The following is a 230,686-nucleotide window of genomic DNA, read 5'->3' as shown; positions in this document are numbered from 1 at the left end:
GCTAACTATTCGAGATTCATAATCTATCAAGCTAAGCATGACGGCGCTGACAACAAATTGAAAAGGAATACAGTATGACAACTTTAAGTCCAACAGACGTAGTCATCGTCGACGGTGTGCGTTCAGCGATGGGAAGAACCAAAAACGGTATGTTCCGTCATGTGCGTGCCGATAGCCTATCAGCTGAGCTGGTGCGCGCTTTAGTTGAGCGTAACGACTTCGATACCAATGATGTCGAAGATATCATTTGGGGCTGTGTTAACCAAACCCTAGAGCAAGGTATGAACATCGGTCGCAATATCGGCCTACTCGCTGATATCCCTAAGACTACTGGCGGCCAAACCGTCAACCGTCTATGCGGCTCATCGATGCAAGCTCTGCACACCGCAGCGGCGCAAATTATGACTGGTCAAGGTGATACCTTTATCATTGGCGGCGTTGAGCATATGGGTCACGTCGGTATGATGCACGGCATCGATCTAAACCCAGCCGCCTCTAAGCATTATGCCAAAGCCTCTAACATGATGGGGCTGACCGCCGAGATGCTGGGCCGCATGAACAATGTGAGCCGCGAAGAGCAAGATGCATTCGGTCTAGAGTCGCACCGCCGCGCTTGGGCAGCGACCACTGAGGGTCGTTTCGATAATGAGATCATCGGTATCGAAGGCCATGATGCAGATGGCCGTCTGCAGTTATGCACCGTCGATGAAGTGATTCGTCCAGATGCGACGATGGAGCAAATGCAAAAGCTACGTCCTGCATTTGATCCAAAAGGTAGCGTAACAGCGGCCACTTCATCAGCGTTATCTGATGGTGCATCCGCTATGCTAGTGATGAGCGCGCAAAAAGCCAAAGACTTAGGTCTTAAGCCGCGTGCTCGTATTCGTAGCATGGGTATCGCTGGCTGTGACGCTGCTATCATGGGCTATGGTCCTGTACCAGCATCACAAAAAGCACTAAAGCGCGCAGGCCTAAGCCTAGAAGACATACAAACTATCGAGCTGAACGAAGCTTTTGCTGCGCAAAGCTTGGCCGTTATTAAGTCTATGGGTCTAGAAGATAAGCAAGACATCATCAACATCAATGGTGGCGCGATCGCTTTAGGTCATCCACTTGGTTGTTCAGGCGCGCGTATCACTGTGACTTTGCTCAACGCTATGGAGCAGATGGATACTGAGATTGGCCTTGCGACCATGTGTATCGGTCTAGGTCAAGGTATCGCTACCGTTATTGAGCGCGTATAAGAGTACGAAATGACTTTTATTAAGCAATAATCTTAGTGATATAGCAAAGCCCTTAGCGAAATAGCTAAGGGCTTTTTTATGGTTGACTCTTATCTTTCACAAGGAAGAGGGCATATTTGAGCTTATCTCATTGACGCCCTAGCTAAACTATGACTAAATAAGAGATAGCATAAATTAATATTATAGGATTCTGTAGTACACGACTACAGTCGTACAAGGAGTGTAATATGCCTACTATGATTACCGATCGCACTTATCGTATCGCCCGCGAAAATACCCAAGCAATGATTATCGATGTCCAAGAACGCCTGACCCCGCATATCTTAGATCACGATAAGATCACTAAAAAGATAGTGACTTTAATTAAAGGTCTCCAAGCGCTCGATATCCCTATCATGCTCAATGAGCAATATAAAAAAGGACTAGGCGAGACCTTGCCTGAAATCACTGAAGTGCTAGAAGGCAGTAATGCCAAAGGCTTTGAAAAGGTGACTTTTAGCGCTTGTGATACGGATGATTCTTGGCACCATTTGGCGCAGCAAAATCGCAGCATCGTTATCTTATGCGGAGTTGAGACTCATGTTTGCGTCCTACAAACCGCGCTTGATCTACTAGATAACGGTATGCAGCCGGTCATCATTGGCGATGCAGTAGGTTCGCGTTTCCCTTATGATAAAAAACAAGCCATTCGCCGTATCCGCCGCGCAGGCGGGGTCATTACTACGGTTGAGACGATTTTATTTGAGCTATGCCGCAGTAGTAAAGATCCTGCTTTTAAGACTATTAGCAATTTGATTAAATAATAAGGTCAGGTGTGATGAGGCAGTCGGCTCTATAGTATATCTTTGAAGGATATTGATAAATGCGATGCTGCCGCGTAGCATACAGCAGCATCCCTAAACAGTATCGTGACTATTTCTCAAAACCAACGCTTCAAATCAACGAGTTTTTTATGTCTTTTCATCAATCCGCGACTGCCAGCCATCATAGCTCTATGCCTACTAACCAGATCTCTAATCCACAAAACAACCCTCAGTCCAATGACAGTTATCCTCCAAAAGATATGGAAGATATCACTCATTTCTTATTAGAGTTAGATGCACTAAAGCGCGTCAATCGCCGCAGTTATGTAACCAATACCGATCGCCGCGAGAATTCAGCCGAACATTCTTGGCATCTTGCCATGGCATGCTGGTCGATAGCGGAGCTGTTTGAGCTTGATGTCAATCATGAGCAGTTACTGAAGATGGCGCTCATTCATGATTTGGGCGAGATTGATGCAGGCGATACTTTTTTATATGCTGATACGCGTCAAGATGCACATATTAAAGAGCGCGATGGTATAGCCCGTCTACAAAGTGAGCGCGGCAATGGTATAGCAGATCTAAGTAAGATTTGGGAGGAGCAAGAAACTGGAAATAGCGCGGAGACTCAGCTACTCAAAGTCGTCGATCGCTTATTGCCATTTTTGCTCAACTTAAATACTGAAGGCAAAACGTGGCGTGAGCTTGGAGTGACACGTAGCCAAGTCGCAGGTGCGCATGCGTTTATTCAAGACAGCTTTGCTCCTATTCATAAATGGCTATCACACAATATTGACTATGCGACCCAGCAAGGATGGCTGATTGATAAGTAAATTTACAAAAACGCTAGGCATAGAAAAGCCCAGTTGAGCATTGCGATCTATGCTTAACTGAGCTTTTATTTTTTATTATATTAGAGATAAATTACGGTTTCGTGACACCCAGTAATTGACCCATCTTTACAAAACTATTGGCTTTCATGCTCTCTTGCCAATCCGCCTTTGCCGCTTTTGGCAAGACGACAATCGCGGTTGAGCCAAGATAGAAACGACCAAGCTCATCGCCTTTAGCCAGTTCCAGATTATGCTGCTGTTCTTGCATAGTATCGGTACGTGTGATTTTACCAGTAGCGACAGACTCAATGCCTGCGACAATCATAGCGCCAACCAGTACTACTGCGGCCTTACCGTACTGAGTATCAAACATACAAACCAGACGCTCGTTGCGCGCAAACAAATCAGGAATATTGGCCGCTGTGACCGTGTTGACCGAAAACAGCGTACCTGGTACGTAGCGCGTAGCCGTTAAAGTACCCGAAAATGGCATGTGTACGCGGTGATAGTTACTGGGCGCAAGATAAACCGTTGCAAAGCTACCATCTGCAAAATAATCACCATCAGTGCTATTGGCCAGCAGTTGACCGATATCATAGTCACGGCCTTTGGCTTGCAGGACTTTGTGATCTTTGATTTGCCCAAGCTGTGATATTATCCCATCAGCAGGACTAACGATACCGCCTGCAGTACTATCGATAGCGCGTGCATCGTCTTTTAGCTCGCGGGTAAAAAAGTCATTAAAGCTCTCATAAGCGTTGAGACTATCACGCTCATACTCTTCTAAAGTGACATTGTAAGCCTTGGCAAAGCTACGAATAAAGGCGCGTTTGACTAGCGGATGACGGCTAGCAGCCAAGCGTCCGGCAAGCTCACTTAATTGCTGCTGCGGCACAAACTGTTGCAGGGTGGTAAATAGAGTCATAAAAGCTACCTAACAATAAATTAAAAATAACGGCTAAAAATAATCATGATAATACCCTCATTTTATCATGATCCGCTTTTATCTGTGTGTGCATAAGTTATCTTTGCATAGTCAGCCTAACGTCTATTAATAGCTATAAAGGAGTGGTCAATGAAAGCGCTTATTCAGCGAGTAGGGCAGGCGAGTGTCGAGGTCGATGGTCAAAGCGTTGGCGCAATTGAGCATGGAGTATTGGCTTATATTGGTCTTGGTCCTGATGATGACTTACAGACTGCCAAGCGCATGATCGATAAAATACTGACCTATCGTATCTTTGAAAACGAAAATGATCCTAAAAAGGCGGGCAAGCTTGATCTGAATGTCCAGCAAGTCGGCGGTGGGTTATTATTGGTGTCGCAGTTTACTTTGATGGCGAAAACTGACAAAGGTCGTCGTCCTGATTTTGGCGGCGCGATGAGTCCTGAGGCGGCAGAGTCTTTATTTGCAGAGCTGATCGCTTATGCCAAGACTCAATATCCCAAAGTGGCGACGGGACAGTTTGGTGCAAATATGCAAGTGATGAGTATCAATGACGGACCGCTGAATTTTATAGTAGAGGTGTCCTAATTTAACAGCGCCCTAATCTTTTACTAATAAGGGATAAGGATTGACCGCGCGACCTTGGATATAGATACCATAGTGCACGTGCGGCGGTGTACCTTTAGCATTGCCGCTATCACCCACGTAGCCAATAATATCGCCGACTTCCACCCAGTCATTGACCGCAATGTCGCCGAACTCTTGCAGGTGAGCGTAATAATGTCCTGCGCCGCCTGGACCGACAATCACCACCACATTGCCGCCTAAGTTGTTTTCGCCTACTTTGCTGACGATACCATGGGTCGTGGCTTGCACAGGGGTGTGGCGCTCGGCGAAGATGTCGATGCCTTCGTGCGAGCGTCCAGCACTGCGAGCAGCGCCCCAAGTATCAGCCAAGTGCTGGCCGGGTAGCGGACTTGGTAGGCTATTATCCGTAGGTAGCGGCTCTTGTAGCAAAGTCGCCTGCTGCCACTTGCTAACGACAAAGCTTTGCGTCTGTAGACGTAGTGTTGGTAGCACTTTATCTATGACAAACAGCAGCGCAAACCATAAAGCCGCTCTGAATAATAGGCCGACTACACGTCCGATAAACCCAGGCTTCGGCGCTTTTTTATTAGTAGAATTAGGGAGAGGTGGCGGTTTAGTCGATGGCATGACGCGCTCTTGTAATTTGGTTGATAGGTATAATATACCTTTATATCATATTGTTTTTTAAGTGTATGTTTACCTTAGGATGGTTTATCACCCTATTTTATCACCTCAATAGTGACTATATTTTCAGCTGCATTTACAGCGACTACGAACTGACTTAGCTTATGACTGACCCTATGGATGAATTAGCAACCGCCCTTATTATCGATACCGAAACCGATCAAGGCCGTGATCCGCGTCCTATTCAAGTGGCGACTATCAATGTCGCTACCGGTTTTGAGTGGATGAAGTACTTTAATAGCGGCCGCACGATATCGCCGGTAGTCATTAAGGTTCATGGCATTACCGACGCTGATGTCGCAGGGTGTGAGCGGTTTGAATCTGATAAGTTTGAGCTACCAGAGTATCTGATAGGACATAACGTACGCTTTGATTGGCGCGTCATAGGTAGACCCTCTGCCAAGCTTATTTGTACAGTTAGACTGGCGCGCGTTGCCTTTCCAGAATGGCGCTACTATGGTCAGTCAAAGTGTATCGAACAGCTACTAGGCAAAGCCGAGGCGAGCCAAATGACCATCAAAGCCCACGACGCTTTGGGCGATGCACGGATGTGTTATTTGCTTTATAAAGCCTGCTGCGCGCGCCTGGAGATTGAACCAACCGACTTTGCCGCCGCGCATAAGATATCTAATACCGCAAGCCCTGTAAGTAGGATGCCTTTTGGTAAGCACAAAGGTAAGCTGATTAAAGATGTGCCTATCCATTATATAAAATGGATGCTAGGGAACATCCACAATATGCAGCCGACGCTGTATTCGGCGCTAACAAAGCGGGTAGAGGCAGAAAAAGTAAAAGAATCACCAGACTGCTAAGTGCTCACTTTTACCTGCCATCGTTTTAATATGATCTCAGTCGTTTAACTATGAGTTTTTAACCAATCTACTGCCATCTGCCACAGCTGCGGCACTTTGCTATAAGTTTTACGACTAAAATAGCGCATGTGCCCGATGTGACTGACGCCCAAATCTTTAGGATTTAGATAGTGTTTTTCTACTGGCATGTTAGGGAATACTCTAATCATATCGTCGATATTCTCGCTATTGGCAATGTCATCATCACTAAAGCCGAGCCATAATGAGGGCATAGTCAGCTCATCATAGTAGTGATTGTGAATGGTTTTACCTAGCGCGGTTTTGATATAGCCTGCGCCATTACACCACTCGCGCCACTGACGGGCGACTCCGCGTGGTAGTGGCTCGCCCATTCCGATTTTGTCAGCAGGCGTATAGCCTAAGACTAAATTAGTGAGTGGAATAAAGGCGTCCATAAAACCCATGGCTTTGAGCTTATAAGGCATCTCTAAGTTTTTGATACGTCCTGAGGAGCACGCGACATTAAAGATTGAGCTCAGAGCAGCATAGTTCGGCATTAGCCCAATAAGTTGACCACCAGCACTGTGGCCGATGAGATGGTAGCTGGCCTCAGGGAACTCGTACTGCAAAGCATCAAGCACCGCTGGCATATCATGGCGACCCCAGCTAATAAGAGAAGCATCAGACTTGGCTAGAGTCGTTGATAAAGACTGGCCGATACCTTCATTGTCATAGGTGATAACCCCAAAACCTTGCTCCGCCAAAAAAGTAGCAAAGCTATGATAAAACTGACGTTTGATACCTGTCGCCGGCGCTATCATGACCGCTGTTTTTATCTTTGACGCTGTACTGGTTTGCGGATGGTAAACAGTCGCTGCTAACGGCTGGTTGCGCTCAGTCATAATAGTTAAGGGATAGCTATCGATAGCGCTATTGTCAGTATTCTTTTTATAATGATCGACAGTATCGGCAGCTGAAGGAGTGGTAGTAGGCGTTACAAGAGCATCGTTATCAAGCATAATTATATCCTAAAAGCTTAAAGTGTCGTTATTGGGTAGTCAGAAGTCGTGAATGTCATTAGATGATAAAGCTTATGATAAGATACATAGTAGACTAAGCGAATTAAACAGTAAAATATAATATAGCTGAAATAAAAGCAGCATGACCGATACGCCAGTAGTGCTCATGCAGTATGAATAAACATTAGCCTAAAATAACAGTTAAATAAATATAGGACATATTATGATGCAAATGAAGATCAACAATGAAAATTATGAAGTCATTACCAGCAATGATATCTCAAACATAGAGCAGGCCGTCGATAAATCTAGCTTAAGTATGCCTCTAGTGGCGGTCTATTGCGGTTCGCGCTCGGGTAATAGCGAGATATACGAGCAGGCGGCGCGTGAGCTTGGCAGTGCTTTAGCCCGTAATGGTCTAGGTTTAGTCTATGGCGGCGCTAGCATCGGGCTGATGGGCGCAGTCGCGGATGAAGTTATCAAGGGCGACGCGCAAGCGGTTGGGGTGATTCCAACCTTTATGCTCAAGCACGAGATTGCTCATCAAGGTCTCACTCGCCTGCATCTGACCGATACTATGCACACGCGCAAGACGGTGATGGCCGAGTATGCTGATGCCTTTATTACTTTGCCTGGCGGCCTTGGTACGCTTGAGGAGATTATGGAGATTGCCACGTGGCGTCAGCTCTATCAGCACGAAAAACCGATGATTATTCTTAATATAAATGGTTTTTATGATCGTATGCTTGAGCATCTTAAGTTCACTACTGAGCAGGGCTTTATGAAGCAGCAGGATTTAGAGCGCTTAGTCGTCTGTAACACTATTGGGGAGGCAATTGAGCTGCTACAAACCATCGTCACTATCGACGATGAGGTCGATACCAAAAAGATGGTTGGCAATTAAACTGAGTGGCTACTCAGCTCTTAAATCCAGTTCTCAGATCCAGTTTTTAAATCTAACCCTTTAACCTAGTTATCTTAATAAAAAAGCGACCATTACAACGAGTAACGGTCGCTTTTTCATAGCCAGTCTTATCGATATGGTTATTAGATAAGAGTATGAAAACAATAAACCTAAACCTCAGCGGTCGTCAGACTATCTAAGGCCAACTCGCTAATTCCGTGGTTGACGCCTGCCATCGCTAAAGGAAAACCGCGCTGTTGAGCGAGCTTTTGGGCCATTTCGTGGACATCTGCGCTATCGTTGCGCGCTAAATAAGCCCAGTCATGAGTATAGCGAGCAGTGTTAGCGGCTAAGTCTTTATCTAACACTCCGATCTCTAATAACTGAGCGACGATTTCGTCAGCGGCGAGTAAAGTCGAGGAGGCTTTGACATTTTCAGCGCGCGCATAGTGTAAGTGCTTATAGAGGCTGACATCCGCTACGCGCAAGGTATCATCTTTACCGGGTATTTGCTGTCCACCGTACAGAGCATTGCCTACCGTACGCGCACTATTAAAGGTCGGTACAAACTCAGCCACATACTCAATTGCTTGCTGACTACGAGCTTGCAGGGGCGCTTTGTCCCAGCCATCTTCGATGTAATGCAGATATTGGGAAGGCAGTTTTGGCTGCGCACTGTTTTCACTAGAAGCCACTAAGCCATCATCGAACAATGTAATCGCTTTACTCATACCATGAATCTGAAAATAGCCGCCGGGGTAAGGCGTCAGCTGTGCCATTCCTTCTGGCGTGCCGCGTGCACCATATACGATGATCTCAGGGATCTGTCCGCCCGCATCTTCCCAATGAGTAATATAAGAGGATTTGAACTCGACCATACGCTCCACATCTACCCCGACCATATCGTCGATAATACCGGTGCGAAAGCCGCAGGCATTGATTAGATAATCGACTTCGATGGACTTAATAGCATTTGCATTCTTGCTATCTACTAAACTCATCTCAGACTTATCATCATTATCAAACGGTTTGGCGCGATGTTTTACGGGCTCATTATTGTGCTGATAGTCAATTCGCCATTTACTGACATGATGATTGGCATTATTACAGTCACTGCATTCAACGGCGTGCACTTGTGCAACTTGGGTATTGGTAAAGACATGAGCATTGTCATAACCTTCGAGAGCCAGCTGCGCTGAAGCGGCAAGGCGAAAGATATTCCAGCCATATTCTTGTACTACAATCAGTGGGTATTTGACTTTATTGAGGTCTAAATATTTAGCCACTGGAATGACCCATTCATCGAGAGTCTTCGGTACTGCGACTTGCTCACGTTCAGACAGCTCGATTAAGCGCTCATGGCTATAGAGCTGATAGTAATCTTCAGGCTCGCCAAGCACCTTATTGTTAGGGTCTTGAGCAATCAAGTCGCGATAAGCTTGGGTCAAAATATCAAGACGCGGCAATAAATCCTCAGGCAAACCCTCATCTCGTGTCGGTATCGCAAACACTGTAGGACGGACATCGATAGTGTAGGGATACAAGCGCAGGATATCGATACACTGCTTGAGTAGCGCCACGCAGTCCTCATCAGGAATCTCGCGGTATAAGTTGCCACCTGCATGTAGATGACACATAGGCGGACCATCGATTAAAGAGATCTTTTTTTCAAACAAATAGGTCTCAAGGCCTAAAGCGGCAAGGCGAATCGCAATAGTAGCGCCGGCCGTACCGCCGCCTAAGATACCAACGCGTTTAGATGCCGTTTTTTCACCCATCAGCGGCTGGCTCGCAAAAGGGCTAGTAAGGGGGTCAGGCGGTGTGCTTACTTTTTTGTCATGGGATTGAGTCATTATTCTGCTCTTATTATTTTAGCGTCGTCAACGGCTACGGAGTATTGATATTTGCTGACTAGAGTTGGAGAAATAACGGTAGCTCATTACTTGTGAGTACTCAGTGTTTTAAGCTCATAGACACTATGGGTTTAAAGCTATGGGTTCAAAATAGTCATATATAAAAGATATGCGTGCGCAACAGGCTAAGTTCAATGGAAAACAACAACTCTATACGTCATTAATTACTTAAAGGTAATAACAAAAATTATGTAGCTGCACTTATCATGTAGGATTATATTTTATAAAAAACTAAAGAAAGTATCAGAGTAAATACGTAAGTATATGCATTAGTTTTGTCAGTAAAAACTAAAAATAGGTAAGAAAAAGGTAGATGAAATACACTGATGAGAATAAGTATTATCACGAGCCTTAAGCGTTTAATTATATCGCTAATACTTATGCCTTTAATGATGAGTTGACATAGACGTTAAGCACAGCTCACGAGACACCACTTGCATCAAAATCCAAAAACCGTTAAAATCGCGGTTCAATTTTCCCGCTGGGGAAAGGCTAAGAGAGCAAAAGTGTGGTGTTGGATGCTGGAATAAGCCAGTGATGCAATGGCTAGACTTACAGATGTGCTTAGTGCCTCAGTTACGTATGCTTAAAGCTTCAATAAGCAGGCATACATCGGACTTAAGAGAGTTTATTATGCGTAAAGATATTCACCCAGATTACCAAGAAGTTCTATTCCACGATACTAACGCTGACGTGTATTTTTTAACTCGTTCAACAGCAAAAACTAAAGCGACACGCGAGTATGAAGGCAAAGAGTATCCTTACTATCCGTTAGATATCTCAAGTGCCTCACATCCATTCTACACCGGCGAGCAGCGTAAGAGCTCTACCGAAGGCCGTGTGGCAAGCTTCAACAAACGCTTTGGCGCGTTTGGTGGTCGTAGCAAAAAAGCAAAAGCTGAATAATTGGCTTTTACTGAACGAAAAGCTAAAGCTTGAGTTCAAGCACCATTCAAAAAAACCGCTGAACAGTCAGCGGTTTTTTTATGCAAAAATAATAGTTTTTATCTGTTATGCGGTGCTAGAACGGGTAGCCGAGGGGTCAAACAGTTCCGCTATAAGCTCGGCTAACTGCTGCGCCCAATACCCATACATTAGGCTGCTCGGATGAAAACCATCATCAGCAAACATGACTGAGATATCAATAGGCGCACCATTTGCATGCTCATCTATCATCCGCGCAAAATCGGTTGCCATGTACGTCACGCCATCGTGAGCATGACAGACTTGCTGCAATATGTCATCGAGCTTTGCTGCTTTACTCGCTACAAAATGACTCAAAGGCGCAGGCAATGCTGGCATTTTCTCCATTTGCGGCAATCTGGCAAAGATCAGCTGCCGCACGGCAAATTTACGCTGAGCAATAGCAATAATAGCTTCGAGCCGCTGCTGCCACTCAGCCGCTGCGACCTTGGATGTCGTATCATTAACTCCAACACTGATGACCATGACATCAAGTGGCTGACTGGGTTTAGGGAGGACATATAAGCGGCGCAAAATATCAAAGCTCGTGTGTCCCGTTGTCGCCTGTACTGACCAGCTCAGTGTAGCAAACTGCTGGCCAAAGCCTTGATTACCCAACGCTTGTTGCTGTAGAGCAGGTATCAGTTGACCTGCTAGCGCATCTTGTTGGGTTTGGCTGCCCACTCCAGCTGCCGCCGAATCACCGACCACCATAACGCTTAAGGTATGGTCATTGTCGTTTGTTATTTGCTGGATGGCGTCAGTAAGCTTAACTCGTCCATGACGTTCGCCCTCAGGCTCAGGCAAGCGCACCGTGTCACGTTTGACCTTGTAGCCTTGATATAGATAGATCGGCGCTAGCAGCATCTCTTTTGCCGCGCCAGCTATTGTAGTCGTCGCTACCATCCTGTACGCTCCCGAATCGTAGTTAAAGTATCATCGATAAGTAGTTTGCCATCGACATAGACATCGCGTAGTAAGCTTTGAGCGCTATTATCAAGGTGATCAAGCTCATCTACTGTAATGGTTTTTAGCTGACCGCTGCTATCTTTTATCAAGGCCAGTCGGCCTTTTTTTGAGCGCTTTGAGTGACTGGTGACAGGGTCTTTGTAGATATCTATCCATTTGCCATCGATACAGATAGCGCTGGCTTTCATCGCCCAGCTCATCGTGTCGCGGTTGACTTGTTGTAGCAGACCGCCACCCATACCAAAGGTAATATTCTCCGCGCTAAAACCAGCATCCATCACCGCATTGATGATTTTGCCTAAGCTTTGCGCGTTGATACCATCGCCTTGAATAATGCGAACGTAATCTGGCAACACTTTATAGCCTTTGCTATTGATAGTGGTGCCAAATTTTACCGCTAAGCGCTCTAACGCTTCACGGACAACCTTAGTCGGCTCACCGCTATCAGGACGAATGACTAAAGTACCACCCATGTTTTCAACCGCTTCTTTTAGCTCATCGCCCCAGATGTTGTCGATAGCGTTCCATAAGTCGTAACTGTCAGAGACCACCGAAAAGGCTTTGTCTGGACCGCCGAATTGTTCAATCATATTGGCAAAAGCAGCGGTCTCGCCATCGCGGCCCCAAGCAGTCATGGTACTGTGCTCAGCAGCAGGAATGGAGAAAGCGGCCATCTGTTTATCCATACCATACCAGCGACTAGCAGCCACTAACGCGGTCATCGAGTCAGTACCTGAAAAGTTCACTAAGTTCGCCAAACTACCCAGCGCTACCGACTCAAAACTCGACGCCCCGCGAGCGCCAAAATCATGTAAGCGAAAGGGTAGTGAGTCCGTAGTATCGGCAGACTTCTCAAGCGCCTTATGGATAATAGTCCTACAGTAGTAAGAAACGCTCGCCACCGTCGAGGGATACCAAATCGCGCGTAGCAGCGCAGTTTCGATATAGCTTGGCATCCAATAAAACTCAGGATCGGTATTGACGATCTGACAGACGACATTAGAGACAGGGACGATACTGCCTTCAGGTACCGCTTCGATACGTAGTGGCAGATAGCCGCCATGTTTTTCTAGCAAGCGCTCCCAGCCTGTACGATTAAAGGTCAAGCCGTGCGCTGTTATCACCAGCTCAGCTTCATCGATATCTTGCTGAGTGATTGGGCGACTTAGATACTCCTTAATAAAGGCTTGTAGACCAAAAAAGACCACATCGTAGTCGCCCTTGCGCGCCTCGACATAGCTTGACATATACTCGCTCCCGGGCGGATATTGCACCCAGTGCGAGGTTTTGTAACTATCAGAATTTAAAATTAAATTGTTGAAATTATCAGTATACATCACAGAACTCCTCTGCTTTTTGATGTCGCTGTTTGCTTTGTAAACAAGTTACGACGGAATAAGCCTTTGCCGTCTATCGGCTTAGGCATTGAAAATTTTTTATGAAGACGCCTGAATGATTCACTAAAGCCCGACCATCTTAGTAATGATCGCATAATGATCTTCAAACATCATTTTGGCATCAAGCTCAGCTAGTGGTAGCCAAAAAGCATGAGCCGCATCATCTCCGCCTTTCACTTTTGGCAGACCTTTGGCATCGTTTTTTAATTGTAAATAAAAGGCTTGGGTCAAGGTACGACCACGGGCAGAGCGGTACGGATCATCGAAGGTATGCTGACTATGAAATGAGCCGCGCAGTACTGGCTCTGGGACTTTAAGGCGCGTCTCCTCGCGCAGCTCGCGAATACAAGCATCAAATAAGGTTTCTTTCGGATTGAGAAACCCGCCCGGCAGTGCCCAAAGTCCGCGCCCTGGCATACTACGGCGCTCAACGAGTAAGATATGCCCTGATTGCACCACCAGTGCATCAGCGGTCATAAATGTCGGCGGGTAGGGGGCAGATTCCCATTGTTTTTTATATTTATCAATGAACCCAGCCTCTTCATGCAAGCGCTGATACTCAGCCGTTTTATTGAATTCTTTTAGCACATCACGTGTGGACTCAGGAGTACGCTCAGGAGTTGGCATCGCACCCATCAGATAGCTATCACGAATAGGCGTCGCTGATAGGTTTTGATAATTAGGCACTGAGACTGACGCCCAGTTAGGGAATAAGGATAAGTAATAAGAAGAGCTGTCTTTTGAGTGACCAATAAGGCCGATATCTGCTTGCAAGTCGCCCGTTACCGATTTGACGCCTGCCTGTACATATTTGAGCCAGCGCGTGTCATTGTAAAGCGCATCATCGAGCGCCACGCAGTGAATACGCGCCGCATCTTCATCGCTATACGCGCCCTTAATCATCGCGGTACGCTCATCTACCGAAAACGGATTACGTAGACTGCGTGGCAAATTAGCAGAACCTATTAGCATAATGACATTATCTGCCCGCTGTAGCGCTTCATCAATGACCGCTTTATGTCCGCAATGAAAAGGCTGGAAGCGTCCGATAAAAACTAGATATTTATAGTGCTTATTATGGTTAGTATTGGCTGCTGCGGATACGTTCATAAACCTTTTTCCCTACGACAAGCTTATTAGTTATTACTCAAAAAATGCTCAATGACGCTAATACTGACACAAGCGCTTAGCGGCTGACAAGTGTAAAGATGTTTTGTGCCACTGACCGTCATAAACAATGGAAATTAGTGGCTATATTTTTCGATCCAAGACGCTACTGTTGGCCAGATCTCCGCTGCAGCGTTACGGCTCATCAGTATCCGCGTATGATCGTAGTCCTCTAAATGCCCGCTAGATTTGGCGTACTCTATAAAGACATTATCAGTATTGGCAAATTTATCAAAAAACAGCTGACAGCCCTGAGTTGGGGAGATAAACCGATCGCCTTTACCGCTGATCGCATAGATAGGCGTCGTAATGTTTGCCATGCCTTGGCGATAATCAAAACGCTCATTTGCAGGCTTAAGCTGTTTATCGATGTCTTTATTTTTTATAAAGCTACTTTTAAAATTTTTTTGTAGGTTCCAGTCATACCACTGGGTCATCGTATAGTAGCTTTCGTTAAAAGGACCGAGACCGAGCTTTTTGGCAGGGATATAGCCAAGCACTTTAGTGAAGGCTTTTGCTGCAAGGATTTTGGTATAACTGCTAGGGTTTAGGACAGCGCCAAAGGCTTGACAAGCAAAGGTGCTGATACTATTAATCCGTGTGATGTAGCTGGAATTTTGTACTAAAAACATGGCCAGTCCCACACCGCCGCCACTATGGGTGACACAGTGCAGGTTAGTGAGTTTGCGCTCATCGAATAAATAGCGAAAAGCCGCCTCATAATCATAAGTGGCTACAGTTTCGAAGTTAAATTTATCTTTGGGTTTGCTGCTATGACCATGACCGCGCCACTCCATAATGTAGCAAGTATGTCCAAGACCTGCGAGATAGCTTGCGATACTTAGACAGACTTTTTTGTCAGAGAAGGTGCCATGAGTCAAAAAAATATTTTGTCTCGTTATTGCTGCGGACTTTTGTTTATGGGTAGTTTCATCAACAACCTCCCAAACGGCGATCTGTTCGCCATCTTTGCTGGTGACTAAGGTTAAGTCTTCATAGATCATAAATTACTGGCTTGTAAAGAGAGGGAGAAGGCATACACTCAGTGGTTATTAGCTTAATACAGATAATAAGCCGCTTAAATAACGAGTCATCATATCTTATAACGTTAGTCGCTTGATAATCTACATTAGCGCCTTAATATAGAGAAAGTAACGATGACGATCAAATCAAGTCCAAATCACAGTAGCAAGGTCGGAATTGACGTCTATTTAAGTTATAATAGCGTTTAAAGGCTTTATTCAGTAAAAAAATAGTTCGCAAAAATGCTACGGATTAAAATCATAATAAACCCTGATATTTTTGCGATAAGTTAATTTTGACCCTAATCGTTTAATATTTTTACAATTAAAACCGTTTCAATGATAAGTATGCAAACTGACGACATTAAGGTGCCCAATCAGGCATCGGTGTCTTAACGTACAGGAAATACTATGAGTAATCAAAACCCAACCGCAAGTGCCCCTACCAGTAATGAGGTAAACAGCAATGAAGCAGAGTTTGAGTCTGCACTTGATACCGAGCAAGCTGAAGCTAAAAGTAATATTACTATTACCGAGTCGGCGCAAGGGTATCTAGCTGAGTTATTATCTAAGCAAGATACCGACGGTATCGGTGTGCGTATCTTCGTGGAGCATCCAGGCACGCCGCGTGCTGAGTGCTGTATGGCTTACAACCAGCCCGGCGAAGAAGATAGCGCCGATCTAAAGCTCAGCTATGGTAATTTTGCAGCCTTTATCGATGCCGCCTCAGTGCCTTACTTAGAAGATGCGGTGATTGACTACAATAAGGATCGCTTTGGTGGGCAGCTGACTTTCCGTGCGCCGAACTCGAAAGTGCCAAAAGTAGGCGCGGATGCTAGTATTGAAGAGCGTATCAACTATGTGCTGCAATCAGAGATTAACCCAAGTCTTGCCGCGCATGGTGGTATGGTTGATCTTATAGAGCTGATTGAGGAAGAGGGCGTTGGCTTGACTGCAGTACTCAAGTTTGGCGGTGGTTGTCAGGGCTGCTCAGCAGTCGATATGACGCTTCGTCAGGGCGTTGAAGTACAGCTCAAGCAGCAGATTCCAGAGCTGACACAGGTAGTGGATGAGACCGATCATACTCGTACCGAAAACGCATATTATAAATAAGGTCTTAGAAATGATGAGATAAGATTAAGTGATTGCTTATGAAATATATTCATCAAGTAATAAAAAAATCGCTATTCTTTTCATAAGGAAGCTGGGTTATGATTAACTCAGCTTTTTTTATGCCTAACCTTTGGATATCACTAAATAGGCTCTTAATCCGGAGGTTTTTTAGAGGTTTTAACGGACGGACGAAGCACAATTAACTCACAGAGCACAATAAATAAGGAGCACGTTATGAGCGAGGAAAATGCAGAAAACGGTAGTCATAATCAGCGTCTAGAGACACTAGCGATTCATGCCGGCTACAGCGTTGAGCAGACCACTAAGGCGGTTGCCGTACCGATTTATCACACAAGCTCCTATGCTTTTGATGATACTCAGCACGGCGCTGATCTGTTTGATCTAAAAGTGGCGGGCAACATTTATACTCGTATCATGAACCCGACCAATGCGGTATTAGAGGAACGAGTTGCCGCGCTCGAGGGCGGTATCGGCGCTCTAGCGGTTGCCTCTGGGATGGCGGCGATTACTTATGCCGTGCAGACCATCTGTGAGATGGGCGATAATATCGTTGCGGTATCAACCTTGTATGGCGGTACTTATAATTTCTTTGCCCATACGCTGCCGCGTCAAGGCATCGAAGTACGCTTCTTTGATCATAAAAATCCTGAGGCCATTCGCGATCTGATCGATGACAAAACCAAGATGGTATTTGCTGAGAGTATCGGTAATCCACTGGGCAATATTATCGATATCCAAGCGGTAAGTGACATCGCACACGAATATGGCGTGCCAGTAGTCATTGACAACACAGTGGCTACCCCTGCTATTTGCCGTCCATTCGAATACGGCGCGGATATCGTCATTCATTCACTCACCAAATACATGAGCGGTACAGGCACCTCTATTGGTGGTGCTATTGTCGATAGTGGACAGTTTAACTGGGGCGATCATCCTAAGCGTTTTCCACTATTAAATGAGCCAGATGCCAGCTACCATGGCGTGAATTTTGTCAAAGACGTGGGCGCGGCGGCCTTTATTGCTCGCGCTCGGGTGGCACCGCTGCGTAATACCGGTGCCGCGCTTAGTCCGCTCAACGCCTTTGGAATCCTGCAAGGCATTGAGACTTTAAGCCTACGTATGGAGCGCCATGTCGAGAATGCGCAAGCGGTCGCTGAGTACCTAAAGGGTCATGACAAAGTCGCTTGGATTAAATATGCAGGCCTTGCCGATCATCCTGATCATAAGCTCGCACAAAAATATATGAAAGGCACGCCGTCAGCTATTTTGACTTTTGGTGTAAAGGGTGGCCGTGAAGCTGGCGCGCGCTTTATCGATGCGCTGCAGCTGATTACGCGTTTGGTCAATATCGGCGATGCCAAGTCGCTGGCAAGCCATCCTGCGACGACCACGCATCGTCAGCTCAACGGTCAAGAGCTAGAGCAAGCGGGCGTCACTGAAGATATGGTGCGCTTGTCGATTGGTATTGAGCATATCGAAGATATCAAAGCGGATCTTGAGCAAGCTTTGGCTAAAGCTTAGCGCTTTATATAGCTCTCTTTATATCTTTGGTTAGATAAAATGATTCGCTAAAATAAAAATCCCATCTCGCAATAGAGATGGGATTTTTTTAATACTTATAGGTAATAATACTTAAGGTTAATAGCACTTAAAGCAAAAAGTAATCAAAGCTATTTAAGCAGTGAGCACCCGCCGCGCTATATCTTTATAGACTTGTGACTCTAGACGGGGACCGAACTGCTGAATCACTTGCGCTGAGACTTCACCGGCTAGACGCCCACACTCAGGCAAGGAGTAGTGCTGCGATAACGCATACAAAAAAGTCCCTGAGTAATTGTCTCCGGCACCATTGGTGTCGATGACGTCGATAACCTTTGGTGTAGGGACTTTGTGAATATCGATACTACTCTGCTTATCAGATTTGTGCGCGATGATCGTATCATTAGCGCCATCGGTCACGACCGCAATTTGGCAGTAGCTCAGAAGTGCGCGAGCGGCGGCCTTGATTTGCTTTTTTTCGGTGAAGAGCTTGGCCTCTTCGCTATTACAAAATATCACCGCAACTTTATTACCCAGCATATTAAGTAGGCCTTCTTTGGCAAACTTCACTACCGCAGGGTCGGCGAAACTGACGGCTATTTTAGCGTTATGAATACCGGCCTGTTGGCGCAGCTTAGTCATAGCCGGCTGAATACCTTCTGACATGGCAAGATAGCCTTCTAGATAGAGCCAATCCGCCTTGGTTAGTGCCTCAAAGTTGACGTTTTCCTCGCTGATATCAGCAGAGGTGCCAAGATAAGTCTGCATGGTACGCTCGCCATCATCGGTCACCGCTACCACGCAGGAGCCGGTGACGCCGCCTTTATGTATCGAGCGCTCTGAGGTGGCAACGCCGGCGTTATGTAAGTCCTCTAAGTAGAATTGTCCGGCTTCATCATCGCCGACGCGGCAGGCATAAAAAGGCTTGCCGCCAAGGCTTGCAAAGGCATACATAGCGTTAGCCGCTGAGCCGCCGCCCGCTTGTTTTGACGGTTCGATATCAGCCAGCTGGAAGTAAGCCAGCAATTGCTGCTGCTCTTCAAACGCCGCGAGCGTCATGTTTCCTTTGGTTAATTCCGTCTCTTCTAAGGCGGCATCGCTCAACACATATTCGTGATCGACCAATGCATTGCCTATTGCTATCACATCGTACATGGCTTACTTCTCCTAATTGAATGCTAGAGCGCTATTTTAAAACAAACGCATATAAATACAGACTGTTGTTATCGTAACGGACGCTAAGCTTGCAGCTCAAGTAAACGCTGATATAAGGCGTTTTTTTTGACCCCAGTGATATCGGAGGCCAAGCTTGCCGCTTTTTTTACGGACAAGTCTTTGAGTAGGCGCACTAATAGCGCATCATGGATACTCATGTCGTCGCTATCTTGAGCGCTAGCCTTACCTGCGACAACGACGACTATTTCACCGCGCTGCTGATTATCATCGGCTTTGACAAACTCAACCAAATCGCCAAGCGTCGTTTTATGCACCGTCTCAAAAGTTTTGGTCAGCTCACGGCAAAAAGTGACGGCGCGATCATGACCAAATACTGCGGCCATATCGCTCAAGCTTGCGACAATACGATGCGGCGCTTCATAAAATATTAAGGTTTCTGTCCGCGCTTTTAGTGCCTCTAGCTGCTTTTGACGGCCATGAGTTTTGGCATTTAAAAAGCCAATGAAGCTAAATCTATCGGAGGGCAGACCTGCGACCGAGAGCGCAGCGATAGCCGCAGAGGCGCCAACAATAGGGGAGACAGTAACGCCAGCATCATGAGCGGCCTGTACCAATTGATAGCCGGGGTCACTGACCAAAGGCGTACCGGCATCGCTGATTAGCGCGACACTGTGACCTTGCTCGATCATCTCAATGATTTTGGGCGTTTGAATCGCGCTATTATGCTCGTGATAGGCCCAAAGTTTATTATGGCCTTTTTTATGTGTGTCGCTTTGTACGAGTGCTTCTGTCTTATCATTCTTACGATTATCATCACTCTCATTGGCCTTGTCAGCTTTAGTGTCGATACCGAAATGTGACAACAGCTTACCTGAGGTGCGAGTGTCTTCGCAGGCGATGATATCGACTTGTTTTAAGATATCAATGGCATGCGCAGTCATGTCAGCAAGATTGCCTATAGGGGTGGCAACGATGTACAAACACGCTGGCATCTTCGTAAGGGTGGACATGAAAACCTCAAATCGTTATAGATAATTAGAATAAAAAGTTAAACTTATGGGCAAATAGTGCCGCTTAGCAAAAGTAAAAACGGTAAAACCTAGCTAGTTTAGCATGTTGTGCTATGATAATTATGAAATGTTGCGCAGACTAATCAAGGCTATGAGCGATAAAAAGCCCAATAAAAAACCAGAGCATAAACCGCTACTAATGACCTCGCCCAAGCAGCGCCAAGGCAGTCATTATGAGCGGCAAGCGTGTGAGTTTCTGCAAGCAAAAGGGCTTATCTTGATTGCCCAAAACTGGCAACAGCCCAAAGTAGGTGAGCTTGATTTAGTGATGCTAGAGACGGGTAAAGCTTGGTCGACTTTAGTGTTTATCGAAGTGCGTCAGCGCCGAGTATCTGACTTTGGTGATGCCGCGCTTAGCATAACAGCGGCTAAGCGTAATAGGATTGTTAAGACCGCCAAGTATTTTTTACAGCAACATCCTAACTACGCCGATTATGAGTGCCGTTTTGATGTCATTGCTTATAATACGAATACGACTGATAATTATAATAAGCCAAGAGGCGCGGCGTGCAGTGCGAGACCAGAATGGCTACAAGGGGCCTTTACAGCACAGGCTTGGTAGCCAATACCTGTTTAGTAACGCCTAACCATCAACGCCTAACCATCAACGCCTAGCCATCAACATTTAGTCATCAACATTTAGTCATCAGTGCTTGCGATGAAAAATCGTTCATCAAGTACTATAATATAAGGGCTATAAGTTAAGTCGCTAACAGATATCGTTACCAAAAATCTAACTACTCATGGCGAAAATTAAGTAAAGTAGCTAGACTCTTAAAGGCTTATGCAAATCATAAAATCGTATCTATCACGCCTAACAATTACGCTTAACAATCATGCACCAAGAGGTCAATAATGATAAGGATGTCCCCGCTCACTGCTCTCTCAAACGCTCTAAGTCATCAAGTAAGTCGTCAAACGTGTGCCAAGATGATGATGACAAGCTTAGTGATGGCTAGCTTGGCGATAACCGGCTGCACGACTAACTATCTAACCAATAGCACCAATGGTACTTATGGCGTACCGGTCACTGAGCGTACTATTCCGCAGCGCCTGCTCGATCGTAGTATAGAGCACACGGCCAAAATTAATGTCTACGGTTTACAACAAGATTTGCAGCAAAACAGCCGGATGAGTATAGATAGCTTCAACAGTGAAGTGCTGCTGAGCGGGGAAGTTCCTACTGAGGCGCTCAAAACGCAAATAGAGCAAGTCGTCAAGTCGATGCCTGATGTGCGTAAAGTCTATAATGAGCTAAACGTCAGTGTCGCTCGCGGTTATAGCTCAACCGTGCAAGATGGCTATATCACCTCCAAGCTACTGGCAAAAGTCGCGGCGAGCGATGGGGTAAAATCCTCGCAGCTCAAAGCGGTCACCAATAACGGCGTGGTGTATATCATGGGCCGTATGACGCCAACGCAGCAAAGTAACTTAATCGATATTGCTAATGATACAGCCGGTATCACAGAGCTTGTGCTATTTACAACCTTAGTCAATGATATAGGCGCGACTATCAGTGATGAGGACATTATGACTGACCCGACTTTGACGAATAACGTAAATGTCACGATACCGCAAGCCACCGCAGTTATTAGGACGCCAGCGCCAGTCTCTACTAATAGCGCGATTATTGAGCCTACCCCTGATAATGTGCAGCCTATTAACGCTCCTGTAGAGACGCCGACAGCGCCTAGATCCTCTAGTCCTTATATTGATCTGTATCAAGACCAGTAGCCGCTAGCATAACCTGAACATTGACGATATGTTCCTACCATTTGACTGGCAGCTTTAAAGTGTTGTTTTCACAAGAATGCTAACCATTATCACAGGATTTATCTGACGCCATCACCTTTAACTCTTAAGCTATTTACTGTCATTGAGGTAATAGTCTTTTAAAGCTCGCAGTTCAGTATTTTCAAAAGTGCAAGAATAAGAAAATCTATCTTCTCAACCTTAACGGATAAACCCAGAATAACAGGACAGTAGACCATGAAGCAGCCAGCCGATACGCCCCAATCAGCGAGTGACCCGTCTAAACCGTCACGTCAATTTAAGCTCGTCAAGATGGGAGTGACGGCCGTGACCTTGTTTGGCGGTGTGATGCTAGCTACTCAACAAGCACAAGCGCTATCCGCATTGGCGATAGTCAACGGTCTGACTGCGAGCGGCGGTGTTACGGTCAGTAAAGACATCTTATATGGTGATGAGTCAGCGCAGGATTTAGATGTTTACTACCCTAAGCCCTTAGCGCAAGCGATGAGGGCTCAGCAAGAGATTACCCAGACTTATCCTATGGTCGTTTTTGTCCATGGCGGCTCGTGGGAAAGTGGTAGTAAAGAAGAATATGCCTTTGTCGGTCAAAGTTTAGCTCAGGCCGGTTATGTCACAGCAGTGATTAATTATCGCAAAGCGCCCAAGCACGTCTATCCTGATTTTGTAGAAGACACCGCGCAAGCTGTCGCGTGGAGTTATAACAATGCTGCCAGCTTGCATGCAGATCCACAGCGCTTAGCGGTGATCGGACACTCAGCTGGCGCGTTCAATGTGGTCGCAGCAGTCTCCAATGAAGACTTTTTAGCGCCTTACGGTGTGAGCCCAGACGACATCGCCGCTGTTATCGGTATCGCCGGACCTTATAGCTACGACTTTCGCAAGTATGGCGGCTCTAGCGCCTTTGCCAATGATGCCACCCCCGATGAGGTGATGCCTGATCGACAGCTTAAAGGTCCTCAGCCGCCTTATTTATTATTGACCGCCGAGAATGATGAAACCGTTCATGACACCAATACAGTGAAGATGACTCAAGCACTAAAAGACTACGGCGCTGCGGTTGAAAACGGCGTGATCAAGGGTGCGAGTCACGCCACTAGTATTGGGGCGATGGCGCCACCACTGCGCTGGGTCAATGATGTGCGGGCGCAGGTGTTGGGCTACTTAGACAAACAGCTAAACTAGGGCGTGTTGAACATTCAAATATTAGGACTGCTGATAGATAAAATCGCACCAAACTAGGCGTAAACCGACGATAATGTCGAGGCCTTAGCTAGGTTTACAACACCGTTTGGGGTGATTTTAGCATCAGCCCTTCGGGGCGGGGCTCTTTTTTGCCAATACATGGCGAAATTGTCTATCCTAGAATGACTAGGATTCGAAAATTTCACTGCGTATTGCCTGAAAAATAGCCGCCGCCAGTGCCACATTTGAATGTTCAACACGCCCTAATAACCTGAATTAAAAACCTGAATTAAAAACCTGAATTAAAAACCTGAATTAAAAACCTGAATTAAAAACCTGAGCCTTCTGAGCCTATTGATAAAATCGCACATGGTTTGAGTGCTTCAGCGCTAGCTAACGGCGTTGTTTTATACGCCGCTGATAGCTAGCGGGTCGAATAATTACTGCTTGATAATAGTGTGCTAGACAATACTGTAAGAGAGTCAAACTCTTGTTATAATGTCGCACGCCCAATAAAAATACTGAAATAACACTTCTTAAATAATACAGGATACGTTATGAGCATGAACGCTGATGATTTAATCGCATTTTTACAACAGCACTATCCAGACGCTTTTATTCAAGCTGCCAATCAAGGTAATAAGTTTGATGTACGCGTGGTGGACGCAAGCTTTGAGGGCAAGCGTACTGTACAGCGCCAACAAGCTATCTATGCTCTAGTTAATGACAAGATTGCAAGCGGTGATATACATGCGCTCAATATTCAAGCCTTGACGCCAAGCGAGTGGGAAGTGCAGTCCAAAGGCTAAAGCGCCGCACCTAAATTAGCTTATTCATTCAGCGTACTAGCTGACATTGATAAGCTCTTTTTAGTGTCTTTTACTTATTATTATAATTACCCTTAGGTTATCATTTTATGGATCAATTCTTAATTACCGGCAGCAGTCGTATCGCAGGTGAAGTTACTATCTCCGGAGCTAAAAATGCCGCTTTGCCGTTATTGGCGGCGATGATATTAGCCGAAACACCAACGACTCTGCACAATGTGCCTTCCTTACAAGATGTGCGCACCTTGGTTCGGCTAATCGGTGGTATGGGAATCGATATCCATAAAGATGGCGATACGGTGACTTGTGATACTGCGAGCATAGATAATTTCTATGCGCCATATGACTTAGTGAAAACGATGCGCGCTTCTATCTTGGTGTTGGGGCCACTGCTTGCTCGTTTTGGTGAAGCTGAAGTATCTTTGCCAGGGGGCTGTGCGATTGGTTCGCGCCCGGTCGATCAGCATCTAAAAGCCTTTGAAGCGATGGGAGCTGAGATTAGTGTCGAAAATGGCTATGTCAAAGCGCAAGCGCCAAAAGGCGGCAAGCTGATCGGCTGTAATTTTTCGTTCGATATGGTGACCGTTGGCGGTACTGAGAACGTCATTATGGCAGCCGCTTTGGCCAAAGGAACGACAGTGCTTGGTAACTGTGCACTCGAACCAGAAGTGGTCGATTTGGCCAATATGCTTGTAGTAATGGGCGCAAAAATAAGCGGTATTGGCACCGCGACGATGACCATTGAAGGCGTTGAGCGCCTGCATGGCTGCGAGTATTCGGTGGTGCCTGATCGTATCGAGACTGGTTCTTATCTAGCCGGTGCATTGATGACGCGCGGTGATGTATTAGCCAAAAAAACATCAGCGGCATTGTTGATTCCTGTACTCGAGAAGTTTGAGTCGATGGGCGCTATCATTACCACAGGCGATGACTGGATTCGCGCGCAGATGAGTATGCGCCCGCAGCCGGTTGATATTCGTACCCAGCCGCATCCAGGCTTTCCTACCGATATGCAAGCTCAGCTCATGGCTATTTCTTGCCTTGCTGATGGTACAAGTACCTTTATTGAAAATATCTTTGAGAATCGCTATATGCACGTGCCAGAGCTCAACCGTTTGGGCGCCTCCATCCAAGTTGATGGCCATACGGCAGTAGTCAAAGGTGTTGAGAATTTCACTGCAGCGCCGGTGATGGCAACCGATCTGCGTGCCTCTATGTCGCTTGTGATGGCGGCGGCGTCAGCTGAAGGTGAAAGCCTGATTGACCGTATTTATCATATCGATCGCGGTTATGAAGACGTCGAAAATAAACTACGCGCTTTAGGCGTTAACATCGAGCGTATCAACAGCAACGACTGATACTGATAATAACAAACTGACTGAAGGACAGTCCATAAGACTGCTATAGAAGACCCTTTAGTCGACGCTGAATGTATAACATTGATATTAATTGCTTAAATGTTATCGAAACTCTATAAATACTATGACTGAAAATTATGACTGGAAATAATCAAAAACAGCAAGATAACGCTTTATTGAACGAAGTGGATAATGAGTTTAATGGTCTGACTTTAGCGCTCTCTAAAGGCCGTATTCTTGATGAAACCATGCCGCTGTTACAAGCCGCAGGGGTGGACTTGTTAGAAGACCCTAGTGCCTCGCGCAAGCTTATTTTTCCAACCACTCATCCAAATGTACGCGTTCTAATATTGCGAGCAAGTGATGTACCGACTTATGTAGAGCATGGTGCCGCTGACTTTGGGGTAGCGGGTAAAGACGTCTTGCTTGAGCATGGTGCCAATCATGTCTATGAGCTTTTAGACTTACGCATTGCGCAGTGCAAGCTGATGACCGCTGGCGTTAAAGGCGCTACTTTACCCAATCGCCGTTTACGCATCGCTACTAAGTATGTCAATGTTGCGCGCGCTTATTTTGCCAGTCAAGGCCAGCAAGTCGATGTCATCAAGCTCTATGGCTCGATGGAGCTTGCGCCTTTAGTTGGTTTGGGCGATTTGATCGTCGATGTGGTCGACACTGGTAATACTTTGATTGCAAACGGTCTTGAGCCACGCGATCATATCTGTGACGTGTCCTCGCGGCTGATCGTCAATCAAGTCAGTTATAAGCGCAAATTTGCTTTACTTGAGCCTATTTTAGATAGTTTTAAAGAGAGTATAAAAGCCACCTCTTAACAAGGTTTTAGCCATTAAAGGTTTTAGCCATTAATAATATCAAACCTTATTATTGAAGCGTCGCAACCCGTTTAGTGGCTCATCGTATATAGGGCGTGCTACACTAGTTTTACTCTACTCGCTTTTTTATAGGGTCTGCAAAAATTCATTACAGTAGCCCTAAACCGGTTTTGAAGTGTACCAACTATAGGATTCAGTTATGCGCCAAATGACGACTCAAGATAGCGACTTTGAGCAGCAGCTATCTACCTTGCTTGCTTTTGAGACCGTCAATGACGGAGATTTATTACAGACGGTTGATGATATTATCGCGCAGGTGCGTGCTCATGGTGATAGCGAAGTATTATCGTTAACGCAAAAATTTGATCAACATCCTGCAACCACGATGGCAGAGCTTGAAGTATCACAAGAAGCTTTAGTAAAAGCTTTTACCACGCTTGATACTGAAGTAAAAGAAGCGCTGAACACGGCCGCCACGCGAGTGAAGACGTTTCATGAGCGCCAAGTACAAGACAGTTGGCACTATGAAGACGAGCTAGGTAATCGTTTGGGCCAAAAAGTCACGCCGCTTGATCGCGTTGGCATTTATGTTCCTGGCGGCTTAGCCTCTTATCCTTCCTCAGTACTTATGAATGCTATTCCTGCAAAAGTCGCAGGCGTTAAAGAAGTCATTATGGTGGTACCTGCGCCTAATGGTGTGCTCAATCCTTTGGTACTAGCCGCTGCGCATTTAGCAGAAGTGGATCGGGTCTTTACGGTAGGAGGAGCGCAGGCGGTAGCTGCTCTAGCTTATGGTACTGAAACCATTCCGCAAGTAGATAAAATCACCGGACCGGGTAACAAATATGTTGCCGCGGCGAAGCGTGCCGTCTTCGGTCAAGTGGGTATCGATATGATTGCCGGTCCCTCTGAGGTGCTGGTTTATGCCGAAGGCGAGGCGGCTGATCGCGCAGACTGGCTTGCGATGGACTTATTATCGCAGGCTGAGCATGACCGTATTGCCCAAGCTATCTTTGTCACTACGAGTAGTAAGCAATTAGCTGAAGTTGCGGCGGAGATTGACAAGGCGCTAGCAGAGTTACCTAAAGCTGATATCGCTCGCGACTCTCTCAAAAACCGTGGCGCTTTGATACTGGTCAAAGATAGACAAGATGGTATGGCGCTGATTAACCGTATTGCACCTGAGCACTTAGAGCTGTCTGTTGATGATCCAGATAGCCTGCTTAGTGAGGTGCGTCATGCTGGGGCTATATTTATGGGTCGTCATACGCCAGAGGCCATTGGTGACTACTGCGCAGGACCCAATCATGTCTTGCCGACTTCAGGCACGGCGAGATTTTCATCACCGCTAGGGGTGTACGATTTTCAAAAAAAATCCTCTATCATTTATTGCAGTGAAGGCGGCAGTAAGCCCTTAGCCCAGACTGCTGATATCTTAGCGCAGCGTGAAGATTTAGAAGCGCATGCGCGCTCGGCTCGTTATCGTTACCAGTAAGGCTTTATCAAGAGTTGAATAATAGCGCAAAAATACAAACATAATAATAGATACAATAAACGGTCTTAGACTAAAAAAAGTCGTCAAACCAGCGCTAATTAACTTGTTTATTAATTGAGGATTTCTAACAGTGTTACGATATGGGTAACAGGGTTGTTAGAGTAGAATAAGAGTAGGGTCATTTATGAGTGAATTAAAAGTAGATACTAGGCTATGGTCCGGTAAAGCGCGTAATTTATCACCTTACATTCCCGGTGAGCAGCCGCAGCACAATAACCTATGTAAGCTTAATACTAACGAAAACCCATTTCCGCCTTCACCAAAAGTTGCTGCAGCAATCAGCGCCGTACTTACCCAACAAGCTGAAGAGCTGCGCTTATATCCTGCGCCTGAATCTGACGACTTACGTGGCGCTTTAGCGAGAGCTTATGACTTAGATATCAATCAAGTCTTCGTCGGTAATGGCTCTGATGAAGTGCTGGCGTTAATATTTGCCAGTTTTTTTATGAAAGAGCGGCCACTGCTAGCGCCGGATATCAGCTATAGTTTTTATCCAGTATATGCCCAGACTTTTGGAGTTGAGCTGGTAAAGATCGCGCTAGAAGCGGATTTTAGTATTGATCCTGATGCGTATCGTCAGCCTTGCAGTGGTATCATCATTGCTAACCCTAATGCGCCAACCGGCTTGTTACTTTCGCTTGCAGATATTCGTAAGCTTGCGAGCGAGCATCCCAATGCCACTATTGTTATAGATGAAGCTTATATTGATTTTGCACAAGCTGGTACGACTGTTTCGGCGGTGAGCCTGATTCATGAGCTAGATAATGTATTAGTGACTCAAACCTTCTCAAAGTCACGCTCGCTCGCTGGCCTCAGAGTAGGGATGGCTTTTGGTAGTGCTTCATTGATTGAAGCGTTGACGCGCATGAAGAACAGCTTCAACAGCTATCCGTTAGATAAGCTGGCGCAAGCTGGCGCGAGAGCTAGTGTTTTGGATACCGAGTATTTTGAGCAGACTTGTCAGCAAGTGATTGATTTGCGTCATTCTCTGACTGCCGAATTGAAGGCTTTAGGTTTTGAGGTGTTGCCATCACAGGCCAACTTTGTCTTTGCGCGTCCTCATGATGGTGACGCTATCGGTATAGCAAGCGCGTTACGCGAGCAAGGCATTATTGTCAGACACTTTGATACGCCGCGTATACAAGAGTATCTGCGTATTACGGTAGGAACCGCTGAGCAGCATCAGCGTCTTATTACCGCACTAAAGGAGCTAGCGGCTCAATAAAAGCACTGAGTTTGTCTATTAAGATAAGTCTTTATGAGCAATCCGCTTGCGCCAATACTGCAAGCAGGTTGCCCACTTTATCGAAGCACTCTTGATACTCAGCGTCTATATCTGAGGCAACAGTAATACCGCCACCCGCCCACAAACGCACGGATTTACTACCGTCTTCTAGCTTTGCGGCCTGCAAGGTGCGAATCAGCACATTCCATTGCCCACTACCATCGAAGTTCATATAACCCATAGTGCCGCAATAAGCGCCACGCGGCGCTATTTCTAGCTCCGATATAATCTCAACCGCGCGTCTTTTAGGGGTACCAGTGATGGAGCCTGCCGGCAGACTGCCAAACAATACCGCTAGCGGATGGGTGTCTGCCTTTAGCTCAGCGGTGATAGTGCTGACCATGTGATGAACATTACTAAAGCTCTCAATAGCAAATAACTGCGGCACTTTTACTGACCCTGTCTTAGCGTATTTTCCCAAGTCATTACGTAATAGATCGACGATCATCACATTTTCAGAGCGATCTTTATCGCTGCTTAAAAGCTGCTGTTTAAAGGTTGCATCTTCCTCCATAGTGATACCGCGCGGCATGGTACCTTTTATCGGCTTAGTGGTGATGGCGTGCTTGTCGCTATCAGCGTCTTTACTAAAGGTAAAAAACAACTCTGGCGAGCAGCTTAGTAATTCAAAATCTGCTTGATTTAGCGAATCGTTGTTTAAAGAGTTGACGCTCATATAACCGGCAAAAGGTGCTTGTGTATTACGCTGTAAGCTTGGCAGATAGTCCATTAAGCTTAGTGTTGTTGTCAGATCTTGCTCATTATTTGCCGAAGATGCTAACTGCCCTTGCCAAGCTTGGGTCAGATTGATTTGATAACAGTCGCCTTGCTGCAGGTAGTGCTGGGTTTGCGCAAACGCTTGTTTATAGTCACTTTTTTGCCACTGAGGTGTCAGCTTTAAGGGGGTTAATGGCGGATACAGCTGACTCAACTCTTTGTGCTCAGATAAGGTCTCCGCTTGACCATGTTCAGTAAGCTTATGCTCTAAAGCATTAAGATAAGAGACGAGCTGCTCTAAGTGGTTGTCCTTTATTGCCTTGTCTGAGTTGTCAGTCGATTTGCAGCTTAGCGACCAGATTGTCCCATTAGCTTTGTTGTTTATATTGTTGTCTACATTTTTCGTTAAATAGATATCATAATGACCGAGTGCAGCAAGCGGCGACTCAGCATTTGTCATAGTGACCGCTGGGCTTAAGTGCTGCGCGGCGATGTCATAACCGATAAATCCAATGAGGCCATGATGATAGCGCGGCGAGCTTGACGTAGTTTGCGCTACTTTTTTTCGCCTTTTTTCCACTTTCTCATAATCTCTACAATAATCGATGAGCTGCTGTTGCCAAGCCTCATAAGTGATGTTTGCTACAGTTGACGTCATAGAGTCGTCGCGAAACGTTTGCATCAGCTGATAAGTTGCTTGCGAATCTGGCGCAAAATAAAGCTGCCAGCTGACTTTAGGTAGTAGACCGATGACTGGCTCGTCGTCATTAGCGAGCCAAACCAGTTGCCAGTTTGCCGCGCTGTCTTTGGCTATTAGATGCTGCTGTAGTACAGGCAGTAACTCTGCGGCACACAAGTCGCCAAAACGCCAGCTATGATTAAACATAGCTGGCGTCTCATTGGGCGCTGCATTGATTGTAGGGTGTTCAGTACTCATAAATTAAGCAGTAAATTCTTTAATAATCAAAGTTGCATTGGTACCGCCAAAACCGAAGCTATTACTCATCAATGTCTTGAGCTTGGTTTCACGCTTTTGGGTGACGATATCGAAACCAGTAGCGTCTTCATCTAGAGTGTCGACATTGATGCTTGGGGCGATAAAGCCTTCTTTCAGCATCAACAAGCAGTAAATCAGCTCTTGCGCGCCGACTGCGCCTAAGCTATGACCGGTCATGGATTTAGTAGAGCTTATCGGCGGGACTTGACTGATATCGCCACCGAATACTTTGGCGATAGCTTGCAGTTCAGTGATATCCCCTAGCGGCGTGCTCGTACCATGAGTATTGATATAATCGACGCTCTCTAAACCTGCGTCATTCAGCGCTTGTTGCATGCAGCGTACCGCACCCTCACCGCTAGGCGCGACCATCTGCGCTCCATCGGAGCTTGCGCCATAACCGACGATCTCGGCTAAGATATGAGCGCCGCGTGCCTCAGCGTGCTCAAGGCTCTCAACCACTAGCATCGCGCCGCCTGCCGCTATCACAAAGCCATCACGGTCTTTGTCATAAGCACGAGAAGCCAGCTTTGGTGTATCGTTATACTGGGTGCTAACTGCGCCCATCGCATCGAACATACAAGACTGCGTCCAGTGCTCCGCCTCACTACCGCCTGCAAGCACCACATCTGCTTTGCCGAGCTGAATGAGCTCAGCGGCATGACCGATACAGTGCGTTGAGGTGGCGCAAGCAGAGGTAAGAGAGTAGGAGACACCTTGAATCTTCAAGCCAGTTGCTAATGCCGCGGAGACTGAGCTGCCCATCGTTTTGGGTACTGCCATAGCGCCAACACCGCGCAGACCTTTTTCGCGCATGGCCTCTACTGCGTTGACGATACTCTCGGTCGAGGCGCCACCTGAGCTGGCGACTAAGGCCACACGCGGATTGTTATTAATCGTCTCAAGAGATAAGCCTGATTGCTCGATAGCGTCTAAGGCGCTGACATAAGCATAGAGGCTAGCATCGCTAAAAAAGCGCTTGAGCTTACGATCGATCTTGGCGGTATCTAATGCCGTTTTGTCGATACTACCGCTCACTTGCGACTTAAATCCATGCTCGGCATAGGACTCATTGAAGGTGATACCAGATTGTCCTTCTTTTAGAGACTGAGTAACGCGAGCCAAATCGTGACCGATGCAAGAGACGATCCCAGCTCCTGTAATAACCACTCGGCGCATATTCTATTCCTTGTAATAATGGTGTTTTTACGATTTTCAGATCGGTTGTACAAGACTATTTGTCAGCTAGATTATTCACAATCTAACCCAATCTGAACCTCAGATAAAGTCATACAATGATACCTTAGTTCCGACTATAATGATGCACAAGATATGCAATATATTTTACTGACTGATAAGTATGTTTGATTAATAGTGAATTGTCAGACGTTAAAACTCAAACTGGTACGCTTTGTTAAGATCATTGTTAGTTATTGATTATGACCTACTATAAAGTCGTTAACAGACAGCAGAAGATACAAACTTTATGTTCTCAATAACATTGTTCACACTGACAGCCATTATGAGAATTAGCTACTCTAATAAATGTAACTGTAGTAAAGCCTCTAATCTTTTAATTTACAAGCTTATTAAAGGTTAAGCTATAAAAGCTCAAAATATAGAGCACTTACCCTATAAAATAATAGGTGCTAACAATAACATTCTGCTTACTAACCCTGTCAATTTAAGGACATAACTATGGCAAAGCGTAACACCCTCTCTAAAGGTATCAGTACTATCGGTCATTTCACTCGTGATAATCTTGAGCGTATGGGCGCTTTTATCGATAGCGCGAACGCCAAGGCAGGCAAGCCGCGTCAATATAAAGCCGTTAATTTAGGTGATGAAGATTATCAGCAAGACCTATTTCGTGAGCAGACACTAAAGGCCACCCAGCAGCTGATCGGTACGCGTTTTGCCACTTATGGTAAGTATGCCAAAAAGATAGTGCCTAATAGTCTTTTTCAATCAACTATCGATAGCGCCTTTGCACAAATTGCCAACCTTGCTGCTAGTTGGAGTCATTTAGATCTACCCAACGAGCATCGTTTTGCGGATATATCGAGCTTAGATGAGGAGCAGCGCTACGCACTTGCCACTGATATCGCTAACCAAAACCGTGCTTTAGCGACATTAGGCGGTATTACTGGTCTTGCAGGTCTGCCAGGTTTGCTCGCCGATACTTTATGGCTATTATTAGTATCACTACGCACCGTGTATCAGCTCGCTGCCGTTTATGATAAGCCGTTGACTGGCAAGCAAGGGGTAAAGATGGCTTATGAGCTACTCTCTGCAGCCGATCTGAGTAAAATGCAAGAAAAGCAGGCTCTGCTTGCAGGTATTGGCGTAGGTAAACAGTTACTTGATAATGCACAAAGCCGCGGTTTGCATAACGAGCTGCAAAACTTAGGTCTAAAAAATAAAAACGTCAATTACTACGCCGAACAAGTCGATAATATCGCCGGACAAGTGGGTATCGATTTAGATCAAATTAATCTATCTTGGTTGCGCCGCTTTTTGCCAGCGACTGCTGTCATTGTTGGTATGCGTTATAACAGTAGCTTAATTGACGAAGTCATTGGCGTAGCACAAGCGACCTTTGGGCCTGAACCTAAGCTTGCTAATAAGGCTATTACCGATGACAGTGGCAGCGAAGCTAAAGTTGAAACCTCTGATAGCAATAAAAAAGACAAGACTGAGCAAGATAAGCAAAGCGACAAAAAATCTGCTAAGACGTCAGACGATAACAAGCAAACTAACGATAAGAGCGGTGCAGATGATAAAAAAACTGATAATAATGCCAAGAGCGATGAGACTAAGCAAGATAAGCAACAAGCTCAAGCCAATAAGTAGCTTTAGCGGATTCATGTAGGTGCTAAAACAGACACTAAGCCAAAAGGCGATACTGATGAATAAAAGGGCTACAGGTAGGATATGGTTGATAATATCGTTACCGCTCTTGAAAAATAGCTCAGTATCGCCATTTAGTATGGACAAGTTAATTTAGCTTATTACAGGTTAAAGACTTATTGCACATTCAAGAATAGTTGTAAAGTGAAATCGCTGATAAGTAGTTGAAATAGCAGCAACAACTCTTTATAATATACTGTCCTAAAAATGGGTACTGCCAATATTCACGATTATCGTGGATTGCTCGGCAGATTGGCCCATTTTTTTGTTTTATACTAAACGGGAGAAGGATGCCTTATGGCAACAACTAACCAATTGATTCGTAAGGGTCGCAAAACCATCAAGGAAAAGTCAAAAGTTCCTGCGTTGCAAGCGTGCCCACAGCGCCGCGGTGTATGTACTCGTGTTTATACGACTACACCAAAAAAACCTAACTCAGCTATGCGTAAAGTATGCCGTGTTCGCTTAACTTCAGGTTATGAAGTATCAAGCTATATCGGCGGCGAAGGTCATAACCTACAAGAGCACAGCGTTGTGCTTATCCGTGGTGGTCGTGTAAAAGATCTACCAGGTGTACGTTATCACACCGTTCGCGGTGCACTTGACTGCGCAGGCGTAAAAGACCGTAAGCAAGGTCGTTCTAAGTACGGTGCCAAAAAGCCAAAAGCTTAATATAAGCTGAGCTTTTTGCATTACCCATTTAACTGTGCATAGGTTTGGTGTTACTAGACAAAACTCACTCAGTGATTTTGCTATTAAACATATCACTATGCAGTAAGGCTGACTGATAATGGATAGCTCTACTCTTATAGATGCAGCTTGAGATTATGAATGTCAGACTCTCCTGAAGACAAGGAAATTTATTATGCCAAGACGTCGCGTCGTAGCTACCCGTGAGATCCTACCGGATCCTAAGTTTGGTAGCCAAACTATCGCCAAATTCATCAACCACGTGATGAACGATGGTAAAAAATCTACTGCTGAGCGTATCGTATATGGTGCTCTTGAGACGGTAAGCGAAAAGCGTAACATCGAAGATCCAGTATCTTTCTTCGAAGAAGTGCTAGAAAACGTTCGCCCAATGGTCGAAGTAAAAGCTCGCCGTGTTGGTGGTGCAACCTACCAAGTACCAATGGAAGTACGCCCCTCCCGTCGTACTGCCTTGGCTATGCGTTGGTTAGCGGAAGCCGCTGCTAAGCGTTCTGAAAAATCTATGGCTTTGCGCCTTGCCGGTGAGCTAAGCGATGCCTCAGAAGGTAAAGGTAATGCTATGAAGAAGCGTGATGAAGTTCACCGTATGGCTGATGCCAACAAAGCGTTCTCGCATTACCGCTTCTAAGCGATATTCTTATAATTGTTTTATTCTATTGATTGTCGCCATCGTTAACGGTTATTTAGTGGCATACCGCTAAGCTTATTATACTTAGCTTTATACTGCTAAAGTCTCCAGGTGGCGGACATCTATCAAGATATTTCTTTATATAGGCATCTTTATAGGTCTACTCCTAGCTGGTTCTTACTAAAGAGTATCCCAAAATTTATACCACTATATTCTTAGTATTTGCTCTTGTTTGTCCGTATCAGGTCCAATAATCAGTAAGTCATACTATAAAGTTGACGGCTTTGTTACAGAGTATGGGGTAGAGACACAACACCTTAATTCATACACGAATTTCCCTAGGAAAATACTATGGCTCGTAAAACTCCCTTAAAGCGCTATCGTAATATTGGTATCTCAGCGCATATTGACGCTGGTAAGACTACCACGACTGAGCGTATTTTATTCTATACTGGTAAAAACCACCAACTCGGTGAAGTTCATGATGGTGGCGCAACTATGGACTGGATGGAACAAGAGCAGGAGCGTGGTATCACGATTACCTCAGCTGCGACGACTTGTTTCTGGAAAGGTATGGATCAACAGTTTGATGAACATCGCATCAACATTATCGATACCCCAGGTCACGTTGACTTCACCATTGAAGTTGAGCGTTCTATGCGTGTCCTTGATGGGGCTTGTATGGTTTATTGTGCCGTTGGTGGCGTACAGCCACAGTCTGAGACTGTCTGGCGTCAGGCGAACAAGTACAAAGTACCACGTCTAGCGTTCGTCAATAAGATGGACCGTGTTGGTGCTGACTTTTATCGTGCTGTAGAACAAGTGAAAACTCGTCTGGGTGGTAACCCAGTACCCGTTGTTATTCCAATTGGTAAAGAAGAAGATTTCGAAGGTGTCATCGATTTAGTGACAATGAAAGCAATATACTGGGATACTGAAACTCAGGGTATGACGTTTGAAGAGCGTGAGATCCCAAGCGAGCTGCAAGCTAAAGCAGAAGAATATCGCGAGATGTTGGTTGAGACTGCCGCTGAAGCTTCTGAAGAACTTATGAATAAATACCTAGAAGACGGCGAGCTGTCTGAAGATGAGATTCATAACGCTATTCGCGAGCGTACTATCGCTAACGAAATCATCCCAATGCTTTGTGGTACTGCCTTTAAAAACAAAGGCGTCCAAAAAATGCTAGATGCAGTTATTCGTTATATGCCTGCGCCGCATGATGTACCAGCAATCCGCGGTATTCTTGATGATAAAGAAGAGTCTGAAGGCTTCCGCGAAGCGTCTGATGATCAGCCGTTTGCCGCACTAGCGTTTAAGATCATGAATGACAAGTTCGTTGGTAACTTAACCTTCGTTCGTGTTTACTCAGGCGTTATGCAGCAGGGTAGCAGTGTTTATAACCCGGTTAAGATGAAGCGTGAGCGTATCGGCCGTATTGTTGAGATGCATGCTAACTCGCAAGAAGAGCTACAAGAGATCCGCTCTGGTGACATCGCTGCTCTAGTCGGTATGAAAGACGTTGGTACTGGTGACACGTTATGTGATGAACAAAACGTTATTACGCTTGAGCGTATGGAATTCCCAGATCCAGTTATCAGCCTTGCTGTTGAGCCAAAGACTAAAGCCGACCAAGAAAAAATGTCAATCGCTCTAGGCCGCTTGGCAAAAGAAGATCCGTCGTTCCGTGTACATACTGACGAAGAGTCTGGCCAGACTATCATCAGTGGTATGGGTGAGCTTCACTTAGAGATCTTGGTTGACCGTATGAAGCGTGAATTCAATGTTGAAGCTAACATTGGTGCACCGCAAGTTGCTTACCGCGAAACGATTCGTGAAACTGTCGAACAAGAAGGCAAGTTCGTTCGTCAGACTGGTGGTCGTGGTAAATTCGGTCACGTTTGGTTACGTCTTGAGCCACTTGATCCAGCAGGTGATGTTGAGTACGAATTCGCTGAAGAAATTGTTGGTGGTGTGGTACCAAAAGAGTATCACGGTGCGGTCGACAAAGGTATCCAAGAACGTATGCAAAACGGCGTACTTGCTGGCTACCCAGTGGTTGGCGTAAAAGCAACGTTATACGATGGTTCATACCATGACGTTGACTCTGATGAATTGTCATTCAAAATGGCAGGTTCTATGGCCTTCAAAAAAGGCTTTATGGCAGCAAACCCTGCGCTACTAGAGCCAGTCATGAAAGTTGAAGTTGAGACGCCAGAAGACTACATGGGCGACATCATGGGCGATTTAAACCGTCGCCGTGGTATGGTTCAAGGCATGGAAGATCTGCCTGGTGGTACTAAGCAGATCCGTGCTGAAGTACCATTAGCTGAGATGTTTGGTTATGCTACGCAAATGCGCTCAATGTCACAAGGCCGCGCGACTTACTCAATGGAATTCCAAAAGTACGCGGAAATTCCAAAGTCTGTTGCTGCTGAAATCATCTCTAAGTTCAACTCTAATGATGACGAGTAATTAGCTTGCTTACGACAGTATAGAGCGCCCTTATATATAAGACCTCTATACTGTTATAGATATACAGTTATTAGAAATACACCAATAACTTGTTAAAAGACTTGTTATTGGCCGTGATTTTCTTATAATATCTGCACACTAAGTGCACCTCTAAATATTTATTTCAATGTGGTCAGCATTATCTTAGTCGTTTTATATGAGTTATCTCATAATTATAGACCTAGAAGCTTACCCCAATAAAAAAGGATACACTCATGGCAAAGGCCAAGTTTGAACGCAACAAGCCCCACGTCAACGTCGGCACCATCGGACACGTTGACCACGGTAAAACCACACTAACTGCCGCAATCGCAACCGTAGCAGCAAAAACCTCAGGCGGCGAAGCCAAAGACTACGCGTCAATTGACTCAGCCCCAGAAGAAAAAGCACGTGGCATCACCATCAACACCTCACACGTAGAATATGACACCGAAACTCGTCACTACGCCCACGTTGATTGCCCAGGTCACGCCGATTATGTCAAAAACATGATCACCGGTGCCGCTCAAATGGACGGCGCAATCCTAGTCGTATCAGCAACTGACGGCCCAATGCCACAGACTCGTGAGCACATCTTGCTATCACGTCAGGTAGGCGTACCATACATCATCGTCTTCATGAACAAATGTGACCTAGTAGACGACGAAGAATTGCTAGAGCTCGTCGAAATGGAAGTACGTGAACTTCTTAACGACTACGACTTCCCAGGCGACGACACCCCAATCATGAAAGGCTCAGCCACCCAAGCCCTAAAAGGCGACGACGGCAAATACGGCGAACCAGCAGTCGTAGAACTACTAGAAACCCTAGACAGCTACATCCCAGAGCCTGAGCGTGACATCGACAAAGCATTCCTAATGCCAATCGAAGACGTCTTCTCAATCTCAGGTCGTGGTACCGTAGTAACTGGCCGTGTTGAATCTGGTATCGTAAAAGTTGGCGACGAAATCGAAATCGTCGGTATCCGTGACACTCAAAAAACCACCTGTACTGGTGTTGAGATGTTCCGTAAGCTACTAGACGAAGGCCGTGCAGGTGAGAACTGTGGTGTACTACTACGTGGTACCAAGCGTGAAGACGTACAACGTGGCCAAGTACTAGCTAAGCCAGGTTCAATCACCCCGCACACCAACTTCGACGCTGAAGTATACGTACTATCAAAAGAAGAAGGTGGTCGTCATACGCCATTCTTAAACGGCTATCGTCCACAGTTCTACTTCCGTACCACTGACGTAACTGGCGCAATCCAATTACAAGACGGTACTGAAATGGTTATGCCTGGTGACAACGTTGAGATGAGCGTAGAGCTTATCCACCCAATCGCTATGGACAAAGGCCTACGTTTCGCTATCCGTGAAGGTGGCCGTACTGTAGGTGCTGGTGTGGTTGCAAGCGTAAGCAACTAATACTTAGTAACGAGCTGAGCTTTACCTATAAAGTTTAGGTTATCATTTTCTTAACTTAATCTAAATAGGTACTAGCAAAGTCAAAAGCCGCTCTCTTTGTTGAGGGTGGCTTTTTTGTGAGTGTTGGTTTTGTTTATAGGTGATAAGAAGAGTTGGACTTGGCGTAGGGTGCGCCTCGCGCACCTGTTCTCAGTTATAGCATAACTACTGTGGTGCGCTAGGCGCACCCTACAAAAACCTATAAGTTTTGATTTAAAGAAATTATTGAATAAAATTCGTCTGAATACTTGCATTTAACTATAAATCTTGTATAATTGTCAGCCTTAACACCCATAGGCGATTGGCTCAATTGGTAGAGCATCGGTCTCCAAAACCGAGGGTTGTAGGTTCGAGTCCTACATCGCCTGCCATCTTTTTTATTCCTATCTTTATCTGATGTTTCCTTCTCCTAAGCGAGTTCTTTATGAGCAACAATCAGGATAACCTCGATTCTAAGTTATCTGATGCCTCTAACGCTAAGGCGACGGCAAGCCCGATGCTGACGAAAGGAAAGCATGTCTCAGCAACCAAAAATACCACTGCGGTAGAAGTTGCTAAAACCGGTTCAGCTAAAGATATGGTGCTATGGCTATTAGCTATAGCTGCTCTAATAGCGGCGACTTTCTCTAATCAATACTTACCAGGTTATTGGCAAGCAGCCAATGACGTTTGGGTTCGTATCGGTATTATTGTAGCGCTCGCTGTTTTTGCTCTAGTTTGTCTAGCGCTGACCAATCAAGGACGCGCCTTTAAGATACTATTGAAGGATGCGGCCGTTGAACTGCGCCGCGTCACTTGGCCGGGTAAAGACGAGACTTTTAAATATACTTGGCAAACCATTGTCGTGATAGCGATTGTTGGTTTTTTAGTTTGGATGTTAGATAACTTTTTTAACTGGTTTGTCGGTATTTTTATTGGCTAGAAGAGCGTATTAGCTCTAGTGAAGCTATATTTTATTGATCACAACCTACTACTAAGATCAGGAGCGTCATATGCGTTGGTATATTGTCCAAGCGTTTTCAGGATATGAAAAACAAGTACAACGTTCATTAACTGATCGTATTAATCGTAGTGATTTCGCGGATTCTTTCGGCGATGTATTGGTGCCCACTGAAGAAGTGGTCGAGATGAAAGACGGTAAAAAGCGCAAAAGTGAACGTAAGTTTTTCCCAGGATACGTCTTGATCGAAATGGAGATGAACGATAATACTTGGCACATTGTCAAAGACTGTCCACGTATTATGGGTTTTGTTGGTGGTACACCAGAGATGCCAGCGCCTATCACTAAAGCGGAAGCCGACCGTATTCTTAATCGCTTAAATCAGACTGAAACTGCGCCGCGTCCGAAGACTCTATTTGAACCAGGCGAAGAGCTACTGGTTATTGATGGTCCGTTCACTGACTTTAAGGGCCTAGTCGAAAAAGTAGATTACGAAAAATCTAAGCTACAACTGACTGTAAACGTATTTAATCGACCCACGCAGGTCGAGCTTGAGTTTAGTAAAGTTGAAAAACTAGACTAAACAGACATCAACTGGGGAGCTGTTGTTTGTTAAGCGCTGATCGTATGATCATAGTGACTAACAAACTGGCGTTATCACCCAATTAGGAGAAAATCATGGCTAAGAAGATTGATGGTTACATCAAACTACAAGTCCCAGCAGGTAAAGCCAACCCTTCACCGCCAATCGGTCCAGCTTTGGGTCAAAAAGGCGTGAACATCATGGCGTTCTGTAAAGAATTTAACGCAGCGACCTCTAACCAAGAGCCAGGTCTGCCGATTCCTACAGAAATCACGGTATATAACGATAAGTCTTTTACCTTTATCATGAAGTCGCCACCAGCTGCGTATTTACTACGTAAAGCCGCTGGTATCGCTAAAGGTTCTGGTACGCCAAACACTGCTAAAGTTGGTAAGGTGAATCGTGAGCAGTTAGAAGAGATCGTTAAGACTAAAGATGCAGACTTAACTGCTGCTGATCTTGACGCTGCTGTTCGTACCATCGCTGGTACCGCTCGTTCAATGGGTATTTCCGTGGAGGGTGTGTAAATGAGTAAGCTAACCAAACGCCAAAAAGAAATCAATAGCCGTATCGATAACGAAAAACAATACACTATTGAAGAAGCGGTTCAAATCCTAAACGATTTGCCACCTTTGAAGTTCAAAGAGTCTATCGACATCGCAGTAAACTTGGGCGTTGACCCACGTAAATCTGACCAAGTCGTTCGCGGTGCTACCAACCTGCCTGCCGGTACTGGTAAAACCAAACGCGTTGCGGTATTCGCTCAAGGCGCTGCTGCTGAAGCGGCAAAAGAAGCGGGTGCTGACATCGTTGGGATGGATGATCTAGCTGAGCAAATCAAAGCTGGTAACATGGACTTTGACGTAGTTATCGCCGCTCCTGACGCTATGCGCGTTGTCGGTCAGTTAGGTACAATCTTAGGCCCACGTGGTTTGATGCCTAACCCAAAAGTCGGCACGGTCACGCCTAATGTCGCTGAAGCCGTTGCTAATACTAAAGCGGGTCAAGCGCAGTATCGCGTTGACAAAGCAGGTATTATCCACACGACTATTGGTCAAGTTGGCTTTACAGCGGAACAAGTCATCGAAAACGCTCGTGCGTTATTGTCTGACCTTAAGCGCGCTAAGCCTGCGACTTCAAAAGGTATTTTCATCAAGAAAATCACTTTGTCGAGCACGATGGGCCCAGGTCTAACCATCGATCCTGTACCATATCGCATGGCTAAATAAGATAAATATAGCTGTCTGATATTTGAGCCGTAATAAGCACAAATATTGATCGGCAGCAAATTTTAAGCAGTAAAGAATTTTAAGAATTAGGTCAGCGTAGTGAATGCTATGCTGTCTAAGACCGTAGGTAGAGAGCGGTTTATAGTGATGATGATTTAGGTATTATTAATCGCTATAAGCTGCTTTTGTTAATCGATAACAGATGAAAGTCTTAATTGTCCTACGCAGACGGTGACCCACCCAGTTGTTGATAAGAGCCGATAGGGCAACCTATCACTTGATGTCAGTCTGATAATGGTGCCGTAATTAGTCGTTATTAATGGACTTTTTAGTGCATTAATAACGTGTCGTATCAAGTCAGTTTTCACTTATGGTTTAGATTATAAGTGGATTGATAAGATTAAAGGAGTCAACTTATGGCATTAACGCTAGAGCAAAAACAACAAGTTGTAGCTGAAGTGTCTGAAGTTGCTGCTAATGCTTACTCAGCAGTCGCTGCCGAATATCACGGTATTGGTGTTGCACAGCTTACTGAGCTGCGCGTACAAGCCCGTGAAAAAGGTGTTGTTTTAAAAGTGGTAAAAAACACACTTGCAAAACGCGCTTTTGAAGGCACTAAGTTTGAGAGCATGTCAGACCGTATGACTGGTCCATTACTTTTGGCTTTCTCTATGGAAGACTTGGGATCTGCTGCTAGAGTCGTTTTCGACTTCAGCAAAGAAAACAATGCTTTAGAGACCAAAATTGTATCAGTCGGTGGTGAAGTTTATGGTCCAGAAGAGCTAGAGCGCGTATCGAAGCTACCAACTCGCGACGAAGCAATCTCTATCTTGATGGCAACTATGAATGCACCAGTGACCAAGCTTGTCCAGACTATGAACGCAGTTCCTGGCAAGTTCGTTCGCACGGTAGCAGCAATCAAAGACGCAAAAGAAGCTGCTTAATCGCTTGTTTTAACGTAAATTTTACAGCCTTGATTGGCTTATTGTCCCAGTATCTAACACAGTGGACAGTCAATCAATACGCTATTAAATCAATTATTTTTATCAGATAACGGAGAGTTCTCATGGCACTATCTAAAGAAGATGTGTTAAACGCAATCGCTGAAATGTCAGTAATGGATATCGTTGAGCTAATCAGCGACATGGAAGAAAAATTCGGCGTAACTGCTGCTGTAGCTGCTGCTGCACCTGCTGCTGCTGCTGAAGGCGGCGCTGCTGCTGAAGAAAAAGACGAGTTTGACGTTGTTCTTGCTAGCTTTGGCGAGAAGAAAGTTGCCGTCATTAAAGCCGTTCGCGAAGCGACTGGCCTTGGTCTAAAAGAAGCGAAAGACCTAGTTGAAGGCGCTCCAGCACCAATCAAAGAAGGCGCGTCTAAAGACGAAGCTGAAGAGTTGAAGAAGAAGCTTGAAGAAGCTGGTGCTTCTGTTGAACTAAAATAAGCTTAGCTTAATTTAGTTTAATACTGCACATAAAGAGCTAGTAATGCCTTGCATTGCTGGCTCTTTTTTATTATAATTACTAGCTTGACCTTTTGTGTCTGCCTAACGCCCGATCACCAGTGGTGGATACTCATCAAAAGGACACACGATAGCTATGCAAGTAAACACAGTGCAAGCAAGCACAGTAGTTTTGAATAATCTGTTAATTTAGGCTAAATGTCCTGAGACGTTTGGCGTTTTTTTGTGTCTGCATGCTTTTTCAATAACTGTTTTTTAGCACGGCCTACTTAACTCAATATCTATTATTATTTATCTGATTAACATTATTGCTGATGACTATTTATCGCACCTTTCACCTTTAGTGCTATTCAGACAAACGGATACTTTGATTTTTAGCGGTGACGTACTTTTAACCGTTATCAATAATCCGCTTTATTTAATAGCGGCGGCTGACCAAACGCCTTTGAAACTGCTATCCAAGCTATAGTTTATTAAAAACTAGACGCGAATCATTGGATACAAAGGTTAATCACCGCATATATATACAGTTATATCACTGTTTGGCTTAATAACCCATTTATTTAAAAAAGATTTTGAAAGTGTTGATTATCAAAATGCATATGGCCGCATAGTGATGATTGTTTGAAGTTTTAGCTTTAAAGGGATCTGGGATGAGTATATCGCCTTTAAAGTGGTTGTATTATCGTATACGTCGCTAAGTTTGCATGGTATCACCAAGTATTGGTGCACGCTAGCTACGATTTTTATTTGTTTCCACGTTTACTGTAAGGACTCTCGATGGCATATTCTTATACTGAAAAAAAGCGTATTCGCAAAAGTTTTGCTGAATTGCCCACTGTGATGGACATTCCCTATTTATTGTCTATCCAAGTAGATTCCTATGAGCAATTTTTGCAAGAGCATAAAAAGCCTAAAGCTCGTGAGAATACTGGTCTACAAGCCGCTTACTCTTCTATTTTCCCGATTGAGAGTCATTCAGGTAATGCTGAGCTACAATTTGTTGAATATTATTTAGGAGAGCCGGAGTTTGATGAGCGTGAGTGTATCTTACGTGGTTCAACCTTTGCCGCGCCTATGCGTGTCAAAATCCGTCTGATTATCAAAGATAAAGATCATAAAGACAAAAACAGCAAAGCGGCTATCAAAGATATCCGTGAACAAAGCGTTTATATGGGTGAAATTCCACTCATGACTGATAACGGTACCTTTATCATTAATGGTACTGAACGTGTTATCGTCTCGCAATTGCATCGTTCACCCGGTGTCTTTTTTGATCATGATAAGGGTAAATCACACTCTAGTGGTAAGGTGCTTTATAACGCTCGTATCATTCCTTATCGCGGTTCGTGGTTAGACTTTGAGTTTGATGCTAAAGACCTAGTATTCGCGCGTATTGACCGTCGCCGTAAACTCCTTGCTTCTATCATCCTGCGCGCTCTTGGCCTAACGACTGGCGAGATTTTAGACTTATTCTTTGATAAAGTCGCGGTTTATAAAGGTGAGGAGCAGTTCGAGATTGATATCGTTGCTGATCGCTTGCGTGGTGAGATGGCGCAGTTCGATATCGTTGCCCCTAATGGCGATGTGATCGTCGAGCAGGGCAAACGTATCAACGCGCGCCGTATTCGTCAGATCGAAGAGGCGGGTATGACTAAGATCGCCGTGCCTGATGAATATCTCTATGAGCGTATTTTGGCTGAAGATATTATCGTTAATGACGAAGTCGTTGCCCATGCAAACACGCCTATCGATCATGAGCTATTAGTGAAGCTAAACTCGTTTGAAGCAAGTGATTCGATCAAAGAATTCAGCATCCTGTTTACTAATGATATCGATCAAGGTAGCTACATCGCTGATACGCTGCGTGCCGATAGCACTTCAAGCCGCGAAGAAGCCTTGATTGAGATCTATAAGGTTATGCGTCCAGGCGAGCCACCAACGGTTGAAACAGCAGAGAAGCTGTTTGAAAGTATGTTCTTCAACGCTGATCGTTACGATCTATCTAACGTTGGCCGTATGAAGTTCAACCGCCGTTTGGGCTTAGACTTCGATAATACCGATGACCCAGACGTGCAGCGCGAGCGCAGCGTCTTGACCCATGACGATATCGTCAACGTACTAAAAGAGCTGGTTGAGATTCGTAATGGTCGCGGCGAAGTCGATGACATTGACCATTTAGGTAACCGCCGTATCCGCTCAGTAGGTGAGATGGCAGAAAATCAATTCCGTGTTGGTCTGGTTCGTGTTGAACGTGCGGTCAAAGAGCGTCTATCATCAGCAGAATCTGATAACTTATCGCCACAAGATTTGATTAACTCAAAACCAGTTGCTGCAGCGGTCAAAGAGTTCTTTGGCTCTAGCCAGTTGTCGCAGTTTATGGATCAAAACAACCCGCTATCAGAAGTCACGCATAAGCGCCGTGTATCAGCGTTGGGACCAGGTGGTTTGACCCGTGAGCGTGCCGGTTTTGAAGTGCGTGACGTACACGATACGCATTACGGCCGTGTCTGCCCAATTGAGACACCAGAGGGTCCAAACATTGGTTTGATCAACTCACTAGCGACCTTTGCTAAGACTAATAGCTTTGGTTTCTTAGAGACGCCTTATCGCCAAGTGGTCGATGGTAAAGTAACTGATGTTATCGAATACCTATCTGCTATCGAAGAGGTCGGTACGGTAATCGCTCAAGCTGACTCACCCATGAATGATAAAGGTGAGCTTAGCGAGGAGATGATCAGCGTGCGTAGCTATGGCGAGTTTGTGCGTATGCCAGCTGACAAAGTGACGCATATGGATGTGTCGCCAAGTCAGGTCGTGTCAGTAGCCGCTGGTCTGATTCCATTCCTAGAGCATGATGATGCTAACCGAGCGCTTATGGGCTCGAACATGCAGCGTCAGGCGGTTCCGACGCTACGCGCTGATAAGCCATTAGTTGGTACAGGTATGGAGCGTCACGTCGCTCGTGATTCGGGTGTCTGTGTTATCGCTAAGCGTGGCGGTGTGATCGAAGACGTTGATGCTTCGCGTATCGTCGTACGTGTTAATGAAGATGAAATGGTCGCTGGTGAAGCGGGTATCGATATCTATAACTTGATCAAATATACGCGCTCTAACCAAAACACTTGTATCAATCAGCGTATCATCGTTAACCAAGGTGATGAGATTGCTTTTGGTGATATCTTGGCTGACGGTCCATCGACCGATCTTGGTGAGCTAGCGTTAGGTCAGAACATTCGTATCGCCTTTATGCCGTGGAATGGTTATAACTTCGAGGATTCGATTCTTCTATCTGAAAAGGTTGTAAAAGAAGATCGATTCACCACCATTCATATTCAAGAACTCACTTGTGTGGCTCGTGATACTAAGCTTGGCACCGAAGAAATTACTGCTGATATTCCAAACGTCGGTGAAGCGGCGCTGTCTAGCCTAGACGAAGCAGGTATTGTATATATCGGTGCTGAAGTGGATGCCGGTGATATCTTAGTCGGTAAAGTCACGCCAAAAGGTGAGACGCAGCTGACGCCTGAAGAAAAACTACTACGGGCCATCTTCGGTGAAAAAGCCGCTGACGTCAAAGACACCTCACTACGTGTCCCAACGTCAAGCAAAGGTACGGTCATTGACGTACAAGTCTTCACCCGTGACGGTGTCGAAAAAGATGCGCGTGCCCGTGCGATTGAAAAATCACAGCTCGATAGCTACCGTAAAGATCTAAAAGAAGAGCTACGTATCTTTGAAGAAGCGGCGCGTGGCCGTATCGGTAACTTACTCGACGGTCAAAAAGTCAGTGGTGGTTCAGGTCTCAAAGCCGGTACGGTTATGAAAGCGGCCGACATGAAAGAGATGAGCCTTGAGACTTTGCTAGATATTCAGCCAGTTGAAGAAGACATCGCTGAGCGTCTCACGCAAATCGCTGAGTACTTAGTCGATAAGCAAAAAGATATCGATGTGAAGTTTGCAGAGAAAAAACGCAAACTAACTGCAGGGGACGACTTGCAGCATGGCGTACAAAAAATCGTCAAGGTTTATCTTGCGGTGAAGCGTCGTATTCAGCCGGGTGACAAAATGGCCGGTCGTCATGGTAACAAAGGTGTGGTATCGCGCATTATGCCGGTCGAAGACATGCCTTATGATGAGCATGGCAACACCGTCGATATCGTCTTGAACCCGCTAGGTGTTCCTTCGCGTATGAATATCGGTCAGGTCTTAGAGACTCACTTAGGTATGGCAGCCAAAGGCTTGGGCGAGAAGATCGATAACATGCTCAAAGCTCAAGCAGCAATGAAAGATTTACGTGATTTCTTAGACCAAATCTACAATAAAGTAGGCGGTGAAAGCGTTGATCTCGATAGCTTAAGTGATGATGATATCATGGCGCTAGCGGGCAACTTGCGCGGCGGTGTGCCAATGGGTACCGCAGTGTTTGACGGCGCGCATGAGCATCAAGTCAAAGACTTGCTTGAGCTTGCAGGACTCGACCGCGATGGTCAGCAAGTACTATATGATGGTCGTACTGGTCAGCAGTTTGACCGCAAAGTGACGGTCGGTTATATGTATATGCTCAAGCTGAACCACTTAGTCGACGACAAAATGCACGCGCGTTCTACCGGTTCTTACTCGCTGGTCACCCAGCAACCACTCGGTGGTAAAGCCCAGTTTGGTGGTCAGAGATTCGGTGAGATGGAAGTGTGGGCACTAGAAGCATATGGTGCGACTTATACCTTGCAAGAGATGCTAACGGTGAAGTCAGATGATGTCGAAGGCCGTACGCGTATGTACAAAAACATCGTCGATGGTGAGCAGTATATGGATCCAGGTATGCCTGAGTCGTTCAACGTACTGACCAAAGAAATCAAATCACTGGGTATCAATATTGAGTTAAAAGAAAACAATTAAGCCCTTATTGACGCTTAAGCGTTAGACTAAAAGCAGTAAAGTATGATTGATACGGCTGCTTTTAGTCTTTATCTCATCCCAATTCATTGCCTTCAGTCGTCTAAGCAGCTTGTACTTTTAGGTACCGCTTAGAAGATTATAAAGATAACGGAGAAGCAACTTGAAAGATTTACTCGATATCATGCAAAGCCCTACCGCGAGCGGTAATCGTGAGTTTGATAGCATTCAAATTACTTTAGCCTCACCAGATGTGATCAAGTCTTGGTCGCATGGTGAAGTCAAAAAGCCAGAAACCATTAATTATCGTACCTTTAAACCTGAGCGCGATGGTCTATTTTGTGCCAAAATCTTTGGCCCAGTAAAAGACTTTGAGTGTCTTTGTGGTAAATATAAGCGCCGCAAATTCCAAGGCATCATCTGCGAAAAATGCGGCGTAGAAGTGACTACAGCCAAAGTTCGCCGTGATCGTATGGGTCATATCGATCTGGCTAGCCCTGTCGCGCATATTTGGTTCTTAAAATCATTACCAAGCCGCATCGGTCTTTTGTTAGACATGACGCTACGTGACATCGAGCGCGTGCTTTATTTTGAGAGCTATATTGTTACTGAGCCAGGCTTGACGAGTCTTGAGAAGTATCAGCTGCTTGATGACGAAGACTACTACCGCGCGCTTGAAGAGTTCGGCGACGAGTTCACAGCTAAGATGGGCGCAGAAGCAGTACAAGACTTATTAAAAGACATCGATATCGATATCGAGATTGATGAGCTGCGCGAAGCAATTCCGCAAACCGGCTCTGAGACTAAGCTCAAAAAAATGTCTAAACGTCTAAAGTTATTAGAAGCTTTCCGCGACTCTAATAATAAGCCTGAGTGGATGGTAATGAATATTTTACCAGTTCTACCACCAGATTTACGTCCGCTAGTACCGCTAGAAGGTGGCCGTTTTGCGACATCTGATCTTAACGATTTGTATCGCCGTGTCATCAACCGTAATAATCGTTTGAAGCGTCTATTGGAGCTTAGCGCCCCTGATATCATTGTGCGTAACGAAAAGCGTATGCTACAAGAGTCAGTCGATGCCTTACTTGATAACGGTCGCCGTGGCCGTGCCATTACTGGTAGTAATAAGCGTCCACTAAAATCTTTGGCCGATATGATTAAAGGTAAGCAAGGTCGTTTCCGTCAAAACCTACTTGGTAAGCGTGTCGATTATTCTGGTCGTTCGGTTATCGTTGTTGGCCCGACGCTACGCCTGCATCAGTGCGGTCTACCAAAGAAGATGGCATTAGAGTTATTTAAGCCATTTACTTATGCCAAGCTGTTATCACACGGCATGGCGACCACGATTAAAGCGGCCAAAAAGATGGTCGAGCGTGAAGAGCCGCAAGTGTGGGATATGCTGGCTATGGTTATCCGTGAGCATCCAGTGCTACTCAACCGTGCACCAACGCTGCATAGATTGGGTCTACAAGCGTTCGAACCTGTACTGATCGAAGGTAAAGCGATTCAGCTGCATCCGCTGGTTTGTACCGCGTTTAACGCTGACTTTGACGGTGACCAAATGGCCGTTCACGTACCATTGACGCTTGAGGCTCAACTAGAGTCACGCGCCTTGATGATGTCAACGAATAATATCTTGTCACCTGCTAACGGTGATCCGATTATCGTACCGTCACAAGACGTGGTCTTAGGTCTATACTACATCAGTCGCTCATCGATCAATGCCAAAGGTGAAGGCATGGTGTTTGCGACAGTCAACGAAGCCTTACGTGCTATTGGCTCGAACGATTTGCACGTCAATGCTTTGATCAAAGTGCGTGTCACTGAGACGCAGACTGATAAAGAAGGTAACACCACAGAGTCGACAAGTCTAAAAGAGACCGTTGCTGGTCGCCTATTGATTTGGAACATCATGCCAAAAGGTATGGCGTTTGCAGAGTGCAACCAAGAGATGACTAAGAAAAACATCTCAGGTTTGATCAACTCTTGCTATCGTAAAATGGGCGTCAAAGACAGCGTTATGTTCGCTGACCAGTTGATGTACTTAGGTTTTGCACAAGCGACTTTATCTGGCGTTTCTATCGGTCTTGACGACATGGTCATTCCGCCAAGCAAAAAACAAATCATCGACACCGCAGACGCTGAAGTCCGCGAAATCGAAGATCAGTTTGAGCAAGGGTTCGTCACTGCCGGTGAGCGCTATAACAAAGTTGTCGATATCTGGTCGCGTACCAACGACAAAGTTGCTAAAGCGATGATGGATAACCTAGCGACTGACAAGATTATGAATGCTAAGGGTGAGGAAGAAGAGCAAAAATCCTTCAACTCAATCTTTATTATGTCAGATTCTGGTGCTCGTGGTAGTGCTGCACAGATTCGTCAGCTCGCTGGTATGCGTGGCCTTATGGCAAAACCGGATGGCTCTATCATTGAGACACCAATTAAAGCGAACTTCCGTGAAGGCCTGACCGTACTACAGTATTTCATCTCAACGCATGGTGCGCGTAAAGGTCTAGCCGATACCGCCTTGAAGACTGCAAACTCAGGTTATCTGACTCGTCGTCTCGTCGATGTTGCGCAAGATTTAGTCATCACTAGCGATGATTGTGGCACCGAGCAAGGTCTGCTCATGACGCCGCACATCCAAGGTGGCGAGATCATCGAAAAACTTGGTGACTTAGTGCTAGGGCGAGTGACTGCGCGTGATGTGACTTATAATGATGATGACTCAAAAGTGCTGATTCCGGCTGGTACGTTAATCGATGAGCAGTGGGTAAACATCTTAGACGAAAACGCTATTGATGATATTTGGGTACGCTCAGTTATCACTTGTGAAGTTGAGCACGGCGTTTGTTCGCAGTGTTATGGTCGTGACTTGGCTCGTGGTCATAAAGTCAATATCGGTGAGTCAGTTGGGGTTATGGCAGCGCAGTCTATCGGTGAGCCAGGTACTCAGCTTACCATGCGTACCTTCCACGTGGGCGGGGCAGCAAGCTCAGCATCTGTGGATAATAGCATCTCAGCGCGTAACGCCGGTCAAGTACAATTTGACAATATGAAAACAGTTGAGCATACCGATGGTCATTTAGTTATCGTCTCTCGCTCTGCAGAAATTGCTTTGACTGACGATCTTGGTCGTGAGCGTGAGCGTTATAAAGTACCTTACGGTTCAAGCGTCCTCGTCAAAGATGGCGATAAAGTAGATGGTGGTCAAACGATTGCTAAGTGGGATCCGCATACGCATCCAATTATCACAGAATTCGCCGGTACTGCGCGCTTTAGTGATATCGTTGATGGTAGTACAGCGACCGTTAAAGTCGATGATGCCACAGGTATGAGCTCGTTTGAGATTCTAGCGACTCGTGACCGTTCAAGTAATGCTAAAGACTTACGTCCTGCTATTATCTTGAATACTGATGCGGGCAAAGAAGTGGTTTATTTCTTACCTGCAGAAACCATCATTCGCGTCAGCGATGGTGAAAAAGTAGCGGCAGGTTCGATCTTAGGCCGTGTCCCACAAGCATCTTCTGGTACTAAAGATATTACCGGTGGTCTACCACGCGTCGCCGATTTATTCGAAGCACGTCGCCCGAAAGATCACGCCATTATGGCTGAGATGACAGGTGTGGTGAGCTTTGGTAAAGAGACCAAAGGTAAGAACCGCTTTATCATTACTAACGAAGATGGTGAAACGCATGAAGAGCTGATCCCGAAATGGCGTCAAATCAACGTCTTCGAAAACGAGACTGTGGCACGCGGCGAGATCATCGCTGATGGTCCGCAAAACCCGCACGACATCTTACGTCTAAAAGGTCAGACGGCTCTTGCAGACTATATCGTTAACGAAGTACAAGACGTTTACCGCTTGCAAGGCGTGAAGATCAACGATAAGCACATTGAAGTTATTATTCGTCAGATGCTGCGCAAAGTTGAGATTACAGATGCGGGCGACTCTAGTCACTTCAAAGGTGATCAGGTCGAGTACGCTGATGTCATAGCCTTGAATGCCAAACTGGAAGCTGAGAATAAATTCCCAGTTCAGTATGAGCGTCAATTGTTAGGTATCACTAAAGCGAGTCTGGCAACGGAAAGCTTTATCTCAGCAGCTTCGTTCCAGGAAACCACGCGAGTGCTAACTGCGGCGGCGGTGACGGGTAAAGTTGATGAGCTACGTGGCCTAAAAGAAAACGTCGTCGTCGGTCGTCTGATTCCTGCAGGTACTGGTCTTGCGTATCACAACGCGCGTAAAGACAAAGCAGAACAAAAGCTGCAAGACTCAGATCTTAATGCTGCGTTCGATATGGGTACAGCTACAAGTGAAAATAAAGACTTTACAAGTTTCGATGAAGCCTTCGCTCAAGAGCTGAACCAAGATAACTAAGCTTTGTTTAACTTATGAGCTCTGTTTAATGTAACAGTAAAAAAGCCAGCCTCGTGCTGGCTTTTTTATGCATAAAATATAGTCAGACTCAGTAAAAAGATAGTACACTTAAAAGCATTGTAGTTTTTTAACTGATTCGTAATAAAAGGACAACCTGCTTATGGCCGGTAAAACTCGCGTAGCCAAATACCATGCTGACCGTACCAACCAAAAGCTTTATTTTTGCCGCTTAGCTTGCCAAGCGGCAGATAACAGTAGCGATAAACAGCTGTACCAAGCGCACTGTGAAACTGCTATTTTTCATTTATATGGTAGCTTTTTAGCCTTTATGCAGGAGCTTTCGCAGTTCTATAGTTTGGAGATGAATGAGCCAACGCTACTGGCTATAGAGCAAGCGCTTAGCGAGCGCACGCAGGTCTCACCTGAGGTCATGCGCTTGCAGCAACTATTAGAGCATGGGTTTTTAGCCAATATAGAGCGAGCTTATCAGCGCTGTCTCTATGCTGTATTATCGGATCAACAAATAAGTGCTCATCCTGCTGAGAGCTCAAAACAATCGCAAGATTTGATCGTTAATGTGGTGACATTGTCCAACCAGTGGCTGCCTGATGAGTCAACTATTCGAGAATGGCGCAGTCAGTTTTTAGATTTGATTGAACAGCTACGGGGCGGCATGGTCGAGTATTAAATCAGTATTGAAAGTATGGGAAGCGCTTGCCTATCAAAAAGGCAGTCCACTGCAGTGAACCGCCTTTTTAATGCTTTATTGAATGTGTCCTAAATGGAGCTTTATAGCTATATTTATAACTATAGAGTCTTATTCTGGCATCGCGGGCATACGTTCTGCTGGCGTTACGGGTAATGGATTTTGTGACGCGCTATCACTGTAATCAGATGCTGTTGACTGCGCTTCAGGCTCTTGTTCAGGTTCAGGAGGCTTACGTTGCTGAATTTTAGTTTTAACCGGTTGGTTGGCAGCAGTCTCTAAATTGCTTGAGTCGTCCTCATCGCTGTCATTAGTAGTGACAACGCCATCATCGTTCATCTCGATAATACGCTGGCTTTGCTTTTTAGATTTAGATTTATTATCAAGCGACACCCATTCAAAAGGAACGTCTCTTAACTGCGCTCTCATAAAGTCCATCCATACGGGTAGGGCAGCAACTCCGCCATACTCGCGGCGACCAAGGGTTGAGGGCTGATCAAAACCCATCCAAACGACAGTAGCGTTGGTAGGATGAAAGCCTGCAAACCAAGCGTCTTTGGCTTCGTTAGTCGTACCGGTCTTGCCCCCAATATCCTCGCGTCCAAGTGCTCGAGCGCGAACGGCAGTACCGCGCTGAACCACATCTCGTAAGATGTCGGCCATCTCATAAGCCACTCTGGGTTTGAGGATTCGCGGCGCTTGGGTAGCCGTTACATACTGCACTACAGGAGCTTGTAGACGATCTGTCAGCGGATTTGCATCATAAATACTCATATCACGGTTATTAGCATCATCATCGCTAAGCTCATCATTCTGAGCATCTGACTCATTCTCGACAGCGTCGTCTTCGCTTATGGTATCTTCCGTCTGCTTGTCCTCTGCTTCTTGCTCAGTAAGCGTTTGGGCATCTTCAATCAGTTGTTGGTTACGAGCTTCAAGCTGCTCATTGAAACAAAGCGCACACGCTTGCTGCGGATTGGCTTGAAACAACAGCTCATTATCGTAGTTATAAATCTGCTCAATAAAATAAGGCTGTATACGATGACCGCCATTCGCAAAGGTCGCGTACGCGGTAACCATTTGTAACGGGGTAGCTTGACCCGTACCGAGCGCTAATGACAGTGTAGTCGGTAGCTTCTCTTTATCGAGACCGAACTGGTCTAACAGATCACGAGCATCTGAGGTGCCTACTGCTTGTAGTAAGCGAATAGAGACTAAGTTACGAGACAGATAAAGTCCGCGGCGTAAAGTGATATCACCTAAGAAGCGCTCATCAGAGTTTTTGGGCTTCCAATCGCCGACTTGAATGGGACGATCTGAGATGATGCTATCTGGACGATAGCCTTTTTCTAAGGCGGCGGTATAAATCAGTGGCTTGATCGTTGAGCCCGGTTGACGCCATCCTTGCAGGGCGCGGTTGAATTTACTGTGCTTAAAGTCAAAACCACCTACCAAAGCGTTTAGCGCGCCTGTCTCTGGGTCTAGCGATACTAAGCTGCCTTGGACATCTGGAATCTGTGCCAATTGCCAATTATCATTATCGGTTTTTATTAAGCGAACGATGTCTTTTTCACTGACGATTTGGGAGGCGTTACTAGGTAGATTACCGAAGCGATCGGCTGAAATGAACTTCTTTGCCCAGCTCATACCAGACCAGTTTACGGTGACCGTCTCACCTGATTGCATCAGTGCTTCAAAGCTGCGTGAGTTGACAGTGGTCACCTTCGCAGGATACATACTGCCATAGCGGTTAAAGTCTTCAAGAGGTTCATCGTTCGCCTCAGCGCCGCGCCAGCCATGACGATGATCATAGGCAATAAGTCCTTTGAGGACAGCCGCTTCGGCAGCTTGCTGCGCTTGGCTATCAACGGTTAAGCGCACCCGCCAGCCGCCATTGACTACTTGATCTCCATAACGATTGACTAAAGCATAGCGCGCCATCTCTGCCAAATAAGGCATATTAACATCGAGTTTTTCTTGATATAAATTCAAGCCGATTGGCGAGTCGATAGCTTCATCATATTGCGCTTGATCGATATAGCCAAGCTCGTGCATACGTTTGATAATCCAGTTACGGCGAATAAGGGCACGCTCAGGATTGGCGACTGGGTTGTATTTAGAAGGAGCTTTTGGAAGGCCAGCTAGCATCGCCATCTCTGCGACGGTTAAGCTCTCAAGTGACTTACTATAATACTTTTTGGCAGCGGCGCGGATACCATAAGCGCCTTCGCCCAAATAAATTTTATTCACATATAAAGTGAGAATTTCATTTTTAGTGAGCTCGTCTTCCATCTTTCTGGCGACAAATAGCTCTGTTAACTTACGATTCAAGGTACGCTCAGGCGTTAAAAAGTAATTCTTAGCCACCTGCATAGTAATTGTTGAGCCCCCTGTTTGGCCCTCATCGTCAGTGACCACTTCGGTGACCGCTCGTCCTAAACCCTTAATACTAATGCCGCTATGCTGAAAAAATGAAGCGTCTTCAGCAGCTAAAAAGGCGTTCGTCAGCCCTTCAGGAATCTCTTCATAAGTCACAGGCAAAGATAAGCGGTTGCCATACTGACCGATGAGTTTGTCATCACGGCTATAGATCTGTAAAGGCATCTCCAAATTTGCCCTTTTAATCTCTTGGATACTAGGTAGGGTAGGTGATAAGTACATTGCCATGCCATAAAAGCCAATAGGAACGGTGAGCGCTAAGATAATGACTAGCGCTAAAAAGGCAATAAAAAGCCCCACCAAGTAATGGATAAGACGGACGGTGGCATTTTTTTTGGGCATAATAAGCTTATCAATTAAGAGAGTGAACGGTCATTATTATACATTGAACCCAAAGCTAGGTTCGCATGAAATGTGTAATTCTCTGAGAAAAATTTTTAATTACTTGAATATGTCTATTAAGTAACGTATTGTATTCCATGATTACAAAACCTTTGTAATCTATATTCTATATAAGGTGTAGGGTCTGTGAAGCTACTTTCTTCTAAGCATCAGAGTTTAATCGGAGTAGATATTTGTGCAACTTCAGTAAAGCTAGTTGACATAACTCGGCAGCAAGGCGTTTATCATCTCAAGTCTTATGGTATCGAAAGATTACCGCCAGGGATAGTCGTTGATAAGCTGATTGTCGATACTGAAGCGGCTGGTGACACGATTGCAAGCTTAGCGCGCCAAAACCGAGTTGCAGGCCATGATGCTGCAACCGCGGTCTCAGGCTCGTCGGTCATTACCAAGATTATCGATATGGATGCTACTTTAAGCGATGTTGAACGCGAAGCACAAATCCGTCTCGATGCAGATCAGTATATTCCTTATCCTTTAGATGAAGTCAATCTGGACTTTGAAGTGCTAGGGCCTTCTGTCGTTGATGACACGATGGTGCAAGTTTTGCTAGCAGCCTCACGCTCTGAGAACGTAGATCAGCGGGTGGACGCCTTGGCCTTTGGTGGTCTAAAAACCAAAGTCATGGATATAGAGTCGCACGCTATCGAAAGAGCTTTTCAGATGATGGCAGATAATTTACCAAATATGCCAGAATTGGTCGCTGTTATCGATATTGGCCATCATCAAACGACCTTATATATCGCTAAAAACGATAAATTTATCTATAGCCGCGAGCAGTTATTTGGCGGGTTGCAGCTCACAGAAGCCATCCAAGAGCGCTACGGGTTGTCTTATGAAGAGGCGATGGTTAATAAGCATGAGCGTATGTTGCCTGATGATTATTATCCTGAAGTGCTCACGCCGTTTATGGAAAGTACGGTACAACAAATCACTCGATCGCTACAGTTTTATTTTTCCTCAAGTCAATATGACCACATTGATCATATTGTGCTCGCGGGCGGTAGTAGCTCTATACCCGGTCTTGCCGGCATGATCCAGCAAAAACTAAATATCGGCGTTACCGTCGCCGATCCATTTATTAATATGACTATCAGCCCTTATATTGACAGCGAGCAGTTGGCTATCGATGCTCCCAGCCTAATGGCGGCTTGTGGGCTTGCGCTTAGGAGCTTTAACTAATGGCTCGTATTAACCTACTACCATGGCGTTCTGAGGAACGCGCCCGCCGCAATAAAGAGTTTTTGACGCTAGTTGCTGCAGTGACGCTGCTGGCATTGTTGTCCGCGTTTGCGACTTTGAGCTATTTTAATAATGAGCTCGAAGAGCAGCGTGACGCCAATGATCGCATCATGCAAGAAAACAATCGTTTGGATACGGTACTTGCGGAGATAGATACGCTTGAGCAGCGCCGAGAAGATATTATCTCGCGTATGCAAGTTATCCAAGACTTGCAGGGACGACGCCCAATTCCAGTGCGTTTATGGGACGATGTAGCAAAGGCGATGCCTCCAGCGCTTTATCTGAATAATCTAAAGCGTGAGGGTGACCTACTTACCTTTACCGGCCTAGCGGACAACCCAAACGTAGTCTCGAGCTTAATTCGTAATTTGGACGACAGCTTGTGGATGGAAAACTCCGCCGTACGTAATATTCAGCAAAATATTAGTGCCTACGAGGCAGAAGCGACCTTAAATCGAGCACCTACTAACGGTGAGCGGCCTCGACCTATATACCCTGAGGACAGTTACGTGCAGTTTGTAGTAACCACTCAAGTGCAGTCCTCATTAACTGAGCCTACCCAGTCAGCTGAGATCGCCGCTAGTGCTAATGGCTCTGGAGGTGCTTTATGAGTCCTATCCGCAAAAAAAGCCTCATAAAAACCAAAAAAAGCGCAATCAAGGCGCAAGGCCCATTGACCCCGCCAAAAAAATCATTCGACTTCAATGATTTTCGTCGTAGCTTTGAATCGCTAGATACCCAAAACTCTGGCAGTTGGCCGTTACCAGTTAAAGTGACCGTGTTATTGTTAATTGTCGTCTTCATTGCTGCTATGGCTTGGGCGTTACCGATTAGTAGTAAAATCGATGAGATTAAGGCCAGCGAAAGTGAGCAGCAAACCTTACTTGAGACCTATCGTCAAAAAGAGTCACGAGCACGGCATTTAAACACTTATAAAGCGCAAGTGGCGCAAATGGATATAGAATTTAATACTTTGCTCGATCAGCTCCCTAAAGAGACTCGGGTTTCTGAATTGGTAGAAGGTATCAATATGACGGGAGTGGGCAGTAATATCCGCTTCCAAGATATCTCTGTTGAGCCTGAGATTGAGAATGAGTTTTTTATCGAGCAGCCTATTCGTATTGCTGCTTTGGGCGAGTATCATCAGTTTGGCAGTTTTATCAGTGGTCTTGCTGCCCTGCCGCGTATCATTACTATGCATGACTTTGAGGTGAGTAATCCACAGCCTACTTTAGAAGCCATTCCGGAGCTGAATTTGATCTTACAGACCAAGACCTATCGCTCAAAAGAAGTGACGCCTGATGAGGAGGCTGCTGATGATTAAGCCGCTACCCAGCCTTATGCTTTTAACGATGACGACGCTTTTGCTCAGTGGCTGTGCCGATAGAATCGGTCTAGCTGAGCAAGCCATGCAAGACATACGAGCGTCACAGGCACAAGAGGTTGAACCGACGCCTAAAGTGTCATTAGTAGAAGACTTTGTCTATAGCGCAAGCAGTCTACGCAGTCCTTTTTTACCACCAAGTTTGGTGAATATACAAGGACCGACCACGGCTATCGACGGCATACGCCCTGATATTAACCGTATCAAACAACCTTTAGAGCAATATGAAATCGCTCAGCTGACTTTTCGCGGTGTTGTGGTCTCCCCTGAAGGACAAGAGTACGCTTTAGTCCAGCGTCCAGATGGGTCAGTCGCTAGTGTAAAGGTAGGTGATTATCTTGGACTCAATGATGGCCGTATTGTTGAGATTACGCCCACGCAGATTAATCTAATTGAAATTGTACCAGACAGCCGCGCCGGGTTTATTGAAAGACCACAGTCGCTGGTCTCTCCTATAAATTAAGATGGTAGATTTTTGAGGAATAAGTAATGACCGTACGTAACAATAAGGCAAGGACGATAAGTAGGCGTGTTTCCTCTACTTTCGCCGCTCCTGTGTTCGCTTTGGGCATGACCGCTATTATGAGCAACGCTCATGCGGTGCAGCGTATCAATGAGGTGTCTGTTGTGCAGACGGCGCCAGCAGTAACGCAGCTGCGTTTGGGGTTCAATGAGACGCCAAACGTACCGGCAGCTTATCAGCTCGATAACCCTAGCCGTTTAGTCTTAGACTTTGAACAAGTCCAAAACGGTTTGGCGAGCCGCTTCAACGATTATAATGTGGGTATAGTCAACGATATTACGACTTTGAGTAATGACAGTACGACGCGCCTTATTGTTGGGCTGAAAAAAAGCGGTGATTATACTACCGCAATAGAAGGTAACGATCTGCTATTGACGATCAATGATCCTGCACGCCAAGTCATTACCAATGATCCGGTCGCTGATGTGCTCAATAACCAATCAGCAATCATCACCACCACGCCTATCGACAGCCCAGTAGTAGCGACCAATGTCGTAGCGACTGATAACGTCGTAGCCGCGCCAGTGGTAGTGCGGCAAGCACCGACAAAACCGCAAGTACCGGCTGATACTATGGTGGTCAGAGTCAATCCTTTATTAGACCCCAATCTTGCTTCCTCGCAAGTGAGTCGTCAATACAGCTATGATGGTTTGACGGCCTTGAACTTTGCAGCCGGCAGCGGTGGCGGCGGTAATGTCAGTATTACTTTAGCCAATGAAGCTATTCCGGTTGATGTACAGCGCCAAGGCAATAAGCTTGTCGTACGCTTGACGGGCAGTACCGTACCTAGAAACCTGCTGCGCCGTCTCAATATCAATAGCGGCTTAGTCGCGAGTGTCGATACCAAAAACCAAGGTCAGACCGGTATTATCACTATCAATATGAATGGTGACTACGAATATCAAGCGTATCAATCAGGCGCGCAGTTAAATATCAGCATCTCTGAGCCTGAGCTACTACGTGAGCCGACGCTAGAAGAAAAAGTCTATACTGGTGAAGCGCTGTCTATGGAGTTCCAAGACGTTGAGATTCGTAGTGTGCTTGATATCTTAGCGCAGTTCACTAATATGAACATTGTTGCTAGTGATTCAGTCGCTGGTAATATCACTTTGCGCCTTATCAATGTACCTTGGGATCAAGCGCTCGATATTATTCTAAAAAGCAAAAACCTAGGTAAGCGCGAAAACGGTAATGTCATCTTAGTAGCACCAGCGACGGAGCTGGCTCAGCAAGAGGCAGATGAGCTACAAGCGCAGCGCGCGGTTGACTCTTTTTCACCGCTACGCACGGAGTATATTCGTCTAAGCTATGCTAGAGCGGAAGATGTATTAAATCTTATCTCTGATGGCAGTGGGCCGGCCAATAACAATAGTGGCCTTCTTGGCACTGGTAATACGGCTAACATTGAAGATAATAATACTCTATTGTCTAATCGCGGCACCGTCACTATCGATGAGCGTACCAATACTTTGATTGTCAAAGACGTCGCTGATAGCATTGAGAATATTCGCGAGCTGATTACCAAAATCGATATTCCGGTACGCCAAGTGATGATCGAGGCGCGTATCGTTAGTGCAACTGATACTTTTAGTAAAGAGATTGGCGTGCGTTGGGGTATCTTATCTAGCGGCGCGGCAACCAATCGCAGTTTACTGGTGGGCGGTAGCAATCAGACGTTAGCGGACTTAAAAGATTTTGACATCGAGACCACGACGGTCAATGGTCAGACTGTGTCTTATCCGAGCTATGATATTAGTAGCCCTGATAATTTGAGTGTCGACTTGGGAGTGACTAATCCGGCGGCTGGCAGTATCGCTTTTGGTCTGCTTAGCTTATCCGATGTGATGCTAGATCTTGAGCTCTCTGCCTTGCAAGCCGATAATCGCGGGGAGGTCATCTCTACGCCGAAGATTTTGACTGCGGATAAGCAAACCGCCAAAGTCTCCTCAGGTACGCAGATCCCTTATCAAGAAGCGGCGGCAAGTGGCGCAACGTCTACTAGCTTTAGAGAAGCGGCGCTTAGCCTTGAGGCCACGCCGAACATTACCCCTGATGGTAAAATTGGCTTGCAGCTTCTTATTACTAACGGGACGCCAACCATTATCAATGGCGATGTCGCTATCAATGAAGATTCGATTTCAACCAATGTCATCGTCGAAGATGGACAGACCATTGTCTTAGGCGGCGTGTTTAGAAACCGTACTAACAACGGCGTGGATAAAGTACCGTTCTTAGGCGATCTACCTTATATCGGCCGCGCCTTCCGCCGCGATGTACGGAGTAATAATAAAGAAGAGCTGCTGATATTTGTGACACCAAAGCTTATCAACGATGGCATCAGTCGTTTGGACTAACCCGGTTAATCCTGTAACCATAAAAGTTAAGCGGTTTTTATTTTATAAATCGTTCAATTTTAACGCGAAGAAAAGCAAGCCTAAGTGCTTGCTTTTTTGTGTCTTAATGATGCTCAAAAAGGCTTAATAAAATTTTTGCTGTTAATATCAAGGTTGATTACTAGCCAGATTATCGATGACGTTGTATGATAGTTAATTTAGCTGAGTAAGTGTTATGTTGGAGGAATTACCGTCGGTATTTATAGTCGGGCCGATGGGTGCAGGAAAGACCACAATTGGCCGTCTGCTTGCCAAACAGCTAGGGCGTGAGTTTGTTGATAGCGACTGGTTTATTGAGTCCCAAACCGGCGCGGATATTGCTTGGATATTTGCCAAAGAGGGCGAAGCTGGCTTTCGTGAGCGTGAAACTCGCGCCATTGATGAGCTGACTCAAAAGCCCCAAATCGTATTAGCCACTGGTGGCGGTGCGGTCATGAGTCATGATAACCGAGAGTTTTTGCATCAGCGCGGTATCGTGGTTTATCTAAATGCCCCAGTTGAGGTGCAAATGGCGCGCACGGCCAAAGATAAGTCGCGCCCGCTATTACAACAGCCGAATCCCAAACAAATCCTACAAAATTTATATCAAGTCCGTGATCCATTATATCGACAAGTGGCTCATATTATTTTGCCGACTGGGCACACTTATCCGCGGCATATGGTCAATCAGCTATTGCAGCAGCTAGAACGGTTTATTGCTACAACGCAGGGCGACAACACGCCTTAATACTCGCGATATTGCGTTTATAAGCCGTAACTACCGTTGTAACTCACACCAAGTGTGCCGAAGATGTGTTGAAAGGGTGTTGCAAAGAGTGGTACAGAAAATGTGTTGCAAAAGCTGTGTTGCAGAAAATAAGCCTCAGTCTAGATATGCCGCCACTTAACAACGTCGATATTCAATAAAAAACAGCGTCTAGATTTTTACATAGGAAGCCGGTATGGCAAAGCCCCTGTTCGATGATAGTTTGACAGTACAAACCCAAAGCCATGATTATCCTATTATTATTACCGCAAGTTGTAGCGATAGCGAAGATGCCGCGAGTGACAGTAACAAGGTAAGCACTATGGCGCAGCGCGTCGCACCGTATATTACGGGCAAGCAAGTGTTAATCGTCACCAATGAGACTGTCGCGCCTTTGTACTTGCAGCCTTTACAGCAGCAATTATCTACTGATTTTCAGGTAGCCGTCTGCGTGCTACCCGATGGTGAGCAGTATAAGAATCAAGATCATATCAATAAAATATACGATGCACTCATGGCGCAGCATTTTAACCGTGACGTGACTTTACTTGCGCTTGGCGGCGGCGTGATTGGCGATATGACAGGTTTTGCTGCAGCAAGCTTTATGCGCGGCGTCAATTTTATTCAGATCCCGACGACTTTGTTGGCACAAGTGGATTCGAGCGTGGGCGGTAAGACCGGTATCAATCATCCGCAAGGCAAAAACATGATTGGCGCGTTTTGGCAGCCGCAGATGGTATTGGCTGATATGAATACTTTGCAGACTTTGCCCGCGCGCGAGCTGTCAGCAGGTATCGCCGAGGTGATTAAGTACGCGCTGATTATGGATGAAGCGTTTTTGACTTGGCTTGAGCATAATCTGCCGGCCATGATGGCGCTTGATCTAGAAGTGCTTGCTGTAGCGGTTAAGCGCTGCTGCGACTACAAAGCGCAAGTGGTCGCGCAAGATGAGAGAGAGTCAGGTGTCAGAGCATTATTGAACTTTGGTCATACCTTTGGTCATGTGATCGAGACGCATGAGGGCTATGGCGAATGGTTGCACGGAGAGGCAGTGGCTGCTGGTATGGTACAAGCGGCAATGCTGTCACAAAAGCTTGGCTGGCTGACTCAGCATGACACCGATCGGATAAAACATATCTTAACGCTTGCCAACCTCCCTATTACTCCGCCTGCTATCTCAGTGGCAACCGCTCTTGACCTGATGGGTCATGATAAAAAAGTCAAAGGCGGCAAGATTCGGCTGATTTTACTCAAATCACTAGGCGAGGGGATATTGACCGATGATTTCGATGAGAAGCTATTGATAGAGGTTTTATCCCAATCTAATCCATAAAGCGGTATACTGTTATTATAGATGACTGATATTTATGACTTTTTAGAGAGTTCTAGTCTATTGTCTTTTGTATTTATTCATTGTTAGTGTCGATACTTATATTGACAACCTATATTACCAAGGAAATTCTTCATGGCACAATCGCGCGCATCGACATCTCCTGCGAGCCGATCCTATCGTCGCCAAGCGCTTTTATGGCTGATGATGGCGTTGTTACTCGGAGTAGTGACTGCATTGGTTTGGATGTTTAGTCAGACATCTGCCATCGGTGCTCAAATTGAGAATGCGCCGCTGTCAACGCCGCAAGTCACCGTCGATGAGCTCAAACAGCCATTATCCATCGAGTCCTTACATGAGCTTGATACCGATGTACAGCCTATCGACTTTGAGGCAACGGTCCGTGATTTGCGTAATTATCCTGATGAGTTTAAGGATAAGCGTTACTTATCAGCGAACAAAGGTAAGTGGACGGTACAAGTGATGAATGTGGCCGAAAACGACGTCATCGTCAGCTATTTAGAAAGCCGTAAAGATCGTGACAAGTTTGCCTATTTTCGTTATCGTGATGAAAACAATAAAGTACGCTATATGTTGACTTATGGCATTATGAGCAGTCCGCAAGAAGCCGTAGGCGCTGCTAAGCTTATAGACTTTGGGCTACCAGCTGGTGTACGAGTATTGCCAGAGGAGATCAGCCGCTACGTCAGTATTATTGATAACTACGAGCGTCCAGAACCAATAAAAGATCTGAGCAGCAGACGCGCTCGTTCCGTTAAGCTAAAACGTACCCAGCGTGAAGTGCCAGTACGTCAACAGCCAACAACTAATGATAATGATAACGCTGCTACAGAGGATAGTATTTCTGCTGATACTATCAAGCAAAGAGCAGAGCGTAATATGGCAAATGCCCAAAACGATGCAGCTGCAAATAGTCAAAAAGAGAGTATTCGTCAGTCCGAGGATACTTCAGCGACTTTATCTGTCAATGAACAGCGCTCAATTGACTCTGGTAATGAAAACATCGCTCAAATACCAAGTAATACCCGTAATACGGACGCTGAAGTCAAAAAACCACCGGTAGTCACCGCGCCGAAACCGCCTACTGATAAGGATACGAGCGCTCCGCCGAAAACGAACAATAACAATAACAATAACAATAATGCCACGCCTAAACCGGCTAACACCGCAAATGATGCTGCGAGTAATACAGCAAATAGTAACGACAGTATGAAAGAGCTCATTCAGGAAAGAACGAATTAAGCGGAGCAGCTCACTTTTTTAACGACAAAAACTCATGATAGAGGTAAGCGGAATAGGTCACATAAATAACTAGATTTTTGCTTAAATATTATCTATGATTAGTACCTGCGCTGATTTGTACAATTATCGTAAACTTGCTACTCTTTGTACAAATCAATGCCAGGTATAAACGTTATCTTACTCATGAAAGATAAGATAACGACTCTAGGGATATCGTCAGCTTTATAATAAGTCAGTTATTGTAAGGGCTATATCAGCCTTAGTAGCTGTCACCTCAAATGGTTGTTATAACTCAATCATAGCTCTAACCGTCTGGTTATTTGCTATGGCAAAAAATAATTAATTTACTACTTAAGGATAAGTCGTCGATAAGACGAGCGTTGAATTGACGCTCTTATAAAGTCTTGCTTAAATAATTTTAGGCATCTGGTGCAGTTTTAGCCGTTCATCACGGGCTCTATTAATCCGCTTGAATAAATATATTAGCATAAAGTTTAGTAAATTTTATTTTAATTGCATTTTACTTGCAATGCTGCGTTTAATGTTCGCATTGGATACCAAGCGCCCGTTCACCCAAAAGGATAAACCATGTCAATGATCTCCTCGCATAGCCATCTAGCGACTCCAGATGATTTCTCTGATAACTGTGGTTTTGGTTTGATTGCTCACATTGAGGGACAAGCCAGTCACGACTTAGTCAAGACCGCTATTCATAGTCTCAGCTGTATGACCCATCGCGGCGGTGTAGCAGCAGATGGCAAGACTGGCGATGGCTGCGGCTTATTGCTAGCGACGCCAAAAGCGTTTTTTCAAACTATCGCTTCTGAGCAGGAGCTGTCTATCACTGACAACTTTGCTGTCGGCATGGTGTTTACTCATTTAGATAGTGAAAAGGCCGCTCATAGCCAGCAGGTGTTAAACGAAGAGATTACTGCACAAGGGTTAGAAGTAGCTGGCTGGCGCGAAGTACCGTTAGATCTGAGTATCGTCGGTGATATTGGCCGTGAGACGCTGCCTGATTTTAAGCAAGTATTCGTCAATGCTGATGATGATCTAGCTGCAGATGACTTTAACCGTAAGCTGTTTGTCGCGCGCAAAAAAGCCGAGCAGCGTCTGATCGATGATGAATTGTTTTACGTGTGCTCGTTGAGCTGCCAGACGATTATTTATAAAGGTCTGGTCATGCCTTCAGATTTACCAGCCTTTTTCTTAGATTTACAAGATGAGCGCTTGGCGTCACATATCGTGGTTTTCCATCAGCGTTTTTCGACCAATACGTTACCGCGCTGGCCGCTTGCGCAGCCATTCCGCTATCTGGCTCATAATGGTGAGTTAAATACCATTACAGGTAACCGCAATTGGTCTAAAGCTCGCACACCAAAGCTCAAATCAGACAAACTGCCGAACCTAAATAAATTGACGCCGCTTGTAAATACCACAGGCTCTGACTCATCAAGCTTAGATAATATGCTTGAAGTACTGATGTCTGGTGGTATGAACTTATTTCATGCGATGTCAATTTTGGTGCCACCAGCATGGCAGAACGTCGATAGCATGGACATGGATTTGCGAGCGTTTTATGAGTTTTATTCGCAGCATATGGAAGCGTGGGATGGTCCTGCAGGGCTTGTGATCCAAGATGGACGCTATGCCGTCTGTATGCTCGATAGAAACGGTCTGCGTCCGTCACGTTGGGTGACCACCAAGAACGGTTATATCACTGTGGCATCGGAAGTAGGGGTTTGGGACTACTCACCACAAGATGTGTTGGCAAAAGGTCGTGTCGGCCCAGGTCAAATGCTGGTTATTGATACGTTGACAGGTCAAGTGATGGATACGACTGCTGTTGCAACGTTGCTGAAAAATGCGCATCCGTATCGCAAGTGGCTACGTGAAGAGGCCACCCGTATTCGTGATGACGAGCGCTTAGAAGAAACATTGGCAATGCAAGCGTGCCGTGGCGATAAGCTAAAAGCATTACAAAAAATGTATCACATCACCAATGAAGAGCGTACCGAAATCATTCGACCCAATGCAGAGAATGGCCAAGAGCCAGTAGGCTCGATGGGTGACGATACGCCAATGGCAGTACTGTCACAGCAAATTCGCCATGTGGGTGATTTTTTCCGTCAGCAGTTCGCGCAGGTGACCAACCCGCCAATCGATCCACTACGTGAATCCATTGTGATGTCACTACAAACTTGCCTAGGCGCTGAAACCAATGTGTTTGCGCCATCAGCAAAAGATGCTCATCGTATTATTTTGTCATCACCAGTCTTGTCAGCCAGCAAGATGCAGCAGCTTGAAACGTTGGATGATCCAGCATTCAAGATGGCTCGTATCGATCTGAACTATGACCGTACTTTAGAGTTATCCGATGCTATCGTCGCTATTTGCGAAGAAGTGGCAGATAACATCCGTTCGGGCAATACCTTGATCGTACTGTCTGATAAAGAGATCGATGCAGAAAAAGTACCTGCCAATGCCATCATGGTCACAGGAGCCGTGCACCATTACCTGATTGCAGAAGGCATCCGTACTGATGCCAACCTAGTCGTTGAGACAGGTCTTGCTCGTGACTCGCATCAAGTGGCTGTATTGATCGGGTTTGGTGCAACTTGTGTGTATCCATATCTGGCATATGATGTTATCGATGACTTGGTTGCGACTGGTGAGTTGCTTGGTGACCCAATTCAAGCCCGCGTCAATTTCCGTAAAGGCTTGGATAAAGGCTTATTAAAGATTTTGTCGAAAATGGGCATCTCGACCATTGTATCGTATCGCGGCGCGCAGTTGTTTGAAGCGGTCGGCCTGTCTGAAGAGGTGGTCAATCTGTGCTTTAAAGGCGTTCAGAGTCGTATAAGGGGGGCTACTTTTGCTGACTTAGCTGCCGATCAAGCCCAATTGGCAGCCAACGCATTTAAGCGCCGTGCACCGCTCGATCAAGGCGGTTTGCTCAAATTTGTCTTTGACAAAGAGTATCATGCCTTCAATCCTGACGTGATTAACAGCTTACATACGGCGGTACGTACGGGTGATTACGAAAATTACCAGAATTATGCCAACCTCGTAAATAGCCGCCCAGTTGCGACGTTGCGTGACTTGTTACAACTAAAAACTGACAACAGCATCGATGTTAATGAGGTCGAAGACATCTCTGAGATTTTGACGCGCTTTGACTCAGCTGGCATGTCACTAGGTGCGCTATCTCCTGAGGCGCACGAGTCCATAGCGATGGCAATGAACACGATTGGCGGGCGCTCAAACTCAGGTGAGGGCGGCGAAGATCCGGTGCGTTATGGCACCTTGCGTAACTCGAAGATTAAACAAGTTGCCTCAGGACGTTTTGGCGTAACTCCTGCGTATTTGCGCTCAGCTGAAGTCATGCAGATTAAAGTAGCTCAGGGTGCAAAGCCTGGTGAAGGTGGACAGCTACCCGGTGGTAAAGTCAACGCATTGATTGCGCGTCTGCGTTACTCCGTACCGGGGGTGACGCTAATTTCGCCGCCGCCGCATCATGATATTTATTCTATCGAAGATTTGGCGCAGCTGATTTTTGATTTGAAACAAGTCAATCCAGACGCATTGGTATCGGTCAAACTGGTCTCACGTCCAGGCGTTGGTACGATTGCGACGGGCGTTGCCAAAGCTTACGCTGATTTGATTACGATCTCAGGTTATGATGGTGGTACAGCAGCGTCTCCGCTGTCGTCTATCCATCATGCAGGCTCACCGTGGGAGCTTGGCTTGGCTGAGACTCATCAATCTCTACGAGTGAATGGGTTGCGCGATAAGGTACGTGTGCAGACTGATGGCGGTTTAAAAACAGGATTGGATGTTGTAAAAGCAGCTATTCTTGGTGCTGAGAGCTTTGGCTTTGGTACCACGCCGATGATTGCGGTTGGTTGTAAGTACCTACGTATCTGTCATTTAAACAACTGTCCAACAGGCGTTGCTACCCAAAAATCCAAGTTGCGTGATGAGCACTTCATCGGTGAGGCGGAGATGCTCATTAACTTCTTTAAGTTTGTGGCGACTGAAACGCGTGAATGGTTAGCTGTACTGGGTGTTCACAGTATGGAAGAGCTAGTTGGGCGTACCGATCTGCTTGATATACTAGAAGGTCATACTGATAAGCAGCGTCATCTTGACTTATCACCGCTCTTATTTAGTCATCCTGCCAGTAGCGGTATGCCGCAGACTTGTCAGGTCGAGCGTAATGAGCCGTTTGATAAAGGCTTGCTCGCTGAGCAGATGATAAGTGATATGATGCTTACCATTCGTCAAGGCACAGGCGGTGACTATAGCTATTATGTCGGTAACTGCGATCGCTCTATCGGCGCGCGTATTTCGGGCGAGATTGCGCAAGTATGGGGCAATCTTGGCATGAGTGATATGCCAATCAAGCTTCGTTTGACGGGGACCGCAGGGCAGAGCTTGGGTGTGTGGAATGCTGGCGGCCTGCATATCGAGCTTGAAGGCGATGCCAATGACTATGTCGGTAAAGGCATGGCAGGTGGTGAAATTGTCATTTATCCGCCGAAAGAATCTAACTTTGCTGCAAAGGACACTGCCATCATCGGTAATACCTGTCTATACGGAGCAACGGGCGGTAAGTTATATGCTGCTGGGACCGCAGGTGAGCGTTTTGGTGTTCGTAACTCTGGCGCGCATGCGGTTATCGAAGGCACAGGCGACCATTGCTGTGAATATATGACGGGCGGTATCGTCACGATTCTTGGACGTACTGGTCTTAACTTTGGGGCTGGTATGACGGGTGGTTTCGCTTACGTGCTCGATATGGAAGGCGACTTCTTTGATCGCTGTAATCATGAGCTAATTGATCTCAACCGCATCTCAAGTGAGCAGACTGAAGGCCACCGTATTCATCTGCAAAAGGTCATTGAAAACCATGTCAATAAGACAGGTAGCGCTTGGGGCCGAACCATACTAGCTGATTTTGAGCATTATGTTCGTAAGTTTTACTTGGTCAAGCCTAAGGCTGCCAGTATCGCAAACTTACTCAAAACGACCATGGCAGACCCGCAGTAGTCGCGTTATTTTGAGTACAAAAGACGCTTCAATGTTTTAAGCAGGCAGATGACTTTTATCGCATCTTTATTAACCGAAAACGATTAAAGTCATCGCCCACTAATCAAGAGATTTTATTATGGCAAAACGCTTAGACAATAACTATCAGTTTATCGAAGTACCGAGGCTTGAGCCGACCAAAAAAGACATTGTCACCCGAGCAACAGAGTTCGTTGAGATCTACAATCCTATCGAGAGTGAGTCAATCGCTCAGCAGTCGCATCGTTGTCTTGAGTGCGGTAACCCGTACTGTGAGTGGAAGTGCCCAGTACATAACTACATTCCTAATTGGCTAAAGCTTGCGACTGAAGGGCAGATTTTTCAAGCGGCTGAATTATGTCATCGTACCAATACTTTACCTGAGGTCTGCGGCCGCGTCTGCCCACAAGATCGTCTATGTGAAGGCGCTTGTACCTTGAATGACGGTTTTGGCGCAGTCACTATCGGTAACGTCGAAAAATATATTAACGATACCGCTTTTGCCTTAGGCTGGCGTCCTGATATGTCCGATGTGGTCTGGACCGATAAAAAAGTTGCGATCATCGGTGCAGGGCCAGCAGGTCTTGGTTGCGCAGATATCTTGGTGAGAAACGGCGTTAAGCCAGTACTTTTTGACAAGCGTCCTGAGATTGGTGGCCTATTAACCTTTGGTATTCCAGAGTTCAAGATGGAAAAAGACGTCATGCGCAATCGCCGCGAGATCTTTGAAGGCATGGGTATGGAGTTTCGCTTGGAGACAGAGATTGGGACTGATGTCAGTATCGATGAGCTAGTGAGTGATTATGATGCGGTATTTATGGGCATGGGTACCTATACGTATATGCGCGGTGGTTTCGCTGGCGAAGAGTTAGACGGCGTCTACGATGCGTTAGATTACTTAATTGCCAACGTCAATCGCTGTAACGACTGGGAAAAAGACCCATCTGAATACATTGATCTAAAAGGTAAAAAGGTAGTGGTACTTGGTGGCGGCGATACGGCGATGGACTGTAACCGTACGAGCATTCGCCAAGGTGCCGAGCGCGTCGTCTGCGCTTATCGTCGTGACGAAGAAAACATGCCAGGCTCGCGCCGTGAAGTGGTGAATGCGCGTGAGGAAGGCGTTGAATTCTTGTTTAATCGACAGCCCACAGAGATCATTGGATTGAACGGTAAGGTCAATGGTGTCAAAGTGGTAACCACGCAATTAGGTGCTCCGGATAATCGTGGCCGCCGCCGTCCTGAGCCAGTAGAAAACTCAGAAGAGATCATCGAGTGCGATGCAGTGATTATGGCCTTTGGCTTTCGTCCAAGCCCTGCCGATTGGTTTGAAGGTTATGAGGTTGAGATGGATCTGAACGGTCTGGTGTTGGCACTTGAAGATCAGCCTTATAAATTCCAAACCAGTAACCCCAAAATCTTTGCTGGCGGCGATATGGTACGCGGCTCGGACTTAGTTGTCACGGCTATTTGGGAAGGTCGCGAAGCGGCGGAAGGTATCTTAGACTTTTTAGAAGTATAATTACCTCGATTTAGATTCCACGATTTATTAGTGGTTTGTGATGTAAACGTCTTTTGTCTTTTATCAGACAAAAGACATTTTTTTTGAGTGATGCTTGGTAAATAAAGGCTCGACTGCTAGCATGTTTGTGCGTACCCTATATGCTTTATCGTTTACCTCATTTATCCACTAAAACTCGTTTATTCACTAAAAAGAGTAGCCTTGCGTGAAATCAACCTTTTACCAGCGTGTTACTGCTCCATTTACTGAGCCTTATGTTCGCTATCAACATGCCGACGTCTTGCACGCCATTCGCTTAGGAACGGCTGTCATACTGGCGCTATTAGTCAATAAAGTCACAAACCTGCCGCATGGTGAGTGGACCACCATTACGGTTTTTATTATTTTAGGATTGTTACAGTATCAAGGCGCTATCTATACCAAAGCCAAAGAGCGTGTGCTGGGCACGCTACTAGGTATTGGCACAGCATTAGGGGTGTTGTGGTTCAATCAAAATGCAGGGGCATGGCTATGGATCGATTATGCACTTATCGGTATATTAAGCGGCATCATTGGCTATTTAGCCGTCAGAAAGCTCGGATATACAGGGCTGCTAACGGGTATCACTATGTTGATGATTGTCTCCGATCTAGGCAATAGCAGTATTGGTCAAGACGGCATTTACCGTGCGCTCAATATCTTGCTAGGGACAGGCGTGGCGGTCGCAGTCACACTCATTTTGCCGCTAAAATCAACGCTGATGTGGCGATTTCTATTGAGTAGCAATCTTGATGCTTGTAGCAGCTTATATGCAAGCGTTGGCCATCATATTGATGCAGCGGACGGAGCGGCGGGCAACACGACCCATAAATCAAATCCAGTGGCTTTTTCAGCTGGAGAAGTACCTGTTGATAGAGCGTTGGTCACCACATTACAACAGATCAATAAGCGCCTACTGGCTGTGCGTCCACATATCGCTGCGACCGCCAGTGAGTCGGGGATCGAAAAAGAGACGCTGGAGACCATTCAACGTACCCATCGCAATATCATTGGCACCATTGATTTGTTATTAAGTGCTGCGCCGCGCTTGGCAAATATTGAAATCGATGAGGAAAACCATGTTTTATTGGTTCATTATCAGCATGAGTTGACGCAAGCGATGCAGCATATGGCTGCGGTGCTACGTAGTCCCAGTGATGAAGTGTTTCGCCCCATTACGCGTATTGCCGTCTCAGAGTATCCAAGCGTGCAGCGTTTAGCGTTTGAGTGGCAGGGATACTTTTGGTTGACCCAAACCTTGCAAACCCAGTTGCAACAGTTGAGCGACTTGTTACAAACGACTAAACCGCAGTGGTTTGCGGCGTCTGGTCTTCGCTATCAGCGCCGTGAGCAAAAGCGTATTGAAGTACAAGGTCATGAGACGGACTTGCATTTATAGATACAGTTGTAAGCGCTGTTTGCTGCACACACATAGCCCATAAAAAAACGCTAACTCTCAAAGCTAGCGTTTTTTTTTAGACCTATTTGTTTATTAACGACCGGTTTTTAGCATATCCCAATACTGCTGGTATACTTGCAGCGCCTCGTCACCGACATCCTCTTGGAACTCGGCTTTGGCCAGTATTTCTTTTGATGGGTAAATCGTTGGGTTGTTGCGAATGCTTTCATCCATCAGCTCACGCGCGGCTATGTTAGGTGACGCATAGCCAATCTCTTCGCTGACGATTTTGGCGTTTTCAGGCTGCAAGAGATAATCGATAAACTGATGCGCGGCATCGACGTTTTTGGCGTTCTTTGGAATCACAAAATTATCCATCCACAAGATTGCGCCATCAGTGGGGTACTTATACACCAAACTGGTGAGACCCTCATCATTGGCCATCACCGCCTCACCATTCCATGTCATTCCTAAGTTAGTTTCGCCCTCGATATAAGGGATACGAGTGGCGTCTGAGTTAAAGGTTTTGACATTTGGCATGATAGTCGTGAGCTTGTCATAAGCGGCCTTAATTTCCTCAGGATTACTGCTATTGCCAGAGTAGCCAAGGGTCAATAGCGCCATACCGAAGACTTCGCGCATATCATTCATCAGCATCACCTGATTTTTGTACTCAGGACGCCATAAATCATCCCAGCTATTCACCGTCGCTGGATCAACCACGTCGCCGTTGATCGCAAGACCGGTGCTGCCCCACATATAAGGGATAGAGTATTTATTCTCAGGATCGACTTTAGTATTGGTAAAGGAGGTATCTAGATTATCAAAGTTACTGAGTTTTGTTTGATCAATCTCTTGTAGTAACCCCTCATTAGCCATTTTTTCGACATAATAAGTAGAAGGCACGGCAAGATCATACTGACTTGAATCATCAAGCAGCTTGAGCTTGGCGTACATAGCCTCATTCGAGTCAAACGTGGTGTAATTAACCGAAATACCAGTCTCATCCTCAAAGCCGTCCAAGATCTCTTGCGGCATATATTCTGACCAGTTATAGAGGTTCAACGTCACATCGCTATCGGCTGCATCTTCGACTGCTGCATTATCAGCGTTGCTACAGCTAGCAAGCACCAAAGCGATTGCCGCGCTCAGTAGTACTTTTGGTGCGGCTGTCATAAAAGTGCGCTTAACTGGATGAGTAGCAGGTTTGGCAAAAAGTCCATATAATGATTGGCTCAAAGTATATCTCCTAAAGTGAATATAAGTCAGTGATGTCTATTGCTATCTTTATAGTTATTATTTAGCCTGATTTAAAAGCCATTGTCAAAATCCGCTCGCTCTAATAAAGGATGATAACCCAAAAGCCGCTAATCTAATGCGCAGTGCAGAGAATGCTAGGTATGCTATCATTGCTAAAATTTATACCAGCAGCAATAAAACGAGCAGTATTAATCATTATAATGTAACAAAGGATAAAATCATGACTCAGACGACTATACCCAAACTTCTTACCGATAAAGTCGTGATCATTACGGGGAGTAGTCGCGGCCTAGGTGCCGAGATTGCTCAGCAAATGGCAGCGGCTGGCGCGAAAGTTTGTGTCAACTATCGACAAAGCAAAGACGCCGCTGAACAAGCCGTTGCCAAGATTAAGGACGCGGGCGGACAAGCCTTCGCGTATCAAGCCGATGTCACTGATTTGACCCAAGTGCAAGCAATGGCGCAAGCAGTAATTGAACGTTTTAGCCGTATTGATGTGCTCGTCAACAATGCTCTGCCGCAGTATCAGTTTGACCCTAGCGCTGACAATACTAGCATCGAGACCGTGCAGTGGGCGCATTTTTCTCAGCAAATCGACGGTATCGTCAAAGGCGCAGTCAATACCGTACAAGCGGTGTTGCCGCAGATGAAAGCGCAGCAAATGGGCAAAATTATCAACATCTCCACCAATCTGATCTATAACCCTGTAGTGACTTATTACGACTATACGACCGCCAAATCGGCGCTGGTGGGGCTCACGCGCAATCTAGCTAGCGAGCTTGGTCCGCACGGCATTCGCGTGAACCTATTAGCAGGCGGCCTGTTAAAGACCACCGATGCTAGTAGCCTCACGACTGAGGAAGTCTTTGACTATATCGCCACCACCACGCCGCTGCGTCAGGCCACCTCAGTTGCTAACTTTGCTAACTCTGTACTGCTGATGGCGTCTGATTTGAGCGCCGCTATCACCGGTCAGTCCATCGCCGTCGATGGCGGCTTGACCATGCCTTAGCGCTTGAGGTGGATAAATATAATAATAAAAGCATTAAGATAAGAGAGATAATATGAACAACCAAAAACGCGCAGGAATCATAACGGCTTTAATTGGCCTAGTCGCTTTAATAGTCTTACTTAACGCGAGTACTTCTGCGCCTATTATTAATTGGCCAATGGAAGCTTACTTAGGGACGGTCTTTACGATTGGATGGATGACGGGTGTACCGGACTTTTTGGCTTACATTTTAGCAATTGTGGTTTTCGTGGTTGTCATTGGCGTTTGTTATAAATTGGGCAGTTGGCTTTATGATTTGGTTGTTGGACGAAGTTAAAGCTTCTGAGTAATTTAATATTACTATCATTAATGTAAAGTCACTATTCACTAGATAAAATTCTGTGATGCGCTTATTTTTAAAGGCCTATAGTTATATAGGCCTTTACTTTTGTACCTTAACTCTTTAGCTACTAGTCATTTCAATATTGTTTATTACTAATTGTTTCTATATCCCATGAAAATAGTTTGTTTTCATTTCAAAATTATGATTAAATACCCCACTCTCAACTTCGAAAGTGATTGAAAAAAGAAGAGCACCTCACTAATCTATTGTTTTCGACCAAGAATACAATGGAGTTGTGAGATGCCCATAGACGAATTTATCATCAATATCTATTTAATGGTAGAGCAATATTACAAAATAGTCGTCACCAAACCCTTGCGAAGTGCAGGTTACGCGCCAAAGCTAAGTGATCCTGAGGTTATTTGCATGGAGATGGTCGGTGAATTTTTACACCTTGATCAAGACAAACAAATTTGGCAATACTTTACCCAGCATTGGCAAGACTGGTTTCCAGCCATCGGCTCATACCCTAACTTCGCAAAGCACTGCGCCAATCTGTGGCAAGTCAAACAGCAGATACAAGATAAAGTCAGTGAACTTGAGGGCCGTGACAACATTCATTTTATGGATGGCTTTCCGATACCCGTCTGTCATTATGGACGCGCTTATCGGCATAAAAACTATCAAGACTTAGCGGCTTTTAGCTACTGTGCGGCTAAGCAAGAGAGGTACTATGGCTTTGAAGGACATTTGCTTGTTAACTTATCGGGCATGATTAAAGGCTTTACCTTTGCTCCTGCCAATGTTGATGAAAGAGCGGTTGCCCCAGAAATCACCACTCATATTCATGGGCTACTTGGCGCTGATAAAGGGTATATCAGCCCTAGTCTGACATCGTACTACGACGCTCAAGGCGTGGATTTACAAACGCCACTCAGAGCCAACATGAAAGAGGATAGACCCAAACCTGTGGTAAGGCGGCTAATGAAAGCCCGCCGTATCGTTGAAACAGTCATTGGTCAGTTATCAGAACGATTTAATATACAAAAGGTACGAGCAAGAGATTTATGGCATTTGTCTCATCGATTGATTCGTAAGATTCTTTCACACAATCTGTGCTTTGTACTCAACAAAAAACTTGGTAACCCGCCTCTTCAGTTTGATTTGCTTATTTCAAGTTGAGAGTGGGGTATTAAATTCAAAACTTTGTTCAGAACTTAGAGTCTTACTAAGTTCTGATACTGGTCAAACATAGGATAGAAATAGTGTTTTATGCAAAAAAATGGCTCACCAAATGGCAATCCGCCAGATAATAATTTTGAGGCAAGCGCGCACAGTTCGCGTATGCAGCGTTTTTTAAAAGGGGTCGAGTGGCTCGGTAATCTACTGCCGCATCCTGTTATTTTATTCGTTTGGATGTCAGTGCTGTTATTGCTGCTCTCAGCCGTCATGTCGTACTTTGGCGTATCAGTCATTGACCCAAGACCAGAGGGCACCAGTGGCCGCAGCGCTGACGGCATGATCGAAGTCGTCAACTTATTGAACGGTGAAGGCTTGGCTCGTATCGTCGAAAATCTGGTGACTAATTTTACAGGCTTTGTGCCGCTAGGTACGGTTCTAGTCGCCTTACTCGGTGTCGGCATCGCTGAACACTCGGGCATGATATCGGCTGCACTGCGAGGTCTGGTCATGAATGCTCCAAAAAAGATGGTGACCTTTACCGTCGTATTCGCCGGTATTATGTCGAACACGGCAGCTGAGCTGGGTTATGTAGTACTGATACCACTAGCAGCAGTGATTTTCCACTCATTAGGCAGGCACCCATTAGCTGGTCTAGCCGCAGCATTTGCTGGGGTGTCAGGCGGTTATAGTGCTAACCTATTATTAGGAACAGTGGATCCTTTATTATCAGGGATTACCCAAGAAGCGGCGCGTATCATTGACCCAGCTTATATCGTTGGGGCAGAAGCCAACTGGTACTTTATGATCGCCAGTACGTTTTTGATCAGTGGTTTAGGTTATTTTGTCACCGAAAAAATCGTTGAGCCAAGCTTAGGAGAATACAACCCTAAAGATGCTGATGATGCCTCAGTACTCGACACACAAATCGAAAAAGTCTCCGCACTTGAGAAAAAGGGTCTACTATGGGCTGGCATCAGCATGCTCATATTCTGCTTGTTGCTAGCATGGACCATCATCCCTGCAGACGGCATCTTGCGTAACCCAGAGACGGGTCTGGTATCAGGGTCGCCATTTCTAAAAGGCATTGTGGTCTTTATCTTCGTATTCTTTGCGATACCCGGTTATATCTACGGTAAGATTACCGGCAGTATCAAAAATAACCAAGACGTCGTCGACGCCATGAGTAACTCGATGAGCTCACTGAGCATCTATATCGTTTTGGTGTTCTTTGCTGCACAGTTTACCGCCTTCTTTAAATGGTCAAACTTAGGCTCGGTAATGGCGGTATCTGGCGCGACTTTCTTAAGTGATGTTGGCCTAACTGGACCGCTGCTATTGGTTGGTTTTATCCTGATCTGTGGTCTGGTCAACCTTATGCTCGGCTCAGCGTCAGCACAGTGGGCAGTGACAGCACCTATCTTTGTACCTATGCTGATGCTCACCGGTTACGCGCCGGAGATGATACAGGCGGCATATCGTATTGGCGACTCAACCACTAACATTATCACGCCGATGATGAGCTACTTTGGTCTTATTTTGGCAGTGGCTATTCGCTATAAAAAGGACACTGGGGTCGGAACCTTAATGGCAATGATGCTACCATACTCGATGGCATTTTTGATTGGTTGGACCATTTTGTTCTCGATTTGGGTATTTGTACTGGGTCTACCTGTTGGGCCTGGCGCAGAGACATTCTATCCTGCTAGATAAGCTGGTTTTATCGTTACGGTAGCAGGATTGGCAATAGCTATCTGTGTAACACTAAAAACCCTTGTCAGGTTGTGGCAAGGGTTTTTTTTAGTACTCACTATCTATGGTACTTATGAAGTAACCTTTAGCGCCAAGCGCTCAAGCACCGACTGAATCCCGCGCTCCTCAATAGTGCCTGTGACAAAATCGGCGCGCTCAATTAAGGCAGGTTGTGCATCTCCCATAGCGACGGCAAAGCCCACCAAATCGAACATCTCTAAATCATTAAAACCATCACCAAACGCCATGCAGTCTTGAGCGTCCACACCATAATACGCGCAAACATCGAGGATACCGCGCGCTTTTGATGCATCTATCGGCAAGATATCCGCGCCCGTATTGTGCCAATGCACCAGCTTGAGATCATCCTTAGCAAAGTCCACCTCTTGCATTTTTTCCTGTTTGTTATTAAAGAACACTGAGCATTGATAGACTTCATTGGTTTGATAATAATTAGGGTCGACGATAGAGTTTGGCGTGCGCGCATTAAATTCGCGCAGGCGCTCGTTTTCATCCGACCATGAAATATGCGTCGCCGAATCAAACTTGTGGATGAGATTGCTCGCTTGGCACAGATGAACGATTTTTGCGGTTTGCTGATCGGTCAGCGGATAGTGACTGATTCTGCCACTTTTATCGAAGCTGTATTGACCATTCATACAGATAATCGCGTCTAGTACATCCGCTTCTAGCAGCGCTAAAATGTCAGGCGGCAATATGGCTTTGGAGCGGCCGGTTGAGATGACAAGTTTGATATCGCTATCCGCTAGCGCCTCTAGTGTCGCTTGATTGGTTTTATCGATAATGCCCGCGCGGCTCAAAGTATCATCAATATCGAAGAAGATGATTTTTGGCGTTGGGATTTTACTGGTTGCCTGTGCGCCGCTGGCCTTAAATTCGGTAAACATAGTTATCCTTGTCCTGCTTAAATTTGCGTTCTTTTAAACTTCTTTATCTAATAGCGCTAAAAACTCATTGGCATTTTTTAAGTGCTGTTTTTGCTGGTCGTTATCCATCTTATCCCACATCGATAGTAGCATGCCGATACGCGGATTTTTCTCAAAAAAGTCGCGATGCACATACATAAAGCGCCAAAACAGACCGTCCCATATCGCCGCCCACTCAATCAGCTCGCCTTTGGACTTGGTCTGATAATTGCTCATTTTATTAATATAGTTACTACCGCTAATATAAGGTTTCGTCGCCATCAGGCCACCATCAGCAAACTGACTCATGCCATAGATGTTGGGCACCATCACCCAATCATAGCTATCGATAAATAGCTCCATAAACCACTGATAGACCTCATCAGGGTCAAACTCACAGAGCAGCATAAAATTGCCAAACACCATCAAGCGCTCAATATGATGCGCGTATCCCGTCTTCAGCACTTTTTTAATCGTGGTATCAATCGGTACAATTCCGGTATCGCCCGTATAAAAACTCGGCGGTATCTTACGGGTAAAACCCCAAAAGTTACTCGTGCGCTGCTTGCGACCGATAGACTCATAGAGTCCATACATAAACTCGCGCCAACCAATAATCTGACGGATAAAACCCTCTAAAGAGTTCAGCGGAATCTCGTATTCTTCGCTGACCTCCAGCGTGCGCGTTACCACTTGCTCAGGGGTGAGCAGTCCGGTGTTGAGCATCGGCGTCAAGATACTGTGATGCAAAATGTGCTCGTCAGCGACAATAGCGTCCTCATACTTGCCAAACTCCTTAAAGCGTATCGCTAAAAAGTCCTCAAGCCATTCTTCTGCCTCATCATGCGTAGTCGGATAACGAAAGTCAGCATTAGCCTCGCCATAATGCTCGCTAAAGTTATCTTTGACATACCCTAGTGCTTCCTCGTAACGCTCAGTTAACTTAGTAAACTTGATTGCAGGCGGCGTCTGTTTGCGCGGGTATTTTTTGCGATTATCCTCATCGAATGACCATTGACCACCAATCGGCTCTTCTTCGTCATCAATCAGAATCTTTTCACGTTTGCGCTGCTCCATATAGAAGTCGTGATGAAACAGACGATTATCGCGAAAAAACTCACAATACACAGGCAAAGGGTTTAAGAACATCGGCGTCGGCGACACATCAAACTCGATATCAGCGTCCAATATCGCCTGTTGCACGTGCATGCGTAGCCAGTCATCGACTAAGTCAATACAGTAAATTTTTTTGATGGATTGATCATTATCTGGTTCATCCTTGTGACTTATAAAGCTCGCAATCAGCTTGCGGCAGTCGCTATGCTCATGTACTGAATCTACATAGTGCACTGTCTTACCCGCATTTTTTAATGTCTGCTCGTAGGCCTTCATACTCGCGCGGTGCAGCACTAGCTTTTGCTTATGAAACGGATACTGAGTAAAGTATAAATCCTCCTCAATGAGGTAGCACACGTCCTGCCAAAGCGAGGTATCAGCAAACAGTTGATGCGGAAAGATAAGGCTAATACATTTACTCATAAGTTAAGCCTACTTTGATAAATTCCGTTTATTATAAAGGAGCGATTGCAGCTTTGTCAGGGTGGATTATGTTATTTACCAGGCGTCTATACAGCGCTTATCGCTTTATTGTTATCGATATTAGAAAGGTGTTTTGCTCAGCTAACCCTATCAATCAAAGAGTAAAATCACCATATAACTCAGTATCGACCCCATAATAAATTAGGATAACTCAATGACCTTATCTGCCAATAATAAGACAAGTCAGCAGGCTTTAGACGATGATCTATTTAGTCTGGCTCCAAGGCATCCCGATAGCCGCTTGGAGACGGACTGGTTGTTTTTATATAATAAGCTGCCGCCCGATCAGTGGTTTGGCGCGGACTACGCTTATAAGACCTCAGGTTGGCTTAAGGTGCATACCAATATACGCAAACGCCAACGTATTCTTGTGCAAATCAGCGAAGCTTATATCAGCGGCGAGTTTGACTGGAGCGAATACCGCTCACAAATATTGAAACGCATCAATATGCATGTGCTCAAACTGCATCAGCACCACGAGGTAGAGGACGACGGGTTTTTCCCAGAGTTTGTCAGCATGTACCCCAAGCTCGCACCTGCCTTTGAGATATTAGGCCATGATCATGAGTATCTTAATGAGCTGCTCGATAAGTTACAAATTCAAAATGATCAGCTGGCGAGAAGTGAGATAGAGGATAAGGCACTTGCCGAAGAGCTACATAAAACGCTAGTAGCCGTGACCGATTTACTGCAGCAACATCTCACTGATGAAGAGGATTTGGTGATTCCGATTTTGGGGTTACGGCAGGGGTAGGGGTTAGAATATATAAAACGTTATTAATAGCTTCTCCCGCCTTACGCTTGTATCTGCTCACCCGCGCGAGGCGAGGGCTACGGTTTGGGGTGTCTCCTGCTCTGCGAGCCACCCCAAAACCTAGCCCTCACAACTCGCCCAGCTCAGCAGGATACCGCTACAGTCGGGGCTAGCGGCAAATCTATGTTCTTTTAACTATTGGTCGTGGTTGGGTTTTGATACATTGGTTTAGAATGAAATTCTTTGTAGGCTGGGCTTTTAGCCCAGCATTTAAATGCTTTAAACACACTATAGGCGCAATCCATGCGAACTTATATCAGAGATAAGACAAAAGGGGGCACCTACTTTCTGACCGTAAATCTAGCAAATCGTAAAAGTAAGCTGCTGACAAAGCATATCAATGAGTTTCGTCATGCTTATCAACTGACTAAACAAAACCACGATTTTGAACTTCATGCCATGATATTGCTACCTGATCATATACATATGCTCATTACTTTAGCAGAGACTAGCGATAATTACGCTGTGATCATCGCCAGTATTAAAACGCATTTTTCTCGTCGAATTAAGAAATCTGCAAGTGAAACCATAAGTCAGTCTCGGATAAGAAGCAGAGAGCGCGGTATTTGGCAACGGCGGTTTTGGGAGCATAGAATTAGAGATGAGTTAGATTATAGGCGACACATGGATTATATCCATTACAACGCAGTAAAACATGGTTATGTAAATAGTCCTGTTGATTGGCCGTATTCGACGTTTCAAAGTTGCGTAGAAAAAGGACTTTATTCGTTAGATTGGGGCGGGGTAGGTGTTGATGTGATTGAAATTGATTATGATTGATAATTTGGGGTTTAGTTTTTTTGATATAGTTTTGCTGGGCTAAAAGCCCAGCCTACGCTTACTAATTGTACTCATTTAAGCTTCCTTTTCTTTCGAGATTTCTAGGTATAGAACGAAAATTAATACACCCGATAAAATATAAAAAATACTACCAAGTAGTATGTGTTTAATAGCTTTACTACGAAATTTTATATAATGTTCTTTAGCTGAACGATAGTTTAGATATACTCTATCATCGTTACGGATTTCATAAGCTAAGCGAAAGTGGTCTTGTTTAGAAGGTGATTTTCGGTTCAGCTCAATATATTTAATTTGAACTTTAGTTCCCTGAGGGACATACACTTCTTGTTTTTTAAAACTATTATATGGATAGTTGAAAACGAAGCTATGTTTATTGCTATTAGCATCATTTATTTTAATAATTTCGTTATGATTGACATCTTTTATAACTGTACCGCTAATAGTATCTAAATTAGACTCATCGACTGCAAAATTCATAAAATAGATATTAGTTGCTCCTAAATTTGTAAATAAAGGAAGACCTATTAGTATAATTGTGGGAAGCATAGCAAAGCTAAACATATCACCAACTGACCCAGCTAATATTTTATTTCGTCTTACTCTAGCGCTACCTTCTGATAAAATTAAGAATATAGATATATAGAAAGTAAAGCTTCCCAAACCCACTGCATATCTGTAATTATAAGTAATAACTAAAAAAACGATAAAAACGACGAAGTAATATATATATCTGTATTTATATAATTTTTCTGGATCTGTATTTTGAAATACTCTTTTTTCTAATTTTTTTAAAATCTCAACGATATACCTCTATTTTATATCTATATCGAACATACTTAATTTTTATTATTATTTATTAGACCTCTTGCAAAAGTAGTTGTAAGTAAGCGTAGGCTGGACTTTTAGCCCAGCTTCTCTAGACTTAAAGAACGCAATCAACCAACCTCAACCGAACTCACATTCTGAAAGCCTCTTGGCAACTGACCACCGCGATTACCACGCGTGCCCGTATAATTGGCCAAATCCATTGGCTTTAAGGTCACATGACGCTTACCCGCAGTAATGACTAAACTATCTTGCAAGCTTAGCGGCGTAATCGCTAATACCTCTTCATCGCCCTTAAGCGTGATCATTTTATTACCCTTGCCGCGCGCTTGTTCCGGCAAGTCATCGAGTGCAAAGATTAATAAATATCCTGCATTCGTCACCACCGCGACGTGATCAGGAGTGACTTTTTCTGCGTTATCTTCACTACTCGTTATATTAGCGTCGATACGAGCTACTGGCAACAGCTGACTGTCGGCGGCCAGATTGATGATCTTTTTACCCGTTTTTTGATTGCTATCAAGATTAGCTAACGTATTGATAAAGCCATAGCCGTTAGAGCTGGCGAGGATGATACGCTGATCGTCGCTACCCGTGAGTAGCTGCTCAAAGCTTGCGCCTGCGGGTGGTTTGAGTACGCTGGTCAGTGGATCACCTTGACCACGCGCCGAGGCGAGGTTGTGCGCGTCAATACTATAGCTACGTCCTGTGCTATCGAGCACGTAGATTTTCTCATTTGATTTACCGCGCACATACGCTTGATAGGCGTCACCTGAGCGATAGCTCATGCCTTGAGGATCGACCTCGTGACCTTTAGCCGCGCGTATCCAGCCCGCTTTGGAGAGTATCGCGGTGATCGGCTCGCTTGGTATCAGATCCGACTCTTTAAGCGCTTGGGCTTCATCGCGCTCCATCAGTGGCGACATACGCTCGTTACCGTGCTCTTTCATATCCGCTGTCAGCTCATCAATCATTAGACGAGTTAAGCTCTCAGGATTATCGAGATACTCTTGTAGTTTGGCGCGTTCTGCTTTGAGTTCGTCTTGCTCACTACGTAGCTCAATCTCCTCTAATTTTGCCAACTGACGCAAGCGAATGTCCAAGATAGCATTGGCTTGGATCTCGCTGAGATCATAATCTTGCATCAAAGTTGCTTTAGGATCGTCCTCTTCACGGATAATACGAATGACTTCATCAATGTGCAGATATGCGATGAGTAAGCCTGCCAAGATATGCAAGCGCTTATCGATTTTATCTAAGCGAAACTGCACGCGGCGGGTGACTACTGAGCGGCGGCAGACCAGCCATTCTTCTAGGATTTCTTTGAGGTTTTTGACTTGCGGTTTACCATTTAGGCCAATCATATTCATATTGACGCGGTAATTACTCTCAAGATCGGTACTAGCGAATAGATGACTCATCACCCGCTCGACATCGACGCGAGTTGATTTGAGCTCAAGCACAATGCGGCAAGGGTTTTCGTGATCAGACTCATCGTGGATATCGACCACCCAAGGCAGTTTTTTATCCGTCATTAAGCGGGCGATTTGCTCTTGTATTTTATTGCCTGAGACTTGATAGGGCAGCGCATCGATAATGACGAGGTTTTTTTCTTTGGGATCGATATGGAAGGTCGCACGCATCTTATAGCTACCGCGCCCGCTTTCATACATCGCCTGCAAGTCTTTTTTACTGGTGATGATTTCAGCATTCGTCGGTAGATCAGGCGCGGGTATGGATTGCGTCAATTGCTTAACCGAGAGATCTGGATTTTTGAGCAAGCGAATAGCAGCGCGCACCACTTCGTTTAAGTTGTGCGGCGGAATATCGGTGGCCATACCGACGGCGATACCTGTCGTGCCATTTAACAAGATATTAGGCAGACGCGCAGGCAAGGTCACAGGCTCTTGCAAGGAGCCATCGAAGTTATCCTGCCAGTCAACCGTACCTTGGCCTAGCTCAGCAAGGAGCGTATTGGCATAAGCGGACATTTTAGCTTCGGTATAGCGCATGGCGGCAAAGGATTTGGGGTCATCAGGGCTACCCCAGTTGCCTTGGCCGGTGATTAGCGGATAGCGATAACTAAATGGCTGCGCCATCAGCACCATCGCTTCATAACAAGCGCTATCGCCGTGCGGGTGGTATTTACCGAGCACGTCACCGACGGTACGCGCCGACTTTTTGGGTTTTGCGCTCGCTTTGAGTCCCAGCTCGCTCATCGCATAGACGATACGGCGCTGCACCGGTTTGAGACCGTCAGCGATATTGGGCAGGGCGCGATCCATGATCACGTACATGGCGTAGTTGAGGTAGGCTTGTTCAGTGAATTCAGCGACAGAGCGGCTGTCCATCGGCTCACTCGCTAATAGGGTAGGATCATTATCTATAATATCAGGCATAAATTAAGGTTCGCTTGTTAACAATACTTTTAATAGGTTTAAAAATAATCGGTTCAAAAAGGGGTGGTATCAATCAATGTTAAAGCCAATACAGGCATAATATAGCTGTCGACTGCGTTTAAAGAATGTCTCAAACAAAGGGTTAGTGTGATAATACTGCTATCGTAAAGCAAATACTAAGAATTAAAAAGACTTATAGGCGATTAGACGACAGTTCATGACGCCTTGTTGTTTTATACCTTGTCATTTTATACATTATTGTTTTGCAGGTTGTTATTTTAAAGACAGCGCCGCTTTATATAGCTTTTAGCAAATGAGTTCAGTAGTATAAATAAAGGCTTATCCCTAATCACAAGGATGTTATTTATGTCACCTTTTTATCACCATCGCTTGCGCTCACACACCGTGACCACGAAGACTTTAGCAGTCAGTATTTTAGCAGCTTTAAGCCTAAGCGCTTGTAGCTCACAGCAAAGCGTCGTGACGGCTAGCGACAATAGTAGCCGTGTCATAGAAAGCGAAGCTGGATTAATTGAAGCACCAGTTGTCGTATCAGCGCCAGTGGCCCAAAACAGTAAAAGGTCGCAAGTGCCAAGTCCATCTATAAACCGCGCCAATACACTTTATGATATCTCCTCAGGGCCAGCAGTTATTAGGCCTGCGCCTATCGTCGTGGTAGAGCCAGCCGGTGATAACTATCAAAAAAACATCGCCAATCCCATCAACCGTACCTTAGACAATCCGGTAGCGACTTTATCCATCGATACTGACACCGGTAGCTATAGTAATGTGCGCCGCTATCTCAACGAAGGTCAGCTGCCGCCTGCCGACGCGGTCAGAGTCGAGGAGATGATCAATTATTTTCCTTATGATTTTTCTAACAGTCAGCGTTTAGGGCAAGCGCCGTTTGTAGTGGAGACTGAGATTGTCGACTCGCCTTGGGATAGGGTCGATCAGGCCAATCAAATTCTCAAAGTCGGTATCAAGGCCATCGATCCGGCCCAGTACACTCGTAGCGCCAGAGCGCAGCTACCAGCAGCCAACCTAGTGTTTTTGGTCGATGTCTCAGGCTCTATGAGATCCTCTGATAAATTAACGTTGGCCAAAGCCACGTTAAACTTACTTGCCAAGCAGCTGCGGGCGCAGGATACTATCAGTATTGTCACTTATTCAGGCAGCACCCGAGTGGCACTTGCGCCGACTAGTGGTAGCGAGACGGCAACGATTCAAGCAGCGGTGAATAGCCTAAAGGCGGCAGGCTCGACCAATGGTGAGGACGCGCTAAAACTGGCTTATGAGCAGGCGAGCAAAACTTTAAAAGAGGGTAGTATCAATCGCATCCTTATGCTGACTGATGGCGATTTTAATGTGGGCATCAGCGACGTCGATGAGATGATGGATTTGGTCAAAGCCAATCGCGATCGCGGTATCTCCTTATCGACTTTAGGCTTTGGTCGCGGCAATCTCAATGACTATATGATGGAACAAACCGCTGATAACGGTAATGGCAATTATAGCTATATCGATAGCTTAAGCGAGGCCAAAAAAGTACTTGATGATGAGCTAAATGCGACTTTTAATACGGTTGCAAGTGATGTCAAAATTCAGCTAGAGTTCAACCCAGCGCACGTCGATGAATGGCGCTTGATTGGCTACGAGAATCGTCTGCTAGCTGAGCAAGACTTCAATAACGATAAGGTTGATGCTGGCGAGTTAGGCGCGGGCAAGGCTGTAGTCGCGCTATTTGAAATCACACCTAGAGGTGAGAAGGGCGCAATTGCTCCGCGCCGTTATGCTGATAATACCCAAGCTTTAGCGAATAACAGTAATAATAAGGAGCTGGGCTTCCTCAAGATTCGCTACAAGGCCACCCCGCAAGCCTCCTCAAAATTGCTTGAGCTGCCAATTACTACAGTCAATAAAAGAGTCTCCTTAATGAGCGCGCACCCTGATACTCAGTTTGCGGTAGCAGTAGCAAGCTTTGGACAGCGTTTGCAACAAAGCCCATATATCAATGATTGGCAATATAGTGATAGTACTCAGCTTGCCAACCAAAGTCTCAGCTATCAGACCGTTGACGATGCTAATGGTTTACGCCGCGGCTTTGTCGAATTAACACAGCTTGCTGAAGCACTACAACCGGTAATTAATAAACAATAGTAGTTAAAATAGAGACAATAACTGCTAAAAAATAGCGTCATTGATAGATGAGAGATTTTAAGAACAGTGATTTGAGAAACTTTAGTTGGCTAGATAGTGACGCTTAAACCATTAATGTATCAGACAGGATTTTGTCGCTCATGAATACTTTTGCTTTAAAATAGTAACCGTCAAGTCATTTTGCACACGCAAGTAACATTCTTTTGTATTGAGTAGTCTATACAAAGTGTGTATGTTAAGGGTTACGCGGGTGCCCGATCAATTATTTTACCCTTTACTATATTATTAGGAGCAAGAAGATTATGGAAAATCAAGTAAACCCAACCCGTAATGACAACCCAGTTTGGCTAAAAACATATGAAGAGCTTGGACTCACTTATGATATCAATATGCCGCCCGAAAACAGCTCACTTATCGATATCTTTGAAAAGAGCTTCGCTGAATTTAGTAATAGAACCGCTTTTATTTGCATGGGCGCGTCGATTAGCTTCCAAGAAGTAGACGAATATAGCAAGCAAGTCGCTGTTTATCTGCAGTCGTTAGGACTAACAAAAGGCGATAAAGTAGCGGTTATGATGCCGAACATCTTACAGCTACCCGTGACGGTCATTGGCGTGCTGCGCGCAGGTCTCACCTTAGTCAACGTCAACCCTCTATATACCACCTCAGAGCTTGAGCATCAGCTGACAGATTCAGATGCCAAAGCACTGATTATGGTCGAAAACTTTGCCAAAACGTACCAAGATATCGGCCGCGACGTCGTTGATAATGTCGTGATTACCGGTATGGGCGATATGATGGGTACGCTCAAAGGCTTTATGGTCAATACCGTCGTACGTCACGTCAAAAAAATGGTCCCTGACTACAATATCGGCAACAGTATCAGCTTCAAAAACATGCTGAAAAAGAGTCCAGCCCGTAAGTATAAGCGTCCAGACGATATTACCCTTAACGATATTGCCGTTCTACAATATACCGGCGGTACCACTGGGGTCGCTAAAGGCGCTATGCTCACGCATAAAAACTTAGTCGCAAACTTAGTACAAAGTAATACCTTCTTAGGCAGTGCCTTTGATGAATTCGATAAGCGCGGCGAGCAGCCTGTCATTATGACTGCCCTGCCGCTGTATCATATTTTCTCCTTTACTGTCTGCGGTATGTTCGGGATTTATCGTGGTTGTATTGGTCTATTAGTACCAAACCCGCGCGACTTAGACAGCCTGATGAAAGCTTATGAAGCCAATCCGCCTTCGTTCTTCCCAGCGGTCAATACTTTATTTAACGCACTTGCCATCAATGAGAAGTTCAAAGCGATGGATCATAGCAAGCTGCTTGTCTCTATGGGCGGCGGTATGGCAGTACTCAGCTCAACTGCTGAAAAATGGCGTCAAATGACCGGCAATATTATCTTGCAAGGTTATGGTCTGTCTGAGACCTCGCCGGTATCAACGGCCAATCCGATCAACAGTACCACTTTTACTGGAACTATCGGCGTGCCTATGCCAGGGACTGAGATTGCTATCATTGATGATGAGGGCAATGAGGTCGCGCTAGGCGAGCGCGGTGAGATTGGGGTACGTGGTCCGCAGGTGATGAAAGGCTACTGGCAGCGTAAAGAAGCTACCGCTGAGGTCATGACTGATGATGGTTATTTCTTAACGGGTGATATCGGTATCATGGATGAGGATGGTTATGTGACTATCGTGGATCGTAAAAAGAACATGATCTTAGTCTCAGGCTTTAACGTTTATCCGACCGAAGTCGAAGAGGTGATGTCCGGTCATCCCAAAATCGTTGAGTGCGGCGTCATCGGTATCAACAATGGCGAGAGCGGTGAGGTGCCGAAGATCTTTGTGGTGCGTCAAGATGAGAGCCTAACCAAAGAAGAGGTACTAAAATACAGTCAAGATAACCTGACGGGCTACAAGCGTCCACGTTATGTTGAGTTCATCGATGAGCTACCAAAATCAAACGTCGGTAAAATCTTGCATAAAGATCTGCGCGATATGGAAGCCAAAAACAACGCTTAAGCTAAAGGTAGCTAGCGAGTGATAAGCGGCTAATGATGGCAGCTTAAAAACCACAGATACTGAATATCTGATATCAAAAGACAGAGATAAGGTAGCTATAAGCTGCCTTATCTTTTTTTGTGGCATTTTTCTTTGTGTCACAGGGTCTTGCTTAGCAATAGAGAATTTTTAGCAAAAATGCTATAGTCGCTAGCACTAGAATCCAGTAATTTTACTAAATAAAGAGTGCTTTTTGACAATGACATTCTAAATATCCCCTTAAATTGAATCATTTAGGACCACTTATGACTGAGAATAACAAGACTTCATCGCCTGCCATCCAAAATGAGTTTCCAACGATACCGGACATCCCAAGCGATAGACCTTGGCTCAATGCTTATGAGCGTTATGGCATTGACGCTACTATCGATATGCCAAAAGACGATACGTCGCTGCTTGATGTTTTTGAGCGCAACTTTCGCCGCTATGGCAAAAAAACCGCTTATATCTGTATGGGTGCGTCGATCAGCTACAAGCAGCTTGATCTCTATAGTCGTCAGATTGCCAGTTATTTGCAGTCGCTTGGTCTCCAAAAAGGCAATAAAGTCGGCGTGATGATGCCTAATATTTTGCAGTATCCTATAGTGGCTCTTGGTATCATTCGCGCAGGCATGACCTTAGTCAACGTCAATCCTCTTTATACTAGCCGCGAGCTGTCGCATCAGTTGCATGACAGCGGCGCTAAAGCGTTATTTATCGTTGAAAACTTCGCGAAAACTTATCAAGAAGCGGAGGATAAAGGTCAGGTTGAGCACGTTATCGTCTGTAAATTGGGTGATATGTTAGGCACGCTAAAGGGTACAGTGGTCAATCTAGTTGCCCGCCATATCAAAAAAATGATCCCTTCTTACAATCTGCCCAACAGCACCTCATTTAAGCAAGCGCTGAATTCGGTATCTGCCAGCAAATATCAGCGTCCTAAGCTCAATCTCAGCGATGTGGCGCTGCTGCAATATACCGGCGGCACAACAGGCGTGGCCAAAGGCGCAATGCTATCGCACGGCAACTTAGTCGCCAACATGCTACAGATCAGCGTCCTTATGAATAGCGCTTTTGAGGATGATGCCAATAGCGATGATGTGATTTTGACCGCGCTGCCGCTGTATCATGTGTTCTCCTTTATGGTCTGTGGTATGTACGGTATGTATCAAGGTTACACAGGCTTACTGATTCCTAATCCGCGTGATCTCGATGGCTTGATCAAAGAGATGGATAAATATAAGCCTTCGTTTATTCCTGCCGTCAACACTTTATTCAACGGTCTTGTGCATCACGATGATTTTGCAAAATTGGATTTCTCTAATCTAAAAGCGGCTATCGGTGGCGGCATGTCGGTACTGCCAAGCGTCGCCAAAGAGTGGCATAAGGTCACAGGTTTACCTATTGTAGAAGGCTATGGTCTGTCCGAAACCTCGCCAGTAGTGGCTTTTAACCCCATGACTATTGCCAAATTCACTGGCAAAATTGGTATTCCGGCTTCAAACACTGATGTTGTGCTTATCGATGAAGATGATAATGAAGTGGCAATCGGTGAGCGCGGGGAGATATGCGTAAAGGGCCCGCAAGTGATGATAGGCTACCAAAACCGTCCTGATGAAACCGCAGAGACCTTTACTAAAAACGGTTATTTAAAAACTGGCGACATCGGTATTATGGATGAAAAAGGCTTTATCAAAATTGTCGATCGTAAAAAAGATATGATATTGGTCTCAGGATTTAACGTCTATCCGAACGAGATCGAAGAGGCGATGAGCGAGCATGCAGCGGTAAAAGAAGTCGGCGCTATCGGTGTGCCAAATGACGAGCGCGGCGAAGACCCAAAAATCTTTATAGTCAAAAAAGGCGATGTCACCGAACAAGAGCTTATCGATTTCGGTAAAAAACAACTGACCGGCTACAAGCGTCCTCGTCATGTACAGTTCGTCGATGAACTGCCGAAATCTAACGTCGGTAAAATCTTACGTAAAGAACTACGTAAAATGGAAGGTTTAGAATAAACAATAGGGGTTAGTGCTGAGTATTTATAAAACCCAAAGTGCTTATACCAGCGTATGGCGCTGCGTCAATCTTGCTATTGGCGCGCTGCCACGTTAGGATATCTTCTATATTTTACAAGGGCTTTTATAACCTTGTTCCAACTCTACCTTAGGATACTATATGCGTAATGACAACCGCGAGCTTGATCAACTTCGTCCAATCAGCTTTGAGCGTCACTATACCAAACATGCTGAAGGCTCGGTGTTGGTTAGCTTTGGCGATACCAAAGTGCTTTGTACTGCCAGTGTCGAATCCGGCGTACCGCGCTGGCTAAAAGGTAAAGGCAAAGGCTGGGTCACTGCCGAATATGGCATGCTGCCACGCGCGACCAATACCCGGAACCAGCGCGAAGCGGCTCGCGGCAAACAGTCTGGTCGCACTCAAGAGATTCAGCGTCTAATTGGCCGTAGCCTGCGCGCGATGATCGATCTGAGTAAATTAGGTGAGAATACCATCTATCTTGATTGTGATGTGCTGCAGGCAGATGGCGGCACGCGTACTGCTAGTGTCACAGGCGCTGCAGTTGCGCTGATTGATGCGTTAGAGAGCTTGCAGAAAACCAAAAAGCTCAAAGCCGATCCGCTGATTGGTTTGGTCGCTGCAGTGTCAGTCGGTATGAAAGACGGTCAGGCGTATCTAGATCTTAATTACGAAGAGGACTCTAATTGCGATACCGACTTGAACGTGGTGATGACGCAAAAAGGTGAGTTTATTGAGCTACAAGGCACTGCTGAGGATAAGCCATTTACCCGCGCGCAGGCTGATGATATGTTGGCGCTGGCCGAAAAAGGCATCAGTGAGCTGGTCGACTTACAAAAAACAGCGTTAGGCTGGTAAGGTATCTAATTAGCTAGAGGGTTATGCTAGGGCGTGTCCCTAATTCAAGCGTTTATGACTAAATGGGCTAAAAATGGCTAAATCTTTGGCAAACGGTGTCAAATAGCTGGTCAATATCTTGATATTACCTGCGCTATTTTCCTTGTTTGCCTGCGATTTATCTCATTTTTATCACCATTTTTGAAATAGGGACACGCCCTAATGATCTTCTAGCTACGGGCCAAATACGAGTTGTTTTATTATTCTGTGACAGGTTGTCTCTATGCTTAAGTTGACTGATGACGGTGCGAAGATTAGCTTGCAAGGACAGCCGCCTAGCGGTGATAATGGGCTATTTTGGTTTGGCTCAGCACTGTTGGTTGGCGCAGTTGGCGTGGCGATGGCGATGAGCCTACTGCCTGAGCGCCTCTCTATCGGCGCGTTGGCTTTGCTTATTATCGGTAGTTTTTTCTTTAACAGGCAACGTCAGCAGCGCAAAAAACAGCTCAGCGGCGTCATCAGCAGTGGCGTGTTATGGGTGCGCGCAGGCGAGTTGGTCCATGATAGCAACGGCAAGCGCGACTCTATTCAGCTCAGCGAAGGGGACAAAGTCACGCTATTTGGTGAGCAAATCCAGATCTTAGATGCTAATGATAACCGCAAATACCATATCAGCGGCTTTGACAGTGTACAAGAAGCGAAGGCGGCGCAAGCAATATTGCAAGGTCAAGCGCTGAGCAAACGCCATGTCAATATTAAAATGCAGGACAGCGCTGATTAAAGCACTACTCTTCGCTTGATATGACCTACTATCTAATTTTTAATACCTTTTGTCATCTAATTCGTGCTGATAATGCTTGCAGCTTCCTAGCTAAATGGTTTATAACTGATATCAAAGTTTGTTATTGACTATTTTGCTAGGGAGTCGGTCATGTCGGGTTTGTCTATGAGCGCAAAGCTGCGTTTGGGTAATCAGTCGCTTTTAACAGCGGGGATGCTTGTCTTTATGGCGCAAGCTCACGCGGACAGTATGAGCGCTCTTATCGCCCAAAAATCAGCACAGGCTAATGTCCGCTATACGCCCTCGTATTCAGCAGCACCCGCTGCTACAGTGAGCACTCGCTCTACTATAAAACGTGCGCGTCCTCACACAGCTACTCGCTCTACTAGTTATTCTTATCCGCAGCCCTTCTATCAGCCGCCACAAGTCTTGCCAGCGTTTTTATCCGGCAGTTATGATAATGTCGATAGCCAATATTTACCGATACTTAGCCAAGCCGAGAGCCAAAGCAGCACGGCCGCGCGCGAGGTCATCAGTACCGCACGCACTATGGCGCTCAATGAGCGCGCTATTATTCAAGGTGGCTGCTGGGACTACTTAGATGCGGTGTTTAAGCGGGCAGGGGTGACTCGCGATACCGTCCATAAAGGCATCTATCGACAAGGCCCGTATGCTGCGAGTCACGAGATACAAGCAGGAGATTGGCTGTATTACATTAATCATGGCTATAACGGCGTCGAGCACAGCGGCCTGTTTGTCGGCTGGGTCGATGAGTCCGCTAAGCAAGCGCTGATGCTCAGCTATGCCGGTGAAAACCGCCGCGAGCCTGCGCGTTATAAGGTTTATGACCTCAGTAACGTCTATCAGATTATGCGTCCAACCATATAGCTTAGTTAGAATATAATCACCTCTAATGATCAGACATAAAAAAGCGTCCGCAGCTTATAAGTTGCGGACGATTCTTAAATAATAGCCGTGAGCTAGCGTGCTAAAAGGGCTTGACCACTACTAAGATAACAATAATCACTAAGCCAAGGACAGGCACTTCATTGAATCCGCGCCAAAACTTATGTGATTTGTATTGCGGCTCATCAACAAGTTTTTTACGATAAAAACCGCAAGCGCCGTGATAGGCTGAGAGTAGAATCACTAGTAGTATTTTGACATGCAGCCAGCCTTGGGTTTTGTAGACCTCCCAGCCTAGTCCCACCATCCATAGGCCAAATATCCAAGTGGCGATCATCGAGGGGGTCATAATACCGCGATATAGCTTGCGCTCCATAATCACAAAGCGATCTTGGCTGATTTTGTCCTCACTCATCGCATGATAAACAAACAAGCGCGGTAAGTAGAATATCGCAGCAAACCAGCACACCATAGAGATGATATGCGCCGCTTTAATCCAGTTAAAATAATCTGCCATAACTTACTCTCTAAACCTTTTTGTTAATGCTCTGATGCTTTATGCTGATGTTTACTAATGTCAAAGCGGCTTACTCAGTGAGTAACACCTCGGAGCGCTGACCGCTTGCCGCATCTAAAACAGCGACGACTTTTGGCGCTCTAGGCGCTGCTATCTGCGCAGTTAAACCTAGCTCTTGCATCAATCGATTGTCATTGGCTTGACTGGCGTTACCTGTGGTTAATAGCTTATCACCATAAAAAAACGAATTGGCGCCCGCCATAAACGCCAATGCTTGCTCGCTATCTGATAAGCTCTCACGTCCCGCTGATAGCCGCACGTAGCTCTTCGGGCAGCAGATACGCGTCACCGCAATCGTACGAATCCACTCCAGTACGGGCAGCTCGCCCTCGCTTAATACCTTGTCACCGAGCGGTGTGCCTTTGATAGGTACTAATAAATTGACCGGGATAGATTCCGGCGCTTTTGGCATCTTAAGCAGCTCATGTACCCAGTCGATCCTATCATCACGGCTCTCACCCATGCCGACGATGTTACCACTACAGACATGAATGCCTGAATTACGCACATGATCGATAGTCTCTAGTCTGTCATCATAGCTGCGGGTAGTGACGACTTGATCGTAGTAACTTCTAGAAGTATCGAGGTTATGATTGTAGTAATCAAGCCCCGCATCAGCTAATTGGCTCGCCTGATCTGAATCGAGCATACCCAGAGTCATACAAGTCTCAAGCCCTAACGCTTTGACCTCTTTTATAAGCTCTATCACGTAGGGCATATCTTTTTGACTAGGGTGCTTCCAAGCCGCTCCCATACAGAACCTTGATGATCCGCTAGCTTTGGCGCGTTTGGCAGCGGCAAGCACTTTATCTACTGCTAAGCGTTTTTCGGCTTGCAGTTGGGTCTTATCACGGTGATGACCTGACTGCGAGCAATAGCCACAGTCCTCAGGACAATTGCCGGTCTTAATAGACAGTAGCGTGCTAATTTGTACCTCATTGGCAGTGAAGTTCTCTCTATGGATACTCTGCGCTTGAAGCAGTAAATCCATAAATGGCAAGTCAAATAGCGCTGCTATCTCGGCACGGCTGCGCTTTTGAACAGAAGGACGAGCCTGATTTTGGGTCGCGTCGGTTGCCAGATCAGCAGCGGTTTTAGCCGAGTGTACAGAAGTAGCCGGGACAAAACCGTTGATGTCATCTGCTTTATCATTAACCGCAGTAGGTTCTGAGATACTAAGTAATCCTGCCATCATTAATCCTTTAATTTACATGGAACGTTAGCCTCTAAAATTAGGCCATAAAAAAGGTCACGGCATCTAGTATACCGTAACCTTAATTAAAATACTTAGCGCGAGAAAACAAAGCTGTTTAGGCGCTATTTATTAGAGTTATTTGCCAAGCTTATGCTTCGCGACGCCTACCCAATGCTGTGCAAACTGCTGGGCTTTATAAGCGTAAGGCTTAGCTTTATTGATATAAGGCTCACACTCTTCTGGGATAGTAGGTACGATATGCTTAGCAAGCTTATTGAACCACATCATCAAGCTATAATCGCCCTCAATGCTAAGCTTACCTTCTTGCACTGCGGTCATAAAGGCCGGCAGGCTACCTTTAGTTAATAGCTTAACACCGGTCATAGAGTCTTTGAATTTGATGGTCAGGTCCGCTTTTTCAGCTGCGCCGCTTTTTTGCTCAAATTGACCATTATCGAAACTAAAATGACGAGCGATGTCTGCTTCTTCGCTAGCAATTTCGATGACTACTTGGCGATCCGCCAGTAGCTGCTGAAACTCTTCATTATCACTATCAGCAAGCATGGACAAGCGGTAGCCGACAACTGCAAGCAATACATCTAATGGATCGGACTTGATATCTAAAACAGGAACAGTAAACATAATAACACTCCTAAGGGTCAGTAAAATAAAGCGTACTCTATAGTAATTATCACTATAAGCATATATTTAAATGATAACTTATGCGTCCAATACAATTCATTAGTAGTTGCGTAGAGACCGTTAAGTATCGTGTAACAATAGCTCGTTGTTATACTGTTAAAAGCAGAGTTTTGAAGCTAAGGGCTACTTTTAAGACCATAAAAAATGCGCCGGAGAGTGGCGCATTTTTAACGAAAAAAACAAAGAGGTATCACTCAAATCGTGGCTGATAGTCATCATAGATAGGCGAGTGCTCGACGTAACGGGCTGCTGCGAGTGCGCGCTCTTGCTCCATCGCTTGACTGACGTCCTCAAAACGCAGGGCGCGATACAATACCCATGCAAATAAGGGTAGCCAGCTGATTCCCATCGCCGCTACATAGCCATGCCACTCTGAGAGCGAGGTCCAGAGCATCAGTCCACTATGTATCACCTCAACAGCTAACCAATAGGCGACGCCGCCTAATACATACCATAGCAGCCAGCGCTGCGAAGACAAGCTAATGGCGACAATGAGACTGGCTAATATACCATAACCCAACAAAGCGCTCGTATTGCCAGCCGCACTTAAAGTCTCAATACTCGCCATAGAAAATACAGTCGATAACATCATTCATCTCGCTATTCATAAGGTGAATTCCAATGACTTATTATGAAAGCAAAAAGACAAAAGCTAAAGCGAGAAAAGTGCGGTTGCGACAACAGTTGACGTCTGTTTTTTTAGGTTTTGTATCCTTATTATTTATCGCTTATCACTTATTACTAATCATTAAAAGTTAGCGCGGGTTTGTTTGCTTTGATGTCCCCACCAAGACAGCAGTGATACTAGAACTGCGCCTAGAATCATTAGTCCTACAGTCGTTAGCCACTGCGCGCCAGTCGGGTAGTGCCAAGGCATGACATTATGAGTCGCCTCGCTATTGAGCGTACCGAGTGCATCCACTTTCCATGGCCAAACTTTGACTAAAGAGCCGGCGATAAAGCCTGTTAATAAAGCTAGAGTCGCTTGATAATACTTTGATAATAGCCATTTTAGCAGTCGGGTAAAGAGTAGCAATCCCGTCAGCATGCCTGCCATTAAGGTAAAAATAACGGTCAAATTAAAGGTATCTACCGCTTCTAGCACCGCATCATAAGCGCCCATGAGCAGTAAGATAAATGAGCCTGAAATACCAGGCAGAATCATCGCACAAATCGCAATCGCTCCGGCAAAAAACAAGTACGGCAAGCTTGGCGTAGCAGAAGATATCGGTAACTGGCTAATAAAGACTGCAATGAGTAATCCTGCGATAAATAAGCTTGCGCGCGCCGCCGTCCAGCGCTTAATCTCGCTCAATAAGATCACGACAGTAGCGACAACTAAGCCGAAGAAAAACGACCAAATAAGTAAAGGTTGATTGTCTAGTAAGTACTTAATCATGCCGGCTAAAGTGGCAAAGCTAGTCACGATACCTAATAGCAAAACCAATAAAAAAGTCGCATCAACTTGTCGCCAGACGGCAAGCAAGCCTTTGATGCCGCCATCAGTACGAAACACTTGCCAAAGACTCGGCCCAATACTACCCAAAGCGTTGATTAGGCGCTGATAAATACCCGCGATTAAAGCGATAGTACCGCCCGAGACGCCAGGAACGATGTCAGCGGCGCCCATGGCCATGCCCTTTATGTAGACACCAAAGAGCGACTTAGGTTGAGCTGATTTATCAAGGGAAGAGGCGTTAGGCCGATGGGTGGGCGGCGTATTTGGCCGCGGTGAGGGTGATGTCATTATTGACATTCCTTATAACAATGAAACAACTAAAGAGGATTGATACACTTACGGAGGCGGCATTTAGCGTCCGAGGTACTGCGACTGCGATCTACAAACTACAAACTACAAAAATGCTCATACGCTAAGCCAAGTGCTGATGTTGGCCGAGCGTGACGAGCTAAATGGACGATAAAAGGACTTGCCCCATTTTATACTTAGTAGACTTAGGACACCGGCGATAGTTCAGGATAGCCAAGCGCGTAGAGTACGCCTTCTAGTCCGGTGACATTGACTGCAGCATCGGCGCGGGCTTGGACGATAGGCTTAGCGTTATAGGCGACGCCTAAATCGGCAAGCGCCATCATCGGTAAATCATTAGCGCCATCACCCACACAGACCACTTGCGTCATCTCAATACCTAAGCGCTCAGCGGTCTGCTGAACGATGGCCGCTTTTTTATCACCATTGACGATAGGCAATTGAATATGCCCGGTGACTTCGCCTTCTTCTATATCCAAAAAGTTGGCATGCACCTCATCGATACCGAGGCGCTCAGCGACATAATCAGCGAAGTAGGTAAAGCCGCCTGAGACGAGTATCGTATGATAGCCAAGAGCCTTTAGCGCAGTGATTGTAGTATGAGCGCCGGTAGAGATCTTCAGACGCGCACAAATCTCATCGAGCACTGTCGTTGGAATGCCTTCAAGCAGTGCGACTCGTCTGGCAAAAGACTCATCAAAATCGATCTCACCGCGCATAGCCGCCTCAGTGATGGCCTCAACTTCTGCTCCAATACCTGCAGTTTTGGCCAGCTCAACGATGACTTCTTGTTCAATGAGCGTGGAGTCCATGTCAAAACAAGCCAACTTGTGCGTGCGTAGCATGTGACCGATAGATAAGATATGACAGTCGACTAAATTCTCGCTATCTAAGCTTGGCGTGACTTCGTTGCCCGTACTTTCGTTGTCCGTACTTTCATTTTCTGAACTTTGATTGCCTGTACTTTGATTATCAGTGCTTTGATTGCCCGTACTTTGATTATCAGTATAGTGCTGAGCCAAGTCACGACGCAGACGAGTCGTTAACTGATCGTCGATAATATGCGCTGCGGCCACCTTTTTGGCCGGATGCATTAAGGTATCTGTCGCCGGTACTAGCAGATAGCGGAACACTTGTGCAGGGACAAACGCCGATTGGGTGGTGTCTTGTGTTTGAGCATTAGCAGCGGCGTCGCTTGTGGCGACATTGACATCAACCTCAATAAAGTTCGCCTCAGCATCTTCGGCTACCGTGACCAAATGCCAACTTGGCTGCTCATCCACCCAAGATTGTACATAGTTATGGATATCTAGCGCCGGCACATGGGCGGGTAGCACCACAATCAAAGCAAACACCGGTAGCGACTGCAAGGCATCAAAGTCGCTCAAGCTTGTGCCACTAGGTAGCAGCGCGGCGACAGAATCGACGGCTTGTTGCCATGCTTTGCTGTCTTTTGGTAACGAGTAAGGCGTATTTTTTGGCATGGCTAAATTGTCCCTTGTATGCACAGATAAGATTAGGAATAATAACAGCTTTAGTACGCTAAGCCTATATGTGAGGCACAAACTATCTAGCATGCAAAAAAGCCTCATGGCAGACGCAAAGGTGGCCAATAGCGCTAAATAGCTCGCTAATTTAACGACAGCAAAATGGATGAAAGTTTAGGCTTAAACCTTAGAGCATTAAATTTATTATCGCCATAAACTATGATAGCCGTGATGATGATATAGTAGCTATAAGCGCGTTAGCGTTCGGCGATAAAACTGAGCTTGCCAAGCACCAGTTAGCTTATCTATAGAGCCGTTAGCCGCTACTTGACCTTATGCTTTTCCTAAAACGATCACAAAACGATAGACAGTGTCGTTTTTTCATTCTTTCTTATAAAAAAGTTTACTCTACCATGACTTATTTAGCGCCGCGGCAAGGATTGTTTGCCATCATAATCTTGATTAGTTTTTGTTTGCAAACCTTACTGTTAGTCATTAGTACTGATCAGCAGTTGAGCAACAGTCGTCAGCTAAAAGGCGAGCAGATGGTCGCTCAGCTTATCGATGAGGCGCGCTTGTCTTTAGAGAATCAAGACCGGGTCAGCCTGAGCGTTATCGCCAATCGCTATACTAGTGAGCAAGATGTCACGCGATTGGTCATTAAAGATAACAACGATGAGGTGTTAGTGCCCGTAGGTAATGCGCCTATGCAACAAGGCAATACGATTAGCCAAATAGCGACTAATGGCGATGCGGTGATCGGTAGCGTCGCGCTCACCTTAAAGGACATCAGCAAAGGTGAGATTATCACCATGCAGTGGCCGTTTGTGATTGGCTCGATGATTTTGCATTTATTGCTATTATTGGTCTATAGCTATGTTGCGCGGCCGACAAAAGAGCAGATCAGCGCGCTAAGTCAAGATATAGAAGATGTGCATCGTGAGCAGTATGCGCGCCGAGCGCAGGCTCATAGCCGTTATCCTGATGAGATCAGTCAGCAAAGCGAGACTGAGGCTTATGCGCAAGCCGCGCTTGATGACAGCGCTAGTGCGTCAGCAAATACTAAAGCCGCCGCAGTCAATACGGCTACTATACATAGTGAGCTAAATGCTTATCTCAAGTCTCAGCAATCAGCGGACACACACTCAACCGATACTCACTCAGCCAGCAGCAGTGCCGCTCAAAGTAATGCGAGCGCGGCGCGCGCTTCTAGACCGGACCAAGCGCAGCATGACGCGGATACCACTCAAAGTCATACAACTGATATGGCAAGCGCCAAAGGGTATGATGCGGCTAAACCTAGCGCGCAGGGCTCTAGTTTATCTTCTTCTCGCACCCTTGAGACGGTAAGTGTACATATTAGCTTTCATGACGAGTACAACATGCTCGAGCTTTTAGCGCCAGAGACGCGTGTGCCTTATCTAGCCTTATGTACTCAGCTCCTGCAGCAAGCTTTGACTGAACTGTTAAAGCAGCCTTTATTAATAGGAATTAGCGCGGTCAATGAGCCGCACTTTGATGAAAATGGCGCTATAGCGGTGCTCAAAGCAGATAATAGCCACGCAAAAGTAGCACTGGCCGGAGTCATGCTAGGCAAGCTGTATTTGATGCTTAATAAAATCATTCATGATAAGCATATTGAGCTGTCTCGCTTTGCGCTACCGGCAAAAGTAGGCGTCAGTGATGAAGCGCGAGCAGAAGCGATGACTCAGCTGCTCGCGAGCGTCGGCAAAAAAGAGCAGATGCTTATATTACTGCCTCAAGTAGGTCTAAAACAGATCGCAAGCTACGTGCAGGTACAAAGCGTCAAGCGCCCAACTACAGTCTATGAGCGTGAATGTGCGATATTTGATGGAGGTAATGACGCTATGATGCAGCGCTTAGCCGATGTGCGCAACTCAGTGCTGATGACAGAAAGTGAAGCTTAAATCGCCTAGAGAATAAAAATCAGTACCGAATCAGTACCAAGATAAAATGCGCTTAATGACGAAAAGCATTGACAAGACACTTTAGAGACTTTATAAGGCATATATAAATTGAATGATTTTGAATTTTTGGTACAAATAATAGGAGTTTGTCATGAGTGATCCTGATATTGATGATTTTGATGATGAATTTGCCGATGACGACGATGCAAAGATGGTAGAAGAGGCTGAGACCAGTGTCCGTACGCGCCTGAGCAGTTTAGAGAAGCGTCGTCTCATTGATAATTTATTAGAAGAAAAGCGTCTAGCAAAAGCGCTAAAAGACGACTTAGAAGATGATGGCGATGATGATCTCGACGACGACTGGGACGACGACTGGGATGATGACGAGGTCTAGCTCTCGCGCCCTTTGCTAAAAGGGCAACACACTGAGCTAACATAAGACAACGCTAGTCGTGCTAAGCGGATACCTCTTAATATAGAACCTCCTAATCGAGTAATAGCGTTAAAATTCGGCAGCCAAACGACAAGGAAGCGCGCCATGAGTAGCAACCCATTGAGCTTTGATCAATTACTAGATTTTTTGGATAACCAAGAGAGCCTCTACGTGCTCGATAGTATCGCCACCCATGGGTTTTTGACCGCTACGGTGATCGGTCGTCCACTGCCTAACTGGTTGGATGCGCTATTTGATGGTCAAGCGGACAAACTACCAGAGAACGTAGTAGATGGCGTAAAACGCTGGCGTCAAGCTATCCTCGCTGAGCTCAAAAATGAGCAGCCCATTGAGCTGCCATTTAACGAAGATGCGCAGGATGAAGACACGGCGATGGACTTCTCTGAGGAGTCAGATATCGTCGCTTGGTCGATAGGGTTTGTCGATGCGATGTATGCTGATGAAGCTGAGGACTGGTTTGAGAACGAAGAGACAGCTGAAGATGTCGCTGTTTTAACCTTGCCTATGGTCGTATTCAGCGGCATCGACGATGAAGATGAAGAGCTGACACAAATGCGCAGCGATGATAAGAAAATGGCGCAAATGGCCAATAGTATCGAAGGTAATTTGACTGAGCTGTTTTTATTATTTCATACCAATGATTAACAGGGCTATTCCATGACCGTGCAACTCTCCAACCTTGAGCATTTACCAGGCTATCGTATTACTGAGCGCTTAGATGTCGTCTATGGTAGTACCGTGCGCTCAAAGCATGTCGGTAAAGACTTATTTTCGGGTCTAAAAAACATCGTTGGCGGCGAGCTGACCGCTTATACTGAGCTACTAGAAGAGTCGCGCCAAGAAGCGATAGATCGTATGGTGGTCAAAGCTGAAGCGTTGGGCGCTGATGCTATAGTCGGACTACGGTTTTCGACGTCTAGTATCGCCCAAGGCGCCTCTGAGCTATTTGTCTACGGCACTGCCATCAAAGCAGTACCCGAGGAGCAGCCATCATCCAATCCGTATCCTAGCGATACGGGTTATCAGTCTTATCAAGCGCCTAATAACCAAGGCCAGCCAACAGCAACCAACCCTCCTGCAGATGACTTACCACGCTTTAATCCTTTTGGTGAGTAGTGCCTTTTCATACAATTAAGTCATACCGCTAAGCTGTCAGACTTTTATCACTAGAGATGGGTTATGAATAACTCTTTAACGCAAATGCTGATCAACTATGCGCCGCTACTGATTTTGTTTGTCGTCGGCTGGTTCTTTGGTACGCGCCATGAGCGCCAGCATTTAGGACGTTTATCAGTAGCAGAAAAAGAGCTGAGTCATATTATCGTCTCAAGTGAGCGTTTTTATCGCCCCAAGTTACAAGCGGATAGTGAAGGCGAGCTTGTGCTTGGCAGCGTGGTCATCGCGCAAGACTACTTCAAAATGGTCATCGCCAAAGTGCTGAGCTTATTTGGCAAAAACTTAACCACTTACGAGACACTACTCGACCGAGCTCGCCGGGAAGCGCTCGTGCGTATGCGTACCCAAGCGCATAGCAAAGGCTATAATCACGTCTATGGTCTGCGCTTAGAGGTTACGAATGTCAATCAGCTCGGCAGTATGGTCGAAGCGATTGCTTACGGTACGGCGGTCATCAGCAGCGATAATCTCAAATGACTATCTACTATTATCAGTCATCTCATATATAAATTACAGCTCAAACCAAACCTCTTATCTGCGACAACTACTGTCTAATCATACCCTCGTTTTTATTATTAAAAAACAAAAGCCTATTGTTGACTGGTAAGTAGTCGAAACTGAGCAATGAGTTTATGCTTGTACCGTTATACTCATTTATAACGTTATTTTTCGGCCTAAATAGGTCTTCACTACATGGAAGTAGTTATGGAAAGTGTTCAGCTAGTCACCTTTGTCAATTCAGTCGTCATTCCCATTTGTCTATTTTTGATTATGATGGGCATGGGTCTGACCTTGGTCGTAAATGACTTCAAACGCGTAGTAAAATTCCCTAAAGCGGTGAGTATAGGTTTAGCCAATCAGCTTATTATGCTACCGCTTATCGGCTTTGCCCTTGCCAATATTATGCCGCTACGTCCTGAATATGCAGTAGGCGTCATGTTACTAGTGCTATGTCCGGGCGGCACCACCTCCAATCTGTTCACTTTTTTGGCCAAAGGCGATGTGGCGTTATCAGTGACTATGACCGCCATTGCTAGCGTTATTACTGTCTTTACCATTCCTATCGTACTGAGCTTTTCGCTGGTTTACTTTATGGGTGCAGGTACTGAATTTCAGCTACCTATTGCCAAAACTATGATTTCACTCTTTGTGATTACTATTCTGCCTATTAGTATTGGTATGATAATTAAACGCTATAAGCCAAAACTTGCCGACAGCTCGCAAGTGCTGGTTTCTAGATTTGGGGTAACATTTTTGGCGATGCTCGTGGTGTTTTTGAGCTATGTGCAACGCGATATTATCGTTGACGCTTTTGTGAATACAGGGCCTGTTTCGTTAATTCTCAATCTAGTCACTATGGCACTTGGCTACTTCTCCAGTAAGCTATTAGGCTTAAACTTAGCGCAAAGAACCTCGATTACTATGGAAGTGGGACTACAAAACAGTACGCTGTCGATCTTTATGGCGCTGACGCTATTGTCTAACTATGATATGTCGATGACGCCAGCGATCTATACGCTGATTATGTTCTTCACCGCCGGTATCTTGGTCAAGGTATTCAGTGGTAAAGCCAAAAAGCAACAAGCAGCTTATGCCTAAGCAATAAATGATCGAGACAAGGTAAAATAAAAATCTCATGACCAAGCGATAGTACTGGTCATGAGATTTTCTATAAGTAACGGTTAGCATCAGTCCCTTTAAGCAAGTGCCAGACACTTTTAACGCTTGCGACCGTTAAGCCTTGCTAACTTGTTAGACTTATCCTCAGCACTTTCTTCGCGAACTTTAGCCACATCAAACAAGAAGGTACGGTTTTTAAGCACCGCCACAAACACCACACCGCCAACAGTATTACCAGCTAATACGACTGCCAAAAATAGTAAATAATCTAATATACCCACAGTAGTGCCGTACATTAAGGCGGCGAATACTTCGATATTGCCAACGATGCTGTGATGCAGCCCCAAAAAGCCAATACTCCCTGTGATCAGTGTCACAAGGACGATGCGACTAATGGTATCGCGCGCGGAGGTCACAAGCCAGGCGGCAATGCCCATCATCCAGCCGGCGAGTACTGCGCTGCCAAAGATTACCCACCACTCAAAGCCTAAAATGTGCTCGGCATAAGCATTGATAGCGCTTACGGTAAATAGATCCATATTAAGACCTAGGCCAATCATCAAAGCGGCAAACAGACAACCGCCGACGACATTACCCGCGATAACGATGCCCCAAAGTCGTAGCAATTTATGCAAAGGCTCAATCTTATTCAGGACAGGCAGGCTTAATAAAGAGGTTTGCTCAGTAAATAATAATGACTGCCCAATGACCACGATGATAAAGCCAATCGGATACAGTAAGGAGGACAGTACCATAGCGTAGTCATCCGGTACGACACCCTTGAGTAGGGCAAAGGCAGACAAAATCACAAAGAAGCTAATGCCAATTTCCAGCCCCGCAGTAAAGGCACTGGTAAACAATGAGCCTAAGGAGCGGCCAAAAGTTTCTTTGGCATCGATGAACTGCTCGACTAAGATACTCGCTGAGCTTTTGGCTTTACTTAAGTTGTCGTCGCTGGCGACTTTTTTGATAGTTTCTTTTTCTTCCTCAGTGAACTCTTCTGGGAAGTCTTCATCGCTGAGGTTTTCGGTGACATCACTGCTAGGCGCGCTAGCGTCGACATCCTGTGACGAATTTTCTTTGTCAGTATTAGCATCATCATCTTTGACGCTGCCATCGACGTCATCATTAACTTTGTCTTCGCTAGCTTCTAGAGGCTCTTTATCGGTCGCTACCGTATCAGAGTCTATACTGTTTCTTTGTATATCGTGCTGACTTTGAGCATCTAAAGTGTCGTTTGCTACGTCTTGGGATTTGTCGTTATTTTGGGGCACGGCAGGCTCGCTATTTTGTATGGATAGTAACAGTATTGTGAATATACTTAATGTTCAATGTGCTTCATTCTTAATATCTCAGTGTTAATCTTTTAGTGTCATTATTTTAGTATTAAGCCGTTGCGGTAAAAGTGATATGCTCCATTATATTTAGAATTAGACGGATTGCTGTTGTTGATTGTTTAATAAGAATTAATAATAGCGCTGAAATCTGCGCCGATAAATCACCTTAACGCTAACAAAATAAACCTATCTGCGTTAAAATCACTCTATTCGTTATTAACCCTATATTTATACCTATTTTTTACCTTCATTATTAATAAAAGACCAGGCCACTATGAGCAATTCTAATACTAACACTAACACCAACCTAACCCAGTCTATCCAAGCCGCGCTAAGCCAATTAGAGAACGCTTATAACCCAAGCGCAGTAGAGGCAGGCATGTATCAAGGCTGGGAAGAAAGCGGCTATTTTCAGCCGACGTTTGATAAAGATGACTCTTTCTCGATTGCCTTGCCACCGCCAAATGTCACGGGCTCGCTGCATATGGGACATGGGTTTAACAACGCAATCATGGATGCGCTCACACGTTATCACCGCATGGATGGCGACAATACGCTGTGGCAACCGGGTACGGATCATGCCGGTATCGCCACGCAAATGGTGGTTGAGCGTCGTCTCAACGCTGAGGGTATCCGTCGCCATGATCTAGGCCGCGATGCTTTTATCGATAAAATTTGGGAGTGGAAGGAAGAGTCGGGCGATAATATTACGACTCAGATTCGTAGGCTTGGCAGCTCAGTCGACTGGTCGCGTGAGCGTTTTACCATGGATGACGGTCTGTCCAATGCGGTCAAAGAAGTATTCGTACGTCTGTTTGACGAAGGTCTTATCTACCGCGGTAAGCGTTTGGTCAATTGGGACCCCAAGTTCCAAACCGCGCTGTCAGATCTTGAAGTCGAAAACCATGATGAAAAAGGTAACCTTTGGCATTTTCGCTATCATTTCACGGATAAAGACCTAACGACCCAAGATGGCAAAAACTATCTAGTCGTTGCCACCACTCGTCCTGAAACGCTCCTTGGCGATACCGCTGTCGCGGTCAATCCGAGCGATGAGCGTTACGCACATTTAGTGGGCAAGACCATTACTTTGCCAATCACAGGGCGCATCGTTCCTATCGTCGCCGACGATTATGTCGATATTGAGTTTGGTACCGGCTGCGTAAAAATCACCCCTGCCCACGATTTTAATGACTACGAATTAGGCCGTCGTCATGAGCTGCCGCTGATTAATGTATTGGATGCCCATGCCAATATCTTGCCACAGATGGAAATCTACCCTGATTTGCAAACGCGTGAGCCTAACTTGGAGACAACGCCAAGCGACCACGCAGGTGATAGCTACGCAGGTCTTGAGCGCTTTACCGCCCGTGTCAAGATGGTGGCACAAGCGCAAGAAGAGGGCTGGCTAGATAGTATTGAAGACTACGAGCTTAAAGCGCCGCGCGGCGATCGTAGCGGCGTCATCGTCGAGCCGTGGCTGACCGATCAATGGTATGTAGCGGTCAATAAGCTGGCTGGTCCCGCGATTGATGCGGTCGAGAATGGCGATATTGAGTTCGTCCCCGCGCAGTATAAAAATATGTATATGGCGTGGATGACCGACCTGCAAGACTGGTGTATCAGTCGCCAGCTGTGGTGGGGACATCGTATTCCGGCTTGGTATGACGATGTGACAGGTGAGATTTATGTCGCACGTGATGAGGCCGAAGTTCGCACTAAATACAACCTAAGCAATGATATCAAACTGCGCCAAGATGATGATGTGCTCGATACATGGTTCAGCTCGGGTCTATGGACGTTTAGTACGCTTGACTGGTCAGATCCTAGTGCTGATCCGCGCGTGCTAGAGACTTTCCACCCCACCAGTGTGCTCGTCACCGGTTTTGACATCATTTTCTTTTGGGTGGCGCGCATGATTATGCTGACCATGCATTTTGTCAAAAACGACGACGGCAGCCCGCAAGTACCGTTTAAGACGGTCTATGTCCATGGTCTCGTCCGTGATGGCCAAGGGCAGAAAATGTCCAAATCCAAGGGCAACGTGCTCGACCCAATCGATATCATCGATGGTATCGATTTGGAAACGCTAGTAGAAAAGCGTACCAGCAATATGATGAACCCAAAAGACGCCGCCAAGATTGAGAAGCAAACGCGTAAAGAGTTCCCTGAAGGCATCGCGGCTTACGGTACGGACGCGCTACGCTTTACCTTTACCTCCTTGGCGAGCACGGGCCGTGACATTAACTTCGATCTAAAACGCGTTGAGGGCTATCGTAACTTCTGTAACAAAATCTGGAACGCCAGCCGTTTTGTACTGATGAACTGTGTCGATAAAGAGGGCAGCGCGCTGCCTATCGACCAAAGCGCAAAGCCTGAGGTGTGGGAGCTACCCGAAAAATGGATTATGAGTCGTCTAAATTCTAGCGTCCAAAATATCCATCAGCACTTTAACCAGTATCGCCTCGATATGGTCAGTCATGATATCTATGAGTTTATCTGGAACGAGTACTGCGACTGGTACGTTGAGCTTGCCAAAGCCAGCCTCAATGATGACTCAGTGACAGACGAGCGTAAAGCGCAAATCCGCTACGTACTGCTACATGTGCTTGAGAGCTCCATGCGCTTTACCCATCCGATCATGCCGTATCTGACCGAGGAAATTTGGCAAACTATCGCGCCGCTGCTAAATCGCAAAAACACCGACAGCATCGTCATCGCTGATTATCCGCAAACCGATAGCGCGCTGATTAGCGAGCAAATCGAGTCCGATATGGACTGGCTACAAGAGCTGATCGCTAGCGTCCGTAATATCAGAGGTGAGATGAAACTCGGTAACGCGGTGCGCTTGCCTGTGCTACTACAAAATATCTCTAGTGAAGAAGAGCAGCGTCTATCGCGTATTGCCAATCAATTTAAGGCATTAGCGAAAGTGGAGAGCTTAACGATTCTAAAAGACGGTGATGAGGTGCCACTATCCTCATCGAGTATGGTTGGTCAGCTACGCGTCCTTGTACCCATGAAAGGGCTGATTGACCCAACCGCTGAACTAAAACGTCTGGGTAAATCTTTTGATAAGCTACAAAAGCAAGCCGAAGGTATCTCGCGTAAGCTGAGCAATGAAGGCTTTGTCAGTAAAGCGCCTGCGGCAGTGGTCGATGCGGAGAAAGCGAAACTGGCTGAGCTAGAAGGGCAGTTGACGGCGATGACAGCGCAGATGGAGCAGTTGAAAGCGTTGTAACTTAGTAATTTCATTGCAAATAAACGTACCAAATATATTTGCATAATACCTTTGGGGTAGATATAATAAACTTACAACTCACCCTTAGTATCTAAAATTAAGTTTTTAGCTTGCATAGGGCAAAAAAACCGTTACAGTGTCATGCTGTAGCGGTTTTTTTATATCGACAAAAAAGTTAGGCGGTTAAATTTGAAAACCAATGTATATATTGATGGCTATAATCTATTTTATGGCTGTCTAAAGCACAGTAATGACAAATGGCTGGACCTATACCATCTATTCGCCAATCGTATCATTCATACACAAGATCCAAACGCTGTTGTTGACACCGTATATTTCTTTACCGCAGATATTAAATCAAAAGTATCCACGATGGGTGCAAACGCTCAGCAAGCACAGCACGCTTATCATCGGGCCTTGCAAACAAAGTATCCTAATCATATAAAAATCATAAAAGGGTACTATGCGTTTGAAAAAGGTAATATGCTCAAATACAAACAACCCCCTGACAAAAGCGACCGTGTTGAAGTGTGGCGCTTAGAAGAAAAGCAGACGGATGTCAATATTGCATTGACTGCCTATCGAGATGCGATACAGAATAAGGCACAACAAGTGGTCTTTGTCTCGAATGATACCGATCTTGAGCCTGCGCTTAGAGCACTGAGAGAAGATCTGGGCGACGCTGTTACTATCGGTGTCATCATTCCCATAAGAAAAGATAGCCGTCGTCCAAAAAACCAAAGCCTCAGCCAATATGCTGACTGGACACGCTCGTATATTACCGATGATGAACTGGCAGACAGCCGCTTACCCAATAAAGTACCTACCAAGAAAAAACCAATTCTAAAGCCAGAATATTGGTAAATTTCGTATTTTTCACAAGCTACTTTATACCTAAAAAAGGTGTAAGATAAGTATTGGAGGCTTTGTGAGTAAAGCGCCAGCCGAAGTAGTCGATGCTGAGAAGACGAAACTGGCTGAGCTAGAAGGTCAGATTAAGACTATGGCGGGGCAGATGGAGGAGCTTAAAGCGTTGTAAAAAAAGCAAAAGCTTAAAGAGCATGGCCTCAGCATCGAAGTTCTTTACACCATAGAAATATGCGATGCATGGGGCAGTGTTCTTTAACGACTTAGCTCGGCGCTCGTCCCTCGCGCAAGAACAATAAGAGTGACCTAAGTAAGAAAGTATAGGGTAGGTTGGCATCGAGGTGCAAAACCAAAACATGCCTTAACTGTTGGATATTATAGACTCTATCCAGTCTAATAGTATTAGCTATATTAAGTTTTAGTTTTAGTTTTAGAGAAATATAAATTTAGTAAAGAGTTTAAACATATGCAAAGTAATTCTGTTATTTTCTCTAATAAGGCTTCGGATTTACTTGATAAATATCAACTAAGTCTTAAAGATAAAAATACAAATAATTTTCATTGTTATTTGCTGAAATTCTATGAATTACTGGAAAGTTATATATCAGAAGAGGTTTTTATTCAACTTGAAAAGTTACGATCAGAGTGTGAAAATCAGTACGAAGCTGAGGCTCTTGATAAGGATATTAATGATCTGAAAGTCTATTTGGGCATAGGGGAGTATTCAGGTGTTTCTAGTAGTTTAGGTGATAGATTGAAATCTATTAGTATAAGTATTAAGGATATTCACTTTCCGAAAGACGACAATCTAATTTATGTAACTAGTGAAACTAAGGAGGTACTATATAGACTAGGTAGAATAGATTTTATCAACTGTAAGTTCGATTCAAGTCGACTCAGTACAAATGATAATATGTACTTTGAATTATGTGATTTTATAAAAGACATTTATATTACTCCGTTCTATAAGAATGGCTTTGGTGAAAAGTACCGTTATATAAGTTGTAATTTCCATAATAATGTTTATTTATCTGCTTCAGATGATAATAAACAAGAGTTATGCAATGTATTTTTTGAGTGTGACTTTTTAAAAGATGTAGATATCCAAAATTTAAATTTTAAAAAAAACCTTTTTAGCTTTCCTAATATTTTAGATTCTATTAAAAAAAAGAGCGCTCTTGTAGCTTTATCTACCAGTAAAAGCGAATTTTTAAGAATAAGAAATTGTCATAGTTTTAATAAATTAATAATATCTAATTGCAGTTTTGAAACTGATTTCAAAATAAATGGTTTTGATGACAAATATTTTAATGAAGTTGAAATGCATGATTATAAGTATAAAGCAGGCAGTTCCAACATTAAAGAGCTTAAAATAATAGATACAAATTTTAAATCAAAATTAGAAATTAAGAATAAAAATATTGATATTTTTAATTTTGAAAACTCTAACGTCACTAAAATTTTTGATATATTTGGAAGTAGGTTTATACAAGCAAAATTTGATAAGTGTATATTCAGTGATTTTGCTGGATTTGAAAATGTAAATTTTGGAAATGAAGTGGAAAAGGATAATGAAAAATTCTTAACAGTTTTCAAATATGTTACTTTTATGGACTTCTCTAGTTTTAGAGGAGTTAAATTTAATTCTGGATTAGACTTCTCAAAAACTAACTTAAAAGATACACCTAACTTTCTTAATGTTTATATTAGTCCAATAAACACAAATCGCGAAACATTTAGAATTATAAAAAACTCATTTGATGATGCAGGCAATAAAATTGAGGCAAACAGGTTCTTTATCGAAGAAATGAAGGCTTATAGAAGAGAGCTGAAAATTAAAGGTGGGGAATGGTTTAATCGCTTTATACTTTTTTTCAATAGATGGGCTTCAAATTTTGGTGGTAATTATATTTTACCCATAATTTGGTTAGTAATCAGTGTTGTGATTTACTCAGAAATTATTGATTGGCACAATAGATTTTTTGTTGAAAACGAGTATTTTTGGAATCGTGATTTTAATACTCTATCTGTCAGAGCAAATAGTATTGCAGAAAGTTTTTTACCTTTTAGTAGATTCTTACAGGGTAGAGAGGGTCTCGAATTTACAAGCTTATTATTTTATATATTGTTTGTCATACTTACTTGGCAGACTATTGTTGCGGTAAAGAGGCATACTCAACGTTAAGGAATACCATGAACCATCTCACTGTCGGACAACGCGCGCCTTTAAGCAACCTTGCAATTGATGACACCGCACCAATCACGCTCAAGTTCATCCGCCAAAGCCCAATAGAGATGGATATCAGCTTCTTATATTAATTTAATTCAAAACCTAAAAAACCGCCACAGAAATCTACGGCGGTTTTTTATCATTCAAAATCTCTTAACTTTTAAAATTCCTACAGCGCCCACAGCGATTGATACTGCTCATCCGTCAACGTCACGATATCAATCTCGGCTAGCATCTCGCGTAGCTCTTGCCATTTATCTGCATCAGGCGTGATTGGTGTGATCAATCTGCTCAGCGTATTATCAATGATGGCATCCATCAGCGTATCCGCCTCAGTTTTACTATAGTTGTAATACATATGGTGGGCAGTCTCTGGATCATTTTTACACAGCTCTGTCATCTGGTTGGTCACTTGGATGAAAGTATCTATCGCGTCTTTTTTCGCGGTATAGATATCATCCGTCGTGAGAATTTCTAACGCCGAAAAGTTCGGATAAGGTGACAGATGCTGATCGATAAACGTAAAGTCTAGCCCTTCATGAGTCGCCTCAACCCCTTCAAAGTTATAAAAGCACAGCCATGCACCATCGAGGCTTGAGTCTTCTTGCAGGTTTTTTATATGATAAAAGTCTTTTTGTACAAAGCTCACATTGTCACGACTGATAGTAAAGCCATTTTTCTTGGCATAGCGGGCTAATATCTCAAAGCCAATACGATTGGTTTTTTCTTCAGCAGCAGGGGTACAGATGCGAATCGGTTGATTGTTTTTTAGCTTATCCATGCTGGATTGCTGCATCAATATGCCGCCGTCAGTCTCAAAAAAGCAGCCCAGCGCACGCAGATTAGGCGCGTAATGCTCAAACAGATGAATCGGCTCATTCACATGCAGATCGATACTTTGGTTTTGCAATTCAGCAAAGCCATCATAGTGGTCATCAGGCTCAATGATAGTGATATCTAGCCCTGCCTGCTCATATGCGCCTGTGGTCACACCCGCGATAAAGGGCAGGTGATCAGGGTTCAAAAACCATTCGAGGGTAAGGGTCAATTTGGTGGTCGGCTGCATGGTTGTTTCCTTTTTAATGATAGAAAACAATCAGACTGATGCTGTTTAAATAAAACAAAAAAGGCAAAACAAGAAAGGCAAAATCTCAACATGTAAGGCGCTATCAGATCAGCGAATCAGGTAGAGGTTTCTCTTATTTATAGACTGCTTAGGGTCTGTCATGCTTGTTTCCTACGTCAGTGCTAACTGCTTCAGGTTCACGGGTGTGTCTCAGCGATGGTTTTAACAATCGTTACAAGGTTAAAAGCAAAGCACCCCGACAAGATTGAGTGGTGCTGCATTATTTTTAATCAGTACTGCTAATGAATCCGTACTGCGAATGGCTATTATCGATAGCTACGGCATCATCATAGACGACTTGTAAGCGGTGATGCAAGCGTATCAGGAATGACAATGAATGGCATTCATACATCTATTAGCTACTTTAACTTACAACTCACCCTTAGTATCCTTAGTATCTAAAATTAAGTTTTAGCTACCTAGGGCAAAGTACCGCTACCGCCTCAAGCCGTAGCGGTTTTTTTTATGTCAGTAAGATAAAGCAAACAAGTTCGACCACCTTAATACTCGCAAACTAACCATCATGTAGCGAGGCTTATAAACACTCCGTACACTCGTTAGTCTTATTAATACATAATATGGTATATTAAAGGCATAATTATATAAGTCTTGAGGTAGTTATGAGCTTGAACTTGTACGTCTTTTTGTGGATTGCCTTTACCTTTTTTACCTTCCTGATTACAGTCAGTAAGATAAACGCCTATCGAGCCGTCGGAAAAAGAGGGGCGACTGAGGTGGACCATGCTGATAGTCATTTCGGTATCGAAAATAGCTTTTATAGAACGAATGCTTCTTGGCACGATATTATCTTTTTTCATGCCTCGGCGTCGGGGCTGGCTGCCGTACTACTGATACTGGTGATCAAAGGTAAGATACTGTTCCCGGGCACCGAGACCTTTTTTGGTATCGTCGCTCCCGTGGTGATCTTTATTATCAGTATCACGCTACTGGCTTTGGCGTTTTACTTTTTTGCCATCTCTATGCTCAAGCTTGGCACGACGCTCAGTAAGATTAAGATTAATAATAAAGAGATTAAGACGTTTTATGCGACCGCTGGCGTCTTTGTTTACTTCGTTATCTTTACGGTGATTGTGCTGCTATTAGTATAAGTCGTTTCTATGATGAAGCAAAAACCACTTTAGCCTTTGCTAGTAGTGGTTTTTTTATGGGCAGATGGTAGAGGCAGACCGCTAGACATGAAATAACCACATAAAAACGCAAAAACAATATTGAGCCAAATGAGTCTTTATTGCATGATTATTTTTTTATAAAAATAGCTCTTAAACGCCTACTAGCATTGATGTAATCAATATGACCGACAAAAAAGCCTTTTATTATCGTCCCAAGACCAATCAGTCTAACAGCGCGGCGCTGCGCTGGACGTTTGTGATACTAGGCTGGTTGTTTTTTGTACTGGGTATCATTGGCGTAGTATTACCAGTGATGCCGACTGCGCCTTTTATACTGTTGGCAGCAGGGTGCTGGGCGCGCAGCTCAAGACGCTTTCACTTTTGGCTGATTAATCATAAATACTTCGGCAAGTACGTCCGTGATTGGGAAGAAAATCATGCAGTACCGCTTTATGCTAAGTGGCTTGCGACCATCATGATGGCGATATCGACAGCTATGCTGTTTTATCGCTTGCCTGAGGGTTTGATTTGGATAGCGTGGCTTGTCGCAGTGGTCTGTACAGGGGTTGCTATTTACCTTTTTCGCTTGCCAAATGCTCAATAAACCAATAAGTTAGCGCAAAAAAACGCTGATTTGTAACCAGTTACACAAAAAGCCATATATCACTTGCGATAGTACGATAAGCCTTTTATAATACGCACAAGCTTAAGAGCAGTTCTGCACAAATCATTACCTCGTAGTATTAGTTATAATCCTTCGTTTTAATATTTATCGTCAGTAGCTATTTGCAAGCGTTACCGGTCAATGAGACCATCAATAAATTAAAAAGTAGGATTATCAACATGTCAGACGTTCAAAAAGGTACAGTTAAGTGGTTCAACGAAGCTAAAGGCTTTGGTTTTATCGCTCCAGAAAACGGCGCAGACGTTTTTGCTCATTACAGCGAAATCTCTGGTTCTGGTTTCAAAACTTTGGCTGAAGGCCAAGAAGTTGAGTTTACTGTAACTCAAGGCCAAAAAGGCCCACAAGCACATAACATCGTTGCTATCTAAATTGTCTTTTTATTGACAAGCTATTAGATAAATAGATGTAAAAAAAGCGAACCTTAGGGTTCGTTTTTTTATGCCTGCCGTTTAAGGTTTGGCTGTCGAGAGCTATCCCTCTTATGGGTTGCATGCAAAGCATAACCCGCCGATAGCGGCTAAATAAAGCTAATACCTATATTAATTAGACCACCGCCAAGGAGTAACCAGCCAAACATAATCGCGCCTAAAATAAGCGGCTTAGAGCCTGCTTGCTTGATCGCACTGAGATGCGTGGTGAGTCCTAACGCAAACATTGCCATAGTCAGCAGTATATCATCGAGCAGGACCATAGTACTCTCAAAGCTATCTGACATATTCAGCCAAGTATGTAGCAGCACGATTAAGATAAAAATGAAAGCAAACCAAGGTACTTTGACTTGCTTGACTCGGCTCATAACGGGTAGTTTTTCTCCTTTGCCATTACCGCTTTTGGTGAGCAGAAAGGACAAAATCAATAAAAATGGTGCAAGCATCATCACGCGGATCATCTTAGTCACCACTGCCGTATCGCCAACCTCTGCGCTGATGGTGTTGCCCGCGACGACGACTTGCGCCACTTCATGAATGGTAGAGCCGGTATAGATGCCATAATCTTGCGGTGACAGCCACACTTGTAGCCAGCCGAGATGATAGAGAAAGGGATACAGCAGCATGGCAATCGTACCGAAAACAACAACGGTTGCCACCGCAATAGTAACTTTGTGCGCTTCAGCTTTGATGACAGGCTCCGCGGCAATAACCGCCGCCGCCCCGCAGATACTTGCGCCAGAACCAATGAGCAACGTCGTCTCTTTATCGACCTTTAACAGCTTAGTACCGATCCAATAGGTCAATAAAAAGGTGGAGCTCAGCACTAACGCGTCGCTTAATACCGCTGGCATACCAACGCCAGCCACTTCTGTCAAAGTCAATTTGAAGCCATAAAATATAATCGCTAAGCGCAAGAGTTTTCCTTTGGCAAAACCAACGCCAGCTGCCAAACTTGGCGCAAACTTGGGATAAATAGTATTGCCCAGTACCATACCGATCAAAATCGCTAGCGTTAACGAGGATAAGCCAATAATGCGCCCGTGACTCCAGACGTCCAAGCTCGTATTTAGCCATAAGCAAAACAAGCTACCGATGAGCACGGCGATCAGCCCTGCTAGATGCCGAGACCGAGGCACATAATCAGTTATGGCTTGTATAAAAGAGGGCATATTTAGATCCTAACGGGCGTTTTTTTGCTTATTGACTGCTGTTATTGAGGTTGCTTTAAGGCGTTGCCATCGTAATTGTTAATAGTTTTGACAGGCATTAGCTTATGTATGGATATTATAAGTAAAGCTCATATATAATAAAAACAGATTGATGAGATAGGAATTATCGATTTTTTGGGTAAAAGAAAGCGAAAAGCTTGGATACCTATAAGTTTGCTTGTCTCTATCTATCAATGACTCACTTGTTACAGGACGCTTATTTTGACGGACAAATCTAGCCAGACACTGCCAAAAATTACCCTAAAACAGCTGGCAGTCTTTGTCAGTATTTATCAGACGGGCAGTACAAGCCGTGCTAGCGAGCAGCTGCACTTGTCGCAGTCAGCGGTCAGTAGTGCTTTGGCCGCGTTAGAAGAGCGCCTACAGATGCCGCTATTTGAGCGGGTAGGCCGTAACCTCAATCCTCATCGCAATGCCCAAGCTGTTTACGTACAAGCACAGGCTATATTAGGACAAGCGCTTACCCTTGAGCATTATCATAAGCATCAAGCCGGTCAGTTGCATATTGGCGCGAGTACTACTATCGGCAATTATGTGTTGCCCGAGCTCGTGGCTCAGGTATATGAAGCGCTGCCCAAAGCCAGCATCGAGCTGTATATCGCCAATACGCGCGAAGTCATCAGCGAGATTGAACAGCTTAATATCGACATCGCGCTTGTAGAAGGTATGCCAAGGCCGAGCGATAGCAAAGTGCTGGAGCAGCGCGCTTGGCGTACTGACACTTTGATGGTCTTCGCCAAGCGTGATAGCCGGTGGCTAAAAGGATTGAGTAATTATAACGAAGCGGGCGGCGGTTATGAGCTGACCACCGAGCAGCTCTCAAAGCTGCCCTTACTCGTGCGAGAAGTAGGCTCAGGCACTCGGCAAATCATTGATGAGCAGTTATTGCAGTATCTACCCGGTGCGGAGGTGGTTCGGGCCATCGCGCAGTCAGAAGCGATAAAAAATATGGTCAACACCGATATAGGACTGGGCTGTCTCTCGCAGCACGTCATCGAAAAAGAGCTTGCGGAGGCAAGTCTAGTACCTGTCAAAATTAAGGGAATAGATCTAAGAAGGACTTGGTGGCTAGTTTGGCACAAAGCCCGGCATCAAAGCCCGATTTGGCAGACCTTTATTGATATTATTCAGTAAATGCAGCGTTATACCTTTAGCGCAACCTTTATCGCGCCAGCAAAAAGCGCTGTGTAGCTGCTACACAACGCTTTTGTTTGAGAGTTAGTCTTTCGATTTAAATGCGAATAAACGGATAGAATGACGCTTGATTAATCTGGTTTATCAAGCCGAACCACTAAGCTATCGCAAGGTACATTAGGCAAGATGTTATCAGCGGTGGCACCGCTCAGCCAAGCAACGATACCGTGGCGCTCATGGCGACCTATGACTAATAAATCGACTTCGTGTTTGTGACAATAATTAACGATACCTTCGCTGCTAGAGATAGCGGTAGTCACTTGCGAGTTGACTACATTTAGCTCATTGCGATCCAAAAACTGCGCTAGCTTAGCGCGTGCCTCTTGGCAACGTTCATCATCGATCTCATCGTAGAGACTAGACGCTGGCACCAGCTCATAGCCGAAGCCAACCATGGTGTCTTTTACGATATGTAGTACCGATAACTTAGAGTTCGGGCGGTTAGAGACGATATGCTTAGCTTTTTGGGCCACGATATCAGCATCTGGTAAAAGATCAGTAACTAATAAAATATGTTGATAACTCATAGAGTCTTCCTTGTGGCTGATGATATCTACTATAGCACTACTAATAGCCGCTGTTAAGTCGCTACTGGCTGATCGAGCTTGACGACTAAGCTGTCACAAGGTGCATTAGGCAAGATATTGTCTGCAGTCGCGCCGACTAGCCAAGCCGCGATACCTCGGCGCTCATGGCGTCCGATAATGAGCAGGTCAACGTTCTTGTTATTGCAGTAGTTGACGATGCCTTGGTCGTTAGAGATCGCTGCTGTCACCTCAGAGTTGACCGCATTAAGCTCATTACGATCAAGAAATTGTGCCAGTTTTGCTCTGGCTTCTTGCCAGTGCTCGCCATCTGTTTCGCCAGATAGGCTCGACGCGGGTACCAGCTCATAACCGAAGCGCACCATATCGTCTTCAACGATGTGTAGTACTGATAATTTCGCCTCAGGCGAGCCGGCAAGCACGCGTTTCGCTCTTTGTGCGACGATGTCGGCATCCGATAGCAAGTCGGTGACTAATAAGATATGTTGGTAACCCATAGTAGACTCCTTTATTAACATCCTTTCATTCATAGTAGCAGTAGCGCTGAGCTTTGTTAAGTAAAATCCATAATTTAATTGTGGTTATGAATAGCGCTATAAAGTTAAGACTTATCACGTCAATCTAGTTATGGGCGTTAGCGCTTGTAGCTTGACTTATCAAACTACTAGCCCCATCTAGCAGCAACGATACTTTTTAATAAACGTCTTAACACACTTTTCATCGAAAGCACTGACTAGAGCACTGACTAGTTAGACACCGAACCAAAGAGCAAAATAATAGGCCACAAGGATATTTATGACTGATACATTTACAGCGGATCTTACTCTGCATCCGGCATTTGAGCTTATCGAGCATCGTCACATCGAAGCACTCTCTATTGACGTCATCATCAGCCAACACGTCAAAACGGGCGCTATGCACTATCACTTAGCGCATCCTAGTGACGAAAATGCTTTTTTGGTGGGCTTTCGTACGCAGCCAATGGACTCCAAAGGTGAAGCGCATGTGCTCGAACATGTCGCGCTGTGCGGCTCCGAGAAATTCCCAGTGCGCGACCCGTTCTTTTCGATGATTAAGCGCTCGTTAAATACCTTTATGAATGCGATGACAGCGGCCGATTGGACCGCGTATCCTTATGCCACGCAAAATAAAAACGATTATTTTAATTTGCTCGAAGTCTATCTCGATGCTGCTTTTTTCCCAAATATTCATCCGCTAGATTTTGCGCAAGAAGGTATTCGCGTTGAATTAGATGAGGACGATAAACCGCAGTTTAAGGGCATTGTCTTTAATGAGATGAAAGGGGCAATGAGCGGCGAGATCGATCAGCTCTATCATACTGTTGCCCATCATCTGTTCCCAACGACGACTTATCACTATAACTCAGGCGGTGATCCTGCAGATATTCCTGACTTGACTCATAATGAGCTGGTGGCGTTTCATCAAAGCCATTATCATCCAGCAAACAGTGTCATCATGAGCTTTGGTAATATTCCGGTCTCTGAGACGCAAGCGCGGATTCATGATGATGCGTTAACTCAGTTCGCCGCGGGCAAAAAACACGTTTCGCGTCCAGAAGTGCGTCTGTCAGCATCGATTAGTGCTGTCGATACTTATACTGCTGACGAAGCCGGTCCTAATCAGACTCACCATGTCCTCGCTTGGCTACTGCCTTCGATTACTAACCCTAAGCAGCGCTTGGCACTGCGTTTACTCGAAGGGGTGCTGATCGAGCATGCCGGCTCGCCACTACGGGCTTATCTAGATAGTCATCCACTAGGCACGTCGCCCAGTCCGCTACTAGGTCTGGACGATAGCCATTATGAAATGGTGTTTTATACTGGTCTGCGCGGCTCTGAGCCTGAACATGCTGAGGCGGTGGAGCAAGGCATTATGGACTTGCTTGCTGATGTCGCAAGCAAGCCTATCGATTCTGATACTATCGAGACAATACTGCATCAGATCGAGATTGACCAGCGTCATATCGGCGGCGATAGTATGCCTTATGGTCTAAACTTGATGTTAGAAGGCTTTAGCACCGCTATTCACGACGGCAATCCTATCGACGTGTGGGAGGTCGATGAGCACTTGGCTTGGCTACGCGAACAAGTAAAAGATGAGCAGTGGCTGCCTAATTTGATTAAAACGCATCTACTCGATAATAATCACCGAGTGCGCGTGACTTTGGTTCCTGATAGCGAAAAATCAGCGCGCCTAGCTGCCGCTGAGCAAGTGCGCCTTGATACTATCGCTATGGATTTGACCGAAGATGATAAGGCAATCCTTGAAAAGCAAGCGCTAGATCTAGCGGCGCGTCAAGCTGCGCCTGATGATCTAAGCTTATTACCTAAAGTGGGCTTAGAAGATGTACCAACCGATATTAGTTTTAAGCAAGGCACGCAAAAGCAAGTAATGCTTAGCGGACAGGACAGCACTTTGTTTGAATACGAGGCAGGCACTAATGGCTTGTATTATTATCAAGTGATTGTGCCGTTGACTGATGCGATTGGCAATCAGGATACGAGCAACCTGCCAGTGAACGAGGTGATTAATCATCCGCTGCTGCCGATTTATTTAAGTTTACTCTCAGAGCTCGGTACAGATGAGCTTGACGCTTATGAGATGCAAGCGAAGCAGGCGGCGCACTCATCAGGCGTGACCGCCCGTATCAGCCAACGTACTGCTATCGATGACAGTCATGCGATTAGCAGCTACTTTGTGGTGGCAACTCGCGCATTGAACCGTAAGACGGAAGCGATAGACTTGCTAAAAGAGGTGATGCAGCATAGTGTCTTTGAAGAGCATGACCGTATCAAGGAGATTTTGCAGCAGCGTCAGGCCAGTTGGCAGTCGCGTCTGGCCAGTGCAGGCCATGCCTACGCATTACAAACGGCGAGCCGAGCGATGAGCCGTCAAGCGCAGCTAGAGTATGTCCGTAGCGGTCTGCCCGCGCTTAATGCCCTAAAAGACTTCTTAGCCCATGCAAGTGATGACGATAACAAATGGGATGAGCTGGCTACTAGCTTGATGGCGCTGCATCAGCGCTTGCTGAGCCTGCCTAAGCACGCCGTTATCATCTGTGAGGCCGAGCAAACCGAGCGCTTAAGCGATCTGATTGTAGATAGCTGGCAGGACGTTAAGGCATCCACAGTAAATGCTAAGCAGATAGAGGAGAATATCCCAAGTGAGTTTACTCAGCTTGAATTAGATCCAGCGCTAGACGGCGAGCCAGATGCTGTCAAGGCGCTGGAGAGTGACCCTATCGCTGAGGACTTAGCTTGGCTGGTTGCGACTAACGTCTATCACAACGCTAGCGCTTATAGCGTACCTGCTGCTGACCATCCAGATACAGCAGCGCTTATGGTGCTTGCGCCTTATTTACGTAATGGCTACTTGCATAGTGCCATTCGTGAGCGCGGCGGCGCGTATGGCGGCGGCGCCGGCTATGATGCTAATGCTTGTGCCTTTAAGTTTTTCAGCTACCGTGACCCGCACTGCGCTGAGACTTTTGCGCACTTTGAGGCCAGTATCGAGTGGTTACTGAGTGAGCCGCAAAGCGCTGAGCAGCTAGAAGAGGCGATACTGGGCATCATCTCGGGTATGGATAAGCCCGGCTCGCCAGCAGGGGAGGCGATTAAGGCTTGCTTTGCCAATCTGCATAATCGTGGCGAGGACTGGCAGCGTAAGATGCGCGCCGCTATTTTGGCGGTGACTATTGATGATATACAGCGTGTGGCTAAGCAGTACCTGCAAGGCCAACAGCACGTGCGTGCGGTGCTAGCGCCTTATGATAAAGAGGACAGCGTAAAAGATCTGGGCTTTAAGGTTTGTAAAATTAACAGTTAGCCGTTACTGATATTTGAAAAGAAGAAAAGCCAAGCACGATGCTTGGCTTTTTTGCGTTAAGCGATAAGCTATTACAGTTAAGTGTTAATAACGCTTAATGCTTTTGTCTTTGGCAATCTGATCTTGATGAATCGGGAAGTCTTCACGCTTATCGAACTGTTTGCGATCGGCGAAGTAGTTGTTGAGTGTGCGTCTCACCGCCTCAAAAGCGATCTCATCCCACGGGATATCTTCTTCTTTAAATAGCGCGCTATCTAAGCTCTCAGAGCCAATACCATAAGCGCCGTCTTTTAGATCGTTTAAGTAAATCACATAGATCTGACCGATATCAGGGATATCATAAAGACAATAAAGCTGCGGGTTAATGACCACTGCATCGGCTTCCTCAAAGCTCTCGCGCGCCGCGCCTTCTGCCATGGTTTCACCATTTTCCATAAATCCTGCTGGCAACGTCCAAAGGCCATATTGCGGCTCGATAGCACGGCGACATAAGAGCACTTTGTCTTCATAAATCACTAGCGACCCGCAGATCATCTTAGGGTTTTCGTAGTGAATGTAGTTACAGTTAGGACAGACTAAGCGCGGCATATTATCCGTAGGGGGGATTTTGCGCTCGGCTTCATGACCACACTCGAGACAATATTGCATAACAGCTGCCTTATTTAATTGAGAACCTAGAAATTTTTAGCTAACAAGCCTTTAACGTTTCAGCTTGCAGAGCCCTAAGATAGCATAGTTTTTAGTATTAGCAGGGCGCGATATCATAATGCTCCTATTCAAGAACAAAAAAACACTATATAGAGGATAAAGCAGGAAATGTAGTCCGTCATTGATGCCATATATTATAAATGGTATGCGATATAGATGACTGGAGGTGCAGGGCAGCTAAATTGGCCTACGCAGTCATCAACTTGGCACTACTGACATGCTAAGATGATCCCATATACAGGACTGATGATAAAAATAGGCAGTAATAATGACAGTAATTCATGAGTTTGAGAGCTTTGATGAGCTAACCGTAGCGCGGCCTGCCTTTATTCGTCATCCTAAGCTTAGACAATTGGCTGAGCGCGTGCAACAACGAACGCTGAAGACGTTACCAGACACGTCGTCTGATACTTTAGTGAGCGCCTCTGCTTATAACCTCTACGACAAAACCTATAACGAGCGAGTGTTACAGAGCTTATATCAGACCCCTATCGCTGATGCCTCCGTACTCGTAGCGATTACTCGTGAGCGCAGGCCGAAATTGCTACTGACTCGCCGCGCGGCGCACATGAAAAGCCACGCAGGAGAGGTATCCTGTGCAGGCGGTAAGTATGAGCTAGGTGATGGTAATAACGTGGTCACCGCGCTACGTGAAGCTTATGAGGAGACTGCGCTGCTACCTAATAAAGTCCAGCTTCTCGGTCAGCTGCCGATTCAGACCTCAAAGAGTGGGATGAGTGTCCGTCCTATCGTAGCGCTTATCGCGCCAGACCTGCCCTTGATCCCTGAGATTGGTGAGATATCGCGCATTTTTTGGGCGGACTTCGAGACGCTGATCACTCAGCCGACAACCGAGTATGCGATAGAGTATACGATGCTTGAGCAGACGGCAACGATACTCACGCCAAGCTGGGAGGTGGATGGCGAGACCGTTTGGGGCCTAACCGGCAAGGTCATCGCCAGCTTACTAGAGACCGGATTTGATCGTCAGCTTGAGTGGTATTATCGTCTAAAAGACTCAGGAGTTGAGTTAGACCGCTAACGATGCGCGCTACTCTACAGCCTAGGGCGTGTCCCTAATTCAAGCGTTTATGACTAAATGGGCTAAAAATGGCTAAATCTTTGGCAAACGGTGTCAAATAGCTAGTCAATATCTTGATATTACCTTCGCTATTTTCCTTGTTTGCCTGCGATTTATCTCATTTTCATCATCATTTTTGAAATAGGGACACGCCCTAGTTAAACCTTTGTTATGACTCTTTAGTTATGATTCTTTATAATAACGGTCGTTTTTTTTCAGCCACCAGTTCATATTGTCTTGGCGCTTAGCACGGAACTGCTCAAGCTTCGCCGCCATAGTGCTGTTGTGCTGGCGTGCCGTATCAAGCGCAAACAGAATCGGTACTGAGGTTAACACGCCAAAACGAATTTTCGATTTGGGCAGCTGTAGTCCATCACCGATATCATCACCGACTAAGGTGCGAGTGACGCTGGCATTGACCATCTCCACAAACCGGCCTTTGCGATTATCCTCACCCATGAGCTGACGCGGTAAGTCGTGCAGCGCTTTGGCTAAGGGTTGTCCCATCTTAAAATCAAGCTGCTGAATGGACAAATAAGTATACAGCCACTCCCAGCACGCCGCTTCCGTCTGCGGTAAACGCGCTAAATCCACGCCCATCCAGTAGCTGGCTAGATTCCATAGATGCAGAATGCCGCGAGCTTCTTCGCTACTGATACGCGCGCCTAACAGCCGCAGCCCGCGCATAATCAGTAACGAGAATTGTAGATGAGTTGCAATCATATCGGTCTGATTGATCGGCAGACCCCAATAGTCGCTATTCCAGCTGCCATCAGAATTATGATGCTGAGCGCTTGTGCTAATCACGCCATCCGCTGCGGTGAGTTGACCGGTGAGCAGTTTTTGCCGCACTAAGGTATGGATTTGCCGCACATGAATGGACTGACGCCAGCCCTCAGAGCCAATCGCTAATACTTGCGAGAGAGGCGCTTTATTTTGAGCAGAATCGTTTAGCTGTGGATGCTCAGAGACCGCCAAAATATAGGCGTAAGTACGCATCAAACGCGGCAGTGCATCGTGCATTAATGCCCCAGTCTGAATCAGCGGTAAAGACAGCGCCGGAATACTATAACCTGCCATTAGCGCAACATTACGCAGTAGCCATATTAGCATCAGCGGATAGCGGCGATAGGCGATAGCGCCGATCTCTGCCAGCTTAGGATCAAACCAGTCAGGATGAGCGCTAAATTGCTCAGTTAGAGTGATAAAAGCGGGATGGGCGAGGATGTCGTCATCTATGCTATCGTTCGCCGCTTGCTTAGCGTCTGGCTGAGTATGAGCCGTATTCGCTGGCAAGATGAGCTGCTGTAAAGGATTAGCAAAGCGAATATTATCAGCAGCCAATTGATCGACTAGAGGATCACCGATGTCGTAACCCTCGACAATCTCAGCCAATAACTTCGGATCAATCTGAAAGTCTTTTGGCAATAAATAGCGTCTAATGCGCTTGAGTACTTGCAGCTCAGTATGGTCATCGATAGCAGTGCTACGACCATGACGCTGATAGCTGCCTCTCTGTATACCGTTATAGTTAGCCATATCTGTAGCACCGTTTTGCGAGGATCTCTTGCCTTTATTATAGCAGTGACGTTACTGCTCTCAAGATACAGCCGGCTTCATCAGCGCTTTATAACAGCTGCTTTGTGCACGCGGATAAGACTAGATAACAAGCTAATCGTAGTTAGTCGCGATGGACATCGTTTAAGCGGCTAAGCTGTCTTTCAGTGTAGATTATCTCGCGTTCGAGTCTTCGCAGTTTTGCCGGTAGCGATAGCAGATAGCGGCGCGCTTCTTTTTCGTCTTCAAAATCGAGCATTTGCCCAGCACGCAGCTTAGTATAGTCTGCCTCGTATTCTTCTAGTAGCGCTCTGTCATCGTTAAGCTGTTTATTCAAACGGTAATATTCGCGGCCTTGCTGATTGGCTTGTTGTAGTCTCATGGTGCTACTAGCTGGACAAACACGGTTTAGCTCAAGACCACGACGACCGATATTGTAGGCATTATTCACAGTACAGTACTGCTTAAGACCTAACTGACGACCACGCTCCCAAGATTCATAATCCGCGGCGACATTGGCTTTAGCGCAAGCTTTTGAATGCGCAGCAAGCCTACTAGGAGGATAGCCTGCCACGCCGTCATTGTAGCCGATAGCTTGCCAGTTACCGACCATGCACTCTTCCACTGACAACGTCGCACAGCTTGCAAGTAACAGAGCACTACTACTAACCGTTACTAAAATCAGTCTAGATAACAGCCTAGATAACAGCATAGTAAGCTTCCTTTAATAGGCTTTATTCAATAATGCTTAAACGCCCTATCGTCCATTACTGCAAGTAGTCTATCACTGCACGGCGCAACAGTATTAATGACGCGTTAGGTCCACTGAGGTGCTGCTAACGTTATCTTTGAGAGTGGCTTTGAGCATAAGGTAACCGGCGACACCTGAGACAATAGAGCCCATGATAATACCTAAGCGCTCATCGAATAATGGCGAGCCGCCGCCAAAGGCAAGACCGCCGATAAATAAACTCATAGTAAAACCAACACCGCATAATAGCGCGACACCATAAATCTGCTGGAAGTTCATACCGCTTGGCATTTTTGAGATACCAAGTTTGAAGATTAACCAGCAAGCGAGCATCACACCAATTTGCTTACCGACAAATAAACCTGCGGCAATGCCAAGTGGCACAGAATGGAATAGCTCAGCAAACCCTGCTCCTTCGAGCGAGATACCAGAGTTGGCAAAAGCAAATATAGGTAAAATACCAAAAGACACGGTGTTTTGTAGATCGTGCTCAAGCTCTTCAAGCGGGGAATGCTCAGGATCTGTGCGATCAAACATCGGAATAAATAATGCCAATACCACCCCAGCTAAAGTGGCATGAATACCAGACTTTAGTACCGCGATCCACATAATCACCCCAACGAGGATATAAGGGGTGATAGTAGTCACGTTGCGGCGGTTAAGAAGATATAGAACCGGTAGACAAAGCGCTGCAAAAGCGAGCGAGCTGAGTGATAATTCATTGGTATAAAATAACGCAATGATTAAAATAGCGCCAATATCATCGAAAATAGCAATCGATACTAAAAACACTTTTAGTGAGTTAGGGACTCGGCTGCCAAGTAAGCTTAAGATACCAAGGGCAAAGGCAATATCCGTCGCCGCTGGAATGGCCCAACCTGCCCAAAATTCAGGCTCGTTATAGTTAAAGGCCATATACACGATGGCTGGGAAGACCATACCACCGATAGCGGCACCGGCTGGCAGGATGATTTGTTTGACGTTAGAGAGCTCACCGATGAGTACTTCACGTTTGAGCTCAAGACCGACTAAAAAAAAGAAAATCGCCATCAAACCATCATTAATCCAATGATGGGCATCTTTGGCAATCGCAAAGCTACCTATCTGAATGGCGACTGGCGCATGAATAAAGGATTCGTACCAAGTACTAAGAGGGCTATTGGCAATAATCATCGCCACGATAGCTGCCAGCGCTAATACAATGCCGCCTGACGCCTCGAGCTCAAGAAATGCTTTAAATCTTTTTACTGCCATATCATCCTCATGTGTTCAATTGATACCGTCAACTTAGATCGTTCTACTTATATTTTATAAGATGACAAATAGTTTGCTTTAGTTTCTCACAAATCTCTCAATATAAAAAATTTAATGCACTAAATATCATTATAAAACAATACGAATAAGCAAAATTTTTATTTTCTAGACTCTACTCAAAGACAGCATTTGCTGTTGTTGTCCTAAAAACAGGAGTCAAGCTTTAGAAACTATAGTGTGCTGGCAAATGCTGTCCAGTGCGGATAAAAAGCGCCTGATATACAAATGCTTTAGATAAATTTAGCAGACTTTGTCATGCTTTTGGGTTTTCTTATTAGTTTGACTCTATCGCAAACAAAAACTTCAGCCTATTTTAGACTGAAGTTTGTTGATTCTAGACTTAAGCAACTATTTATCAATGTCTGGCTAGATTATTAGCGTCTGGCTAGACCTTATCGCTTTCATCACTTTCACTACGACGTAGACCATCTTGCCATGTGTCAGTTTCAGCGCCGCTTATCTCATGATCACGAGTCTCAGCAGGCTTATTTATGGCCTCCGGCATATTTGTAGTCTCTATCGTATTGTCCGCTTCGCGGAACGAGTCCTGAATAGAAGCCGTGTCGTTATTATGCTGGTCATTGTTGTTTGGAGCATTGTTGTTTAGATCATCCCCACGACGGTGATTATAGCTCATACGCTCATTCAGCGTTGTCTCTGCATCGCGATGACGATGTTTAAGCGCCTCTTCTTCAGGATGGGCTTGCGTAAAGTCGGTTTGCTCAGTAGTTTCTCTGACAGTATCTTGCTCGCTACGCATCTCCACATCACCATCTTCTTCATAGCCATGATTGGGATTGGCATCACCAGTCTGCTCATGAAAACCAGTTGCCGCTTCATCGTGAGCGGGTGATGGTGTGTTTTTAGCCGCAGCATTACTATTGAGCTGTGCGTAATCGGTAAGCTTATGCACCGCGTTCTCTAGACTATGAGGATTATCACGCTCTTGAGCGTGCTGTAAGTGCTCATCAAAAACATCTGTCAATAAGGAATCGTAGCGAATGCCGTTATAGCGGATTAATTGCTCCGCTTCACTTTCAGTGATATCGCCATTTTGACTGGCTTGTACCACATGGTCTTCAAAGGTTAAACCCGCAAACTCACCTTTGTGCTCCGCTTTTTTGAATTTTTGCCATAATGGCTCAACTTCAAGTAATGTCTGATACGCATTTTCCATGCGACCATTAGGGTCCTCAGGGTCGGTACTGTAATAGACCATAGTTTTGAGATAATCGCGGAATGGGTTAGCTTCAAAATCATCCATAAAGGTATCACCAAGCTTCACTTTGAGCTCATCGCTTGTCGGCGTAAAGATACGGCCGCTAGGGAAGGTGACAAAGCCGACTACATTTGCTGCTATGCGGTTAGGGAAGTTGGCAAATAAAGAGACAAAGGCTTCTTGGATAGTATATAAGCTGTCTTGTAAAGCGACCTTGGCATGCAAGCGCTCAGCTTCGGATTTGGTGCCATTCTCATAGAACTGCAAAATAGCCGTAGCAATAAATAGATGACTATGAATGTCTGCTAGGCGGCCAGAGAGCATCTCTTTACGCTTCAGATCCCCTGCAAGTAACCCTAATGCCATGTCTGCGGTCAGCGCAAAGCTTGCACTCAAGCGGTTAATGTGCTTGTAGTAAGGGCGTGTAAAGGCATCGGCAAAGCTTGGCGCTTTACTACTACCACCGACATAACCTGCCACAAAGGCACGGGCACCGCGATTAAAGGTATAGCCTAAATGTTTAAAAAACAAAGTATCAAACTCTTTTACCGCGCTTTGCTTGTCTTCGCTTTGGAGCAGTTGTAGTTCATCAAATAGATAGGGGTGACAGCGCATCGCACCTTGACCAAATATCATCAATGAGCGCGTTAAGATATTCGCGCCTTCAACGGTAACGGAGACAGGAATAGCCTGATAAGGGGTCGATAAGAAGTTGCGTGGGCCCATCTGAATACCGCGGCCACCCAAGACATCCATACCATCATTGACCACTTCACGCATGGTCTCTGTGGCATAGTATTTTGCCATAGCAGTCATCACTGATGGCGTACCTCCTTGATTAAGACCACAAGTTACTAGATGGCGAAAAGCTTCAAGCATATAAGTTTGGCTTGCCATCCGGCTTGTCGCATCTTGTACGCCTTCAAACTTACCGACTGAGATTTTAAACTGCTCACGCACCTTAGCAAAAGCACCGACCGACAGATAAGTCATCTCGCTTGCTGAGGTCGAGAGCGCCGGCAAGGAGATACCGCGGCCTACGCCTAAGCACTCCATCAGCATGCGCCAACCGCGTCCTGCGTTTTCGACCCCGCCGATGATGTAATCTAGTGGAATAAAGACATCAGTGCCATCGACCGTACCATTCATAAAGGGCGAGCCACCAGGATTGTGGCGAGGGCCGGTAATGACGCCTTCGTGACTGGCAGGCACTAGCGCACAAGTAATGCCATAATCTGTCTTATCGGCATCGCCAAGTAGACCTTCTGGATCATACATCTTAAAGGCTAGACCGACCACTGTGGCAATAGGCGCTAGCGTGATCCAGCGCTTAGAGAAATTCATGCGAAGGCCAAGGACTTGCTCGCCCTCATGATTGCCATAACAGACCACACCCGTATCAGGGATAGCGCCTGCATCTGAGCCGGCTTCTGGTCCTGTCAAACCAAAGCAAGGAATCTCCTCACCACTGGCGAGCCCCGGTAACCAGCGCTGCTTTTGCTCGTCTGTACCATAATGCATGAGCAGCTCACCTGGACCGAGCGAGTTTGGCACCATACAGCTGACCGCTGCGGTAGGCGAGCGTGAGGCAATCTTGCTCATCACAAGGCTTTGTGCGTAAGAGCTAAACTCTAGACCACCGAATTCTTTAGGAATAATTAAACCCAAAAAGCCATTATCTTTGATAAATTGCCAAGTCTCAGGGGATAAGTCCTTATCTTCGTGCTGAATCTGCCACTCATCAATCATCGCGCAAAGCTGTTCGACTTCATTATCGATAAAGCTTTGCTCCTCAGCAGACAGCTTAGGATAAGGGTACTCAGCAAAGGTATTCCAATCAGGCGCGCCCATAAACAGCTCTTTTTCCCACCAGCTCGTTCCGGCATCGAGTGCTTCGCGCTCAGTATCGCTCATGCTCGGCATAGCCCCGCCTAAAGTCTTGTAGACAGGCTTAGTAATAAGCGCTTGGCGGATAGGAGTAATAAGAAGTACTAGGCATAGTAGGGCAATCGGCACCCCTAAGATAAGCGACCACGGACTGATAAAGGCAGTGACTACTACCGTCACAATAGCGACAATACTGCCAGTCACCCTCGACAACGACATTAAAAAGATGGCCAAAATCACGGCTAACTGAATAAGTATTGCCAAAACAAATAAACCAATCGCCATGACGGTCTCCTTAACAAGCGCTAGTAAAACTAAAGGTGGTGTTATAAATAAAGAGTCGTTATAAAATTATGGTAGTCACCAGTAGGTGCATCTCTATATAACGTTAAAAGCTGCAATCATTGCAACAGAAATCTAGTGATAAAACTTTCAGTCTGCAATAACACAGTAATATAATTTTATCTTCCAATATGAAATAATACCTGACAAGTATCAAGGATAAAAATGCTGTTCTATGTCGAGAATATGTATCCATTGCTAGGGAGTAAGGAGATATAAAATAAAGAAAGTATGATAGTCATTTAGTGATAATGACCTCATCACACTATTAGACTGTATTTTTTGCAGATGTGTTTTTATATCCTCAGTTATAGTATAAGCATCAGCTGATAACTTCTATAATACCTACTCAAGATAATCAATATTCAAGCGAAAGGGGCTAGGCCTTGTTCGGCATAAGACAGCGTATCATTGCGGCCAACGATGATGTGATCGACTAAAGACAAATCTAACAAGTCGCACGCTTTTTTGAGCTCATAAGTGAGTATATTATCCGCGGCTGAAGGCTTAGAATCGGTATGAGGATGGTTGTGAGCGATTATCAACTGACTAGCGGCGTGAGTGAGTGCGTGGCGAAGTACGTATTTGATGCAGACCGAGCACGAGGAGATACCGCCGGTAAATAGTATCTCAAAGTTCAGCAGACTCAAGGCATTATCTAAACACAAGACGGCAAAGACTTCTCGGTGCTCGCCGCGTAATTGCGTACTAATATAGTCTTTGACCACTTGTGAGCGCCCAAGTCCCTGTCCGGTTTTAAGCTTACTGTCTAAGTAGCGCGTGCCCATCTCAAGCGATGCGAGTATCTGGGCATACTTGGCAGGGCCGATGCCATGGCAGGCAAGAACGACCTCTTTTGGCGCGGCTAACAGCTCGGCAAGCGAGCCAAACTCATCGATCAAATACCTTGCCAGCTCAATAGCCGACTGCGACTGAGTACCGGTGCGCAAAAATATCGCTAGTATCTCAGCGTCAGAGAGATGACTTGCGCCAAATTTTAGTAGCTTTTCTCTTGGTCTATCATCTTCGTGCCAATCCTTGATCGCCATTATTCATCCTTTCTTGGCTAAGAGTTATAGAGGGGTTTTGAGCGCGGTTTTTGATTGATTCATTCACAAAGCTAGTCATGGTTTTTTATAAAAAATGGCTAAGCTAGCGATAGCACTATAAAACCTTACCTAACTTATCTCATACTTGTTACTATAAGCGCAAATTTTATCTTTTCTTTTCTTTATTACCTATCGATGTCATGCTTATGTCAAACGTTCTACTCGCTATCACCGGCGGTGTCGCCGCTTATAAATCTGCTTTTTTTGCCCGCTTATTGCTCAAAGCAGGGTTTGAAGTGCGCGTCATTATGACCACAGGGGCGCAAGCTTTTATTACCCCGCTTACCTTGCAAGCTTTAACTGGTAATGAGGTACATACCTCACTACTCGATGAAGACGCTGAGGCGGGTATGGGGCATATCGAGCTGGCCAAGTGGGCCGACTTACTCATTATCGCGCCCGCTTCTGCCAATACTCTAGCGCGACTGGCGATGGGCATGGCCGATGATTTGCTCACCACCGTTTGTCTAGCGACTAGCGCGCCTGTCATGGTTGCTCCGGCAATGAATCAGCAAATGTGGGCGCATCCGGCGGTGAGTCTTAATGTGCAGACTTTGCGTGATATGAATTATCATATCATTATGCCAGCGAGCGGCGAGCAGGCCTGCGGTGATGTCGGTGCTGGGCGCTTGCCTGAGCCTGAGCAGCTATTGAGCGAGGTGCAACTGTTTTATAAGCAGCAGTCTATTGAACAGAGTTTAACGGGCAGGCGAGTGGTGATTACCGCAGGGCCAACGGTTGAGGCGATAGATCCGGTGCGCTATTTGTCCAATCACTCTTCTGGCAAGATGGGTTTTGCACTAGCTAATGCCTGCCGTGATGCTGGCGCGGAGGTGGTGCTAATCGTCGGTGGTAAGGTGAGTCTGCCGACGCCGACGGGTGTCACGCGCATCGATGTGCTGTCAGCCGAGCAAATGCTGAGCGCCGCGCAGCAATGTGTCGATGGCACTCATAGCGCCTTACAAGCTCTGCCAGCCTTAGCGTTTGACGAGCATCATAGCCATGACCACGAGCATGACGACTGCTGTGGTTGTGAGGATACGGATAGCTATATCGAAGAAAGTCGTCTCACTAAACCGGCAGATATCTTTATCGCGACTGCCGCCGTTGCTGACTATCGGACTCGCGATGCTGCGCCGCAAAAAATCAAAAAAACTCAGGACGCTATGAGCCTCGATCTGGTCAAAAACCCAGACATTTTAGCGACAATTTCTTTGGCACACCCAGAGCTGTTTGTGGTTGGCTTTGCCGCAGAAACCCAAGACGTTGAGCGCTACGCGCGTGGTAAGCTTGCGGCCAAAGATTTAGACATGATTGCTTGTAATGATGTCTCGCGCGCTGATATCGGCTTTGCAAGCGATGATAATGCCATGCAAGTGTTTTTTGCTAAAGCCTATGAGCAGGACGCAGTAGTGCTCGATAAAGCCAGCAAAGACAAAATCGCAGAGCAATTGACCACTTTGATAGGTCAGACCTTGGCAAAGCGCTAATGGTTTTGCGCACTAATAAAGGCAGTCATGCAAGCGCAGTCAAGCGCAGTTATGCCATACAAGTTTAACAGGTGAGCACAATGGTGGCTGATGAGCACACACAGACGCTACTTTTATTAGCTATATTTGGCTTCGCGTCGCTGCTGCATGGTATTAGCGGACTTGGCGTGACTTTGGTGACGACTACCGCTTTAGCGAGTCTTTACCCTTTGCCGCACGCTATCGTATTGGTTATTTTTCCCTCACTACTACTCAATGCCATGACTTGGCTGAGTGGTGGGGGACGTAGTGTTTGGCAAAACCTCACTTATTATGGCAAACGTTACTGGCTATTGGCTTTGATGAGTTTGCTTGGCAGTCTGCTAGGGGCAAAACTGCTCTTATGGGTGGAGAGCGCTTACATCTTATTGTTACTGGCCGCGGTAATAAGTTTTTATGTCATAACGGCACTGCTGGGCAAACAAATACGTCTGCCAAATACCAAGGCTATGCTCATTATCGTAGGTCTAAGCGCAGGTATCATAGGCGGCGCGACGAATGCCATGTCGACTATTTTGATGATGTACTTATTATCAGCGAGCGATAATAAAGACACTATCGCCAAAGTCGGCAATATGTGTTATTTCTTAGGGAAGCTTGCGCAAATTATTGTCTTGCGTGAGCCTATTATGGCGCTGACAGGGAGTGAGTGGCAATTGATAGCTATCCTTAGTGCGGTATCTGTTGTTGCCTTATTAGTAGGGATTCGCTTACGTCGTTATTTACCGCAAGCGCGCTTTCGTCAGCTTATTCTACTGATTTTAACGGGACTGGGTTTGCGCGTTGGCTGGCAGGGAATAACCGCATTAATGATGTAATGACCCTATAAAAAGATATAGTCGAACCACTATTAAAGTGTTACAGCGTTAGACTCGTTTAGCTTACTACTGTAGTACTTGCACTCGTCTGCCTTGTACCACTTTTCATATTGATTGACTATAGCCACAACATACTTTTAAAAATGAAGCAACCAGCGGTATGTCTATAACGGTATACCTATAAAAAAACCTCACTGCTAAGTCATGACATTAACAGTGAGGTTTTGGCTTTGTTGTTATTGCTGTTTTGTATAGAACTCACTTAAAGTAAAAAGAAGTACGCCCATAGTCCAATAATGACTGTAGCTATGATATTAAGAACCACGCCTGTACGTATCATCTCAGATTGTTTGATTAACCCCGTACCAAATACGATCGCATTCGGCGGCGTGGCTACAGGTAGCATAAAGGCGCACGAAGCACCAATGCCGATTACCAGTACTAATACTTCACTTGGGATACCCATCTGCTCAGCAATCGCTGCAAACACAGGGACTAATAGTGCAGCAGATGCCGTATTGGAGGCAAATTCGGTCAAAAAGATGATAAAAGCTGAAATAGCAATCATTACTAGGATGAGCGGCGCCGCTGATAAAGCACTAGCAACGGTTTCCCCTAGCACTAAAGAGGCGCCAGAGACTTTTAACACTGTCGATAGCGCGATACCGCCACCGAATAACATGAGCACGCCCCAGTCGGTATTATCAGAGACCTGCTTCCAAGATACTAACCCTAAGCTCACCACAGCGGCGGCGGCTGATAATGCAATCACAGCATCTGTATCAGAGATATCTAATGCTGCACCTATTTTTTTGGAGAATATCCAGCTAAGCGCTGTCAAAACAAAAACAATGATAGTGACTATTCTTGGTTTATTCCACTCAATAACCTCATCTTGCGCAATAGTGACTTGTCGATTGAGATTAGGTTTGAGTACCAAGTACATCGCACCCAGCAAGATAGGTAACAACACTAGCATCATCGGGATACCAAACTTCATCCAATCGATAAAAGCGATATCTAAAGCTTTGGCAGCGATAGCATTAGGCGGTGAACCTACGATAGTCCCTAATCCGCCAAGACTGGCTGAATAAGCAATACCCAATAGTACGAACACAAAGGTGCCACGATCTTTTTCGCGATCTACTTGGGTTAAAATACCTAGCGCTAACGGTAACATCATCGCCGCAGTTGCGGTATTCGATATCCACATCGACAAAAACGCCGTCACCCCAAATATCAAAAACACGGCGGTACCCAATTTACCACCTGACAAAGATAGTATTTTTAGGGCAATCTTTTTGTCTAATTGCTGTACGTGCAATGCTGCTGCTAAAGCAAAACCACCAAAAAACAAATAAATGATGGGATTAGCAAAGCTTTGCAAACCAATTCTTGCATCAAAATCTGGAATGCCAATCAGCGTTCCTATTACCACGACCAGTATGGCGGTAATAGTGACGTGGACCGCTTCGGTAAGCCAAAGCGCGCCGATGAAGAACAACATTGCCAAGCCTTTATTGGCACTGATATCAAATGGCAGAATGTTATAAATCACTAGACTGACTACTGCTGCTATAGCGACGACGATCAATCCTTTGCCTGTACCTTTTGGAAAAGTATCGGTAAATAAATACTCATTACCGTCTTTAGGCAGGTGATCATCTAATTTTTGTTCTGACATGAATAGTCCTTATTATGCGCAGAGATATGGTGGGAGTATTAACTAGAGGCTACTGATAGAGAATGATGAATAGACTAATCGCTTTTAAGGACAGCTGCTATAAGTCGCCAAGTCTTATCTTTAGCCACATAAAAAATTTAGCCATAAAAATGGAAGCTATAGTAGCAGAATGATATCGGTTAAAATAATGACTATTTTTGATGCTTCACAGCCAATCCATAATAGGGCGTGTTAAACATTCGACCATGGCACTGACAGAGACTATTTTTTAGGCGATTTGCAGATAAAAATGGTAAGTTTAGTCGTTCTAAGCGTCTATTTTTATCAATAAAGCGGCAAAAAATCCCTAATAAAGTGAAGGGTAAAAGATTTAATATCTGGTTCATTATTGACTACTATCGATGAACCGTTTACTCATTACCGAAATAAAGCCGCTGCGCTACCCGAAAAGTATTACAGTGCGCCTCAACGACATCCTCAATATCCTCTGAATAGCCGCCGCCCATCACAATAGCGACTGGAATATCAGCGTCTTTGGCTTGCTGCAATATGTACTCATCACGCGCTTTGCAGCCGGCTTGGGTGAGCGCTAGCTTGCCTAATTTATCAGTCGCTAGTACATCGACCGCCGATTGATAAAAAATCATATCGGGGGCGACCTCGTCTAGTAAGCGCGGCAAAGTGTTTTTTAATACGCGCAAGTACTCTTCATCGCCAGTATCGTTATCAAGCTCAATATCTAAGTCAGAGATTTGCTTACGAAAAGGATAATTCTTGGCGCCGTGCATGCTAAAGATAAACACTCTAGGCTCATCAGCCATAATACTGGCATTGCCATTGCCTTGATGCACATCCAAATCGACAACCAGTATTTTACTTGCCTGTCCGCGGTTTAGCAGTAAGTTACTGGCGATACAGACATCATTAAATACACAAAAACCCTCACCGTGACCGGCAAAAGCGTGATGGGTGCCGCCAGCGACATTCATCGCCACCCCGTACTGCTGAGCGTATAGCGCGCACTCGTAAGTGGCATGTGCGATATGCCGACCGCGGTCGACTAAAGCCTCAGTCATCTCAAAACCGATAGGTCGCGCCTCTTTGCGGGTTAAGGTTTGAGTCTTGAGCTTATACCAATACTCTTCCGTATGCGTCGTTAAGATCTCCGCTTCTGTCAGCCTTTTTGGCGCAAAAAAGTTATCGGGAGTAATGGTGCCTTCACGCAATAAGCGCTCAGGAATCATAGTGTATTTTTGCATAGGGAAGCGGTGTCTTTCAGGTACGACATAACGAAACACTTCAGAATAAGCTATTTTCAACATAGTACTATCTTTTAGAACGGTGGTTTTAAAGCGGAGAATTTAAAATGGTGACCTTACAACAATAATCTTAAAGCGATGATTTTAAAAAAGCGGTTATTGCATTTTTTTGCTGGCTAAAAAATAAGTACGCGCATCCGCTTGCGCGCGTAATTCGCCTAATAAAGTGGGCATATCCTCACTAGGCTCTTGCGTATTTAGTAAGTCACTAAATACCTCGTAAGCAACAGTGGTCATAGCGACTACGCTTTGTAGTAAATGCTCAATGATATCGTCATCGAGTCCTAACACTTCGACATCAAGCGCGTTTTTGTAGCGTATCTCACCATCGCTGACATCCATCTCTAGATTACCCACGACCATATCGTAGTTGATTTGGGTCATCAGTAACATCGCCGCACTTTGATGACTCTCTGGTATCAAAAACGGTAAAATCCCATAAACCGCGAGTAAACGCTCTTTTTCTTGGACTCGAAATAAGTAGCCGCAGTCTATTTTTCGGTTTCTCATCCGCAGTGATAGATGGTGCGACTGCTGAGCGTCCGAGATCCTAGGTTTGTAGTGCGTATAATGCCAGTGTTTACTACCAAAATAGAGCTTTAAATAATCGATAATCGGCGTCTGATTTGGGCTATTAATAGAATCTTTGCTTAAAGACGCTCGCTTTGAGAAGTCCTGTCTTGACGAGGCCTTAGTCGTTTTGCTGGTATTAATATTATCGGCTACACGATTATTTTTATTGTCATCCTTTGCACTCTCAGTGCGCAAGCTTTCAGGTTGTTTCCTGTCCGCGCCAATAGCACTGTTATCATTGCTAACATTGTCTTTATGGTCAATATTGTCAGCAGGACTGCTGTCTTGCGGCGCGCTACTGGTGAGTAGTCGCTTGAGTTTTTGCCATAAGCTGAGTTTAGACTTACTATCCATAGTTTTGTCTTATAAGTGTGAGCGGATACAAAGATAATCCATTATCTTCTAGTCTGTAAAATAATAGCAAATAAGCAGCTATTAGTCTTTTGTCGCAAATATTTGTTGAATATTAGGCTGCTCATAAAAGGCCTGCAACATATCGCGTAGATGCGCGCTCAGCCATTCGCTATTGATAGCATCCTCGATGATAGGCAATAGCGTAGGAGTGAGTTTAGATACGGCGAGCTCATCAATATTGACGCTAGCGGCTAAGGCTGCGATAGTGTCGCCTTGATGATTGTCATACCAAGTCTCGACACTCGCCGCGACTAAACTGCGCAGATAAGGCGAGAGGCGCAGACGATTATAGCTTTGCTGTACGCTGGCTTCGATGTGCTGAATACTTCCATTATCAGGATCGTTGTCTAAGTAGGTTTGTAGTTGGCTCACGGGCTGATCTTTGATACGGGCCCAGCCCATTACGAGTAGCCTTGAGACTTCCTCGTTAGATAAGTGCGCTTGGGCATTCGCTTCTGCTTTATTGGTTAAATCCTTGATATTACGGTGTAAATAAGTTTGCAGTTTTTCGTCTAAGTTACGATTGGTGGCTTTTTCAAAAGAGCTGCGACCCATTTTCATCAGCTTACCGACGCCGCCCGCTTTATCTAACGTGCTTTCCATAAAGTCATTGATAGCGTGATACAAGGTTTGCGTCAGCAGATCGGCGAAGGTGTCATTACCGATGAGCGCGTGTATCAGTCCGTTACGCTGCTGCTGATGACTGCCGATATAATTCGCTAGCGTCTGTACTTGCGTCTCATCGACAAGCTCAGATAACGGCACGTTGTCATTGACAGGATGATAAATCACAGTCTGCAGGATAGCTCTAATATCGGTGCGCATGACTTCAGTCATCGGCTGAGTGAGGAGCCAGTCATTAATAAGATGCTGCAAGTCCTCACAGCTTATATATTGACGCATTGGCTGGGTACCAAGCCATTGCCAAGCGTCATCGACCAGCGGCTTAGCTTGCTGACAGAGCCACTGCTGCGTAAACTCAATCTGGGCCTCGATTAGCTTGTGAATTGAGGAGTCCGCCAGCTGCTCTTTATTGGCATTATGACCGGATGAGTTGCCCTGTAAAGTATCAGGCGTAGAGTTGTTTGTAGGCTTTGATGATGTTGTATCTATTGTTGTATTTGCGGTCATATTTACAGCCATATTTAAAATTATGAGATTCGACTATTTGCTATACTATAGGTTTGCAGTGGTGGTATTAGCATAGCGTATTATGACATGAAGGTAACGGATGTTTTTAATGAATGTTTGTGCGAGATGCTTGTGAGGATTGTTTATAATCAGTTTGTAGATTACAGACCGTTTCTTAAGCGAATGCTAAAATCGCTACGAGCCTGAGTATTGAACTGTGAAGGCAATACTCAGGCAATAATAGATAAGAGGTTTCGATGGACGAGTCATCTTTTTGTGCTACTCAAACAATGTCGGTGTTAGCGCTTAACAATGTGACCGTACAACGCGGTGAGACGCCTTTGTGCGCGGGCGTTGATCTGCAGTTAGCAGCTGGCGATATTTGTCATCTTATTGGTGCTAATGGTACGGGTAAAACCACCTTGCTGATGCAGCTAGCAGGTCTATTGCCAGTATTAACAGGGCACATAGACTATCTAGGTCAGCAAGGTTTGCCAGTGCAACCATTATACGTCTCGCATCAGCTCGGTATTCATCCCAATCTCACTGTGGCCCAAAACCTAACTTTTTTGCTTAATCTATATGGTATAACGCCAAGCGTCTACGATATTGATGAAGCTTTAGCTTGGGTGGGTTTGCAGGGTTTTGAGACCATCAGCTCAAGCCACTTATCCGCTGGGCAGACGCGGCGTATTACTTTAGCCCGCCTTTACCTGTTGAGCCCTGATGTCACCCCTTTATGGCTACTTGATGAGCCGTTTACGGCACTCGATGTCGATATGGTGGCGCGAATGCAAGAGCGCTTACAAGCGTTTGCTGCGGCAGGAGGAGCGATAATAATGACCAGTCATCAGGCCGTCAATGTGGCCAATCAAGTGCTGGACTTGTCAGCGTATCTTGACTTGTCAGAACATGAGTCACTAGAGCCTGATTTATCAGATGACGAAGATTTAGATATACCGTAATGGGTTTAGGTAACGACTGTTTTGCAGTAATGACAATGCTAAATCATGCTAAACAATGCTAAGTGATGCCAACCAATGCTAGACATTGCTTATATTAAGCACGGGCTATGTTCAATATATGATGCTAGGTGTATAGGATAAAGGGCTAGAAAGGGTAACGAATGACGGAGAGCCGCATACAAAATATAAATAGTGGCCATATCAATAATGATGGCGATGCTAATATTGGCGATATAAATAATGCTGCTCGCACTATCAGCTTTATGCAATTGTGGCGTCGTGAATGGCAAGTCAAGCAGCAAGGCGCAGTACAGTGGTTATATCCATTAGTACTGTTTTTGGTGATTGTGACTTTATTTCCGCTTGCCGTCGGTAGCGAGCCGCAGCTATTGCAGCGCTTAGGAGTGCCAGCGGTGTGGATTGCCGCTTTACTTTCCTTAGTTATGGGCGTTGATGGACTGTTCAAGCCTGCACTTGATAACGGCACGCTTGCGCAATTGGTCGTCGCCAAAGCCTCACTACCGTTATGGGTGCTGATGCGCCTCACCATTCATTGGCTGTTTAGTAGTGGTATTGTGGCGTTACTGAGCTTATTGGCGGTGCCTTTATTTGGCCTGAGTTGGTTTGAGGCGGGTATCTTGATGGCGTCGATTATCGTTGGTAGTCCGATGCTGCTGATGCTCTCGGCGATTGCCAGTAGCTTAACGTTATCCCTAAAAAACGGCGCGGTGCTTGTACCTCTGATTGCGCTACCGATGCAGCTACCGGTATTGATTTTTGCGACAGGTGCAGTGGACTTATTTGCGACGGGCCTCAATGGTTTGCCTATTTTGGCGTTACTCTTAGCGGGTAGCATAATCTCCGTACTGGTAATGCCTTGGGTGATTGCGATGACGCTGAAAATGTCTTGGCTGAATTAAAACAATTAGGCGTTTTAGCGATGAGCTGTGCGAAAGTTTAGGCTTTGAGTTTACAGCGTGGTTAAAAGCGCCAACTTTGCTATAATAGAGGATACTCGTTTTTGCTGGTGACCTAGCAACGATAAGGTGAGCAAAAAACGACTATAAACAAGGCGTTAGTGATAATGACTAGCTTATCGTTGCTAGTTTATCGTGCTAGTTTATCTTACTGGCTTTGTTAATGATTACTCTCTCATAAGCCTGCTTCATTTACTTGCTGTGTAATAGGTCTAATCCATGCCCAACCTCAACAATATCTCATCGCCAAATATGTGGCAGCGCCTTTGGCAAGGTTTTTTGATTACTGTAGGGACTAAGCAGTTCTTTCGTATCTTTTCGCCTTGGGTGAAGTGGCTTAGTATTTTGGCGGCTATTTGTCTGGCTATAGGCAGCATTTGGGGTTTGGCCTTTGCGCCGCCTGATTATCTGCAAGGTAATAGCTACCGTATTATTTTTATTCATGTTCCTGCTGCCAGTCTTGCGATCTCCATCTATTTTGCCCTAGCGGTATTAGGGGTGATCTTTATGGTGTGGAAGATAAAGACGGCAAGCTTAGTGGCGCAAGCACTCGCGCCTTTTGGGTTTTTGTTGTGCGTGATTAGTTTACTTACCGGCTCAATTTGGGCCAAACCTACTTGGGGCACTTACTGGGTGTGGGACGCGCGTCTGACCTCGATGCTGATTTTGGCGTTTTTGTACGCAGGGGTAATGGCGTTATTTGCTGCGTTTGAGCATACCTCTAATCGCGGTAAAGCCGCCGCCATTTTATCCATCGTCGGCGCGGTGAATCTGCCGATAATCAAGTACTCAGTGGAGTGGTGGAATACGCTACATCAAGGCGCGACCTTTACGCTGACCGAAGCGCCAAAAATGTCAGCAGACATGTGGCTGCCATTGCTGCTCATGGTGATAGGGAGCTATTTATTAGTAGCAGCACTTGCGATCTATCGGACCAATACCCTAATCTTAAACCGCGATCAAAGCAAAGCTTGGGTCAAAGAATACATCCGCAATCAACGTAAATAGTAACAACGTTAATAATATCAAAATGTTCTGAGTGTTTTAGCATCGCGCTATTGTAGTTTACGTTTTAAAGTACCTTGAAAGTACATTAGGAGAACAAATGCAGCCTTACTTTTATAGCCTCTCGGAGTTTTTTGCTATGGGTGAGCATGGCGTTTTTGTTTGGTCTTGCTGGGCGATTACTGTTGGCCTAGTTTTGGCTTTTATTTTCTATAGCCGCGCGCAAAGAAAGACGCTACTAAAACAGTTAACTATTCAACAAGCGCGTCAGGCGCAGCGCCATTCTAGTAAGCCGCCTAGCGCTGCGACCAAATAAAATGTCTGCTAGCGCTTCTTAATACTTCTCAGAATTCCTTAGGACTGTATAGTCCCTTTAGTGACAGTAGTTTCCCAATAATTAGGTTTGACCGCAGCAGTTTACTCAGGTTTTATCGGTTTTATTGATTTGTACCAGCTACGCTACCATATAAACGTTATAAAGCTACTATAGTTAGCTCAAAATAAAGTTGTTATAAATTTGAACGCGCTACTACTGGTATAAATTTTACTTGCGTGCTGTTATCTTTCGATGCTGCTTAAAATTCATCCCAGCAGCGCTATGACATTTTTATAGTGAATAGACTACAGTAAGATTTACTGCGCAAAATAGCTATTTTATAAAAGAGGTAAGATATGAACGCCGTTCGACGTAAAAAGCTTATGTGGGTTATGTTTACGCTAGCAGGTGCGGCTATCGCTGTGGTGCTCGTCATCTATGCTATCGGACAGCAAACAGATTATTATTTTGATCCGACTGCGATTGCTCAAGGTGAAGCGCCGCAAAATAAGCGTATTCGCGCAGGCGGTATGGTCGTCGCCGGTAGCGTACAACGTGCTCCTGATGACCCTTTAAGTGTGCAGTTCGCTATCACAGATTTTGCAGAGACGGTTCCGGTCACTTATCAAGGTATCTTGCCAGACTTATTCGCTGAAAATTCAGGCGTTGTCGCTACGGGCAAAATGCAAGGCGAAACTTTTGTCGCCGGTGAGGTCTTGGCTAAGCACGATGAAAATTATATGCCTGTTGAGGTGGCGGAGTCTTTAAAAGAAAATAATCGTAAGGGTCTGGCTCCTGCCTCTGAGCAGTACAATCCTGCTGAGCCTATCCATAAAACGGAAACGTTACAGCAGTAAAACGGCTATTAAAAACTTAGATATTAAAAGCTCAGATATTAAAAGCTCAGTTCGCTGCAATAAGAAAGCCACCAATACTTATATCGGTGGCTTTTTCGCGTTCAAGGGTTTTATTTTCAAGAGTAGTTGGCCTATTGAAAAAAGCCTCTAAAATCAGTCGTCCCATTGTGGTGAATAGTCAGGATGCTCGATTTTACGGCCATCGCTACGGGCCAACTTGCCGATCTGCTCTAACTCATCAGCACTGAGCTCGATCTTAGTGGCGTCTAAGTTACCTTGCAGATGCTCAGGGTTAGAGGTCTTAGGAATAGCGACGCGATCTTTATCTGAGAGTATCCAAGCTAATGAGACTTGCGCCGGTGTGGCATTATGGTTATCAGCGATTTTTTGAATCACTTCATTATCGAACACATCACCGCGCGCTAGGGGCGAGTAAGCTTCTAACAAAATATGATGATTATTCAAAAAGGTCTGCAAGCTGTCTTGCTTAATAAACGGATGAAACTCAATTTGATTGACGACGATTGGCACATCAGCGTGTTTTTTTGCCTCTACTATGTTGGCAATATTAAAGTTAGAGACGCCAATATGACGAGTCAGACCTTGTTTTTGTAGCTCGCACAGTGCAGGAATGGTCTCAGATAAAGGCACACGGTCATCTGGCCAGTGCAATAGCAGCAAATCTACATAATCCGTATCTAAATCTTTTAGCGATTGCTCGGCGGCGGCTTTTAGCTTCTCAGGTTCAAACTTCATATCATCTGGGAAAATCTTAGTGGTCAAAAAGAACTTATCACGAGCCACGCCTGATTGCTTGATACCTTCACCGACCTGCTTTTCATTACCGTAAGCTTGCGCCGTGTCTATGTGCTCATAGCCCATCTGCAGCGCTTTGCTGACGACTTCAACACAGTCGTTACCTGTAGATTGCCAAGTCCCTAGTCCTAATACTGGAATGTTAGCTTGTCCTGCCGTGCGAATAGTATAGTTTTTTGTGCTCATATTATTATCCTTGTTACCAAAAATGTTTATCCACTATAAAAAAAAGCGACTCTAAGCGAAAGGGTAGCTGACGCTTTTCTACAAAGTACGAACAGCTTGTAACGTCTCTTAAAGTCTAGAACCTAATTGGCATAGCGACATAGATAATAATTAGTCTTTGTATTTACAAATCCTTACTCGTAAAAGGGTTTTGTATTTGTACATATAAATTTTGAGATCATATAAACCGCGATTTACCGGAAAATGAATCAAAAGCTAGGCATCAAAAAAACGCCCACTACTAGAGTAGTGAGCGCTGCTCATGTTATCTGCTTGAAACAAAATTGTTTACATATGAATGTGCTACCGATGCAAATTTTACCTGCGTGCTGCTATTTTTTGAGGCTGTGTCAAATTCATTCAAGTAGCGCTACGATACTCTTAAAGCAATTGAACGGTAGTCATTTCAAAATAAAATGCTTAACTTACTCAGCAGCAACTTTACCAGTAGCAGACGCCGTACCAGCAGTCGCAGTCACTTCGTTGCCATTAGCATCCCAAATCTTTGGATATTTATAGCCTGGGAAAGTCTCGTTAGCGTACGCTTTAAAAGCTTCAGAGTTATAAGCATTCGTGACATCTTTCACCCACTTTTTATCAGCGTCGGCTGACTTAATCGCTGACCAGTTGACATAATTAAAGCTTGGCTCTTGGAATAACGCTTCAGTCAGCTCGATACCAGCATCGGTTGCATAGTTGCCATTGATAACGGCAAAGTCCACTTCATCGCGCGCGCGTGGCAGCTGCGCCGCTTCTAATTCAACGATATTGATATCGTATTTGCTATTATCAGCGATATCTGTTTTGGCTGCGGTTAGCGGATCGATATTGTCTTTTAGGGTAATCCAGCCTAGATCATCCATCATCACTAGCGCACGGGCGAAGTTACTTGGATCGTTTGGCGCTGAGACGCTCATACCCTTATAAGCGTCTTGTAGGTCACTTTTTTTACCCGAATAAATTCCTAGCGGCGCGGTTGGCACCTGAAAGACTTCGATCAAATCTAGGTCGTTTTCAGTCTTAAAAGTATCGAGATAAGGCTTATGCTGAAAGATATTGATATCTAAGTCGCCATCAGCCAAGGCTAAATTAGGACGGACATAATCTGTAAAGGTAATGAGCTCAACCTCATAACCTTGCGCTTCAAGTGAGCCTTTGACTTGATTACGTACCATGTCAGCGAAGTCGCCTTCGGTGGTGCCTATAGTGATTTTGCTGTGCTCAGGATCGATATCGGTCGCCGCTGCAGTCTCGTTAGTTGGCGCTTCTTTGGTCGCTTCTGGCGCTGAGGAGTTATTACAGCCGACTAATACGAGGCCTGAGACGCCGACAGTGGCAAGTCCAAGCGCTAATTGGCGGCTGATATCTGTTAATTTCATAAATTATCCTTAATAAAAATGCATTAGGGGTCACGGCTTATCAATCAGCCATTAAAACAATGATTAGAGTAGAGTCTGTTGGGTATTCACAATCAAGCAATGCTGCTAAATAACCTGTGCGTAAAAAGAGCACAAAAGTAACTTTAGTACCTTATAAAGTCAAGCGTTTTGCTTATGAGTAATCTACATCAAAGGTGGCGTATTATTCATAAGCTTGTGCTCAGCAGTGAGAGTCGATAACTCCTTTTTATCAACGTCTTATTAGCACTAGCGTTGACTATAAGCGTTGATCATAGTGCTTTGACAAAAAAGGCTAAGACTAGCGCTTATCTAAACGCGTCGCCAGCCAATTACCAAAGGCTTGAATCGAGATGACCATGACAGAGAGCATGATGACGATAAACACCATGACTTCGGTCTGATAGCGATAGTAACCGTAACGAATGGCTAAGTCGCCCAAGCCGCCGCCGCCAATCATACCAGCCGCTGCAGAAAAGGAGAGGAGGCTGATACACAAGATAGTCACTGATAATACGATACCTGAGCGTGCCTCATTAAGGAGCACTTTGATGATGGTAAAGGGCCGAGCGCCCATAGATTCGGTGGCTTCAATGATTCCGCGCGGGACTTCGCGCAGGTTTTGTTCTACCAAGCGCGCAAAGTAAAAGGAGCCAGCGATAGCCAGTACCAAGGAAGCGGCAATCGGACCGATACCGGTACCGACAATAGCTTTGGTTAAAGGGCTCATCGCAATCATCAAAATTACGAACGGAAAAGCGCGCATAAAGTTCGTGACGCCGCCGAGCACCCCGTATAATGCTTTGTTTTGTAAAAACTGCCGGTCACTCGATAAAAACAAGAATACGCCGAAGAGTCCGCCGATAGTCACCGCCGCGGTGGTAGAGATACCAAGCATAATAAAAGTATCAAGGGTTGCCTGCCAGATCTCTTTTTTTAGAGCCAGTAACTTATCAATCGAGGCGGATAATTCAGCACCAGTCAACATATCTATTTCTCTTGCTTTATTAGGTTATCGCTAATCTTCGTGGACTAAGCCTTGGCCTATCGGAGTGGTGGCTTGAATCAGACCGTCACGGACTTGAGCAACTTCAAGTAGCTGTCCTTCGTGCAGAAGAGCGGCACGATCGCACAATCTACGAATGACGCTCATCTCGTGGGTGACAATGACAATAGTCACCCCAAGCTGCTGATTAATATCACGCAGGCAGGTGAGTAAGCTGCGGGTAGTAGCAGGGTCGAGTGCACTGGTAGGCTCATCAGCAAGCAATACTTTAGGGCTCGGAGCAATCGCGCGCGCGATACCGACACGCTGCTTCTGACCGCCTGAGAGCTGCGCAGGGTAATGACTGGCGCGGTCGGTGAGATCGACAATGTCTAAACATTCCATGACGCGTTTGTGAATATCACGACTAGGATACCCTGATACTGTTAGATTAAATGCCACATTGTCAAAGACCGTACGATTCGACATTAGATTAAACTGCTGAAAGATCATCCCAATGTTATGACGAGCGATACGTAAATCGCTCGCCGTTAAAGTGGTCAAATCCGTACCATCAATGATGACCTGTCCATTATCGGGACGCTCTAGCATATTGATTAGGCGTAGTAGGGTTGATTTGCCCGCGCCAGAATAGCCCATGAGACCGAAGATCTCACCTTGTTTGACCGTCAAAGAGGTCGGCTTCACAGCAGTAAACCAATGTGCCTTACCATCGGCCCCTTTTATGGAGCGGTCGCTCATAAAGCTTTTGATCACATCATTTAGGACGATCATGTCACTCATGGAATGCTCAAAATTTGATAGAGAATAAAGTAAATAAGGACTAGCGTTAACGATAGAATAAGGGGCGGTAATATAGCATAATATTGAGTGATATGGCACAGGCAACTGTCAATCGTGCAGTACAAATACGAGGAATCATGCAAGGGGACGACAAGCTGCGGCAAGTGCTACCGGGCTCATAACCTCTTATCATCAGCGCTTGATGTTAGGCTGCACGCTTTGACTGTCTTTATAGCTATAATGCGGATCATGCTTGACCGGTATCACCACCAAAAAACGAGTGTGCCCGTTGATAGTATCTGTCAAAATACGGCCTTGATGCGCGTTAACGATTTGTGAGACTAGCGATAGCCCTAAGCCTGAGCCTTTCTTCTTTTGCTGCAAACGTACAAAAGGGCTGAAAATCTCTTCGCGCTTATCTTCAGGGATACCCGAGCCCTCATCAATCACCGCGAGAACGGCATATTTAGGAACAGGGCGCACAGGCTCTGCTTTGGCTTTTTTGAGGTGTTTTTTGAATAAGCCTTCTTTTTTTGGAGTGGTCGTTGTCTCGCTCTTACGCTCATCAGTATCTGTTTTTACGTCTGTCTTATCGTTATCATCCGCTTTTCTTAGTGCGCTATCGTTAGCAACTAATTCAGTAGAATCATGGCTAAGCGGCATAGGTTGACTGACACCTTTCTTGACACTGGTCTCACCATTAGCTAAAAATGTCTTGGAGGCGGCTTGCCAAGTTGCATTTTGCATATGATCTATCTGCTCAGCTGTGATCTGCGCGGAGCAAGAGAGATAAACGCTATCGATAATAGACGAGTGCGCTGATACTGATGTTCGTTTGGGACTTTGTGTCAAAGCGTCTGTTGCCTCGTTAGTGGCTACGTCAGCGCCGCCGTTATGGTCTATAGACAGCTCATCATCGACAGAATCAATACTGATACTCTCACCATTACGATAAATAGGTGGCACAGGTGCTGGCGTATCTTTCTCTGCCGAGTTACTAAAAGTACTGTCGTCAACAGGCGAGCTCATAAAACGATCAAGCTCATTACCTAGGGGCTGATTGGAGTTATCTAACGTCTCATAATCCTTGTCGTCCAAGCTATCATAATCAGCAAAGCTACTATTGAGTACCGATTGCAGCAGATAGTCAGGTACATTGCCTGCCTCTTCGATCTGCTGCACGCCATATAAAAACACGGTAACAGGAGGCACGCCGTGGAGCATCGCATTATTAAGTAAGTTACGGATCAGGTGAGTCAGCATCGCCGATTGACCATCGATAATTAAGTGTTCACCAATTAGCGTAGCTTCAGAATAGTGCTGGCGCTCCTGATTGATTAAATCATACAGATCTAGACGCTCAACTTGCTGCAGCACATGACCGGCGTCCAAGCGGCTGACTAATAAGATACTCTCCACCAAATCATTAAGACCTGATAGGTCGCGATTGATAGCTTGCGCGCGTTTATCAAATTTGGTTTTGATGTCATTTGGCATCGCGCTTGCTAGCATATCCATCATCTCGATCTGCAAACGGATACGGGTAATAGGGGTGCGCAGCTCATGCGAAGCGTGGGCTAAGAGTAAGTTATTAGCATTGATAAGATGCTCAATCTTTTGCGCCGCTTGATTGAAGCCATGCGCGAGTGAAGCAATCTCATCATTGCCGCGAGCATTGACCCGAACGCTAAAGTCGCCGTCACCCAATTGAATCATTTGCTGGCTTAACTGATTGATTCGCCAAGTCATGGTCCGGGCAATCCACCAAAGAACGCCCGCCATAATCATTAGCAGCAGCAGTGTACCAGTAAAGAGGTTAAGGACGGCAGAAAGTACGGGTTTTTTGGGTGGTAAGCGCGACTCATATAATAAGGTATAGCCTGTGCTACTGTAGACTTGCGCTTGCTGGTTGGGCGGAGTATCGGCAAAGGAGGGAAAAACACGAGTCATCAAAGAGGGTTCTTCAGGTAGCAGCAAGGGCAGATCGCTATTGTCCGTCTGCATCAGTAGATGACCGTCGTTGTCATATAAGCCCATCTTCGCTTGCAGGGACTCATCAAAGATATCGAAGCTTTTTTTGACCACCGCTAGCATAAAGCGAGCTTGCAGGCGATTATCTTTGCTGACAGCGACATTCAAATCGTTCAAAAAAGGATCTATCTGCCCAAGAATTTGTGTCGCTAAGACTTCTGAGCGGATGCCTGCATCTTTATCGTGCACCAGCTGCGTCAACAGCACCATAGCGACTGCAAATAAGGTAAGTGCCAGCATGACACTGGCAAATAACTTGGCAAAAACAGAACGAAAACCGAGCTGCTGCATTAAAGAGTCTCTACTATCAGGCAAGTATGTATCCTAAGTGTATAGCTATTGGCATACTAGGCATACGTATACTAAGCATATCATACCTGATCAGTGGCAAATTGATAACCAACGCCGCGTACCGTAATGATGCGTTTTGGCTGACGCGGGTTGTCTTCGATTAACGCTCGCAGACGCGAGATATGTACATCAATGGCGCGGTCAATATTGTCTGAGCTATCATCGTTAGGCATCGCTTGCCAGAGCTGCTCGCGGTTCAATACTTTGCCTGAATGAGTGGCAAAATAATGCAATAGTTGAAACTGATGCGTCGTCAAGCGTACCGGCTGATCGTCGATAGTGACTTCGTGGCTATCAGGAAAGACGCTCAAACGGCCAAAGGTTAAGCTGTCTGATTGACTATCTGCTTGGTTTGGTTGCTCATGGCGACGAATCACTGCACGAATACGAGCCAACAGCTCACGTGGCTCAAATGGCTTAGCGATATAATCATCAGCACCCATCTCAAGTCCTAAAACGCGGTCAGTCGTATCTCCTTTGGCGGTAAGCATGATAATAGGCACCTTATTGGTGATATTACTATTACTGCGGATTCTTTGACAGACTTGCATACCATCCATGTCCGGCAGCATAAGATCGAGCACAACCAAATCAATATCGCGCTCTTTGGTGTCTAAAATATCTAACCCTTCTTGACCAAGACCGGCATGATGGACATCGTAATAGTTCATTGTTAGATAGTCGCTAATAAGCTCAGCCAAATCTGGATCATCTTCAATCAATAAAATTTGCTTACTCATGGTTCATCTCCTAAAAATACTCTCAGTGATAGATGCTTAAATAGATATTGCCATCATTTTAATAAGTACTCTTTTATAAGGGCTACATCATTATTATTTATAGTCAGCCCTTTCGTACCTTTTGATTCAGCGCTATTATTAAAGACAACGCTTTACGCTTAACCTTTAATAGCTAATATTTTGAAACTGATATTTTATACCTAAGATTTTGCACTTAGTGTTTTTACCTAAGCTTCATATCCAATCATCAGTTTGCCAAAAAAGCACCTGAGCAAACAAGACGCGCTTTGTTAATATTTCTACACAATGTAACTGTCTATTTAAAACTGCAGCTTTACTAAAGCATTAAGGAGTCAAAACGGCGTCAACGAAGCGGCTTCAATCAGTGACAGATCTGTCACTGAAAGCTGCAAGATCAAAAAAATCTGCATTGGTAACGTTAAGAGATAACCACTTTTTTACCTGCAGATTCCACTGGTAAATCGGCTAAACAAATCAAGCTATCATTGTTAACCCCAGCAATCAGGTACTGTTCTGTGTCTGGATTGTATTCGATGATCTCGACAGGCTGGCGAGTCAAGCGCTGATCCTGCTTGACGATCCAAACGTTTGCAGTAAGCGGTGTTATGGGCTGATAAGGAGGCCGTTTTAAAGCGCTCAGATCAGCATCGTGTATAGCGAGCTCAGGGACGATAGTACCTACCGCTATTTGACCATAATTAACGCGGCCTGTAGCAATCATACCTGCCTTAAGACTACCTTCGCGGCTGGCATCGTTCTTTAATACTTGTACATGAACTTTTAGTTTATTTGGGTCATCGCCAACGCTCAGCTTACTGATTTGGCCGGTATATTTTCTAGGATGGCTTTGAGTACTGAAATTGACGTTCTGACCGATAGAAAGCTGTGGTTCAGCTTGAATAGGCAGGGTTGCAATAAACTGCAAATGAGTGTCATCTGCTAAAGATAACAGCAGCGTACCAGCTGCAAGCTTGTCGCCACTAGCTACCGGCAGCGTCGTCACTCGTCCAGCAAAACTGGCCCGAACGATAATAGCAGCGTTTTGTACTGTTGTTTGTGTGCTCGGCTGCGACTCTGGTTGTTTTTCTCTTTCTGTAGCAGGGGTAGGGGCAGATTGCGGGTTGGCTTGCTTCGCGCCTTGTTCGCTAGCAGTCTCGTTACTTAATCCAAGGTTTGACTCAACGTTTGGCGATTGAGCAGTGTCAGCAAGCCTAGGATTAGCTTTGGGTTCTTTTACAGCAGGTTTCTGCGCTGGTTGGCCATCAGTGTTACCGCGACTTGTTACTTTGTCGCCCGACGAGTCAGGGATGTTTTCAGTGGTATTTGCAATGATACTGTCATTTATATTGTCGCTTAGCTTCTTATCTGCATTTACACTATCGTCAGCTTGCTTCTTAGCTTCGTTATTACGAGGCAGTGATCCAGCGCTGCCAGCAATGTTATTGTCATCGATATCCTGTAGCGCCAAGATAAATAGGGGCGTACCTTCTTCTACCCATTGACCTTGTTGAACCAGCACCTGTTGTACAGTGACTGCTTTGGCAGTGACAAACTTTGATTGTTTAATAGGTTCTATCTCGCCTTGTAGGCCAAGGCTTGGCTGATAACGAGAGGACTTAAGGTTTAAAATACTATCAGCAGATAAGGTAACGGTATCGTCATTGACTATAAAAGATAAGTCTGCGTCCTCGCTCATCGGCTCACTTTGCGCGATCGCCGATTGACTCGTATCTTCGGGCGGCTGACAGGCTGTCATTAGCAATATACTGATAAATAAAGCAGTATTTTTGTGATAAGAAAAACGTATCATATCAGTCACCGTTGACAGCAAATAGCTAAGTTAAAAGGAATATAGAGCCATATTTTAGGCTAAAGTGTCTAAAAAGTGACTTGGGCGGTTTTATTAATTGCAATTCAATCTTGTATTGTTAATACTTTGTTTAGTATATTATTAAAATAATGATAACTTTCGTCTTATATAGGTAACTTATCTTACACACTTATAGTAATACAGTTAGGTTGCCGTCATATTACAACAGTTAGTTTTGGATAAATGTATGAATGTTATGCAGTTGATATGACTCTAATTATAAACAAAATAACAAAGTAGATAATAATAGCAGCATAATAAGGCAAAATATCAGCTATTTATAGTACCCTTTATAGCACCTTAGCTATAACTAGAGTCTAAGCTATAGATAGTAATTTTAAAGTTTATAGGATAGTAATAATGGACAGTAATTTTGAAGGGCTAACCGTCATGGTGATTGATGACTCAAAAACCATGCGCCGTACCGCAGAGACCTTGCTAAAAAAAGCAGGCTGCGAGGTGATTACCGCTATTGATGGCTTTGATGCGTTAGCAAAAATTGTAGATAACAATCCAGATATTATCTTTGTTGATATTATGATGCCGCGTTTAGATGGTTATCAGACTTGTGCTTTGATAAAGAACAACCCTAATTATGCTGATAAGCCCGTCATTATGCTGTCGTCTAAAGATGGCTTATTTGACAAAGCTCGCGGGCGTATCGTTGGCTCTGATGAGTATTTGACGAAGCCATTTAGTAAAGATGAGCTATTTGAAGCTATCAGTCATTATCGCTAATTGCTTTTGGGTTTTATAGATTATACTCCCCACTCATTTTGGCAAATTTTTATAACAGATCCTACGGATACTCATTACAAAGGAAACAATCATGACCACTGTTTTAGTCATTGATGACTCGCCGTCTGAGATGGCAAAATTTCGCGACATATTGGCTAAAAATAACTTTCAAGTTATAGAGGCTACCAATGGTATCGAAGGCTATCAGATGGCTACCGAGCATGTACCAGATGTGATTTTGATGGATGTCGTCATGCCTGAGATGAATGGTTTTCAGGCCACTCGTAAAATCACTCGCGATCGTACGACCAAGCACATCCCAGTAGTCATTATCAGCACTAAGAGTCAAGAAACAGATAGAGTATGGGGTAAGCGTCAAGGCGCAACCGAGTATCTGACCAAGCCTATCAACGAGCTTGAGCTTATGCGCATTATTCGTAAAGTTATGGAGTAAGTTGTGGCTTCTAGAGGGTTTATTGAGCTATTGCGTCTGGCTGATTTGGCTAATTCGCGCAGCAGCGGTCGTCAGGGTAGAAAAGACTATGACTGGCGCGGGGTGGTGTTTGAGAGTAGTGGTCAGCGTTTGGTGGCGCCTCTAGGTGAGGTGGCGGAGATACTGACGATGCCTGAATACACTAGCATGCCGTTAGTTCAGCCTTGGCTACTCGGTATTGCCAATGTACGTGGACGATTGTTACCACTGACAGATTTGGCAAAGTTCTTACAGACACCAAGCAGCTCAGCTCAAGACAGCTCAAGAAAGGTATTGGTCATCGATCATCATACGGTATTCTCCGGTCTCATTGTCGATAAAGTCTTAGGCATTGAGCAGTTCACCCAAGATCAATACCGGCCGGAAGCTCTGCCTAGTGATTCAGCTTTTGCACCTTATAATCATGGTAAGTTTCACAAAGATGAAAAAGATTGGTTTGTTTTTATGCCAAGCTTACTGGCGCAAGATAAGCGCTATATAGATGCCGCCATATAAGTGTGGTCGCAAGTTTTAACCGTTAAAGCTTGCGGCTATCGTTTTTGGAATACGCTCGTTATATTAAATATTAACAGCGAGATAAATAGAGCAAAGAGTGGATTCAGCACGCACAATGAGTCAATTCAGTCATGATATAACTTAGACCACGGTTTGAAAGGAATAAGCACGATGAGTGATGTTATAAAAAGTCCTAATACTGGTGCCAGTAACCAAACACCAGCTGTAAAAGAAGCTGCAAGCAAGTGGAGAGTTGTATTAGCCGTTTTTGCTTTAGTGAGTGTGGCCTGTTTGATATGGCTTGTCAGCTCACTGGCGTCAATCAGCCAATATGTGACTGATTTTAATCAGCTGATATCTTTGCCTGCTATTATCTTTATAGTCGCGCTAATCGGGGCAGCTTACGCTTTGTCACGGCTGCTTAAAGAACGAAGTGCCAATGAGCGCTTACTGATTGAGCAAGAAACGCTGCGTCGTCGTCAAGAGGCCAATGTCGAATCAGAACGCTCAAGTCAGATCCAAGAAGAAAACGAGCGTAACCAGATGGCTATTTTGCGCTTACTTGATGAGCTCGCCGACTTGGCAGATGGTGACCTGACAGTGAATGCTACGGTATCAGAGGATTTTACAGGGGCGATTGCTGACTCTGTTAACTTTGCCATCGAGCAGTTACGTGAGCTGGTATTGGTTATTAATGAGACGGCGGACCGAGTCACAAACTCTACCGAACAAACTCAGGTTAACGCCGTCGAGTTGGTGGAGGCTTCTGAAAACCAAACGCAAGAGATTGCCAGCGTCTCTAAAGCGATTAACGAGATGACCCTCTCAATTGACCAAGTTTCTAACAACGCTACTGAGTCGGCGAATGTTGCCCAGCGCTCGGTTGCGATTGCTCATAATGGTGCAGAGGTCGTTCAGCGTTCGATAGAAGGTATGAACGTCATTCGTGATCAGATTCAAGAAACCTCTAAGCGTATTAAGCGTCTAGGTGAGTCCTCGCAAGAGATTGGGGATATCGTTAGCTTGATTAACGATATTGCTGATCAAACTAACGTTCTGGCATTGAACGCCGCTATTCAGGCATCAATGGCAGGGGAGGCTGGTCGAGGCTTCGCGGTCGTTGCTGATGAAGTACAGCGTCTAGCAGAGCGCTCAGCCAACGCCACCAAACAGATCAAAACTTTGGTGAATACCATTCAGGCCGATACCAGTGAAGCGGTGACTTCAATGGAGTCAACGACCTCTGAGGTCGTCCGCGGTGCTCGCTTAGCCAAAGATGCAGGTGAGGCCCTAGAAGAGGTGCAACAGGTATCGAATACTTTGGCCGATCTAATTGAGAGTATCTCAAACACTGCACAGCAGCAGGCCGCATCTGCCGGTCAGATCTCTAATACCATGACGATTATTCAAGGCATTACCTCACAAACCTCCTCAGGTACGATGGCAACCGCGCGCTCAGTCGGTGAGCTAAATGAGATGGCAGCCGCCTTGCAAGAGTCAGTGACTGGTTTCAAAGTCTCTAATGATGAAGAACATTTTGAGGATGTCGAAGAGATTGTCTAGTGCCTTGACCTTAAAGGGCAATACAGGTATTTGGTATCTAGACCACTACTGAGGGTAGAAGATGAGCCACAGCTTATCGTCATCGCGCTATTTTTATAACGGCTTTGGTCATTATAGTTATAGTCTGACAACGAGTCTTTGTGGCCGCTTCGCTGTCAGTCAGTCAATACTGGATAAGACTCGCAATATAAACGATTTGGGGCCACCTTATGAAAAACCAGCCTAATGATATCGCGGCGCTAGGATCATTGCTGCCTTTGTCAAAAGAGCAATTATCACAGCTGTCTGATGGCTGGCAGAGCAGCACGGATGCTACTGCTGAGCAGATCACCCAATTTTATAGGTCGATTGGCTCTTTGTTGACTAAGGCGAATGAGCCTGACTATCCTCCTAAATACTCGCCAACAAAACCTCTAAAGCCAAAGCAGTATCAGCAGTTATTGACTGGATGGCGGCAGCGAGTGCAGCAGCTATTAAATACCAACAGCAACGATGCTGCAGCCTTGACGGCCCTTGCAAAAGCTTGTCATTACTTATGGCAAGGCGTTGATCTATATCAAGAGAGCGCTAGTAAACAGCAGCGCTTATGGTACTTAGCGGAGCTTTGGCTGCGGAATTTAGCGCATAACCAAGAACCTCTACCACAAGATTACGTGCCCTTATTATCAGGGTTAGATCAGCTGCTTGAGACGAGCTATCAGCAGACTGCTACTCAGCAAGAAATAGCCGCTAAAACAGTAAGAGAGTTAGACCAACGCTCTTTTGCTCATCTACTCGATAAGCTGCTGGTGACGGTTTATATTAATATGAGCACGCTTGCTACATTAGATGGCACATCGCGCGCGCTGATTGAAAAGTTGTCCGTGCAAATGACAATGATGCATAACGATAAAAATGCTAGCTTTGTTGATGCTGACAAAACCCGCTTTGATGACAATAATGCGGCTGCCTTGACAGCTTGGCAAGCGGCGAAAGCGCAAGTGCAGCCTGACGTCTTTGATATGAACGAAGAGATCCGTCAGATCTTTATCGAGGAAGCCACAGAGAGTTTGGCAGAGTTAACGAGCTTATTGCCTGTTTGGCAACAAGATATCCATGACTTGACGCCATTAACGGCGATACATCATAACTTTTATACCCTCAAAGGCTCAGGGCGGATGATTGGCGCTTTTAGCATCAGTGAGATAGCGTATGCTATCGAAAATATACTGATTCATCTACTAGACCAGTCTTTGCCAGTGAACGATGAGGTCGTAAGCTTAGTGGCACAAGCGGTAGAGGAGCTACCGACTTTGATTGCCAACTTTAGCGCCGCTCAGCCGCCACAATTCGACCCTGCTTTGATTATTTTGCAAAGCCATAACTTACTTGCCGGCTTGCCGTTATCTCACGGTATGGAAGTACAAGATGAGAGGGATGAAGCTAATGTGACAGAGGCGTCCGCTTCTGAGTCACAGCTGCCATTGCAAGCTCAGCCACCAGTAACCACTGAGTCTGATAATATCGCCGCGCCGCAGATACCGGCTGTACTTGCTTCTTTTATCGAACAAACAAAGCAGATGCCTGCAGACGCTGATGACGCTGACCCCGACATCAAAGAGATATTCATAGAAGAGGCTTATGAGGTCTTAGAAGAGATCGTGCCGCTTTATGACAATTGGCAGCTAGATGATACAAATGTCGCGAGCTTAACTGATGTTAGACGCGGCTTTCATACTCTAAAAGGCTCAGGCCGTATGGTAGGTGCTAACTACAGTGCTGAGCTTGCTTGGGCATTAGAGTCTATGCTTAATCGATGGCTTGATAAGAGTCTGACGCCATCGGACGATATGAAGCAGTTGGTGGCTGATGTTTTAGCCGCTTATCCTGAGATTGTTAACACCTTTGCGGAAGGCAAGCAGGACTATCCAGCTATGGTGCCACTGTGGGTCGCTGCTGCAAACGCTTATAGTCAGCAGTTGGGCGATGAGTTTAGTTATAGTGCGCTAGCTGCTAAAGACGTGTCGGCAACGAGTGCTACAGCTACAGACAGTACGGCTACTGATGAGCTTGCGCCGGTAGATAGTACTATAGTTGTGAGTGATATAGACGATGAGAGTATGCAGGATAAGCCAGCTGTTGATGCAGTCAGTAGCGCTGAGACGATGTTAAAAAACATCCACTCTATCAAGGATATGATGACCGAAAAATCTATCGTTATAGCACCGCAAAGCGGCGAGGAGCGCGAAATCCTCGATATATTTGTAGAAGAAGCCAAAGAGTTATTACAGCAAATTGATGACTTTATTAGTACCCATCAGCATCAGCCGCCCGTACAAGTGAGTGAAGAGATTGTCAGGGCTTTTCATACCCTGCGCGCCGCTTCGGGTTCTAATGCGCTGGCCGCTATCAGTGATGTGAGTGCAACGATTGAAAAAAGCTTAGAGCACTTGCAAAAGCACGATACCCCGCTTAGCGCTCAACATATAGAAGCGTTAGCACAGTCGGTCGCGCTTATCAAAGGCTATCTCGATGCTTATGAAGGAAATATCCAGCAGCATTCTTCGACAGCGACTAGCCAAAGTAAGCAAGATGTTGAGTCGCTACAAGCAATGCTAGATAGCTCGGAGGAACCAAACACGCAAACTGATAATGAGCTCAGTATAGAGCAGCTATTAGCATTAGATATCGATACTTTGTTAGATGCAGAATGGCAGTTATCAGAGGCGTTCAATGAGCTCAGTATAGAGCCGCTTAAGGCTTATATCGAGCAAATAGCACAGCAGATCTCGCGCTTAGCAAATAGTACTGCCAAGTCGCCGAAGTTCACAGCGATATTAACCGCGCTAGCTGACAGTTATCACTATCTAACTGATGCGCCGCAAGCGAGTGATGATAGCCATATTCAAGCTGCATTATTGGCCGCGCATACTCATTTGGTGGCTTTATTTGACTCGCTTGCGGGCCGTATGTCGTTCAAAGTGAATCAGTCTATACTCGATGATTTGCAAGCCGCTATCAGCAGTCACCGTCAGCGTCATGCCGGCGAGCTTGCCGCTACTAGCAAGAGTGACGCTGAGAGTAAAGCGCTATTATCAGTAGCAAGCGAGGCTATGGATGTGCAGCCTGTTGTCGAAAGTATCTCAGTAGAGGAGTTACAGTTAGAGGCCGTCAATACCGATGTCGAGCTGTTAGAGATCTTCTTAGAAGAGGCGCAAGAGCTCGATAGCGCGATTGCCCAAACTTTCAATCAGTGGCGTCAAGATGTCGCTGATATCAGCACGCTAAAAATATTGCAGCGTCATTTGCATACCATTAAAGGTGGTGCACGGATGGCGGGTATTCGTAGTATTGGTGATCTGACTCACGCTGCAGAAAGCATCTATGAAGCCTTTACTAATGAAAAAGTAACAGCGACGCTGCAATGGGTCAGTGTCATGCAAATGATACAAGATACCTTGTCAATGCAGCTTGAATACGTCGCGCGTTATCAGCAGTCGTTTTGGACGCGTGATCTCATCGAGCAGCTAGATGAATTTGAGCAGCAAGGCGAACTACCGCAAACCGTTACGCTAAAATTACCAATTCTCAAGAATCCTGCGCAGACGGCAACAGCTGATAGCGAGGATCATATAGAGCCAACCGACGCTGTTGAAACCATTAGCTTAGAGGCGTTGATAGCCAACTCTTGGTCAAACGGCTTGCCCGATATAGATATTTTGGATGTTTTCTTAGAAGAAGCAGAAGAGCTGGTCGAAAATAGCCAAAAGTATCTACAATTATTTTTAAACAATACCAGTGATGTGGCAGCCGTACAGACGCTGCAGCGCGACTTGCACACCATCAAAGGTGGCGCGCGTATGGTAGCGGCCAATGGTATCGCTGATCTTGCCCATCAGATGGAAAGCGTATATGAATCATTAGCGATTGGGCGTCGTCCAGCGACCAAAGTTATCTCTGAGCTATTAATCAGCTGTCATGATTGGCTAAAAGATGCGGTATTTGTCCTCAAACATCATATTAATCCTGCTATGCCGACGGCGCTGATCAACGCGTTGCAAGACTTTAGCAAAGACACGCTGTCCTCTAGGCATATACCTGCCGAGTCATTACAGACTGAGATTAGCGCGATATTGGCTGTGCAAGACAAACAGAGCGCGATACGCGGCGACATAGATATCCGTCAGATGCCGGCTATGTCTGGTAGTTTCGCTGAGCCTGAGCGCAGTATGGATAGCAGTGATGAGATGATCCGAATCTCTGGTAGCTTAGTTGAGCACATGATTAACCTATCAGGGGAGTCGGCCATCAACCGCGCTCGTATCGATATGGGTATGAGCAGCCTGACAGGCAGTATCGGCGAGATGAGCTCTACGGTTCAGCGTCTTGCTGATCAGCTACGCCGTATGGAGATTGAGCTTGAGGCACAGATTCTATCGCAAATTGATGAAGAGTTAATTCAGACTGAGGATTTTGACCCGCTAGAGATGGATCAGTATTCCTCACTCAATCAGTTATCAAAATCATTGTCGGAGTCCGCCTCAGATTTAATCGATATTAATAATACACTGCTCGAAAAAACCCGAGATAACGAAAACTTGCTGCTGCAACTATCTCGTACCCAAACTGAGCTGCAAGACGGTCTAATGAACTCGCGGATGGTACCGTTCTTACGTCTCAAACCGCGCTTAGATCTTATCGTCAGGCAAACCGCAAACGAGCTAAATAAGTCGGTAGATCTAACGATTATTACCGCAGATGACGAGCTAGATAGAACCATTCTAGAGCGCATTACTTCGCCTTTAGAGCACATGCTGCGTAACGCTGTGGATCACGGGGTTGAGAGTCCACAAGAGCGCCTAGCAACAGGTAAAGATCGTAGTGGCCATATTACCTTAGAGGTTTTACGCGAAGGTAGCGAAGTGGTCATTCATCTCACCGATGACGGCCGCGGTATCGACGTCAATGAAGTTCGCGAAAAAGCAGTCTTAGAGGGCCTGATTAACCCAAGCGAGTATCAATATACTGATGTTGAGATCATGCAGTACGTCTTTAACGCTGGGGTAACGACTTCAAAGCAAGTCACCCAAATCTCTGGCCGCGGGGTCGGCATGGATGTGGTCGCAAGCGAAATTCGCCAGTTGGGCGGAGCCGTCTCTGTTAGCTCAAAGACCGGCGAGGGTACACGCTTCACTATGCGCATACCATTGACAGTAGCCGTCTCTGACGCCTTGGTCGTCCGAGTAGCGGATCGTTATTACGCTATTCCGCTGATTCAAATCGAGAGGGTAGTCCGAGTTAATCCAGAAGCGCTATACGACTATTATCATTCCAACAAAGAAACCATGCAGATTGAAGATAAAGACTACCGCGTCCGTTATCTCAATGAGCTAATATTGGGTAGTCAGTTCAATGAGCTGATGATGAACACCAATACAAGCCTACCGGTTATCATCGTAAAAAATAGCTCAGGTCAGAATTTAGCGTTACAAGTCGATCAGATTGCAGGCTCCCGTATCGAGGTGGTAGTTAAGCCTATGGGCCAACAGCTGTCGCATTTAGATGGTATTTCAGCCGCTACTATTATGGGCGATGGCTCAGTGATGCTGATATTAGATATCATTGCACTACTACGTCAGTCGACCATTAAGACAGTGACTGCGCCTCAAGCTGCTAAGCCAAAAGCTGATCTTGAAGCGGCAGAGCGCAAACCAACCATCTTAGTTGTCGATGACTCCGTGACGGTACGTAAGGTGACTTCTCGTTTCTTAGAGCGTCAAGGTCTAAACGCCGTAGTCGCCAAAGACGGAGTCGATGCTATGGAGATCTTACAACAATCAACGCCTGATCTAATATTGCTCGATATCGAGATGCCGCGTATGGATGGTTTTGAGGTTGCGACTCAAGTCCGTAATAACCAGCGTTTGCAGCAGATTCCGATTATCATGATTACCTCGCGTACTGGGGATAAACATCGTACGCGTGCTTTCGAGACTGGCGTCAATGATTATATGGGTAAGCCTTTCCAAGAAAGCGAGTTACTAGAAAAAATTCAAACATTGCTAAATATAAAAATCGATGACAAGCAACAGGCATAAGCATAAAGCTTATATCTGCAGCATTAACGACTGAAAATTAGTAATGACAATCAAAGAAAACCAAAGTCTTTGTTAAGCTTTTGAGCTATCAAAGGCTTGAGTTGCTTATTAAGTAACCTTTATATCTACTGTGAGTGATATATGAGTCAGATAAAGAAACATTCCTTTGAAGCCGTTAGTCTATTGACTGCCGCAAATGGCATGCTTGAAGCGACTATTATCCCAGCGATGAATCAACCAGATTGGATCGTACCAAGCTCACTGATACTAGATAGCCTGGACTATAATCAGGATTATAGCGACGTAGCGAAAAGCGAGGAGTCTGTTACAACTTATACTTGGCAACAGCAGTCAGTCGCGGTATTTCGTTTGTTAGCGACAGAGCAAGCGCCAGATAGAGTGGTGATATTGGAAGGTAATACGGCCGAGGAGCGCTTAGCTTTATTCACTAAAGGTGAGCTGCGCCGCATTGAAGTCAGTATCTCTGAGGTTCAAGATAGCGAGTTACCTAAAGAGTATGCAGAAGAGAGCACCACAGCTAAAAGCGTAAATGATGATAAGGTAAGCGAAGAGTCAATCCCCTCTTACTTGTATCAAGCAATTGTCATTGAAGAGACGCCCTATATCGTACCAGATTTAGACAAGATTGCGCATCAGCTCGTCACGCTTAGCCAGTAAGCTTTCTAAATCTATTATTTATTTAGTCAATTTAGCGTAAGGGTAACAAGCCTAAAAGTCGATGAGAAGAAAACGCTAAAAACCCCTAAATACTTAGACTTAGTATTTAGGGGAGCTTAGTATTTAGGGCTTTTTTTAGGGCTACTCATATCTATAGAGCGCTTAACTTACAGAATGCTTATAGTTAGGGAGCTTATAATAGTACAAGCTAACGAGATTAGCGCTTATGCTCAGGCAGATTAATATTCATCTCTAATACATCGAGACTATCTTCGGAGCGATGATTGATATTGACATCATCGATCTGAACGCCGTTGACGTATTTATTGACCACTTCTAGTATCTCACGTTTCATTTTTTCGATACGGTCTGTAGTCAGCCGACTATTTAAGCGGTTTTCACTAGCAACGATGACTTTTAATCGTTCGGTTGCCATGTTGGCACTGCCGCCACTGCGGTTGTCATCTGTGCCAAATAAACTGCTCCAAAATCCTTTCTTTTTACTCATCCTTAACCCCCAAACCAGCGCTGTAATAGACTCTTTTTCTTCACATCGATATGACGTAATGGTCGCTCTTCTCCTAAGAAGCGCGCAACAATATCATCATAACATTGACCGGCTACCGAATCGGTGTAGTGAATCACCGGCTCACCATGGTTAGAGGCTTCAAGTACAGAATGACTCTCAGGGATGACGCCAAGCAAAGGCACTTTTAGAATGTCATTTGAGATAGTGTCAATGTCCATCATCTCATTAGCCGCCGCGCGCTCAGCGTTATAGCGACTGATGACCAGATGCTCGCGCACGCTTCCTTGATTCTCTTCGATTTTCTTAGTGCGACTTTGCAATATACCAATGATGCGATCAGAGTCACGTACAGATGAGATTTCAGGGTTAGTGACGATGATAGCTTCATCAGCGTGGTACATAGCTAGCTGGGCGCCGCGCTCGATACCGGCAGGAGAGTCACAGATAATATAGTCAAACTGCTTGGACAGCTCAGCCATAACCTCAGCGACGCCTTCATCAGTAAGCGCATCTTTGTCACGGGTCTGACTAGCAGGCAATATATATAAGTTCTCAAGCTGCTTGTCTTTGACTAAAGCCTGCGACAAGCGGGCGTTACCGTTAATAACATCAACGAAGTCATAGACAATACGGTTCTCACAGCCCATGATTAAGTCTAAGTTACGCAGGCCAACATCAAAATCAATGACCACTGTCTTATAGCCACGTAATGCTAAACCGGCGGAAAAAGAGGCACTAGTCGTGGTTTTACCGACGCCGCCTTTGCCTGAAGTGATTACAACAATCTTTGCCACAGTGGCACACTCCTATGAATGAATGAAAACTAGAGTCCCTTTTAGACCCTAATGATATCGCTATTGAATAAGTTTTAATTCGTCAAATGCTGGTTGAATTCGCTAAATACTTATATTTATTTATCAGAACCATCAGCACGCTTTCAAGCTTAAGATTTATTTATAGTCAATCAATATTAAAAGTGGTACAAGGCAGACGAGTGCAAGTACTACAGTAGTAGGCTAAACGAGTCTAACGCTGTAACACTTTAATAGTGGTTCGACTATACAGTTTGCGCTCATAACCCTAACATAAATCGGTAGAGAGTTACAGTTGCTACCGCCATTATCCTTTAAGCTATATTAATTCAATGTTTACCAATATCGTATAAAAATATTTATCTATAATGGCGAATTATCAAAGCTATGATAGCGTAGTTTTGTTACGGTAAACTACCGTTATATTTCTTATGAGTCAACATTCTCTCTCAAAGGTTGACTACAGCAAGAATTAGGCACCATCCATAACCGTAAATACTAAGCCTTCACCTTCTACAAAACGCACTTGCACTGATTTGTCGATGATATCTTGCGGTATGTTGTCGCGTAGACAATAAGTACCGGCGACTGAAACTAACGAAGGATTGAATACTTGGCAGAATATACGAGCATCTTTGTCGCCTGTTGCACCTGCCACCAGTCGCCCTTGGGCACGGCCGTACACGTGCAAGCTATTATCCGTAATCGCTTCGGCGCCGCTGTTGATACTATTGGTCAAGATTAAGTCGCCGCCAACGTGATTTAGGCTTTGACCTGAGCGTAGCATTTGATCATAAATCATACTGGTGATATGTTCAGCAGGTAGCCAAGACTCGGAGTCTGTCGCTGCCGAAGCGCTACTAGCTTGAGAGTCAGTCGTTAACGCATCTGCGGTATTGCTAGCGCTATTATTGGGGGTGTCATTAGCTTGAGCGCTACTATCGGCTGCCGGCTGCGTGATGGGTTTTTTGACAGGTAAAATCCGTTCAATACGCTTACCATCAGCAGGAAAAATAGCCAGACGCTGCGTGCGCGCTTGCTCTTCGAGTATACCAGTGACTGCGCCAATAGGCTGTAGCCCCCATGACCACAGAAATTCAACCAAAGCTGGCAAGTCTTGCTCGACGCTACTATCAATAATGACAGGTATATTGCTGGTCTTATTACTAAGGGTGGTTGCCAGTTGTGCATCAATCAAGCTCAAGTCGTTAGTATGCAGTTGTAAGCGCGAAAACGTTAGCATCTTGCCATACAAAGTCATAGCAGGAGTAGCAGTTTGGCGGTCAGTATCCGTCATGGTCATGATATAAATCCTTAAAAGACTAAGCTTGAAACACTACAGAGTAAGAGTAACAGAATAAAACGATGTTTATGATGATTATCAGACATTTACTATCAATGATAATAAGCTGACAGTGTACTAAGGGTGACTAGAGATTAACAAGCCTTTAGGCATAAAAATTAGCAGCTTTAACAGACCCTATTCTTCTTTTGATAAAAGCGTTCATGTCTACAAAAAAACTATTATTTAAAGCATTGTTCAAAAAAGTAATAATAAAGTTATTAAGAAAGGTATGAATAAAAAAGCACCAATCAAAATCTTAGCATATCTTGATGTTTCCATTGCTGTATTTTTACTTGCGCCTCAAAGGCGATTAAGCTGTCACTGATAATCTTTGCGATCAGGGTATTTAGAGCAGGGTGGTCGATATCAAGCTGTGCCACTCCTTTAGCAATGGCCATCATAAGAGGGTCTAAGTTTTTGTCATCAAGCAGCCGTGCATTGAGTGAAGTCGCTGTGTTGACGCCGATATTGTGCGCGATGCTTTGCAGTTGCGACTCAATAAGACCGCCTGCGATAGGAATCAAGCGTAGCAAGCGATGCAGCTCAGGCGTATTAGCAATGCCGTCTTGGATAGCATGACCCAACTCTTGAGCGATAATATCCTCACCCGTGGATGAGTTGTTAATTTTGCGCAGCTTTGGTACTAGCTCAGAGCGTAGCAAGTCGAGTAATACGGCCTCAATGTCATCACGATTGTCGCCTAAGCTTGATTTGATAAGTGATTTTTGAGTCACCGGATTAGTAAGCTGTTGCCGATAGTTATCGATAGCGGTAAGTATTACTCGATCTGATAACTCTTCTAGTACTAGATCGATATAAAATTTAATTCTATTCAACCAAGGCTGAGGCAATACTTGATAGCCAAGCTGATAGAGACGACGACCGATAATCACGACTCGAAACAGCCGTAGCGCCCGCAATTGCGGGAAGCAACCAAGCACTTCATACCAGTGCACAAAGGGGAAGAAAAACCAACGATAATAGACGTTTTCTTTGATAGCAATCGCCCAGCGCACCAGCAGCTCAAAAATCAAAAAAAGCGTAAAAAATCCACCTAGAGTACGCAGGGGCTCGTGCAGTACTTCTCTGTACCAGCTTAGCGCTTCAGTGAGTGACAGCCACCCTGCGACATTACCACTAAAGCTACTCATCAAGATAGCATCAAGACTAATCAAAAACAGATCGATACTGATGACGATAATCATGATGATATCGTAAGTCAGCTTGAAGCGATTGGGCTTTGGACGCTCTGGGGATAGCTTTGGGTCTATAGTTGGCTTGGCAGCGCTATGAGGTGCGGACACAGTTATCCCTTTTGTTAAGTTGTAGATGTATAAAGTTTGCGTGGTTTGAGCTGAGTACTACCATATGAAGTCGAATTAAGACAAAGCATAAGTTAAGAGTTTAGCTGAGTTTAAGCGGCAGACACAGTATCATTTTCAGAGTTTTTTTCAAAATCAGCCAGCATCTCAGTGATACGCTGATCTTTTGCTTGCCAAGCCTTGTCAACCCAAGCAAAAAACTGCTCTTTTATTGCGGTATTGGTTTGATAATCATTGCTTTGCATATCGATCAGTAGTTGTTTGGGTATGTCAATGTAGCGTACCTCCACGCCTAAGCGCTTGATATTTCCTTTCCATAAATCACTATAAGTCGGTATGCCATCGGGATAGACAATAGTCATATCCAAAATCCCATCAATCTCATCTCCTAAAGCATTGATAGCCAGCGCTAGCCCTCCTGCACGCGGTTTGAGCAGATGCGTATAAGGGGCGTTTTGTGCATCGCGCTTCGCTGGAGTAAAGCGGGTACCTTCGATATAGTTGAGTAGGGTGAAGGGTTTGTTTTTTAACAAAGCGCAGGCACGCTTGGCCTCTTCGATGTCTTTACCCTTGAGTGCTGGGTTTTTTGCAATGGCTTCTTTGGAATGGCGGCGCATCATCGGGAAGTCCAAAAAATAAAAAGCCTGACCAATAACTGGGATGTAGATAAGCTCAAACTTGGTAAAAAAGCGCGTCAGTGGCAAACGGTTTTCACTAATGTACTGCACAATACTGGTATCGACCCACGATTGATGATTGCTAATCAGTAGATACTTACCCTCAGAGCTGATATCTTCAGGCAGGCTGATACGCCAATCCTTATTAGGTAAAATATTATCTATCAGCGCATTATTACTATGAATCCAGCGATTGGTCACATTAATGACCGTTTTATCAGCTACTTTTGAGCCGGTAATGACTTTGGCTGCACCCATCAACCATACTGGCAAGCCTGCTGCCATACTAGTACCAGTAATCACGCCCGTAGCAGTGGTCAAAGAAACCGCTTTGCCAAGCTTTGGTGTACGCTGATGGAGTTTTTGCATAAATGTGGCGAGTTTCATAAAGTATCCTTACTGATATCACGGAGCGCCTACCGAGTGGTCATCACCAAAATCTAGCGAATGTTGATGACTAAAACCAAATGATAACGACTGAAAATAGCATCGATTTTAGCAGTTTTTTCGATCAGTGTACGAGTGTAAACGTAAATAATAGTACTGAAACGATCGTCTCATTAACTCAGCTATCACTAATAACCACTAATATTAGCTACATTAATCATTAAAGAGTAACTAAACGAGGATAATTCTACTAGACCACTCAATGAAATTCGGTTTATATAGGGCGTGTTGAACATCCACAAATGCGCACTGCTGATCGCTACTAGTTTATCAAAGCTGTGTCCTAGTCGTCGTTAAAATTGCAGATAATGCTTATTGCATTGGTTAGCTGATTTTATTTAAACAGTCGCAACGACTAGGGCGATTTTAGCATCAGCCCTTACTACAACAATAGGGACAGGACTATTTTTTGCCGCTTTATTGATAAAAATAGACGCTTAGAACAACTAAACTTACCATTTTTATCTGCAAATCGCCTAAAAAATAGTCTCTGTCAGTGCCATGGTCGAATGTTCAATACGGCCTAGTAATAAATGACATCAATCAAAGACAATTTATGCAGTTTTTGTACAGAGGTATGACAAAATATTACACATAGATAGCGTCGTCTGGTCATAATAGTAACGATTGTCATAAATGACCAGTGAGCTATTTTTGTAATCGCTATAATTTTTTGCTTAAGGATAAAGTAAAAATATAATCAACTAGGAGTATAGCGTTTCAACAAATATTAGCTATCTGAACGGGCTTGTCGTCGTTATTAGTCGTTCAAGGTGTCAAAAGCGATTGTTATAAAGCTTTAGTCACCAAGCGTTAATTAAAAGTCACTGATTATCAAAATAAAGTAGCAACATTTTTAAGTGATACTATATACATTATAACTATTCATTCAATTTGAGAGGAAATAATTATGCGTAACCAACTTATGATTGCAGCAGTAGCATCAGGTCTAGCTTTAAGCGGCTGTACTACTGATCCAAACACCGGACAGCAGCGTCTAAATAAAACTGCTTTAGGTACTCTAGCAGGTGCAGCAGGCGGCGCGGTAATCTCTAAAGCAACAGGCGGCGAAAAGACAGGTCGCGATGCTGCTATCGGTGCAGCACTAGGCGCAGGCGTGGGCTATTACATGGAGCGTCAGGCCAAGCAGCTTGAGCAGCAAATGGCAGGCACTGGCGTTACTGTTGAGCAGAACCCAACGACAGGTGACATTGATCTAGTCATGCCAGGCAATATTACTTTCGGTTTTGATGATGCGACCTTAAGCCCTTCATTCAAGCCTACGCTTGATAAGCTGGCTTCTACTATGAATCAGTACAATCAAACAACGGTAAATATCGCTGGTCACACTGATAGTCGCGGTGCTGCTTCTTATAACATGGGTCTGTCAAGAGATCGCGCTTATTCAGTAGCGAACTATTTGAGCGCTCGCGGTGTAGCCTCTAACCGTATTAATGTCGTCGCTTACGGTGAATCGCGTCCAATCGCTAATAACGACACAGACTATGGCCGTCAGCAAAACCGCCGTGTTGAGTTAACTATCAACTCTCCACAGAGTGTCAACTAAGCCATAACATAAGGTTATAACTGGTTTATATCGTCAAATCAATAATTAAAAGTCAGCTTACGCTGGCTTTTTTTTGTTTAAAAAAAGCTTCTAACGGACATAAATTTGATATAAAAGCTGCGTAAAAGTGAATTAAAATCGGCTTAATTTATAGTTGATAATAGTTATCAATAACAATATAATTCGCAAACACTACTATTTTATATATAAGGTCTTACTAAGGATGCCCATGACTATCAATACCGCGCCGAACCGTAGAATTCTGCCCACGACTTTAGCAGCGGCTCTAGCGGGTTTATTGCTGCTATCAGGCTGTACCAAGCAGACCGATGAGGACGGGGTGGCGGCTGAGACACAAACCACGCAAACTGAGACTACCAATGCAGGGTCAGCAGCAGAGCAAGCGGGAATTGATAGGCTACTAGTCAGCTATGCAGATATGGCGCACGCCGCTTATAAAGACTCGCTTGAGACCGCAAAAGACTTACAAAACGCCGTCAACACGTATGTCGAGGCGCCTACTGAGGCGAATCTTGAGGCAGCAAAAGCGGCATATAAAGCAGCGCGTCAGCCGTATTCGCAGACTGAAATCTTCCGCTTTGAGGAAGGTTTTGTCAGCGCAAATGATGAGCGTGAAATAGCTAGCGTCGACGGCTGGGAAGGGCAAGTCAATGCTTGGCCACTTGATGAGGCGCTCATTGATTACGTCAGCGATGATTATCAAGGCGAGTACAATAGCCAAGATAATATTATCAATAGCGATAGCATTGCAGTCGGCAGTATTCAGCAAGATACCAGTACAATTAGCCCTGATCTATTGGCTGAAATGAGCGAGATTGGCGGTAGCGAAGCCAATGTGACGACGGGCTATCATGCCATTGAGTTTCTGCTTTGGGGTCAAGATACTAATGGCGTCTCTGAAGGCGCAGGCAATCGTCCTGTTAGCGACTATCTGACTACTGAGGGCGAATGTACTAGCGGTGATACGGTTAATACCGATGCGAGTATATGTGAGCGCCGTGGTGAGTATCTAAAAGCGGCAACTCAATTATTAGTCGATGATTTGAGCGCGATGGAAGCCGAGTGGCAGCCTGCGAGCGAAAATACTTTACGTAGTGACTTACTTGAGCGCCGCGGTGATAATGCACTGCGTCAGATCATGTATCAGATGGGCAGCCTTGCCTTAGGTGAGCTGGCCTCTGAGCGTATGCAAGTGGCCTTTGTCACCGGCTCGACTGAAGATGAGCATGAGTGCTTTAGTGACTTGACTCATCTAAGTTATGCTAATAATGCGCGCGGTATCCAAAATGTGTTTAATGGTACTTACAAAACCGTCGATGGTAAATCAGTGGGCGGCTATGGTGTCAAACAGTATCTCGTTGATAAAGGTCACACGGCCGAAGCTGATAAGCTCACTGCTGACTTTAAACGCGTAGAGGATGCCTTTAATGTGGTCGTTGAAAAAGGCGAAAACGAAGGCATTAAAGTCGATCAGATGATAGCGACCGTCGGTCAAGCAGCAAAGCAAGGCATCACCGCTGAAGAGCAAAACAAGCGCCGCAGTTGGATCGAAAATAGTATCAATAGCTTACAAGAGCTGACCGCTGGTATCGAGAGCGCGGCCAAAGCGGTCGGTATTGATAACTTAGATGCTGATGCAGGCTCGCAGTTTTAGCATCAAAACTTATTATCAAAGCTTAGCATCAAAACTTAGAATCAAAACTTAGAATCAAAACTCTGCAGCATATTTGCTAAGTCAGTATGTATTGATAAGAGCAATTTTGGTAAGCGCTTGATTTTGCTATACTGACATGGTTTCATGATAAAGCTATTGGTAGCGCTATCTAGGCGTTGATACAACAGGCACGTTGTCAACTGAGTTTGGCAACGTGTTTTTATTTAGATATATCCCTGCTTAAAAAGCGTTTTGTATTCAGTATCTTATGCCACAACCCTTCCTACGAATAACCCATTAGGAAATAAGGTCACTTTATGAGTGTCATCTCATCAGCCTCAACACCAGTATCTAAACTAGTGAAGCTCAAGTCTGCACCATTCAATAAGGTATTAAATATAACGCTAAGCCTATCAGTACTGGCCTTAGTAGCTTGCCAGCCAGCAGAAAATATCTCGGACGAAGAGACTGTTTTAGAAAAAGAGACCATATCAGACTCAGCGCTATCTGCCGAGCGCACGCAAACCATAGAGCAGTTGGCAGGCGTGCCGATGCAGACTTTGGCGACTTTTGATCCACAAGAGATTAAGCAGGGCGGCGACACTGGTATCACCATTACCAGTAGCGAGAGCTACTCAAAACCGTCTTCTAACTTGACGGCCTCGCGTAAAGGCGACTTTTTTATTGGGAATGCTTTTTTTAAGCAGCCTTGGGTGGTCGCGCCCGCTAGCACCGATAGCCGCGATGGTCTTGGCGCGTTATTCAACGTCGCCGCTTGTCAGTCCTGCCATGTCAAAGATGGCCGTGGTCACGCGCCGATGACTAGCGAAGATGATGCCGATAGCTTATTGATTCGTCTCGCTATGCCAGCGACAACGGATGAAGAGCGCCAGCAGCTGGGTAACTCCTTAATCGAAAAAATTGTGCATCCGATGTACGGCGGTCAGCTGCAAGATCGCGGTATTCAAGGCGTGCCGGCTGAGGCGCAAGTCACCGTGACTTGGACGGATAAACCAGTAACCTTTACTGATGGTCATATCGAAACGCTACGTGCGCCAACTTTTGAATTGACCCATCCAGGCTACGGTGATTTTGATGATGAGCTTATGGTGTCACCAAGGGTAGCTTTGCCGATGATAGGGCTTGGCTTGCTTGAGCAAATCCCTGATGCCGATATCAAAAAACAAGCCGATAGTGAGGATAGAAATAACGATGGTATTCGCGGTACCTTTAATTGGGTTATGGATCCACAAACGGGCAAAACGGCACTGGGCCGCTTTGGCTGGAAAGCGGGGCAAACGAAGCTCTTAACCCAAAATCAGAGCGCCTTTAATGAAGACATGGGGCTGACCTCAAGGATTCGTCCTAATGAGTCTTGCACGCCGTTACAAACCGCTTGTCTTAACGCAACCACTGGCGCTGATGATCAAGGGGATGGCAAGTCGCCTGTCGAAGTCAGCGATGAGGTTGCCAGATTTGTGGAGTTTTATACTCGCAACTTAGCTGTGCCGCATCGCCGTGATGCTGATAGTGAGCTAGTACTAGCGGGTAAAAAACGCTTTTATGAGATCGGCTGTCAAAGTTGTCATACGCCCAGATATGAGCTACCAAAAACGGACGATGATCATCTTGAGCAGCATGGACAAGTGATTTATCCTTATACCGATTTGCTCTTGCATGACATGGGCGATGATCTTGCCGATCGAACGATCGCCGGCGCATTGCCGCCAAAGGATGCGCAAGTTGAGTTCCTAGCCAACTCTTATCAGTGGCGCACGCCTGCGCTCTGGGGCATAGGCCTTGCGCAAACGGTCGATCCGCAAGCGACGTTTTTGCATGATGGACGGGCGCGCACGCTGATGGAAGCGGTGCTCTGGCATGGCGGCGAAGCGCAGAGTCAACAACAAACAGTGCTAAAACTTGATAAACAAGGCCGAGCTGAGCTTAACGCTTTTTTAAAGTCGTTATAGTCAGTACAGTCTAAATATACCGAGAAAAATATGAAAAGTAACACCAATCCTTTATTAGTGATGGCATTATCGGCATTGAGTGCAGGCATACTTATCAGCTGCGTCAAACCTGCCGATGACAAGCCCGCCACTGACAACGACCGCCCAAAAGTGGTCGAAGAAAATAGCGCGGCAACAGAGACAACCGGTGCAGCTGCTAGCGCTTCAGCTGACATTACCCCTGTAGAGATTAGCGCGGAGACCGAAGAAACCTACCTCACTCATGTCGCCGATGATCTGATCATTCCCACTTACGCGGACGCCGCTCAACACAGTGCAAGCTTGCATAAGTTAGCGAAAAAACACTGCCAGCAAGCGCCTGTCAGTGGTATTGAGCTACAAGAGCTGCGCAATCAATGGCTCGTATTAGCGCAAGCATGGGCCAGTGCCGAGATGATTAACTTTGGCCCCGCAACTGAGAGCATGAGCAATCTATATATTAACTATTACCCTGATGAGCGCGGTCTGGTGCATGACGGCGTCGCTGAGCTAATAGCGGCCAATCCAAATTTGACCAAAGCGCAGCTCGCTGATGAAAGCGCTATTGTCCAAGGTGTGCCGGGTTTAGAGGAGGTCTTGTATGCCAATGATAGCTTAGATGCCGCGCAGTGCGCTTATGTCATTGGTGCCAGTAGCGCTTTGGCGGATCGTCTAACAGCGATCGAAAATAATTGGCGTAGTGATGCCGTCCAGCTACTCGCTATCGATAAAACTGCCAATAGCGATCAAGGCCTCAATCAGTGGTTTAACTCGTTGCTATCCATGATTGAGACCACCAAGTCGAGCGCTATTGATCAGCCCTTAGGCCTCACAGGTACCGCCAAAGGTCACGTGCCAGCAGCTACAGCAGGGCAAAGCCGCGCGATCATTAATGCGAAGCTTGCAACCTTAAACAAAGCGCTGACAGATCCGGTACTCAGCGCCATCTTGAATAGTAAAAAAGAGAGCGTCGTCGGTAATAATCTATCGACTTCCTTGGCGCAGACCACGACTTTGCTCGCGCAAATGCCTGAGGACATAACCCAAGCGGACAAGGCCGATCAGCAGCAGTTGCTTGAGCAGATGGCAGAGATTACCCGAGTCATCAAACGCCAACTGATTCCTACGCTTGGCATACGTGTTGGTTTCAATAGCACCGACGGAGACTAGAATGTTGGTGGTTAAGCTAAGGGTTTATCGTTTTATAAATAATGAGTCAAAGACTTATGATAGCTGACTACAAAACTACGAGAAATAGTAATGCAAAATAAAACGTCAAATCCGGCTTCTAATGACTTTTTGAGAACTCTATCCGCGACTGTGACTGCGACAGCGGCGATAGTTGGCGTGCATCATTATTATCGTAAGCAGCGACAGCCAGAAGCGCGTTTGCAAGACTATGTGATTGGCATCAGCGCTAAAATGCATTCATCAGCACCACTACCGCGCCTACAGTACGCTTATCAGCAAGCAAAGTTGGCTTATCAAAATTATCCTGTTAATAGCGCGCAAGCGGTAATTATTGAGGATAAGGCAAATGCGCTAGCTGAACGTCATACCACCACTATGTTACCGCGCCCAGTCTGCTGGGTGAGCGGAGTGGCAGCAATGCCTAAAAGCGTAAGCTTGGCTAATAGCAAAAACACGCACAATGACAATGATCATGACTTTGGCGTTGTCGGTATCGACGCTGATCGGCAACTCGTCTGGCAAACCACTATGCCTGAGCGCGTGCACGATATCGTGGTGCAGCCTATGGCTACCAAAAACACCCAATCGCGCGATGTGGTCGTCATGGGTCGCCGTCCTAGTGAAGGCTTTTGGGTGCTAGATACCGCAAAGGGGCAAGTCAAACACACTATCAAAGCCGCTACCGATCGGCACTTTTATGGTCATGCTTGCTATAGTTCGGATGGCGCCCAGCTGTATATTACCGAAAACGATACGGTCAGCTTAGAGGGTAAAATAGGCATTTATAACGCTGCTAATGGCTATCAAAAAACGGGCGAATTTGACTCACATGGTATCGGTCCGCATGAGCTGATTATGCATCCTGATGGCGAGACTTTAATCGTCGCTAATGGCGGTATCAAAACCGAGCAGGCCTCGCGCGAGGAGCTAAATCTAGACAGCATGCAGCCGTCTTTGGTTTATCTCAATCGTCATACAGGCAAGCTCCTAGAGCAAATCACCCCTGAGCATAATCAGATGAGTATTCGTCATCTGGCTATACATAATGACGGCACAGTGATGATAGGGGTGCAGTTTCAAGGCGAGCGGCATATTAATGTGCCCTTGGTACTGACGCATCAGCTCGGCGATGCTGAATTCGAGCCGCTCACCATGCCTAATGATGAGTGGCAGCGCTTTCATCAGTATATCGCTAGCGTCGCGGTTGACAGCGAGCGTAATCTACTCTGTGTGACCACGCCTATCGGCGGCTGCGCGGCTATTTATGACTTAACCACCCGCCAGCTGATAGACTCAGTGCCCTTGCCTGATTGTGCAGGCGCGTCAGTGCGCGTAGGCGAGCAAGGCGGTTTTATTGTCAGCGATGGGCAAGGGCAGATAACGACTTTACTGACCCCTGATCGCACTGCTATCATTACTGATAGCGTGACGCACAAAATGTCTTTTGACAATCATTTGCAGGCACTTTTATGAGAGTGCTCCGTGCCTAGCCAAAACCTCATTGATAAACATAGGACGCCTTTATTGCAAAGCGCTATCGAGCGTTTGGCGGCAGCTAATATTGAGCTGCAAATCAGTAAAAAACGCGTTAAAAACATCAACTTTCGGCTAAAACCCAATCTCTTAACCGTCTCTGTGCCAGGATATGTAAGCACCATACAAATGGCGCAGTTTATCGATAAGCGTGTCGCGTGGGCATTAGCGCACCATCCGCAAGTGCTAGAAAATTACCAACGTAAACAGCAGCGACAATCCCAAGCTGGTTTACCTAAACTCGCTGAACCTTTATGGTTATGGGGCGAGCAGCAGGACTTTATACTCAGTCACGATAAAAAAATCGCGCTTTATCGTCAGCAGCTTTTACAAGTTATGCCAGCGTTGTTTGAGAAGTGGCAGCCAATAGTTGGGGCAGAAGCGGCAGAGACGCGTATTAAAAAAATGCACACGCGTTGGGGCAGTTGCAATACGCGCGCACGCCGTATTTGGCTATCAGTATACTTGCCTGCTTATCCTATAGAGTGCTGCGAGTACGTCATTGTCCATGAGTTATGTCATCTACATCATGCTAATCACAGCCGTGAGTTTTGGCAAACGGTAGCCACAGCGATGCCGGAATATAAACAGTGGCATGATACATTAGCAGGTAAAGACGGGACGTTAGATTAGGGCGTGTTGAATGTTCAACACGCCCTAATTATCGAAATCTTTGTTTTGTTTGTCTCATGTGTTTTAGAAAAAGGCTAGGTTATGGATAACGTTAATCAATCCAAGTTTTGGCAGCAGCGCTACGAAACCGACAGTATCGGTTGGGATATGAGACAGGTATCACCGCCGCTCAAAGCCTATATCGACCAATTACCTGAGTCGGCAAAGCATGATGCTATCTTAGTGCCGGGCGCGGGCAATGCTTATGAAGTCGGTTATCTTTATGAGCAAGGATTTACTAACGTCACGTTATTAGACTTTGCGCCTGCGCCGATTGCCGACTTTGCTAGACGTTATCCTAACTTTCCATCTGAGCACTTAGTTTGCGCCGACTTTTTTGAATTATCACCTGAGCGCTATCAGTTTGACTGGGCGCTTGAGCAGACGTTTTTTTGTGCGATAAACCCGCAGCGCCGTGACGAATATGTACAGCAGATGGCCGGTTTATTAAAGCCAAAAGGTAAGCTAGTAGGGTTGCTATTTGATAGGGGTTTTGGCCATACTCATCCACCGTTTGGCGGTGACGTCGAAGAGTATAAGCAGCGCTTTGAGTCGCATTTTTCTATTGAAATCATGGAGCCTTGCTATAACTCTCACTCTGCGCGCCAAGGCAGTGAGCTATTTATCAAGCTGCAAGTAAAGTAAGCTCCCGCCTGATATTCTTACGCGCTTGAGCTTCTAAGCGCTGATAGTAATAGTCCGTTAAATACAGTCTCGGATGGGCGAGCAAGCCCTTTAATACTTGCGTGCGTCCTACTCGATACGCCACTTTTACAACATGAGCATACTCTTGTCGCACCGATTTAGCATATTCTTCATACTCAGGCCAACTTGCGCCTAAAACAGATAAATCCATATCGAGCAAATAGGCGGCGTCAAGGTCGGCATGGTCAGTAAGCTGATGATCTGCAGTCATCATTATTAGATCGTAAATACGTTTAACCTGTTTAGAGGTCAAATATTTATCTAAGACTTGCACTGCATACTCAGCGCTTTTTAGCTCATTATCATTACGTATCGGCGCATAAATCACGTCATGATAAAACAATGCTAAGGCAATAATAGCCGGCTGCTGTAGCTTATGGTCAATCTGCTCAAACTGACAAAAAAGCTGCTGCAAATGTGTGAGCGTATGATAAGCGCGAGTAGACTCATTGTAACGATTGGCGATATCCTGCCAAAGCGCATGAGCTTGCGCAGGCTTAATATCGCTATTTGTGGCCGATAGTAGATGCTTCTCAAAGCATTGACTAAGACGAGAGCTGGTTTGCAAGAGGTCGGTCATATTTGCTTAGCTCTTATTGGCCGCTTCTTCTAATGCTTGTTTAAACACATTACCCAGTAGATTTACGTCATCGACACGAGCGTAGTTTAGACGCGTGACAAAGGCAATGTGACGATGCGGTCCGGCCTCGGCAAGTGGCACAGCGACCGCGTTTTGGTTATGTAGATGCAGCTGATCGAGCGCCATTTCAGGGACCAGCGTTGTACCCATATTCGCTAGCGCCATCTGAATTAGGGTGTTTAGACTGGCATCAGAAAAACTTGATTTCATCTCAGCGCGATCGAAATGACAGACGGATAAGGTCTGATCAGTTAAGCAGTGACCCTCGCCCAATAGCATCAGATTCGCGGTCGCTAGCTCATCTGAGCTAATGCTATCAAGCTTGGCGTGTACATCATCATTGGGGAATACCGCAAAAAAGTTCTCTGACCAAAACTCGAAGCTGTGTAGTCCATCGACCGCATAAGGCAGTGCAATAATAGCGGTATCGATATGACCATAGCGCACTTGTTCGAGCAAGCGCTCGGTTTGCTGCTCAACGATCGTCATGCGAAATTCAGGATGATGCGCGCGAAGAGCGGGTAAGACTTTAGGCAATAGATACGGCGCAATGGTCGGAATGATGCCAACCGTCATCGGATAAGCTAGCGGCGCTTGATGACTATGAGCGCGAGTCGTAAGATCATTGACCTCAGAAAATATACGCTGGGCGCGTGTCAAGATATCTTGCCCGATAGGGGTAATCAGCACTTGCTTGTTATTACGCTCAAATATTTGCGTATCGAGCTGCTTTTCTAGCTCTGCGATACCGAGACTCAGCGCAGACTGTGAAATATTGCACTCTTCGGCGGCGCGCTTGAAGTGACGATGCTTGGCAACGGCCAAGGCAAACTCGAGTTGACGTAAAGTAATCATAGGGACTCTCTAATACCATTTAGATAAAATTCTTCGGAAGTATTGGTTTATCTTATCGCTCACAAACCGATAGATATAGCCGCTTTACGTATCATTATTTTACAAATAACAGCGGATAGAATAGTTTAACAAGATTAATAAAACAAAACATCAAATTAAAAACTTTTAACTGGATTAACCATGAAATTCGCGTATAGTTTGTCTTGTAACCCAGATAGGTAAAGCCGGCAGCAATATTAATTGAACAATTAATTATTAGCAGTCGCTTACATGATACTATAATGTAGGTCGCTTTATGACTTTAGCTCCTACATAGAAATCATCGATTAACTATCATTATCTTGTAACCATAAACTTCACAAAAAGGAGCCACTCATGGCCGCTATTATTAATCAAGAAATCCCAGAGTTTTCAACCGAAGCGTTTGTAAATGGTGAGTTCAAAACTATCACCTCAGACGACGTCAAAGGCAATTGGGCTGTATTCATGTTTTATCCACATGACTTCACGTTTGTTTGCCCAACTGAGCTTGAAGACATGGCAAGCCATTATCAAGAGCTAAAAGACTTAGGCGTAGAAGTGTACTCAGTATCAACTGACACGCATTTCGTGCACAAAGCATGGCACGACTCTTCAGAAGCGATTGGCAAAGTCACTTTCCCAATGTTGGGTGATGGCACTGGTAAAATCACTCGTGGTTTTAACATCATGATCGAAGAAGACAACGCAGCGCTTCGCGGTACTTTCATCGTTGATCCAGATGGCCTCATTAAAGTAGCTGAAATCCATGACCTAGGTATTGGCCGTAGTGCAAAAGATGTGGTACGTAAAGTAAAAGCCGCTCAGTACGTTCGTGACAACGACGGCGAAGTATGTCCAGCCGCTTGGGAGCAAGGTCAAGCAACCCTAAAACCAAGCCTAGATTTGGTTGGTAAAATCTAAGTAGTTGATACACTATTGAGATAACTTTATAGCACTGATCATTACTTATATTTGACCAGTATTATAGATGAAGACCCTATTAGCAGATGCTGATAGGGTCTTTTTTTACTTGCATTTACAGCTTTGACACCAGATTTTACCCAATGTTTATCTTAGGTTATTTATGCTGATAACAAAGCCCTCATCAGCATAGTGTGATGAGGGCTTTATTATCGTTATCTACTACTCTTTATCACCAAAAATCTTTATAACCTAAAAAAGTTTTTATTGGTTTTAAATCGTCATTAAGCGTGTGACTGTAGTTGGTTTTTATCAATGACTCTATAAATCTCATCTTTGAGTTGCAGCTTTCGTCGTTTCATCTGTTCAATCTCATCGTCCCAGCTCGCTTGCGTGACGCGGTCTTTTTCTAGCCTATTAATTTGCTCGTCGAGCTGAGCATGCTCATCAAATATCACCGCGAAGTGGCTATCTTTTTGTCTAAGCTCGTCAATAATCTCTCTATTATCTTGCAGGGTATCAGTCTTTCTCATGTTTTCATCCTTGTTAGTAAGCGTCAAGTCGTTATAAACGACTGTCCACGCATAATGATTAAAACCATTAATGAATTTAAGACTCTAAAGCGCCAAGAGCTACTGGTATAAAGGCACTGCATTTATTAGAGTGACTACTCCTAAAAACAGTCGTTTTTCTTAGCACTTCTCTCGATTGTAGCGAAATAACAGGGTGGGTTCTAGGGTGATTTATTAATAATAGGTTTAAATTACTAGATGATATATCTTTTATGATTTGTTTTATAAAACATATGGTTTGACTTTATCCGCTTGTCCATGGTCCTAAAACGTCCGATAATAGCTTTATCAACAGTTAGGGGCATAAGAGTAGTAGCGTATTAGCCAGCTAAGAATAAAGCTGAATTAGCCCAATACTTTAGGGCGTGTTGAACATTCGACCATGGCACTGACAGCGACTATTTTTTAGGCGATTCGATGTTAAAAATAATAAGTTTAGTCATTCTAAACGCTTATTTTTAACGATGAAGCGGCAAAAAAGAGTCCTGTCCCCTGCTTTTATCGTTGGGGCTGATGCTAAAATTGCCCCATACTGCGTTACAAATCTCGCTAAGGCATCTGCATTATCGTCGCTTTGTGCCTTGTCTGGAACAATTTTAGCGATCAGCAGTGCCTATTTGCGAATGTTCAACACGCCCTAACTTTAAGCAAATGAACTTAGTATTTTTTATGTTATAAAAATAAGGATTGATTATGATAGACCAAAGTTTATTAGATGCAGTAAAAAGCTATAGCGAAAATATGACTCGTCCTATTAGCTTCGTACTAGGTACAGGCGAGCACGAAAAACGCGCTGAGCTAGTTGATTTTTTGACCAAAATCGCTGGAACAACGGATAAGATTAAGTTTGAGCTGGACCAAGCAGACTATATCGATAGCAGCTTACCAAGCCCAATCAGCTTTGCAGTACGTAGTCATATCGATGGTGAAGTTGTCGATAACGGTATCGTCTTTAGTGGTATTCCAGGCGGTCACGAATTTACTTCACTGATTTTAGCTATTTTGCAGGCCGGCGGTCATACGCTCAAACTTGACGTAGGTATCCAGAAGCTCGTGAAGCGCTTTAATAAGCCGCTAGAGTTTCAGACTTATGTATCGTTATCTTGCCACAGTTGCCCAGAAGTCGTGCAGGCATTAAATCAGTTCGCCCTACTAAACGATAATATCAGTAACGAGATGATCGATGGCGCACTGTTCCAAGAGCAAGTCGAAGCCAATAATATTCAGGGCGTGCCCGCCGTATTCTTAAACGGTAAACCGTTCGCTAATGGCCTTATCGATACCGCTAAACTGATTGAGAAGCTACAAGAGCAGTTCCCTGATCTACTAAGCGAGGGCGGCGATGATAGCGAGCAACTAGAGCAGCAAGACGTCACGATCATTGGTGCCGGTCCCGCTGGTGTTGCCGCCGCGATTTATACCGCGCGTAAGGGTCTAAAAGTCGCTATGGTGGCTGATCGTATCGGTGGTCAGGTCAAAGACACGCAGGACATCGAGAACTTAATCTCAGTGCCACTAACCACAGGTACGCACTTATCAGCAGACTTTGAGAAGCATCTGCAAGAGTACAATATTACCCTCAAGCAGCACGTGACGGTCAAAGAGATCGATGAGACTGAGGAAGAAAACTACAGCATCCATCTGAACACTGGCGAGCAGTTTGAGACGCGTAGTATCATCCTTGCGACTGGCGCGCAGTGGCGTAAGCTTGGCGTCCCAGGTGAAGAAGAGAACATCGGTAAAGGCGTGGCATATTGCGCGCACTGTGATGGTCCTTTCTTTAAAGATAAAGACATCTCAGTGATCGGCGGTGGTAACTCAGGCGTTGAGGCGGCGCTTGATTTGGCCGGTATCGTCAAACACGTGACGGTTCTTGAGTTCGCTGACGAGCTAAAGGCCGATCAGGTACTCATTAATAAAGCCAAAGAAAAAGACAATATCGAGTTTATCACCAACGCGGCAACGCAAGAGATTAAAGCCACTGATGGTAAAGTCAGCTCTATCGTCTTTGAAGATCGCAATACAGGCGATACTCATGAGCGCGATTTGGCAGGGGTGTTTGTTCAGATTGGTCTTGTGCCAAACACGGACTTTATCAAAGGCTTCGTCGATCTAAACCGCTTTGGCGAGATTGAAATCGATGAGCGCTGCCGTACTGACCGCAAAGGTATCTTCGCTTGTGGTGACGTGACCACTGTACCGTTTAAGCAGATCAATATTGCTATGGGCGAAGGTAGTAAAGCCGCCTTAAGTGCATTTGAATATTTGGTAATGCAGTAAGTGATATATGAGCTTTAAACATAAACCACCTCTTTTGAGGTGGTTTTTTTTATGGATTTTATATAAGGATTAATCTGTCATAGAAAAGCGTTTATTTAATCGACAAAATAAGGTAGCTTTTATTCAAAAAAGTAGTATTGTTGGTATTAGAGCGCATTTCTACTGTAATGCTTTTGATGCAATACCAGTATCAAAAAACCTACCGAGGCATCATTTAATTTGAGGAAGCAGCCATGGGGTATATTGAAGCGTTTTTTACTCAAATTGGCGACTTAACATGGGGTTGGGCGCTCATCCCAATGCTCATAATTTTTGGACTATTATTTACTATTGTAGGTAGGTTCGCCCAATTTAGATATTTTAAGCGCATGTTTAGGGTATTTAAGACGGATGAGGTAGGAGACGAGGGTATTTCCGCTCGTCAGGCCTTACTGGTCTCTATCGGTGGACGTGTCGGTGGCGGTAATATCGCGGGCGTTGCCGTGGCCATTTCTTTGGGTGGTCCGGGTGCTGTATTTTGGATGTGGGTCGTCGCCTTGATTGGCATGATGACCAGTATTGTTGAGTGTAGTTTGGCTCAGCTCTATAAGCGTAAAGATGCTGATGGGAATTTTAGCGGTGGTCCTGCGACTTATATCTTACATGGCTTGGGTAAAGATTATCGTTGGCTCGCGGTCATTTATGCTATCTCCTTGCTATTGTCTTTTTCCATTGGGTTTGTGGCGTTCCAAGGTAATACGGTTGCCGGTTCTGCGCTTGAAAGCTTTGGGATTGAGCGTTGGATATCGGGCGTAGTATTGGTGATTGCAGGTGGCTTTATTGTCTTTGGCGGCATCCAGCGTATTGCTAAAGTCGCCGATGTGGTTATTCCGGTGATGGCGCTCATCTATATCGCTATGGCGCTTATTATCATAGGGCTGAACTTTACAGAATTACCGGCATTGTTGGTTTTGATTGTAAAAAATGCTTTTGGTATCGAGTCTGTCGTGGGCGGTGGTATTGGTGTGGCGATTGAGCAAGGTATGAAGCGTGGCCTCTTCTCTAATGAGGCAGGTTTGGGCTCTGCGCCCAATATTGCAGCCACTGCGTATGCCACGCATCCTGTGAGCCAAGGTATCTCGCAGTCGTTATCGGTGTTCATTGATACGATTGTAGTGTGTAGTGCAACGGCGTTTATGATTTTACTGAGCGGAGTATATCAGCCAGGGGCTGAAGTAGATGGTATTGTACTGGCGCAGCAAGCATTGAGTAATCAGCTTGGCGATTGGTCGCAGTATATCTTGACCATAGCGTTATTGTTATTCGCCCTCAGCTCTATTATGTATAATTATTATATGGGCGAAAATGCGATTAACTTTTTGGTCAAAAAGAATATCAAAATGGCGACTTTGGTCTTACGCATTGTGGTTATTGCGATATTATTCGTCGGTGCAGTTGCGCCAGCGGCAACCACTGTGTTCTTCTTCGCTGATCCTCTCATGGGCGTACTGGCGCTAGCCAACTTATTGGCATTGATTATGTTATTCCCGCGAGCCAAGCGTTTGCTCAATGACTTTGCAAGACAATTAAAAGCTGGGGTCAAAGAGCCTTTATTCGATGCGCAAGAGTATGAGAAGTTGGATATTGACCTCAGCGCTTGGGGTAAAGAGGCGGTGAAAGAAGCATTGGATCAGAAGAAATAGTCTGAGTAATGCAGTAGGTTTTATATTGGTTCTTAAAAATTAGCCATCTCTTTTGAGGTGGTTTTTTTCATAAACTTTGTAGCTCATTACGCCATGCGTTTCTAGCCAACTGTGTTTGAGACATAGTGCCAAACACACATAATCGATTCACGCTCTCAAACCGCCCCTGTCATACAACGGATTAAATATCATGCTGCTATTGACCTACCCGCCCATTTAAGCAACTATAGTCGTGCTGATAGCAACTGACCGCATATCCCTTTTGCAAAATAAAAAATAAGACCCTGATTTATGAATTTTGAACAAGCCTTTAAAAACATCGACGATCTACTCTACAAAGACTCAGGCGCAGATAGCGAGCTTGACTACATCGGTCAGACCTCTTGGGTGATGTTCCTGCGCTACTTAGACGAGCTTGAGCAAGATAAAGCGGACGAAGCGGAGCTGCGCGGCGAGGACTACTCGTTTATCTTAGAGGACAAGTACCGCTGGCCGAATTGGGCGATGCCAAAAGACGCTGACGGCAAGCTTGACCACCATAGCGCTATGACAGGGCCGGACTTGGTGCAGTTCGTCGATTATGAGTTGTTTCCTTATCTGGCAGGGTTCAAAAAAACCGCGGACAATCCCAAAACCATCGAATATAAAATCGGTGAGATATTCTCTGAGCTCAAAAACAAAATCCAAAGCGGCTATATCTTGCGCGAGATTTTGGAATATGCCGACGCGCTGCCGTTTCGCGCGTCAAAGGATAAGCACGAACTGAGCCATCTGTACGAGACCAAAATCAAAAACATGGGCAACGCGGGACGTAACGGCGGGCAGTACTACACACCAAGACCGCTTATTCGCGCCATGATACAGGTGATAGATCCGCAGATTGGCGAGACCATCTATGACGGTGCGGCAGGCTCATGCGGGTTTTTATGTGAGTCCTACGAGTATCTATATGAGCGCATGGATAAGACCACAGGCAATCTAAAAACCCTGCAAGAAGATACGCTATACGGTAAAGAAAAAAAGAACCTCGCCTATGTCATCGGTATCATGAATATGATACTCCACGGCGTTGAGGCGCCCAATCTAGTGCACACCAATACGCTGAGCGAGAGCATCCGTGATATTCAAGAAAAAGACCGTCATCATGTGATATTGGCCAATCCACCATTCGGCGGTAAAGAGCGCGCCGAGGTGCAACAAAACTTCGATATCAAGACCGGTGAGACGGCATCCTTATTCTTACAGCACTTTATCAAGAGTCTCAAGACCGGTGGCCGCGCCGCTATCGTCATAAAAAATACCTTTTTGAGTAATACGGATAATGCTACGGCGGCGCTGCGTGAGCATTTATTAAACAGCTGTAATCTGCATACGATCTTGGATATGCCAGCAGGCACGTTCACCGGCGCTGGGGTCAAGACGGTGGTGCTGTTCTTCACTAAGGGCGAGCCGACTAAGAATATTTGGTACTACCAATTAGATGCGGGTCGAAATATGGGCAAGACCAATCCGCTTAATGATACCGACATGGCGGAGTTTTTGGAGCTGCAAGTAACCAAACCTGAGACCGAAAAGTCTTGGACTTATAATGTCAATGGGCTAGACGAAGATACGTTAGATTTATCCCCTAAGAACCCAAATCTGCCTGAGGAAGCACCGCTACGCCGTCCAGAGGAAATATTGGCAGAAATGGAAGCTCTAGACGAAGAAACCAATGAGATATTGGCTCAGATTAAGGAGTTGATATGAAAAAGGGTTGGGAGTTAAAAAAGTTAGGCAATGTAATGGAAATTGCAAGAGGTGGTTCACCTCGTCCAATAAAAAAATATATTACAGAATCAGAAGATGGTTTAAATTGGATAAAAATTAGTGATGCAACAGCATCAAGTAAATATATTTATGAGACTAAGCAAAAAATATCAAAAGATGGGTTACACAAAACAAGATTAGTAGAAGAAGGTGATTTTCTTCTATCTAATTCTATGAGTTTTGGAAGACCTTATATTATGAAGACTAGAGGTTGTATTCATGATGGATGGTTAGTTTTAAAAGAGAAAGAAGATAATTTACTCAATAAAGATTATCTTTATTACTTGTTAGGCTCACCTTATATTTTTAAAGAATTTGATAGATTGGCTGCAGGCTCTACTGTAAGAAATTTAAATATAGCTTTAGTGAGTTCTGTTCAAATCCCAATTCCACCCATCGAAGAACAACAACAAATCGTCGCTATTCTTGACGATGCGTTTGCAGCGATAGAGCAGGCGCAAGCCAACATCGAAAAAAACATTGAAAATGCCAAAGAGCTGTTTCAATCGAAACTAAATGACATATTTAGTCAAAAAGGTGAGGGTTGGCGAAGAGAGGTTGTTAAGGATGTACTTATATTAAAAAGTGGTAAAACTGTATCAAAAGATATCGAAAAAGACATTGGCGAGGTTATTTATACCAAAGTAGGTGATATGAACCTCGCAGGAAATGAAGTTGATATTGTATCCTCAAGTCGATATGTAAATTTTAAAGATATAAATGAAAGCCAAATTATTCCAAAAGGTTCTGTTATATTTCCAAAGAGAGGCGGAGCTATTGCAACGAATAAAAAAAGAAGGATTGTAAAACCTACTATATAGTCACCTGACCACAAAAATGTTATAAAATAAATCAACTAAACGACTACCACAATAAATAACCATGACTTACTCCCTAGATTATCGCAAACAAGTCTTAAAAAGCTTAGATGAGGGCATGACCTTTGCTGAAGCTGCTGTTTTCTATGATATCAGTCCAACGACTATCCAGAAGTGGAAAAAGCGTCTTCATAGTAAAACCACTCGATATATTAAGCCCTACAAAATAGAGGATGAAGCCTTAGCTCAAGATGTCAAAGACCACCCTGACGATTATCACTATGAGCGAGCACAGCGTTTTGATTGTAGCCCAACAGGCATCAGTAAAGCCTTAAAGCGTATTGGTGTTAGCAAAAAAAAAGACACTTGAGCATCCCAAAGCCTGTCCTGTGAAAAGAGCGACTTATCTAGCCAAGCTTAACCACTACATTGCTCAAGGCTTTGCTATTGTCTATATGGACGAAAGTGGGTTTGAGAGTGAAACGATGCGTCCTTGTGGTTATGCACCCATTGGTAGCCCCTGCATTGGCAGTTACAATTGGCAAGCCAAAGATCGAACCAACGTCATTGGTGCACTATATGGCAAAACGCTGTTTGCACTCAATTGCTTAAAGACCAACATTAATAAAAAGATTTTCTATCACTGGTGCAAGTTCACGCTGATACCAAAGCTTAAGAGAAAATGTGTAATCGTTATGGATAATGCAGCCTTTCATAAGCGCGTTCAAAAGCTGCTTAACAGGCATGGTCACAGGCTATTATTCTTACCTCCTTATAGTCCTGACTTAAATCCCATCGAGAAAAAGTGGGCTCAAGTGAAGTTTTTACGCCAAGGTTGGATGGAAAATGACTTATCTAAATTGTTTTATGATATTCATCCAAAACATAACTCTTTTGTAGTGCATTGACTATAGTAGATTTAAATACTATGGCTTTAATACCTTCTAAAGATATAACTTCTGACTATTTATATTTCTGGTTTAAAACAGTTGATTTAAATGAATTAAGCAATGGAGCAAATGTACCTCAAATAAATAATTATTCATTTGATGATACTTTTATAAACTTTCCAAAATTAATCGAAGAACAAGAACAAATCGTTGCTAAATTAGATAAAATACTTGATTACAATGAAGAACTTATTATCAAATACCAACAAAAACTAACCAACCTCGAAGACCTTAAAAAGTCCCTGTTAGAACAAGCCTTTGCTGGTAAGTTGACCTGCAACGAGCCAAACCCTACTCATTAAATCAGTGTTTTACTTATGAATACAATGCAACTAAAAGCCTTATTAGATGAACTAGTAAAACAGCCTTATGAGAGTGAATGGGTTAATATAGTAAACTCAATTTAAAAGTGTTATAGCGCTACTGGAGTGAATTTTCCGCAGCCTCTGTGATAGCAGCACGCAAGAAAAACTTATACCAGTAGCGCATTTGAATTGATGACAGTTTTATTTTTAATAGACTATAGTCAGCTTCCTGCAAATGAAGAGATAGGAAAGGTATTACGTCAAGATTCTCGTATGTACCCAGAGATTGCCATCAGAGAATTAATTGCAAACGCATTAATTCATCAGGATTTTTCTGTTAAAGGGTTTCCTATGATAGAAATCTTTCAAGATAGGATAGAGATATCAAATCCTGGAGATCCTTTAATTACTCCAGATAGGTTTATCGATTCTTATATCTCAAGAAATGACACTATTGCTGATATTATGAGACGAATGGGTTTTTGTGAAGAAAAAGGCAGTGGACTGGATAAAGTCATATTTTATAACGAGCTGTACCAATTGCCACCTATTCAGGTAAAAGTACAAGAGCATAGAACCACAGTCACCCTTTATAGTTATCGCGGATTAAAGAACTTAGATAAGAAAGAGAAAATAAGAGCTTGTTACCAACATGCTTGTTTAAAGTATGTTTCAAATGAAAAAATGAGTAATGAGAGCCTAAGAGAGCGGTTTAAAATTGAGGCAAAAAATGCAGCTATTGCTTCTAGAATTATTAAAGACACCTACGAAGCAGAGCTAATTAAAGATGAAGACCCTACTAGCAACTCAAGAAAACATAGAAGTTATATTCCTTTTTGGGCTTAAATCTTATTTGATGGTTATTTGATAAATACAACAATTGAAGTAGCTAAGCCCTGTGATAGCAAGAGATTGCTTTTTGATGGCTATTTGATGGAAATACTATGAACGAAGCGCAGACCAAACATGACCTCATCGAACCCGCTCTACGCGCTGCAGGCTGGGGCGTGGTCGAGGACAGCCGTTTGCGTTTGGAGTTTCCCATCACTAAGGGTCGCCTGATTGGTCAAGGCCGCCGCGCCAATGCCTTATTTGCCGACTACGTGCTGGAGTACAAAAACCGACAGATCGGCGTGATTGAGGCCAAAAAAAGAGACGACTATTACACCCAAGGGCTCGGGCAAGCCAAAGACTATGCTGAGCGCCTAAATATTCGCTTCACCTACTGCACCAATGGCGTACAGATTTATAGCGTCGATATGCAGCAAGGGGTGGAGGGTGATGTCTTAACATTTCCTACGCCAGATGAGCTGTGGGAGATGACTTATCCGACGCCTGTAGACACTGAGCAGCTGGAGATAACTCACTGGCAACAGCGCTTATTTGCCATTCCCTTCGAAGACCGCGGCGGCACGTGGCAACCGCGCTACTATCAGCAAAACGCCATTGCCAAAGTGCTGGACGCCATCGCCGCCAAGCAAGACAGAATCTTGCTCACTCTAGCGACTGGTACTGGCAAAACCGCCATCGCCTTTCAGATTGCATGGAAGCTGTTTCATGCCAAATGGAACCTAAAGCGCGATGGCTTAAGACGCCCGCGCATCCTGTTTTTGGCCGACCGCAACATACTCGCCGACCAAGCCTTTAACGCCTTTAATGCCTTTGATGAAGACGCCTTAGTGCGTATCAAACCTAGCGAGATCAAAAAAACAGGGCGCATCCCCAAGAACGGCAGCGTGTTTTTTACCATTTTTCAGACCTTTATGAGCGGCCCTGACGACTCACCGTACTTTGGCGACTATCCACCAGACTTCTTTGACTGTATTATCATCGATGAGTGTCATCGCGGCGGCGCCAATGACGAGAGCTCATGGCGCGCGATTATGGAATACTTCTCGCCTGCCGTGCAGCTCGGACTAACCGCTACCCCAAAGCGTGACGTCAATGCCGATACCTATGACTATTTTGGCGAGCCTGTCTATAGCTACAAGTTAAAAGAGGGCATTAATGATGGGTTTTTGACCCCGTTTAAGGTCAAAGAGATCGCCACCACCCTTGATGACTATACCTATACCTCCGATGACACGGTAGAGGGCGATATTGAAGAGGGGCGAGAATATGTTGAGGCCGACTTCAATAGAGTCATCGAAATCAAAGCGCGAGAAGAGTACCGCGTCAAGCTGTTTATGAGTCTAATCAATCAAAACCAAAAAACCCTGGTCTTTTGTGCGACCCAAATTCATGCTGCTGCTATCAGAGATTTGATCAATCAATATGCTACGAGTCGCAGCACCAACTACTGCCACCGAGTCACCGCTGATGATGGCAAAATCGGCGAGCGCCATCTACGCGACTTTCAAGATAACGAAAAGAGCATCCCCACTATTTTGACCACCTCACAAAAGCTCAGTACAGGGGTGGATGCGCCAGAGATCAGAAACATCGTCCTCATGCGCCCTGTTAACTCTATGGTGGAATTCAAACAAATCGTCGGTCGTGGCACGCGCTTGTTTGAGGGTAAAGATTACTTTACGATTTACGACTTTGTCGATGCTCATGATCACTTTAAAGACCCTGAATGGGACGGTGAACCTATCGAGCCTGAAGATGAAGGTGGCGGTCCAAGACCCTGCAATATATGCGGCGAGCGACCTTGCGTCTGTGAAAAACCAGAACCCGAAGTATGTATCGAATGTGGCAATATCCCTTGCGTCTGTGAAATCGCGCCACGCAAGATGATCAAAGTAACGCTGTCTGATCACAAAACGCGCGAAATCGACTCTATGATCAAGACCTCGTTTTGGAGTCCCTCAGGCACGCCGATATCAGCGCTAGAGTTTATCGAGCAGCTCTTTGACGACTTACCGGCATTTTTTCATAATGAAGATGAGCTACGTAAAATTTGGAGCCTGCCAAGTACCAGACGCAAGCTACTGACCGACTTGAGTGAAAAAGGCTATACCGACTCTCAATTAAAAGACTTACAACACCTGATACATGGTGAAGACAGCGATTTGTTTGATGTCTTAAGCTATGTCGCTTATCACAAGGATCTCGTGCCTAGAGTCACGCGCGCGGATAAAGCCAAAATTTATTTGCACGACTACAGCAAAAACCAGCAGGACTTTTTAAATTTTGTGTTAGAGCAGTATGTGGAGCAAGGGGTGAGTGAGCTCGATGATGCCAAGCTTCCAGACTTATTAGAGCTCAAATACCAAGCCATCGCCGACGCAAAAAGAGAGCTTGGCGATATTAAGTCGATTCGAGAGACCTTTGTTAAATTTCAAGAACACCTTTATGCAGTCAGAGAAGTCAGTTAACGTATGTATATCTTAAAAACCTAGCTGTATCTGCTTGAGTTAGAATATCGAGATGACCATAACGGCAAACGCCCATTCAGATCTGAACGGGCGTTTTTTATTGCTATCATGTGAGGCGCTTATGAATACTATCAATCATCTAATAAATCCATCTGCTTTGCCGCTTCATAAATGCCGGTTGAGCGATTGCCAGTACGGCAGAATATTAAGATCGGCTGCTCGGCCTGATTAAAAAAGTCGGCAAACTCTTCGACATGGTTTTGATTGAGCTCACTACCGGCAAACGAGATCTCTTTATAGGCCAGTCCTGCCTCCTTTGCAGCGGCCTCAATATCAGCGCTGGTCGGTTGGTTAGGTTCTTCGCCATCAGGACGGTTATTGATAATGGTTTTAAAGCCGTTTTCGGCGATCATAGGGACTTGGTCCGGCGTAATTTGACCGGTAATACTGATTTGGTGGCTCATGCGAGCTCCTTTTTTATTGTCGATATTAAAGGTTGAAAGGTTTAAGGAATAAAATAGTCAATAAGCAGGGTAAAGAGTAGGATGAATAGCGTTAGAATAAAAGATACGCTATGTAACGGTTATAGTAGACCTTGCATCAAAGCGCTCTGGTATAAGAGTTTGGCGCGTGCGCCCGTGCCGCAAAACATCAATATCGGCTTGGGGCAGTCATGATAAAAGCGCGCGAACTGCTCGACGGTCAGCGTACTTAGACGCTCATCATCGAATGGCAGATACTCATAAGCCAAATTAGCTTGCTCACTAGCACTTGCTAAATCAAGGCTTGTCGGCTGGCTGACATGTTCATCATCAGGGCGAATATTGATGACTGAGCGATAGCCAAGCTGGGCAAGTTTCGCGCATTGCGATGGGTATATTTGCTTATAAATCGTAAGATTGTCAGTCATAATTTCAGTCGGTTATCTAGATAAAGTTGAATAAGGCTAAACGTGGTAAGTAACGTAAGTAACGGTGTATTGTCAAATAATATGCAATATAAGATATAAGACTATAATAGCAATAAAGTATCACCATTAGACCTCTTGCAAAAGTAGCAGAGAATTTTACAATAACTGAAACATTCATAACTGTCTAGGAACCATGCCAAACATAGATAAGCTACTCAAACAAAGTAACGCTGGTTTTAAACGCTACACTGGCATTCATAAAGCCACCTTTTATGAGATGCTTGATGCCATGCAAGAGCATGAAGCATCTAAGACCAAATCAGGCAGACCAAGTGTGCTCAGTCTTAAGGAGCAGATACTACTAGCCCTGACTTATTGGCGTGAATACCGCACGCTTTATCATATCAGTATGGACTTTGGTATTCATGAGTCTTCTGCTAGCCGTATCATTCGTAAAGTAGAAGACACACTGATTGACTCTGGCAAGTTTGAATTGCCTAAAAAGCTGCCTAGTCGTGTCGATGAGGACATCAATTGGTCAGTCGTCATCGTCGATGCCACCGAAACCCCTATTGAGCGTCCAAAAAAAACCAAAGCGACTACTACAGCGGCAAGAAAAAACAACACACCTTAAAAGCGCAGGTTATCGTCCATTGGCAAACCGGCTTGATACTTGATGTGCAAACCTGCAAAGGGTCAATCCACGATTTTAAGCTCTATAAAGATACTTGTCCTGATTGGCTTCCTGACAATGCTAAATTACTAGCAGATAGTGGCTATCAAGGTATAGCAAAGCTACATAAGCAAACCTTCACCCCTTTTAAAAAGCCACGTGGTGGTCAGTTACTGGAGATATGCAAACAGGCCAATCACTATCTGGCAAAGTTCCGTATTGTGGTTGAGCACAAAATAGGCTTAATCAAGTTGTTTAAAATCGTGGCTCATAAATATCGCAACCGTCGTCAGCGCTATGATCTTAGAATGAAGCTGTTTGCTGGTATCATTAATTCCGAGCTTAACCTATGACTTTTGCAAGAGGTCTGTTACTAAAAAACTGAATGATTACAGATCTTTTAGCGCGTTTACCGCCGCATTGGTACTCAAAAACACTTGCCCTGACAGCTCAGTAATCAGTGGCGTATGCTCAATATTATCCATTACAGGCCCTTTGATAAAGCTAAAATGCAGATGCTTATCATCAGCGGCAAGCTCTCTATTTAAGGTAATCAGCATCTCTTGCGCGGTAAGGTCAATATGATTGACCGCCGACATAATCAGGATAATCTCACGGGCGTCGCTATAGTCCTTGGTCGCTTGCAGAATGCGGCGATGGATAGAGTCGGTGTTACCAAAGAATAAACTCTCATCGATACGTATCATCAATAGATGCTCATAAGTGACGACGCTATGACGATGAATATTGCGAAAGTGTCCAGTCTCCGCCAATTGCCCAACGATAGCCACGTGCGGATGACTCGACTGCCAAATTAGACTAGCAAAAGACACCATTAGGCCGATGACTAGACCGGTATTAAGACCAAATATCAACACCCCTGCAAAAGCGGCGATAAAGCTCGCGGCATCTAAGCGATCGCGCTGCCAAGCCGATTTTAAGGTTGCGATATCTATTAGCCCGATAATAGAGGCCATGATGATAGCGCCAAGAATCGCATAAGGCAATGGCGCCAGCACATCACCAAAAAATAGCAAAGCTGCGACCATAACGGCTACGGTGACAAAGCTTGCCAGTTGCGTCCTAGCGCCTGAGTCGGCATTGATAGCTGTGCGCGAAAAGCCGCCAGCTACCGCAAAGCTCTGAAACAGGCCACCTGCAATATTCGCCAGTCCCAAGCCGGTCAGCTCGCGATTGGCATCGAAGCGCTCATCGCGCAGTCGGGCATAGGTACTGGCCACTGAGCTACTAGAGACGAAGACAATCAGCGCCATCAGTCCTGCGGTTGGTAACAGATTAGCCGCTTCACGCCAGTCTGGCAGATGCGGTAGCGTTAAGCTTGGCAGGCCATGCGGGATGCTACCGATAGTGGCGACGTTATGTGCGGACCAGTGACCGATGACACTCAAGATAATAGCAACTATTAATAAAATAAGCGGAAACAAGCGCTCCGCCCATTTCGCCTGCCTAGCCGAGAGCCAAGAGCGCCAAAGCCACTTGCCGCCATAACGGTTGGCGACTAGTAATACAAAGGAGATGACACCGATCAATAATGTTAGCGGGTGTAGCTGCTGCGCGAACTGCTGTATGCTTGACAAGTAGCCGATCAAGCTATTACCAGTGACTGGGATGGCGGTGAGGTATTTGAGCTGACTGACAAAGATGAGTACTGCTGCGCCGCTGATGAAGCCTGCGGAGACCCCGCGGCTAATAAACTGCATAATCCAGCCAAGCTTAAGCCTGCCTGCGATCCATAATAACGCGCCTACCATGAGGGCGAGCAGGCTTGCCATAAGCACATATTGCTCCGCCCCTTGATCACCATAAGTGCTCAAAGCGCTCGCGGTCATAATCGCAGTGATCGCCACCGGGCCGACCGCTTGTACATTGCTCGAGCCGATCCACGCGTAGACGATAACGGGCACGATAGCCGCGTACAGACCATACACAGGGGGCAGGCCGGCGAGCACCGCATAACCTAAGCTCTGCGGAATAACCAATATGCCGACTACCAGTCCGGCAATCACATCAGCAGGCAGGGCGGCAAACGAATAGTGACGCAGCCAAGCGGGTATGAGACGAGTGGCAATAGAGGCCATATCAGTACGCCATTATCCTAATACAGTGTTGCTTATACAGTGGCAAATGGGAGCGACAAAGAGCTTAGCGTTCATTCATACTCTCAAAGCTATTTGGCACAAAAGCGCTCATATAGCAGCTGCAGTACTGCCAGAGCATCGTCGCTGGCGATACGGTAGTAAATCTGCTTACCTTCGCGGCGCGTCGCCACTAGCTCGTCTTTACGCAAGATGCCAAGCTGCTGCGATAGGCTTGGTTGACCGACACCGACCAACGTCTCAAGCTCGCTTACGCAGTACTCGCCTTGGGTCAACTGGCATAGCAGCAATAAGCGATCGGGGTGCGATAGCGACTTGAGTAGCTGGCTGGCTTGCTGTGAAGACTGCCGCATTTGTTTGGCTAAGTCAATCGCTGCCAAATCCTGCGTGGTATCGTCCGCTGTATGGGTCGATGACCTCTTATCTAAGGTAAAAGTAGTCAAGTAATCTCCTTGGGATATCACGATTATCTTATTGATATAAATTGAGCCATTATCAAAGATTGATTATCTATATTCTAACATTAATCAGCTAAGACACTTTATAATAAACTATATTATCATAAATTACATTATATAAATTTATAAATAGTAGTATAGATGTTATATTACCGGTATAGAGCTAAGCGTTATAAAAATAATAAACAATCAGCTTTTAACGAATCATCAATAAACGAGGTAAGCATGCAAGTACATTCTTTTTTACATCAAGATACCGAAACTTATACTCATGTCTTAGCAGATAGCGCGCAGCAGCTCTGCGCTATTATCGATCCGGTATTGGACTTTGATCCCAAGTCGGGGAGGACCAGCACAGATAGCATCGATGAAGTGCTTGAGTTTGTACGCGAGCAGAACTGGCAGCTGGTCTATATTATCGAGACTCATGCGCATGCTGATCATATGTCAGCGGCCATTCATGTCAAAGATGAGCTTGGCGGCCAGTTGGTTATCGGTAAATATATCACTGAAGTACAAAAGATATTTAAGCAAGTCTATAACTTCGATACGAGCTTTCGCACCGATGCCAGCCAGTTCGATATCTTGACCGATGAAGCGACGGTTCTGACTTTGGGTGATATTGCCATTACCGTGATGCATGTACCAGGGCACACACCTGCAGATATGGCTTATGTGGCTACGGATAATGAAAAGAGCGTGGTGTTTGTCGGTGATACTATCTTCGCCCCAGACGTGGGCACGGCTCGTTGTGATTTCCCAGGCGGCGATGCCAAGACGCTGTATCACTCTATCCAAAAGCTGCTGTCGCTACCCGAGGATACGGTAATTTATCTGTGTCATGACTATCCTAGTCAAGGCCGCCAGCATTGTCCTAGTACCACCGTAGCTGCGCAAAAGCTTGCTAATATTCATGTTAAAGACGGTATCAATGAAGCGGAGTTTGTGCAGATGCGTGAGCGCCGTGATGCCACCCTTGCCATGCCAAGGTTAATTATTCCGTCAGTACAGGTCAATATTGACGCCGGGCGGTTTCCGGAACCTGAGGCCAATGGCGTTCGCTATCTAAAAGTACCTATCAATTCGCTATAGCGTCGTCATATCTATTTTATTATCTTAAGGAGTAAGTTATGAAAATCAATGTGGGTCGTACCGATAGAACGATACGTATCATCGCAGGTGTAGTCATTATTGCGTTAGGGTTTTATTACCAAAGCTTATGGGGCGTTATTGGTTTGATACCCCTGCTTACCGGTTTATTCCGTTCTTGCGTGCTCTATTCCTTGCTGGGCATCAATACTTGTAAGGCATAGTTATAGTCTTATTCATCTGCGGTATTCATAAGCTATCAACCATACAGTAATGGTAAAGGTATAGATTATAATTATATGATTGTTGATAACCCTCATATAAGGAAAAATCTATGAATATCTATCAGCAGTATGTATTACCCAAGATGATCGATATGGCGTGCGGTACGGGTCAAGTGATGAAGGCACGCGCCAACATTGTGCCACAAGCGATAGGGGAAGTGCTAGAGATTGGCATCGGTAGCGGTCTTAATTTAGAATTTTATGACGCCAGTAAAGTGACTTCTATTATTGGAATTGATCCCGCGGCGCAAATGCAGACGTTGGCATATAAACGGGCGAAGCAGATTGATATTCCTGTCGAGACTATCGCCGCGGATATCTATGGCATTGATGCAGAGCGCGCGCGTTTTGATACTATCGTCATGACTTTTACGCTTTGTAGCATTGATGATCCGATACCGGCGCTAACAGAGATGGCGCGGCTACTCAAACCTGAAGGTCGGCTGCTATTTTGTGAGCATGGTCTTGCACCTGATGCGAGCGTCAAGCGTTGGCAGCGCCGTCTGACACCGCTATGGAAGCCTATGGCGGGTGGCTGTCATTTAGACCGTGATATTGCTGCACTGATTACAGCGGGCGGTTTTACTCTTGAGGAGTTAAATGAGGAATACTTACCCGGACCCAAGCCTATGAGTTATGTCTATAGCGGCTCGGCTAAGAAAAAGCTATAGAAGGAAATTTGTACAAATATTAGAATAATAATTTGAGCTAAGTTTTTTCATTTGCAAGATATAAAACTAATAAAAGAAAATTAATAAAGAAGGACTAAGTTATGAGTACTGAGAGTTTACATATCGTTTGCCCCAATTGCCAAGCGACCAATCGTCTGCCAAACGATCGTCTTAGCGCAGCGCCCAACTGTGGTAAATGCGCCAAGTCTTTACTGACTGCAAGCCCGCAGGAGCTAACTGCGCAAACGGTAAATAAAGTCATTCAAAAGAATGAAGTGTTGACGGTGATCGACTTTTGGGCAAGTTGGTGTCAGCCGTGCTTGATGATGGCACCGCAGTTTAAAGAGGCGGCAGGGCAACTGCCGCAAGTGGTGTTTGCTAAGCTGCAAACGGACAAGTACGAGCAAGCAGCGGCGGCTTATAACATTCGCAGTCTACCGACGATGGTGGCGTTTAGAGGCGGGAAAGAAGTCGCTCGCCAGTCAGGAGCGCTGCCTAGAGATCAGATTGTGCAGTGGGTGCAAAGCTTGCAAGGATAGCGCTTAACTTAATACTCAATACATTCAAAACCACATAAAAAGCCAATACGTGGATAGCGTATTGGCTTTTTGCTAAAAGAGTCATTAGGGCGTGTTGAACATTCACAAATACGCACTGCTGATCGCTACTAGTTAATCAAAGCTGTGTTCTAGTCGTCGTTAAAATTGCAGATAATGCTTATTGCATTGGTTAGCTGATTTTATTTAAACAGTCGCAACGACTAGGGCGATTTTAGCATCAGCCCTCACGACAACAACAGGGACAGGACTATTTTTTGCCGCTTTATTGATAAAAATAGACGCTTAGAACGACTAAACTTACCATTTTTATCTGCAAATCGCCTAAAAAATAGTCTCTGTCAGTGCCATGGTCGAATGTTCAACACGCCTTAATTATCTATAAGTCAAAATAGACATCAAATAAAGCTTACTCTCCATAAATCTTAATACCATTGGCAAAGCTACAGCGTTTTATACGTGCCGTTTGAATGATAGCGTCGGCTTCACCGTATAGACGCGATAGCTTCGCATCACGCGCTTTACTATCGTTACTTCGACCCACGCCAAAGCTAATATTAGGCGAGATACCCCAGCGTCCAGCAGAGATGCCGACGCCGACTCCTGATGCCGACAGGCTCGATTGCTGCTTTTGCGTCGCATTGACATAGCGCTCAACGCGATTGTACTCTTGAGCGAGCGCTTGACAGTCGTAGCTTTGATAAGTGCTTGGCGGCACATACTGCGGGGTGAGATTGCCACTGGTTGCACAGCCCGAAAGCGTAAAGATGCCAGCGGTGGCAAGTAATGCTGCTGCGGTAAAGGTTTTCATAAAAACTCCGTTGAACCAGTAGGAGGTATTTAAGATAGCAAATATAGCGAGCTTATGATATTAAAATAAGTTTGCAGGTTTCGCATACGCCAAGATGACAATCCCTATATAAGCGACGCCGGCGATAAGAATACCGACTTTACTTTGAGTTGGCGCAGCATTGACGTTGAAAGCTTTGGCGCTAGCACTGATTGCGGCGACTAACAGTATAATTTTGGCAAATACCCACTGTACAGGCGCGTTCACACTCATCAATTGCATCAGCATCCAAGCCCCTGTGACTATCACTAAGGCATATAATATGTGATTGGCAATCTTAACCGGACGCGGCGCGCGGCGATTAGCGCTTAACACCAAAACGCTCTGGTAAATAAATAGCCCAATCAATATAAATACTAATAGCATGTGTAGATGTTTCATTGAATCTTATTCCTTGTAGAGTAAGCTCAGCACTAGTCAGTCTAAGCGAATCTAGCGCAGTGACAGCGCTTATTTATTTTGTCCTGCACATAGCGGGCTCTCAGGGCTTTGGGTTTGCTGTTGCCACTCAGTAGGGGTGTAAGCGTGGATCGCAAGCGCATGCACAGTACCGCCTTGCGAGGTTAGCAGTGGATCTACCAGCTGATAGACAAGCTGATGGCGCGCAACCAAACGCTTGCCTGCAAAGGCTTCACTAACTAGCGTTAGCTTGAAGTGACTCTCTTTACCGTCAAAGTAACCAGCATGATTCATTGACTCATTGACTAAGTCTAGATATTGCGGCTGTAACTCTTGCAGCTTGTCTTCAAGGGCGATAGCAGTAGGGGCGGTAGTCGTCATAACAGTCCTTCAATAGTCAACACTGTGCTGATTTGATAAAAATAGATGGAAGCATTATACCAGAGCAAAGCTTACAAGTGCTAAACGCGCTCTTTGTCAAACTATTATGATACTGCTCTTTTATGAGACTGCTTTTTATAACAGAAACAGCAGTCACAAAAAAACAGGGCATGAATGTATCCAAGCCCTGTTGTTAAGACTGTTCGTATTAACCACTAACGGCGCGTTTTTTGATACAGTGGCATCACTTTAGGCATTAATGCCTGCATTTGTGAGATACGTGTACTGCTTGCCGGGTGAGTACTCAAAAACTGAGGTGGCTCACCTTGACTAGCGCGCTGCATTTTTTGCCATAAGGTGATAGCCGCTTGCGGGTTGTAGCCAGCACGTGCCATTAGCTCAAGTCCGATTTGGTCGGCCTCAGACTCTTGGGTGCGGCTATGCGGACGGCTCAAACCAAGATCACCGGCAAGACCTGCTAGCTGCGCTTGACCTTGCGAGAGACCAAAGACACTTGCTGCAAGGCCAATACCAGTCTGCGTGGCATATTCGCGAGAAATACGTTCACGAGAATGCTCACGTAGCGCGTGTGATATCTCATGACCCATAATGGCAGCAATCTCATCATCAGTTAGGTTCAAGCGATCGATAATGCCAGAATAAAACAGGATTTTACCGCCTGGTAATACCGAAGCGTTGAGCTGCTGTGACTTAATGGTATGAACCTCCCAGTTCCACTGAGCAGCATCAGGACGATAAACACTAACTTGACCGACTAAGCGATTAGCAATTCTTTTTAGGCGTTGTAGCTGCGCTGGATTAGTATCTAATACCCGCTCTTGGCGCGCTTTTTGTAGCACTTGATTGTAGCTTTTGGCAGAGAGTTGTAGCACCTCTTCATCAGAGACCAGTAATAGCTGCTGACGATCGACGCCGACAGCGCCTGTATTGGTAGTGCTCGTACAGCCAGCCAGTCCAAGTGTCGATAATGAAGCCGCCATCAGTGACGTAGTGAGCAATTTTTTCATAATAAACATCCTCGCTGTTAATAATTAATACTTATTAAAATAATACAAAGTTAAAGTCTCGCAAATCTACTCTAAGGTATGCCATAGTATAATAAGCCTACTGTCACAAGACTAGTGCAGTAAAAGTAACATTACTACATGCAAATGTAAGTACATCTCTGTCATAAGTAATAGGTGATAGCTGGATAGAGCCTAAAGGTTATAAAAAGATCCCAGCTAAACTTAAAAGATGCGTTAATAAATAATCGCTAAATTATCAAAGAGATAACCGAATATTCGGCAGTTTAGCGGTGCCAAACGTAATTAAAACAAGCAAAATTTAAAAAAATATATTGACACCGGCAAAATAGTTGCTAAAATAGCCATCCTATCGAGACGTAGTCATTAATATTTATTAACGATACGCTTTGATTTATGCGGGATTAGCTCAGTGGTAGAGCATAACCTTGCCAAGGTTGGGGTCGAGAGTTCGAATCTCTTATCCCGCTCCAAATATGGCTACTGTCTTTTATACAAGACATAGCAAAAACCCTCACTATTTATATAATAGTGAGGGTTTTTTTTGTCTGTGTTTTACGCCCGTCAATCATTGGTATCGAGCGTCAAGCAACGATTTGCAAGCGCTTAGCAAGCGGTAACGTATGGTTTTCAAAGTCCTCAACCATGCGATTTAACTCCGCAATATTGTCTTTTTCTTCTCTTAGAGTGTTACCGTCTTTGAGCAGCAGCTGACCGTTTTTTTTCAGCGCTTGCCAAGCATAATCAACCCATTGCTCCCGTGTCTTCTTACCTTTTGTGTAAGCGTGCAAGAATATCAAAGGGAAGCGGCCATAAGTCAGTGCACTACCCGTCAACGGACTGACTAAGGCATTGAGCTCGGGGCTGACTAAGCTTTGCTGCATGACATAAGCGTTGAGCTTATTGCAGCGCGCTCGCACTTTATCAATAGTCTCGTCATCTTGTAGCAATACAATAGCGCCTTGACTGTACAAAATTGCCAAAGACTCAAACAGCCAGCTTTGCTGAAAGTCCTCCGGTAGCTGCTGCTGTAGCGACGCTACTGAGTGAATTTGATAGTCAGCTAGTAAGGTGATGATCTGCTTGTAGATGTCTTCACGTAGATTGATATTACCAGCTGCGCCACTCACTTCGTATTTGATGTCTTCGGCGCTACTGATCATCATAAAGCGCAATTGATGCCACGTTTGTTCTAGTTTGGCCGTAGACACTTTACGCGCGCCTTTTACCCAATAGTCGCGGCGAAACTGCTTATTGTGCATATAGTCTTTGACGCTTTGGGCGAACATAGGATCGTCTAAGCTTTCTATAAAGTTGAGCTGCTCGCTATTGTAACTACTAGGCTTATAGTCCTCCAAAAAATTGGCGGAACAAGCAAAGCTAGTCTTCGTTGGAGACAACCAATCTGCCATCTCAGAGAAATACATCGGCTGCCAATCGCGGTTAAAGTATTCGTGAGCCAAGTAATTGGGGTTTTGCTGACCGATGTCTTCTAAGCGTTTGGGTATAGAAGGCACTTGCTGGACGAGTGGCTGACAAAGCGTCAACAGCTCTTGAGTGAATTTGATGGAAGCTTCGACACGTTTTCCCATACCTTGGCCGCGGCTACCGTGCATGTGATCGTGCTCGGTGAGCATATGGCGAATGGGAGAAGCCGCTGACCACCCTGGCAAAGTGTTGTAGCTGATATAGAGGACACCGCCTACTTTGAGTTTGCGGCGAATAAAGTCAGCGATAATGTCGCGGTTCTCGTTAGAGACCCATGACCAAATACCATGCAGGCCGATAAAATCAAAATCGGGCAAGTCCTCACGGTTGCAAAACTCGCTAAAAGACTGGTCAAACAGCTGCGCGTCGCTACCTGAGATACTTGATAGCTCCTTTGCAAAACTGGCTTGTGAGGGGTTGAAGTCGGTGCCATACCATTTGATATCTGAGGCTGCAGCGTGAGCATTGATAGACATACCTTGACCGAAGCCCAGCTCACAAGCCGTGGTGAACTTAGGTGCATCTAGTCCTGCCATCAAAAACGGGATTTTTACATTATGTGGATTGAGCTCTGAGTAATAACCATAAGTATAGTTGATATCGCTGATATAACCTTCTGACCAGTTTGCCATTGTACATCCTTGTCTTATCGGTGAATTTATGGAACGCCTAAAATTCAATGCTTCTCATCCTACTGCCACAAATCCTAAGGTACAAATCTAATATAGCGCAGCTGCACAAAGCTAAGAGGCTACGCTGCAACACAATAAGGTTACAAAAGTCAGCCAACTTGCCCTATCTACTTGAGGTTAGTACGGCATAATAAATGAGTAACTTTTAAAGCGATATCTGCAATATAAGTTTTCGACCTACAGACTTAAGATAGTCGTTAATACAAGCCTACCTAATAATAAATCATAATTAAAATAGGAGCTTTTTATGCCAGAATTTAAAGAAAAAAGCTTTGATGAGCTGTTTGACCTGTCCGGCAAGACCGCTATCGTCACCGGCGGCGGCGTGCAAACTCTGAGTTAAATAAATAAAACTTTATCAGATCTTATATTTCACCCAGCAGCGCCATACATTTTTAAAGAGTATTGACTACAGTAGTTACTCTAAGCCGTTTGTTTATTTTTGCCGCCCATCAAGCTATTGACTACCCAAGCTGGGCCAATTAATAAGAACTGCAAATCTTCAAAAAAAGAGGGTTTTTTGCCTTCGATTTTATGACCGACAAACTGACCGATCCAAGCAACCACGAAGATACTAGCCCAGACCTTAAAACCGATAGGTAGTGCTGCCATTACTGATAAGCAAATCAAGATAAAGATACCCATCGCTAAAAATAATGGCGTTGAGAGCTGCATATAAAATAGCAGCACTAAGGCGCTAAGCACTAAGGTAATCCAAACCGATAGCGACATACCCATGCCTAAGATACTGACAAAAATAGTCGGCACTGCCATCCAGTGGATTTTTTTATTGATTAAGTTTTGGTGACTGACCGAATATTCGCTAAGCCACTGCTCAAGCGAGCGTTTCGATAAACGTTTTTGAGTACGAGACATCCTAACCTCCTTGTTAGTCATTTGATGAGTAGAATTAAAGAGCTGCGATATCTTTAGTTGTAGCATTATTTATAGTGCTCTACCACTTTATCGCGTAGACCCTCGCGTCATAACCGCTTGCTTTAACCGTTATTATGACGCTTTAGCGGCGTCTTGTTCGCTGCGATACCACTCGTAAAGCCCGACAAAAGAGTTGACTTGATAGACCATCGTTTGAATCGCAAAGATATAATTGCCTGACATCAGATTGACTGTGAGCCATACGAAGTTGGAGATAATCCACAACCACCAGTTAAACGAGTAGCGTAATATCATCGCTGCTTGGGCGGTGATAGAGAGAATAAAAGCGATGACGTTTATCCAAAAAAAGGAGATAAACCCTAAAAATAAACTACTGTCATTTTCGACGACGGCATAGCCGTAGCTGGCGAGTAGCGCGTTCACCGTGGGGAAAAGCGCTAAGCCGATGATCATAAAGGTAATGGTAATCAGCCAAACCCACTTATTGGCGGATTTGGGTATCATATCGCCGTCAGCATCGGTATTCTTTGACCAATAAAACAGACCGTAAAGGTGGGTGAAAAAGTTAAATAGCGGCGCGAGCATCAGACCAACGGAGCCGGCCGTACCTTGTACCACCACTTCACCAGCGGTCGCCGCCATACCAAAACCGTTGCCTGCGACGTTTTTGCGAAAGGATAACGACACCACGCAGATCAGACCAATAAAAGACACCGCTAAATAAAACCAGTCCAAAGTGCTGTGCTCAGTGGTGAGCCAAAATCCCGCACTCAGCGCTAAGACTCCTGAGATAAACCAGATAATGATCCATTGTAACGACCATTTGCCAGTGATGTTGTCCAGTAACTGAATGCGCATAGAGTGGTTGTCCTTTAGGTCTGAGGTTAGTTATTAAATCGTTTATGAGGCTTGTTAGAGTCGTAGAGCTATAGGGTTGTGACGTTATAAATAGCGCTGCTGTTATCTCGTCTATTCTACAAAGCTTTGCCGTAGATATACTTATCGATAAATGCCACAGCTTCATGATAACGAGTATCGTAATTTGGCGCGTCGATAAGGTGCGGCTCAATATTATGGCGAGCAAAGATGTCTAAAAGAAGCTGCTCGAAGCGGCCGCGAGCTTCCGCGCTACCTAGCGAGCGCATACCGTCATCGACCCAAGGTGTATTATTATCGAGCATCACCGTATAGTCTAACCGAAACTCATTAATACAAGCGTCAACGAAAGGATGAGTACGGCCTTCATACTCTTCACAGAACGCTTGCGTAGTCACAAAGTCAGTATCAACGATAGTCACCGGCGCGGTCGCATTGATCTTAGCTTGGCGAATAGCCTCGGCATGATCAAGCGCGATAGGGCCGTAATCGCTATATTGCAGACCAAGCTCACTACCACCCAGGTCAGTCACGACATAGAGTCTACCCATCTCTAGCGCAAAGCTTGCGCCGTAGTAATTGGCAAGCTTATGTACCAAAGTGGTTTTGCCTGAGCTCTCACCGCCGACGATAGCGACAGTCTTGGTATAGTTGGCACGCGCTACTGGATGAATCGCGGCCCAATTTGCGATAGGGTGGCTTGCGATGGCATACGAGTCAAACTCTGACTGTAGCGGTGTCGTTAAGACCGGCATGCTCAGTTGAGACTTGACCGCCTCTTGCGCGATAGGATGATTCTCTGCGACAAATAATGCGGTATCATCAGGTAGCTCTAACTCATGGGCGATATGAGTGAGTTTGGCCTGAGTTTCAGTGACATCGATAGCAACATCGCTAAAATCATCATGGATAGGCAGCGCAATCTCCTCAGAGATATGCAGATGAATAAAGGGCAAGTCCGCACAAGCCATCTGTAGCCAGCGCGCTTTGTCCTTTAAGGTAATATCAAAATCTGGATGCGGCGCCGGATGGGAAGTGATAACGATATAAAGGCTTTTGACTTGTCCTGCTGCTGCTAAGATACTGCGCATTTGTCCTAAATGTAGTGGCTGAAAATGCCCAATCATTAAACCGGAATCAATCACCATATCTCCTACCTAACTTCATCATATAAACCGCGCTGTTTGTGCGTTAAATTAATAGCATGGTATAAAGCTTTGGACGTAGATACAGGTGAGTTATTGTAAAAGTTTGAAAAATGAGTAGCGAAAGCAGGCAAGTTGTTGAAATGAATAATAATCGTCGCAAATAAGCATCTCAGTAAACTCAGAGAAAAGAACCAGTAACATGGCCTTTTTTGAAACATTTTGAAATAACTATTTAAAATCAGGCAGTTACCGCGCTTTATGACAGATTACGGCAACTTTGATTATCATAAAGTCACAAAGCACGCTTAAAGCATCAACAGATAAATAGCGAATACTTGCTATACTTATTTACAAGTTAAATCGCTCGATAAGGAGTACAAACTTTGAGTAAGTTAGTTAAACTGCATCGTTCGCGAAACAATAAAATGATTGCAGGTGTCATGGGCGGTATCGCTCAGTATTTAGGATGGTCACCGACTTGGGTAAGAGTGTTGTTTGTTATTATCTCTTCACTTAGTGCAGCAGTCCCAGGGATTTTGATTTACATCATATTATGGATTGTTATGCCAAAAGCAACTCATCAGTCCTATCAGTAGTTAGATGTAGTGAAAGAAGTACCCATTTTAAAGTTACTAAAGTTAAAAATATCAAATTTAAAAGTATTTGGGTTAAACAAGTACCACAGTTCTAAAAGTAATGCAGTCGAAATAAACAGTAACGCTAAACCTATAATAATAAAAATAGAGTAGCGATAGTGGCTCATAAAAAACAAAAAGCCTGACACAACAGGATACCGGTATCACACTTTTCCTCCTGCCCAGATGCTTACGCATTTGGGTATTTTTTTGTTGTGCTGCTTTCGCTGATTTATGCGCTGCTGATTTATGCACTGATGTAGTGAGTTCATTGTAAAAACGATATAGCGGTATTGGGATGCTTTTGTTTAACTATTAGTTATGCAGCCTCTGTCTGCATAGGCACAGCACGCCAGTAAAATTCATACCCGTTCCGCGCCTAAAAACTATCTCTCTACTTTATTTAGAATTGACTATACCTGTCATCATCGGTTGAACTTTAATACGCGACGCCTAGCCAGCGTAGATATTACATATGATGCTATAGGTAATACTATAAATATAGTTACTGTATATATGGATAAAATGGCCATTTTTTAGTAAGGTAAGCAGGTTAATAGAGGCGTAGCCGAACAAGCTAGCAAAGCTTAACTGTTTTTAGGTAGGCTCGCCCTAATCCTACTTATTTCATAGTGATTTTTTTATGACCTCCCAAGATAATATTTCTAATAATGACAACTCCCGCAAAGACTCTAAACCGATGAGTTTTCAAGATTTGATCTTGACCCTACAAAACTTTTGGGCATCCAAAGGCTGCGTGGTATTGCAGCCTTATGATATGGAAGTCGGGGCAGGGACTTTTCATACCGCGACTTTTTTGCGCTCGTTAGGCCCTGAGCGCTGGAATGCGGCTTACGTACAGCCTTCGCGCCGTCCGACCGATGGCCGCTACGGCGATAACCCCAATCGCTTGCAGCATTATTATCAGTTTCAAGTGGTGCTCAAGCCCAATCCGCCCAATATACAAGAGCTATATTTAGACTCTTTACGTGCCATCGGTATCGATCCTTTAGTGCATGATATTCGCTTTGTAGAAGACAACTGGGAGTCGCCAACGCTTGGCGCGTGGGGCCTGGGGTGGGAGATTTGGCTTAACGGTATGGAGGTCACTCAGTTCACCTACTTCCAGCAAGTCGGTGGTATCGAGTGCTTCCCAGTCACCGGTGAGATTACCTACGGTCTTGAGCGCCTAGCTATGTATGTGCAAGGCGTCGATAGCGTCTATGACTTGGTTTGGGCAGATGGCGAATTTGGCCGCGTGACTTATGGCGATGTGTTTCATCAAAACGAGGTGGAGCAGTCGACTTATAACTTCGAGCACGCTGATGTGCCGAAGATGAGTGAGTTCTTTGACTTTTATGAAGAGCAAGCGGATAAATTAGTCGATGCAGGCCTACCGTTGCCCGCTTATGAGATGGTGCTCAAAGCCTCGCATGCTTTTAACTTGCTCGATGCTCGCGGCGCGATTTCGGTCACTGAGCGTCAGCGCTTTATTTTGCGCGTGCGAACGCTGGCGCGTAAAGTAGCCTTTGGGTATGTCGAAGCAAGAGCCAAGTTAGGGTTCCCGTTAGCAGACGCGGAGCATCGTCAAGCTGCTATTGATAAATATCTGCCAAAAGAAGACGTGACAGAGTCTACTGAAGACTCCGCTGAAAATCAGCCTAGTAGTGATAATAACCGCACAAATACTGACACTAAGAAATAGGAGCATCCCATGAGTACCATTTTATTTGAACTGGGGTGTGAAGAGCTGCCGCCCAAGAGCCTAAAACCGCTACGCGATGCCCTGCAAGCTAGCGTTATCGAGCAACTAAAAGAGGCTGATATCAGTTTTAATAGTATTAAAGCCTTTGCCGCCCCGCGCCGTTTGGCGATTCAGATTCAGGGTATAGCACAAAGCCAGCCTGATCGTACTGAGCAAAAGCGCGGCCCAGCTATTAAGGCAGCTTTTGATGATGAGGGCAATCCCACCCGCGCGGCTATGGGCTTTGCCAAGGGCTTAGGCATAGAGACCAGTGAGCTGACGACTATCAATACTGATAAAGGCGATTACGTCGGCTATGAGCAAACCATTCACGGTCAAGCGACGACTGAGTTGTTACCTGATATCTTTCAAACGGCGCTCGATAATCTGCCGATTGCTAAGCGTATGCGCTCCGGTAGCGGCCGAGAAGAGTTTGTGCGGCCGGTGCAGTGGGTGGTGTTGATGCAAGATGATCAAGTCATCGATGCGACCATTCAAGGTCATCAAAGCGGTGCAAAAACGCGTGGTCATCGCTTTCATAGCCCAGACTACCATGAGCTCGATCATGCTGATAACTATGAGTCGCTGCTTGAGCGCTTAAAAGTGATCGCTGATTTTGATAAGCGCCGGATGATGATTAACAATCAGGTCAAAACTTTAGCTGATCAAGTCAATGCCGATGCGATTGTGCCAGCAGAGCTGTTAGACGAAGTGACAGCTTTAGTTGACTTACCGATTGCGTTAAGAGCAAGCTTTGAGCCAAGATTCTTGCAAGTACCGCAAGAGGCGCTTATCTCCACCATGCAAGCGGACCAGAAGTACTTTTGTCTGACCGACAAAGACGGTAAGTTGCAGCCGTATTTTATTTTTATTACCAATATTGAGTCTAAAGACCCTAATCAAATCGTCGAAGGTAACGAGAAAGTCGTGCGCCCGCGTCTGGCCGATGCAGAGTTTTTCTTTTTGCAGGATCAAAAGCAGCCATTATTTGCGATGACTGAGAGCTTAAAGACGCGCGTGTTCCAAGATCAGCTGGGGACGATTTGGGAGAAGTCTGAGCGTATCGCTAAGCTTGCTGGATTTATCGCTGGGCTACTCCAACAGCAAGGGCAGAGTATTGATCTCGATGAGACGGTACGCGCCGCCATGCTTGCCAAAGCGGACTTGACCAGCTCCTTAGTCGGTGAATATCCAGAATTGCAGGGCATCGCCGGCACTTATTATGCGCGTCTAAATGATGAACCTGAAGCCGTCGCTGCCAGTATTGAAGAGCAGTATCTGCCTAAGTTTAGCGGTGATATTCTGCCGCAGACGCCGATCGGTATTTGCTTAGCGCTAGCCGATCGCTTAGATACCTTAGTGGGTATCTTTGCTATTGATCAAGCGCCGACAGGTTCAAAAGATCCGTTTAGCTTACGCCGTTCGGCTATTGGTATTTTGCGCATTTTAATCGAAAAGCAGCTGCCTATTAACTTAGTGGCGCTGGTGGAACAAGCGATTAAAGGCTACAGTAATGAGTCAGGCAGTAAAATTGCGAAGATGGGCGATACCTTTACCCAAGTGATGGCGTTCCTCAATTCGCGTTATCGCGCCATGTACACCGAGAAAGGCGTCAGCGTCGACACCATTCAAGCCGTACAAGCGATCAACCCGCACATGCCGCTTGATTTTGATCAGCGTATCCGCGCAGTGCAGTCTTTTAGTAAGCTAGCGCAAGCGTCGATGCTAGCGGATTCTAATAAGCGTGTGGCGAATATCATCGCTAAGTCAGAAGGCGCAGTCGCTGATAGTGTTAATGAATCCCTATTAACGGAAGCCGCTGAACAAGCGCTATACGCAAAAGTGCAGCAAGCACAGCAGCAAGTTGCGCCCTTATTAGAGCAAGCGGACTATACGCAAGTACTGCAAACTTTAACCAGCTTAGATGAGCCACTCACGCAGTTCTTTGATAGCGTTATGGTCAATAGCGAAGATGCCGCATTAAAAGCCAATCGCTTAGCACTATTAAAGCAAGTCCGCGCACTATTCTTAACAGTTGCTGATATCAGTGAGCTGCAACTCTAGAAGCTAACGTTTTACTTATAAATTGATATAAATCAAAAACTGGCTTTATTGAGCCAGTTTTTTTATGAGCGCCTGCTATGCTAAGCGCGTCACTTATCGTAAAATCTAAAGGTGACAATGTAATATGCTCTAATATACTCAGAGTATTGACTGCCACTCAAAGGAGCCTTGCCGTGTTTGCTGTTATTACTACTATTCTTATCATCTGGATCTGTATGTGGCTGTTTTATAAAGTCATGTATCCGCGCCCGCCTAAAAGCATGATGCCAAAAGAAGGCGATGTCACCACACCGCGCACCTGCAACTTTTGTGGCCATAGTCTCGCTGAGTATCGCGGCGTGCTCGAAACGCAGCCTCATAGCGACGCGATGCTAGCTACGGATGAAGTAGTAGCGGATACAGCGGATACAGGAACGACAAAAAACCAAGCGCTGTTTTTTTGTAATTACGAACATCAGGCCGACTTTCATGCTGGTAAAACCTATAAGGCTCACTCCTAGGTGTGTCTAGGTTTAAAAATAGGTTTAAAGAACAGACTGCGCTTCTTGCATGATTTTATTTAATAGCTGCTCGTTGTGTTTGCTTTGCTGCTGACGCTCGGCTTCTGATTTTTTATGTGCATTGATTTGCTCGTACAAGTTTAAGCAAGACAAGACTAGCAAGTTCTCTTGATTCAGTTTAGGCGCGTCTTTTTTAATGTTAGTAGCAAAATCATTAATAAACTTTTCTGCCGCTCTTAGCTCTTGTTCTTCATCAGCGGGACAAAAGATAGGGTAGCTGGCGCCCGCAATCACGATATCTATTTTTTTGCTTTCCGGCTGCTTATGCTCTGGCTTTTTGTTTTGTGGCCCTGAGGCTGGATTAGCGGATTTATTATTGTACATATCATTGCTTTTATTGGGGTCAGTGGTTTGGCTCGGGCTATTAGCATTGACCGATGGGCGCGCCGCTTGGCTTTGGGCGACTCGGCTTTGCGTGCTTGTGTCTTGGGTCTGGGCCGGCGGTGTTTTTGAGTTATTAGCCGCTGTTACAGTGCTATCCTTGCTAGTCGTTTCGAGCGCTGGTTTTTGCGAGTCAGTACGGTTATCAGTCATAAAAAATCCTACACAATAAAGGTTTGAAATTAGCGTGAGAGCGCTTAGCTATCCATTTGGTCAATACGGGTCAAGCGCTGCAGTACCACTTGAGTACGCTCAGCCGCCAGTTGGTTTTTTTGCTGTAAATCGCTATTTTGTTGCTTGATATCGTCGAGCTGCTGCTTTGCTTGTTGGTTTTGCTGCTCTAAGCGCTGATTGATCTGTTCAAGCTCATTATTTTTTTGTTGTAAATCGCTGAGCTGACTCTGCAGTTTGTCTTGCTCTTCTCCTATCATGTGATGAGCCTCAGCCAAACTTTGATAGCGCTTATCTAAATCGCTCAGTTGTTTTTTGGCAGTGTCGCGCTCATTGGTGCTACTGCTGAGCTGAGACTTTAAGGAGGACAGCTCTTTTGGGTCAGGCTGAGGCTGTTGTTTTAGTTGACTGAGCTCACGACTGACCAGTTGATGCTGTTTTTTGATATCTAGTATCATTTTTTCTAATATTTTTAGTTGATCATACATAGTCAGTTTTTATCCTTAATAAACGTGATGATAATGAATTGGCTTTATGCGTTTAATAATGCCATAAGTGACCTCATAATATCTATATCAACAAAGTAATTGCCATTGAGCTTATAGTAGGCATTTTGGGCATCTTTATACTTTGTCGCGCTTATTTACCCTTAATTTATTTTGAATCAGGATGTTTTTATGAATGATAATATCTCAGGCTGGAACACTTGGTCAGATGCGTTTGCAGGTTGGACGGATGTGACAATCAGTGAGATACATGGCTTGATGACTGGGCTGATGACCGCTTGCAACGCGCCCGATGAGGCAGGTTGGGCTGCTATCTTGAGCGAGCTTAGCTTTGAAGCTTTGCCTGACGAGGCGCTAACTTTATTAACTGAGGAGGCTGAGGACACCGTGTTTCAGCTCAAAGATAAAGATGATGCTTATGCCTATACGCCGCTAGTGCCTGATGATGAACATGATTTGTACGAGCGTGTAATGGCGCTGAAACAGTGGGCCAATGGCTTTATGACCGGTTTTGGTATTACTGATTGTCATCTAAGTGCTGAGGAGAACGAGATGCTCTCTGATTTGGCGAAGATTGGCGCGATTCGTCTAGCCGAGGATGACGAGTTTGAGGGTGGTGAGGAGTCTTACCTATATATTTATGAGTTTGCGCGTATGGTGCCTGTCAGCTTTGCCACGCGCAAACGTAAATCGGTGCAGGAGTTGGCACTGATTGCCGGACTACCTATCGATGCTAAGACCACGAAGGAATTGCAAGCAGAAGGTAAGCTGCCAAAGCCCATGCCGCCAGTGATGGATGTGATGAATCAAAATAACCCATCGTAAGTAAACCGTTTATACTTCAGGTGAGCATTGCGCGATGTGCTCTGCTGTACATGGGCTGGCGGGTCTTGGCCGTATCGTTTATGTCAGCTCGGCCAAGCAACTCGGCGAGTGGATGGCGGAGATAGGTGTAGACTCGCCGCTGTCGATTAATGCGTTAGCTATCTCAGAGGTCGCGCCTGATATCCCTATCGATGGGCCAGTTGACGGCTTAGATGAGGAAGTAAAAGCACTACAACAGCGCTTTGTTAAAAATAGCTAACCTCTTTTTTAGATAGGCTAAGGATATTTTATGACCATAACCGCTAGCAATAGTGATGCAAAAACCAACACTAATCAGGCTGACTACCCTACGCAAAGTATCGATTGGCTGACGCGGCTAATTGGCTTTGATACGGTCAGTCGCCATTCAAACTTGGCGCTGATAAAAGATGTGCAAGGCTACTGCGAGCAGCTGGGTTTGAGCGTTGATCTCACCTTTAATGAGGCTCAGAACAAAGCCAATCTGTTTGTTACCGTACCCGCAGGAAAGAACCGAGATATTTTAGATGGCGGTTTGGTGCTCTCAGGTCATACTGATGTCGTACCAGTTGATGGGCAGGACTGGAGCTCAGATCCATTTAAAGCGGAAATACGTGGCGATAAACTGTACGGGCGCGGGTCGTGCGATATGAAAGGCTTTATTGCTTGTAGCTTAATGGTGCTACCTAAAGCAGTCAAATTATCTAAAGCGGGTAAACTCAGTCGTCCGCTACATCTGGCACTATCGTTTGATGAAGAGGTGGGCTGTTTGGGTGCGCCGCTGATTTTGGCGGATATTGAGGCGCGCGGTATCACTCCTGATTATTGTATCGTCGGTGAGCCAACTTTGATGACTATGGTGGTCGCGCATAAAGGCATTGCGGTTTATCGTTGCCGCGTGCATGGCAAGTCTGCGCATTCCTCCTTAACCCATAAAGGCGTCAATGCCATTAGCTACGCCAGTCGTTTGGTCGGTTATGTCGATGCGTTAGCAGAAGAGATCAGCCAGCGTGATGACAATGATGCTATGTTTGATGTGCCTTTTTCGACCCTGTCGGTCGGTACGATACAAGGCGGCACCGCGACCAACATCGTACCCAATCTGTGCGAGTTCACCTTTGACTATCGCAACTTACCGCACATGACGCAAGAGGATATCGTAGCACCGATCAAAACTAAAATTGCCGAGCTAAACGCGCAAATGCAATCGCGGTCTCCTGAAACCGGTATCGAGCTGATACAAGAAGAGGGCGTACCAGCGATGAGTGATGATAAGAATGACGAGCTACAAGAGTTAATCGCAGCTTTGACGGGCGATGATGAGCGCCATAAAGTGGCTTATGCCACCGAAGGCGGACAGTTTACTAACGCTGGCATTCCGACCATTATTTGCGGCCCAGGGAGCATTGAGCAGGCGCATAAAGCCGATGAGTTTGTGGCATTAAGTGAAATTGAGCGTTGTGATGGTTTTCTGCAGAAACTGTTAGAGAGCTGTACGGTTAACTAGATCTTTATCGATAAGAAAATTGTAGCTTATGCTCATAAAGTCAAAGCACTTAGAGTATAATTAGGTTTGATCAAACACCGTCGTAATGGCGGTGTTTATTTTTTTAACATCAGTAAGTTTCATAATACAGAGTAGGGGTTGCAGATGTCTTGGCATCTATTTACCGTGTTTTTTATCAGTACCTTTTTTATCTCCGCGACGCCAGGGCCTAATATGCTGTTGGCGTTTCAGTATGGGCTAAATTATGGGGTGAAGCGTACGCTATGGACGCTGGCAGGATTAAGCCTTGGTTTATTCATCCTATTGCTGTCAACCTTGCTAGGGCTAGACGTTATCAGTCGTCAATCGCCTTGGGCTTTAGAAGTAATCAAAACGGTAGGCGCGCTATATCTCATTTATCTGGGTATTCAGTCATGGCGCGATGCTGGTGAGGGCAGCTTGATGAGTGATGCCAAAGAAATGGGCGAGAAGGTCGCGACCGATTATCCGACTACTATGCCATTTATGACTGATGAGAAAACACCGCAGCCGCGCTCACTATCGAGTGCGGCAGTTAAGGTGTCACCAAACAATATGACCTTATTTCGTACCGGCGTTTGGGTGTCACTGTCTAACCCAAAAGCTATATTATTCTTCGCTGCTTTTTTCCCCAAGTTTATCAATTTTACGGCGCCCCTTTGGCCGCAGTATATAATGCTGACTGTTGGCTTGTTTTTAAGCGAAACCATTTGGCAGATCATCTATACGCTTGGCGGAAAGCAATTGGCTGGCTGGCTTGATGTTGGTGATCGTCTGGCTTGGCTTAATCGTGCTTGCGGCGTGATATTTATGTTGATTGCTGCAGCTTTATTGGCTGAAGTGGTTAGTCATTTTATGGTTTAAAGAACACTATGGTCAGTTCGAAATAAAGTCGATACGCGTAATATTAACGTGCAACTGCTATTCATTTTTCTTGCGTGCTGTATCTTCGATGTTTCGATGTTGCGCAGCTCTCATTGACAAGATGAATCCCAGCTGCACTGCATCGGTTTTAAGGTGATTCAACACTACTAGTTACTCCATAAGATACTGTGATAATCATGACAGCCGCATACAAAAAAGCCGTCCACTATTAATAGCAAACGGCTTTTCTTATCTAAAGTCGTATTACAAACATTGTGTTAGGCCAAAACCTCAACTAACTCACCCTTAACCATATGCGGACTGACAAAGTCAGTAATACGGACGCTAACGAGTTTACCAAGCAGCTCATCCTTTTGCGCTTCCTCAAACGGGAACATCACGGTGCGGGTATTGTCCGCCGTACCTAGCAAGCAATCAGGATGTCGATCCGCTACTTGTTCAACCAAGACGCGAGTGGTGGTACCGACCATTTCACGGGTCTTTTGTAGGGTTGAGTCGATAATCACCTTTTGAAACTCTGCCAAGCGCTCTTTTTTGGTAGTGAAGCTAACATCATCAGGCAGCTCAGCAGCTGGCGTGCCTGGACGCTTGGAATAAATAAAGCTGTACGAGTGATCGAAGTTTAATTCTTTTGCTAAGTTCAAGGTATCTTGGAAGTCCTGATCGGTCTCACCAGGGAAGCCAATAATAAAGTCGCTCGACAAGTGAATATCAGGGCGAATGGCTTTTAGCTTGTTAATCTGATCAATATATACATCGATCGTATGATTGCGTTTCATCGCCGCTAAAATAGCATTTGAGCCACTTTGAACTGGCAGGTGTAAGTGCGAGACCAGCTCAGGCAATTGCGCATAAGCATCGATAATATCATCAGTGAACTCGAGCGGGTGGCTAGTGGTATAGCGGATACGTTCCACACCGTCGACGTGCGAGACATAATGCAATAGCTCGGCAAAGCGGCAAATACTACCATCATCTTTTTCGCCGCGATAGCCATTGACGTTCTGACCTAATAGATTGATTTCGCGTACGCCTTGTTCGGCAAGGTTGTCAATCTCAGCAAGTACATCATCTAATGGACGCGATAACTCTTCACCGCGCGTATATGGCACCACGCAAAATGAGCAATATTTTGAGCAGCCTTCCATGATAGAGACAAAGGCTTTATAGCCTTCGACTTTAGGCTCAGGCAAGAAGTCAAATTTCTCAATGCTAGGAAACGAGATATCGATTGTGCCGATACGGTTTTTGGGCGCGATACCTTTTTGCTCATTAGACTGATCATACAGCTCTGGCAGACGGTGCAAGGTCTGCGGCCCAAATACCATATCGACATACGGCGCGCGCTTTTGGATGTTATCGCCTTCTTGTGAAGCTACGCAGCCGCCAACACCAATGACTAAGTCAGGACGTTTTTCTTTCAATTTACGCCAGCGGCCCAGCTCTGAAAATACTTTTTCTTGTGCTTTTTCGCGAATAGAGCAAGTATTCATCAAGAGCACATCAGCCTCATCAATATCATGAGTGACTTGCATACCGTGCGAATCGCCGAGCACGTCGAGCATTTTGTCAGAGTCATAGACATTCATCTGACAGCCCTGAGTGGTGACAAAGACTTTTTTGACAGGAGCGGCTGCAGAATGGGACTCTTCAAGCGCTGTTGCTGCTTGCGCAGCAAGGGTCGTTTCAGCAGTAGAGCTCGTATCGGTAGTATCGATACGCGGGTCAAATACAGTAACACTCATAACAAGACGTCCATGGTTAAACAGATTGGCAGGCTAAGCGCTGAAGACGAGACGCTGCAGACCAAGCACTAAAGATAAGGCGCGTATTTTATCATAATCAGTCTGTAAAGTGAAAAATAAGCATCAACGAATGTCATTCATCTACCAAATTATTTATAACAGTATCAATCGCTTATCATTTGCTCATCAATGACTCGTTATTGTCTAATGACTCAGAACTGGAGCAAGAGTGCCCGCTTATCATTATGTATGGTCACTATGTACGGTCACTATGTACGGTCACTATGCTTGTCATTGTGTACTGCTGATACGCGCTGCTAGTATGCGTTATAAAAGACGAGCAATATCATTTTGTTGTTACTGGGTACTATCCTGATTAGAGATAAATGGTAAAGTGATTGGTTGAAAGTTAACCAAATATAGTATGATCAATAGTATGATAAGTGCACTTATCGCAGCGCTAAGCATCAAATCGCTATACACAAGCCGCTAATTCACCTGATACTCATTTACTTGATACCAATTTACCTGATACTGAAGAATATAAAGAGAGTCCGTATGACAAAATTGCGCGTTACTCATAACAGCAAAGAAAAAACCACTACTAAGCACACTCTAAATTTACAGTTATTGAAGAGCGTCAAAAACAGTAAGCTGCGAGTGAGTGCGCTGAGCTTAGCGACTGCTATAGGGGCGCTTGGAGTATCACAAGTGGCTTGTGCTGAGCTGACTTGGGGAGACGGCGAGAGCTTTGAGCAAGAAGGCAGCTACTATTCAGGCAACAGCTATCAGCAGGGTAGTAGTGGTGTAGACTATTTTAATGCTGCCGCACAAGCGGAGAATAGAGGCGATATCAGTGCTTTGTTCAATTATGAGCAGCTGATGAGCGGTAGTCTGTTTGCCATGTACCCGACTTACTGGCGAATGAATTTGGATCTCAATTCACAAAGTGCAGCGGCTATCTCGCAGTTTGTGCGTCAATACCCAGGCAGTGTTATGGCCGAAAAGCTCGTCGCTGATTTTGCAGAGACCAAAGCCGGCGCTAATGATTATGCTTCCGTCCGTCAAGTGGCTAATCTGATTACTAATGCCGATAGGTCAGAGCGCTGCGCCATTGCCCTTGGGTTCAATAATGGCGGTGATACGATGCGCGCGCTGAGCGAGAAGTCTGACGTTTGGCTAACCACCAAAAAACAGCCTGCGCTATGTGATCAGCTAGCGATGGAGATGAATAATCACGCGCTTATTAGTAATAGCGATCGGGCCTCAAGACTGAAACGTATGCTGCGTGTCGGCAAGACTGGCGATATTATGGCGCTATCCTCACGCTTAGGCACGCCTATTCCTTATTCAGCTTTAAGCGAGATTCAGCTTAATCCTTCCTCGTTTCTTAGCCGATTCACTAAAGAGCCTAACAGTCAAATTAATCAATACCTTTATCTATATGCGATAGGCCGCCTTGCCGATAAGTCTTACCGCGAAGCGGCGATGCAGTTAGATTTTGATATCAAGCAAGACAATCAGCGCCGCGCTCGCTTATTAAACGATGACACGCGCCGCTACGCTTATCGCATTATTGGTGTCAAGCGTATGAACTATAATACCGATGATGGCTTTAATAGTGAGGCGGTAGATTGGTTCCGTAAGAGTCTGGACGATGATTTTAACTTTGAAGAAGCCGAAGATTATGCGATGGCTGCTATTCGTTTTAGTCGCTGGGATGATGTCGCTGAGGCGATCTCTCAGATGGATAGCGAGACCCAAAGATCCAATATATGGCAGTATTGGCTCGCGCGCGCTTATGAGCAATCAAGCGATGCCAATAAGCGTACTACTGCCAAACGTATGTATCAGCAGCTAGCAAAAAGTAATGACTACTACGGGCTAATGGCCAAAGACAAAATCGGCCAGCGCTTCGATGCCAGCCTTTTGGGCGGCAATAACTTGCCTAATATTAGCAGCGCTGATCGCGCACGCGTGATGCAAGAGCCAAGTTTTGCACGCGCTTTTGCACTGTATAATTCAGACGCCAATCGCTCGTTTGCCAATCGCGAATGGAACTGGGCGGTCAAGCAGGCTCGTGACAATCGTGATGATAGTCTGATCATTGCCGCGGCGCGCGTAGCGCATGATATGGGCTGGCTCGATCGCGCGATTTATGCCATCGATAATGCCGATAGAGTAGACAGCTTGGCACTATCGCATCCGATGCCGCACCAAAGCGCGGTGGTACGCTATAGCCGAGAGGCAGGCATTGATCCGGCGTGGGCTTACGGCATTATGCGTCAAGAGAGCCGCTTTGTGACCTCAGCGCGCTCGAACGTTGGCGCTAGTGGTTTAATGCAAGTCATGCCTGATACGGCTAAATACATCGCGCGCAATCTAGGCGAGACTTATAGTGCTAGCCGCGCCAATAGCGGCGATACTAATATCCGCTATGGCACTTGGTATATGGGCGATATCTTGAGTAAGCTCAATTATCAGCCTGTACTGGCAACCGCAGGTTATAATGCTGGTCCTAACAATGCCAAGCGCTGGCAGCCGGTTTATGGCTCGCTCGCTGCAGATCAGTATGTTGAGTCTATCGCTTATCCCGAAACTCGCAATTACGTCAAGCACGTGATGGAAAATGCCACTATCTATAGTAGCTTACTAGGTCGTCCGCAGCCGATTACTAATCGTATGGGATCGGTGCCCGCAGCTTTTTAACAGCCTCATGGCTGCGCAATAGCGTTTGACGTGGTTATAGTCGAACCACTATTAAAGTGTTACGGCGTTAGACTCGTTTAGCCTACTACTGTAGTACTTGCACTCGTCTGCCTTGTACCACTTTTAATATTGATTGACTATAGTAGTGCATCTTTATAGCAAAAGCCATCAGCAAGTAGTGTTGATGGCTTTTTTTTAATCTTTTTAGGATATTAATGTATTAAAAATAAAGGTTCAGATAAGGTTTTAACAGGCCGCGTTATCCTTTGCTATATCAAGGGATAGAAGTTTTTAAAGTTGATTTACGTTTTTGCTATAGAGAAAACAAAGTGTTTTGGTAGTATTAGACTAATCTGTCTCAATGTTATAGATTACTAGCTCTTTATTTAGTTAGCGTTCAAAAACAGAACGATAACTATAGGCTATTTTTATACCTGCTTCTACTGTTCGATAACTGTATACACCCTTTTGACTATGATAAATAAATATATAAATTTTATAAAGTATCAAGCGAACAGTCGTCAATCGTCTGTTTGGTACCGAGTGTCTGCTACCTCAGCCAAGCTAGCGGGTCTAATGCTATTACCTATCGTCTTTATAGCCCCTGCACAAGCGGCAAGCGCAGTCAAAAGTGGTCAGCGGGTACTCATGGTTGAGATGACCCCAGCGTTATGTAATCTACAGCCAACGCGCGCGCGGATGCGTCAATGTTTAGAAGGCTATTCTTTTACTATATCTGGGCTAGATTTGGGCTATGGTGAGCGCTGTGGCCGCGGTAGTGAGCCGCGTCTAAGTCCTCTACAGCTCAAAGTCGTCAACCGCATTATGCCGGACACGACAGTGCGCAGCCAAGCGTGGCATCGCTATGGGACTTGTAGTCCGCTGAGTGCGAACAGTTATTTTCGTCAAATTATTAACTATGCCGGAGACCTAAAGCTGCCCAGTGAGCTGACAACAGGTAATAGCTATACAGTATCCAAATCAAGCTTTCTTAAACAGATGATAAGACTTAATCGTGGTATGAGCGCATCTGACATCGATCTGATCTGCCAAGCAGGCAGTCGCCGCCAATCGATTTTGACTGATATCAATGTCTGCTATGAAGGCAATGATTTTGCCAGTTGTAGCAATGTCATCGACAGCTGCGACAAAAAATTTATTATCTCTGGAGGTCAGTAATAGATCGCGTAGATAAGGATATAGAGCAGACCGCTCGGTGCGCCCGATAAATATAAAAATGCAATAGAATAGACAGCACGACTATGGTTAAAAAGTGCTTTGCTATGGTGTTAAAAGCTTTTTCTGAGCATATTTTAGAGTGTGTTTTGAATTAAGCAGTCGCCTCTTCTATAAAACTCTTATCCGTATTCATTTGCTACTCTATTCATTTTAAATTGATTTTTGGGCGCTATCGAGTATTAGCGCTTAATTTGGTCCTATTATAGATGTTTACTTTGGTCGCTCATACTATAATAGTACGCGCATAAAATGTAACAATATAGCGCGCAAATCTTATACTCGCCTGCTATTGTTCCTAGACGGTTCCCTAAACGAGGTGCTACACTAGCTCTCGTTTTATGCGCCTTTTGCATAAAAGCCGTGTTTAATTCGAGCCGTTGTGACTGAAAAAGCGACTACTTAATAAAGATATTGTCGAACAAGATACTGTCTAATAATCAATTGGAGAATACTCTATGAAACAGCCTGTACGTATTGCCGTCACTGGCGCTGCTGGTAATATCAGCTATGCTATGCTATTCCGTATTGCTTCTGGTGAGATGCTAGGTAAAGATCAGCCGGTTATTTTGAATTTACTTGAAATCACTCCAGCACTTGACGCCCTAAAGGGTGTAGTTATGGAGCTACAAGACTGTGCTTTTCCGTTATTAGTAGATATCGTGCAAACTGACGATGCCAAAGTTGCTTTTAAAGATGTGAGTTATGCTTTATTAGTAGGCTCGCGTCCACGTGGCCCAGGTATGGAGCGTAAAGACTTATTAGAAGCTAACGCTGCTATCTTCTCAGCACAAGGTAAAGCGTTAAATGAAGTGGCTAAACGTGATGTTAAAGTCCTAGTCGTTGGTAACCCAGCGAATACTAACGCCGTTATCGCTCAGCGTAATGCACCGGATCTAGATCCACGTAACTTCACCGCGATGACGCGCTTAGATCACAACCGCGCTATTGCTCAATTGGCCGAAAAGACCGAGAGCACTGTTAACGATGTGAAAAAGATGATTATCTGGGGTAACCATTCGTCAACTCAGTATCCAGATCTAACCGCTTGTACTGTCAATGGTAAGCCTGCGTTAGACTTAGTCGATCGCGACTGGTACGAAAACACGTATATCCCAGAAGTACAAAAACGCGGCGCAGCAATTATTAAAGCGCGTGGTGCCTCTTCAGCTGCGTCAGCTGCTAATGCAGCGATTGACCATATCCGCACTTGGGTTATGGGCACAGATGGCGACGATTGGGTCTCTATGGCGGTCTACTCTAACGGCGAATACGGCGTTGCCAAAGGCTTGATCTACTCGTTCCCTTGTACTTGCAGCAATGGTGACTGGTCTATCGTTGAAGACGTCGATGTCTCAGCAGAGTTCTCAAAAGAGAAAATGGCTGCCACTGAGCAAGAGCTAAGCGAAGAGCGTGACGCAGTATCTCACTTACTGCCATAAGCGCTATAGAATTAAGTGCTGATTAAAGATACAAAAGCCTTGCTTGTATAGCAGGGCTTTTTTTTGCCTGCTCCGTTAACACAACTGGTAAGCTTAGATAAACTTTGACTAACAGCTTTTATCAGTAGGCTTGCTACAATAAAGACGTTCGCTAAAAAGCATTAAAAAAGCACTAGAAAAAAAGCACTAGAAATAAGTCAGATAATAAATAACCCTGTTAAAGCTTATATCAACGTTAAGGAGAAGCAGTATGTTAGGTGAAGTAGATTACAATATGAATGAACTATTCGCTCAGTTAGGTCTGGATAATTCAGATGAAGCGATTGACAAATTTATCGCTGATAATCAGTTAGGCAAAGATGAGAAGCTAGTAGAGGCTGACATCTGGACCGACAGTCAGCGTATGTTCTTAAAAGAAGAATGGAAAAAAGACGCCGCTTGGGTAGAGGTTATTGATGACTTAAATGTGCGTCTGCATCCTGATGCTTAGTCGTTAGAGCTTTCATTAGTTAGCACGTAATAAGTCATATATCAAAAAGCCACTTTAATAATAAAGTGGCTTTTTTAGTGGAAAGGCGACACGCGCAAATCTTGTTAATCTAACTGCTGCTCTCGCCAGGCCAGCAGGTCAGTCACGTCTTGATGAATGCCCTGCTTTAGAGCGGCTAAACCCTCATAGTTACGCTCGCCGTGCAAGTAGTGCAAAAAGCGCACCTGCAAGCTCTCACCATATAAGTCGCCTTGAAACTGCGGAAAATGCACTTCTAAGCGCCATTCTTGCTCTTTAGTCACTGAAGGCCGAGTACCGATACTTGCAGTACCAAATAGACTATACTCTCGTAGTCCTGCTACGCCCATTTGCCCTTCTTCTGCAAGAGCGCTCAGTCCATCTGCTACGATATTGCCTTGTTTATCAAGACGGACCACGTCGACTGCAAAGATACCGTGTAAGGCAGGCTTTATCCGAGACAGCTCAATATTAGCAGTCGGAAAATCCATAGTGCGGCCGATTTTATCACCGCCAACGACTTGGCCCATAATCGTATAATCGCGGCCTAATAAGCGATTGGCTGCATCAATATCACCGGCTAATAGCAAGTCGCGTACGCGGGTTGAGCTGATGCGATCATCTTGCTGCTCTTCATCTGTGACGGTTTGCAGGTCGGTGACTTGTAGGCCATAGTTCTGCAAAAACTGACTGTCACCGGTGCGATCATGACCAAAGCGAAAGTCATCGCCTAAAACAAGCGCTTGTACGTTTAAGCGTTTCGCTAATAGGTCGGCAAAAGCAGTAGCTGACAGCGCGCGAAAATCACTATCGAAGCCAGCTACAATTAACGTATCTACTCCAAAATCCGCTAGCAGCGCTTGTTTTTCTGCTAAAGTAGTCAGGCGCGCAGGGGCCTTTTGCGGGGCAAAAAACTCTCGCGGCTGCGGCTCAAATAGCATCACCGCTGCGCTCAGGTTTTGCTCATCAGCTAAGGCACGTACCTTTGCCAGCATCGCTTGATGACCTAAATGCACGCCATCAAAATTGCCAATGGTTAGGACGCAAGGCGCCAAGTCAGTCGCTTTAACACTGTCATTAACAATATAAGGCGGTGCAATCAGTTGTTCTAAATAATAGGTATTCATAATTTACAGCTATGATAGGAGCGGTTGAATAAAAGACACAGGTCATGAATCTAAGAGCATAAAAGACGTCAAGGGCTGCCATTATAAAGTAAAATAGCCAAACTCACACTGCAAACTATAGACCACAACTTATCCTATTAGGAGCGCTATGTTAGACAATGTCACCCGTCGTCACCAGCAGACGACTACCACTTCATTAGCCCCAATTGCACTAAATGATAAGTTTGCTGTAGGGCGCGCTAGTCTCAATGACCTAACGGCTATATTAGATATCTATAATCAAAGTATCGCCGGCAAACAAGCGACCGCTCAATTGGCACCTGTCACTAGTGCTGAGCGTGCCAGTTGGTTCGATGAGCATCTCAATGATCCCAAACGGCCCATTTATGTGGTCACTACAACATCAGCTGACTCGCCAGCGGTTATTGTCGCTTGGGGCAGCTTTAGCGATTTATACGCGCGTACCGCCTACCATATCAGTAGCGAGGTCAGTATTTATCTGCATCGCGATTATCACAGGCAAGGCTTAGGCCGCTTATTGATCGAGTGGATGCTCACTCAAGCGCCAAGTCTCGGCATTCACAATGTCGTGGCGCTAATCTTCGCTCATAATACGCCAAGCTTAACCTTGTTTCGTAAGCTTGGCTTTGAGCAATGGGGCTATATGCCGCAAGTTTGCGATATGCAAGGCTTTATCGCCGATGTAGTCATGCTCGGTATCGCGATTGACAATAATGTCAGTGAAACCGCGATCTAAGCGAAACAATAACTGCAACGAATAGTTGCCAACCGTTGTTTTAGTCGCTAAACCAAACTAGCCCAAAATCTTCCACTGACCGTTGACTTTGCGGAGCTGATACGTCAAAGGCGCAGGCTCGTCTTGGCCTTTGAGCCGCAGCTCACCTGTAATAGTCGCTTTGGTGTTATCAGCATTATATTGAGTATCGGTGATAGTCACACTCTCGACTGTCTGCTGAAACGCGCTTTGGGTATTGGCAAGCTCTTGCTCAAAGTTTGCCATATCGACCTGATAGTAGCCGGCGGCATCTTCGACATCACCGTAATATAAAGTGTCTAAGGCTTGTTTGACGGTATCCTCTGGAGTATTGGGCTCAGTAGGGTTAGTGACTAGGCTTGGCTGATCAGGAGCTGTAGTCACAGGAGTCATATTACTGCTTGGCATACTCGTCTCATTCGTGGCATCGCTATCGAGAACGAGCGTATCGTCATCGGTCGCAGCGTCATCTGCCATAATACCATCATCTTTAGCCGCTACAGCTTCTTCCACTGGAGCATTGCTATTAGCAACGACTGTCTGTTCGCTATTATCTTCGCTTATTTGTACTTCATTACTGTCATTATTACTACAGCCAGTAAGCAGTAGACTAGCTGTCAATAAACCTGTCGCCAGTACTAGTGGTTTTGATACGAGAGGGGTTGTCATGGTAGACCTCAACATAGGTTAATATAGGGTTTTAGTACATCAATCATTATGACGATTCTGCCTAGTATTGACAAACGCTACTTATGGCAGCGCTGCGCCTCAAGTTAACCGTGCTTAAGCTGACGCGGACGAAACCCGGTTATGAGCAAGACCACACCATAAACCACGGCGCCAATCACACAAATAATCAGTAGCGCTACCAGTCGGCGCCACTGTGCCGAATCCGTTGGAAAGTAGGGCAGCATCAGATAGAGCGCTGCAACCATAGCGCTAGTTGCGATAATAAACTGCGCAAATAGCTTTTTCCAATGGCTATCAAAACGGAAAATACCACGCTTATGTAAGAAGTAATATAGTAAGCCGGCGTTAACAAAAGCGGCACCCGTCGTTGCTAGGGCAAGGCCACCATGCAAAGGAAGCTCAAAGAAGTAAAAAATACCAATAAACAGCACGCTAAATATCATATTGGCAAACACCGATACAATACCGATTTTGACCGGAGTCTTGACGTCTTGACGAGCAAAAAACGCGGGTGCAAAGATTTTGATCAGCATAAAGCCTAAAATACCGCCGGCCATACTGCGTAGCGCTAGACCGCTCATCTCAGCATCACGCAATAAGAACTCACCGCGTAAAAACAGCGCTTGCATCATCACATCAGAGAGGGTAAATAGTGCCGCGGCAGCTGGCAGACCTACTAGGATGATGAGACGCGCCGCCCAGTCGATGGTCTTTTTAAAGGTAACATCGTCCTTTTTGGCTTCACTAGCAGAGAGGCTAGGCAAAATAACCGTGCCAATCGCTACCCCAATCAGTCCTAGTGGTAGCTCACTCATACGTTCAGCGGCATACAGCCAAGAGACGGAGCCGCCGATCATTAGCGAGGCAAAGACGGTATTGAGTAATAAATTAATCTGGGTAACCGATACGCCAAAGATAGCGGGCAGCATCAGCTTTAAGATACGCTTGACGCCTTCGTGCCTAAAGTCGACTTTGGGCGCGACCAGCAGCTTTTGTTGCCATAGCTGCGGCAGCTGAATTAAAAACTGCAATAACCCTGCGATAGCCACCGCGTAGCCTAAAGCCATGATGGGCGTGTCAAACATCGGCGCAAATATCAAGGCCGCGCCAATCATACAAAGGTTTAATAATACAGGCGCAAAGGCGGGAGCGGCGAAGCGTCCATAACTTTGTAGAATGCCGCTAGCAAAAGCGGTCATCGAGATAAATAGAAGATAGGGAAAGGTGAGACGGAGTAAATCAGCAGTGACCGCAAATTTATCGGGCTGATCGGCAAAGCCTGGCGCAAATAAGGTCACCACCCAAGGCGCTAATAAAATCACCACTACTGTCAACATCGACAAAATCAGCAGCAAAGCCCCAGAGGTGCGACTGACCAATAGTTGTACTTGTTGCAGATTGTACTTCTCTTTATACTCAGAAAGCACTGGCACAAAAGCTTGGCTAAAAGCGCCTTCAGCGAATAGACGTCGCAGAAAATTTGGAATTTTGAACGCCACCAAAAACGCATCCATTAAGCCGCCGGCACCAAACACGCCTAGCAGCACTATGTCACGTACTAAACCCAAAACCCGTGATAGCATGGTCATGCTGCTGACGACCATTGTGGAGCGGAACAAGCGACTTTTTGCCATGAGAACCTTTTTTGTTTGCTGATGAATATAAGAAGGTCAAAAATTGACGGATTATAGCATTTTAAGACGCTTGATAAATGGATTGACTGTAAAATCTAGTCTATTATCAAAGCATTATTACTCATCGAGCTTGTTGGCTATCATTGAGCGCAGTCGTGCCCAGTCAAAATAGTCACCCGGATCGGTTTTACGACCTGGAGCGATATCGCTGTGTCCTGTTAAGTGCCGGCGGGTTTTGGGATAAGCTTTGTATAGCGCCGTGATGACTGCGCTTAAGACCTGATACTGAATATCGGTAAAAGCAATAAAGTCTGAGCCTTCAAGCTCAATGCCGATGCTATAGTCGTTACACTCAGGACGGCCTAAGTAGCTTGACCTGCCGGCATGCCAAGCACGCTCATTGAAGTTGACAAACTGAGTGATAGCGCCATCGCGCTCAATAAACAGATGCGCCGATACTTCAGCGCCTTTGATCGTTTGAAAGTAGGGGTGGGCATCCCAGTCGAGGGTATTGGTAAATAGTGCTTTGACATAATGTAGGCCATTGCTGTCAGTCTGAGCAAACTCATTGGGCGGCAAGCTAATATTATGAATGACAATCGTATCGATATAAGGACTTGGATCACTATCACTGCTATGAGGTTGAGTAGGTCGGTCATTTTTATTGGGCGAGCTCAGCCATGCGGCAGAGGATAATTGACCATTAGCAATAGTCATCGGCGTGGTGGACATAGTAGTCTCTGTTATAATGAGAAAAGGATATAAAAAATCAACGATAAAGTCAGCTCGTAAAGAGCCATTTGATTATAAAAATTTATGGTTAATAGTCAATTCAAGATGACATATCATACACGCTAGCTAAACGAAAGATAAGCGCACGCTTATCATCAGCAAACATTGATAACTGGTTATAAAGCGTTAATAAAGCAAAATACGAGAGACTAATCCATGTCTATAAATCATAATGTTAAAGCTAGTGTGAAAGCGGCAGCTTATCATTCAAGATATCTAACCAAGACAGCTCGCCTGCCGCTTGCGGTTGTTGGGGTGTTATTGAGCGCGCAAGTATCCGCTTTTCTACCGACACCATCGTCAGTGGTCGAGGGTGACGCACTATTAGCGGACGCCGCGAGCGCGGATAATATGATTGCTGCAGCTAAAGCAGCATCTACGCTCACATCACGCTCAGTCGCAGTGACCAGTGTTCGCCCTAGCGCTACTCTTAGCTTAGTAACTAAAGCCGCCAACACTGCTAGCACTAACAGCTTAGTGGCTGATAAACAAAATAAAAGCGCAAACCTAGCAGCAGAGCAATTATTAGCAACTTGGCGTCAGCAAGCCGCTACGCAAAATTTGGCTCAGCATAAAAGCTGGCGCCGGCTGCTTTATTTTCTTGATGATAAAAAGGGACTGTTTACTAAGGCCAAAAACCAAAGCACTATCAATGACCCTACGTTTTTTTTAACTGCTAATGGTAATAAAGACTCAGCCGCTGAGCTTGACGCGACGCTTGTCGCTTTAGCGAAGCAAATCACTATGCTAAACCGCGCCGCTACGAATGACTCGGTTATATGCCGCTTTCCGGCGCGCGTAAACTGGCTAGCTGAGCAGTTAGATATCGATAAGTCGTCTCTACAGGCCGACTGTCCAGAGCTAAAAGAGTGGATGGCGATGCTGGCGCCTGAGCAGTTATCTATTATGTTTGCCGAAGAGTATTTGGACAATCCCATCTCAGCTTTTGCTCATACGCTACTGCGTATCGACTCCAAAGCGAGCGCCGCTAATTTTACCCAGATCAATCACGCTTATGCCTTGAATGATACTGTCGATGGCGATCCCGATGATCCTTTTGTGCTTTATGCTATCAAATCGATCAGTGGCGGTTATGATAATCGTATTGAGATTGACCCCTATCCTGAGAAGCTTGCTAAGTATCTCAAAGACGATGAGCGTGATACTTGGACTTACCGGCTGGATTTGACGCCAGCGGAAGTACAGCAAATCATCGCCCATGTTTGGGAGACCAAAGATTTAGAGATCCCTTATTATTTTACCACTGACAACTGTGCTTCTGAGATACTGCGCCTGATCGATGTGGTGCGTCCGCAGCAAAGCCTCTTAGCTCAGCTGCCTTACGTGGTCGTGCCTTCTGATGTGATCAAGCTGCTTAATGATGAAAGCCTGCTAGCTAGTCGTCGTTATACCCCAGCAGATAGTAGCGTTAGG

The 230,686-nt window shown here is 45.2% G+C and carries 192 protein-coding genes, 2 tRNA genes and 2 pseudogenes (1 of these 196 only partly in view); 123 read left to right on the top strand and 73 right to left on the bottom strand.

Annotated elements, in window-relative coordinates; genetic code table 11:
* Positions 1-74: 74 nt before the first annotated feature.
* The 3 genes from fadA (at position 75) to JMY03_RS06105 (ending at position 2,880) form a co-directional block, all read left to right on the top strand.
* Complete coding sequence (gene fadA, locus JMY03_RS06115; RefSeq protein WP_201601963.1) at positions 75-1,244, top strand: acetyl-CoA C-acyltransferase FadA; 1,170 nt, start codon at positions 75-77, stop codon at positions 1,242-1,244.
* 227 nt (positions 1,245-1,471) lie between these two features.
* Positions 1,472-2,047 (top strand): isochorismatase family protein, encoded by a 576-nt coding sequence (locus JMY03_RS06110; RefSeq protein ID WP_201601955.1) that lies wholly within the window; start codon positions 1,472-1,474, stop codon positions 2,045-2,047.
* Between the two features lie 149 nt (positions 2,048-2,196).
* Complete coding sequence (locus JMY03_RS06105) at positions 2,197-2,880, top strand: HD domain-containing protein (protein ID WP_265089606.1); 684 nt, start codon at positions 2,197-2,199, stop codon at positions 2,878-2,880.
* A 91-nt stretch (positions 2,881-2,971) separates the two neighbouring features.
* Here JMY03_RS06105 and asd read toward each other — a convergent pair whose 3' ends face one another.
* Complete coding sequence (gene asd, locus JMY03_RS06100) at positions 2,972-3,805, bottom strand: archaetidylserine decarboxylase (protein ID WP_201601952.1); 834 nt, start codon at positions 3,803-3,805, stop codon at positions 2,972-2,974.
* A gap of 150 nt (positions 3,806-3,955) precedes the next feature.
* On the opposite strand from asd, the gene dtd reads away from it, so the two are divergent.
* On the top strand, positions 3,956-4,411 hold the full coding sequence (gene dtd / locus JMY03_RS06095) for a D-aminoacyl-tRNA deacylase (protein WP_201559022.1): 456 nt from the start codon (positions 3,956-3,958) through the stop codon (positions 4,409-4,411).
* A gap of 12 nt (positions 4,412-4,423) precedes the next feature.
* Here dtd and JMY03_RS06090 read toward each other — a convergent pair whose 3' ends face one another.
* The gene (locus JMY03_RS06090) at positions 4,424-5,038 is read right to left on the bottom strand and encodes a M23 family metallopeptidase (protein WP_201601948.1); all 615 of its coding nucleotides are present in this window, start codon (positions 5,036-5,038) and stop codon (positions 4,424-4,426) included.
* A gap of 161 nt (positions 5,039-5,199) precedes the next feature.
* Between JMY03_RS06090 and JMY03_RS06085 the strand changes: the two genes are divergently transcribed.
* Positions 5,200-5,907, top strand: coding sequence for a putative quorum-sensing-regulated virulence factor (locus JMY03_RS06085; RefSeq protein WP_201601943.1), 708 nt, complete (start codon positions 5,200-5,202; stop codon positions 5,905-5,907).
* 44 nt (positions 5,908-5,951) lie between these two features.
* On the opposite strand, the gene JMY03_RS06080 is transcribed toward JMY03_RS06085, so the two are convergent.
* On the bottom strand, positions 5,952-6,926 hold the full coding sequence (locus JMY03_RS06080) for an alpha/beta hydrolase family protein (protein ID WP_201601941.1): 975 nt from the start codon (positions 6,924-6,926) through the stop codon (positions 5,952-5,954).
* A gap of 226 nt (positions 6,927-7,152) precedes the next feature.
* Between JMY03_RS06080 and JMY03_RS06075 the strand changes: the two genes are divergently transcribed.
* Positions 7,153-7,830: an LOG family protein gene (locus tag JMY03_RS06075; protein WP_201602210.1), complete on the top strand. Its 678-nt coding sequence runs from the start codon at positions 7,153-7,155 to the stop codon at positions 7,828-7,830.
* Positions 7,831-8,000: 170 nt separating this feature from the next.
* On the opposite strand, the gene JMY03_RS06070 is transcribed toward JMY03_RS06075, so the two are convergent.
* Positions 8,001-9,608, bottom strand: coding sequence for an FAD-dependent oxidoreductase (locus tag JMY03_RS06070; protein WP_201602208.1), 1,608 nt, complete (start codon positions 9,606-9,608; stop codon positions 8,001-8,003).
* 768 nt (positions 9,609-10,376) lie between these two features.
* Between JMY03_RS06070 and JMY03_RS06065 the strand changes: the two genes are divergently transcribed.
* A complete protein-coding gene (locus JMY03_RS06065) occupies positions 10,377-10,649 on the top strand; it encodes a type B 50S ribosomal protein L31 (RefSeq protein ID WP_201601939.1) in 273 nt (90 codons plus the stop codon).
* A gap of 105 nt (positions 10,650-10,754) precedes the next feature.
* Here the strand turns inward: JMY03_RS06065 and JMY03_RS06060 are convergent, their stop codons facing one another.
* The 4 genes from JMY03_RS06060 to JMY03_RS06045 form a co-directional block, all read right to left on the bottom strand.
* Positions 10,755-11,612: an SGNH/GDSL hydrolase family protein gene (locus JMY03_RS06060; RefSeq protein WP_201601937.1), complete on the bottom strand. Its 858-nt coding sequence runs from the start codon at positions 11,610-11,612 to the stop codon at positions 10,755-10,757.
* The gene (locus JMY03_RS06055; protein WP_201601935.1) at positions 11,606-13,012 is read right to left on the bottom strand and encodes a nicotinate phosphoribosyltransferase; all 1,407 of its coding nucleotides are present in this window, start codon (positions 13,010-13,012) and stop codon (positions 11,606-11,608) included. The genes JMY03_RS06060 and JMY03_RS06055 overlap by 7 nt, the downstream gene beginning before the upstream one ends.
* A gap of 123 nt (positions 13,013-13,135) precedes the next feature.
* Positions 13,136-14,182, bottom strand: coding sequence for a bifunctional nicotinamide-nucleotide adenylyltransferase/Nudix hydroxylase (locus JMY03_RS06050; protein WP_201601933.1), 1,047 nt, complete (start codon positions 14,180-14,182; stop codon positions 13,136-13,138).
* Positions 14,183-14,316: 134 nt separating this feature from the next.
* Positions 14,317-15,243 carry an alpha/beta fold hydrolase gene (locus JMY03_RS06045; RefSeq protein ID WP_201601931.1) on the bottom strand — a complete coding sequence of 309 codons (927 nt, stop codon included), beginning with the start codon at positions 15,241-15,243 and terminating at the stop codon, positions 14,317-14,319.
* A gap of 429 nt (positions 15,244-15,672) precedes the next feature.
* Here JMY03_RS06045 and nfuA point away from each other — a divergent pair, with 429 nt between their 5' ends.
* Complete coding sequence (nfuA, locus tag JMY03_RS06040; protein ID WP_227675497.1) at positions 15,673-16,374, top strand: Fe-S biogenesis protein NfuA; 702 nt, start codon at positions 15,673-15,675, stop codon at positions 16,372-16,374.
* Between the two features lie 234 nt (positions 16,375-16,608).
* On the top strand, positions 16,609-17,916 hold the full coding sequence (locus JMY03_RS06035; protein WP_025646326.1) for an O-acetylhomoserine aminocarboxypropyltransferase/cysteine synthase family protein: 1,308 nt from the start codon (positions 16,609-16,611) through the stop codon (positions 17,914-17,916).
* A gap of 153 nt (positions 17,917-18,069) precedes the next feature.
* On the opposite strand, the gene JMY03_RS06030 is transcribed toward JMY03_RS06035, so the two are convergent.
* Together JMY03_RS06030 and rsmI are read right to left on the bottom strand one after the other, a co-directional pair.
* The gene (locus JMY03_RS06030; RefSeq protein WP_201601928.1) at positions 18,070-19,089 is read right to left on the bottom strand and encodes an adenosine kinase; all 1,020 of its coding nucleotides are present in this window, start codon (positions 19,087-19,089) and stop codon (positions 18,070-18,072) included.
* An 83-nt stretch (positions 19,090-19,172) separates the two neighbouring features.
* A complete protein-coding gene (gene rsmI / locus JMY03_RS06025) occupies positions 19,173-20,120 on the bottom strand; it encodes a 16S rRNA (cytidine(1402)-2'-O)-methyltransferase (RefSeq protein WP_201601925.1) in 948 nt (315 codons plus the stop codon).
* Between the two features lie 103 nt (positions 20,121-20,223).
* Between rsmI and JMY03_RS06020 the strand changes: the two genes are divergently transcribed.
* The 8 genes from JMY03_RS06020 to hisC all read left to right on the top strand — a co-directional run bounded on the left by JMY03_RS06020 (position 20,224) and on the right by hisC (position 28,933).
* Complete coding sequence (locus tag JMY03_RS06020) at positions 20,224-20,742, top strand: YraN family protein (RefSeq protein ID WP_201601922.1); 519 nt, start codon at positions 20,224-20,226, stop codon at positions 20,740-20,742.
* A gap of 302 nt (positions 20,743-21,044) precedes the next feature.
* The gene (locus JMY03_RS06015) at positions 21,045-21,914 is read left to right on the top strand and encodes a BON domain-containing protein (protein ID WP_227675496.1); all 870 of its coding nucleotides are present in this window, start codon (positions 21,045-21,047) and stop codon (positions 21,912-21,914) included.
* 255 nt (positions 21,915-22,169) lie between these two features.
* Positions 22,170-23,135 carry an alpha/beta hydrolase gene (locus tag JMY03_RS06010; RefSeq protein ID WP_201601919.1) on the top strand — a complete coding sequence of 322 codons (966 nt, stop codon included), beginning with the start codon at positions 22,170-22,172 and terminating at the stop codon, positions 23,133-23,135.
* A 557-nt stretch (positions 23,136-23,692) separates the two neighbouring features.
* Entirely contained in the window at positions 23,693-23,944 is a 252-nt protein-coding gene (locus JMY03_RS06005; protein ID WP_037059357.1) for a BolA family protein, read from the top strand.
* Between the two features lie 107 nt (positions 23,945-24,051).
* Complete coding sequence (gene murA / locus JMY03_RS06000; RefSeq protein ID WP_201601917.1) at positions 24,052-25,320, top strand: UDP-N-acetylglucosamine 1-carboxyvinyltransferase; 1,269 nt, start codon at positions 24,052-24,054, stop codon at positions 25,318-25,320.
* 137 nt (positions 25,321-25,457) lie between these two features.
* Complete coding sequence (hisG, locus tag JMY03_RS05995) at positions 25,458-26,153, top strand: ATP phosphoribosyltransferase (protein WP_025646340.1); 696 nt, start codon at positions 25,458-25,460, stop codon at positions 26,151-26,153.
* Positions 26,154-26,352: 199 nt separating this feature from the next.
* Positions 26,353-27,648, top strand: a complete 1,296-nt coding sequence (gene hisD / locus JMY03_RS05990; protein WP_201601915.1) for a histidinol dehydrogenase — start codon at positions 26,353-26,355, stop codon at positions 27,646-27,648.
* A 184-nt stretch (positions 27,649-27,832) separates the two neighbouring features.
* Positions 27,833-28,933 (top strand): histidinol-phosphate transaminase, encoded by a 1,101-nt coding sequence (hisC, locus tag JMY03_RS05985; RefSeq protein ID WP_201601913.1) that lies wholly within the window; start codon positions 27,833-27,835, stop codon positions 28,931-28,933.
* Between the two features lie 31 nt (positions 28,934-28,964).
* Here hisC and JMY03_RS05980 read toward each other — a convergent pair whose 3' ends face one another.
* Both JMY03_RS05980 and JMY03_RS05975 read right to left on the bottom strand, forming a co-directional pair.
* Positions 28,965-30,647, bottom strand: coding sequence for an anthranilate synthase component I family protein (locus JMY03_RS05980; RefSeq protein ID WP_390879966.1), 1,683 nt, complete (start codon positions 30,645-30,647; stop codon positions 28,965-28,967).
* Between the two features lie 3 nt (positions 30,648-30,650).
* Positions 30,651-31,886, bottom strand: a complete 1,236-nt coding sequence (locus JMY03_RS05975; protein WP_201601911.1) for a beta-ketoacyl-ACP synthase II — start codon at positions 31,884-31,886, stop codon at positions 30,651-30,653.
* 519 nt (positions 31,887-32,405) lie between these two features.
* Between JMY03_RS05975 and JMY03_RS05970 the strand changes: the two genes are divergently transcribed.
* From JMY03_RS05970 to JMY03_RS05900, 15 genes are all read left to right on the top strand, one after another.
* Positions 32,406-33,560, top strand: coding sequence for an EcsC family protein (locus tag JMY03_RS05970; protein WP_201601909.1), 1,155 nt, complete (start codon positions 32,406-32,408; stop codon positions 33,558-33,560).
* A gap of 354 nt (positions 33,561-33,914) precedes the next feature.
* On the top strand, positions 33,915-34,289 hold the full coding sequence (gene rpsL, locus JMY03_RS05965) for a 30S ribosomal protein S12 (protein WP_025646352.1): 375 nt from the start codon (positions 33,915-33,917) through the stop codon (positions 34,287-34,289).
* Between the two features lie 193 nt (positions 34,290-34,482).
* Positions 34,483-34,956 carry a 30S ribosomal protein S7 gene (gene rpsG, locus JMY03_RS05960; protein ID WP_025646354.1) on the top strand — a complete coding sequence of 158 codons (474 nt, stop codon included), beginning with the start codon at positions 34,483-34,485 and terminating at the stop codon, positions 34,954-34,956.
* A 351-nt stretch (positions 34,957-35,307) separates the two neighbouring features.
* Positions 35,308-37,431 (top strand): elongation factor G, encoded by a 2,124-nt coding sequence (gene fusA, locus JMY03_RS05955; protein ID WP_201601907.1) that lies wholly within the window; start codon positions 35,308-35,310, stop codon positions 37,429-37,431.
* Between the two features lie 254 nt (positions 37,432-37,685).
* Positions 37,686-38,876, top strand: coding sequence for an elongation factor Tu (gene tuf, locus JMY03_RS05950; RefSeq protein WP_025644530.1), 1,191 nt, complete (start codon positions 37,686-37,688; stop codon positions 38,874-38,876).
* A 334-nt stretch (positions 38,877-39,210) separates the two neighbouring features.
* Positions 39,211-39,286 (top strand) — tRNA-Trp (locus JMY03_RS05945).
* Positions 39,287-39,339: 53 nt separating this feature from the next.
* Positions 39,340-39,837 (top strand): preprotein translocase subunit SecE, encoded by a 498-nt coding sequence (gene secE, locus JMY03_RS05940; RefSeq protein ID WP_025644956.1) that lies wholly within the window; start codon positions 39,340-39,342, stop codon positions 39,835-39,837.
* Positions 39,838-39,907: 70 nt separating this feature from the next.
* A complete protein-coding gene (nusG, locus tag JMY03_RS05935) occupies positions 39,908-40,438 on the top strand; it encodes a transcription termination/antitermination protein NusG (RefSeq protein WP_201601906.1) in 531 nt (176 codons plus the stop codon).
* Positions 40,439-40,533: 95 nt separating this feature from the next.
* Positions 40,534-40,965 carry a 50S ribosomal protein L11 gene (gene rplK / locus JMY03_RS05930; RefSeq protein WP_025644953.1) on the top strand — a complete coding sequence of 144 codons (432 nt, stop codon included), beginning with the start codon at positions 40,534-40,536 and terminating at the stop codon, positions 40,963-40,965.
* Positions 40,966-41,667: a 50S ribosomal protein L1 gene (rplA, locus tag JMY03_RS05925; protein WP_201601903.1), complete on the top strand. Its 702-nt coding sequence runs from the start codon at positions 40,966-40,968 to the stop codon at positions 41,665-41,667. It abuts the gene before it with no gap.
* A gap of 416 nt (positions 41,668-42,083) precedes the next feature.
* Entirely contained in the window at positions 42,084-42,611 is a 528-nt protein-coding gene (gene rplJ / locus JMY03_RS05920; RefSeq protein ID WP_025644948.1) for a 50S ribosomal protein L10, read from the top strand.
* 122 nt (positions 42,612-42,733) lie between these two features.
* Positions 42,734-43,108, top strand: a complete 375-nt coding sequence (gene rplL / locus JMY03_RS05915; protein ID WP_025644946.1) for a 50S ribosomal protein L7/L12 — start codon at positions 42,734-42,736, stop codon at positions 43,106-43,108.
* 798 nt (positions 43,109-43,906) lie between these two features.
* Positions 43,907-48,025, top strand: a complete 4,119-nt coding sequence (gene rpoB, locus JMY03_RS05910) for a DNA-directed RNA polymerase subunit beta (protein ID WP_201601900.1) — start codon at positions 43,907-43,909, stop codon at positions 48,023-48,025.
* A gap of 160 nt (positions 48,026-48,185) precedes the next feature.
* Entirely contained in the window at positions 48,186-52,406 is a 4,221-nt protein-coding gene (gene rpoC / locus JMY03_RS05905; RefSeq protein ID WP_201601897.1) for a DNA-directed RNA polymerase subunit beta', read from the top strand.
* A gap of 160 nt (positions 52,407-52,566) precedes the next feature.
* The gene (locus JMY03_RS05900) at positions 52,567-53,094 is read left to right on the top strand and encodes a DUF6586 family protein (protein WP_201601894.1); all 528 of its coding nucleotides are present in this window, start codon (positions 52,567-52,569) and stop codon (positions 53,092-53,094) included.
* A gap of 129 nt (positions 53,095-53,223) precedes the next feature.
* On the opposite strand, the gene JMY03_RS05895 is transcribed toward JMY03_RS05900, so the two are convergent.
* On the bottom strand, positions 53,224-55,893 hold the full coding sequence (locus JMY03_RS05895; protein WP_201601892.1) for a penicillin-binding protein 1A: 2,670 nt from the start codon (positions 55,891-55,893) through the stop codon (positions 53,224-53,226).
* A gap of 186 nt (positions 55,894-56,079) precedes the next feature.
* On the opposite strand from JMY03_RS05895, the gene JMY03_RS05890 reads away from it, so the two are divergent.
* The 11 genes from JMY03_RS05890 (at position 56,080) to JMY03_RS05840 (ending at position 72,842) form a co-directional block, all read left to right on the top strand.
* A complete protein-coding gene (locus JMY03_RS05890) occupies positions 56,080-57,135 on the top strand; it encodes a pilus assembly protein PilM (RefSeq protein ID WP_025644935.1) in 1,056 nt (351 codons plus the stop codon).
* Positions 57,135-57,806 (top strand): PilN domain-containing protein, encoded by a 672-nt coding sequence (locus JMY03_RS05885; RefSeq protein ID WP_201601890.1) that lies wholly within the window; start codon positions 57,135-57,137, stop codon positions 57,804-57,806. The genes JMY03_RS05890 and JMY03_RS05885 overlap by 1 nt, the downstream gene beginning before the upstream one ends.
* A complete protein-coding gene (gene pilO, locus JMY03_RS05880) occupies positions 57,803-58,519 on the top strand; it encodes a type IV pilus inner membrane component PilO (RefSeq protein ID WP_037058819.1) in 717 nt (238 codons plus the stop codon). Before JMY03_RS05885 ends, pilO begins: the two co-directional genes overlap by 4 nt.
* Positions 58,512-59,042 (top strand): pilus assembly protein PilP, encoded by a 531-nt coding sequence (locus tag JMY03_RS05875; RefSeq protein ID WP_201601888.1) that lies wholly within the window; start codon positions 58,512-58,514, stop codon positions 59,040-59,042. The genes pilO and JMY03_RS05875 overlap by 8 nt, the downstream gene beginning before the upstream one ends.
* A 26-nt stretch (positions 59,043-59,068) precedes the next feature.
* Positions 59,069-61,456 carry a type IV pilus secretin PilQ gene (gene pilQ / locus JMY03_RS05870; RefSeq protein WP_201601886.1) on the top strand — a complete coding sequence of 796 codons (2,388 nt, stop codon included), beginning with the start codon at positions 59,069-59,071 and terminating at the stop codon, positions 61,454-61,456.
* 214 nt (positions 61,457-61,670) lie between these two features.
* Positions 61,671-62,222: a shikimate kinase AroK gene (aroK, locus tag JMY03_RS05865; RefSeq protein WP_201601884.1), complete on the top strand. Its 552-nt coding sequence runs from the start codon at positions 61,671-61,673 to the stop codon at positions 62,220-62,222.
* A gap of 214 nt (positions 62,223-62,436) precedes the next feature.
* The gene (gene aroB / locus JMY03_RS05860) at positions 62,437-63,573 is read left to right on the top strand and encodes a 3-dehydroquinate synthase (RefSeq protein WP_201601881.1); all 1,137 of its coding nucleotides are present in this window, start codon (positions 62,437-62,439) and stop codon (positions 63,571-63,573) included.
* A gap of 132 nt (positions 63,574-63,705) precedes the next feature.
* Complete coding sequence (locus tag JMY03_RS05855; RefSeq protein ID WP_201601878.1) at positions 63,706-64,833, top strand: hypothetical protein; 1,128 nt, start codon at positions 63,706-63,708, stop codon at positions 64,831-64,833.
* 588 nt (positions 64,834-65,421) lie between these two features.
* Positions 65,422-69,885, top strand: a complete 4,464-nt coding sequence (gene gltB / locus JMY03_RS05850; protein WP_201601875.1) for a glutamate synthase large subunit — start codon at positions 65,422-65,424, stop codon at positions 69,883-69,885.
* A 118-nt stretch (positions 69,886-70,003) separates the two neighbouring features.
* Positions 70,004-71,425, top strand: coding sequence for an FAD-dependent oxidoreductase (locus JMY03_RS05845; RefSeq protein ID WP_201601872.1), 1,422 nt, complete (start codon positions 70,004-70,006; stop codon positions 71,423-71,425).
* A 205-nt stretch (positions 71,426-71,630) separates the two neighbouring features.
* Positions 71,631-72,842, top strand: a complete 1,212-nt coding sequence (locus JMY03_RS05840) for an FUSC family protein (RefSeq protein ID WP_201601869.1) — start codon at positions 71,631-71,633, stop codon at positions 72,840-72,842.
* Positions 72,843-72,935: 93 nt separating this feature from the next.
* Here JMY03_RS05840 and JMY03_RS05835 read toward each other — a convergent pair whose 3' ends face one another.
* Entirely contained in the window at positions 72,936-74,081 is a 1,146-nt protein-coding gene (locus JMY03_RS05835) for an ABC transporter substrate-binding protein (protein ID WP_265089605.1), read from the bottom strand.
* A gap of 241 nt (positions 74,082-74,322) precedes the next feature.
* On the opposite strand from JMY03_RS05835, the gene JMY03_RS05830 reads away from it, so the two are divergent.
* The 4 genes from JMY03_RS05830 to JMY03_RS05815 all read left to right on the top strand — a co-directional run bounded on the left by JMY03_RS05830 (position 74,323) and on the right by JMY03_RS05815 (position 78,328).
* Entirely contained in the window at positions 74,323-75,114 is a 792-nt protein-coding gene (locus tag JMY03_RS05830) for a 3-oxoacyl-ACP reductase (protein ID WP_201601867.1), read from the top strand.
* Positions 75,115-75,166: 52 nt separating this feature from the next.
* Positions 75,167-75,430, top strand: a complete 264-nt coding sequence (locus JMY03_RS05825; protein ID WP_025644901.1) for a hypothetical protein — start codon at positions 75,167-75,169, stop codon at positions 75,428-75,430.
* 306 nt (positions 75,431-75,736) lie between these two features.
* Positions 75,737-76,618: an IS982 family transposase gene (locus JMY03_RS05820; protein WP_201595979.1), complete on the top strand. Its 882-nt coding sequence runs from the start codon at positions 75,737-75,739 to the stop codon at positions 76,616-76,618.
* Positions 76,619-76,708: 90 nt separating this feature from the next.
* On the top strand, positions 76,709-78,328 hold the full coding sequence (locus tag JMY03_RS05815) for an AbgT family transporter (RefSeq protein WP_307833138.1): 1,620 nt from the start codon (positions 76,709-76,711) through the stop codon (positions 78,326-78,328).
* Positions 78,329-78,438: 110 nt separating this feature from the next.
* Here the strand turns inward: JMY03_RS05815 and JMY03_RS05810 are convergent, their stop codons facing one another.
* Both JMY03_RS05810 and JMY03_RS05805 read right to left on the bottom strand, forming a co-directional pair.
* Positions 78,439-79,275, bottom strand: a complete 837-nt coding sequence (locus JMY03_RS05810) for a Cof-type HAD-IIB family hydrolase (RefSeq protein ID WP_201601865.1) — start codon at positions 79,273-79,275, stop codon at positions 78,439-78,441.
* Between the two features lie 33 nt (positions 79,276-79,308).
* Entirely contained in the window at positions 79,309-80,832 is a 1,524-nt protein-coding gene (locus tag JMY03_RS05805) for a cryptochrome/photolyase family protein (protein ID WP_201601863.1), read from the bottom strand.
* Positions 80,833-81,046: 214 nt separating this feature from the next.
* Between JMY03_RS05805 and JMY03_RS05800 the strand changes: the two genes are divergently transcribed.
* Together JMY03_RS05800 and JMY03_RS05795 are read left to right on the top strand one after the other, a co-directional pair.
* Positions 81,047-81,646: a hemerythrin domain-containing protein gene (locus tag JMY03_RS05800; RefSeq protein WP_201601861.1), complete on the top strand. Its 600-nt coding sequence runs from the start codon at positions 81,047-81,049 to the stop codon at positions 81,644-81,646.
* Positions 81,647-81,949: 303 nt separating this feature from the next.
* Positions 81,950-82,486: an REP-associated tyrosine transposase gene (locus JMY03_RS05795; RefSeq protein WP_201601859.1), complete on the top strand. Its 537-nt coding sequence runs from the start codon at positions 81,950-81,952 to the stop codon at positions 82,484-82,486.
* Positions 82,487-82,561: 75 nt separating this feature from the next.
* On the opposite strand, the gene JMY03_RS05790 is transcribed toward JMY03_RS05795, so the two are convergent.
* Entirely contained in the window at positions 82,562-83,173 is a 612-nt protein-coding gene (locus tag JMY03_RS05790; RefSeq protein WP_201601857.1) for a hypothetical protein, read from the bottom strand.
* A gap of 269 nt (positions 83,174-83,442) precedes the next feature.
* Positions 83,443-85,731: a DNA topoisomerase IV subunit A gene (parC, locus tag JMY03_RS05785; RefSeq protein ID WP_201601855.1), complete on the bottom strand. Its 2,289-nt coding sequence runs from the start codon at positions 85,729-85,731 to the stop codon at positions 83,443-83,445.
* 366 nt (positions 85,732-86,097) lie between these two features.
* Between parC and JMY03_RS05780 the strand changes: the two genes are divergently transcribed.
* From JMY03_RS05780 to JMY03_RS05755, 6 genes are all read left to right on the top strand, one after another.
* Positions 86,098-87,891 (top strand): vWA domain-containing protein, encoded by a 1,794-nt coding sequence (locus JMY03_RS05780; RefSeq protein WP_201601853.1) that lies wholly within the window; start codon positions 86,098-86,100, stop codon positions 87,889-87,891.
* A gap of 302 nt (positions 87,892-88,193) precedes the next feature.
* The gene (locus JMY03_RS05775) at positions 88,194-89,921 is read left to right on the top strand and encodes an AMP-binding protein (protein WP_201601851.1); all 1,728 of its coding nucleotides are present in this window, start codon (positions 88,194-88,196) and stop codon (positions 89,919-89,921) included.
* A gap of 284 nt (positions 89,922-90,205) precedes the next feature.
* Positions 90,206-91,957 carry an AMP-binding protein gene (locus JMY03_RS05770; RefSeq protein ID WP_201601849.1) on the top strand — a complete coding sequence of 584 codons (1,752 nt, stop codon included), beginning with the start codon at positions 90,206-90,208 and terminating at the stop codon, positions 91,955-91,957.
* A 160-nt stretch (positions 91,958-92,117) separates the two neighbouring features.
* A complete protein-coding gene (gene rph, locus JMY03_RS05765; RefSeq protein ID WP_025644883.1) occupies positions 92,118-92,834 on the top strand; it encodes a ribonuclease PH in 717 nt (238 codons plus the stop codon).
* A 262-nt stretch (positions 92,835-93,096) separates the two neighbouring features.
* Positions 93,097-93,594: a hypothetical protein gene (locus JMY03_RS05760; RefSeq protein ID WP_201558962.1), complete on the top strand. Its 498-nt coding sequence runs from the start codon at positions 93,097-93,099 to the stop codon at positions 93,592-93,594.
* A gap of 150 nt (positions 93,595-93,744) precedes the next feature.
* Complete coding sequence (locus JMY03_RS05755) at positions 93,745-94,482, top strand: hypothetical protein (RefSeq protein WP_201558960.1); 738 nt, start codon at positions 93,745-93,747, stop codon at positions 94,480-94,482.
* Between the two features lie 100 nt (positions 94,483-94,582).
* Here the strand turns inward: JMY03_RS05755 and hemJ are convergent, their stop codons facing one another.
* From hemJ to serB, 6 genes are all read right to left on the bottom strand, one after another.
* The gene (gene hemJ, locus JMY03_RS05750; RefSeq protein ID WP_025644877.1) at positions 94,583-95,017 is read right to left on the bottom strand and encodes a protoporphyrinogen oxidase HemJ; all 435 of its coding nucleotides are present in this window, start codon (positions 95,015-95,017) and stop codon (positions 94,583-94,585) included.
* 70 nt (positions 95,018-95,087) lie between these two features.
* Entirely contained in the window at positions 95,088-96,269 is a 1,182-nt protein-coding gene (gene bioB, locus JMY03_RS05745) for a biotin synthase BioB (protein ID WP_201601847.1), read from the bottom strand.
* Positions 96,270-96,407: 138 nt separating this feature from the next.
* A complete protein-coding gene (locus JMY03_RS05740) occupies positions 96,408-96,914 on the bottom strand; it encodes an SCP2 sterol-binding domain-containing protein (protein WP_201601845.1) in 507 nt (168 codons plus the stop codon).
* A 250-nt stretch (positions 96,915-97,164) separates the two neighbouring features.
* The gene (aciT, locus tag JMY03_RS05735; protein WP_227675495.1) at positions 97,165-97,566 is read right to left on the bottom strand and encodes an AciT family ciprofloxacin tolerance protein; all 402 of its coding nucleotides are present in this window, start codon (positions 97,564-97,566) and stop codon (positions 97,165-97,167) included.
* 156 nt (positions 97,567-97,722) lie between these two features.
* The gene (locus JMY03_RS05730) at positions 97,723-98,721 is read right to left on the bottom strand and encodes a DUF368 domain-containing protein (RefSeq protein ID WP_390879951.1); all 999 of its coding nucleotides are present in this window, start codon (positions 98,719-98,721) and stop codon (positions 97,723-97,725) included.
* A 206-nt stretch (positions 98,722-98,927) separates the two neighbouring features.
* Complete coding sequence (gene serB, locus JMY03_RS05725; RefSeq protein WP_201601839.1) at positions 98,928-100,226, bottom strand: phosphoserine phosphatase SerB; 1,299 nt, start codon at positions 100,224-100,226, stop codon at positions 98,928-98,930.
* 416 nt (positions 100,227-100,642) lie between these two features.
* Here serB and JMY03_RS05720 point away from each other — a divergent pair, with 416 nt between their 5' ends.
* From JMY03_RS05720 to JMY03_RS05695, 6 genes are all read left to right on the top strand, one after another.
* Positions 100,643-102,157, top strand: coding sequence for a hypothetical protein (locus tag JMY03_RS05720; RefSeq protein ID WP_201601836.1), 1,515 nt, complete (start codon positions 100,643-100,645; stop codon positions 102,155-102,157).
* 151 nt (positions 102,158-102,308) lie between these two features.
* The gene (locus tag JMY03_RS05715; protein WP_201558943.1) at positions 102,309-102,551 is read left to right on the top strand and encodes a PA3496 family putative envelope integrity protein; all 243 of its coding nucleotides are present in this window, start codon (positions 102,309-102,311) and stop codon (positions 102,549-102,551) included.
* A 144-nt stretch (positions 102,552-102,695) separates the two neighbouring features.
* Positions 102,696-103,256: a YecA/YgfB family protein gene (locus tag JMY03_RS05710; RefSeq protein WP_084212609.1), complete on the top strand. Its 561-nt coding sequence runs from the start codon at positions 102,696-102,698 to the stop codon at positions 103,254-103,256.
* A 12-nt stretch (positions 103,257-103,268) separates the two neighbouring features.
* Positions 103,269-103,727, top strand: a complete 459-nt coding sequence (locus tag JMY03_RS05705) for a YbjQ family protein (protein WP_025644859.1) — start codon at positions 103,269-103,271, stop codon at positions 103,725-103,727.
* A 63-nt stretch (positions 103,728-103,790) separates the two neighbouring features.
* Positions 103,791-104,264 (top strand): YbjQ family protein, encoded by a 474-nt coding sequence (locus tag JMY03_RS05700; protein WP_201601833.1) that lies wholly within the window; start codon positions 103,791-103,793, stop codon positions 104,262-104,264.
* Positions 104,265-104,492: 228 nt separating this feature from the next.
* Positions 104,493-105,386 (top strand): bile acid:sodium symporter family protein, encoded by an 894-nt coding sequence (locus tag JMY03_RS05695; protein WP_201558939.1) that lies wholly within the window; start codon positions 104,493-104,495, stop codon positions 105,384-105,386.
* A gap of 119 nt (positions 105,387-105,505) precedes the next feature.
* Here the strand turns inward: JMY03_RS05695 and JMY03_RS05690 are convergent, their stop codons facing one another.
* Positions 105,506-106,681: a formate/nitrite transporter family protein gene (locus JMY03_RS05690; protein ID WP_227675494.1), complete on the bottom strand. Its 1,176-nt coding sequence runs from the start codon at positions 106,679-106,681 to the stop codon at positions 105,506-105,508.
* A gap of 337 nt (positions 106,682-107,018) precedes the next feature.
* Here JMY03_RS05690 and JMY03_RS05685 point away from each other — a divergent pair, with 337 nt between their 5' ends.
* From JMY03_RS05685 to JMY03_RS13265, 5 genes are all read left to right on the top strand, one after another.
* Complete coding sequence (locus tag JMY03_RS05685) at positions 107,019-109,985, top strand: valine--tRNA ligase (protein ID WP_201601830.1); 2,967 nt, start codon at positions 107,019-107,021, stop codon at positions 109,983-109,985.
* Positions 109,986-110,174: 189 nt separating this feature from the next.
* Positions 110,175-110,849: an NYN domain-containing protein gene (locus JMY03_RS05680; RefSeq protein WP_201601821.1), complete on the top strand. Its 675-nt coding sequence runs from the start codon at positions 110,175-110,177 to the stop codon at positions 110,847-110,849.
* Positions 110,850-110,895: 46 nt separating this feature from the next.
* Complete coding sequence (locus JMY03_RS05675; RefSeq protein WP_227675520.1) at positions 110,896-111,024, top strand: hypothetical protein; 129 nt, start codon at positions 110,896-110,898, stop codon at positions 111,022-111,024.
* 294 nt (positions 111,025-111,318) lie between these two features.
* Positions 111,319-113,037 carry a hypothetical protein gene (locus tag JMY03_RS05670; RefSeq protein WP_201601816.1) on the top strand — a complete coding sequence of 573 codons (1,719 nt, stop codon included), beginning with the start codon at positions 111,319-111,321 and terminating at the stop codon, positions 113,035-113,037.
* Positions 113,038-113,045: 8 nt separating this feature from the next.
* Positions 113,046-113,171: a hypothetical protein gene (locus JMY03_RS13265; RefSeq protein WP_265089604.1), complete on the top strand. Its 126-nt coding sequence runs from the start codon at positions 113,046-113,048 to the stop codon at positions 113,169-113,171.
* Between the two features lie 80 nt (positions 113,172-113,251).
* On the opposite strand, the gene JMY03_RS05665 is transcribed toward JMY03_RS13265, so the two are convergent.
* Positions 113,252-114,148, bottom strand: a complete 897-nt coding sequence (locus tag JMY03_RS05665; protein WP_201601813.1) for an ABC transporter substrate-binding protein — start codon at positions 114,146-114,148, stop codon at positions 113,252-113,254.
* Between the two features lie 680 nt (positions 114,149-114,828).
* On the opposite strand from JMY03_RS05665, the gene JMY03_RS05660 reads away from it, so the two are divergent.
* From JMY03_RS05660 to cspE, 3 genes are all read left to right on the top strand, one after another.
* Positions 114,829-115,317 (top strand): hypothetical protein, encoded by a 489-nt coding sequence (locus tag JMY03_RS05660; protein WP_201601810.1) that lies wholly within the window; start codon positions 114,829-114,831, stop codon positions 115,315-115,317.
* A 202-nt stretch (positions 115,318-115,519) separates the two neighbouring features.
* Positions 115,520-115,942 (top strand): YbaN family protein, encoded by a 423-nt coding sequence (locus tag JMY03_RS05655; RefSeq protein ID WP_025644843.1) that lies wholly within the window; start codon positions 115,520-115,522, stop codon positions 115,940-115,942.
* 239 nt (positions 115,943-116,181) lie between these two features.
* Positions 116,182-116,391, top strand: a complete 210-nt coding sequence (gene cspE, locus JMY03_RS05650) for a transcription antiterminator/RNA stability regulator CspE (protein WP_025644841.1) — start codon at positions 116,182-116,184, stop codon at positions 116,389-116,391.
* A gap of 149 nt (positions 116,392-116,540) precedes the next feature.
* Here the strand turns inward: cspE and JMY03_RS05645 are convergent, their stop codons facing one another.
* Entirely contained in the window at positions 116,541-117,623 is a 1,083-nt protein-coding gene (locus JMY03_RS05645; RefSeq protein WP_201601807.1) for a YeiH family protein, read from the bottom strand.
* A gap of 261 nt (positions 117,624-117,884) precedes the next feature.
* Between JMY03_RS05645 and JMY03_RS05640 the strand changes: the two genes are divergently transcribed.
* Positions 117,885-118,817, top strand: a complete 933-nt coding sequence (locus tag JMY03_RS05640) for a LysR substrate-binding domain-containing protein (protein ID WP_201601804.1) — start codon at positions 117,885-117,887, stop codon at positions 118,815-118,817.
* Positions 118,818-118,948: 131 nt separating this feature from the next.
* Here the strand turns inward: JMY03_RS05640 and JMY03_RS05635 are convergent, their stop codons facing one another.
* Together JMY03_RS05635 and JMY03_RS05630 are read right to left on the bottom strand one after the other, a co-directional pair.
* The gene (locus JMY03_RS05635; RefSeq protein WP_025644836.1) at positions 118,949-119,404 is read right to left on the bottom strand and encodes a universal stress protein; all 456 of its coding nucleotides are present in this window, start codon (positions 119,402-119,404) and stop codon (positions 118,949-118,951) included.
* Between the two features lie 53 nt (positions 119,405-119,457).
* Positions 119,458-119,919 (bottom strand): universal stress protein, encoded by a 462-nt coding sequence (locus JMY03_RS05630; RefSeq protein WP_201601802.1) that lies wholly within the window; start codon positions 119,917-119,919, stop codon positions 119,458-119,460.
* A gap of 298 nt (positions 119,920-120,217) precedes the next feature.
* Between JMY03_RS05630 and JMY03_RS05625 the strand changes: the two genes are divergently transcribed.
* Positions 120,218-123,268 carry an insulinase family protein gene (locus JMY03_RS05625; RefSeq protein ID WP_201601800.1) on the top strand — a complete coding sequence of 1,017 codons (3,051 nt, stop codon included), beginning with the start codon at positions 120,218-120,220 and terminating at the stop codon, positions 123,266-123,268.
* An 84-nt stretch (positions 123,269-123,352) separates the two neighbouring features.
* Here the strand turns inward: JMY03_RS05625 and JMY03_RS05620 are convergent, their stop codons facing one another.
* A complete protein-coding gene (locus JMY03_RS05620) occupies positions 123,353-123,916 on the bottom strand; it encodes an NUDIX hydrolase (protein ID WP_025644830.1) in 564 nt (187 codons plus the stop codon).
* Positions 123,917-124,244: 328 nt separating this feature from the next.
* On the opposite strand from JMY03_RS05620, the gene JMY03_RS05615 reads away from it, so the two are divergent.
* Positions 124,245-125,018 carry an NUDIX hydrolase gene (locus JMY03_RS05615; protein ID WP_201601798.1) on the top strand — a complete coding sequence of 258 codons (774 nt, stop codon included), beginning with the start codon at positions 124,245-124,247 and terminating at the stop codon, positions 125,016-125,018.
* Between the two features lie 222 nt (positions 125,019-125,240).
* On the opposite strand, the gene JMY03_RS05610 is transcribed toward JMY03_RS05615, so the two are convergent.
* The 5 genes from JMY03_RS05610 to radC all read right to left on the bottom strand — a co-directional run bounded on the left by JMY03_RS05610 (position 125,241) and on the right by radC (position 133,176).
* Positions 125,241-126,596, bottom strand: a complete 1,356-nt coding sequence (locus tag JMY03_RS05610; protein ID WP_201601796.1) for an oxygenase MpaB family protein — start codon at positions 126,594-126,596, stop codon at positions 125,241-125,243.
* 142 nt (positions 126,597-126,738) lie between these two features.
* A complete protein-coding gene (locus JMY03_RS05605) occupies positions 126,739-127,326 on the bottom strand; it encodes a DUF2799 domain-containing protein (RefSeq protein WP_201601794.1) in 588 nt (195 codons plus the stop codon).
* A gap of 93 nt (positions 127,327-127,419) precedes the next feature.
* Positions 127,420-128,619, bottom strand: coding sequence for a Na+/H+ antiporter NhaA (nhaA, locus tag JMY03_RS05600; protein ID WP_201601793.1), 1,200 nt, complete (start codon positions 128,617-128,619; stop codon positions 127,420-127,422).
* 445 nt (positions 128,620-129,064) lie between these two features.
* Positions 129,065-132,070, bottom strand: coding sequence for an acyl-CoA dehydrogenase (locus tag JMY03_RS05595; RefSeq protein ID WP_227675493.1), 3,006 nt, complete (start codon positions 132,068-132,070; stop codon positions 129,065-129,067).
* Positions 132,071-132,492: 422 nt separating this feature from the next.
* Entirely contained in the window at positions 132,493-133,176 is a 684-nt protein-coding gene (gene radC / locus JMY03_RS05590) for a RadC family protein (protein WP_201559147.1), read from the bottom strand.
* A gap of 206 nt (positions 133,177-133,382) precedes the next feature.
* Here radC and coaBC point away from each other — a divergent pair, with 206 nt between their 5' ends.
* Positions 133,383-134,726, top strand: a complete 1,344-nt coding sequence (gene coaBC / locus JMY03_RS05585; protein ID WP_201601791.1) for a bifunctional phosphopantothenoylcysteine decarboxylase/phosphopantothenate--cysteine ligase CoaBC — start codon at positions 133,383-133,385, stop codon at positions 134,724-134,726.
* 80 nt (positions 134,727-134,806) lie between these two features.
* Complete coding sequence (locus tag JMY03_RS05580) at positions 134,807-135,583, top strand: TSUP family transporter (RefSeq protein WP_201602190.1); 777 nt, start codon at positions 134,807-134,809, stop codon at positions 135,581-135,583.
* Positions 135,584-135,845: 262 nt separating this feature from the next.
* Here the strand turns inward: JMY03_RS05580 and JMY03_RS05575 are convergent, their stop codons facing one another.
* From JMY03_RS05575 to JMY03_RS05560, 4 genes are all read right to left on the bottom strand, one after another.
* Positions 135,846-137,267, bottom strand: a complete 1,422-nt coding sequence (locus JMY03_RS05575; RefSeq protein ID WP_201601789.1) for an SLC13 family permease — start codon at positions 137,265-137,267, stop codon at positions 135,846-135,848.
* Between the two features lie 410 nt (positions 137,268-137,677).
* Positions 137,678-138,589 (bottom strand): histone deacetylase family protein, encoded by a 912-nt coding sequence (locus JMY03_RS05570; protein ID WP_201601781.1) that lies wholly within the window; start codon positions 138,587-138,589, stop codon positions 137,678-137,680.
* Positions 138,590-138,682: 93 nt separating this feature from the next.
* Entirely contained in the window at positions 138,683-139,513 is an 831-nt protein-coding gene (locus tag JMY03_RS05565; protein ID WP_201601779.1) for a YbjN domain-containing protein, read from the bottom strand.
* A gap of 81 nt (positions 139,514-139,594) precedes the next feature.
* Entirely contained in the window at positions 139,595-140,704 is a 1,110-nt protein-coding gene (locus JMY03_RS05560; protein WP_227675492.1) for a hypothetical protein, read from the bottom strand.
* Between the two features lie 257 nt (positions 140,705-140,961).
* Here JMY03_RS05560 and ccmA point away from each other — a divergent pair, with 257 nt between their 5' ends.
* The 5 genes from ccmA (at position 140,962) to ccmE (ending at position 144,824) form a co-directional block, all read left to right on the top strand.
* Positions 140,962-141,669, top strand: coding sequence for a heme ABC exporter ATP-binding protein CcmA (gene ccmA / locus JMY03_RS05555; protein ID WP_201601777.1), 708 nt, complete (start codon positions 140,962-140,964; stop codon positions 141,667-141,669).
* A gap of 263 nt (positions 141,670-141,932) precedes the next feature.
* Positions 141,933-142,589, top strand: coding sequence for a heme exporter protein CcmB (locus JMY03_RS05550; RefSeq protein ID WP_201558359.1), 657 nt, complete (start codon positions 141,933-141,935; stop codon positions 142,587-142,589).
* Between the two features lie 276 nt (positions 142,590-142,865).
* Positions 142,866-143,654 (top strand): heme ABC transporter permease CcmC, encoded by a 789-nt coding sequence (gene ccmC, locus JMY03_RS05545; protein WP_201601775.1) that lies wholly within the window; start codon positions 142,866-142,868, stop codon positions 143,652-143,654.
* Between the two features lie 97 nt (positions 143,655-143,751).
* A complete protein-coding gene (gene ccmD / locus JMY03_RS05540; RefSeq protein ID WP_025644793.1) occupies positions 143,752-143,967 on the top strand; it encodes a heme exporter protein CcmD in 216 nt (71 codons plus the stop codon).
* A 356-nt stretch (positions 143,968-144,323) separates the two neighbouring features.
* The gene (gene ccmE / locus JMY03_RS05535) at positions 144,324-144,824 is read left to right on the top strand and encodes a cytochrome c maturation protein CcmE (protein WP_025644791.1); all 501 of its coding nucleotides are present in this window, start codon (positions 144,324-144,326) and stop codon (positions 144,822-144,824) included.
* A 153-nt stretch (positions 144,825-144,977) separates the two neighbouring features.
* Here ccmE and JMY03_RS05530 read toward each other — a convergent pair whose 3' ends face one another.
* The 7 genes from JMY03_RS05530 to JMY03_RS05500 all read right to left on the bottom strand — a co-directional run bounded on the left by JMY03_RS05530 (position 144,978) and on the right by JMY03_RS05500 (position 154,004).
* Positions 144,978-145,826, bottom strand: a complete 849-nt coding sequence (locus tag JMY03_RS05530; protein WP_201601765.1) for an aldo/keto reductase — start codon at positions 145,824-145,826, stop codon at positions 144,978-144,980.
* A 464-nt stretch (positions 145,827-146,290) separates the two neighbouring features.
* Positions 146,291-147,244, bottom strand: a complete 954-nt coding sequence (locus tag JMY03_RS05525; protein WP_201601762.1) for a MetQ/NlpA family ABC transporter substrate-binding protein — start codon at positions 147,242-147,244, stop codon at positions 146,291-146,293.
* Between the two features lie 319 nt (positions 147,245-147,563).
* On the bottom strand, positions 147,564-148,250 hold the full coding sequence (locus JMY03_RS05520) for a methionine ABC transporter permease (RefSeq protein ID WP_201601760.1): 687 nt from the start codon (positions 148,248-148,250) through the stop codon (positions 147,564-147,566).
* A 30-nt stretch (positions 148,251-148,280) separates the two neighbouring features.
* Positions 148,281-149,051, bottom strand: coding sequence for a methionine ABC transporter ATP-binding protein (locus JMY03_RS05515; RefSeq protein WP_201601757.1), 771 nt, complete (start codon positions 149,049-149,051; stop codon positions 148,281-148,283).
* A 192-nt stretch (positions 149,052-149,243) separates the two neighbouring features.
* Positions 149,244-151,373 (bottom strand): ATP-binding protein, encoded by a 2,130-nt coding sequence (locus JMY03_RS05510; RefSeq protein ID WP_201602186.1) that lies wholly within the window; start codon positions 151,371-151,373, stop codon positions 149,244-149,246.
* 80 nt (positions 151,374-151,453) lie between these two features.
* Positions 151,454-152,173: a response regulator transcription factor gene (locus JMY03_RS05505; protein WP_025644780.1), complete on the bottom strand. Its 720-nt coding sequence runs from the start codon at positions 152,171-152,173 to the stop codon at positions 151,454-151,456.
* 439 nt (positions 152,174-152,612) lie between these two features.
* Positions 152,613-154,004, bottom strand: a complete 1,392-nt coding sequence (locus tag JMY03_RS05500) for an efflux RND transporter periplasmic adaptor subunit (protein WP_201601754.1) — start codon at positions 154,002-154,004, stop codon at positions 152,613-152,615.
* Positions 154,005-154,424: 420 nt separating this feature from the next.
* Here JMY03_RS05500 and pilG point away from each other — a divergent pair, with 420 nt between their 5' ends.
* The 6 genes and pseudogenes from pilG to JMY03_RS05470 all read left to right on the top strand — a co-directional run bounded on the left by pilG (position 154,425) and on the right by JMY03_RS05470 (position 164,108).
* A complete protein-coding gene (gene pilG / locus JMY03_RS05495; protein WP_025644776.1) occupies positions 154,425-154,802 on the top strand; it encodes a twitching motility response regulator PilG in 378 nt (125 codons plus the stop codon).
* 91 nt (positions 154,803-154,893) lie between these two features.
* On the top strand, positions 154,894-155,256 hold the full coding sequence (locus JMY03_RS05490) for a response regulator (RefSeq protein WP_025644774.1): 363 nt from the start codon (positions 154,894-154,896) through the stop codon (positions 155,254-155,256).
* Positions 155,257-155,259: 3 nt separating this feature from the next.
* Positions 155,260-155,790, top strand: coding sequence for a chemotaxis protein CheW (locus JMY03_RS05485; RefSeq protein WP_025644772.1), 531 nt, complete (start codon positions 155,260-155,262; stop codon positions 155,788-155,790).
* A gap of 513 nt (positions 155,791-156,303) precedes the next feature.
* A pseudogene (locus tag JMY03_RS05480) lies at positions 156,304-157,353 on the top strand (methyl-accepting chemotaxis protein); the annotation flags it as partial.
* A 209-nt stretch (positions 157,354-157,562) separates the two neighbouring features.
* Entirely contained in the window at positions 157,563-163,430 is a 5,868-nt protein-coding gene (locus JMY03_RS05475; protein ID WP_201601748.1) for an Hpt domain-containing protein, read from the top strand.
* A 141-nt stretch (positions 163,431-163,571) separates the two neighbouring features.
* Positions 163,572-164,108 carry a hypothetical protein gene (locus JMY03_RS05470; RefSeq protein ID WP_201601745.1) on the top strand — a complete coding sequence of 179 codons (537 nt, stop codon included), beginning with the start codon at positions 163,572-163,574 and terminating at the stop codon, positions 164,106-164,108.
* A gap of 217 nt (positions 164,109-164,325) precedes the next feature.
* Here the strand turns inward: JMY03_RS05470 and minE are convergent, their stop codons facing one another.
* From minE to JMY03_RS05445, 5 genes are all read right to left on the bottom strand, one after another.
* Positions 164,326-164,616 (bottom strand): cell division topological specificity factor MinE, encoded by a 291-nt coding sequence (minE, locus tag JMY03_RS05465; protein ID WP_025644764.1) that lies wholly within the window; start codon positions 164,614-164,616, stop codon positions 164,326-164,328.
* 2 nt (positions 164,617-164,618) lie between these two features.
* On the bottom strand, positions 164,619-165,431 hold the full coding sequence (gene minD, locus JMY03_RS05460; protein ID WP_025644762.1) for a septum site-determining protein MinD: 813 nt from the start codon (positions 165,429-165,431) through the stop codon (positions 164,619-164,621).
* Between the two features lie 490 nt (positions 165,432-165,921).
* Positions 165,922-166,752 (bottom strand): septum site-determining protein MinC, encoded by an 831-nt coding sequence (gene minC / locus JMY03_RS05455; protein WP_201558330.1) that lies wholly within the window; start codon positions 166,750-166,752, stop codon positions 165,922-165,924.
* Between the two features lie 290 nt (positions 166,753-167,042).
* Positions 167,043-168,098, bottom strand: a complete 1,056-nt coding sequence (locus JMY03_RS05450) for a hypothetical protein (RefSeq protein ID WP_227675491.1) — start codon at positions 168,096-168,098, stop codon at positions 167,043-167,045.
* Between the two features lie 110 nt (positions 168,099-168,208).
* Positions 168,209-169,180, bottom strand: coding sequence for an acyltransferase (locus JMY03_RS05445; protein WP_201601742.1), 972 nt, complete (start codon positions 169,178-169,180; stop codon positions 168,209-168,211).
* 970 nt (positions 169,181-170,150) lie between these two features.
* Here JMY03_RS05445 and JMY03_RS05440 point away from each other — a divergent pair.
* From JMY03_RS05440 to JMY03_RS05410, 7 genes are all read left to right on the top strand, one after another.
* Positions 170,151-170,807: an OmpA family protein gene (locus JMY03_RS05440; protein ID WP_201601739.1), complete on the top strand. Its 657-nt coding sequence runs from the start codon at positions 170,151-170,153 to the stop codon at positions 170,805-170,807.
* A gap of 223 nt (positions 170,808-171,030) precedes the next feature.
* Positions 171,031-172,482, top strand: coding sequence for an imelysin family protein (locus JMY03_RS05435; RefSeq protein ID WP_390879930.1), 1,452 nt, complete (start codon positions 171,031-171,033; stop codon positions 172,480-172,482).
* A gap of 317 nt (positions 172,483-172,799) precedes the next feature.
* Positions 172,800-174,452 (top strand): di-heme oxidoreductase family protein, encoded by a 1,653-nt coding sequence (locus tag JMY03_RS05430; RefSeq protein WP_201601733.1) that lies wholly within the window; start codon positions 172,800-172,802, stop codon positions 174,450-174,452.
* Positions 174,453-174,482: 30 nt separating this feature from the next.
* Positions 174,483-175,640 carry an imelysin family protein gene (locus tag JMY03_RS05425; protein ID WP_201601730.1) on the top strand — a complete coding sequence of 386 codons (1,158 nt, stop codon included), beginning with the start codon at positions 174,483-174,485 and terminating at the stop codon, positions 175,638-175,640.
* Positions 175,641-175,730: 90 nt separating this feature from the next.
* Positions 175,731-177,134 (top strand): DUF1513 domain-containing protein, encoded by a 1,404-nt coding sequence (locus JMY03_RS05420; protein ID WP_201601728.1) that lies wholly within the window; start codon positions 175,731-175,733, stop codon positions 177,132-177,134.
* A gap of 9 nt (positions 177,135-177,143) precedes the next feature.
* A complete protein-coding gene (locus JMY03_RS05415) occupies positions 177,144-177,827 on the top strand; it encodes a M48 family metallopeptidase (RefSeq protein ID WP_201601726.1) in 684 nt (227 codons plus the stop codon).
* A gap of 81 nt (positions 177,828-177,908) precedes the next feature.
* Positions 177,909-178,511 (top strand): methyltransferase domain-containing protein, encoded by a 603-nt coding sequence (locus JMY03_RS05410; protein ID WP_201601724.1) that lies wholly within the window; start codon positions 177,909-177,911, stop codon positions 178,509-178,511.
* On the opposite strand, the gene JMY03_RS05405 is transcribed toward JMY03_RS05410, so the two are convergent.
* Positions 178,492-179,151, bottom strand: a complete 660-nt coding sequence (locus JMY03_RS05405; RefSeq protein ID WP_201601722.1) for an HD domain-containing protein — start codon at positions 179,149-179,151, stop codon at positions 178,492-178,494. The two genes, JMY03_RS05410 and JMY03_RS05405, sit on opposite strands and share 20 nt — an antisense overlap.
* A 6-nt stretch (positions 179,152-179,157) precedes the next feature.
* Positions 179,158-180,066 (bottom strand): hydrogen peroxide-inducible genes activator, encoded by a 909-nt coding sequence (locus tag JMY03_RS05400; RefSeq protein WP_201601720.1) that lies wholly within the window; start codon positions 180,064-180,066, stop codon positions 179,158-179,160.
* A gap of 375 nt (positions 180,067-180,441) precedes the next feature.
* Here JMY03_RS05400 and ahpC point away from each other — a divergent pair, with 375 nt between their 5' ends.
* Positions 180,442-181,008, top strand: a complete 567-nt coding sequence (gene ahpC, locus JMY03_RS05395) for an alkyl hydroperoxide reductase subunit C (RefSeq protein WP_201601718.1) — start codon at positions 180,442-180,444, stop codon at positions 181,006-181,008.
* 284 nt (positions 181,009-181,292) lie between these two features.
* On the opposite strand, the gene JMY03_RS05390 is transcribed toward ahpC, so the two are convergent.
* A complete protein-coding gene (locus tag JMY03_RS05390; RefSeq protein ID WP_201558353.1) occupies positions 181,293-181,541 on the bottom strand; it encodes a YdcH family protein in 249 nt (82 codons plus the stop codon).
* A 732-nt stretch (positions 181,542-182,273) separates the two neighbouring features.
* Between JMY03_RS05390 and ahpF the strand changes: the two genes are divergently transcribed.
* From ahpF to hsdR, 9 genes are all read left to right on the top strand, one after another.
* The gene (gene ahpF / locus JMY03_RS05385) at positions 182,274-183,860 is read left to right on the top strand and encodes an alkyl hydroperoxide reductase subunit F (RefSeq protein ID WP_201601717.1); all 1,587 of its coding nucleotides are present in this window, start codon (positions 182,274-182,276) and stop codon (positions 183,858-183,860) included.
* Positions 183,861-184,093: 233 nt separating this feature from the next.
* Positions 184,094-185,542, top strand: a complete 1,449-nt coding sequence (locus JMY03_RS05380) for an alanine/glycine:cation symporter family protein (protein ID WP_201601712.1) — start codon at positions 184,094-184,096, stop codon at positions 185,540-185,542.
* Positions 185,543-185,833: 291 nt separating this feature from the next.
* Positions 185,834-187,291, top strand: coding sequence for a class I SAM-dependent DNA methyltransferase (locus JMY03_RS05375; RefSeq protein WP_201601709.1), 1,458 nt, complete (start codon positions 185,834-185,836; stop codon positions 187,289-187,291).
* Positions 187,288-188,172 (top strand): restriction endonuclease subunit S, encoded by an 885-nt coding sequence (locus JMY03_RS05370; protein ID WP_201601706.1) that lies wholly within the window; start codon positions 187,288-187,290, stop codon positions 188,170-188,172. Before JMY03_RS05375 ends, JMY03_RS05370 begins: the two co-directional genes overlap by 4 nt.
* A gap of 61 nt (positions 188,173-188,233) precedes the next feature.
* Entirely contained in the window at positions 188,234-188,539 is a 306-nt protein-coding gene (locus tag JMY03_RS05365; RefSeq protein ID WP_075103765.1) for an IS630 transposase-related protein, read from the top strand.
* Positions 188,514-189,077: a transposase gene (locus JMY03_RS05360; RefSeq protein ID WP_201600886.1), complete on the top strand. Its 564-nt coding sequence runs from the start codon at positions 188,514-188,516 to the stop codon at positions 189,075-189,077. Before JMY03_RS05365 ends, JMY03_RS05360 begins: the two co-directional genes overlap by 26 nt.
* Positions 189,078-189,097: 20 nt before the next feature.
* On the top strand, positions 189,098-189,421 hold the full coding sequence (locus JMY03_RS05355) for a restriction endonuclease subunit S (protein ID WP_201601703.1): 324 nt from the start codon (positions 189,098-189,100) through the stop codon (positions 189,419-189,421).
* 195 nt (positions 189,422-189,616) lie between these two features.
* Positions 189,617-190,270, top strand: coding sequence for an ATP-binding protein (locus JMY03_RS05350; protein WP_201601701.1), 654 nt, complete (start codon positions 189,617-189,619; stop codon positions 190,268-190,270).
* Positions 190,271-190,368: 98 nt separating this feature from the next.
* Entirely contained in the window at positions 190,369-192,744 is a 2,376-nt protein-coding gene (hsdR, locus tag JMY03_RS05345; protein ID WP_201601699.1) for an EcoAI/FtnUII family type I restriction enzme subunit R, read from the top strand.
* 131 nt (positions 192,745-192,875) lie between these two features.
* Here the strand turns inward: hsdR and JMY03_RS05340 are convergent, their stop codons facing one another.
* Complete coding sequence (locus JMY03_RS05340) at positions 192,876-193,208, bottom strand: TIGR01244 family sulfur transferase (RefSeq protein ID WP_025644729.1); 333 nt, start codon at positions 193,206-193,208, stop codon at positions 192,876-192,878.
* Between the two features lie 119 nt (positions 193,209-193,327).
* A complete protein-coding gene (locus tag JMY03_RS05335) occupies positions 193,328-193,654 on the bottom strand; it encodes a beta-lactamase hydrolase domain-containing protein (RefSeq protein WP_201601697.1) in 327 nt (108 codons plus the stop codon).
* A gap of 193 nt (positions 193,655-193,847) precedes the next feature.
* Between JMY03_RS05335 and JMY03_RS05330 the strand changes: the two genes are divergently transcribed.
* Both JMY03_RS05330 and JMY03_RS05325 read left to right on the top strand, forming a co-directional pair.
* Entirely contained in the window at positions 193,848-194,288 is a 441-nt protein-coding gene (locus JMY03_RS05330; protein ID WP_201600041.1) for a transposase family protein, read from the top strand.
* 8 nt (positions 194,289-194,296) lie between these two features.
* Positions 194,297-194,680, top strand: a pseudogene (locus JMY03_RS05325) (transposase family protein); the annotation flags it as partial.
* 36 nt (positions 194,681-194,716) lie between these two features.
* Here the strand turns inward: JMY03_RS05325 and JMY03_RS05320 are convergent.
* Together JMY03_RS05320 and JMY03_RS05315 are read right to left on the bottom strand one after the other, a co-directional pair.
* Positions 194,717-196,426 (bottom strand): SulP family inorganic anion transporter, encoded by a 1,710-nt coding sequence (locus tag JMY03_RS05320; RefSeq protein ID WP_201601695.1) that lies wholly within the window; start codon positions 196,424-196,426, stop codon positions 194,717-194,719.
* 89 nt (positions 196,427-196,515) lie between these two features.
* Positions 196,516-196,887: an ArsR/SmtB family transcription factor gene (locus JMY03_RS05315; RefSeq protein ID WP_390879919.1), complete on the bottom strand. Its 372-nt coding sequence runs from the start codon at positions 196,885-196,887 to the stop codon at positions 196,516-196,518.
* Between the two features lie 240 nt (positions 196,888-197,127).
* On the opposite strand from JMY03_RS05315, the gene JMY03_RS05310 reads away from it, so the two are divergent.
* The 4 genes from JMY03_RS05310 (at position 197,128) to trxC (ending at position 199,485) form a co-directional block, all read left to right on the top strand.
* Complete coding sequence (locus JMY03_RS05310; protein WP_201601693.1) at positions 197,128-197,994, top strand: MBL fold metallo-hydrolase; 867 nt, start codon at positions 197,128-197,130, stop codon at positions 197,992-197,994.
* 38 nt (positions 197,995-198,032) lie between these two features.
* Entirely contained in the window at positions 198,033-198,215 is a 183-nt protein-coding gene (locus JMY03_RS05305) for a YgaP family membrane protein (RefSeq protein ID WP_201601691.1), read from the top strand.
* A gap of 110 nt (positions 198,216-198,325) precedes the next feature.
* The gene (locus JMY03_RS05300; RefSeq protein WP_201601689.1) at positions 198,326-198,946 is read left to right on the top strand and encodes a class I SAM-dependent methyltransferase; all 621 of its coding nucleotides are present in this window, start codon (positions 198,326-198,328) and stop codon (positions 198,944-198,946) included.
* 101 nt (positions 198,947-199,047) lie between these two features.
* On the top strand, positions 199,048-199,485 hold the full coding sequence (trxC, locus tag JMY03_RS05295; protein WP_201601686.1) for a thioredoxin TrxC: 438 nt from the start codon (positions 199,048-199,050) through the stop codon (positions 199,483-199,485).
* A gap of 427 nt (positions 199,486-199,912) precedes the next feature.
* Here the strand turns inward: trxC and JMY03_RS05290 are convergent, their stop codons facing one another.
* From JMY03_RS05290 to JMY03_RS05275, 4 genes are all read right to left on the bottom strand, one after another.
* Positions 199,913-200,314 (bottom strand): hypothetical protein, encoded by a 402-nt coding sequence (locus JMY03_RS05290; RefSeq protein WP_201601683.1) that lies wholly within the window; start codon positions 200,312-200,314, stop codon positions 199,913-199,915.
* Positions 200,315-200,374: 60 nt separating this feature from the next.
* Positions 200,375-200,734 (bottom strand): SirB2 family protein, encoded by a 360-nt coding sequence (locus JMY03_RS05285; RefSeq protein ID WP_201601681.1) that lies wholly within the window; start codon positions 200,732-200,734, stop codon positions 200,375-200,377.
* Between the two features lie 69 nt (positions 200,735-200,803).
* The gene (locus tag JMY03_RS05280; protein WP_201559381.1) at positions 200,804-201,133 is read right to left on the bottom strand and encodes a BolA family protein; all 330 of its coding nucleotides are present in this window, start codon (positions 201,131-201,133) and stop codon (positions 200,804-200,806) included.
* Positions 201,134-201,348: 215 nt separating this feature from the next.
* A complete protein-coding gene (locus JMY03_RS05275) occupies positions 201,349-202,161 on the bottom strand; it encodes a M48 family metallopeptidase (protein WP_201601679.1) in 813 nt (270 codons plus the stop codon).
* 416 nt (positions 202,162-202,577) lie between these two features.
* Here JMY03_RS05275 and JMY03_RS05270 point away from each other — a divergent pair.
* Positions 202,578-202,652: transfer RNA gene (locus JMY03_RS05270), tRNA-Gly, on the top strand.
* Positions 202,653-202,763: 111 nt separating this feature from the next.
* Here the strand turns inward: JMY03_RS05270 and JMY03_RS05265 are convergent.
* From JMY03_RS05265 to nadR, 4 genes are all read right to left on the bottom strand, one after another.
* Positions 202,764-204,299, bottom strand: a complete 1,536-nt coding sequence (locus JMY03_RS05265) for a class I SAM-dependent methyltransferase (protein WP_201601677.1) — start codon at positions 204,297-204,299, stop codon at positions 202,764-202,766.
* A gap of 483 nt (positions 204,300-204,782) precedes the next feature.
* On the bottom strand, positions 204,783-205,235 hold the full coding sequence (locus JMY03_RS05260) for an Mpo1 family 2-hydroxy fatty acid dioxygenase (RefSeq protein ID WP_201601675.1): 453 nt from the start codon (positions 205,233-205,235) through the stop codon (positions 204,783-204,785).
* A gap of 132 nt (positions 205,236-205,367) precedes the next feature.
* Positions 205,368-206,114, bottom strand: a complete 747-nt coding sequence (pnuC, locus tag JMY03_RS05255; RefSeq protein ID WP_025644712.1) for a nicotinamide riboside transporter PnuC — start codon at positions 206,112-206,114, stop codon at positions 205,368-205,370.
* A 116-nt stretch (positions 206,115-206,230) separates the two neighbouring features.
* Positions 206,231-207,280 carry a multifunctional transcriptional regulator/nicotinamide-nucleotide adenylyltransferase/ribosylnicotinamide kinase NadR gene (nadR, locus tag JMY03_RS05250; RefSeq protein ID WP_307833137.1) on the bottom strand — a complete coding sequence of 350 codons (1,050 nt, stop codon included), beginning with the start codon at positions 207,278-207,280 and terminating at the stop codon, positions 206,231-206,233.
* Positions 207,281-207,663: 383 nt separating this feature from the next.
* Here nadR and JMY03_RS05245 point away from each other — a divergent pair, with 383 nt between their 5' ends.
* The 4 genes from JMY03_RS05245 (at position 207,664) to JMY03_RS05230 (ending at position 212,223) form a co-directional block, all read left to right on the top strand.
* Positions 207,664-207,876, top strand: coding sequence for a PspC domain-containing protein (locus JMY03_RS05245; protein WP_201601673.1), 213 nt, complete (start codon positions 207,664-207,666; stop codon positions 207,874-207,876).
* A gap of 739 nt (positions 207,877-208,615) precedes the next feature.
* A complete protein-coding gene (gene glyQ, locus JMY03_RS05240) occupies positions 208,616-209,620 on the top strand; it encodes a glycine--tRNA ligase subunit alpha (protein ID WP_025644706.1) in 1,005 nt (334 codons plus the stop codon).
* Between the two features lie 9 nt (positions 209,621-209,629).
* Positions 209,630-211,723 carry a glycine--tRNA ligase subunit beta gene (gene glyS, locus JMY03_RS05235; protein WP_201601670.1) on the top strand — a complete coding sequence of 698 codons (2,094 nt, stop codon included), beginning with the start codon at positions 209,630-209,632 and terminating at the stop codon, positions 211,721-211,723.
* Between the two features lie 173 nt (positions 211,724-211,896).
* Positions 211,897-212,223 (top strand): hypothetical protein, encoded by a 327-nt coding sequence (locus JMY03_RS05230; protein ID WP_227675490.1) that lies wholly within the window; start codon positions 211,897-211,899, stop codon positions 212,221-212,223.
* Between the two features lie 24 nt (positions 212,224-212,247).
* Here JMY03_RS05230 and JMY03_RS05225 read toward each other — a convergent pair whose 3' ends face one another.
* Positions 212,248-212,817 (bottom strand): cell division protein ZapA, encoded by a 570-nt coding sequence (locus tag JMY03_RS05225; protein ID WP_201601667.1) that lies wholly within the window; start codon positions 212,815-212,817, stop codon positions 212,248-212,250.
* A 44-nt stretch (positions 212,818-212,861) separates the two neighbouring features.
* Positions 212,862-213,323, bottom strand: a complete 462-nt coding sequence (locus JMY03_RS05220; RefSeq protein ID WP_201559376.1) for a hypothetical protein — start codon at positions 213,321-213,323, stop codon at positions 212,862-212,864.
* Positions 213,324-213,512: 189 nt separating this feature from the next.
* Here JMY03_RS05220 and JMY03_RS05215 point away from each other — a divergent pair, with 189 nt between their 5' ends.
* From JMY03_RS05215 to JMY03_RS05200, 4 genes are all read left to right on the top strand, one after another.
* Entirely contained in the window at positions 213,513-214,166 is a 654-nt protein-coding gene (locus tag JMY03_RS05215; RefSeq protein WP_201601664.1) for a UPF0149 family protein, read from the top strand.
* Positions 214,167-214,200: 34 nt separating this feature from the next.
* A complete protein-coding gene (locus JMY03_RS05210) occupies positions 214,201-214,425 on the top strand; it encodes a hypothetical protein (protein ID WP_240990414.1) in 225 nt (74 codons plus the stop codon).
* 30 nt (positions 214,426-214,455) lie between these two features.
* A complete protein-coding gene (gene argE / locus JMY03_RS05205; protein ID WP_201601661.1) occupies positions 214,456-215,691 on the top strand; it encodes an acetylornithine deacetylase in 1,236 nt (411 codons plus the stop codon).
* 144 nt (positions 215,692-215,835) lie between these two features.
* On the top strand, positions 215,836-216,573 hold the full coding sequence (locus JMY03_RS05200) for a LysE family translocator (RefSeq protein WP_201601658.1): 738 nt from the start codon (positions 215,836-215,838) through the stop codon (positions 216,571-216,573).
* 278 nt (positions 216,574-216,851) lie between these two features.
* Here JMY03_RS05200 and miaB read toward each other — a convergent pair whose 3' ends face one another.
* Entirely contained in the window at positions 216,852-218,339 is a 1,488-nt protein-coding gene (miaB, locus tag JMY03_RS05195; protein ID WP_201601655.1) for a tRNA (N6-isopentenyl adenosine(37)-C2)-methylthiotransferase MiaB, read from the bottom strand.
* A gap of 558 nt (positions 218,340-218,897) precedes the next feature.
* On the opposite strand from miaB, the gene JMY03_RS05190 reads away from it, so the two are divergent.
* The 4 genes from JMY03_RS05190 (at position 218,898) to JMY03_RS05175 (ending at position 224,216) form a co-directional block, all read left to right on the top strand.
* The gene (locus JMY03_RS05190) at positions 218,898-221,048 is read left to right on the top strand and encodes a lytic transglycosylase domain-containing protein (protein ID WP_201601652.1); all 2,151 of its coding nucleotides are present in this window, start codon (positions 218,898-218,900) and stop codon (positions 221,046-221,048) included.
* A 543-nt stretch (positions 221,049-221,591) separates the two neighbouring features.
* On the top strand, positions 221,592-222,227 hold the full coding sequence (locus JMY03_RS05185; RefSeq protein WP_227675489.1) for a hypothetical protein: 636 nt from the start codon (positions 221,592-221,594) through the stop codon (positions 222,225-222,227).
* Positions 222,228-222,742: 515 nt separating this feature from the next.
* Positions 222,743-223,726, top strand: a complete 984-nt coding sequence (locus JMY03_RS05180) for a malate dehydrogenase (protein ID WP_025644683.1) — start codon at positions 222,743-222,745, stop codon at positions 223,724-223,726.
* Positions 223,727-223,976: 250 nt separating this feature from the next.
* Positions 223,977-224,216, top strand: a complete 240-nt coding sequence (locus tag JMY03_RS05175; RefSeq protein WP_201601650.1) for a DUF2789 domain-containing protein — start codon at positions 223,977-223,979, stop codon at positions 224,214-224,216.
* A gap of 104 nt (positions 224,217-224,320) precedes the next feature.
* Here the strand turns inward: JMY03_RS05175 and ribF are convergent, their stop codons facing one another.
* Positions 224,321-225,361, bottom strand: coding sequence for a bifunctional riboflavin kinase/FAD synthetase (gene ribF, locus JMY03_RS05170; protein WP_201601648.1), 1,041 nt, complete (start codon positions 225,359-225,361; stop codon positions 224,321-224,323).
* 148 nt (positions 225,362-225,509) lie between these two features.
* On the opposite strand from ribF, the gene JMY03_RS05165 reads away from it, so the two are divergent.
* The gene (locus JMY03_RS05165; RefSeq protein WP_025644677.1) at positions 225,510-226,118 is read left to right on the top strand and encodes a GNAT family N-acetyltransferase; all 609 of its coding nucleotides are present in this window, start codon (positions 225,510-225,512) and stop codon (positions 226,116-226,118) included.
* A 57-nt stretch (positions 226,119-226,175) separates the two neighbouring features.
* Here the strand turns inward: JMY03_RS05165 and JMY03_RS05160 are convergent, their stop codons facing one another.
* The 3 genes from JMY03_RS05160 to ampD form a co-directional block, all read right to left on the bottom strand.
* Positions 226,176-226,805, bottom strand: coding sequence for a hypothetical protein (locus tag JMY03_RS05160; RefSeq protein WP_201601646.1), 630 nt, complete (start codon positions 226,803-226,805; stop codon positions 226,176-226,178).
* 104 nt (positions 226,806-226,909) lie between these two features.
* Positions 226,910-228,460 (bottom strand): murein biosynthesis integral membrane protein MurJ, encoded by a 1,551-nt coding sequence (murJ, locus tag JMY03_RS05155; RefSeq protein WP_201601644.1) that lies wholly within the window; start codon positions 228,458-228,460, stop codon positions 226,910-226,912.
* Positions 228,461-228,577: 117 nt separating this feature from the next.
* Positions 228,578-229,192 (bottom strand): 1,6-anhydro-N-acetylmuramyl-L-alanine amidase AmpD, encoded by a 615-nt coding sequence (gene ampD / locus JMY03_RS05150; RefSeq protein ID WP_201559231.1) that lies wholly within the window; start codon positions 229,190-229,192, stop codon positions 228,578-228,580.
* A gap of 216 nt (positions 229,193-229,408) precedes the next feature.
* Here ampD and JMY03_RS05145 point away from each other — a divergent pair, with 216 nt between their 5' ends.
* Positions 229,409-230,686, top strand: the 5' portion of a protein-coding gene (locus JMY03_RS05145) for an Lnb N-terminal periplasmic domain-containing protein (protein ID WP_201601642.1). 936 nt of this gene lie beyond the right edge of the window; only the first 1,278 of its 2,214 coding nucleotides appear in the window; it begins with the start codon at positions 229,409-229,411; the stop codon falls past the right edge of the window.

The sequence above is a fragment of the Psychrobacter submarinus genome (assembly GCF_904846685.1).
GTDB classification, from domain to species: Bacteria; Pseudomonadota; Gammaproteobacteria; order Pseudomonadales; family Moraxellaceae; genus Psychrobacter; species Psychrobacter submarinus.
The sequence above is the reverse complement of the archived record's forward strand: the minus strand, read 5'-3'. Positions and strand labels throughout refer to the sequence as shown.

Excerpts from the sequence above, each read along its gene's own strand:
- fadA (WP_201601963.1), top strand. The coding sequence starts at position 75 with ATGACAACTTTAAGTCCAACAGACGTAGTCATCGTCGACGGTGTGCGT.
- JMY03_RS06110 (WP_201601955.1), top strand. The coding sequence starts at position 1,472 with ATGCCTACTATGATTACCGATCGCACTTATCGTATCGCCCGCGAAAAT.
- JMY03_RS06105 (WP_265089606.1), top strand. The coding sequence starts at position 2,197 with ATGTCTTTTCATCAATCCGCGACTGCCAGCCATCATAGCTCTATGCCT.
- asd (WP_201601952.1), bottom strand. The coding sequence starts at position 3,805 with ATGACTCTATTTACCACCCTGCAACAGTTTGTGCCGCAGCAGCAATTA.
- dtd (WP_201559022.1), top strand. The coding sequence starts at position 3,956 with ATGAAAGCGCTTATTCAGCGAGTAGGGCAGGCGAGTGTCGAGGTCGAT.
- JMY03_RS06090 (WP_201601948.1), bottom strand. The coding sequence starts at position 5,038 with ATGCCATCGACTAAACCGCCACCTCTCCCTAATTCTACTAATAAAAAA.
- JMY03_RS06085 (WP_201601943.1), top strand. The coding sequence starts at position 5,200 with ATGACTGACCCTATGGATGAATTAGCAACCGCCCTTATTATCGATACC.
- JMY03_RS06080 (WP_201601941.1), bottom strand. The coding sequence starts at position 6,926 with ATGCTTGATAACGATGCTCTTGTAACGCCTACTACCACTCCTTCAGCT.
- JMY03_RS06075 (WP_201602210.1), top strand. The coding sequence starts at position 7,153 with ATGCAAATGAAGATCAACAATGAAAATTATGAAGTCATTACCAGCAAT.
- JMY03_RS06070 (WP_201602208.1), bottom strand. The coding sequence starts at position 9,608 with ATGGGTGAAAAAACGGCATCTAAACGCGTTGGTATCTTAGGCGGCGGT.
- JMY03_RS06065 (WP_201601939.1), top strand. The coding sequence starts at position 10,377 with ATGCGTAAAGATATTCACCCAGATTACCAAGAAGTTCTATTCCACGAT.
- JMY03_RS06060 (WP_201601937.1), bottom strand. The coding sequence starts at position 11,612 with ATGGTAGCGACGACTACAATAGCTGGCGCGGCAAAAGAGATGCTGCTA.
- JMY03_RS06055 (WP_201601935.1), bottom strand. The coding sequence starts at position 13,012 with ATGTATACTGATAATTTCAACAATTTAATTTTAAATTCTGATAGTTAC.
- JMY03_RS06050 (WP_201601933.1), bottom strand. The coding sequence starts at position 14,182 with ATGAACGTATCCGCAGCAGCCAATACTAACCATAATAAGCACTATAAA.
- JMY03_RS06045 (WP_201601931.1), bottom strand. The coding sequence starts at position 15,243 with ATGATCTATGAAGACTTAACCTTAGTCACCAGCAAAGATGGCGAACAG.
- nfuA (WP_227675497.1), top strand. The coding sequence starts at position 15,673 with ATGAGTAATCAAAACCCAACCGCAAGTGCCCCTACCAGTAATGAGGTA.
- JMY03_RS06035 (WP_025646326.1), top strand. The coding sequence starts at position 16,609 with ATGAGCGAGGAAAATGCAGAAAACGGTAGTCATAATCAGCGTCTAGAG.
- JMY03_RS06030 (WP_201601928.1), bottom strand. The coding sequence starts at position 19,089 with ATGTACGATGTGATAGCAATAGGCAATGCATTGGTCGATCACGAATAT.
- rsmI (WP_201601925.1), bottom strand. The coding sequence starts at position 20,120 with ATGTCCACCCTTACGAAGATGCCAGCGTGTTTGTACATCGTTGCCACC.
- JMY03_RS06020 (WP_201601922.1), top strand. The coding sequence starts at position 20,224 with ATGTTGTGCTATGATAATTATGAAATGTTGCGCAGACTAATCAAGGCT.
- JMY03_RS06015 (WP_227675496.1), top strand. The coding sequence starts at position 21,045 with ATGTCCCCGCTCACTGCTCTCTCAAACGCTCTAAGTCATCAAGTAAGT.
- JMY03_RS06010 (WP_201601919.1), top strand. The coding sequence starts at position 22,170 with ATGAAGCAGCCAGCCGATACGCCCCAATCAGCGAGTGACCCGTCTAAA.
- JMY03_RS06005 (WP_037059357.1), top strand. The coding sequence starts at position 23,693 with ATGAGCATGAACGCTGATGATTTAATCGCATTTTTACAACAGCACTAT.
- murA (WP_201601917.1), top strand. The coding sequence starts at position 24,052 with ATGGATCAATTCTTAATTACCGGCAGCAGTCGTATCGCAGGTGAAGTT.
- hisG (WP_025646340.1), top strand. The coding sequence starts at position 25,458 with ATGACTGGAAATAATCAAAAACAGCAAGATAACGCTTTATTGAACGAA.
- hisD (WP_201601915.1), top strand. The coding sequence starts at position 26,353 with ATGCGCCAAATGACGACTCAAGATAGCGACTTTGAGCAGCAGCTATCT.
- hisC (WP_201601913.1), top strand. The coding sequence starts at position 27,833 with ATGAGTGAATTAAAAGTAGATACTAGGCTATGGTCCGGTAAAGCGCGT.
- JMY03_RS05980 (WP_390879966.1), bottom strand. The coding sequence starts at position 30,647 with ATGAGTACTGAACACCCTACAATCAATGCAGCGCCCAATGAGACGCCA.
- JMY03_RS05975 (WP_201601911.1), bottom strand. The coding sequence starts at position 31,886 with ATGCGCCGAGTGGTTATTACAGGAGCTGGGATCGTCTCTTGCATCGGT.
- JMY03_RS05970 (WP_201601909.1), top strand. The coding sequence starts at position 32,406 with ATGGCAAAGCGTAACACCCTCTCTAAAGGTATCAGTACTATCGGTCAT.
- rpsL (WP_025646352.1), top strand. The coding sequence starts at position 33,915 with ATGGCAACAACTAACCAATTGATTCGTAAGGGTCGCAAAACCATCAAG.
- rpsG (WP_025646354.1), top strand. The coding sequence starts at position 34,483 with ATGCCAAGACGTCGCGTCGTAGCTACCCGTGAGATCCTACCGGATCCT.
- fusA (WP_201601907.1), top strand. The coding sequence starts at position 35,308 with ATGGCTCGTAAAACTCCCTTAAAGCGCTATCGTAATATTGGTATCTCA.
- tuf (WP_025644530.1), top strand. The coding sequence starts at position 37,686 with ATGGCAAAGGCCAAGTTTGAACGCAACAAGCCCCACGTCAACGTCGGC.
- secE (WP_025644956.1), top strand. The coding sequence starts at position 39,340 with ATGAGCAACAATCAGGATAACCTCGATTCTAAGTTATCTGATGCCTCT.
- nusG (WP_201601906.1), top strand. The coding sequence starts at position 39,908 with ATGCGTTGGTATATTGTCCAAGCGTTTTCAGGATATGAAAAACAAGTA.
- rplK (WP_025644953.1), top strand. The coding sequence starts at position 40,534 with ATGGCTAAGAAGATTGATGGTTACATCAAACTACAAGTCCCAGCAGGT.
- rplA (WP_201601903.1), top strand. The coding sequence starts at position 40,966 with ATGAGTAAGCTAACCAAACGCCAAAAAGAAATCAATAGCCGTATCGAT.
- rplJ (WP_025644948.1), top strand. The coding sequence starts at position 42,084 with ATGGCATTAACGCTAGAGCAAAAACAACAAGTTGTAGCTGAAGTGTCT.
- rplL (WP_025644946.1), top strand. The coding sequence starts at position 42,734 with ATGGCACTATCTAAAGAAGATGTGTTAAACGCAATCGCTGAAATGTCA.
- rpoB (WP_201601900.1), top strand. The coding sequence starts at position 43,907 with ATGGCATATTCTTATACTGAAAAAAAGCGTATTCGCAAAAGTTTTGCT.
- JMY03_RS05900 (WP_201601894.1), top strand. The coding sequence starts at position 52,567 with ATGGCCGGTAAAACTCGCGTAGCCAAATACCATGCTGACCGTACCAAC.
- JMY03_RS05895 (WP_201601892.1), bottom strand. The coding sequence starts at position 55,893 with ATGCCCAAAAAAAATGCCACCGTCCGTCTTATCCATTACTTGGTGGGG.
- JMY03_RS05885 (WP_201601890.1), top strand. The coding sequence starts at position 57,135 with ATGGCTCGTATTAACCTACTACCATGGCGTTCTGAGGAACGCGCCCGC.
- pilO (WP_037058819.1), top strand. The coding sequence starts at position 57,803 with ATGAGTCCTATCCGCAAAAAAAGCCTCATAAAAACCAAAAAAAGCGCA.
- JMY03_RS05875 (WP_201601888.1), top strand. The coding sequence starts at position 58,512 with ATGATTAAGCCGCTACCCAGCCTTATGCTTTTAACGATGACGACGCTT.
- pilQ (WP_201601886.1), top strand. The coding sequence starts at position 59,069 with ATGACCGTACGTAACAATAAGGCAAGGACGATAAGTAGGCGTGTTTCC.
- aroK (WP_201601884.1), top strand. The coding sequence starts at position 61,671 with ATGTTGGAGGAATTACCGTCGGTATTTATAGTCGGGCCGATGGGTGCA.
- aroB (WP_201601881.1), top strand. The coding sequence starts at position 62,437 with ATGGCAAAGCCCCTGTTCGATGATAGTTTGACAGTACAAACCCAAAGC.
- JMY03_RS05855 (WP_201601878.1), top strand. The coding sequence starts at position 63,706 with ATGGCACAATCGCGCGCATCGACATCTCCTGCGAGCCGATCCTATCGT.
- gltB (WP_201601875.1), top strand. The coding sequence starts at position 65,422 with ATGTCAATGATCTCCTCGCATAGCCATCTAGCGACTCCAGATGATTTC.
- JMY03_RS05845 (WP_201601872.1), top strand. The coding sequence starts at position 70,004 with ATGGCAAAACGCTTAGACAATAACTATCAGTTTATCGAAGTACCGAGG.
- JMY03_RS05830 (WP_201601867.1), top strand. The coding sequence starts at position 74,323 with ATGACTCAGACGACTATACCCAAACTTCTTACCGATAAAGTCGTGATC.
- JMY03_RS05825 (WP_025644901.1), top strand. The coding sequence starts at position 75,167 with ATGAACAACCAAAAACGCGCAGGAATCATAACGGCTTTAATTGGCCTA.
- JMY03_RS05820 (WP_201595979.1), top strand. The coding sequence starts at position 75,737 with ATGCCCATAGACGAATTTATCATCAATATCTATTTAATGGTAGAGCAA.
- JMY03_RS05815 (WP_307833138.1), top strand. The coding sequence starts at position 76,709 with ATGCAAAAAAATGGCTCACCAAATGGCAATCCGCCAGATAATAATTTT.
- JMY03_RS05810 (WP_201601865.1), bottom strand. The coding sequence starts at position 79,275 with ATGTTTACCGAATTTAAGGCCAGCGGCGCACAGGCAACCAGTAAAATC.
- JMY03_RS05805 (WP_201601863.1), bottom strand. The coding sequence starts at position 80,832 with ATGAGTAAATGTATTAGCCTTATCTTTCCGCATCAACTGTTTGCTGAT.
- JMY03_RS05800 (WP_201601861.1), top strand. The coding sequence starts at position 81,047 with ATGACCTTATCTGCCAATAATAAGACAAGTCAGCAGGCTTTAGACGAT.
- JMY03_RS05795 (WP_201601859.1), top strand. The coding sequence starts at position 81,950 with ATGCGAACTTATATCAGAGATAAGACAAAAGGGGGCACCTACTTTCTG.
- parC (WP_201601855.1), bottom strand. The coding sequence starts at position 85,731 with ATGCCTGATATTATAGATAATGATCCTACCCTATTAGCGAGTGAGCCG.
- JMY03_RS05780 (WP_201601853.1), top strand. The coding sequence starts at position 86,098 with ATGTCACCTTTTTATCACCATCGCTTGCGCTCACACACCGTGACCACG.
- JMY03_RS05775 (WP_201601851.1), top strand. The coding sequence starts at position 88,194 with ATGGAAAATCAAGTAAACCCAACCCGTAATGACAACCCAGTTTGGCTA.
- JMY03_RS05770 (WP_201601849.1), top strand. The coding sequence starts at position 90,206 with ATGACTGAGAATAACAAGACTTCATCGCCTGCCATCCAAAATGAGTTT.
- rph (WP_025644883.1), top strand. The coding sequence starts at position 92,118 with ATGCGTAATGACAACCGCGAGCTTGATCAACTTCGTCCAATCAGCTTT.
- JMY03_RS05760 (WP_201558962.1), top strand. The coding sequence starts at position 93,097 with ATGCTTAAGTTGACTGATGACGGTGCGAAGATTAGCTTGCAAGGACAG.
- JMY03_RS05755 (WP_201558960.1), top strand. The coding sequence starts at position 93,745 with ATGTCGGGTTTGTCTATGAGCGCAAAGCTGCGTTTGGGTAATCAGTCG.
- hemJ (WP_025644877.1), bottom strand. The coding sequence starts at position 95,017 with ATGGCAGATTATTTTAACTGGATTAAAGCGGCGCATATCATCTCTATG.
- bioB (WP_201601847.1), bottom strand. The coding sequence starts at position 96,269 with ATGGCAGGATTACTTAGTATCTCAGAACCTACTGCGGTTAATGATAAA.
- JMY03_RS05740 (WP_201601845.1), bottom strand. The coding sequence starts at position 96,914 with ATGTTTACTGTTCCTGTTTTAGATATCAAGTCCGATCCATTAGATGTA.
- aciT (WP_227675495.1), bottom strand. The coding sequence starts at position 97,566 with ATGATGTTATCGACTGTATTTTCTATGGCGAGTATTGAGACTTTAAGT.
- JMY03_RS05730 (WP_390879951.1), bottom strand. The coding sequence starts at position 98,721 with ATGACATCACCCTCACCGCGGCCAAATACGCCGCCCACCCATCGGCCT.
- serB (WP_201601839.1), bottom strand. The coding sequence starts at position 100,226 with ATGCCAAAAAATACGCCTTACTCGTTACCAAAAGACAGCAAAGCATGG.
- JMY03_RS05720 (WP_201601836.1), top strand. The coding sequence starts at position 100,643 with ATGACTTATTTAGCGCCGCGGCAAGGATTGTTTGCCATCATAATCTTG.
- JMY03_RS05715 (WP_201558943.1), top strand. The coding sequence starts at position 102,309 with ATGAGTGATCCTGATATTGATGATTTTGATGATGAATTTGCCGATGAC.
- JMY03_RS05710 (WP_084212609.1), top strand. The coding sequence starts at position 102,696 with ATGAGTAGCAACCCATTGAGCTTTGATCAATTACTAGATTTTTTGGAT.
- JMY03_RS05705 (WP_025644859.1), top strand. The coding sequence starts at position 103,269 with ATGACCGTGCAACTCTCCAACCTTGAGCATTTACCAGGCTATCGTATT.
- JMY03_RS05700 (WP_201601833.1), top strand. The coding sequence starts at position 103,791 with ATGAATAACTCTTTAACGCAAATGCTGATCAACTATGCGCCGCTACTG.
- JMY03_RS05695 (WP_201558939.1), top strand. The coding sequence starts at position 104,493 with ATGGAAAGTGTTCAGCTAGTCACCTTTGTCAATTCAGTCGTCATTCCC.
- JMY03_RS05685 (WP_201601830.1), top strand. The coding sequence starts at position 107,019 with ATGAGCAATTCTAATACTAACACTAACACCAACCTAACCCAGTCTATC.
- JMY03_RS05670 (WP_201601816.1), top strand. The coding sequence starts at position 111,319 with ATGCAAAGTAATTCTGTTATTTTCTCTAATAAGGCTTCGGATTTACTT.
- JMY03_RS13265 (WP_265089604.1), top strand. The coding sequence starts at position 113,046 with ATGAACCATCTCACTGTCGGACAACGCGCGCCTTTAAGCAACCTTGCA.
- JMY03_RS05665 (WP_201601813.1), bottom strand. The coding sequence starts at position 114,148 with ATGCAGCCGACCACCAAATTGACCCTTACCCTCGAATGGTTTTTGAAC.
- JMY03_RS05660 (WP_201601810.1), top strand. The coding sequence starts at position 114,829 with ATGAGCTTGAACTTGTACGTCTTTTTGTGGATTGCCTTTACCTTTTTT.
- JMY03_RS05655 (WP_025644843.1), top strand. The coding sequence starts at position 115,520 with ATGACCGACAAAAAAGCCTTTTATTATCGTCCCAAGACCAATCAGTCT.
- cspE (WP_025644841.1), top strand. The coding sequence starts at position 116,182 with ATGTCAGACGTTCAAAAAGGTACAGTTAAGTGGTTCAACGAAGCTAAA.
- JMY03_RS05645 (WP_201601807.1), bottom strand. The coding sequence starts at position 117,623 with ATGCCCTCTTTTATACAAGCCATAACTGATTATGTGCCTCGGTCTCGG.
- JMY03_RS05635 (WP_025644836.1), bottom strand. The coding sequence starts at position 119,404 with ATGAGTTATCAACATATTTTATTAGTTACTGATCTTTTACCAGATGCT.
- JMY03_RS05630 (WP_201601802.1), bottom strand. The coding sequence starts at position 119,919 with ATGGGTTACCAACATATCTTATTAGTCACCGACTTGCTATCGGATGCC.
- JMY03_RS05625 (WP_201601800.1), top strand. The coding sequence starts at position 120,218 with ATGACTGATACATTTACAGCGGATCTTACTCTGCATCCGGCATTTGAG.
- JMY03_RS05620 (WP_025644830.1), bottom strand. The coding sequence starts at position 123,916 with ATGCAATATTGTCTCGAGTGTGGTCATGAAGCCGAGCGCAAAATCCCC.
- JMY03_RS05615 (WP_201601798.1), top strand. The coding sequence starts at position 124,245 with ATGACAGTAATTCATGAGTTTGAGAGCTTTGATGAGCTAACCGTAGCG.
- JMY03_RS05610 (WP_201601796.1), bottom strand. The coding sequence starts at position 126,596 with ATGGCTAACTATAACGGTATACAGAGAGGCAGCTATCAGCGTCATGGT.
- JMY03_RS05605 (WP_201601794.1), bottom strand. The coding sequence starts at position 127,326 with ATGCTGTTATCTAGGCTGTTATCTAGACTGATTTTAGTAACGGTTAGT.
- nhaA (WP_201601793.1), bottom strand. The coding sequence starts at position 128,619 with ATGGCAGTAAAAAGATTTAAAGCATTTCTTGAGCTCGAGGCGTCAGGC.
- JMY03_RS05595 (WP_227675493.1), bottom strand. The coding sequence starts at position 132,070 with ATGGCGATTGGTTTATTTGTTTTGGCAATACTTATTCAGTTAGCCGTG.
- radC (WP_201559147.1), bottom strand. The coding sequence starts at position 133,176 with ATGGCGATCAAGGATTGGCACGAAGATGATAGACCAAGAGAAAAGCTA.
- coaBC (WP_201601791.1), top strand. The coding sequence starts at position 133,383 with ATGTCAAACGTTCTACTCGCTATCACCGGCGGTGTCGCCGCTTATAAA.
- JMY03_RS05580 (WP_201602190.1), top strand. The coding sequence starts at position 134,807 with ATGGTGGCTGATGAGCACACACAGACGCTACTTTTATTAGCTATATTT.
- JMY03_RS05575 (WP_201601789.1), bottom strand. The coding sequence starts at position 137,267 with ATGTCAGAACAAAAATTAGATGATCACCTGCCTAAAGACGGTAATGAG.
- JMY03_RS05570 (WP_201601781.1), bottom strand. The coding sequence starts at position 138,589 with ATGTTGAAAATAGCTTATTCTGAAGTGTTTCGTTATGTCGTACCTGAA.
- JMY03_RS05565 (WP_201601779.1), bottom strand. The coding sequence starts at position 139,513 with ATGGATAGTAAGTCTAAACTCAGCTTATGGCAAAAACTCAAGCGACTA.
- JMY03_RS05560 (WP_227675492.1), bottom strand. The coding sequence starts at position 140,704 with ATGACCGCAAATACAACAATAGATACAACATCATCAAAGCCTACAAAC.
- ccmA (WP_201601777.1), top strand. The coding sequence starts at position 140,962 with ATGGACGAGTCATCTTTTTGTGCTACTCAAACAATGTCGGTGTTAGCG.
- JMY03_RS05550 (WP_201558359.1), top strand. The coding sequence starts at position 141,933 with ATGCAATTGTGGCGTCGTGAATGGCAAGTCAAGCAGCAAGGCGCAGTA.
- ccmC (WP_201601775.1), top strand. The coding sequence starts at position 142,866 with ATGCCCAACCTCAACAATATCTCATCGCCAAATATGTGGCAGCGCCTT.
- ccmD (WP_025644793.1), top strand. The coding sequence starts at position 143,752 with ATGCAGCCTTACTTTTATAGCCTCTCGGAGTTTTTTGCTATGGGTGAG.
- ccmE (WP_025644791.1), top strand. The coding sequence starts at position 144,324 with ATGAACGCCGTTCGACGTAAAAAGCTTATGTGGGTTATGTTTACGCTA.
- JMY03_RS05530 (WP_201601765.1), bottom strand. The coding sequence starts at position 145,826 with ATGAGCACAAAAAACTATACTATTCGCACGGCAGGACAAGCTAACATT.
- JMY03_RS05525 (WP_201601762.1), bottom strand. The coding sequence starts at position 147,244 with ATGAAATTAACAGATATCAGCCGCCAATTAGCGCTTGGACTTGCCACT.
- JMY03_RS05520 (WP_201601760.1), bottom strand. The coding sequence starts at position 148,250 with ATGTTGACTGGTGCTGAATTATCCGCCTCGATTGATAAGTTACTGGCT.
- JMY03_RS05515 (WP_201601757.1), bottom strand. The coding sequence starts at position 149,051 with ATGAGTGACATGATCGTCCTAAATGATGTGATCAAAAGCTTTATGAGC.
- JMY03_RS05510 (WP_201602186.1), bottom strand. The coding sequence starts at position 151,373 with ATGCAGCAGCTCGGTTTTCGTTCTGTTTTTGCCAAGTTATTTGCCAGT.
- JMY03_RS05505 (WP_025644780.1), bottom strand. The coding sequence starts at position 152,173 with ATGAGTAAGCAAATTTTATTGATTGAAGATGATCCAGATTTGGCTGAG.
- JMY03_RS05500 (WP_201601754.1), bottom strand. The coding sequence starts at position 154,004 with ATGATACGTTTTTCTTATCACAAAAATACTGCTTTATTTATCAGTATA.
- pilG (WP_025644776.1), top strand. The coding sequence starts at position 154,425 with ATGGACAGTAATTTTGAAGGGCTAACCGTCATGGTGATTGATGACTCA.
- JMY03_RS05490 (WP_025644774.1), top strand. The coding sequence starts at position 154,894 with ATGACCACTGTTTTAGTCATTGATGACTCGCCGTCTGAGATGGCAAAA.
- JMY03_RS05475 (WP_201601748.1), top strand. The coding sequence starts at position 157,563 with ATGAAAAACCAGCCTAATGATATCGCGGCGCTAGGATCATTGCTGCCT.
- JMY03_RS05470 (WP_201601745.1), top strand. The coding sequence starts at position 163,572 with ATGAGTCAGATAAAGAAACATTCCTTTGAAGCCGTTAGTCTATTGACT.
- minE (WP_025644764.1), bottom strand. The coding sequence starts at position 164,616 with ATGAGTAAAAAGAAAGGATTTTGGAGCAGTTTATTTGGCACAGATGAC.
- minC (WP_201558330.1), bottom strand. The coding sequence starts at position 166,752 with ATGACCATGACGGATACTGACCGCCAAACTGCTACTCCTGCTATGACT.
- JMY03_RS05445 (WP_201601742.1), bottom strand. The coding sequence starts at position 169,180 with ATGAAACTCGCCACATTTATGCAAAAACTCCATCAGCGTACACCAAAG.
- JMY03_RS05440 (WP_201601739.1), top strand. The coding sequence starts at position 170,151 with ATGCGTAACCAACTTATGATTGCAGCAGTAGCATCAGGTCTAGCTTTA.
- JMY03_RS05435 (WP_390879930.1), top strand. The coding sequence starts at position 171,031 with ATGCCCATGACTATCAATACCGCGCCGAACCGTAGAATTCTGCCCACG.
- JMY03_RS05430 (WP_201601733.1), top strand. The coding sequence starts at position 172,800 with ATGAGTGTCATCTCATCAGCCTCAACACCAGTATCTAAACTAGTGAAG.
- JMY03_RS05425 (WP_201601730.1), top strand. The coding sequence starts at position 174,483 with ATGAAAAGTAACACCAATCCTTTATTAGTGATGGCATTATCGGCATTG.
- JMY03_RS05420 (WP_201601728.1), top strand. The coding sequence starts at position 175,731 with ATGCAAAATAAAACGTCAAATCCGGCTTCTAATGACTTTTTGAGAACT.
- JMY03_RS05410 (WP_201601724.1), top strand. The coding sequence starts at position 177,909 with ATGGATAACGTTAATCAATCCAAGTTTTGGCAGCAGCGCTACGAAACC.
- JMY03_RS05405 (WP_201601722.1), bottom strand. The coding sequence starts at position 179,151 with ATGACCGACCTCTTGCAAACCAGCTCTCGTCTTAGTCAATGCTTTGAG.
- JMY03_RS05400 (WP_201601720.1), bottom strand. The coding sequence starts at position 180,066 with ATGATTACTTTACGTCAACTCGAGTTTGCCTTGGCCGTTGCCAAGCAT.
- ahpC (WP_201601718.1), top strand. The coding sequence starts at position 180,442 with ATGGCCGCTATTATTAATCAAGAAATCCCAGAGTTTTCAACCGAAGCG.
- JMY03_RS05390 (WP_201558353.1), bottom strand. The coding sequence starts at position 181,541 with ATGAGAAAGACTGATACCCTGCAAGATAATAGAGAGATTATTGACGAG.
- ahpF (WP_201601717.1), top strand. The coding sequence starts at position 182,274 with ATGATAGACCAAAGTTTATTAGATGCAGTAAAAAGCTATAGCGAAAAT.
- JMY03_RS05380 (WP_201601712.1), top strand. The coding sequence starts at position 184,094 with ATGGGGTATATTGAAGCGTTTTTTACTCAAATTGGCGACTTAACATGG.
- JMY03_RS05375 (WP_201601709.1), top strand. The coding sequence starts at position 185,834 with ATGAATTTTGAACAAGCCTTTAAAAACATCGACGATCTACTCTACAAA.
- JMY03_RS05370 (WP_201601706.1), top strand. The coding sequence starts at position 187,288 with ATGAAAAAGGGTTGGGAGTTAAAAAAGTTAGGCAATGTAATGGAAATT.
- JMY03_RS05365 (WP_075103765.1), top strand. The coding sequence starts at position 188,234 with ATGACTTACTCCCTAGATTATCGCAAACAAGTCTTAAAAAGCTTAGAT.
- JMY03_RS05355 (WP_201601703.1), top strand. The coding sequence starts at position 189,098 with ATGGCTTTAATACCTTCTAAAGATATAACTTCTGACTATTTATATTTC.
- JMY03_RS05350 (WP_201601701.1), top strand. The coding sequence starts at position 189,617 with ATGACAGTTTTATTTTTAATAGACTATAGTCAGCTTCCTGCAAATGAA.
- hsdR (WP_201601699.1), top strand. The coding sequence starts at position 190,369 with ATGAACGAAGCGCAGACCAAACATGACCTCATCGAACCCGCTCTACGC.
- JMY03_RS05340 (WP_025644729.1), bottom strand. The coding sequence starts at position 193,208 with ATGAGCCACCAAATCAGTATTACCGGTCAAATTACGCCGGACCAAGTC.
- JMY03_RS05335 (WP_201601697.1), bottom strand. The coding sequence starts at position 193,654 with ATGACTGACAATCTTACGATTTATAAGCAAATATACCCATCGCAATGC.
- JMY03_RS05330 (WP_201600041.1), top strand. The coding sequence starts at position 193,848 with ATGCCAAACATAGATAAGCTACTCAAACAAAGTAACGCTGGTTTTAAA.
- JMY03_RS05320 (WP_201601695.1), bottom strand. The coding sequence starts at position 196,426 with ATGGCCTCTATTGCCACTCGTCTCATACCCGCTTGGCTGCGTCACTAT.
- JMY03_RS05310 (WP_201601693.1), top strand. The coding sequence starts at position 197,128 with ATGCAAGTACATTCTTTTTTACATCAAGATACCGAAACTTATACTCAT.
- JMY03_RS05305 (WP_201601691.1), top strand. The coding sequence starts at position 198,033 with ATGAAAATCAATGTGGGTCGTACCGATAGAACGATACGTATCATCGCA.
- JMY03_RS05300 (WP_201601689.1), top strand. The coding sequence starts at position 198,326 with ATGAATATCTATCAGCAGTATGTATTACCCAAGATGATCGATATGGCG.
- trxC (WP_201601686.1), top strand. The coding sequence starts at position 199,048 with ATGAGTACTGAGAGTTTACATATCGTTTGCCCCAATTGCCAAGCGACC.
- JMY03_RS05290 (WP_201601683.1), bottom strand. The coding sequence starts at position 200,314 with ATGAAAACCTTTACCGCAGCAGCATTACTTGCCACCGCTGGCATCTTT.
- JMY03_RS05285 (WP_201601681.1), bottom strand. The coding sequence starts at position 200,734 with ATGAAACATCTACACATGCTATTAGTATTTATATTGATTGGGCTATTT.
- JMY03_RS05280 (WP_201559381.1), bottom strand. The coding sequence starts at position 201,133 with ATGACGACTACCGCCCCTACTGCTATCGCCCTTGAAGACAAGCTGCAA.
- JMY03_RS05275 (WP_201601679.1), bottom strand. The coding sequence starts at position 202,161 with ATGAAAAAATTGCTCACTACGTCACTGATGGCGGCTTCATTATCGACA.
- JMY03_RS05265 (WP_201601677.1), bottom strand. The coding sequence starts at position 204,299 with ATGGCAAACTGGTCAGAAGGTTATATCAGCGATATCAACTATACTTAT.
- JMY03_RS05260 (WP_201601675.1), bottom strand. The coding sequence starts at position 205,235 with ATGTCTCGTACTCAAAAACGTTTATCGAAACGCTCGCTTGAGCAGTGG.
- pnuC (WP_025644712.1), bottom strand. The coding sequence starts at position 206,114 with ATGCGCATTCAGTTACTGGACAACATCACTGGCAAATGGTCGTTACAA.
- nadR (WP_307833137.1), bottom strand. The coding sequence starts at position 207,280 with ATGGTGATTGATTCCGGTTTAATGATTGGGCATTTTCAGCCACTACAT.
- glyQ (WP_025644706.1), top strand. The coding sequence starts at position 208,616 with ATGAGTTTTCAAGATTTGATCTTGACCCTACAAAACTTTTGGGCATCC.
- glyS (WP_201601670.1), top strand. The coding sequence starts at position 209,630 with ATGAGTACCATTTTATTTGAACTGGGGTGTGAAGAGCTGCCGCCCAAG.
- JMY03_RS05225 (WP_201601667.1), bottom strand. The coding sequence starts at position 212,817 with ATGACTGATAACCGTACTGACTCGCAAAAACCAGCGCTCGAAACGACT.
- JMY03_RS05220 (WP_201559376.1), bottom strand. The coding sequence starts at position 213,323 with ATGTATGATCAACTAAAAATATTAGAAAAAATGATACTAGATATCAAA.
- JMY03_RS05215 (WP_201601664.1), top strand. The coding sequence starts at position 213,513 with ATGAATGATAATATCTCAGGCTGGAACACTTGGTCAGATGCGTTTGCA.
- JMY03_RS05210 (WP_240990414.1), top strand. The coding sequence starts at position 214,201 with ATGTGCTCTGCTGTACATGGGCTGGCGGGTCTTGGCCGTATCGTTTAT.
- argE (WP_201601661.1), top strand. The coding sequence starts at position 214,456 with ATGACCATAACCGCTAGCAATAGTGATGCAAAAACCAACACTAATCAG.
- JMY03_RS05200 (WP_201601658.1), top strand. The coding sequence starts at position 215,836 with ATGTCTTGGCATCTATTTACCGTGTTTTTTATCAGTACCTTTTTTATC.
- miaB (WP_201601655.1), bottom strand. The coding sequence starts at position 218,339 with ATGAGTGTTACTGTATTTGACCCGCGTATCGATACTACCGATACGAGC.
- JMY03_RS05190 (WP_201601652.1), top strand. The coding sequence starts at position 218,898 with ATGACAAAATTGCGCGTTACTCATAACAGCAAAGAAAAAACCACTACT.
- JMY03_RS05180 (WP_025644683.1), top strand. The coding sequence starts at position 222,743 with ATGAAACAGCCTGTACGTATTGCCGTCACTGGCGCTGCTGGTAATATC.
- JMY03_RS05175 (WP_201601650.1), top strand. The coding sequence starts at position 223,977 with ATGTTAGGTGAAGTAGATTACAATATGAATGAACTATTCGCTCAGTTA.
- ribF (WP_201601648.1), bottom strand. The coding sequence starts at position 225,361 with ATGAATACCTATTATTTAGAACAACTGATTGCACCGCCTTATATTGTT.
- JMY03_RS05165 (WP_025644677.1), top strand. The coding sequence starts at position 225,510 with ATGTTAGACAATGTCACCCGTCGTCACCAGCAGACGACTACCACTTCA.
- JMY03_RS05160 (WP_201601646.1), bottom strand. The coding sequence starts at position 226,805 with ATGACAACCCCTCTCGTATCAAAACCACTAGTACTGGCGACAGGTTTA.
- murJ (WP_201601644.1), bottom strand. The coding sequence starts at position 228,460 with ATGGCAAAAAGTCGCTTGTTCCGCTCCACAATGGTCGTCAGCAGCATG.
- ampD (WP_201559231.1), bottom strand. The coding sequence starts at position 229,192 with ATGTCCACCACGCCGATGACTATTGCTAATGGTCAATTATCCTCTGCC.